This is a genomic window from Streptomyces sp. NPDC056479 (genome assembly GCF_042795335.1).
Taxonomy (GTDB): domain Bacteria; phylum Actinomycetota; class Actinomycetes; order Streptomycetales; family Streptomycetaceae; genus Streptomyces.
Map to the genome: position 1 here is coordinate 27,345 of NZ_JBHTRZ010000013.1, position 221,359 is coordinate 248,703.

General features: G+C 69.4%; 225 protein-coding genes, 4 tRNA genes, 4 pseudogenes and 1 riboswitch (1 of these 234 running past the window's edge). Of the genes and pseudogenes, 172 read left to right on the forward strand and 61 right to left on the reverse strand.

Annotated features, from left to right (window positions below; translation table 11 throughout):
- Nucleotides 1-108: 108 nt before the first annotated feature.
- Nucleotides 109-1,869, reverse strand: coding sequence for an arginine--tRNA ligase (gene argS, locus ACFQ6S_RS39380; RefSeq protein WP_383420796.1), 1,761 nt, complete (start codon nt 1,867-1,869; stop codon nt 109-111).
- A 144-nt stretch (nt 1,870-2,013) separates the two neighbouring features.
- Here argS and lysS point away from each other — a divergent pair, with 144 nt between their 5' ends.
- Nucleotides 2,014-3,756 (forward strand): lysine--tRNA ligase, encoded by a 1,743-nt coding sequence (gene lysS / locus ACFQ6S_RS39385; RefSeq protein WP_383420326.1) that lies wholly within the window; start codon nt 2,014-2,016, stop codon nt 3,754-3,756.
- 46 nt (nt 3,757-3,802) lie between these two features.
- Here the strand turns inward: lysS and ACFQ6S_RS39390 are convergent, their stop codons facing one another.
- From ACFQ6S_RS39390 to ACFQ6S_RS39400, 3 genes are all read right to left on the reverse strand, one after another.
- Nucleotides 3,803-5,080, reverse strand: coding sequence for a DUF2637 domain-containing protein (locus tag ACFQ6S_RS39390; protein WP_383420328.1), 1,278 nt, complete (start codon nt 5,078-5,080; stop codon nt 3,803-3,805).
- Between the two features lie 193 nt (nt 5,081-5,273).
- Nucleotides 5,274-6,152 carry a DUF3558 family protein gene (locus ACFQ6S_RS39395; RefSeq protein ID WP_383420330.1) on the reverse strand — a complete coding sequence of 293 codons (879 nt, stop codon included), beginning with the start codon at nt 6,150-6,152 and terminating at the stop codon, nt 5,274-5,276.
- A gap of 137 nt (nt 6,153-6,289) precedes the next feature.
- The gene (locus tag ACFQ6S_RS39400) at nt 6,290-7,153 is read right to left on the reverse strand and encodes a DUF3558 domain-containing protein (protein ID WP_383420332.1); all 864 of its coding nucleotides are present in this window, start codon (nt 7,151-7,153) and stop codon (nt 6,290-6,292) included.
- 215 nt (nt 7,154-7,368) lie between these two features.
- Here ACFQ6S_RS39400 and ACFQ6S_RS39405 point away from each other — a divergent pair, with 215 nt between their 5' ends.
- Nucleotides 7,369-8,562, forward strand: a complete 1,194-nt coding sequence (locus ACFQ6S_RS39405) for an RtcB family protein (protein ID WP_383420334.1) — start codon at nt 7,369-7,371, stop codon at nt 8,560-8,562.
- A 50-nt stretch (nt 8,563-8,612) separates the two neighbouring features.
- On the opposite strand, the gene ACFQ6S_RS39410 is transcribed toward ACFQ6S_RS39405, so the two are convergent.
- Both ACFQ6S_RS39410 and ACFQ6S_RS39415 read right to left on the reverse strand, forming a co-directional pair.
- Nucleotides 8,613-8,738 (reverse strand): hypothetical protein, encoded by a 126-nt coding sequence (locus tag ACFQ6S_RS39410; protein ID WP_383420336.1) that lies wholly within the window; start codon nt 8,736-8,738, stop codon nt 8,613-8,615.
- Nucleotides 8,735-9,511, reverse strand: a complete 777-nt coding sequence (locus ACFQ6S_RS39415) for an SDR family NAD(P)-dependent oxidoreductase (protein ID WP_383420338.1) — start codon at nt 9,509-9,511, stop codon at nt 8,735-8,737. Before ACFQ6S_RS39415 ends, ACFQ6S_RS39410 begins: the two co-directional genes overlap by 4 nt.
- A gap of 104 nt (nt 9,512-9,615) precedes the next feature.
- On the opposite strand from ACFQ6S_RS39415, the gene ACFQ6S_RS39420 reads away from it, so the two are divergent.
- Together ACFQ6S_RS39420 and ACFQ6S_RS39425 are read left to right on the forward strand one after the other, a co-directional pair.
- On the forward strand, nt 9,616-10,050 hold the full coding sequence (locus ACFQ6S_RS39420) for an ester cyclase (protein WP_383420340.1): 435 nt from the start codon (nt 9,616-9,618) through the stop codon (nt 10,048-10,050).
- A gap of 104 nt (nt 10,051-10,154) precedes the next feature.
- Nucleotides 10,155-10,616, forward strand: a complete 462-nt coding sequence (locus ACFQ6S_RS39425; RefSeq protein WP_383420798.1) for a hypothetical protein — start codon at nt 10,155-10,157, stop codon at nt 10,614-10,616.
- A gap of 36 nt (nt 10,617-10,652) precedes the next feature.
- Here ACFQ6S_RS39425 and ACFQ6S_RS39430 read toward each other — a convergent pair whose 3' ends face one another.
- On the reverse strand, nt 10,653-11,468 hold the full coding sequence (locus ACFQ6S_RS39430; protein WP_383420342.1) for a DUF6597 domain-containing transcriptional factor: 816 nt from the start codon (nt 11,466-11,468) through the stop codon (nt 10,653-10,655).
- A 62-nt stretch (nt 11,469-11,530) separates the two neighbouring features.
- Between ACFQ6S_RS39430 and ACFQ6S_RS39435 the strand changes: the two genes are divergently transcribed.
- The 7 genes from ACFQ6S_RS39435 (at nt 11,531) to ACFQ6S_RS39465 (ending at nt 19,504) form a co-directional block, all read left to right on the forward strand.
- A complete protein-coding gene (locus ACFQ6S_RS39435; protein WP_383420344.1) occupies nt 11,531-12,133 on the forward strand; it encodes a TIGR03086 family metal-binding protein in 603 nt (200 codons plus the stop codon).
- Nucleotides 12,134-12,197: 64 nt separating this feature from the next.
- The gene (locus ACFQ6S_RS39440) at nt 12,198-13,283 is read left to right on the forward strand and encodes an LLM class flavin-dependent oxidoreductase (RefSeq protein WP_383420346.1); all 1,086 of its coding nucleotides are present in this window, start codon (nt 12,198-12,200) and stop codon (nt 13,281-13,283) included.
- Nucleotides 13,280-13,882, forward strand: coding sequence for an FMN reductase (locus ACFQ6S_RS39445; RefSeq protein WP_383420348.1), 603 nt, complete (start codon nt 13,280-13,282; stop codon nt 13,880-13,882). The genes ACFQ6S_RS39440 and ACFQ6S_RS39445 overlap by 4 nt, the downstream gene beginning before the upstream one ends.
- A 74-nt stretch (nt 13,883-13,956) precedes the next feature.
- Entirely contained in the window at nt 13,957-14,676 is a 720-nt protein-coding gene (locus tag ACFQ6S_RS39450; RefSeq protein ID WP_383420350.1) for a response regulator transcription factor, read from the forward strand.
- Between the two features lie 36 nt (nt 14,677-14,712).
- On the forward strand, nt 14,713-16,125 hold the full coding sequence (locus ACFQ6S_RS39455) for an ATP-binding protein (protein ID WP_383420351.1): 1,413 nt from the start codon (nt 14,713-14,715) through the stop codon (nt 16,123-16,125).
- 94 nt (nt 16,126-16,219) lie between these two features.
- Nucleotides 16,220-17,485: an ArgE/DapE family deacylase gene (locus ACFQ6S_RS39460; RefSeq protein WP_383420800.1), complete on the forward strand. Its 1,266-nt coding sequence runs from the start codon at nt 16,220-16,222 to the stop codon at nt 17,483-17,485.
- 102 nt (nt 17,486-17,587) lie between these two features.
- Nucleotides 17,588-19,504 (forward strand): serine/threonine-protein kinase, encoded by a 1,917-nt coding sequence (locus tag ACFQ6S_RS39465; protein ID WP_383420353.1) that lies wholly within the window; start codon nt 17,588-17,590, stop codon nt 19,502-19,504.
- A 21-nt stretch (nt 19,505-19,525) separates the two neighbouring features.
- Here the strand turns inward: ACFQ6S_RS39465 and ACFQ6S_RS39470 are convergent, their stop codons facing one another.
- Both ACFQ6S_RS39470 and ACFQ6S_RS39475 read right to left on the reverse strand, forming a co-directional pair.
- A complete protein-coding gene (locus ACFQ6S_RS39470; RefSeq protein WP_383420355.1) occupies nt 19,526-20,128 on the reverse strand; it encodes an ABATE domain-containing protein in 603 nt (200 codons plus the stop codon).
- Between the two features lie 47 nt (nt 20,129-20,175).
- Nucleotides 20,176-21,678, reverse strand: coding sequence for an MFS transporter (locus tag ACFQ6S_RS39475; protein ID WP_383420357.1), 1,503 nt, complete (start codon nt 21,676-21,678; stop codon nt 20,176-20,178).
- Nucleotides 21,679-21,847: 169 nt separating this feature from the next.
- On the opposite strand from ACFQ6S_RS39475, the gene ACFQ6S_RS39480 reads away from it, so the two are divergent.
- Entirely contained in the window at nt 21,848-22,513 is a 666-nt protein-coding gene (locus ACFQ6S_RS39480) for a TetR/AcrR family transcriptional regulator (RefSeq protein WP_383420359.1), read from the forward strand.
- On the opposite strand, the gene ACFQ6S_RS39485 is transcribed toward ACFQ6S_RS39480, so the two are convergent.
- Entirely contained in the window at nt 22,473-23,405 is a 933-nt protein-coding gene (locus ACFQ6S_RS39485) for a LysR family transcriptional regulator (RefSeq protein ID WP_383420360.1), read from the reverse strand. The genes ACFQ6S_RS39480 and ACFQ6S_RS39485 overlap by 41 nt on opposite strands.
- A gap of 79 nt (nt 23,406-23,484) precedes the next feature.
- On the opposite strand from ACFQ6S_RS39485, the gene ACFQ6S_RS39490 reads away from it, so the two are divergent.
- The 3 genes from ACFQ6S_RS39490 to ACFQ6S_RS39500 all read left to right on the forward strand — a co-directional run bounded on the left by ACFQ6S_RS39490 (nt 23,485) and on the right by ACFQ6S_RS39500 (nt 25,861).
- Nucleotides 23,485-24,480, forward strand: coding sequence for an EamA family transporter (locus ACFQ6S_RS39490; protein ID WP_383420362.1), 996 nt, complete (start codon nt 23,485-23,487; stop codon nt 24,478-24,480).
- A 164-nt stretch (nt 24,481-24,644) separates the two neighbouring features.
- A complete protein-coding gene (locus ACFQ6S_RS39495; RefSeq protein WP_383420802.1) occupies nt 24,645-25,316 on the forward strand; it encodes an NAD(P)-dependent oxidoreductase in 672 nt (223 codons plus the stop codon).
- Nucleotides 25,317-25,384: 68 nt separating this feature from the next.
- Nucleotides 25,385-25,861 (forward strand): 4-oxalocrotonate tautomerase family protein, encoded by a 477-nt coding sequence (locus ACFQ6S_RS39500; RefSeq protein WP_383420364.1) that lies wholly within the window; start codon nt 25,385-25,387, stop codon nt 25,859-25,861.
- Nucleotides 25,862-25,893: 32 nt separating this feature from the next.
- Here ACFQ6S_RS39500 and ACFQ6S_RS39505 read toward each other — a convergent pair whose 3' ends face one another.
- Nucleotides 25,894-26,478 (reverse strand): TetR/AcrR family transcriptional regulator, encoded by a 585-nt coding sequence (locus tag ACFQ6S_RS39505; RefSeq protein ID WP_383420365.1) that lies wholly within the window; start codon nt 26,476-26,478, stop codon nt 25,894-25,896.
- Nucleotides 26,479-26,592: 114 nt separating this feature from the next.
- Between ACFQ6S_RS39505 and ACFQ6S_RS39510 the strand changes: the two genes are divergently transcribed.
- Nucleotides 26,593-27,024 (forward strand): 4-oxalocrotonate tautomerase family protein, encoded by a 432-nt coding sequence (locus tag ACFQ6S_RS39510; protein WP_383420804.1) that lies wholly within the window; start codon nt 26,593-26,595, stop codon nt 27,022-27,024.
- Nucleotides 27,017-28,026: pseudogene (locus ACFQ6S_RS39515) on the forward strand (zinc-binding dehydrogenase). The gene ACFQ6S_RS39510 and the pseudogene ACFQ6S_RS39515 overlap by 8 nt, the downstream one beginning before the upstream one ends.
- Nucleotides 28,027-28,146: 120 nt before the next feature.
- On the opposite strand, the gene ACFQ6S_RS39520 reads toward ACFQ6S_RS39515, so the two are convergent.
- On the reverse strand, nt 28,147-28,584 hold the full coding sequence (locus ACFQ6S_RS39520; protein ID WP_003974483.1) for a hypothetical protein: 438 nt from the start codon (nt 28,582-28,584) through the stop codon (nt 28,147-28,149).
- 594 nt (nt 28,585-29,178) lie between these two features.
- On the opposite strand from ACFQ6S_RS39520, the gene hemL reads away from it, so the two are divergent.
- The 10 genes from hemL (at nt 29,179) to ACFQ6S_RS39570 (ending at nt 39,146) form a co-directional block, all read left to right on the forward strand.
- Nucleotides 29,179-30,513: a glutamate-1-semialdehyde 2,1-aminomutase gene (gene hemL, locus ACFQ6S_RS39525; RefSeq protein ID WP_383420367.1), complete on the forward strand. Its 1,335-nt coding sequence runs from the start codon at nt 29,179-29,181 to the stop codon at nt 30,511-30,513.
- Entirely contained in the window at nt 30,510-31,208 is a 699-nt protein-coding gene (locus ACFQ6S_RS39530; RefSeq protein WP_383420369.1) for a histidine phosphatase family protein, read from the forward strand. Before hemL ends, ACFQ6S_RS39530 begins: the two co-directional genes overlap by 4 nt.
- Before the next feature lie 111 nt (nt 31,209-31,319).
- The gene (locus tag ACFQ6S_RS39535) at nt 31,320-32,633 is read left to right on the forward strand and encodes a hypothetical protein (protein ID WP_383420371.1); all 1,314 of its coding nucleotides are present in this window, start codon (nt 31,320-31,322) and stop codon (nt 32,631-32,633) included.
- A gap of 66 nt (nt 32,634-32,699) precedes the next feature.
- Nucleotides 32,700-33,305 (forward strand): TlpA family protein disulfide reductase, encoded by a 606-nt coding sequence (locus ACFQ6S_RS39540; protein WP_383420373.1) that lies wholly within the window; start codon nt 32,700-32,702, stop codon nt 33,303-33,305.
- A 1-nt stretch (nt 33,306) separates the two neighbouring features.
- Nucleotides 33,307-34,080 carry a cytochrome c biogenesis CcdA family protein gene (locus ACFQ6S_RS39545; RefSeq protein ID WP_383420375.1) on the forward strand — a complete coding sequence of 258 codons (774 nt, stop codon included), beginning with the start codon at nt 33,307-33,309 and terminating at the stop codon, nt 34,078-34,080.
- A gap of 3 nt (nt 34,081-34,083) precedes the next feature.
- Nucleotides 34,084-35,808 carry a cytochrome c biogenesis protein ResB gene (locus ACFQ6S_RS39550; RefSeq protein WP_383420377.1) on the forward strand — a complete coding sequence of 575 codons (1,725 nt, stop codon included), beginning with the start codon at nt 34,084-34,086 and terminating at the stop codon, nt 35,806-35,808.
- Between the two features lie 186 nt (nt 35,809-35,994).
- The gene (gene ccsB, locus ACFQ6S_RS39555; RefSeq protein ID WP_383420379.1) at nt 35,995-37,095 is read left to right on the forward strand and encodes a c-type cytochrome biogenesis protein CcsB; all 1,101 of its coding nucleotides are present in this window, start codon (nt 35,995-35,997) and stop codon (nt 37,093-37,095) included.
- Nucleotides 37,096-37,171: 76 nt separating this feature from the next.
- Nucleotides 37,172-37,777, forward strand: coding sequence for an RNA polymerase sigma factor (locus tag ACFQ6S_RS39560; protein WP_383420381.1), 606 nt, complete (start codon nt 37,172-37,174; stop codon nt 37,775-37,777).
- Nucleotides 37,774-38,706, forward strand: a complete 933-nt coding sequence (locus tag ACFQ6S_RS39565; protein WP_383420383.1) for a CU044_5270 family protein — start codon at nt 37,774-37,776, stop codon at nt 38,704-38,706. Before ACFQ6S_RS39560 ends, ACFQ6S_RS39565 begins: the two co-directional genes overlap by 4 nt.
- A gap of 38 nt (nt 38,707-38,744) precedes the next feature.
- The gene (locus ACFQ6S_RS39570; RefSeq protein WP_383420385.1) at nt 38,745-39,146 is read left to right on the forward strand and encodes a hypothetical protein; all 402 of its coding nucleotides are present in this window, start codon (nt 38,745-38,747) and stop codon (nt 39,144-39,146) included.
- 51 nt (nt 39,147-39,197) lie between these two features.
- On the opposite strand, the gene ACFQ6S_RS39575 is transcribed toward ACFQ6S_RS39570, so the two are convergent.
- From ACFQ6S_RS39575 to ACFQ6S_RS39590, 4 genes are all read right to left on the reverse strand, one after another.
- Nucleotides 39,198-40,595 carry a condensation domain-containing protein gene (locus ACFQ6S_RS39575; protein WP_383420387.1) on the reverse strand — a complete coding sequence of 466 codons (1,398 nt, stop codon included), beginning with the start codon at nt 40,593-40,595 and terminating at the stop codon, nt 39,198-39,200.
- A gap of 91 nt (nt 40,596-40,686) precedes the next feature.
- Nucleotides 40,687-41,673: an isopenicillin N synthase family dioxygenase gene (locus tag ACFQ6S_RS39580; RefSeq protein ID WP_383420388.1), complete on the reverse strand. Its 987-nt coding sequence runs from the start codon at nt 41,671-41,673 to the stop codon at nt 40,687-40,689.
- Nucleotides 41,666-42,124, reverse strand: coding sequence for a nucleoside deaminase (locus ACFQ6S_RS39585; RefSeq protein ID WP_383420390.1), 459 nt, complete (start codon nt 42,122-42,124; stop codon nt 41,666-41,668). The genes ACFQ6S_RS39580 and ACFQ6S_RS39585 overlap by 8 nt, the downstream gene beginning before the upstream one ends.
- 41 nt (nt 42,125-42,165) lie before the next feature.
- Nucleotides 42,166-42,768 carry a TetR/AcrR family transcriptional regulator gene (locus tag ACFQ6S_RS39590; RefSeq protein WP_383420392.1) on the reverse strand — a complete coding sequence of 201 codons (603 nt, stop codon included), beginning with the start codon at nt 42,766-42,768 and terminating at the stop codon, nt 42,166-42,168.
- Nucleotides 42,769-42,915: 147 nt separating this feature from the next.
- Here ACFQ6S_RS39590 and ACFQ6S_RS39595 point away from each other — a divergent pair, with 147 nt between their 5' ends.
- Nucleotides 42,916-43,284 (forward strand): hypothetical protein, encoded by a 369-nt coding sequence (locus ACFQ6S_RS39595; protein ID WP_383420394.1) that lies wholly within the window; start codon nt 42,916-42,918, stop codon nt 43,282-43,284.
- Nucleotides 43,285-43,298: 14 nt separating this feature from the next.
- Nucleotides 43,299-44,192, forward strand: coding sequence for a hypothetical protein (locus ACFQ6S_RS39600; RefSeq protein WP_383420396.1), 894 nt, complete (start codon nt 43,299-43,301; stop codon nt 44,190-44,192).
- Nucleotides 44,193-44,210: 18 nt separating this feature from the next.
- On the opposite strand, the gene ACFQ6S_RS39605 is transcribed toward ACFQ6S_RS39600, so the two are convergent.
- Entirely contained in the window at nt 44,211-44,558 is a 348-nt protein-coding gene (locus ACFQ6S_RS39605; protein ID WP_383420398.1) for a PLD nuclease N-terminal domain-containing protein, read from the reverse strand.
- Between the two features lie 87 nt (nt 44,559-44,645).
- Here ACFQ6S_RS39605 and ACFQ6S_RS39610 point away from each other — a divergent pair, with 87 nt between their 5' ends.
- On the forward strand, nt 44,646-46,097 hold the full coding sequence (locus tag ACFQ6S_RS39610; RefSeq protein WP_383420400.1) for a menaquinone biosynthesis decarboxylase: 1,452 nt from the start codon (nt 44,646-44,648) through the stop codon (nt 46,095-46,097).
- The gene (gene mqnP / locus ACFQ6S_RS39615; RefSeq protein WP_383420402.1) at nt 46,094-46,996 is read left to right on the forward strand and encodes a menaquinone biosynthesis prenyltransferase MqnP; all 903 of its coding nucleotides are present in this window, start codon (nt 46,094-46,096) and stop codon (nt 46,994-46,996) included. The genes ACFQ6S_RS39610 and mqnP overlap by 4 nt, the downstream gene beginning before the upstream one ends.
- A gap of 34 nt (nt 46,997-47,030) precedes the next feature.
- Here the strand turns inward: mqnP and ACFQ6S_RS39620 are convergent, their stop codons facing one another.
- Complete coding sequence (locus tag ACFQ6S_RS39620; RefSeq protein ID WP_383420404.1) at nt 47,031-47,645, reverse strand: rhomboid family intramembrane serine protease; 615 nt, start codon at nt 47,643-47,645, stop codon at nt 47,031-47,033.
- A gap of 141 nt (nt 47,646-47,786) precedes the next feature.
- Between ACFQ6S_RS39620 and ACFQ6S_RS39625 the strand changes: the two genes are divergently transcribed.
- The 7 genes and pseudogenes from ACFQ6S_RS39625 (at nt 47,787) to ACFQ6S_RS39655 (ending at nt 52,574) form a co-directional block, all read left to right on the forward strand.
- Nucleotides 47,787-48,419, forward strand: coding sequence for a UbiX family flavin prenyltransferase (locus ACFQ6S_RS39625; protein ID WP_383420406.1), 633 nt, complete (start codon nt 47,787-47,789; stop codon nt 48,417-48,419).
- Between the two features lie 100 nt (nt 48,420-48,519).
- Nucleotides 48,520-48,975, forward strand: coding sequence for an Lrp/AsnC family transcriptional regulator (locus tag ACFQ6S_RS39630; RefSeq protein ID WP_383420408.1), 456 nt, complete (start codon nt 48,520-48,522; stop codon nt 48,973-48,975).
- Nucleotides 48,976-49,012: 37 nt separating this feature from the next.
- Nucleotides 49,013-50,176 carry an aminofutalosine synthase MqnE gene (mqnE, locus tag ACFQ6S_RS39635; protein ID WP_383420410.1) on the forward strand — a complete coding sequence of 388 codons (1,164 nt, stop codon included), beginning with the start codon at nt 49,013-49,015 and terminating at the stop codon, nt 50,174-50,176.
- 33 nt (nt 50,177-50,209) lie between these two features.
- Nucleotides 50,210-50,867, forward strand: a pseudogene (locus ACFQ6S_RS39640) (UdgX family uracil-DNA binding protein).
- Nucleotides 50,868-50,907: 40 nt separating this feature from the next.
- Nucleotides 50,908-51,432 carry a GNAT family N-acetyltransferase gene (locus ACFQ6S_RS39645; protein WP_383420412.1) on the forward strand — a complete coding sequence of 175 codons (525 nt, stop codon included), beginning with the start codon at nt 50,908-50,910 and terminating at the stop codon, nt 51,430-51,432.
- Between the two features lie 86 nt (nt 51,433-51,518).
- Complete coding sequence (locus ACFQ6S_RS39650) at nt 51,519-51,818, forward strand: DUF4229 domain-containing protein (protein WP_383420414.1); 300 nt, start codon at nt 51,519-51,521, stop codon at nt 51,816-51,818.
- 93 nt (nt 51,819-51,911) lie between these two features.
- Complete coding sequence (locus tag ACFQ6S_RS39655; RefSeq protein WP_383420416.1) at nt 51,912-52,574, forward strand: TetR/AcrR family transcriptional regulator; 663 nt, start codon at nt 51,912-51,914, stop codon at nt 52,572-52,574.
- Here ACFQ6S_RS39655 and ACFQ6S_RS39660 read toward each other — a convergent pair.
- Nucleotides 52,556-53,398, reverse strand: a complete 843-nt coding sequence (locus ACFQ6S_RS39660) for a MaoC family dehydratase (protein WP_383420418.1) — start codon at nt 53,396-53,398, stop codon at nt 52,556-52,558. The two genes, ACFQ6S_RS39655 and ACFQ6S_RS39660, sit on opposite strands and share 19 nt — an antisense overlap.
- Nucleotides 53,398-54,699, reverse strand: coding sequence for a 3-oxoacyl-ACP reductase (locus tag ACFQ6S_RS39665; RefSeq protein WP_383420420.1), 1,302 nt, complete (start codon nt 54,697-54,699; stop codon nt 53,398-53,400). The genes ACFQ6S_RS39660 and ACFQ6S_RS39665 overlap by 1 nt, the downstream gene beginning before the upstream one ends.
- Nucleotides 54,700-54,784: 85 nt before the next feature.
- Here ACFQ6S_RS39665 and ACFQ6S_RS39670 point away from each other — a divergent pair, with 85 nt between their 5' ends.
- Both ACFQ6S_RS39670 and ACFQ6S_RS39675 read left to right on the forward strand, forming a co-directional pair.
- Nucleotides 54,785-56,071: an acetyl-CoA C-acetyltransferase gene (locus ACFQ6S_RS39670; protein WP_383420421.1), complete on the forward strand. Its 1,287-nt coding sequence runs from the start codon at nt 54,785-54,787 to the stop codon at nt 56,069-56,071.
- 236 nt (nt 56,072-56,307) lie between these two features.
- On the forward strand, nt 56,308-58,236 hold the full coding sequence (locus ACFQ6S_RS39675) for an AMP-dependent synthetase/ligase (protein WP_383420423.1): 1,929 nt from the start codon (nt 56,308-56,310) through the stop codon (nt 58,234-58,236).
- A 12-nt stretch (nt 58,237-58,248) separates the two neighbouring features.
- Here the strand turns inward: ACFQ6S_RS39675 and ACFQ6S_RS39680 are convergent, their stop codons facing one another.
- A complete protein-coding gene (locus ACFQ6S_RS39680; RefSeq protein ID WP_383420425.1) occupies nt 58,249-58,635 on the reverse strand; it encodes a hypothetical protein in 387 nt (128 codons plus the stop codon).
- Nucleotides 58,632-58,895, reverse strand: coding sequence for a hypothetical protein (locus tag ACFQ6S_RS39685; protein WP_383420427.1), 264 nt, complete (start codon nt 58,893-58,895; stop codon nt 58,632-58,634). The genes ACFQ6S_RS39680 and ACFQ6S_RS39685 overlap by 4 nt, the downstream gene beginning before the upstream one ends.
- Nucleotides 58,896-59,072: 177 nt before the next feature.
- Between ACFQ6S_RS39685 and ACFQ6S_RS39690 the strand changes: the two genes are divergently transcribed.
- The gene (locus ACFQ6S_RS39690) at nt 59,073-60,209 is read left to right on the forward strand and encodes a sugar ABC transporter substrate-binding protein (protein ID WP_383420429.1); all 1,137 of its coding nucleotides are present in this window, start codon (nt 59,073-59,075) and stop codon (nt 60,207-60,209) included.
- 209 nt (nt 60,210-60,418) lie between these two features.
- Here ACFQ6S_RS39690 and ACFQ6S_RS39695 read toward each other — a convergent pair whose 3' ends face one another.
- Nucleotides 60,419-61,318: a LysR family transcriptional regulator gene (locus ACFQ6S_RS39695; RefSeq protein ID WP_383420431.1), complete on the reverse strand. Its 900-nt coding sequence runs from the start codon at nt 61,316-61,318 to the stop codon at nt 60,419-60,421.
- A 279-nt stretch (nt 61,319-61,597) separates the two neighbouring features.
- Here ACFQ6S_RS39695 and kstD point away from each other — a divergent pair, with 279 nt between their 5' ends.
- Nucleotides 61,598-63,355 carry a 3-oxosteroid 1-dehydrogenase gene (gene kstD, locus ACFQ6S_RS39700; protein ID WP_383420433.1) on the forward strand — a complete coding sequence of 586 codons (1,758 nt, stop codon included), beginning with the start codon at nt 61,598-61,600 and terminating at the stop codon, nt 63,353-63,355.
- Here the strand turns inward: kstD and ACFQ6S_RS39705 are convergent.
- From ACFQ6S_RS39705 to ACFQ6S_RS39720, 4 genes are read right to left on the reverse strand one after another with little or no spacing between them, the layout of a single operon-like run.
- Nucleotides 63,352-64,011 (reverse strand): class I SAM-dependent DNA methyltransferase, encoded by a 660-nt coding sequence (locus ACFQ6S_RS39705; protein WP_383420435.1) that lies wholly within the window; start codon nt 64,009-64,011, stop codon nt 63,352-63,354. The two genes, kstD and ACFQ6S_RS39705, sit on opposite strands and share 4 nt — an antisense overlap.
- Before the next feature lie 27 nt (nt 64,012-64,038).
- Nucleotides 64,039-64,281 (reverse strand): hypothetical protein, encoded by a 243-nt coding sequence (locus ACFQ6S_RS39710; RefSeq protein WP_383420437.1) that lies wholly within the window; start codon nt 64,279-64,281, stop codon nt 64,039-64,041.
- A gap of 25 nt (nt 64,282-64,306) precedes the next feature.
- Nucleotides 64,307-64,603, reverse strand: a complete 297-nt coding sequence (locus tag ACFQ6S_RS39715) for an AzlD domain-containing protein (RefSeq protein WP_383420806.1) — start codon at nt 64,601-64,603, stop codon at nt 64,307-64,309.
- A gap of 14 nt (nt 64,604-64,617) precedes the next feature.
- Nucleotides 64,618-65,304 (reverse strand): AzlC family ABC transporter permease, encoded by a 687-nt coding sequence (locus ACFQ6S_RS39720; protein ID WP_383420439.1) that lies wholly within the window; start codon nt 65,302-65,304, stop codon nt 64,618-64,620.
- 100 nt (nt 65,305-65,404) lie between these two features.
- Between ACFQ6S_RS39720 and ACFQ6S_RS39725 the strand changes: the two genes are divergently transcribed.
- Nucleotides 65,405-65,953: a helix-turn-helix domain-containing protein gene (locus ACFQ6S_RS39725; RefSeq protein WP_383420440.1), complete on the forward strand. Its 549-nt coding sequence runs from the start codon at nt 65,405-65,407 to the stop codon at nt 65,951-65,953.
- Nucleotides 65,954-66,054: 101 nt separating this feature from the next.
- Here the strand turns inward: ACFQ6S_RS39725 and ACFQ6S_RS39730 are convergent, their stop codons facing one another.
- Nucleotides 66,055-66,258, reverse strand: a complete 204-nt coding sequence (locus ACFQ6S_RS39730) for a cold-shock protein (RefSeq protein WP_003992177.1) — start codon at nt 66,256-66,258, stop codon at nt 66,055-66,057.
- A 320-nt stretch (nt 66,259-66,578) separates the two neighbouring features.
- Here ACFQ6S_RS39730 and ACFQ6S_RS39735 point away from each other — a divergent pair, with 320 nt between their 5' ends.
- The 5 genes from ACFQ6S_RS39735 (at nt 66,579) to ACFQ6S_RS39755 (ending at nt 71,921) form a co-directional block, all read left to right on the forward strand.
- Nucleotides 66,579-67,427, forward strand: coding sequence for a menaquinone biosynthetic enzyme MqnA/MqnD family protein (locus tag ACFQ6S_RS39735; RefSeq protein WP_383420442.1), 849 nt, complete (start codon nt 66,579-66,581; stop codon nt 67,425-67,427).
- Nucleotides 67,428-67,540: 113 nt separating this feature from the next.
- Nucleotides 67,541-69,238 (forward strand): serine/threonine-protein kinase, encoded by a 1,698-nt coding sequence (locus ACFQ6S_RS39740; protein WP_383420444.1) that lies wholly within the window; start codon nt 67,541-67,543, stop codon nt 69,236-69,238.
- Between the two features lie 16 nt (nt 69,239-69,254).
- Nucleotides 69,255-69,980 (forward strand): prepilin peptidase, encoded by a 726-nt coding sequence (locus ACFQ6S_RS39745; protein WP_383420446.1) that lies wholly within the window; start codon nt 69,255-69,257, stop codon nt 69,978-69,980.
- Between the two features lie 122 nt (nt 69,981-70,102).
- Nucleotides 70,103-71,302, forward strand: a complete 1,200-nt coding sequence (mqnC, locus tag ACFQ6S_RS39750; RefSeq protein ID WP_383420448.1) for a cyclic dehypoxanthinyl futalosine synthase — start codon at nt 70,103-70,105, stop codon at nt 71,300-71,302.
- A 7-nt stretch (nt 71,303-71,309) separates the two neighbouring features.
- The gene (locus ACFQ6S_RS39755) at nt 71,310-71,921 is read left to right on the forward strand and encodes a hypothetical protein (RefSeq protein ID WP_383420450.1); all 612 of its coding nucleotides are present in this window, start codon (nt 71,310-71,312) and stop codon (nt 71,919-71,921) included.
- Nucleotides 71,922-71,951: 30 nt separating this feature from the next.
- Here ACFQ6S_RS39755 and ACFQ6S_RS39760 read toward each other — a convergent pair whose 3' ends face one another.
- On the reverse strand, nt 71,952-72,989 hold the full coding sequence (locus ACFQ6S_RS39760; protein ID WP_383420452.1) for a chitinase: 1,038 nt from the start codon (nt 72,987-72,989) through the stop codon (nt 71,952-71,954).
- Between the two features lie 235 nt (nt 72,990-73,224).
- Between ACFQ6S_RS39760 and ACFQ6S_RS39765 the strand changes: the two genes are divergently transcribed.
- The 4 genes from ACFQ6S_RS39765 to ACFQ6S_RS39780 are packed head-to-tail and all read left to right on the forward strand — an operon-like array spanning nt 73,225 to nt 78,065.
- Nucleotides 73,225-73,620 carry a hypothetical protein gene (locus ACFQ6S_RS39765; protein WP_383420454.1) on the forward strand — a complete coding sequence of 132 codons (396 nt, stop codon included), beginning with the start codon at nt 73,225-73,227 and terminating at the stop codon, nt 73,618-73,620.
- 19 nt (nt 73,621-73,639) lie between these two features.
- On the forward strand, nt 73,640-75,979 hold the full coding sequence (locus tag ACFQ6S_RS39770) for a bifunctional polysaccharide deacetylase/glycosyltransferase family 2 protein (protein ID WP_383420456.1): 2,340 nt from the start codon (nt 73,640-73,642) through the stop codon (nt 75,977-75,979).
- Nucleotides 75,979-77,346 (forward strand): acyltransferase, encoded by a 1,368-nt coding sequence (locus tag ACFQ6S_RS39775; RefSeq protein ID WP_383420458.1) that lies wholly within the window; start codon nt 75,979-75,981, stop codon nt 77,344-77,346. Before ACFQ6S_RS39770 ends, ACFQ6S_RS39775 begins: the two co-directional genes overlap by 1 nt.
- A gap of 23 nt (nt 77,347-77,369) precedes the next feature.
- Entirely contained in the window at nt 77,370-78,065 is a 696-nt protein-coding gene (locus ACFQ6S_RS39780; RefSeq protein WP_383420460.1) for a demethylmenaquinone methyltransferase, read from the forward strand.
- A 10-nt stretch (nt 78,066-78,075) separates the two neighbouring features.
- On the opposite strand, the gene ACFQ6S_RS39785 is transcribed toward ACFQ6S_RS39780, so the two are convergent.
- Nucleotides 78,076-78,390, reverse strand: a complete 315-nt coding sequence (locus tag ACFQ6S_RS39785) for a PASTA domain-containing protein (protein ID WP_383420462.1) — start codon at nt 78,388-78,390, stop codon at nt 78,076-78,078.
- A gap of 155 nt (nt 78,391-78,545) precedes the next feature.
- Complete coding sequence (locus ACFQ6S_RS39790) at nt 78,546-79,052, reverse strand: GNAT family N-acetyltransferase (RefSeq protein WP_383420464.1); 507 nt, start codon at nt 79,050-79,052, stop codon at nt 78,546-78,548.
- 97 nt (nt 79,053-79,149) lie between these two features.
- Between ACFQ6S_RS39790 and ACFQ6S_RS39795 the strand changes: the two genes are divergently transcribed.
- Nucleotides 79,150-80,457: a geranylgeranyl reductase family protein gene (locus tag ACFQ6S_RS39795; RefSeq protein ID WP_383420466.1), complete on the forward strand. Its 1,308-nt coding sequence runs from the start codon at nt 79,150-79,152 to the stop codon at nt 80,455-80,457.
- A gap of 1 nt (nt 80,458) precedes the next feature.
- On the opposite strand, the gene def is transcribed toward ACFQ6S_RS39795, so the two are convergent.
- On the reverse strand, nt 80,459-81,085 hold the full coding sequence (gene def, locus ACFQ6S_RS39800) for a peptide deformylase (RefSeq protein WP_383420468.1): 627 nt from the start codon (nt 81,083-81,085) through the stop codon (nt 80,459-80,461).
- Nucleotides 81,086-81,193: 108 nt separating this feature from the next.
- On the opposite strand from def, the gene ACFQ6S_RS39805 reads away from it, so the two are divergent.
- A complete protein-coding gene (locus tag ACFQ6S_RS39805; RefSeq protein ID WP_383420470.1) occupies nt 81,194-83,020 on the forward strand; it encodes an FAD-dependent oxidoreductase in 1,827 nt (608 codons plus the stop codon).
- A 69-nt stretch (nt 83,021-83,089) separates the two neighbouring features.
- Here ACFQ6S_RS39805 and ACFQ6S_RS39810 read toward each other — a convergent pair whose 3' ends face one another.
- A complete protein-coding gene (locus tag ACFQ6S_RS39810) occupies nt 83,090-83,923 on the reverse strand; it encodes a C40 family peptidase (protein WP_383420472.1) in 834 nt (277 codons plus the stop codon).
- A 713-nt stretch (nt 83,924-84,636) separates the two neighbouring features.
- On the opposite strand from ACFQ6S_RS39810, the gene ACFQ6S_RS39815 reads away from it, so the two are divergent.
- From ACFQ6S_RS39815 to recQ, 15 genes are all read left to right on the forward strand, one after another.
- Nucleotides 84,637-84,996 (forward strand): NADH-quinone oxidoreductase subunit A, encoded by a 360-nt coding sequence (locus tag ACFQ6S_RS39815; protein WP_030950624.1) that lies wholly within the window; start codon nt 84,637-84,639, stop codon nt 84,994-84,996.
- A gap of 13 nt (nt 84,997-85,009) precedes the next feature.
- Nucleotides 85,010-85,564: an NADH-quinone oxidoreductase subunit B family protein gene (locus tag ACFQ6S_RS39820; RefSeq protein WP_007383964.1), complete on the forward strand. Its 555-nt coding sequence runs from the start codon at nt 85,010-85,012 to the stop codon at nt 85,562-85,564.
- The gene (locus ACFQ6S_RS39825) at nt 85,561-86,322 is read left to right on the forward strand and encodes an NADH-quinone oxidoreductase subunit C (protein WP_383420474.1); all 762 of its coding nucleotides are present in this window, start codon (nt 85,561-85,563) and stop codon (nt 86,320-86,322) included. The genes ACFQ6S_RS39820 and ACFQ6S_RS39825 overlap by 4 nt, the downstream gene beginning before the upstream one ends.
- On the forward strand, nt 86,319-87,641 hold the full coding sequence (locus ACFQ6S_RS39830) for an NADH-quinone oxidoreductase subunit D (RefSeq protein WP_383420476.1): 1,323 nt from the start codon (nt 86,319-86,321) through the stop codon (nt 87,639-87,641). Before ACFQ6S_RS39825 ends, ACFQ6S_RS39830 begins: the two co-directional genes overlap by 4 nt.
- On the forward strand, nt 87,638-88,510 hold the full coding sequence (gene nuoE / locus ACFQ6S_RS39835; protein ID WP_383420477.1) for an NADH-quinone oxidoreductase subunit NuoE: 873 nt from the start codon (nt 87,638-87,640) through the stop codon (nt 88,508-88,510). The genes ACFQ6S_RS39830 and nuoE overlap by 4 nt, the downstream gene beginning before the upstream one ends.
- On the forward strand, nt 88,510-89,859 hold the full coding sequence (gene nuoF / locus ACFQ6S_RS39840) for an NADH-quinone oxidoreductase subunit NuoF (protein ID WP_373315256.1): 1,350 nt from the start codon (nt 88,510-88,512) through the stop codon (nt 89,857-89,859). The genes nuoE and nuoF overlap by 1 nt, the downstream gene beginning before the upstream one ends.
- A complete protein-coding gene (locus ACFQ6S_RS39845) occupies nt 89,856-92,360 on the forward strand; it encodes an NADH-quinone oxidoreductase subunit G (protein ID WP_383420479.1) in 2,505 nt (834 codons plus the stop codon). The genes nuoF and ACFQ6S_RS39845 overlap by 4 nt, the downstream gene beginning before the upstream one ends.
- Nucleotides 92,357-93,721 (forward strand): NADH-quinone oxidoreductase subunit NuoH, encoded by a 1,365-nt coding sequence (gene nuoH, locus ACFQ6S_RS39850; RefSeq protein WP_383420481.1) that lies wholly within the window; start codon nt 92,357-92,359, stop codon nt 93,719-93,721. Before ACFQ6S_RS39845 ends, nuoH begins: the two co-directional genes overlap by 4 nt.
- A complete protein-coding gene (gene nuoI / locus ACFQ6S_RS39855; protein WP_383420483.1) occupies nt 93,714-94,316 on the forward strand; it encodes an NADH-quinone oxidoreductase subunit NuoI in 603 nt (200 codons plus the stop codon). The genes nuoH and nuoI overlap by 8 nt, the downstream gene beginning before the upstream one ends.
- Complete coding sequence (locus ACFQ6S_RS39860) at nt 94,313-95,155, forward strand: NADH-quinone oxidoreductase subunit J (protein WP_383420485.1); 843 nt, start codon at nt 94,313-94,315, stop codon at nt 95,153-95,155. The genes nuoI and ACFQ6S_RS39860 overlap by 4 nt, the downstream gene beginning before the upstream one ends.
- Entirely contained in the window at nt 95,152-95,451 is a 300-nt protein-coding gene (nuoK, locus tag ACFQ6S_RS39865; RefSeq protein ID WP_107904232.1) for an NADH-quinone oxidoreductase subunit NuoK, read from the forward strand. The genes ACFQ6S_RS39860 and nuoK (ACFQ6S_RS39865) overlap by 4 nt, the downstream gene beginning before the upstream one ends.
- Nucleotides 95,452-95,464: 13 nt before the next feature.
- Nucleotides 95,465-97,378: an NADH-quinone oxidoreductase subunit L gene (gene nuoL, locus ACFQ6S_RS39870; RefSeq protein WP_383420487.1), complete on the forward strand. Its 1,914-nt coding sequence runs from the start codon at nt 95,465-95,467 to the stop codon at nt 97,376-97,378.
- Nucleotides 97,379-97,383: 5 nt separating this feature from the next.
- Nucleotides 97,384-98,955: an NADH-quinone oxidoreductase subunit M gene (locus ACFQ6S_RS39875; protein WP_383420489.1), complete on the forward strand. Its 1,572-nt coding sequence runs from the start codon at nt 97,384-97,386 to the stop codon at nt 98,953-98,955.
- Nucleotides 98,952-100,601: an NADH-quinone oxidoreductase subunit NuoN gene (gene nuoN, locus ACFQ6S_RS39880; protein WP_383420491.1), complete on the forward strand. Its 1,650-nt coding sequence runs from the start codon at nt 98,952-98,954 to the stop codon at nt 100,599-100,601. Before ACFQ6S_RS39875 ends, nuoN begins: the two co-directional genes overlap by 4 nt.
- Before the next feature lie 161 nt (nt 100,602-100,762).
- Nucleotides 100,763-102,769, forward strand: coding sequence for a DNA helicase RecQ (gene recQ / locus ACFQ6S_RS39885; protein WP_383420808.1), 2,007 nt, complete (start codon nt 100,763-100,765; stop codon nt 102,767-102,769).
- 50 nt (nt 102,770-102,819) lie between these two features.
- Here the strand turns inward: recQ and ACFQ6S_RS39890 are convergent, their stop codons facing one another.
- Entirely contained in the window at nt 102,820-103,758 is a 939-nt protein-coding gene (locus ACFQ6S_RS39890; RefSeq protein WP_383420493.1) for a M56 family metallopeptidase, read from the reverse strand.
- A 256-nt stretch (nt 103,759-104,014) separates the two neighbouring features.
- The gene (fahA, locus tag ACFQ6S_RS39895) at nt 104,015-105,235 is read right to left on the reverse strand and encodes a fumarylacetoacetase (protein ID WP_383420494.1); all 1,221 of its coding nucleotides are present in this window, start codon (nt 105,233-105,235) and stop codon (nt 104,015-104,017) included.
- Nucleotides 105,236-105,538: 303 nt separating this feature from the next.
- Between fahA and ACFQ6S_RS39900 the strand changes: the two genes are divergently transcribed.
- Nucleotides 105,539-106,369 (forward strand): HAD family hydrolase, encoded by an 831-nt coding sequence (locus ACFQ6S_RS39900; RefSeq protein WP_383420496.1) that lies wholly within the window; start codon nt 105,539-105,541, stop codon nt 106,367-106,369.
- A 34-nt stretch (nt 106,370-106,403) separates the two neighbouring features.
- Here the strand turns inward: ACFQ6S_RS39900 and ACFQ6S_RS39905 are convergent, their stop codons facing one another.
- Together ACFQ6S_RS39905 and ACFQ6S_RS39910 are read right to left on the reverse strand one after the other, a co-directional pair.
- Nucleotides 106,404-107,132, reverse strand: coding sequence for a transglycosylase SLT domain-containing protein (locus tag ACFQ6S_RS39905; protein WP_383420498.1), 729 nt, complete (start codon nt 107,130-107,132; stop codon nt 106,404-106,406).
- 5 nt (nt 107,133-107,137) lie between these two features.
- Nucleotides 107,138-107,322: riboswitch (cyclic di-AMP (ydaO/yuaA leader) on the reverse strand.
- 900 nt (nt 107,323-108,222) lie between these two features.
- A pseudogene (locus tag ACFQ6S_RS39910) lies at nt 108,223-108,741 on the reverse strand (MFS transporter); the annotation flags it as partial.
- A 207-nt stretch (nt 108,742-108,948) separates the two neighbouring features.
- Here ACFQ6S_RS39910 and ACFQ6S_RS39915 point away from each other — a divergent pair.
- The 5 genes from ACFQ6S_RS39915 (at nt 108,949) to ACFQ6S_RS39935 (ending at nt 114,752) form a co-directional block, all read left to right on the forward strand.
- Nucleotides 108,949-109,959, forward strand: coding sequence for a polyprenyl synthetase family protein (locus tag ACFQ6S_RS39915; RefSeq protein ID WP_383420500.1), 1,011 nt, complete (start codon nt 108,949-108,951; stop codon nt 109,957-109,959).
- Nucleotides 109,960-110,195: 236 nt separating this feature from the next.
- The gene (locus tag ACFQ6S_RS39920; RefSeq protein ID WP_383420502.1) at nt 110,196-111,206 is read left to right on the forward strand and encodes a CHRD domain-containing protein; all 1,011 of its coding nucleotides are present in this window, start codon (nt 110,196-110,198) and stop codon (nt 111,204-111,206) included.
- Between the two features lie 313 nt (nt 111,207-111,519).
- Nucleotides 111,520-112,788, forward strand: coding sequence for an outer membrane lipoprotein carrier protein LolA (locus tag ACFQ6S_RS39925; protein WP_383420504.1), 1,269 nt, complete (start codon nt 111,520-111,522; stop codon nt 112,786-112,788).
- Nucleotides 112,789-112,918: 130 nt separating this feature from the next.
- Nucleotides 112,919-113,869 (forward strand): ABC transporter ATP-binding protein, encoded by a 951-nt coding sequence (locus ACFQ6S_RS39930; protein WP_383420810.1) that lies wholly within the window; start codon nt 112,919-112,921, stop codon nt 113,867-113,869.
- Nucleotides 113,856-114,752, forward strand: coding sequence for an ABC transporter permease (locus ACFQ6S_RS39935; protein WP_383420506.1), 897 nt, complete (start codon nt 113,856-113,858; stop codon nt 114,750-114,752). The genes ACFQ6S_RS39930 and ACFQ6S_RS39935 overlap by 14 nt, the downstream gene beginning before the upstream one ends.
- Nucleotides 114,753-114,778: 26 nt before the next feature.
- On the opposite strand, the gene ACFQ6S_RS39940 is transcribed toward ACFQ6S_RS39935, so the two are convergent.
- The 3 genes from ACFQ6S_RS39940 to ACFQ6S_RS39950 form a co-directional block, all read right to left on the reverse strand.
- Complete coding sequence (locus tag ACFQ6S_RS39940; RefSeq protein WP_383420508.1) at nt 114,779-115,363, reverse strand: flavodoxin family protein; 585 nt, start codon at nt 115,361-115,363, stop codon at nt 114,779-114,781.
- A gap of 66 nt (nt 115,364-115,429) precedes the next feature.
- Nucleotides 115,430-116,647, reverse strand: coding sequence for an amidase (locus tag ACFQ6S_RS39945; protein ID WP_383420510.1), 1,218 nt, complete (start codon nt 116,645-116,647; stop codon nt 115,430-115,432).
- Nucleotides 116,648-116,719: 72 nt separating this feature from the next.
- Nucleotides 116,720-117,241, reverse strand: coding sequence for a DUF6668 family protein (locus ACFQ6S_RS39950; RefSeq protein WP_383420512.1), 522 nt, complete (start codon nt 117,239-117,241; stop codon nt 116,720-116,722).
- Nucleotides 117,242-117,508: 267 nt separating this feature from the next.
- Between ACFQ6S_RS39950 and ACFQ6S_RS39955 the strand changes: the two genes are divergently transcribed.
- A complete protein-coding gene (locus ACFQ6S_RS39955; RefSeq protein WP_383420514.1) occupies nt 117,509-118,918 on the forward strand; it encodes a tetratricopeptide repeat protein in 1,410 nt (469 codons plus the stop codon).
- Between the two features lie 23 nt (nt 118,919-118,941).
- Here the strand turns inward: ACFQ6S_RS39955 and ACFQ6S_RS39960 are convergent, their stop codons facing one another.
- From ACFQ6S_RS39960 to ACFQ6S_RS39975, 4 genes are all read right to left on the reverse strand, one after another.
- Nucleotides 118,942-119,889, reverse strand: coding sequence for a M28 family metallopeptidase (locus ACFQ6S_RS39960; RefSeq protein WP_383420516.1), 948 nt, complete (start codon nt 119,887-119,889; stop codon nt 118,942-118,944).
- A gap of 189 nt (nt 119,890-120,078) precedes the next feature.
- Nucleotides 120,079-120,564 carry a VOC family protein gene (locus tag ACFQ6S_RS39965; protein ID WP_383420518.1) on the reverse strand — a complete coding sequence of 162 codons (486 nt, stop codon included), beginning with the start codon at nt 120,562-120,564 and terminating at the stop codon, nt 120,079-120,081.
- A gap of 152 nt (nt 120,565-120,716) precedes the next feature.
- Nucleotides 120,717-121,670 (reverse strand): EamA family transporter RarD, encoded by a 954-nt coding sequence (gene rarD, locus ACFQ6S_RS39970; protein WP_383420520.1) that lies wholly within the window; start codon nt 121,668-121,670, stop codon nt 120,717-120,719.
- Between the two features lie 135 nt (nt 121,671-121,805).
- Nucleotides 121,806-122,660 (reverse strand): NAD(P)H-binding protein, encoded by an 855-nt coding sequence (locus tag ACFQ6S_RS39975; protein WP_383420522.1) that lies wholly within the window; start codon nt 122,658-122,660, stop codon nt 121,806-121,808.
- Nucleotides 122,661-122,749: 89 nt separating this feature from the next.
- Between ACFQ6S_RS39975 and ACFQ6S_RS39980 the strand changes: the two genes are divergently transcribed.
- Entirely contained in the window at nt 122,750-123,157 is a 408-nt protein-coding gene (locus ACFQ6S_RS39980) for a winged helix-turn-helix transcriptional regulator (protein ID WP_383420524.1), read from the forward strand.
- Between the two features lie 101 nt (nt 123,158-123,258).
- Here ACFQ6S_RS39980 and ACFQ6S_RS39985 read toward each other — a convergent pair whose 3' ends face one another.
- The 5 genes from ACFQ6S_RS39985 to ACFQ6S_RS40005 all read right to left on the reverse strand — a co-directional run bounded on the left by ACFQ6S_RS39985 (nt 123,259) and on the right by ACFQ6S_RS40005 (nt 130,172).
- The gene (locus ACFQ6S_RS39985; protein WP_383420526.1) at nt 123,259-124,338 is read right to left on the reverse strand and encodes a 2-oxoacid:ferredoxin oxidoreductase subunit beta; all 1,080 of its coding nucleotides are present in this window, start codon (nt 124,336-124,338) and stop codon (nt 123,259-123,261) included.
- The gene (locus tag ACFQ6S_RS39990) at nt 124,331-126,262 is read right to left on the reverse strand and encodes a 2-oxoacid:acceptor oxidoreductase subunit alpha (RefSeq protein WP_383420528.1); all 1,932 of its coding nucleotides are present in this window, start codon (nt 126,260-126,262) and stop codon (nt 124,331-124,333) included. Before ACFQ6S_RS39990 ends, ACFQ6S_RS39985 begins: the two co-directional genes overlap by 8 nt.
- 274 nt (nt 126,263-126,536) lie before the next feature.
- Nucleotides 126,537-127,235: a LuxR C-terminal-related transcriptional regulator gene (locus ACFQ6S_RS39995; RefSeq protein WP_383420530.1), complete on the reverse strand. Its 699-nt coding sequence runs from the start codon at nt 127,233-127,235 to the stop codon at nt 126,537-126,539.
- A gap of 240 nt (nt 127,236-127,475) precedes the next feature.
- On the reverse strand, nt 127,476-128,840 hold the full coding sequence (locus ACFQ6S_RS40000; RefSeq protein WP_383420532.1) for a sensor histidine kinase: 1,365 nt from the start codon (nt 128,838-128,840) through the stop codon (nt 127,476-127,478).
- Nucleotides 128,841-128,963: 123 nt separating this feature from the next.
- Entirely contained in the window at nt 128,964-130,172 is a 1,209-nt protein-coding gene (locus ACFQ6S_RS40005) for a sensor histidine kinase (RefSeq protein WP_383420534.1), read from the reverse strand.
- 321 nt (nt 130,173-130,493) lie between these two features.
- Here ACFQ6S_RS40005 and ACFQ6S_RS40010 point away from each other — a divergent pair, with 321 nt between their 5' ends.
- The 13 genes from ACFQ6S_RS40010 (at nt 130,494) to ACFQ6S_RS40070 (ending at nt 143,222) form a co-directional block, all read left to right on the forward strand.
- Nucleotides 130,494-130,916: an NADH-quinone oxidoreductase subunit A gene (locus ACFQ6S_RS40010; protein WP_383420536.1), complete on the forward strand. Its 423-nt coding sequence runs from the start codon at nt 130,494-130,496 to the stop codon at nt 130,914-130,916.
- Nucleotides 130,907-131,551, forward strand: a complete 645-nt coding sequence (locus ACFQ6S_RS40015) for an NADH-quinone oxidoreductase subunit B (RefSeq protein WP_383420538.1) — start codon at nt 130,907-130,909, stop codon at nt 131,549-131,551. The genes ACFQ6S_RS40010 and ACFQ6S_RS40015 overlap by 10 nt, the downstream gene beginning before the upstream one ends.
- A complete protein-coding gene (locus tag ACFQ6S_RS40020; RefSeq protein WP_383420540.1) occupies nt 131,548-133,359 on the forward strand; it encodes an NADH-quinone oxidoreductase subunit C in 1,812 nt (603 codons plus the stop codon). The genes ACFQ6S_RS40015 and ACFQ6S_RS40020 overlap by 4 nt, the downstream gene beginning before the upstream one ends.
- Nucleotides 133,356-134,324, forward strand: coding sequence for an NADH-quinone oxidoreductase subunit H (locus ACFQ6S_RS40025; protein ID WP_383420542.1), 969 nt, complete (start codon nt 133,356-133,358; stop codon nt 134,322-134,324). The genes ACFQ6S_RS40020 and ACFQ6S_RS40025 overlap by 4 nt, the downstream gene beginning before the upstream one ends.
- Nucleotides 134,325-134,326: 2 nt before the next feature.
- The gene (locus tag ACFQ6S_RS40030; protein ID WP_383420544.1) at nt 134,327-134,878 is read left to right on the forward strand and encodes a NuoI/complex I 23 kDa subunit family protein; all 552 of its coding nucleotides are present in this window, start codon (nt 134,327-134,329) and stop codon (nt 134,876-134,878) included.
- Entirely contained in the window at nt 134,875-135,585 is a 711-nt protein-coding gene (locus ACFQ6S_RS40035; protein WP_383420546.1) for an NADH-quinone oxidoreductase subunit J, read from the forward strand. The genes ACFQ6S_RS40030 and ACFQ6S_RS40035 overlap by 4 nt, the downstream gene beginning before the upstream one ends.
- Entirely contained in the window at nt 135,585-135,974 is a 390-nt protein-coding gene (gene nuoK / locus ACFQ6S_RS40040) for an NADH-quinone oxidoreductase subunit NuoK (protein ID WP_383420548.1), read from the forward strand. Before ACFQ6S_RS40035 ends, nuoK (ACFQ6S_RS40040) begins: the two co-directional genes overlap by 1 nt.
- A complete protein-coding gene (locus ACFQ6S_RS40045; protein WP_383420550.1) occupies nt 135,971-137,965 on the forward strand; it encodes an NADH-quinone oxidoreductase subunit L in 1,995 nt (664 codons plus the stop codon). The genes nuoK (ACFQ6S_RS40040) and ACFQ6S_RS40045 overlap by 4 nt, the downstream gene beginning before the upstream one ends.
- Before the next feature lie 6 nt (nt 137,966-137,971).
- A complete protein-coding gene (locus ACFQ6S_RS40050; protein ID WP_383420552.1) occupies nt 137,972-139,546 on the forward strand; it encodes a NuoM family protein in 1,575 nt (524 codons plus the stop codon).
- Complete coding sequence (locus ACFQ6S_RS40055; RefSeq protein WP_383420554.1) at nt 139,543-141,066, forward strand: NADH-quinone oxidoreductase subunit N; 1,524 nt, start codon at nt 139,543-139,545, stop codon at nt 141,064-141,066. Before ACFQ6S_RS40050 ends, ACFQ6S_RS40055 begins: the two co-directional genes overlap by 4 nt.
- A gap of 230 nt (nt 141,067-141,296) precedes the next feature.
- Nucleotides 141,297-142,157, forward strand: coding sequence for a zinc metalloprotease HtpX (gene htpX / locus ACFQ6S_RS40060; RefSeq protein WP_383420555.1), 861 nt, complete (start codon nt 141,297-141,299; stop codon nt 142,155-142,157).
- Nucleotides 142,154-142,549 carry a YccF domain-containing protein gene (locus ACFQ6S_RS40065; protein WP_383420557.1) on the forward strand — a complete coding sequence of 132 codons (396 nt, stop codon included), beginning with the start codon at nt 142,154-142,156 and terminating at the stop codon, nt 142,547-142,549. Before htpX ends, ACFQ6S_RS40065 begins: the two co-directional genes overlap by 4 nt.
- A 106-nt stretch (nt 142,550-142,655) precedes the next feature.
- Nucleotides 142,656-143,222 (forward strand): SMI1/KNR4 family protein, encoded by a 567-nt coding sequence (locus ACFQ6S_RS40070; RefSeq protein WP_383420560.1) that lies wholly within the window; start codon nt 142,656-142,658, stop codon nt 143,220-143,222.
- 114 nt (nt 143,223-143,336) lie between these two features.
- Here ACFQ6S_RS40070 and ACFQ6S_RS40075 read toward each other — a convergent pair whose 3' ends face one another.
- Nucleotides 143,337-144,608, reverse strand: coding sequence for an APC family permease (locus tag ACFQ6S_RS40075; RefSeq protein WP_383420562.1), 1,272 nt, complete (start codon nt 144,606-144,608; stop codon nt 143,337-143,339).
- Nucleotides 144,609-144,744: 136 nt separating this feature from the next.
- On the opposite strand from ACFQ6S_RS40075, the gene ACFQ6S_RS40080 reads away from it, so the two are divergent.
- Entirely contained in the window at nt 144,745-145,011 is a 267-nt protein-coding gene (locus tag ACFQ6S_RS40080) for a GlsB/YeaQ/YmgE family stress response membrane protein (protein WP_383420564.1), read from the forward strand.
- Nucleotides 145,012-145,132: 121 nt separating this feature from the next.
- Here ACFQ6S_RS40080 and ACFQ6S_RS40085 read toward each other — a convergent pair whose 3' ends face one another.
- On the reverse strand, nt 145,133-145,621 hold the full coding sequence (locus ACFQ6S_RS40085; protein WP_383420566.1) for a YajQ family cyclic di-GMP-binding protein: 489 nt from the start codon (nt 145,619-145,621) through the stop codon (nt 145,133-145,135).
- Between the two features lie 225 nt (nt 145,622-145,846).
- Between ACFQ6S_RS40085 and ACFQ6S_RS40090 the strand changes: the two genes are divergently transcribed.
- A tRNA-Tyr gene (locus tag ACFQ6S_RS40090) sits at nt 145,847-145,928 on the forward strand.
- Between the two features lie 85 nt (nt 145,929-146,013).
- Nucleotides 146,014-146,225 (forward strand): annotated as a pseudogene (locus tag ACFQ6S_RS40095) (hypothetical protein).
- Between the two features lie 4 nt (nt 146,226-146,229).
- Here the strand turns inward: ACFQ6S_RS40095 and ACFQ6S_RS40100 are convergent.
- The 3 genes from ACFQ6S_RS40100 to ACFQ6S_RS40110 all read right to left on the reverse strand — a co-directional run bounded on the left by ACFQ6S_RS40100 (nt 146,230) and on the right by ACFQ6S_RS40110 (nt 148,699).
- A complete protein-coding gene (locus ACFQ6S_RS40100) occupies nt 146,230-146,610 on the reverse strand; it encodes a nuclear transport factor 2 family protein (RefSeq protein WP_383420568.1) in 381 nt (126 codons plus the stop codon).
- A gap of 2 nt (nt 146,611-146,612) precedes the next feature.
- Complete coding sequence (locus tag ACFQ6S_RS40105; RefSeq protein ID WP_383420570.1) at nt 146,613-147,269, reverse strand: SDR family oxidoreductase; 657 nt, start codon at nt 147,267-147,269, stop codon at nt 146,613-146,615.
- Between the two features lie 167 nt (nt 147,270-147,436).
- Nucleotides 147,437-148,699, reverse strand: coding sequence for an amidohydrolase family protein (locus ACFQ6S_RS40110; protein ID WP_383420572.1), 1,263 nt, complete (start codon nt 148,697-148,699; stop codon nt 147,437-147,439).
- 229 nt (nt 148,700-148,928) lie between these two features.
- Here ACFQ6S_RS40110 and ACFQ6S_RS40115 point away from each other — a divergent pair.
- The 9 genes from ACFQ6S_RS40115 to ACFQ6S_RS40155 all read left to right on the forward strand — a co-directional run bounded on the left by ACFQ6S_RS40115 (nt 148,929) and on the right by ACFQ6S_RS40155 (nt 154,287).
- Nucleotides 148,929-149,001: transfer RNA gene (locus ACFQ6S_RS40115), tRNA-Thr, on the forward strand.
- Nucleotides 149,002-149,047: 46 nt separating this feature from the next.
- Nucleotides 149,048-149,120: transfer RNA gene (locus ACFQ6S_RS40120), tRNA-Met, on the forward strand.
- Between the two features lie 90 nt (nt 149,121-149,210).
- Nucleotides 149,211-149,375 carry a 50S ribosomal protein L33 gene (gene rpmG, locus ACFQ6S_RS40125; protein ID WP_003948671.1) on the forward strand — a complete coding sequence of 55 codons (165 nt, stop codon included), beginning with the start codon at nt 149,211-149,213 and terminating at the stop codon, nt 149,373-149,375.
- A gap of 135 nt (nt 149,376-149,510) precedes the next feature.
- The gene (locus ACFQ6S_RS40130; protein WP_383420574.1) at nt 149,511-149,975 is read left to right on the forward strand and encodes a MaoC family dehydratase N-terminal domain-containing protein; all 465 of its coding nucleotides are present in this window, start codon (nt 149,511-149,513) and stop codon (nt 149,973-149,975) included.
- Nucleotides 149,976-149,980: 5 nt separating this feature from the next.
- Nucleotides 149,981-150,409 (forward strand): MaoC family dehydratase, encoded by a 429-nt coding sequence (locus ACFQ6S_RS40135; RefSeq protein ID WP_383420575.1) that lies wholly within the window; start codon nt 149,981-149,983, stop codon nt 150,407-150,409.
- A 158-nt stretch (nt 150,410-150,567) separates the two neighbouring features.
- Nucleotides 150,568-151,131 (forward strand): TetR/AcrR family transcriptional regulator, encoded by a 564-nt coding sequence (locus ACFQ6S_RS40140; protein ID WP_383420577.1) that lies wholly within the window; start codon nt 150,568-150,570, stop codon nt 151,129-151,131.
- A 97-nt stretch (nt 151,132-151,228) separates the two neighbouring features.
- Nucleotides 151,229-152,689 carry an MFS transporter gene (locus ACFQ6S_RS40145; RefSeq protein WP_383420579.1) on the forward strand — a complete coding sequence of 487 codons (1,461 nt, stop codon included), beginning with the start codon at nt 151,229-151,231 and terminating at the stop codon, nt 152,687-152,689.
- A 77-nt stretch (nt 152,690-152,766) separates the two neighbouring features.
- Nucleotides 152,767-153,147 carry a DUF3291 domain-containing protein gene (locus ACFQ6S_RS40150; protein WP_383420581.1) on the forward strand — a complete coding sequence of 127 codons (381 nt, stop codon included), beginning with the start codon at nt 152,767-152,769 and terminating at the stop codon, nt 153,145-153,147.
- Between the two features lie 84 nt (nt 153,148-153,231).
- Nucleotides 153,232-154,287, forward strand: coding sequence for a UDP-N-acetylmuramate dehydrogenase (locus ACFQ6S_RS40155; protein WP_383420583.1), 1,056 nt, complete (start codon nt 153,232-153,234; stop codon nt 154,285-154,287).
- Nucleotides 154,288-154,307: 20 nt separating this feature from the next.
- Here the strand turns inward: ACFQ6S_RS40155 and ACFQ6S_RS40160 are convergent, their stop codons facing one another.
- Complete coding sequence (locus tag ACFQ6S_RS40160; RefSeq protein ID WP_383420585.1) at nt 154,308-154,940, reverse strand: NAD(P)-dependent oxidoreductase; 633 nt, start codon at nt 154,938-154,940, stop codon at nt 154,308-154,310.
- 105 nt (nt 154,941-155,045) lie between these two features.
- Here ACFQ6S_RS40160 and ACFQ6S_RS40165 point away from each other — a divergent pair, with 105 nt between their 5' ends.
- On the forward strand, nt 155,046-155,642 hold the full coding sequence (locus tag ACFQ6S_RS40165) for a TetR/AcrR family transcriptional regulator (protein WP_383420587.1): 597 nt from the start codon (nt 155,046-155,048) through the stop codon (nt 155,640-155,642).
- A gap of 16 nt (nt 155,643-155,658) precedes the next feature.
- Here ACFQ6S_RS40165 and ACFQ6S_RS40170 read toward each other — a convergent pair whose 3' ends face one another.
- Both ACFQ6S_RS40170 and ACFQ6S_RS40175 read right to left on the reverse strand, forming a co-directional pair.
- Nucleotides 155,659-156,687, reverse strand: a complete 1,029-nt coding sequence (locus ACFQ6S_RS40170; RefSeq protein ID WP_383420589.1) for an adenosine deaminase — start codon at nt 156,685-156,687, stop codon at nt 155,659-155,661.
- A gap of 125 nt (nt 156,688-156,812) precedes the next feature.
- The gene (locus tag ACFQ6S_RS40175) at nt 156,813-158,039 is read right to left on the reverse strand and encodes a pyridoxal phosphate-dependent aminotransferase (protein WP_383420591.1); all 1,227 of its coding nucleotides are present in this window, start codon (nt 158,037-158,039) and stop codon (nt 156,813-156,815) included.
- A 283-nt stretch (nt 158,040-158,322) separates the two neighbouring features.
- On the opposite strand from ACFQ6S_RS40175, the gene ACFQ6S_RS40180 reads away from it, so the two are divergent.
- The 18 genes from ACFQ6S_RS40180 to tuf all read left to right on the forward strand — a co-directional run bounded on the left by ACFQ6S_RS40180 (nt 158,323) and on the right by tuf (nt 179,169).
- A tRNA-Trp gene (locus ACFQ6S_RS40180) sits at nt 158,323-158,395 on the forward strand.
- Between the two features lie 111 nt (nt 158,396-158,506).
- A complete protein-coding gene (gene secE / locus ACFQ6S_RS40185; RefSeq protein ID WP_383420593.1) occupies nt 158,507-158,788 on the forward strand; it encodes a preprotein translocase subunit SecE in 282 nt (93 codons plus the stop codon).
- An 80-nt stretch (nt 158,789-158,868) separates the two neighbouring features.
- Nucleotides 158,869-159,696, forward strand: a complete 828-nt coding sequence (nusG, locus tag ACFQ6S_RS40190) for a transcription termination/antitermination protein NusG (RefSeq protein WP_383420595.1) — start codon at nt 158,869-158,871, stop codon at nt 159,694-159,696.
- A gap of 161 nt (nt 159,697-159,857) precedes the next feature.
- Nucleotides 159,858-160,232 (forward strand): hypothetical protein, encoded by a 375-nt coding sequence (locus ACFQ6S_RS40195; RefSeq protein WP_383420597.1) that lies wholly within the window; start codon nt 159,858-159,860, stop codon nt 160,230-160,232.
- 276 nt (nt 160,233-160,508) lie between these two features.
- On the forward strand, nt 160,509-161,036 hold the full coding sequence (locus ACFQ6S_RS40200; protein ID WP_383420599.1) for a hypothetical protein: 528 nt from the start codon (nt 160,509-160,511) through the stop codon (nt 161,034-161,036).
- Between the two features lie 226 nt (nt 161,037-161,262).
- The gene (gene rplK, locus ACFQ6S_RS40205) at nt 161,263-161,697 is read left to right on the forward strand and encodes a 50S ribosomal protein L11 (protein WP_030359033.1); all 435 of its coding nucleotides are present in this window, start codon (nt 161,263-161,265) and stop codon (nt 161,695-161,697) included.
- Between the two features lie 77 nt (nt 161,698-161,774).
- Nucleotides 161,775-162,500, forward strand: a complete 726-nt coding sequence (gene rplA, locus ACFQ6S_RS40210; protein ID WP_383420601.1) for a 50S ribosomal protein L1 — start codon at nt 161,775-161,777, stop codon at nt 162,498-162,500.
- 129 nt (nt 162,501-162,629) lie between these two features.
- The gene (locus ACFQ6S_RS40215; protein ID WP_383420603.1) at nt 162,630-163,442 is read left to right on the forward strand and encodes a hypothetical protein; all 813 of its coding nucleotides are present in this window, start codon (nt 162,630-162,632) and stop codon (nt 163,440-163,442) included.
- A gap of 93 nt (nt 163,443-163,535) precedes the next feature.
- Nucleotides 163,536-164,399, forward strand: coding sequence for a hypothetical protein (locus tag ACFQ6S_RS40220; protein ID WP_383420605.1), 864 nt, complete (start codon nt 163,536-163,538; stop codon nt 164,397-164,399).
- A 291-nt stretch (nt 164,400-164,690) separates the two neighbouring features.
- Nucleotides 164,691-165,221 carry a 50S ribosomal protein L10 gene (gene rplJ / locus ACFQ6S_RS40225; RefSeq protein WP_055622549.1) on the forward strand — a complete coding sequence of 177 codons (531 nt, stop codon included), beginning with the start codon at nt 164,691-164,693 and terminating at the stop codon, nt 165,219-165,221.
- Between the two features lie 109 nt (nt 165,222-165,330).
- Nucleotides 165,331-165,714: a 50S ribosomal protein L7/L12 gene (gene rplL / locus ACFQ6S_RS40230; protein WP_383420812.1), complete on the forward strand. Its 384-nt coding sequence runs from the start codon at nt 165,331-165,333 to the stop codon at nt 165,712-165,714.
- A 582-nt stretch (nt 165,715-166,296) separates the two neighbouring features.
- Nucleotides 166,297-169,782 carry a DNA-directed RNA polymerase subunit beta gene (rpoB, locus tag ACFQ6S_RS40235; protein WP_383420607.1) on the forward strand — a complete coding sequence of 1,162 codons (3,486 nt, stop codon included), beginning with the start codon at nt 166,297-166,299 and terminating at the stop codon, nt 169,780-169,782.
- Nucleotides 169,783-169,880: 98 nt separating this feature from the next.
- The gene (locus ACFQ6S_RS40240) at nt 169,881-173,780 is read left to right on the forward strand and encodes a DNA-directed RNA polymerase subunit beta' (protein WP_383420609.1); all 3,900 of its coding nucleotides are present in this window, start codon (nt 169,881-169,883) and stop codon (nt 173,778-173,780) included.
- A gap of 160 nt (nt 173,781-173,940) precedes the next feature.
- Complete coding sequence (locus ACFQ6S_RS40245) at nt 173,941-174,492, forward strand: DUF1707 and DUF4190 domain-containing protein (protein ID WP_383420611.1); 552 nt, start codon at nt 173,941-173,943, stop codon at nt 174,490-174,492.
- Nucleotides 174,493-174,810: 318 nt separating this feature from the next.
- A complete protein-coding gene (gene rpsL / locus ACFQ6S_RS40250; RefSeq protein ID WP_003948652.1) occupies nt 174,811-175,182 on the forward strand; it encodes a 30S ribosomal protein S12 in 372 nt (123 codons plus the stop codon).
- Nucleotides 175,183-175,184: 2 nt separating this feature from the next.
- Nucleotides 175,185-175,655, forward strand: coding sequence for a 30S ribosomal protein S7 (gene rpsG, locus ACFQ6S_RS40255; RefSeq protein ID WP_003992340.1), 471 nt, complete (start codon nt 175,185-175,187; stop codon nt 175,653-175,655).
- Between the two features lie 39 nt (nt 175,656-175,694).
- Complete coding sequence (gene fusA, locus ACFQ6S_RS40260; protein ID WP_383420613.1) at nt 175,695-177,821, forward strand: elongation factor G; 2,127 nt, start codon at nt 175,695-175,697, stop codon at nt 177,819-177,821.
- A gap of 154 nt (nt 177,822-177,975) precedes the next feature.
- Complete coding sequence (gene tuf, locus ACFQ6S_RS40265) at nt 177,976-179,169, forward strand: elongation factor Tu (RefSeq protein WP_147995149.1); 1,194 nt, start codon at nt 177,976-177,978, stop codon at nt 179,167-179,169.
- An 87-nt stretch (nt 179,170-179,256) separates the two neighbouring features.
- Here the strand turns inward: tuf and ACFQ6S_RS40270 are convergent, their stop codons facing one another.
- A complete protein-coding gene (locus ACFQ6S_RS40270; protein WP_383420615.1) occupies nt 179,257-179,757 on the reverse strand; it encodes a hypothetical protein in 501 nt (166 codons plus the stop codon).
- A 416-nt stretch (nt 179,758-180,173) separates the two neighbouring features.
- Between ACFQ6S_RS40270 and ACFQ6S_RS40275 the strand changes: the two genes are divergently transcribed.
- On the forward strand, nt 180,174-181,649 hold the full coding sequence (locus ACFQ6S_RS40275) for an exopolysaccharide biosynthesis polyprenyl glycosylphosphotransferase (RefSeq protein ID WP_383420617.1): 1,476 nt from the start codon (nt 180,174-180,176) through the stop codon (nt 181,647-181,649).
- Here the strand turns inward: ACFQ6S_RS40275 and ACFQ6S_RS40280 are convergent.
- Entirely contained in the window at nt 181,643-182,032 is a 390-nt protein-coding gene (locus tag ACFQ6S_RS40280; protein WP_383420619.1) for a hypothetical protein, read from the reverse strand. The genes ACFQ6S_RS40275 and ACFQ6S_RS40280 overlap by 7 nt on opposite strands.
- 198 nt (nt 182,033-182,230) lie before the next feature.
- Complete coding sequence (locus tag ACFQ6S_RS40285; protein ID WP_383420621.1) at nt 182,231-182,422, reverse strand: hypothetical protein; 192 nt, start codon at nt 182,420-182,422, stop codon at nt 182,231-182,233.
- A gap of 366 nt (nt 182,423-182,788) precedes the next feature.
- Here ACFQ6S_RS40285 and ACFQ6S_RS40290 point away from each other — a divergent pair, with 366 nt between their 5' ends.
- The 48 genes from ACFQ6S_RS40290 (at nt 182,789) to truA (ending at nt 218,547) form a co-directional block, all read left to right on the forward strand.
- Nucleotides 182,789-183,493, forward strand: a complete 705-nt coding sequence (locus ACFQ6S_RS40290) for a CDP-alcohol phosphatidyltransferase family protein (RefSeq protein ID WP_383420623.1) — start codon at nt 182,789-182,791, stop codon at nt 183,491-183,493.
- Between the two features lie 35 nt (nt 183,494-183,528).
- Nucleotides 183,529-184,077 carry a putative colanic acid biosynthesis acetyltransferase gene (locus tag ACFQ6S_RS40295; protein WP_383420625.1) on the forward strand — a complete coding sequence of 183 codons (549 nt, stop codon included), beginning with the start codon at nt 183,529-183,531 and terminating at the stop codon, nt 184,075-184,077.
- A complete protein-coding gene (locus ACFQ6S_RS40300; protein ID WP_383420626.1) occupies nt 184,074-185,186 on the forward strand; it encodes a glycosyltransferase in 1,113 nt (370 codons plus the stop codon). Before ACFQ6S_RS40295 ends, ACFQ6S_RS40300 begins: the two co-directional genes overlap by 4 nt.
- Before the next feature lie 193 nt (nt 185,187-185,379).
- Nucleotides 185,380-186,360: an NAD-dependent epimerase/dehydratase family protein gene (locus ACFQ6S_RS40305; protein ID WP_383420628.1), complete on the forward strand. Its 981-nt coding sequence runs from the start codon at nt 185,380-185,382 to the stop codon at nt 186,358-186,360.
- Between the two features lie 28 nt (nt 186,361-186,388).
- On the forward strand, nt 186,389-187,591 hold the full coding sequence (locus ACFQ6S_RS40310) for a glycosyltransferase family 4 protein (RefSeq protein WP_383420630.1): 1,203 nt from the start codon (nt 186,389-186,391) through the stop codon (nt 187,589-187,591).
- Nucleotides 187,592-187,759: 168 nt separating this feature from the next.
- Nucleotides 187,760-188,452, forward strand: coding sequence for a class I SAM-dependent methyltransferase (locus ACFQ6S_RS40315; protein WP_383420632.1), 693 nt, complete (start codon nt 187,760-187,762; stop codon nt 188,450-188,452).
- A 175-nt stretch (nt 188,453-188,627) separates the two neighbouring features.
- Nucleotides 188,628-191,558 carry a hypothetical protein gene (locus ACFQ6S_RS40320; protein ID WP_383420634.1) on the forward strand — a complete coding sequence of 977 codons (2,931 nt, stop codon included), beginning with the start codon at nt 188,628-188,630 and terminating at the stop codon, nt 191,556-191,558.
- Nucleotides 191,555-193,099 (forward strand): oligosaccharide flippase family protein, encoded by a 1,545-nt coding sequence (locus ACFQ6S_RS40325; protein ID WP_383420636.1) that lies wholly within the window; start codon nt 191,555-191,557, stop codon nt 193,097-193,099. Before ACFQ6S_RS40320 ends, ACFQ6S_RS40325 begins: the two co-directional genes overlap by 4 nt.
- 67 nt (nt 193,100-193,166) lie before the next feature.
- On the forward strand, nt 193,167-194,708 hold the full coding sequence (locus ACFQ6S_RS40330; RefSeq protein WP_383420638.1) for a fibronectin type III domain-containing protein: 1,542 nt from the start codon (nt 193,167-193,169) through the stop codon (nt 194,706-194,708).
- Nucleotides 194,708-195,193: an adenylyltransferase/cytidyltransferase family protein gene (locus ACFQ6S_RS40335; protein WP_383420639.1), complete on the forward strand. Its 486-nt coding sequence runs from the start codon at nt 194,708-194,710 to the stop codon at nt 195,191-195,193. The genes ACFQ6S_RS40330 and ACFQ6S_RS40335 overlap by 1 nt, the downstream gene beginning before the upstream one ends.
- Before the next feature lie 96 nt (nt 195,194-195,289).
- Entirely contained in the window at nt 195,290-196,393 is a 1,104-nt protein-coding gene (locus ACFQ6S_RS40340) for a PQQ-dependent sugar dehydrogenase (protein WP_383420641.1), read from the forward strand.
- A 38-nt stretch (nt 196,394-196,431) separates the two neighbouring features.
- Complete coding sequence (locus ACFQ6S_RS40345; protein WP_383420643.1) at nt 196,432-197,538, forward strand: PQQ-dependent sugar dehydrogenase; 1,107 nt, start codon at nt 196,432-196,434, stop codon at nt 197,536-197,538.
- A gap of 40 nt (nt 197,539-197,578) precedes the next feature.
- Complete coding sequence (gene pqqA, locus ACFQ6S_RS40350; RefSeq protein ID WP_383420645.1) at nt 197,579-197,719, forward strand: pyrroloquinoline quinone precursor peptide PqqA; 141 nt, start codon at nt 197,579-197,581, stop codon at nt 197,717-197,719.
- 8 nt (nt 197,720-197,727) lie between these two features.
- Complete coding sequence (gene pqqB / locus ACFQ6S_RS40355; protein WP_383420647.1) at nt 197,728-198,627, forward strand: pyrroloquinoline quinone biosynthesis protein PqqB; 900 nt, start codon at nt 197,728-197,730, stop codon at nt 198,625-198,627.
- Nucleotides 198,624-199,406, forward strand: a complete 783-nt coding sequence (gene pqqC, locus ACFQ6S_RS40360) for a pyrroloquinoline-quinone synthase PqqC (RefSeq protein ID WP_383420649.1) — start codon at nt 198,624-198,626, stop codon at nt 199,404-199,406. The genes pqqB and pqqC overlap by 4 nt, the downstream gene beginning before the upstream one ends.
- Entirely contained in the window at nt 199,403-199,675 is a 273-nt protein-coding gene (gene pqqD, locus ACFQ6S_RS40365; RefSeq protein WP_383420651.1) for a pyrroloquinoline quinone biosynthesis peptide chaperone PqqD, read from the forward strand. Before pqqC ends, pqqD begins: the two co-directional genes overlap by 4 nt.
- On the forward strand, nt 199,672-200,793 hold the full coding sequence (gene pqqE / locus ACFQ6S_RS40370; RefSeq protein WP_383420653.1) for a pyrroloquinoline quinone biosynthesis protein PqqE: 1,122 nt from the start codon (nt 199,672-199,674) through the stop codon (nt 200,791-200,793). Before pqqD ends, pqqE begins: the two co-directional genes overlap by 4 nt.
- A gap of 406 nt (nt 200,794-201,199) precedes the next feature.
- Nucleotides 201,200-201,508 (forward strand): 30S ribosomal protein S10, encoded by a 309-nt coding sequence (rpsJ, locus tag ACFQ6S_RS40375; RefSeq protein ID WP_003948644.1) that lies wholly within the window; start codon nt 201,200-201,202, stop codon nt 201,506-201,508.
- A 17-nt stretch (nt 201,509-201,525) separates the two neighbouring features.
- Entirely contained in the window at nt 201,526-202,170 is a 645-nt protein-coding gene (rplC, locus tag ACFQ6S_RS40380) for a 50S ribosomal protein L3 (protein WP_062706771.1), read from the forward strand.
- Nucleotides 202,171-202,178: 8 nt separating this feature from the next.
- The gene (gene rplD, locus ACFQ6S_RS40385) at nt 202,179-202,835 is read left to right on the forward strand and encodes a 50S ribosomal protein L4 (protein WP_383420655.1); all 657 of its coding nucleotides are present in this window, start codon (nt 202,179-202,181) and stop codon (nt 202,833-202,835) included.
- Nucleotides 202,835-203,254 (forward strand): 50S ribosomal protein L23, encoded by a 420-nt coding sequence (gene rplW, locus ACFQ6S_RS40390; protein ID WP_383420657.1) that lies wholly within the window; start codon nt 202,835-202,837, stop codon nt 203,252-203,254. The genes rplD and rplW overlap by 1 nt, the downstream gene beginning before the upstream one ends.
- Before the next feature lie 40 nt (nt 203,255-203,294).
- The gene (rplB, locus tag ACFQ6S_RS40395) at nt 203,295-204,131 is read left to right on the forward strand and encodes a 50S ribosomal protein L2 (protein WP_189933359.1); all 837 of its coding nucleotides are present in this window, start codon (nt 203,295-203,297) and stop codon (nt 204,129-204,131) included.
- 12 nt (nt 204,132-204,143) lie between these two features.
- Complete coding sequence (rpsS, locus tag ACFQ6S_RS40400) at nt 204,144-204,425, forward strand: 30S ribosomal protein S19 (protein ID WP_147995160.1); 282 nt, start codon at nt 204,144-204,146, stop codon at nt 204,423-204,425.
- Between the two features lie 44 nt (nt 204,426-204,469).
- A complete protein-coding gene (gene rplV / locus ACFQ6S_RS40405; protein WP_026290933.1) occupies nt 204,470-204,817 on the forward strand; it encodes a 50S ribosomal protein L22 in 348 nt (115 codons plus the stop codon).
- Nucleotides 204,817-205,641 (forward strand): 30S ribosomal protein S3, encoded by an 825-nt coding sequence (rpsC, locus tag ACFQ6S_RS40410; protein ID WP_383420660.1) that lies wholly within the window; start codon nt 204,817-204,819, stop codon nt 205,639-205,641. Before rplV ends, rpsC begins: the two co-directional genes overlap by 1 nt.
- Before the next feature lie 5 nt (nt 205,642-205,646).
- Nucleotides 205,647-206,066, forward strand: coding sequence for a 50S ribosomal protein L16 (rplP, locus tag ACFQ6S_RS40415; protein WP_030967307.1), 420 nt, complete (start codon nt 205,647-205,649; stop codon nt 206,064-206,066).
- Nucleotides 206,066-206,290, forward strand: coding sequence for a 50S ribosomal protein L29 (rpmC, locus tag ACFQ6S_RS40420; protein ID WP_003998824.1), 225 nt, complete (start codon nt 206,066-206,068; stop codon nt 206,288-206,290). Before rplP ends, rpmC begins: the two co-directional genes overlap by 1 nt.
- Nucleotides 206,290-206,574, forward strand: a complete 285-nt coding sequence (rpsQ, locus tag ACFQ6S_RS40425; protein ID WP_147995162.1) for a 30S ribosomal protein S17 — start codon at nt 206,290-206,292, stop codon at nt 206,572-206,574. Before rpmC ends, rpsQ begins: the two co-directional genes overlap by 1 nt.
- 104 nt (nt 206,575-206,678) lie before the next feature.
- Nucleotides 206,679-207,047 carry a 50S ribosomal protein L14 gene (rplN, locus tag ACFQ6S_RS40430; protein ID WP_003992364.1) on the forward strand — a complete coding sequence of 123 codons (369 nt, stop codon included), beginning with the start codon at nt 206,679-206,681 and terminating at the stop codon, nt 207,045-207,047.
- Between the two features lie 2 nt (nt 207,048-207,049).
- Entirely contained in the window at nt 207,050-207,373 is a 324-nt protein-coding gene (gene rplX / locus ACFQ6S_RS40435) for a 50S ribosomal protein L24 (RefSeq protein WP_266823214.1), read from the forward strand.
- A complete protein-coding gene (gene rplE / locus ACFQ6S_RS40440) occupies nt 207,373-207,930 on the forward strand; it encodes a 50S ribosomal protein L5 (protein ID WP_383420664.1) in 558 nt (185 codons plus the stop codon). The genes rplX and rplE overlap by 1 nt, the downstream gene beginning before the upstream one ends.
- 5 nt (nt 207,931-207,935) lie before the next feature.
- Nucleotides 207,936-208,121: a type Z 30S ribosomal protein S14 gene (locus tag ACFQ6S_RS40445; protein WP_003948630.1), complete on the forward strand. Its 186-nt coding sequence runs from the start codon at nt 207,936-207,938 to the stop codon at nt 208,119-208,121.
- 213 nt (nt 208,122-208,334) lie between these two features.
- Entirely contained in the window at nt 208,335-208,733 is a 399-nt protein-coding gene (gene rpsH, locus ACFQ6S_RS40450) for a 30S ribosomal protein S8 (RefSeq protein WP_007384075.1), read from the forward strand.
- A gap of 24 nt (nt 208,734-208,757) precedes the next feature.
- A complete protein-coding gene (gene rplF / locus ACFQ6S_RS40455; protein WP_383420666.1) occupies nt 208,758-209,297 on the forward strand; it encodes a 50S ribosomal protein L6 in 540 nt (179 codons plus the stop codon).
- A gap of 3 nt (nt 209,298-209,300) precedes the next feature.
- Nucleotides 209,301-209,684 (forward strand): 50S ribosomal protein L18, encoded by a 384-nt coding sequence (rplR, locus tag ACFQ6S_RS40460; protein WP_190073610.1) that lies wholly within the window; start codon nt 209,301-209,303, stop codon nt 209,682-209,684.
- Nucleotides 209,685-209,725: 41 nt separating this feature from the next.
- A complete protein-coding gene (gene rpsE / locus ACFQ6S_RS40465; protein ID WP_015658456.1) occupies nt 209,726-210,331 on the forward strand; it encodes a 30S ribosomal protein S5 in 606 nt (201 codons plus the stop codon).
- A complete protein-coding gene (gene rpmD, locus ACFQ6S_RS40470) occupies nt 210,331-210,510 on the forward strand; it encodes a 50S ribosomal protein L30 (protein WP_052580766.1) in 180 nt (59 codons plus the stop codon). The genes rpsE and rpmD overlap by 1 nt, the downstream gene beginning before the upstream one ends.
- A gap of 2 nt (nt 210,511-210,512) precedes the next feature.
- Entirely contained in the window at nt 210,513-210,968 is a 456-nt protein-coding gene (rplO, locus tag ACFQ6S_RS40475) for a 50S ribosomal protein L15 (protein ID WP_093824865.1), read from the forward strand.
- A 245-nt stretch (nt 210,969-211,213) separates the two neighbouring features.
- The gene (secY, locus tag ACFQ6S_RS40480; RefSeq protein ID WP_383420670.1) at nt 211,214-212,530 is read left to right on the forward strand and encodes a preprotein translocase subunit SecY; all 1,317 of its coding nucleotides are present in this window, start codon (nt 211,214-211,216) and stop codon (nt 212,528-212,530) included.
- Nucleotides 212,530-213,192: an adenylate kinase gene (locus tag ACFQ6S_RS40485; RefSeq protein ID WP_383420672.1), complete on the forward strand. Its 663-nt coding sequence runs from the start codon at nt 212,530-212,532 to the stop codon at nt 213,190-213,192. Before secY ends, ACFQ6S_RS40485 begins: the two co-directional genes overlap by 1 nt.
- Before the next feature lie 141 nt (nt 213,193-213,333).
- Nucleotides 213,334-214,170 (forward strand): type I methionyl aminopeptidase, encoded by an 837-nt coding sequence (gene map, locus ACFQ6S_RS40490; protein WP_383420674.1) that lies wholly within the window; start codon nt 213,334-213,336, stop codon nt 214,168-214,170.
- Nucleotides 214,171-214,353: 183 nt separating this feature from the next.
- Nucleotides 214,354-214,575 (forward strand): translation initiation factor IF-1, encoded by a 222-nt coding sequence (gene infA / locus ACFQ6S_RS40495; protein WP_003948620.1) that lies wholly within the window; start codon nt 214,354-214,356, stop codon nt 214,573-214,575.
- A gap of 58 nt (nt 214,576-214,633) precedes the next feature.
- A complete protein-coding gene (gene rpmJ, locus ACFQ6S_RS40500) occupies nt 214,634-214,747 on the forward strand; it encodes a 50S ribosomal protein L36 (RefSeq protein WP_003998809.1) in 114 nt (37 codons plus the stop codon).
- A gap of 184 nt (nt 214,748-214,931) precedes the next feature.
- Complete coding sequence (rpsM, locus tag ACFQ6S_RS40505; RefSeq protein ID WP_331265693.1) at nt 214,932-215,312, forward strand: 30S ribosomal protein S13; 381 nt, start codon at nt 214,932-214,934, stop codon at nt 215,310-215,312.
- Between the two features lie 70 nt (nt 215,313-215,382).
- Entirely contained in the window at nt 215,383-215,787 is a 405-nt protein-coding gene (rpsK, locus tag ACFQ6S_RS40510; RefSeq protein WP_003956432.1) for a 30S ribosomal protein S11, read from the forward strand.
- A gap of 147 nt (nt 215,788-215,934) precedes the next feature.
- Complete coding sequence (locus ACFQ6S_RS40515; RefSeq protein ID WP_003966937.1) at nt 215,935-216,957, forward strand: DNA-directed RNA polymerase subunit alpha; 1,023 nt, start codon at nt 215,935-215,937, stop codon at nt 216,955-216,957.
- Nucleotides 216,958-217,042: 85 nt separating this feature from the next.
- Complete coding sequence (gene rplQ / locus ACFQ6S_RS40520; RefSeq protein ID WP_383420677.1) at nt 217,043-217,546, forward strand: 50S ribosomal protein L17; 504 nt, start codon at nt 217,043-217,045, stop codon at nt 217,544-217,546.
- Nucleotides 217,547-217,686: 140 nt separating this feature from the next.
- Nucleotides 217,687-218,547, forward strand: a complete 861-nt coding sequence (gene truA / locus ACFQ6S_RS40525) for a tRNA pseudouridine(38-40) synthase TruA (RefSeq protein ID WP_383420679.1) — start codon at nt 217,687-217,689, stop codon at nt 218,545-218,547.
- Between the two features lie 16 nt (nt 218,548-218,563).
- Here the strand turns inward: truA and ACFQ6S_RS40530 are convergent, their stop codons facing one another.
- Nucleotides 218,564-219,376, reverse strand: a complete 813-nt coding sequence (locus ACFQ6S_RS40530; RefSeq protein ID WP_383420681.1) for a hypothetical protein — start codon at nt 219,374-219,376, stop codon at nt 218,564-218,566.
- Between the two features lie 203 nt (nt 219,377-219,579).
- Here ACFQ6S_RS40530 and ACFQ6S_RS40535 point away from each other — a divergent pair, with 203 nt between their 5' ends.
- Complete coding sequence (locus tag ACFQ6S_RS40535) at nt 219,580-220,746, forward strand: CapA family protein (protein ID WP_383420814.1); 1,167 nt, start codon at nt 219,580-219,582, stop codon at nt 220,744-220,746.
- A gap of 209 nt (nt 220,747-220,955) precedes the next feature.
- A protein-coding gene (locus tag ACFQ6S_RS40540) for a HAMP domain-containing protein (protein ID WP_383420816.1) crosses the window boundary here: on the forward strand, nt 220,956-221,359 show its 5' end (the start). Its footprint extends 1,864 nt past the window's final position; the window shows 404 of its 2,268 coding nt (coding positions 1-404); its start codon is at nt 220,956-220,958; its stop codon lies beyond the right edge, outside the window.

The window sequence follows — 221,359 nt, forward strand, 5'->3', positions numbered from 1 at the left end:
GGAGACTAGCCCTTCCCCCCCCTTCCTCCACCCCCCGCCACAACAACAGGACCCCGCTCCCCCCCCCTGGGGGGGGGGGGCCCCCCCGCGTCCGAATTCCTGAGGCGCTCAGAGCCGCTCGGGCGTCCGGATGCCCAGCAGGGCCATGCCCTCGTGGAGGGTCCGGGCCGTCAGCTCGACCAGGAACAGCCGGTTCTCCGTCTGCTCCGGGGTCTCGGCCTTGAGGACCGGGCACTGGTCGTAGAAGGTCGTCAGGTGCGACGCCAGCTGGTACAGGTAGGCGGCCAGCTTGTGCGGTGCGTACTCCGCGGCCGCCTCGAAGACCGTGTCGCCGAACGCGTCCAGGTGCAGGCCCAAAGCCCGCTCCGCCGGGGCGAGTTCGAGCTCCGGGTGCGCGAGAGGGGCAGCTCCCCCTGCCTTGCGCAGGATCGACTTGATACGGGCGTACGCGTACTGGAGGTAGACCGACGTGTCGCCGTTCAGCGACACCATCTGGTCCAGGTCGAACTTGTAGTCACGGTTCGGCGACGTCGACAGGTCCGCGTACTTCACGGCGCCGATCCCGACGTACCGACCGTTCTCGACGATCTCCTCCTCGGTCAGGCCCACCTTCTCGGCCTTCTCGCGGACGACCGCCGTCGCCCGCTCGACCGCCTCGTCCAGCAGGTCCTCCAGACGTACGGTCTCGCCCTCACGCGTCTTGAACGGCTTGCCGTCCGCGCCGAGCACCGTGCCGTAACCCATGTTGTGCGCGGTGACGTCGTCGCTCAGCCAGCCGGCCCGCCGGGCCGTCTCGAAGACCATCTTGAAGTGCAGCGACTGCCGCACGTCCACGACGTAGATCAGCGACGTCGCGTGCAGGTCGGAGACGCGGTTGCGGATCGCGGTCAGGTCGGAGGCGGCGTAGCCGAAGCCGCCGTCGGCCTTCTGCACGATCAGCGGGACCGGCTTGTCGTCCTTGCCCCGGATCTCGTCGAAGAAGACGACGAGCGCGCCCTCGGAGCGCACCGCGACACCCATCTCCTCCAGGAGGCGGGCGGTCTCGGGCATGCCGTCGTTGTACGCGGACTCGCCGACGATCTCCTCGTCGCGGATCTCCATGTCCAGCTTCTCGAAGACCGAGTAGAAGTAGACCTTCGACTCGTCCACGAACTGCTGCCACAGCTCGAGGGTCTCCTTGTCACCGGACTGCAGGGCGACGACCCGCCCCCGGGCCCGCTCCTTGAACTCCTCGTCCGAGTCGAAGACCGCACGCGACGCCTTGTACACCCGGTTCAGGTTGCTCATCGCCTGCTCGCCGTCGACGTCGGCCGCGGGGGCCAGCTCGCCGGGGTGCTCGAACAGGTGCTGGATGAGCATGCCGAACTGGGTGCCCCAGTCGCCGATGTGGTGCCGGCCGATCGTCTTCTCGCCGGTGAAGTCGAGCATGCCGCGCAGGGCGTCGCCGATGACCGCCGACCGCAGATGGCCGACGTGCATCTCCTTGGCCACGTTCGGCTGGGCGTAGTCGACGACCGTGATGCCCGCGTTCTCCTTCAGCGGCACGCCGAGACGCTCGGCGTCCGCGTGCCGTGCGGCGAGGTTCTCGGTGATCGCCCGGTCGGCGATCGTGATGTTGAGGAAGCCGGGTCCGGAGACCTCGACGTCCTTGATCACGTCACCGGTGACGATGTTGCCGACGACCTGCGTCGCCAGCTCCCGGGGGTTCGACTTGGCCTTCTTGGCGAGCGCCAGGATCCCATTGGCCTGGAAGTCGGCCCGGTCGCTACGTCGCAACAACGGGTCCGCGTCGGCCTCCGGCCGGGTGGCCGAGAGTGCGTTCGCGAGACGCTGCTGGACTTGATCGGTGAGCGACTTGACCGAGGTCATGGGATGGGTGCCGTTCTCCTCGTGGGAATCGATAGACACGCTCAGTATCCCATGGGGGGTAAAGCGGTTTTCCCGGGCGCGATGCCGTCTGGGAGAATGGGGCGCCGGCCGTTGACCGTACGGCTGCCCTGGAGAAAGAAGGACGTGCCGATCGTGGCTCAGAGCACCGAGACCACCGACTGGGTCTCCCGTTTCGCGGATGAGGTCATCGAGGAGTCGGAGCGTCGGGCCCCGGGCAAACCGGTCGTCGTCGCTTCCGGACTCTCCCCCTCCGGACCCATCCATCTGGGCAACCTGCGCGAGGTCATGACCCCGCACCTGGTCGCCGACGAGATCCGGCGCCGCGGGCACGAGGTCCGGCACCTGATCTCCTGGGACGACTACGACCGCTACCGCAAGGTGCCGGCCGGGATCGCCGGGGTCGACGAGTCGTGGGCCGAGCACATCGGCAAGCCGCTGACCTCCGTCCCGGCGCCGGCGGGCTCGCCGTACCCGAACTGGGCCGAGCACTTCAAGGCGGCGATGGTCGAGGCGCTCGCCGAGATGGGTGTGGAGTTCGACGGGATCAGCCAGACGGCGCAGTACACCTCCGGCGTGTACCGCGAGCAGGTCCTGCACGCCATGAAGCACCGCGGCGACATCGACGCTGTTCTCGCCCAGTACCGGACCAGGACGAAGGGCGGCGCGAAGAAGTCGCAGAAGCCCGTCGACGAGGCCGAGCTGGAGGCCGCCGAGGGCTCCGGGGCGGCCGGCGAGGACGACGGCAGCTCCGGCTCCGCCGGGTACTTCCCGTACAAGCCCTACTGCGGCAACTGCGAGAAGGACCTCACGACCGTCACCTCGTACATCGACGACACCACCGAGCTGTCGTACACCTGCAACGAGTGCGGCTTCGCCGAGACCGTCCGGCTCAACGAGTTCAACCGCGGCAAGCTGGTCTGGAAGGTCGACTGGCCCATGCGATGGGCCTACGAGGGGGTCGTCTTCGAGCCGAGCGGCGTCGACCACTCGTCGCCGGGTTCGAGCTTCCAGGTCGGTGGCCAGATCGTCGGGATCTTCGGCGGCAAGCAGCCGATCGGGCCCATGTACGCCTTCGTGGGGATCTCCGGGATGGCGAAGATGTCGTCCTCGCGGGGCGGGGTGCCCACGCCGGGCGACGCGCTGAAGATCATGGAGCCGCAGATCCTGCGGTGGCTCTACGCCCGGCGGCGGCCCAACCAGTCCTTCAAGATCGCCTTCGACCAGGAGATCCAGCGGCTCTACGACGAGTGGGACAAGCTGGACGCGAAGGTGGCCGACGGCTCCGCGCTGCCGGCCGATGTCGCCGCGCACTCCCGTGCCGTGCGTACGGCCGCCGGTGAGCTGCCGCGCACACCGCGGCCGATGCCGTACCGGACGCTCGCGTCCGTCGCCGACATCACCGCCGGGCACGCGGACCAGGCGCTGCGGATCCTCTCCGAGCTGGACCCGGAGAACCCGCTGGCCACGCTGGACGAGGCCCGCCCCCGGTACGACAAGGCCGAGGCGTGGATCAACACGCAGGTGCCCGCCGACCAGCGCACCATCGTGCGCGGCGAGCCCGACGCCGAGCTGCTGAAGTCCCTCGACGAGGCGGCCCAGCAGTCGCTGCGGCTGCTGCTCGACGGTCTCGCCGAGCACTGGTCGCTGGACGGGCTGACCCACCTCGTCTACGGCGTGCCCAAGGTGCAGGCCGGGTTCTCCGCGGACGCCACGCCCAAGGAGCTGCCGGCCGAGATCAAGACCGCCCAGCGGACGTTCTTCGCGCTGCTGTACCACCTGCTGGTGGGGCGGGACACGGGGCCGCGGCTGCCCACGCTGCTGCTGGCGGTGGGGCAGGAGCGGGTGCGGCGCCTGCTCGGCGAGTAGCGCGGGGGTTCGTTGAGAAGGGGTCCTCCTCGGAGGGCCCCTTCTCTCATGCGATGTGGTCTTCTTCCAGCTCCGTGTTGAAGCGGGCCTGGAAGCGTTCCGTGAGGGTCTTCAGCTCGCTGACGCTCAGTGTGGAGCCGTACGTCGCCTGGATGTTGTCGCCGAGGACGCGGGGGGTGGGGAAGCTGCCGTCGATCGACTGGCGGAAGACCTGGTAGTAGTCCTCGTCGGTCGGTTCCGGGGCCTCCGGCGGGCCGCCGCCCTCGCCGAGCTGGCGGGTGCGGTTGCCGGTGACCGGGATCGGGAAGGTGCCGGTGTCCTCGGGGGAGGGTTCCTGGACGGGCGGTTCCTCCGGGAACCGCTCCTGGTACTGCTCGGCCTGGAGCTGCTCCTCGTACCACTGCTCGTAGTGGTTCTGGGGGTTGTACTGCGGGTTGTAGCTGCCCTGGTACTCGACCTGGCGGGGGGTGTTGAACCAGTCCTGCAGGTATTGCTGCTGCTCGGCGTCCAGGGCGCCGACCAGCTCGGGGCGCTGCTCGCCGGGAGGTGCCGCTCGCTCCGGGCCGGGCGCCGCCACCGGGGCACGACCACCGGCGGGCTGGGCGGCCGCCGCGGGCGCCGTGTCCAGCGCCTGCTTGGGCGCCGGCGGCAGCAGCGCCGGCTCGATTCCCGCCGCCGCCAACCCCGCCGGAGCGGTGTCCGCCAGCGGGACGCCGTACTTCGCCAGGCGCAGCGGCATGAGGGACTCCACCGGGGCCTTGCGGCGCCAGGCGCGGCCGAAGCGGGAGCGCAGCCGGGCCTGGTACACCAGGCGCTCCTGCTCCAGCTTGATGACCTGGTCGTAGGAGCGCAGCTCCCACAGCTTCATGCGGCGCCACAGCAGGAAGGTCGGCAGGGGGGAGAGGAGCCAGCGCGTGAGGCGGACGCCTTCCATGTGCTTGTCGGCCGTGATGTCCGCTATGCGGCCGATCGCATGGCGGGCGGCCTCCACGGCCACCACGAACAGGATCGGGATCACCGCGTGCATGCCGACGCCCAGCGGGTCCGGCCACGCCGCCGCGCCGTTGAACGCGATCGTCGCGATCGTCAGCAGCCAGGCGGTCTGCCGCAGCAGCGGGAACGGTATTCGGATCCAGGTCAGCAGGAGGTCGAGGGCGAGCAGGACACAGATGCCCGCGTCGATGCCTATCGGGAAGACATAGCTGAAGTTCCCGAAGCCCTTCTGGATGGCCAGCTCTCGGACGGCCGCGTACGAACCGGCGAAGCCGATGCCGGCGATGATCACTGCGCCGAACACGACCACGCCGATGAGAACGCGGTGCATCCGAGTCAGCTGCGGTGGCCCGGCCACTCGTACTCCCCTCCCCTTGCGTGTTGTTGCGCGCAACAGGGTGGCACATCCCTACGGCGTCCGTTCTCCCGGTACGGAGCGAGCCCGGCCCGAGGACGGGCCGGGCTCACGCAAAGGGCCTGGCTGAGCTGCGAGTTGTGACCCGGCGGTGGGCCGGGTGTGACGGTCAGCTCTTCTTTGCCGCTGACTTGGAGGGGGAGCTGGATGCCGCCTTCGACGGGCTCTTCGAAGGAGACTTCGACGCCGACTTCGAGGGGGCGCCGCTCGGCGTGCCCGCGTCGCCGCCGCCGTTCGCCTTCGCCACCGAGGCCACGATCTCCTTGGCCGCCTTCTGCGCGAGCTTGTTCAGCGCGTCCGCGCTGGGGGCCTTGTCACCGGCGAGACCGGCGCCGTTGTAGTCGAGCGTGACGACGACGTTCTCGACCCGGGTCACGACCGTCTCCTGCTTGAAGGTGCCTTCCTTCTTCTTCAGGTCGTAGCGCACCGCCGTCGCCTCGTCGCCCACCCCGGCGACCGGCTCCGACTTGGTGCCCTTCGCGCCGGACACCGACTTGGCGTCCTGCAGCTGTGTCTCGTAGTACTCCCGTGCCAGTTCGTCGCCCGAACCGCGGGTGACGTCGGACTCGAAGCGCAGCAGGGAGACGTTGAGCCAGCGGAACTGCGAGCCCTTCACGCCGTTGTTGTCCAGGCTGCTCCAGGAGCAGGAGCCGCGCGTCGCCGCGTCGCCCGAAGAGCCCGTCTTGCCGGACTTGGCCTCCGGGACCAGGTCCTCCAGCGTCTTCTTCGCCAGCACCTTGCACGGCTCGGGAAGCGCCTTGTACACGGCCGCCTGCACCGTCGGCGACGGGCTCCCGGACGGCGACGCCGAGGTCTTCGTGCTGCCGTCGGCGGCCTTCTCCTGCGAGCCGGAGTCCGAGGAGCACCCCGCGGCGACCAGCATCACGGGGACGGCCGCCGCGCAGACAAGGGCGCGGCGCAGGCCCCTCGCCCGCCGCTCGCGCTTCTCATCCCGGTCCTGCTGGTCACGCTCTACTGCTCGCTGCATGGTTCCTTCACTCATGGCTGACACTCGTGGTCCCTGCGGTCGGATCGGATCCGAGGGGCCACGGTACGCGGTGAAGGAGCTGTGTGGTCTCGTTTCGGTTACGTCGCACAAGGGGGCGGAGATGTGAAAGCGGTGCGCTAGTCCCCGAGCGCGTCCGCCAGTTGTGCGGCCAGTTTCTGGGCCCTGTCCTGCATTTCCTCGCTGTCCGGGACCGTGCCGACGGTGGCCGGCTGCTCCTCGTACTCGATCGTCACGATCACGTTGGACGTGCGGAACGCCACAGTCACCGTGCGCTGCTGCGCCGTCGAACCCGAGCTGCTGAGCGCGTCGTCGATGAAGGCCTCGTCGGCGAGGTCGTCCAGGACGCGGGGCTGGAGTTCGGCCGAGGGCGTGCCGTCGGTGGAGGCGGACGTGGAGGGGGAGCCGGAGGTGGAGGCGGAAGGGGAGGACGAAACGGACGGGGACGCGGAGTTCGAGGGCGAGGAGGACGGTGAGCCGCTGGGGTCGGCGGACCCGGAGCTCTCGTCGTCGACGGTGTCGGTGCTCGTCGGCACGGGCAGGTCCGCGGCCGTCTGCCTGGTCCCGAAGAGCTGCTCCGCCTCGCTGTCGTCGCTGACCGCGCCGGTGTACGACACGACCCGCTCGAAGTCGATGAAGAGGTGGTCGGTGGCGTCGGCCGACTCGACCTTCCAACGGCAGCCGACCTTGCGGTCGGTGTCATAGGTGAGCGTCGGTGTGCCCTCGTAGGCCTTCTCGCGCTGCTCGGCGTCCGTGATCTCCCGGATGCCCGGCAGCAGCGAGTCGAGCGTCTCCTCGCCGGGCACGCCGCACGGTTCGGGCAGCGTGCGGTAGCGGCCCGGTTCGGCCGTCGCGGCCGCCGTACCGGAGTCGCCGGGGTTGGAGTCGTCGGCCGTGCCGCTGGTGTCGGAGCTGCCGGTGCAGCCGGCCAGCAGCGCCGCGAGGAGCGCGGCGACGCCGGATACGTAGGCCTTCCGCTGCACGGTCAGGCTCCTCTCGACGGTGGGGGTGTGGTCGGTCGGTTGCCGGTCTTCAGTGTCCCCGCTGGTTATTCGCTTGCCGCGCGGGGGCGCCCGCTGGAGACAATGTGTATCGCACGCACAGCCGTGGACGCCGGTCCGTTGTCCCTTTTCATCGACCTTGGCGCCGGTTTTGCGATTTCAGACTTGTATGTGATTTCCGGGGGAATGAGGACGATATGTCGTACGTGGAAATGCCGGGCGCGAAGGTTCCCATCCGTATGTGGACCGACCCGGCGACGGTCGAGGACGTGGCGCTGCAGCAGCTGCGGAACGTCGCGACCCTGCCGTGGATCAAGGGCCTCGCCGTGATGCCGGACGTGCACTACGGCAAGGGGGCGACGGTCGGGTCCGTCATCGCCATGCGGGGCGCCGTGTGTCCCGCGGCGGTGGGGGTCGACATCGGCTGCGGGATGTCGGCGGTGAAGACGTCGCTGACGGCGAACGACCTGCCGGGGGACCTGTCGCGGCTGCGGTCGAAGATCGAGCAGGCCATTCCGGTGGGCCGGGGGATGCATGACGCCCCCGTGGATCCGGGGCGGATGCACGGGTTCGCCACCGCCGGGTGGGACGACTTCTGGGGGCGGTTCGACGGGATCGCGGACGCGGTCAAGTTCCGTCAGGAGCGCGCGGGCAAGCAGATGGGAACGCTGGGAAGCGGTAACCACTTTGTCGAGGTCTGCACGGATACGGACGGTTCCGTCTGGTTGATGCTGCACTCCGGTTCCCGGAACATCGGCAAGGAACTGGCCGAGTTCCACATCGGCGTGGCCCAGAAGCTCCCGCACAACCAGGGCCTGGTCGACCGCGACCTCGCCGTCTTCGTCGCGGACACCCCGCAGATGGCGGCGTACCGCAACGACCTGTTCTGGGCGCAGGAGTACGCCAAGTACAACCGCACGCTCATGATGGCGCTCCTGAAGGACGTGGTCCGCAGGGAGTTCAAGAAGGCGAAGCCGACCTTCGAGCCGGAGATCAGCGCACACCACAACTACGTGGCCGAGGAGCGCTACGACGGCATGGACCTGCTCGTGACCCGTAAGGGCGCGATCCGGGCGGGCTCGGGCGAGTACGGCATCATCCCGGGCTCCATGGGCACGGGTTCGTACATCGTGAAGGGCCTCGGCAACGCGAAGTCCTTCAACTCCGCCTCGCACGGCGCGGGTCGGCGCATGAGCCGGAACGCGGCCAAGCGCCGGTTCTCGACGAAGGACCTGGAGGAGCAGACACGGGGCGTGGAGTGCCGTAAGGACTCCGGTGTCGTGGATGAGATCCCGGGCGCCTACAAGCCGATCGAGCAGGTCATCGACCAGCAGCGGGATCTCGTGGAGGTCGTGGCGAAGCTGAAGCAGGTTGTTTGCGTGAAGGGTTGACGCACAAGGCCCCCGGTGTGAACCGGGGGCCTTGCTCGTGTTGACGAGGCTCACTTCGGCGCGTGCGTCACCGCGTAGATCATCACGAACGCCACGATGTGGATGCCGAACAGGAAGTAGCCGAGCCACCACCACATCTGGCGTTCGTCGTGCGGGTCCTTCCGGTCCGGGGTCACAGTTCCCGGTGCACCTTGCTGTTGGACGCCTGGGCGCGGGGGCGGACGACCAGGAGGTCGATGTTGACGTGGCTGGGGCGGGTGACCGCCCAGGTGATGGTGTCGGCCACATCGTCGGCCGTGAGGGGCTCCGCAACGCCCTGGTAGACCTTGGCTGCCTTCTCCTTGTCGCCGCCGAAGCGGGTCAGGGCGAACTCGTCGGTCCTGACCATGCCGGGGGCGACCTCGATGACGCGGACCGGACGGCCGACGATCTCCAGGCGGAGCGTCTCGGCGAGGACATGGGCGCCGTGCTTGGCGGCGACATAGCCCGCGCCCCCCTCGTACGTGCTGAAGCCGGCCGTGGAGGACAGGACGACCACCGTGCCGTCGCCGCTCGCCTCCAGCGCGGGGAGCAGGGCCTGGGTGAGGTTCAGGGTGCCGATGACGTTCGTCTCGTACATCGTGCGCCAGTCGGCGGGGTCGCCGGTCGCGACCGGGTCGGCGCCGAGCGCGCCGCCCGCGTTGTTGACGAGGACGCCGATCGTCTTGAAGGCCGTCGCGAACTCGTCGACCGCGGCGCGGTCCGTCACGTCCAGCTGGTAGGCCGTCGCCGAGTGGCCGGCCGCGTTGATCTCCTCGGCGAGCGCCTCGATGCGGTCCTTGCGGCGGGCGGTCAGCACGACCCGGTAGCCGGCCGCGGCGAGCTGTCGGGCCGTGGCGGCGCCGATTCCGCTGCTCGCACCGGTGATGACGGCGATGCGGGAGACGGCGGACGGTGCGGCGGTGGCCATGGCTGCTCCTAGTGGGTGGTCGAGTCCGGAGACCGTCCGGCCAGGATAGGCGGGCGGTGCGGTGGGACAATGAGACGGGTGATCCTCAGAGCAGGAGGTGGATCATGGGACAGGCACGAGAGGTCATGGACCGGCTCACCGCAGCGATCACCACGGCGGACTCCGGGAGCCTCGCCGAGCTCTACGCACCGGACGCGGTCGCCGTCACCCCCGACGGCGGGGAGCTCCACGGGCGGGACGACATCACCGAGTACTGGCGTCAGATGACGCAGGCGGTCCCGGACGGCACCTACGAGTCGGTGCACTCGTACGAGGTCGGCGACACCGCCATCGACGAGGGCGTCTTCACCGGCCGGAACACCGGGCCGATCCAGTTGCCCGACGGCCGGACACTGCCCCCGACACAGAAGGAGATCAGGATCCGCGGGGTGGACCTCGCCACCGTCGACGAGAAGGGGCAGATCGTCGACTACCGGCTCTACTTCGACGAGATGGACTTCCTGGCACAGCTGGGACTGCTGCCGGACGAGCCGGCCTGAGCCGCCGCCCGGTCCATTCACCTGTTGGACGGCGCCTGCCGGCCGCTCCGCGGTGGGATACATGCGTACGACCACGTGGAGCGAGGAGCGGGCGTATGCGGCGGATGCGGATTGCTGTGGTGTGCGGTGCGGCCGTGGTGACGGCGGTCGGCGGGATGGCGCCGGCCGCCGGAGCGCTGGGCGGTCCCGAGGCGGAGCTCGCCTATCACGGCTCCGTCGACATGGTCGCCGGCGGCGTCGACGTACGGTTCACGCCGCACAATCCAGGGCCCGGCGCCGTACCGGACTCGACGGTGCGGATCCGCTGGTCCGAGCCGCTGGCGGACCGGCAGTCCCTGCCGGAGGGGTGTGCTCTGGCGGGTGAGCGTGCGGTGCTGTGCCGGGTCGCGGCGCTGCCCGCGGACGGCGTCGGGGAGCGGCTGGACCTGCGGGTACGGCTGCGGGAGGCACCGTCGGAGGTGCTGCTGGAGTTCGACACGGTGCTCACCGGCGGGGCGGTGGAGGCGAAGCGGAGCGAGCAGCAGCGGGTGCTGGTGCTGGACACCGGGGACACGTACTACTTCTGACGTCCGCCGGCCGGTCCCGCCCCCGGTGCCGGGGAGTCAGCGCACGCCCTGCGCGTACGCCGTCGGCGGCACCCCCACCGTCGCGGTGAAGTCCCGCACCAGATGGGCCTGGTCGGCATAGCCGAGCTCGGTGGCGAGGGTGGCCCAGTCGACGTCGTCGCGGGTGGCGGCCTGTTCCAGGGCTTCGTGGATGCGGTAGCGGAGCAGGACCCATTTCGGGCTGACGCCGACGTACGTCGAGAACAGCCGTTGCAGCGCCCGCACCGACATGTCCTGTGACTCGGCGAAGTCGCCGACGCGGCGGACCGTGCGGTCGGCGCGGATCCGCTGGACGAGGCTCATGGCGAGGTCGGCCTGGGGGTCGGGGGCGCAGGGCAGAGCCAGCACGAAGGCGTCGAGGGCGGCCGCCCGGTCCAGGTCGTCGGCGGGGGCGACGATCGCGCGGGCGGCCTCACCCGTGGCCCCCGGGAACACCTCGGCGGCGGGCAGCGCACGGCCCGTCCCCCGGGACACCGGGGTCTTCGGGACGTACGGCCGGAAGCCGCCCGGCCGGAACTTCACCCCGCAGACCCGGCCCCGGCCGGTCAGCTTCCGGGTGAAGAGACCCAGTGCCACGCCGGTGACCTCGGCATACGGGGGCCTCTCGTCCTCGTCCCACTGGAAGGTGAGGTTGACCGCCGGGTGCGGGAGGACGTGGGAGGCGTAGGGCGTGGGCAGGTCCCAGTCGATGAGCCAGTACCACTCGATGTACCGGCGCAGCGGCTCGGCCGGCTCGTGGCGGCGGAACCGTACGTGGTTCAGCAGCCCGGACGGGTCGACGATCCCGCGGGTGTCGTGGCGGGGTGCCTCCATGGGCGGATCGTACGTCGCGTTTCTTCAAGATGGGCAGTCGTGGAGGTCCCTACGGTCGGAGCATGGACACGAACCCTGTGAAGACGTACGGCATCGGTGAGCTGCTGGGCCTGGCACGGGAGCGGGCGGTTCCGGTGGTGCGGGGCATTCCCGACGCGACGCTCGCCGCTCCCACGCCCTGTGCCGAGTACGACGTACGGGCGCTGGTCAATCACCTCTTCCAGGTGATCGTGCAGTTCCAGCGGCTGGCCGTGAAGGAGGCCTCGGACTTCGGTGAGACGCCCGACCGGGTCGCCGAGGGTCCCGAGTGGCGTGAGCGGCTCGCCCGGGAGACGGACCGGCTGGTGAGCGCCTGGTCCGCGCCGGGTGCCGAGGAGGGCACGACGGGCGGGATGAACATGCCGGCGCGGCTGGTCGGCTCGATGGCGCTGCTGGATCTGACGGTGCATGTGTGGGACCTGGCGCGGGCGACGGGCCAGGCGTACCCGGGGGCCGACCAGGCGGTCGTGGCGGAGCTGTCCGGCGCGGTGGACGAGCTGGCGCCGACGGCCAGGAAGATGGGGGTGTTCGCGGAGCCGGTGCCGGAGCCCGAGGACGCGTCGGCGTTCGAACGGCTGCTCGCGCGGACCGGCAGGGATCCGTACTGGCGAGGCGCTGGGGAATAGTCCTCGGGCGGTCTCGGTTCTCCGGGTATAGTTGAACCGTCAACAACCTGGAGGATGAGCGACCATGCAGTTCGGGATCTTCAGCGTCGGCGATGTGACGCCGGACCCCACCACGGGCCGTACGCCGACCGAGCGTGAGCGCATCAAGGCCATGGTCGCGATCGCGCTGAAGGCCGAGGAGGTCGGGCTCGACGTCTTCGCGACCGGCGAGCACCACAACCCGCCCTTCGTGCCGTCGTCGCCGACGACGATGCTCGGCTACATCGCGGCGCGGACGGAGCGGCTGGTCCTCTCCACTTCCACGACCCTGATCACCACCAACGACCCGGTGAAGATCGCGGAGGACTTCGCGATGCTCCAGCACCTGGCCGACGGCCGGATGGACCTGATGATGGGCCGCGGCAACACCGGCCCGGTCTACCCCTGGTTCGGTCAGGACATCCGGCAGGGCATCAACCTCGCCATCGAGAACTACGCCCTGCTGCACCGGCTGTGGCGCGAGGACGTCGTGAACTGGGAGGGCAAGTTCCGTACGCCGCTCCAGGGCTTCACGTCCACGCCCCGGCCGCTGGACGGCGTGGCGCCGTTCGTCTGGCACGGCTCGATCCGCTCGCCGGAGATCGCCGAGCAGGCCGCGTACTACGGCGACGGCTTCTTCCACAACAACATCTTCTGGCCGGCCGACCACACCAAGCAGATGGTCGAGCTGTACCGCAGCCGGTACGCCCACTACGGGCACGGCACGCCCGAGCAGGCGATCGTCGGGCTGGGCGGTCAGGTCTTCATGCGGAAGAACTCCCAGGACGCGATCCGCGAGTTCCGGCCCTACTTCGACGTCGCGCCGGTCTACGGGCACGGCCCGTCGCTGGAGGACTTCATGGACCAGACCCCGCTGACCGTCGGCTCCCCGCAGCAGGTCATCGAGAAGACGCTGGGCTTCCGCGAGTACGCCGGTGACTACCAGCGCCAGCTGTTCCTGATGGACCACGCCGGGCTGCCGCTGAAGACCGTGCTGGAGCAGCTCGACCTGCTCGGCGAGGAGGTCGTGCCGGTGCTCCGCAAGGAGTTCGCGAAGGGCCGCCCGGCCGGCGTCCCCGACGCCCCCACCCACGCTTCCCTCAAGGCCGCCCAGGAGGTGACCGTCGCATGAAGCTCGTCGTCGTGTCCGCGGGGCTGAGCGTCCCCTCCTCCACCCGGCTGCTGGGCGACCGGCTTGCGGCCGCGGTGGGCCGACAGGCCCCCGCGCCCGTGGACGTCGAGGTCGTGGAGCTGCGCGACCTCGCCGTGGAGATCGCGCACAACTTCACCAACGGCTTCCCCGGGCGCCAGCTGGCCGCCGCGATCGACGCGGTCACCTCGGCGGACGGGCTGATCGTCGTCACGCCGGTGTTCTCGGCGTCCTACAGCGGACTGTTCAAGTCGTTCTTCGACGTGATCGAGCAGGACGCGCTGGCGGGCACGCCGGTGCTGATCGCCGCGACCGGCGGCACGGCCCGGCACTCGCTGGTCCTGGAGCATGCGCTGCGTCCGCTCTTCGCCTACCTGCGGGCCGTGGTCGTCCCGACCGGCGTGTACGCCGCGTCGGAGGACTGGGGCGCCGAGGGGCTGGACGGGCGGATCGAGCGGGCCGCGGGCGAGCTGGCGGCGCTGACGTCGGGACTGACCGCCGGACGACCTGCGAAGAAGGCGGCGGAGCCCGAGCTGGTGCCCTTCGAGCAGCAGCTGGCGGCCCTGCGACCGGCCGGGTGAGAGGCCAGTAAGAAGGGCACCCGGTGAGCCGCTCATCACGTCGTACGACCGCGGGGGCTTGGCAGTATGAACCCGTGCCCCAGACTGTTCTCCTCGCCGAAGACGACCGCGCCATCCGCAACGCCCTGGAGCGGGCGCTGACGCTGGAGGGCTATCAGGTCACCGCGGTCGCCGACGGCGTGGAGGCGCTGGCGCAGGCCCATCGCACGCCGCCGGACGTGCTCGTGCTCGACGTGATGATGCCCGGCATCGACGGACTCCAGGTCTGCCGGGTGCTGCGCGCCGAGGGCGACCGCACCCCGATCCTGATGCTCACGGCGCTCGTGGAGACCCAGGACCGTATCGCCGGCCTGGACGCGGGCGCCGACGACTATGTGGTCAAGCCCTTCGACGTCGAGGAGGTCTTCGCCCGGCTGCGCGCCCTGCTGCGTCGCACGAGCGAGGCGAACGGCGCCCCCGTCGACGTACCGAGGCAGGCACCCGGGCCGTCCGGCCGGCTGATCGAGGCGGCCGGGCTGCGGATGGACCCGCAGGCGCGGCGGGCCTGGCGGGGCGCGCGGGAGCTGGAGCTGACCCGGACCGAGTTCGAGCTGCTGGAGCTGCTGGTGCGCAACGCCGGCATAGTCCTCGACCACTCCACGATCTACGACCGCATCTGGGGCTACGACTTCGGCCCCGGCTCCAAGAACCTCGCCGTCTACGTCGGCTATCTGCGCCGCAAGCTCGACGAACCGGGCGCGCCCGCACTGATCCACACGGTGCGCGGGGTGGGTTACGTGCTCCGGGAGGACTGAGTGGGCGGCCCGGCCCGCCGTCGGCTCGCACGGCTGATGACCACGCGCCTGCTGACCGGACGCCGGCGGACCGGACTCGTCTCGCTGCGCTCCACCTTCGCCGTGTCCTTCGCCGCCGTGACCGCCGTGGTCACCGTCCTGGTCGGGCTGCTGTCGTACACGGCCGCCGCCCGGCTGGTGCGGGTGGACCAGGAGTCCGTGTTCGACGAGGTCGTGCAGGATCTGCGCGGCGAGGTGCGGCAGCGGCCGATGCGGCCGGAGGACTTCTCCTCCTCCGCGCCCGGCCACGATCTGGTACGGCCCGCCCGGACCGACGTCCAGGTGCTGGGCCCCGACGGCGCGGTCGTCGACCCGGGCCGCCCGGGGCTGCCGGTCAGGGCCGCCGACCGGGGGATCGCGGCCGACGGTACGGCCGGGCGGATGGTCCAGCACAAGGACGTCGACGTCGGCAGTGACGTCTACCGGGTCGCGACCGTCGCGCTCGGCGGCGGGCGGGGCGCGGTGCAGATCGCCCAGGAGTTCAGCGACACCGAGGACCTGCTGCGGGCGCTCCAGCAGCGGACGCTGCTGCTGATGGCGGCGGTGGTGACACTCGCGGGACTCTTCGGCTGGTGGCTGGCCCGGCGCATCACCCGCCGCCTGGTCGTCCTCACCGACGCCGCCGAGGACGTCGCCCGCACCCGGCAGCTCGGCATCCAGGTGCCCGTCACCGGATACGACGAGGTCGGCCGCCTCGGCCGGGCCTTCGACCGCATGCTGGGGCGGCTGGCCCAGTCGGAGGAGGACCAGCGGCGCCTCGTGCAGGACGCGGGCCACGAGCTGCGCACCCCTTTGACGTCGTTGCGTACCAACATCTCCCTGCTGCGCCGCATCGACGAACTGCCGCCCGAAACCCGCGACGAGCTGGTCGCCGACCTGGGTCAGGAGGCACGCGAACTGACCGATCTGGTCAACGAGTTGGTCGATCTGGCGGCCGGGCAGTCCGACACCGAACCGGCCCAGCGGGTGGACCTCGCCGACATCGCCGAGGACGTCGCGGGGCTCGCACGGCGCCGTACGGGACGACGGATCCTGGTCCGGGCGAGCGGCGACACGACCACCTCCGGCCGGCCCGGGATGCTCCAGCGGGCGGTGACCAACCTCGTCGAGAACGCGGCGAAGTTCGACCGCGACGGCACCGCCCCCATCGAGATCAACGTCGCCGGCCCCGCACGCCCGGGCACCGTCCGGGTCGAGGTCCTCGACCGGGGTCCGGGCATCGCCGAGGACGACCTGATCCGGGTCTTCGACCGCTTCTACCGGGCCGCCGACGCCCGCTCGCTGCCGGGGTCGGGGCTCGGGCTGTCGATCGTGCGGGAGGTGGCCCTCGCGCACGCCGGGGCACCCTTCGCGTTCCGGCGGGACGGCGGCGGGACGGCGATCGGGTTCACCGTGGGCGGCTCGGGCTGAGGCGGTTCGCGCTCTCTCGGATCTCCCCCGAATGGGTCACCATCTGATCGGGCGGACCGGTGTCGTGCCGGCGGCCGAGGGGAGGAGCGTCGTCGTGCTGAGTGGCGTGGAGAGTGCGGTTCTGGCCGGGATCGACGAGGCCTGGATCGGGCGGACGCTGGTGGAGCTGATCGCCGTGCCGAGTGTGACCGGGAGCGCGGCCGAGTCGGAGTTGCAGCATCTGCTGGCGGGGCGGCTGGAGCGGCTCGGGCTGGACGTCGACCTGTGGTCCATGGATCTGGACGCGCTGCGCGCGGATCCCGCCTTTCCGGGGACGGAGGTGGAGCGGGAGGAGGCCTGGGGGCTGGTCGGGGTGACGGAGGACGGCGGCGACGGGCCGGCCTTCCTGATGCAGGGACACGTGGACGTCGTACCGCCGGGGGACCTGGATGCGTGGGACGGCGATCCGTTCGTGCCGAGGGTGCTCGGGGACGTCGTGCACGCGCGGGGCGCCTGTGACATGAAGGCCGGTCTGGTGGCCCACCTCGCGGCGCTCACCGCGATCCGGGCCGCCGGGGTTCGGCTGCGCGGGCGGATCGGCGTGCACTTCGTGGTCGGCGAGGAGGACGGCGGCCTCGGCGCCTTCGGCACGCTGCGGCGCGGCCACCGCGGGGACCTGTGCGTCATCACCGAGCCGACCGGCGGCGCCCTCGTCACCGCCAACGCCGGCGCGCTGACCTTCCGTCTCGCCGTGCCCGGCAAGGCGGCGCACGGCAGCGCCCGGGACCAGGGCGTCAGTGCCATCGACGGGTATGTGCCGCTGCACCGGGCACTGGCCCGGCTGGAGACCGAGCGCAACCGGGACGCCCATCCGCTGATGGCCGAGCACCCCATCCCCTACGCCCTGTCGGTGGGGACCGTGCGGGCCGGGGACTGGGCGAGCAGCGTGCCCGATCTGCTCGTCGCGGAAGGCCGGTTGGGGGTACGGCTCGGAGAGGAGCCGGCCGAGGCGCGGGCCGCCTTCGAGCGCGTCGTCGCCGAGGCGTGCGCCGACGACCCCTGGTTGCGCGCGCATCCGGCGACCGTGACCTGGCCGGGCGGGCAGTTCGCCAGCGGGCGGCTGCCGGCGGGGCATCCGCTGCCCGACGTGATCCGGGGCGCCCGTGCCGACGCCGGGGGAGCCGCCGACCTGCGGGAGTGCGGGGCGCCGTACGGCAGTGATCTGCGGCTGTACGCCGGCGCGGGGATCCCGACGCTGCAGTACGGGCCGGGGGACATCCGGGTGGCGCACAGCGCGCGGGAACGGGTGTCGGTCACCGAAGTGGTGGAGGTGGCACGGACGTTGGCGGTGACCGTGCTGCGGACGGTCGGCACGAAGTGAGCCCGGGTGCAGCCACGCGCCTTGCGAGGGCCCTGTGCTCGTCCGCATGAAGTCCCGTGAAAACGGTCACTGTTGGGCGAGCGCTCCGTACACTCCGTGACCGTGTTGACGCTGAAGGCCGGGCACGAAGTCGCCGGCCGCTACCTCCTCAGGGAACCCATCGGCAGGGGCGGGATGGGCGTCGTGTGGCAGGCCTGGGACGAGACGCTGAAGCGGACCGTCGCGGTCAAGTGCGCGCGCCCGGACGACGAACAGGCCGCCAGGAGACTCAAGAAAGAGGCCCAGTACGCCGCCCGGCTGCACCATCCGAACATCGTGCAGGTCTTCGACTTCGTCGAGGAGGCGGACGAGGGATCCGGCGAGGCCACCTGCTGGATCGTCATGGAGTACGTCCCCTCCCGCAGTCTCGCCCAGCTCGTCGAGGACGGCACGCTGCCGCCCGAGGAAGCCGGGTCCGTCGGCTGCCAGATCGCGGCCGCGCTGGCGAAGTCCCATGCCCAGGGCGTGGTGCACGGCGATGTCACGCCGGAGAACATCCTGGTCACCGAGGACGGCGTCGCACGGCTGGCCGACTTCGGCATCGCGCGGGCCCTGCGCAGCGACGTCACCCTGACGCACACCGTCACGGCGGGCGTGGTGCGGGGCAAGCCCAAGTACCTCGCGCCCGAGCTGGCCAGGGGGCGGCCCGCCGACGAGAAGGCCGACGTGTTCTCCCTCGGCGCCAGCCTGTTCGCCGCGGTCGAGGGGCACTCGCCGTACGGCGAGGTCGATCACCCCATGGCCTACATCGCCCGCGCCATCGAGGGCCACCTCGAACCCGCCGAGCAGGCCGGCCGGCTCACCACCCCGCTCGCCGCGTTGCTGGAGCCGGACGCCCGGCGCCGCCCCGACGCCGCCGAGGCGTACCGGCTGCTGACCCGGGCCGCCCCGCCGCCCCCGGAGGTCCAGGGCCGGCTGGTCGACCACAACACCCTGCACCTCGCCTCGCTCACCCTGCGGCTGCCGCGTGCCGTACGGCGTCGGCGGCGTCCCCTGGCGCTGGCGGCGGGCGCGTTGGTCGCGGCGGCGGCCGTCACGGCCGGGATCCTCCTTGTGCCGGGCGACGACGACACGAGCCGCGCGTCCGACCCGAAGCCCTCCGCCACGGCCGCCGCGCAGGCCGGCGCCATCGGCGACATCCGTACGGCCAACCCATGCGGGCTGCTCGACGCCGCCTCGCTGAGCCGCTTCGGAGACACCGAACTCGACCCGGATTACGGCGAACTGGACCGCTGCGACGTGCTCGTACTCGGCGACGACGGGGACGAGGTCGCCGGTGCCGAGGCCAACTTCCTCAGTGAGGCCAGGGAGTTCGACGGCGGCGTGCCCGTCCGGCGGGTCGGCAACGTCCGGGTCGTCAGCCTGACGCGCGTCGGCGACCACTGCGAGCGGTACATCCGGACCTCCGACCGCCGGGGGATCATCATCCGCGGGGAGCGGCGGGAGGCCGGAGCCCCCGATCCCTGTGCCCTGGCCGACGCCGCCACCGACTACGCGGTCACGGTGCTGGACCGGGGCCCGGTGCCCCGGCGCGCGGAGTCCTGGCCGGCCACCTCGCTCGCCCGCCTGGACGCCTGCAAGCTGCTCGACACCACCGCGCTCAATCGCGTACCGGACCTACGGACCCGGCCGTCGGACTACGGTTTCGCCAACTGGGACTGCGAATGGTCGAGCGCGGACGGCGACAGCGCCTTCGTGGAGCTGACGTTCACCCGGGACAACCATCTGGAGGACAACGGCCGGCCGAAGTCCCTGGCCGGGACCACGGGTTACGTCTCACCGGAGGAGGAGGGCGACCGCTCCTGCGTCGTCGACGTACCGCACCGTGCGTACACCAACTCCGTCGGAGACCGGACGATCGAGATGTTCCGGCTGACCGTACGGGGGCAGCGGCCGGCCGAGGAGGAGTGCGCCACGGCCGAGACGCTGTCCGTCACCGCGCTGAGGAACATCGCGGAGCGACTGCCGAAGGACGAGTGAGCTGCCGCTGGGCGTGCGCCGTCAGTCCGTGGTGGGCCGGGTGCGCCGGGCGTACGCGCGGGCCGCGCGGGCTCGGTCGCCGCAGCGGGTGGAGCACCAGTGGCGGCGGCCGTGGCGGAGCAGGTAGCGGTTGCAGGGAGCGGAGCCGCAGGCGGTGAGGCGTTCGGCGTCCGGGGAGGTGAGCAGGTCGGCGGCGTCGGCGGCGAGGGTCGCCAGGGCGTGGTCGACGATCTCCGTGGTGGGGTGCGGGGCCGCGCGGTAGGGGCCGTCCTTCTCGTCCCACCGCAGCAGCGGGGCCGTGGGCACCCTGGTCAGCGCGTCGTTCACGGCGGCCAGGGCGGCGGGCAGCGCGGGCAGCGCCGCGACCCGGGCGTCGAACAGCGACCGGAGCTGTTCCCGCAGCGACCGCAGCTGCGCCGCGCACATCTCCCGCATCCCCGCGTCGACGGGAGCGAGCCCGAGGCCGACGAGCCACTGGTTCGCGGCCGCCGGGGTGCCCAGGAGGTCGACGTACTGACCGCCCGGCAGTGCGAGGACGCTGTTGACGAGGGCCAGCGACGGGTACTGCTCCGCGCCCGGCGCGGGGGGCAGGGGCGGCTCGGCGGTCTCGGTCATGGCTCTCATGGTACGGAGTGCGGGGATCCGTGAGATGAGGGCGGGAAGCCTCTGGCTCACATGTGCACCACGGGTGCCGCGTCGGGGTCGGTGGCCGGTGCTCCGCGCCGGTAGAGGACGACGCTGACGACCAGGCCGACGACGAAGAAGACGGCCGACCACCAGTAGGCGGTGGAGTAGGCCTCCAGACCGGCCTGCGCCTGCACGGCGGGGTCCCTGGGGTCGCGCCCGACGAGGTAGTCGGTGGCGGCGCCGGTGGCCAGGGTGTTGAGCAGGGCGGTGCCGATCGATCCGCCCACCTGCTGCATGGCGTTGACGGTGGCCGAGGCGACCCCGGAGTCCTTCGCGTGCACGCCGGCGGTGGCCAGGCTCATGGCGGGCGCCATCACCAGTCCGAGGCCCAGGCCCGCCACGATCAGCGGCGGCAGCACATCGGTGGCGTAGCCGCTGCTCAGGTCGAGGGCGGTCATCCAGACCATGCCGGCGGCGGCCACCCCCATGCCCAGCGGCACGATCGGCTTGGGGCCGATCCGCGGGATCAGCACGCTGGAGGCAAGCGTGGAGGTGAGCATCAGCGAGGCCACCATCGGCAGGAAGGCCAGGCCGGTCTTGATGGGCGAGTAGCCCAGGCTCTGCTGGAGGTAGTAGGTCAGGAAGAGGAAGACACCGAACATGCCGGCGCCGCTGATCAGGACGGAGACGAAGGAGGCGCCGCGGTTGCGGTCCAGCAGGATGCGCAAGGGCAGCAGCGGGTGCGCGGCGCGGGTCTGCCACCAGGTGAAGGCGGCGAGCAGTACGGCGCCGGCGGCCAGGAAGCCCCAGGTGGCCACCGAGCCCCAGTCGTGGCTCTCGGCGTTGGAGAAGCCGTAGACCAGGCAGAACAGTCCGCCGCCGACGAGGACGGCGCCGGGTATGTCGATGCTGACGCCGCGGTCGCGGGTGGTGCGCTGGAGCAGGACGGCTCCGCCGACGAAGGCCACCGCCGCGAAGACGAGGTTGACGTAGAGGGTCCAGCGCCAGTCGAGGTGCTCGGTCAGGACGCCGCCGAGGAGCAGGCCGATCGCACCGCCGGCGCCGGCGATGGCGCCGTACACGCCGAAGGCCTTGGCGCGTTCCTTGGCGTCGGTGAACGTCGTGGTCAGCAGCGACAGCGCGGCCGGCGCGAGCAGGGCGCCGAACAGGCCCTGGGCGGCGCGGGAGACGACGAGCATCTCGAAGCTGCTCGCGGCACCGCCGACGGCGGAGGCCCCGGCGAAGCCGACCAGCCCGACCAGGAAGGTCATCTTGCGGCCGAAGAGGTCGGCGAGGCGGCCGCCCAGCAGAAGCAGGCTGCCGAAGGCGAGGGCGTAGGCGGTGACGATCCACTGCCGGTCCCCATCGGAGAAGCCCAGGTCCTTCTGGGCCGAGGGAAGGGCGATGTTCACGATCGTGCTGTCCAGCACCACCATCAGCTGGGCCACGCCGATCACGGCGAGGACCCACCAGCGATGTCGGGGTGGTGCCTCGGCGGGCGGGCGCGGCGAGGTGCTGACGGAGGTGCCGGCGGGGGCTTGGGACATGACGGGCTCCGCATCATGAGGGTCAAAGGGTCATGACGGTGGGGAAACGGAAGGTCGTCTGACGACTGTCAGATTCTCCTGACATCTGTCAGATTAGCTTCCGTCTGACAGGTGTCAAGTAAACTGTCGGTGACCCCGCAGTCGGGGGCGGGCAGTGAGGGAGGCAAGGGTGGGCGCGAGAGCCGAATCCGCTCGGCGGCCGGGACGCCCCGGCGCGGACACACCGGCGGTGCCGGAGGAGGAGAGCATCCTGCAACGCGGGCTCGAAGCCTTCGCGGAGCTGGGATACGACCACGCCTCCGCACGGGAGCTGGCCCGCCGCCTGGGCGTCAGCCACAACTTCATCAACGACCGCTACGGGTCCAAGGCCGCCTTCTGGCGCGCGGTGGTCGACTACGTCCTCGGGGGACACCTGAGCCGTATGCCCGAGGTGGATCCCTCGCTGGACGACGTCGAGCAACTGCGGCTGATCATCACCGGCTTCTATCAGGGCGCGGTGGACTCACCGCTGGTCGGGCGGCTCTTCGTCGAGGAACTCAACCGCGACACCGAGCGGTTGGACTATCTGTACGAGCACTACATCACGCCGATGCTGGAGACCCTCGCCCCCAGCATCGAGCGGCTGGTGGCCTCCGGACGCATGGCACCCATCCCGACGGACGTGCTGTTCTTCGTCGTCATCCCGCCGGTCTCGGGAATGGTGGAGGTGCCCCTGGCCCGACGCCTGGGCCGGCCCGCGCACCCCTCGCCGGAGCAGCTCACCGCCACGGCCGAGACGCTGGCGGCGCTGGTGGTCAACGGGCTGCTGGCGACCGGGCCGGTGGCGCGGGGCTGAGTTCCGGGCCCCGGACGACCCCGAGGACGTCCAGCATCGCCCGGGTCGCCGGGCTGGGGTTGAAGCGGCTCCACACCAGGTACTCCAGGCGATGCGGTCCGTCGAGCACGCGGACCAGCGCCAGTTCCGGGTCGCCGGCGGCAAGCGGGCCGACGTACGCCGACGGCAGCAGCGCGATGCCGAGCCCGCGTGCGACCAGCCGGGAGATCAGCTCGACGACACCGGCCTCGTAGGCGACATCGCGGACCAGGCCCGCCGCGGCGAAAGCCCGGTCGGACTGGGCACGGGCGGGCGTCCCGGCCGCGAAGTCCACGAAGGTCTCCTCGGCGATCTCCTCCAGCGTCACCCGGGAGGCCCCCGCCAGCCGGTGCCCGGCCGGCACGACCAGGGCGTGCTCGTCGTGGTCGAGGACGAGGGCCTCCACACCGGACGGCCGTTCGCCCTCCGGCAGTCCGAGGAAGGCGATGTCCAGCTCCCCGTCGCGGACCGCCGCGGCCAGCTCGTCACTGCGCCCGGAACGCAGGACGACGTGCACATCCGGATACCGCGCGCGATAGCGCTGCAGCAGATCCGGTACGTCGACGGCGGCCGTCGTCACGATCACGCCGACGGCGAGCCGGCCGCGCACCACCCCGGTCGCGGCGGCGGCATCCGCGACCGCGCGGTCGGCAGCGGCCAGACACTCGCGCGCGGCGGCCACGAACGCCACTCCGGCGCTGGTCGGTTCGACGCGGCGGCTGGAGCGGGCGAACAGCTTGACGCCGAGCTCCCGTTCCAGGCCGGCGATCCGGTGGCTGAGGGACGACTGCACCACGAAACAGCGCTCCGCCGCGCGCGTGAAGTTACGGGTTTCGGCGACGGCGACGACGTACCGCATCTGCTGGAGATCCATCCATCCATCGTCTTCATTCATAGCTGTGATGACAACCATGTGTTGGAGTCATGGGGGCGGACTGCGGAGACTGCTTCACATGCATCCTTCGACCGAGCGGTCACCGGGCCCGCCCCGGACGTACGCACAGCCGATGGCCACCGTCGCGCTGACCGCGTTCGCCCCCGCGGCCTGGGGCACCACGTACGCCGTGACCACGGAACTCCTGCCGGCCGGGCATCCGATGTTCGCCGGACTGATACGCGCCCTGCCCGCCGGGCTGCTGGCGCTGGCGATCACCCGTGTGCTGCCGCGCGGCGACTGGTGGTGGAAGGCCGGGGTCCTCGGCGCGCTCAACATCGGCACCCTGTTCCCGCTGTTGTTCCTGGCGGCCGAACGGCTCCCCGGCGGGGTCGCCGCCACCCTCGGCGCAGCCCAGCCACTGCTGGTCGCCGGGCTGGCCATCGGGGCGCTGCATGTCCGGCCGACGGTCTGGCGCTTGGTCTGGGGCGTGCTCGGCCTGGCCGGCGTCGGACTCGTCGTGCTCGGTCCGCAGGCCCGGCTGGACGCCGCCGGTGTGCTCGCCGGTCTCGGCGGTACGACCGCCATGGCCGCCGGGACCGTCCTCACCAAGCGCTGGGGGAGGCCCCCGGGTGTCGGTCCGCTGGCCCTCGCCGGCTGGCAACTGAGCGTCGGCGGCGTGCTGTTGCTCCCGCTCACCCTCGCGATCGAGGGGCTGCCGGAGCGGATCGACGCCGGGGCGGCGGCCGGCTATCTGTGGCTCGGCAGTGTGGGCGGGCTGATCGCGTACACGCTGTGGTTCCGGGGCATCGGCAGGCTCTCGGTCGGCGCGTCGGCTCCGCTGGTGCTGCTGTCGCCGCTGGTCGCGACCGCCATCGGCATCGGGTTGGGCGAGTCGCTGAGCGTGCCGCAGTCCTTCGGGTTCGTGCTGGCGCTGGCCGCGTTGCTGGCGGCGCAGTTCGAAATCCCGAAGGGCGGTTTGCGTGGGCTCGTGGGGGGAGGCGGGATTCGGCGAAGCGGCGGGCGGGGTGGGGGAGTTGGAGAGCCGCGGGTTCGTGAGGGGCAGGTTCGGTGAGCGGGGGTTCGGTACGGGCGGGTTCGGCGGCGACGGGTTCGGTGATGGCGGGGGCGGGGTCGGTGGAGGCGGGATCGGTGCAGGCGGGGTTCGTGACGGCGGGTCCGGAGGCGCCCGTGCCGATGTCGGCGGCTTCCGTGGCCGCAGGTCCGATGCGGCCGGCCATGACGATCGCCGTGCTCGGTGCCACGGGAATGGTCGGCGGCCGGGTGATCGCCGAGGCGGTCGCGCGCGGGCACCGGGTGCTCGCCCTGTCCCGTGAGCCGGCGGACGCGGACGCGGGACAGGGTGCGCACGTGAAGCCGGTCGCGGTCGACGTGAACGACTCGGCGGCCGTCGGTGAGGCCCTCGCGGGCTCCGGCCCGACCGGCGCCGCGGACGCCGTCGTACTGGCCGTGCGGACCTTCCCGGCCGACCGGGACTTCCTGGTCGGCGCCACCCGCACGGTGCTGGACGCCGCCGCACGGCTGGGCGTCCGCGTGCTCGTGGTGGGCGGTGCCGGCGCCCTGCGCAGCCCCGGCGACCCCGGTCTGCTGGTGGCCCACGACCCCGCGTACGTGCCGGCCGAGTACCGGGCCGTGGCGGAGGCCGGAGCGGCACAGCTGCGGACCTGCCAGGACCACACCGGCACCGACTGGGTCTACCTGAGCCCGCCGGCCGTGCTCGAACCGGGCGACCGGACCGGCCGCTACCGGCGCGGCACCGACACCTTGCTAACGGGGGCGGACGGGCGTTCGTGGATCAGCGCGGAGGACCTGGCCGTGGCGGTGGTCGACGAGGTCGAGAACCCGGGGGGCGAGCGCCACATCACCGTCGTTCACCTACCCTCGATATGACAGTCGTTATAGAGCACGGGTAGCCTGCGGTTCATCCTGCTCTATAACGACTGTCATAGGAGATCGCCATGACGATCATCACCGTGCACACCCCCAAGGGCCGCCTGGGCCTCGAGCAGCGCCGTGAGCTCGCCGAGACGCTCACGGACGCGGTGCTGGTACCGGAGGTGGGTCGCCTCGCGCCGGCCGCCCGGGTGGGGTTCCAGGTCCACTTCGTCGAGCGTGAGCCCGACATGATGGCCATCGGCGGGCGGCTGCTGGCGGACGCCGGGCCGGAGGCCGACGTGATGACGATCGACGTGGCGGTGATGGACGCCGCGTGGCAGCCGGACGTCCGGGCCGAGGTCATCGAACGGGTGCTGGCCGCGATGGCGGCGGCCTGCGGGACGGTGGCCCCGTCGCCGGCCTGGTGGGTCACCTTCCGGGTGATCGACGAGGGGAGCTGGGGCTCCTCGGGTGGCGTGCTGTCCGTCCTGTCGCTGCTCGACAGCGGCGTGTTCACGGAGGAGCGGGTGAAGGCGGTGCGCGGCGCGCTGGGTGCCTGAGCGAAGGGCCCGCCGGCCCACCTCGGCGTCGGTCAGTCCTTGATCGCCGCAAGGATCAGCGCCTGCAGCTGCGCGGCGGTCCGGTCCAGCGGCTCGGTGCTGCGCTTGGCGCGGCACATGGCCACGGTCCCCTCGACGGCCGCGACGACGAGCGTCGCCAGCTGCGCGGCCTGCTCGGGCCCGGCCCCGTGCTCGCGCAGCGAGGCGGCGAGCAGGCCCTCCCACTCCTCGAAGACCTCGGCGGCGGCCAGCAGGACCGCGGGTGTCTCGTCGGTGGGCGGTTCCTCGATGGCGACCGCGAGGACCGGACACCCGGCCCGGAAGTCCGTGTCGACGACGATCTTGCGCCACAGCCCGAGGAAGGCGCGCAGGCCGGCCACCGGTCCCGCGTCGAGTTCCTTGCGCAGGCTCCCGGCGACCCATGTGCCGGTGTAGCGGACGGCCTCGGTCGCCAACTGCTGCTTGCCGTCGGGGAAGTAGTGGTACGTCGAGCCGAGCGGCGCCCTGGCGTGCTTGGCCATCTCGCGGATGCTCGTCGCGTTCAGGCCGCGCCGGCTGATCATGTCGGCCGCACCGGCCACGATCCGCTCCCGGGCCGTCGGGCTGGGCTTGCTCACGTACGCGGTCCCTTCTGACCCCACTGGCTATAACAACCGTCATAGTCTAGCGTGACCGCCGTCTATAACGACTGTCATAGACCTCTATGGCAGCAGGAGGAGAGAGGTGTGGCCATGCCGATGATCCGGCTCACGACCCCCGCCGGTGCCCTGACCGACCAGGGCCGGGCAGGCGTCCAGCGCGACCTGGCCGCCGTACTGCTGCGCTGGGAGGGTGCGCCCGACACGGCGTTCTTCCGCGCCCAGGCCTGGAGTTACCTCGTGGAACTGCCGGCCGGCACCCAGACCACCGCCGAGGACGACGCACCGCGCTTCCTGGTGGAGGTCACCGTCCCGCAGGGCGCCCTCTCCGAGCGCCGCAAGGCGGGCCTGGTCGAGGAGGCGACGCGGACCGTCCTGTCCGCCGCCGGTCTCGCCGCCGAAGAGGCCTTGCGGGTATGGGTGCTGGTGCACGAACAGCCCGACGGCACCTGGGGTGCGGGCGGCTCCGTCGTGCGGCACGCCGACCTGGTCGCCCTGGCGAAGGGGCAGCGGGCCGATGCGTGAACTGACGTACGTGGCCCGGCGCACCGTCGAGTGGCGCGAGGCGCCGGACCCGAGGATCCAGGCAGGCGGCGAGGCGATCGTCGCGCCGGTGGCCGCGACACCCTGCGACGTGGACTCGGCGATCCTGGCGGGACATGGCTTCATCGACCCGCCCTTCGCGCTGGGTCACGAGTGCGTGGCCAGGGTCGTGGACGTAGGCGGCACGGTCACCACCGTCGCCCCCGGCGACCTGGTCGTCGTCCCCTGGTCCATCAACTGCGGCACCTGCGACCGCTGCCGCGCCGGACTGACCGCGCACTGCGCCGCCGTGCCCTACATGGCGATGTACGGCGCCCCGATCGGCGGCACCTGGGGCGGACTCTTCTCCGACTTGGTCCGCCTTCCCTACGCCGACGCCATGCTCGTACCCCTTCCCGCCGCCTCGACCCGGTCGCCATGGCGTCGGCCAGCGACAACTGGTCCCTGGCCTGGCGGCTGGTCGCCCCGCATCTCAAGTCCCGCCCCGGCGCCCGGGTCCTGGTCGTCGCCCGTGGCAGCATCGGCCTGTACGTGTGCGACATCGCCCGCGCGCTGGGCGCCTCGGACGTCCTCTACGTCGACCCGGAGCCCGAGCACCGCACGATCGCACAGGGGTACGGCGCCTCCACGGCCGAATCCCTCGACCCGCTCCCGCGGGGCTTCGACATCGCCGTGGAGGCCACCGGCCGCGTCGACCAACTCTCCCTGGCCGTCAAGTGCCTGGTCCCGGAGGGTGTCTGCGAGAGCGCCGGCAACCACTTCCGCCCCGGCGAACTGCCCCTCCTCGACATGTACCTCACCGGCGTCACCCTGCGCATCGCCCGCGACAACGTCCGCGCCCACATCCCGGCCGCCCTGGAGCTGGCCGCCTCCGGCAAGGTCACCCCCGAGAAGGTGGTCTCCCACGTCATCGACTGGGAGGATCTGCCGACGGCACTGCCGGAGAAGCACCTGAAGCCGGTGTTCGTCCGCTCGGAGGCCTGACGAGCCCGGGGGGGGCAGACGCAGAGATCCGGCAACGGGGGGCCGGACAGATCCGGCAACGGGGGGCCGGACATGACGAGGGCGGGGTCCGAAACCCCGCCCGCTACCAGCGCAGCCGCCTCAGGGCCACACCAGGCAATACGGCTGATGCCCCGCCTCGTGAAGCCGGTGCGAGAAGTCCTGCCACTCATGCAGCAGCTGATACACATTGAACGCGTCCCGGGGCCCGCCCCGGTCCGGCACCGTCGACCAGATGAAGGCGGCCGCGCCGACCGCTTCCTCTCCTATGCCGCGCAGCGGGTCCACCACCGTCATCGGGAGCTTGACCACCGCGTAGTCGGGGTGCAGGACGACCAGCTCCAGCGGCGGGACCTTGTGCAGGGGGACGCCCTCGATGCCGGTCAGGACCATCGCTGCCATGGTCTCCGGCTTGATCTTGGTGAACATGCCGTTCATGCCGAGCTCGTCGCCGCCGAGTTCCTCGGGGCGCATCGAGATCGGGACGCGGGCCGCCGTCGCACCGTCCGGCGCGCCGAAGTACTTGTACGTCACCCCCACCCGACCACCATTCCTGCTCCCCGCCCGCAGACGGTCGACCTGGCTGTCGATCCGCCGGTCGATCGGCTCGTGCTCACTCGGTACACCGGGTCCACCGGAAACGTCTGGCATACCCGGTACAACGTGTCCCTGGCGTGCTTCGTTCGAATCCTCCGCGTCGCGCCGGTGCTTTCCCCCACGGGCACGTCGAGGACCCAGGCCATCGGTCCCCTCGCCCAGTCCGCCACCGCGATGCATATCTCCACCCGACTGCTTTTCTAGGACGCGTGGCCCCCGCCGCGCAACCCGATCATCGTGTCAGTGACCTCCCCCACGGCCGCCCGCCGAAACGTGCGGTGAAACACCTCTCCGCGGGATCTTGTCAGTCCCCGACCACCACGCCCCGCATGAGCTGTGTGTATCACGTCCAGTCTCGCAGATCGCGCGGGGGCGACGGGGGGTGACGGCGGGAGGGGAGGGGTTGAGGTGACGTGGCCCGGGGGCGGCGGCGGCCCGCTGGCGACCTCTTTGCCTGGCCTACTCTGAGGAGGTCACTGGCAACCGGAGTCCGAGATCATCGGAGTAGGTCAGAGAAGGTCGGAGTAGTCGCAGGTCATGAGCGAAGCCCCCTCTTCAGGAACGCCCTATCCATACGATGCGCCTGCCTCGCAGGCTCTGTTCGACCGAGCGGCCGCCGTCACACCGGGCGGCGTGAACTCCCCGGTGCGCGCCTTCCGTGCCGTGGGCGGTACACCCCGGTTCATGGTGTCCGGTACCGGTCCGTACCTGACCGACGCCGACGGGCGCGAGTACGTCGACCTGGTCTGCTCCTGGGGGCCCATGATCCTCGGGCACTCCCACCCGGACGTGATCGCCGCCGTCCAGGACGCCGTGTCCCGCGGTACGTCCTTCGGTACGCCCGGTGAGGGCGAGGTCGCGCTCGCCGAGGAGATGGTCGACCGGATCGAGCCGCTCGAGCAGGTGCGGCTCGTCTCCAGCGGCACCGAGGCCACCATGTCCGCCATCCGGCTCGCGCGTGGGTTCACCCAGCGGTCCAAGGTGATCAAGTTCGCCGGTTGTTACCACGGTCACGTCGACGCGCTGCTCGCCGCCGCCGGGTCGGGGGTCGCCACCTTCGCCCTCCCCGACACCCCCGGCGTCACCGGCGCCCAGGCCGGCGACACCATCGTCCTGCCGTACAACGACCTCGAGTCCGTGCACGAGGCCTTCCACCGCTACCCCGGCGAGATCGCCTGCGTCATCACCGAGGCCTCGCCCGGCAACATGGGCGTCGTCCCGCCGCTGCCCGGCTTCAACGAGGGCCTGAAGGACGCCTGCCGCGAGAACGGCGCCCTCTTCATCTCCGACGAGGTCATGACCGGATTCCGGACCAGCCGCGCCGGGTGGTACGGCGTCGACGGGGTCAAGCCGGACCTCATGACCTTCGGCAAGGTGATGGGAGGCGGCTTCCCGGCCGCCGCCTTCGGTGGTCGCGCCGATGTGATGGCTCACCTCGCGCCCGCCGGCCCGGTGTACCAGGCCGGCACCCTCTCCGGTAACCCGGTCGCCACCGCCGCCGGCCTCGCCCAGCTGCGGCTCCTCGACGAGGCCGCGTACGACAAGATCGACGCGGTGTCACAGACCGTCCAGGCCCTCGTCACCGAGGCCCTCGCCAAGGAGGGCGTCGCGCACCGGCTGCAGAACGCCTCCAACATGTTCTCGGTCTTCTTCACGGACCGTGACGTGCGCAACTACGAGGACGCCAAGCGGCAGGAATCCTTCCGCTTCACCGCCTTCTTCCACTCGATGCTGGCCCAGGGCGTCTATCTGCCGCCCTCCTCCTTCGAGTCCTGGTTCGTGTCCACGGCCCACGACGAGCAGGCCGTCCAGCGCATCGCCGACGCCCTCCCGGCGGCGGCCCGAGCGGCAGCGGAGGCCACGGCGGCATGAGCGACGACATCCACAGGAGCGACAGCGACATCACCGTCGTACACCTCATGCGGCACGGCGAGGTCGCCAACCCGGACGGGATCCTCTACGGCCGTCTCGCGGGGTACCACCTGTCCGACCTCGGGCGGCAGATGGCCGACCGGGTGGCCGAGCATCTCGCCTCCCGTGACGTCACCCACGTCGGCGCCTCTCCGCTGGAGCGCGCGCAGGAGACCGCCACGCCGATCGCCAAGGCGCACGGGCTGGACCTCGCGACCGACGCGCGGCTCATCGAGGCCGGCAACGTCTTCCAGGGCAAGACCTTCGGCGTGGGGGACGGGGCCCTGAAGAAGCCGGCGAACTGGAAGCACCTGGTCAACCCGTTCAAGCCGTCCTGGGGCGAGCCGTACGTCGACCAGGTCATCCGCATGATGGGGGCGCTGGACGCCGCCAAGGACGCGGCGCGTGGGCACGAGGCCGTGCTGGTCAGCCATCAGCTGCCGATCTGGATCGTGCGCTCCTACGTCGAGAAGCGGCGGCTGTGGCACGACCCGCGCAAGCGGCAGTGCACGCTCGCGTCCCTGACCAGCTTCACCTACCAGGGCGACAGGATCGTTTCCGTCGGCTACAGCGAGCCGGCCATCGATCTCGTGCCCGCCCACCTCCGGGCCGGCGCCAAGCCGGTCCAGGGGAAGAGTAAGGCCTTCGGAGCCTAAGACACGTTTGTGACATTTGTTGCGAATCCTCCGTGATCTGGAGGAACCTCCCCGTTCGTCGGGCCCTCTGACTGGGTGACCACCAGAGCAAGCACGACGGACGGGGCAGCAATGCGCAACTTCAGCCGAAGGGGAGTCATCGGACTCGGTGCCGGAGCGGCCGCCGCCCTAGGGCTCGCGGGGTGCGGCACGCTCACCTCGTCAGACGGGTCGGACCCCTCCGGAGGTTCCAACGCCGGCAAGGACAACCAGCCCGGCGCCCAGGCCGACCGCGCCCGCCCCATAGGCGACGGCTCCACCTCCTACACCGGCAAGCAGCCGAACCAGCCCGGCAAGCCCGAGCCGCTGGAGCCGGGGCAGGAGCCCCCGCAGTTCGTCGTGTTCTCCTGGGACGGCGCCGGCGAGGTCGGCAACGGCCTCTTCCCGCGCTTCCTCGACCTCGCCAAGGAGCACGAGGCGCACATGACCTTCTTCCTCTCGGGGCTGTATCTGCTCCCCGAGTCGAAGAAGCGGCTCTACGACCCGCCGAACAACCCGCGCGGCGCCTCCGACATCGGCTACCTCACCGACGACCACATCAAGGCGACGCTGAAGAACGTCCGCCAGGCCTGGCTCGACGGCCATGAGATAGGCACCCACTTCAACGGCCACTTCTGTGCCGGCAGCGGCACCGTCGGCAACTGGACCCCGCAGCAGTGGCGCAGCGAGATCGATCAGGCCAAGTCCTTCGTGAAGGAGTGGCGGACGAACTCCGGGTGGACCGATCTGCCCTCGCTCCCCTTCGACTACGACAAGGAACTCGTCGGCGGCCGCACGCCCTGTCTCCTCGGCCAGGACAACCTGCTGCCCATGGCCCGTGAGCTGGGCTGGCGTTACGACGCCTCCTCGCCGGGCGGGCGTCAGGTGTGGCCGCAGAAGAAGCAGGGGCTGTGGGACCTGCCGTTGCAGCAGATACCTTTCCCCGGGCGTTCGTTCGAGGTCCTCTCCATGGACTACAACATGCTCGCCAACCAGTCGGTCAACTCCACGAACGCGCCCAGCCACAACTACCCGGGCTGGCGCGAGCAGTCGGCGCAGGCGTACATCCAGGGCTTCAAGCGGGCATTCGAGTCAAACCGTGCGCCCTTCTTCATAGGCAACCACTTCGAGCAGTGGAACGGCGGCATCTACATGGACGCCGTCGAGGAGTCCCTCAAGCACATCGCGCGGGAGAAGGAGAAGGGTGCCGACATACGGCTCGTCTCCTTCCGGCAGTTCGTGGACTGGATGGACGTACAGAAGCCGGATGTTCTGGACAAGTTGCGCACTCTGGACGTCGGACAGGAGCCTGCCGGCGGCTGGAACGCCTTCATGAAGGGCGGCTCCGCGAACTCCTCCACCGGTTCCCCCAGCGGTTCCGCCGAGGGCGCCCAAAACGCCGCCTGAAATGCGGGTTTACGTCCGGGAGGGGGGTGCGCAAGATCCCCGGAACGGACATGCGAAACTTTTCACATGAGTGCCGCCCGTCGCGCCCGCAGCCGTACCGCCCTGCTCGCCGTCACCAGCGCCGTTGCCGCCGCGCTGGCCCTGTCCGCGTGCAGTTCGGGTGGTACGTCCGGTGGCGGCGGGGACACCAACTTCGTCGCCGGCAACGACGGTGTCGACACCGTCGCCCAGGGCAAGCGCGCCGCGGCGCCGGAGCTGTCCGGCGAGACCATCGACGGCAAGCAGCTCAGCACCGCCGACTACAAGGGCAAGATCCTCGTCATCAACGTATGGGGATCATGGTGCCCGCCCTGCCGGGCCGAGGCGAAGAACTTCCAGACCGTCTACGACGACGTCAAGGGCCAGGGTGTCGAGTTCGTCGGCATCAACACCCGGGACACCAGCACCACCCCCGCGAAGGCCTTCGAGAAGGAGTACGGGGTCACCTACCCGAGCCTGTACGACCCCACGGGCAAGCAGATGCTCCGCTTCGGGAAGGGCACGCTCAACCCGCAGGCGATCCCGTCCACGCTCGTCGTCGACCGGAACGGCAAGATCGCCGCGCGTGCGCTGCAGCCCCTCAGCGAGGAAAAGCTGCGCGCCATGATCAAGCCCGTCCTCGCGGAGAAGTGACGTGAGCGCACTGTCCACGCTCGCCGAGGGCGCGAGCATCAACGGCACCGTCATGGACGGCGCCCTGTTGCTCGCGCTGCCGATCGCCGTACTCGCCGGCCTCGTCTCCTTCTTCTCCCCGTGCGTCCTGCCGCTCGTGCCCGGATACCTGTCCTATGTCACCGGGGTCAGCGGCACCGATCTGGCCGACGCCCGGCGTGGCCGGATGGTCGCCGGGGCGTCGCTGTTCGTGCTCGGCTTCACCGCCGTGTTCGTCTCCGGCGGGGCGCTGTTCGGCTTCTGGGGCGCCAATCTGCAGGAGAACAAGGACGTCCTGACGAAGGTCCTCGGCGTCCTGCTGATTCTCATGGGCTTCTTCTTCATGGGTCTGATGCCCTGGCTGACCCAGCGGGAGTTCCGCTTCCACACCAAGCCGGCCACCGGGCTCGTCGGCGCCCCTCTGCTCGGCGCCCTCTTCGGCATCGGCTGGACGCCCTGTCTCGGACCCACCCTCTCCTCCGTGACGATCCTCGCGGCCAACCAGGGCAGCGCCGGCCGCGGCGCCCTGCTCACCGTCGCCTACTGCCTGGGCCTCGGCGCTCCCTTCGTGCTCGCTGCCGTAGCCTTCCGCAAGGCGCTCGGTGCCTTCGCCTGGGTCAAGCGCCACTATGTCTGGGTCATGCGGATCGGCGGCACCATGATGATCGTGACCGGTGTGCTGCTGCTGACCGGCGCCTGGGACCGCATCGTGCAGGAGATGCAGGTCTGGTCCAACGGCTTCACTGTGGGGATCTGATCGATGAGCAACACGACCGACAAGGCCGCCCCGGCCGCCCCCGAGGGCCAGGACCAGGACCTGGGTGCCGCCGGCTCCCAGCTCTCCACCGCCCCCACCGATGAGATCGCCAACCTGCCCTCGATGGGCGTCATCGGCTGGGCCCGCTGGTTCTGGCGGCAACTCACCTCCATGCGGGTCGCACTGCTGCTGCTCCTGCTGCTGTCGCTCGGCGCGATCCCCGGCTCGCTCATCCCGCAGACCGGCATCGACGAGACCAAGGTCGCCGAGTTCCGCAAGGCGCACGAGACGCTCGCGCCGGTCTACGACAAGCTCGGCCTCTTCAACGTCTACAGCTCGGTGTGGTTCTCCGCGATCTACATCCTGCTGTTCATCTCCCTCGTCGGCTGCATCATTCCCCGCACCTGGCAGTTCGTCGACCAGCTGCGCGGCCGCCCGCCGGTCGCCCCGAGGCGGCTGACCCGGCTGCCCGCCTACACCACCTGGCGCACCGAGGCCGAGCCCGAGCAGGTCCGTCAGGCCGCCCTCGCCCTGCTGAAGAAGCGCCGCTTCCGCGCCCACCTCACCGGTGACGCCATCGCCGCGGAGAAGGGCTATCTGCGCGAGGTCGGCAACCTCGCCTTCCACATCGCGCTGATCGTGATGCTGATCGCCTTCGCCTGGGGCCAGCTCTTCAAATCCGAGGGCAACAAGCTGGTCGTCGAGGGCGACGGCTTCTCCAACACCCTCACCCAGTACGACGACTTCAAGTCCGGCAGCCTCTTCGGCCAGGACGACCTCGACCCCTTCAGCTTCACCCTGAAGAACTTCAAGGGCACCTACGAGGCGACCGGCCCCAACCGCGGCACCCCGCGCACCTACGAGGCCGACCTCGTCTACAACGTGGGCGCCGACGGCAAGGACGAGAAGACCACCGTCAAGGTCAACGAGCCGCTGGAGATCGGCGACTCGAAGGTCTACCTCGTCAGCCACGGCTACGCCCCCGTCATCACGGTCCGCGACGGCAGGGGCCAGGTCGTCTTCCATGACGCCGTGCCCCTCCTCCCGCTGGACGGCAACGTCACCTCCACCGGCGCGATCAAGGTCATGGACGGCTACCGCGACGCCAAGGGCAAGTGGGACCAGCTCGGCCTCCAGGCCTTCTTCCTGCCCAGCTATGTCAAGGGCAACGAACTCTCCTCGCAGTTCCCCGCGCTGCTGAACCCGGTCCTGAACCTCGAGGCCTACCACGGCGACCTCGGTGTCAACGCGGGGCTGCCGCAGAGCGTGTACCAGCTCAACAAGAAGAACCTGGAGGGCTTCAAGGACTCCAAGGGCGCACAGCTCCGGGAGAACCTGAAGCCCGGCGAGACCATGAAGCTCCCGAACGGCGCCGGCACGGTCACCTTCGAGAAGGGCATCAAGGAGTGGGCCGGCTTCCAGGTCGCCCGCCAGCCCGCCAGCGGCTGGGCGCTCGCCGGTGCCCTCGCCGCGATCTTCGGCCTCGCCGCCTCCCTGTTCATCCAGCGCCGCCGCGTGTGGGTGCGGGCCGCCACCGGCACCGACGGCGTCACGGTCGTCGAGATGGCCGGCCTCGGCCGCAGCGAGTCCGCCAAGGTCCCCGAGGAACTCGGCGACCTCGCCGGGATCCTGTACGAGCAGGCGCCGGGGACCTCTCACGACACGGGGGCGGAGCCGGACGATGTGTCCGACTCCGACGCCTCGTCTGCCGAAGGGGCTGAGAATTGAATCCTCTCCCGCGTCGAACAAGGGAGATTCCTGGCTCTCGCCGCCCGGCGGACCGGCGGCCCACCAGGTCTTCCACGATCAACACCAGCCGGGTTGAAACCAGCCCGGTAACCCGACTGCAAGTTTCAGGCAGACCTCACCGCCCGACCGCAAGTCGCCGGGATATTCACCCGAAGGAGTGCTGAGGTGACCCTCGCCGCCGCAACCGATCTGGCCGCCGCCACCAACGAGAACCTCGCCAGCATCAGCAACACGCTGATCTACTCGTCGATGGCCGTCTACACCCTGGCCTTCTTCGCGTACATCGCCGAATGGCTCCTCGGCAGCCGCAGCAAGGTCGGCCGGACGGCCGCCGCGCTCACCCCGGCGAAGGTCGGCAAGGCCGCCGCGCCCGCCGTCACCGTGAACAAGGGCGGCTCCACCGCCGTACTGGAACGGCCGAAGGTCGTGGTGCGGTCCACGGCCGGGCAGCGGGACGTGCCGGACGGGCCAGGGGCGCACGGGGGCGATGAGCAGGGCGACCTCTACGGGCGTATCGCCATCTCCCTCACCGTGCTCGCCTTCCTCATCGAGTTCGGCGGTGTGCTCACTCGGGCTCTGTCGGTGCAGCGGGCGCCGTGGGGCAACATGTACGAGTTCAACATCACCTTTTCCACGGTCGCCGTCGGTGTGTATCTGACGCTGCTCGCGCTGAAGAAGAACGTGCGCTGGCTCGGGCTGTTCCTCATCACCACGGTCCTCCTCGATCTCGGCGTCGCCGTCACTGTCTTGTACACCGCCAGTGACCAGTTGGTTCCCGCCCTGCACTCGTACTGGCTGTACATCCACGTCTCCACGGCGATCCTGTGCGGTGCGGTCTTCTACGTCGGCGCCGTCTCCACGCTGCTGTACCTCTTCAAGGACTCCTACGAGGACAAGCTGGCGAGCGGCGGCACCCCCGGCCGCTTCGCGAACTCCGTCCTCGACCGGCTGCCCGCCGCCGCGTCCCTCGACAAGTTCTCCTACCGCGTCAACGCCGCCGTCTTCCCGCTGTGGACGTTCACGATCATCGCGGGCGCCATCTGGGCGGGCGACGCCTGGGGCCGCTACTGGGGCTGGGACCCCAAGGAGACCTGGTCCTTCATCACCTGGATCGCCTACGCCTGCTACCTGCACGCCCGCGCCACGGCCGGCTGGAAGGGCCGCAAGGCCGCCTACCTGGCCCTCATCGCCTTCGGCTGCTGGCTGTTCAACTACTACGGCGTCAACATCTTCGTCTCCGGCAAGCACTCGTACGCCGGGGTGTAAGTCCGTTGCCGCGAAGGCCGGTTTCTGTGACCTGGGTCATGGGAACCGGCCTTTGCCGTGCGGACAGGTAGAGGGCGTGGATACGAATCTGCGGAAACGCATCCGCGCGGGGGACCACGGCGCATTCGGTGAGCTCTTCGACGCGTACGCACGCTCCGTCTACAGCCATGCGTTCCGGCTCACGGGGGAGTGGCCCCTGGCCGAGGACGTCGTCTCGCTGACCTTCCTGGAGGCGTGGCGGCTGCGTGAACGCATCGATGAGGAGGGCGGCTCGCCCCGGCCCTGGCTGCTCGGCATCGCCACCAACGTCACGCGTAACCTCCGTCGCGCGAACCGAAGACACGCGGCCGCCGTCGCCCGCCTGCCGCGCGACGACGCGGTACGGGACTTCGCCGACGAGGTCGCCGACCGGGTCGACGACACCGCGCAACTGGCCCTCGTACGCACCGCGCTGGCCGAGCTGAGGCGGCCCGAGCGCGAGGTGCTGGCGCTGTGCGTGTGGTCGGGGCTGGACTACCGGGCGGCCGCGGAGGCGCTCGGGGTGCCCGTCGGGACCGTACGGTCGCGGCTTTCTCGCGCGCGGACAAAACTCGCGAAATATATGGAACCGCCTTACCGGGACGGACAGATGAACGGTGACCGCGGCACCGCGGTCGGGCCCACGAGGGAGGGAAACCGATGAGCCAGCTTCCTGAACACGACCTTCCGCCGGGCCGTCACCGACTCCTCAAGGAGCATCTGATGGCCGAGATCCATCGCGAAGAACCCGCACGCCCCGGCGCCAAGTGGCTGCGCCCCGCGCTCGCCGCGGCCGCCGTCGCCACCGCGGCCGCGGTCACCTTCGTCGTCCTGCCGGCGTCCGGCTCCGGCGGCGGGGCGAGCACCCAGCAGTCCGGCGCGACCGCCGCGGCGGTGCTGGAGGACATCGCGCTGGCGGCCGAGGACGCGGGCGACCCGTACGGCGAGATCCGTGACGACCAGTTCGTGTACATCGACAGCAAGGCGTCCTACGCGAGGTACGAGACAGGGAAGAAGACCAAGATCTTTCCGTTGCGCCGGTCCGAACAGTGGAAGTCCGTGGACGGTACCCGCGCGGGGCTGATCCGGCAGGACGGACGCGGCCAGTGGGCCACGGAGCCGGACGGGGTCCCCGGCAAACCCATCAGCGACCTCTCGAACAATTACCGGAACCTGTCGAAGCTCCCCACCAACGCGGACGAGATGTACGCATGGCTGGAGAAGATGGGCCCGAAGCACGCCGGTCAGGAGACCCCGCAGGCCATGTTCGTGCTGGTCGGCGATCTGATCCGGGACGCGATCGTGCCGCCGGAGCAGAGCGCGGCGCTTTTCCGCGCGGTCGCGCGGATCCCCGGCGTGAAGGTCGTGGAGAACGTGGTGGACGCGGCCGGCCGGCGGGGCGTCGCGATCACCCGTGACGACCCCGACAACCCGACCCGGGACGAGTGGATCTTCGACGTGAAGACTCATGAGTTCCTCGGCGAGCGCACGGTGGCCATCGAGGACTTCTCGGACATCAAGCGGGGTCAGGTGGTCGGCAAAACCGCGATCCTGGACCGGGCCGTAGTCGATCGCGCAGGTCAGCGCCCGTAACGGGTGCGTTTCGGCCCCGGCGGGGTCAGGCTGGTGTCATGACCGGTTCCATCGAGCAGGGCATCAGCCAGACCCACGGGAACACGCACATCCTGCACTTCCTGGTGCGGCTGCCCCGGTCCATGGCGGCGGTCTGGCCGTACCTCGCGACCGAGGACGGCCTCGCGTCCTGGTGCACCCCGGTCGACGCCCTCGAACCGCACCTGGGCGGCGCGGTCGATCTGCGCGAGTTCGGCAGCGGGCGGCTCACCGCCTGGGATGTGGACCGGGTCGCCGAGTACACGGTGGAGGGCGGCCGGATCCGCTTCCATCTGGAACGGGACGGCGAGAACGGGGCCGCGCTGCGCTTCACCCACGAGTTCCAGGGCGAGGCGGAGACGGAGCAGCGCTGGCGGGCCCGTTTCGAGCTGCTGATCGCGGAGTTGGACGGCGACTCCTGAAGGCCCTGGCCCTGGCCCTGTCCTTGGCCCTGACCTTGGCCTTGTCCTGGCCTACGACACGGTCGAGGTGATGATGTCCCGCAGCCGCTCCACGTACAGCCGCATGTTCTTCTGCGCGACGTCCGTGTCCGGGTAGCGGCCGGCGAACCACAGGCCCTCGTGCAGCCGGGTGACCCAGGCGCACACCTGGTCGCCGTACGACACCCTGATCAGGCCGCATGCCTTCTGCTCGCCCCACTGTTCGGACCCGGGGATGCCTCGGGTGTCCACGTAGGAGACCGTCGAGTACAGGTCGGGCGAGGTGGGGCGGAAGTCAGCGCCGAGCAGCCGGAGCACACGGGCGAGCGGCATGCGGGCCATGTGCCGGTTGGCGTGCAGCTCCGCGCGCACCGTCCGCAGCGCGCCGGGGAGGTCGCGGGCCTCGGCCATGGGGACCTCGACGGGGGCGCCGCCCACGTACCAGCCCACGGAGTCCGACCAGCGTGATTTCACCCGGGTGTGGAAGGGCACGACGGTGCGGTAGAAGGGATGCCCGCCGATCTCGTGGACGATGAGCGCGGTGGCGGCCAGGACGCCGACCGAACTGCCGCCGTAGGGACGGCAGTAGGCCTCGAAGGCGGCTGCGGTGTCCGGGTCCGTGAGCGGTTCGCACACGAGCTTCTGCGGTGGCAGAGGGCCATCGGGATCCAGACCGAGGTCGACGGGGAAGGCCGGCGGCCTTCCGTCGCAGCGGCGGATGAACTCCCGCCAGCGGGCGACGATCTCGTGCTTCTCGTCGACCCGGTCGGCCTCCGTCCGCTCGATCTCGCAGAAGTCGACATAACTGCCGACCGACGCGGACTCCGTGCCCTCCCCCTGCTCCGAGGGACCCGCCGCGTACAACTCCTGGATCGCGGCGGGGATGCGGTAGATGGAGTAGGCGTCGACGTTGCTGTGGTCGAAGGCCATGTACACGCTGGTGGAGTCGTCGCGTACGACGGCCGTGTAGATGAGGTTCGGCCAGCGCAGTGCGTCCGCCGTGGCGTCGAAGCGGTCCTGGAGGTGCTGGACCAGATCCGTCGGCTCGGCGAAGTCGCCGACATCGGTGCGCTGCAGGGCGAGGGCGTCGGCGTCGAGCGTGAACCGGCGCATCTCGTCGCCGGGTTCCCCGGACCACCGGAAGCCGCTGCGCAGCGTCTCGTGCTGCAGCGTCCAGCCGAGCAGGGCCTCCTCCAGCGCGTCGAGGTCGGCCCGGCCCGGGAGGTCGAAGGCGGTGCCGATCCAGGTCGGCGCGAACAGGCCGTCCGCACGCATGGTTTGGGCGGTCCGCAGGTGCGACTCCTGGTTGTACGCCGGTGGCCTGGAGTCCTCCGCCTGGAGTGTCGCAGCCGCGACGGTCGACGGGCTGAGCGTCCATTCGACGAGTCGTCCGGGCCGGACGTCGCAGCGCTGGATGTCAGTGATTCGCACGGGCGGCTCCATTCGCGGCGGGGGGCCACCCGAAAGGGTGGTATCCCGCCCAACGAGGCAACCCTTGCTCGGAAACGGTTCGGTTCCGCGATCAGTCGACGGTGATCGAGTCCAGCTTCGCCCGTAGATACACATGCGAGTCGACCGGCTCGTACGCCACCCGGCCCACCGGCGCGGGCACCGACTCCACGAGCGTGCCGGGCGTGCACTCGCCGAAGTAGACGAGGGACATCAGCTCCTCGGCGGGCGCGTCCGCGGGCGGCGGCAGCACCCGGTGCCGGCCCGACCGCCACCGGTCTCCGGTCCAACGGGCCATCAGATCGCCGATGTTGATGGTGAACGCCGCCGGGTCGTACGGCGCGTCCTCCCAGCCGCCCTCGTCCGTGTAGACCTGCAGACCGCCCTTCCCCTCCTGCCGGTCGAGGATGGTCACGGTGCCGAAGTCGGTGTGCGGGCCGATGCGGAACTGTCCCGGCTCCGGCTCGCCGAGCACCTCGCGGCCCGGATACCAGTTGATGTTGAAGCCGTACGTCGGGTGGTCCATGTGCCGGGAGAAGAAGTCGGGTTCGAGGCCGAGGGCCTCGCCGAGCAGGCACAGCAGCCGGTTCTCCAGCTCGCCCATCCGCGCGAGGTACTCCTCGCACAGCGGCCGCAGTTCGGGCACCTGGGCCGGCCAGACGTTCGGCGCGTACCACTCGGCGTTGATCACCGGGTCCTCGAAGGGTTCGTGCGTCGCGAAGGACAGCGACTCCTTCAGGTCCGGCGGGGTCTCGGTGCCCTCGGAGTACCCGTTGGCCTCCGCGCCCGGCCCGAGCCAGCCGCGTGCGCCGACCTTCACCGCGTACGCCTGCTTGGCCTCGTCGGGGAGCGTGAAGAAGGCGCGGGCGGCGGCGCGGATGCGCTCGCGCAGGGACGGGTCCACGCCGTGTCCGGTGACCAGGAGGAAGCCGGCGGTCTTCAGGGCCCGGTCGACGGTGCCGGCGATGGCTCTGCGGGTCTCGGCGTCGCCGTTCACCCAGGGGCGGAGGTCGATCGTGGGGATGCGGGGCGTGCCGGGGATGCGGGGCTGGTCACTCACCGATGTCCTCGTTCCACAGGTCGGGGTGGTGCTTGATGAAGGTGTGCATCAGGTCGACGCACTCGGGATCGCCGAGCAGCACGATCTCCACACCATGGTCGGCCAGCCAGTCGTGCCCGCCGTGGAACGTGACCGCTTCGCCGATCACCACCCGGGAGATACCGAACTGCCGGACCAGTCCCGAGCAGTACCAGCAGGGCGAGAGGGTGGTCACCATGGTCGTGCCGCGATACGACCGCTGCCGCCCCGCCGCCCGGAAGGCGGCCGTCTCCGCGTGCATGGACGGGTCGCCGTCCTGGACGCGCCGGTTGTGGCCGCGACCGAGGACGGCACCGTCCGGGCCGTAGAGGGCGGCGCCGATCGGGATGCCGCCCTCGCCGAGCCCGGCACGGGCCTCCGCGACGGCGGTGCCGAGCCACGTCCGAGCAGTCGCCTGATCCAAGAGCTCCATGTCTCCCACTCTCCTTCGGCAGCCGCTCCGCCTGGCCGGCGTTACCTCTGCTCTGCGCTGACCGACCGCCAGATCCGCTCCGGCAGGACACGCGCCGCCTCGTCGAGTCCGATGTCGCGGATGCCGGACAGCCATCGGCGTGCGGTGCCGACGACGGGGCCCAGGACCAGGGACTCGTACAGAGGCAGGGGGAGTTGGGCGAGTTCGCCGGATTCCACGTGCGTCTGCACCCACTCGGCGAACGCCGCCAGCCTGGCCTCCTGGGTGTCGCGGAGGTCCGCGCCCTGGGCCATCCCGCGGCGGTCGGCGGCGGGGGAGTGCAGGAGCAGAGCCGCGTCCTCGTGGTCCCTGACGAAGTCCAGATACGCCTCCACGACGGCGTAGACACCGGCACGGGCGTTCGGGGCCTGCGCCAACGCCGTGACCAGTTCGTCGAACAGCCGGGAGAGGCAGCGCAGCGCGAGCGCCTCGAAGAGGCCGTCGAGGCTCCCGAAGTGGTGGTAGAGGCTGCCGAGACTGACCTTGCTCCGGTCGGTGACCGCCTTGACGGTGAAACCCTGCTCACCCTCGGTGACGTACACCTGCAACGCGGCATCCAGGAGCCGGTCGACGGTGGCCTCACCGCGTCGCTGCTTGCTGGGCATGCGGAACAGGCTAGTGGGACGCGGTTCTAGAAACCACTTCTAGATAGGAGATCTAGAAAAAATTCTAGAACGTGCTTCCGGCAGGATGGTCCGCGGTCCACACTGTCCACACGACGAACGTCCGCACCGTGCAAGGGAGTTCCCCGGATGACTGAGGTGGAATTGGTCGCCGCCGCGCTGGCCGCGGGAGCGTCGGCCGGGCTCACGGACACCGCGCGCGGTGCCGTCCACGATCTGTACACCGGACTGCGCGATGCCGTGCGGCGCAGGCTGGACCCGGACGGTGTGGCGGACGCGCGCGTGCTGGACGCTCCCGACGCGGACCTGGAGGTGTGGCGGAGTCGACTGGTCGGCGTGCTGACGGGTTCCGGGGTCGAGCAGGACCGGGCGGTCATGGCCGGGGCGCGCGCACTGCTCGCCGAGACGGGGCAGGACGGCCGTTTCACCGTCTACGCCCCCGACTCCAAGGGCATGCAGAACGGCAACAACAACACACAGCACAACACCTTCAACTGACCGGGGCGGAATCCGTGCCCGAGAACGACCCCGACCTCTATTACATCCATGCCCCCGAGGCCCGGGGGACGCAGGTCGGCAACAACAACACGCAGCACAACACCTTCGTGCTCAAGGCCGGTGCGGTGGCGGTGGTCGCCGTGACGGGTGTGGCGCTCACATTCATGTACCAGGCGTGGGAGGGGGAGAAGAAACCCTCCTCGGGGTCGTCCTCCGCCGACCTCGCCTCGGGCACGGGGCCCACCTGGCCGCAGGACGACGAGTCCGAGGACGAGACCCCCACCCCGACTCCCGGCGAGGAGTCCGCCACACCCACCGACGAGCCCACGACCGACGAGCCGAGCACCCCGTCCTTCGACCCGACGACCCTCGACGACGCGCTCACCGACCACACGCCGATCACCGTGAACGCGCTGCTTCCGGCCGCCTTCACCGACTCCAAGGGCGTCCGCTACACCAGGAACAGCGAGGGAGTCGTGACCTGCGACCAGCTGTCCCGGAACAGTGAGGCCACGACCACCCTCGTCGCCGCGGGCTGCGTCGACGACGAGGTCGCCACCGGGACCTACCTCGACCGCGACCAGAACGTCCTGGTGGCGGTGGAGGTCATGGCGCTGGCCGACAAGGCCACCGCCGTCGTCGCCCACAGCCGGCTCAAGGACAGCAACGCGGGCGGCTGGCGCTACCGGTGCCCCACGATCGGCGTCGGTGCGAACGTCTGCCGCGACTCGGGGCTCGCGCAGGCGACGTGGGACGCCTACACCGTGCGCAAGCACCGGTATGTGATCTCCGCGGTGGCCGTGTACGTCGACCTCCGGCAGGACGAGAGTGTCAAGTCCTGGCTGACGACGGCCTCGTACGAGGCCAACAGGCTGGCGGGGCCGGAGAATCACCCGGCCAATCAGTAGACCCGGCGGGGGCAGTCGTCAGGGCTCGTCGCGCCTGGGCCCGTCGTCCCTCTTCCTGTCGTCCTTCTCGCCGTCGTTCCTGTCGTCGTCCTCGTCCAGGGACTTCAGGAACTCGGGGTTGTCGTCGGGCGCGACCCACTGCTGACGCTGACGGTCGCGTACACCGGACCAGCCCTCGGCGGCCGGACTGCGCTTCTTGCCCGCGATCAGCCAGGAGATCGAGCCGACCAGCGGGAACACCAGAACGAGGATCGCCCACAGCGGCTTGGGCATATGGCGGATGTCGTCCTCCTTCGTGCTGATGCAGTCGATGAACGCGTACACGCTCAGCGCCAGTGGCACGAGGAACATCAGCACCCGGAGCATGGGCCCTCTCCAGCGAAACGGTCGTCGGGCCGGGGGCACGGCCCCCGGGTTCAGGGCCAGGGTAGCCGCTCGGGGATACTTGACCCCATGGCTTACGACGATCTTCGTTCCCTGCTCAGGGCACTGGAACGCGAAGGCGACCTCAAGCGCGTCAAGGCAGAGGTCGATCCGTATCTGGAGGTCGGGGAGATCGTCGACCGGGTGCAGAAGTCCGGCGGCCCCGCGTTGCTCTTCGAGAACGTGAAGGGGTCGTCGATGCCCCTCGCGATGAACGTCTTCGGCACGGACCGACGGCTGCTCAAGGCCCTGGGCCTGAAGTCGTACGGCGAGATCTCCGACCGGATCGGCGGGCTGCTCAAGCCCGAACTGCCGCACGGGTTCGTCGGGGTGCGCGAGGCGTTCGGGAAGCTCGGCTCGATGACGCACGTGCCGCCGAAGAAGGTCAAGGACGGCCCGGTCCAGGAGGTCGTGCTCACGGGCGACGACGTCGACCTCGACCAGCTGCCCGCCCTGTTCACCTGGCCCAAGGACGGCGGCTCCTTCTTCAACCTGGGGCTCACGCACACCAAGGACCCGGAGTCCGGCGTACGGAACCTGGGGCTGTACCGCCTCCAGCGCCACGACCAGCGCACCATCGGCATGCACTGGCAGATCCACAAGGACAGCCGGAACCACTACCAGGTGGCGGCGCGGCGGGGCGAGCGGCTGCCGGTGGCCATCGCCTTCGGATGTCCGCCCGCCGTGACCTACGCCTCCACCGCACCGCTGCCCGGGGACATCGACGAATACCTGTTCGCGGGATTCGTCTCGGGCAAGCGGATCGAGATGGTGGACTGCAAGACGGTGCCCTTGCAGGTGCCGGCGCAGGCGGAGGTCGTGCTGGAGGGGTGGCTGGAGCCCGGGGAGATGCTGCCGGAGGGTCCCTTCGGTGACCACACCGGCTTCTACACCCCGCAGGAACCGTTCCCCGCACTGAAGATCGACTGCGTGACGATGCGCCGCCGACCCCTGCTCCAGTCGATCGTCGTAGGCAGGCCTCCGACGGAGGACGGACCCCTGGGCCGTGCGACGGAACGCTTCTTCCTCCCCCTGCTGAAGATCATCGTCCCGGACATCGTGGACTACCACCTGCCGGAGTCCGGCGGCTTCCACAACTGCGCGATCGTCTCGATCGACAAGAAGTACCCCAAGCACGCCCAGAAGGTGATGCACGCGATCTGGGGCGCCCACATGATGTCCCTGACCAAGCTGATCGTGGTCGTCGACTCCGACTGCGACGTACACGATCTGCACGAGGTCTCCTGGCGGGCGCTCGGCAACACGGACTACGCCCGCGACCTCACCGTCGTCGAAGGCCCGGTCGACCATCTCGACCACGCCTCCTACCAGCAGTTCTGGGGCGGCAAGGCGGGCATCGACGCGACGAAGAAGTGGCCCGAGGAGGGCTACACGCGCGATGGCGGCTGGCCCGACATGGTGGAGTCCGACCCCGAGACGGCGGCGAAGGTCGACCGACGCTGGAAGGAGTACGGACTGTGAGCAGCGCCTCCGCCGCGATCCCGCAGCCAGGACGGACGAAGGCGTTCCTGCGCCTCGTCATGATCGAGCACTCGGTCTTCGCCCTGCCCTTCGCGTACATCGCCGCGCTCACCGCGATGTTCCAGATGGACAGGAACATCCACTGGGGCCGGCTGCTCCTGGTGACGATCTGCATGGTGGGCCTGCGGACCTTCGCCATGGCGGTCAACCGGATCATCGACCGCGAGATCGACGCGCGGAACCCTCGCACCGCCCACCGCGAGCTGGTGACCGGCGCCATGTCGGTCCGCCACGCCTGGACCGGCGCCCTGATCGCGCTGGTGATCTTCCTGGGCTCGGCGGCCCTGCTGAACCCCCTGTGCCTGGCCCTGGCCCCCATCGCGGTGATCCCGATGGTGGTCTACCCCTACGGCAAACGCTTCACGAACTTCCCGCAGGCCATCCTGGGCCTCGCCCAGGCGATGGGCCCGGTCGGCGGCTGGCTGGCCGTCACCGGCACCTGGTCCTGGGACGCGGTGATCCTCGGCCTCGCCGTCGGCATCTGGATCGGCGGCTTCGACCTGATCTACGCCTGCCAGGACGTCGACACCGACCGCGAGATCGGCGTCATGTCGGTCCCGGCCCGCTTCGGCATCCCGGCGGCGATCTGGGGCGCCCGGGTCTGCCACACGCTCACCACCGCCCTGTTCGTCTGGTACGCCCTCGCCACGGACGCGGGCACGTTCTTCTGGCTGGGCCTGCTGATCGTGGCCGGCGCGTTCCTGTACGAGCATTCGATCGTCCGCCCACATGACCTGTCCCGCCTCAACAGGGCGTTCTTCAGCGTCAACGGGTTCATCGGGATTGCCCTGTTCGTGTGTGCGCTGCTGGATCTGCTGGTGCGCGGACTCACTGTCTGACGGGCTCGGGCCCGGCAGCCGGCGGACGCAGCCTCTAGGCGATGAGCTCCTGACGCGAGACGGCGTCGTGGCGGCGGAACACGAACGCCGCCGCCACCCCCGCCACCAGCCCCACCAGATGCCCCTGCCAGCTCACGCCCGACTGGGTCGGGGCCAGGCCCGTCAGTATGGAGCCGCCCCAGATCGCCGCCACCAGGAGGCCGACCAGGATGCCGAGCGGGCGGCGTTCCACGAAGCCCGTGGCCAGGAGGAAGCCGAAGAGGCCGAAGATCAGGCCGGAGGCGCCCGCGGTGTTGGTGCCGGACGGCGATATCAGCCAGACGCCGAGGCCGTCGGCCACGATGACCAGGGCGCAGACGGCGGCGAAACGGCGGATGCCACCGAGGGCGGCCAGGAACCCCAGGACCAGCAGCGGCACGCTGTTCGCGGCGACATGGGCGAAGCCGAAGTGGATGAAGGCGGCCGGGACCACGTCCACCAGCTCGGACGGGTCGCGCGGGACGATGCCGAAGCCGTCCAGTGCGTGCCCGCTGATCACATCGGCCACTTCCAGCAGCCACAGCAGCGCCACCCAGCCCACCATCAGCTTGGCCGCCGTCAAAGCGCGCTCACCGCGCGACCCACCCGACGCATCCGATGTACCCGGCATGGCAACCCCCGCCCGACTTCGTCCCCCTCTGGGAACGCCCGGCCCCCCTTGGTCGGTTCCCACCCCGTCACGCCGGATAGGCTCGGAGTCGTGAACCCAGTCAAGCCAGGAGAGTCGGCGCGTACGCCTTGGATCGTAGGGGTGTCCGGCGCTTCCGGCACCCCATACGCGGCCGCCGTGCTGCGCACGCTCCTCGCCGCCGGGGAGAGCGTCGACCTGGTCGTCAGCCGGGCCTCACGGCTCACCCTGCTCGACGAGACGGGGATCTCCTTCCGCGATGCCCACTGGCAGGACGACCTGCGGGAATGGCTCGCGCGGGGTGCCGACGGCAAGCCCGGGACCTTCGAGGTGGACATCGAGGACGTCCGGTACTGGAACGCCGGGGATCTCGCCGCCGGGCCGTCCTCGGGGTCGTACGCCACGAAGGGCATGCTGATCGTGCCCGCCTCCACCGCCTGCGTCGCCGGAGTCGCGCTCGGGCTGTCCAAGGACCTGTTGCAGCGGGCGGCGAGCGTGACCCTGAAGGAGGGGCGCGGGCTCGTCGTCGCCGTACGGGAGACGCCCCTGAACGGGCAGACGCTGCGGCACCTGGTGACACTGGACGACGCGGGCGCGATCGTCGTACCCGCCTCGCCCGCCTTCTACGCGGGAGCCACCCACATCCAGGACCTGGTGGACTTCGTCGCCGGACGCGTGCTCGACGCGGCGGGCGTCGAGCACCGGCTCTACCGCCGCTGGAAGGGCGAACTGGGCGGCGGCGCCCTTGCCACCTGACCGGCATGCCACCGCAACGCGCGGTGCCAGCACAACTCATCACTTCAGGCTTCAGTTCAGCAATCACGTCAGACCTCTTCAGCGGAAGGCTTCGAATCGCATGGACGCGGTGGACAGGCAGCTCATCCAGGCCCTGAGGGAGAACGGCCGGGCCTCCTACGCGGAGCTGGGACGCCTCGTAGGCCTGTCGGGCCCCAGCGTCACCGACCGCATCAACCGGCTGGAGGCGGCCGGCGTCATCACCGGCTACCGCGCCACCGTCGACTCGGCCTCGCTCGGTCTCGGCGTCACCGCCCTCATCGGTATCTCGCTCTCCGACGCCACCGACCACGAGGATGTGGCGGACCGCCTGCGGGACCTGGGCGAGATCGAGGACTGCTGGTTCATCGCGGGCGACGACTCGTACATGCTCAAGGTACGGGCGGCCGACGTGGACGGTCTCGAGAAGATCATCCGGCGGCTCAGCGGGACGACGGGCGTCTCCCGGACCCGTACGACGATCGTGCTCTCCACGAAGTGGGAGAACCGGGTCGGGGAACTGCCCGAGGAGGTCTAGACGTACGGTGGACAGGTCGTCGGAGAAAGGTGTGGGCATGGACGTCGGGCTCAAGCGCGAGCTGGAGGAGAAGGTCAGGGCCGGTGAACGGCTGACCCGCGAGGACGGCATCGCGCTGTACGAGTCGGACGACCTGGCGTGGCTCGGCGGCCTCGCGCACGAGGTGCGCACCCGCAAGAACGGCGACGTCGTCCACTTCAACGTCAACCGTCACCTCAACATGACCAACGTCTGTACGGCCTCCTGCGCGTACTGCTCCTTCCAGCGCAAGCCGGGGGAGAAGGACGCGTACACGATGCGCATCGAGGAGGCCGTCAAGCTCGCCAAGTCGATGGAGTCGGAGAACCTCACCGAGCTCCACATCGTCAACGGCCTGCACCCGAACCTCCCGTGGCGCTACTACCCGCGCTCGCTGCGGGAGCTGAAGGCCGCTCTGCCGAACGTCTCGCTGAAGGCCTTCACGGCGACGGAGATCCACCACTTCGAGACCATCTCCGGGCTGTCGGCCTCCGAGATCCTCGACGAACTCATCGACGCCGGCCTGGAGTCCCTCACCGGCGGCGGCGCGGAGATCTTCGACTGGGAGGTCCGCCAGCACATCGTGGACCACCGCACCCACTGGGAGGACTGGTCCCGGATCCACCGGCTGGCGCACGAGAAGGGTCTGAAGACCCCGAGCACCATGCTGTACGGCCACATCGAGGAGCCGCGGCACCGGGTGGACCACGTGCTGCGCCTGCGCGAGCTGCAGGACGAGACGGGCGGCTTCCAGGTCTTCATCCCCCTGCGCTACCAGCACGACTTCGTCGACATGAAGGACGGCAAGGTACGCAACCGCCTCCAGGCCAGGACCCAGATGGCGACCGGCGCGGAGGCCCTGAAGACCTTCGCCGTCTCCCGTCTCCTCTTCGACAACGTCCCGCACGTCAAGGTCTTCTGGGTCATGCACGGCGTCCAGACCGCCCAGCTGGCACTGCAGCACGGCGCGGACGACATGGACGGCTCGGTCGTCGAGTACAAGATCACCCACGACGCGGACAACTACGGCACGCCGAACAAGCTGACCCGCGAGGACCTGCTGGACCTGATCCGGGACGCGGGCTTCCGGCCGGTGGAGCGCAACACGCGGTACGAGATCATCCGGGAGTACGACGCCCCGGACCCGCTGCGCCGCGAGTCCCCCCAGCCGATGCGGGTGTGATTCCAGCGGGCGGGGCCGTGGTTCTCGTCCGCCATGGTGAGCACCAAGGCACCCGAGGACGCCTACACCGCTGACCTTTGCTCCCCGACCGTGGCGGCCTGCCCGCCCTGCGTCGCGCCGCCGCCGAATGCCGGGGCTGTCCTCTCCACCGGGACGCCACCCGAACCGTCTTCGGCGTCGGCGACCGGAACGCCCGCGTGATGCTCGTCGGCGAACAGCCCGGCGACCAGGAGGACCGGCAGGGCAAGCCCTTCGTCGGTCCCGCCGGGCGTCTCCTCGACAGGGCGCTGGAGGAAGCCGGCCTGGACCCGGCGGACGCGTACGTCACCAACGCCGTGAAGCACTTCAAGTTCACCTGGGCCGAACCCCGTGGGCACCGGACCCACAAGGCGCCGACCTTGCGCGACATGACCGCGGGCGGTCCCTGGCCGGCCGCCGAACTGGCCGCCGGCGAGCCCGAGCTGATCGTGCTGCTGGGCGCGAGCGCGGGCAAGGCGCTGCCGGGGTCGTCGTTCAGGGTCGGGGAGGTGCGCGGAACGCTGCTGGAGCGCGAGATCCACGGCCGGCCGGAGAAGCCGATGGCGACGGTCCATCCGTCGTCGGTGCTGAGGGCCCAGGGCGACGCGGCCGGGAGGCGGCGTACGCGGGGCTCGTCTCGGACCTGAAGGTGGCGGCGCGGGCCTTGACGTGATGGCTTTCGCGGCGTTCCTCGTAATGACTACGATGGCGCGGTGTCCCTTACTTTCACACTCGACCCGGCCGTCACTCCCGACCTCCGCGACGGCATCCTCGACCTGTGGACCGAAGTCTCCAACGCGGGCGGAGCCGTGGGCTTCGTGCCGCCCGTGACACGGGAGGAGATCCGGCCGGAGCTGGTGCGGCAGTTCGCCGCGATGGCCGACCGGAGCAGGCGGCTGCTGGTCGGGCACGATGACGACGGGCGGGTCGCCGCGACCGCTTTCCTCACCTTCAACTCGCACCGGCTGATGACCCACTGGATCTGGCTGTACACGGTGATGGTCCACCCCCGCCACCAGGGCAGGGGCTACGGCCGCGACCTGCTGACGGCAGCCGAGCGGGCGGCCCGCACCTTCGACGGCATCGAGGCGATCCGGCTCACCTGCCGGGGCGGCCTCGGCCTGGAGCGCTTCTACGGCTCCTGCGGCTACAAGGAGGTCGGCCGGATCCCGGACGCCATCCGGGTCGCACCGGGCGACGACCGGGACGACGTGATCATGCTGCTCCCGCTGCACTGAACCCGTACCGACCCCCCTGCAAGATCGGTGGTCCGGCGTGCTTCACTGGACACTGGCCCCATTTGGAATCGGAAGAGTGGATTGAGATGCTCCGCTACACACTGATGCGCCTCGGGATCTTCGTGGGCTGCCTCGTGGTCGTCTGGGGCCTCGTCTTCTCCGGCCTCGCCCCCCGCGGTCTCGGCGACTCCAACGGCATGTGGATCGTCCTGCTCTCGCTGGTGATCTCGGCGCCGATCAGCTTCGTCGTCCTGCGCAAGGAGCGCGACCGCGCCTCCGTCGGGATCGTCCAGCGTGTCGACCGCATGAAGGCCAACCTGGACGCGAACCGCAACCAGGAGGACGTGGCCGACGACACGGCTCGCGCACAGGGCCAGGCCTCCTAGGTCGTGTCGGCATAGGGCGTACGACGTCCCCGGGCCCGGGTCGGTCCCGTCGAAGGAGAATCCTCCGGAGAACGGGTCGCCTACTCTTGCCCCATGGGTGCCGTGAAGACCAAGCGGATGCCGCGGGCCGTCCGTGAGCAGCAGATGCTGGACGCCGCCGTGCGGACCTTCGGTCAGCGCGGGTACATGGCCGCGTCGATGGACGAGATCGCCGAACTCGCGGGCGTGTCCAAGCCGTTGGTCTATCTGTACCTGAATTCGAAGGAAGACCTCTTCACCGCCTGCATACGCCGGGAGGCCGCCGCCCTCACCGCGGCGGTACGGGCGGGCGTGCGGCGCGAGCTGCCCGCCGACCGGCAACTCTGGGAAGGCCTGGGCGCGTTCTTCGCGCACACCTCGCAGAACCCGGACGGCTGGTCCGTCCTGCACCTCCAGGCCCGCACCCATGGCGAGCCGTTCGCCTCCGAGGTCGCCGCGATGCGCGCGGAGATCGTCGCGTTCGTGACCCAGCTGATCCTCGCGGCGGCACGCGAGGCCCACCGCGATCCCGACCTGCCCGAGAGCGAGGTCGCCGGGCTCGCCGTGGCCCTCGTGGGAGCCGGCGAGTCGCTCGCCGCCTGGGCCAACGCCACGCAGGGTGTGACGGCGAGACAGGCCGCGGCGACCTTGATGAACTTCGCCTGGGCCGGGCTGGGCAATCTGATGGCCGGCAATCCCTGGACGCAGCCGGACACCGCTCACGAGGCGAGCGGATAGACCTCCCCGGCCAGATGCAGCCGGTCAGCTCCGGCCCGCAGCTCGAACCGGCCGCCCTCAGCGGCGTAGGTCACCGTCCCCGGCAGCAGTACCGGCGCCCGGAACTCCGCCTCCACCCGGACCCGTTCGGGCACACCGTGCGCGGCCAGGCAGCGGGCCACCGTCCACATGCCGTGCGCGATGGCACGGGGAAAGCCGAACAGGCGGGCGGTGAAGGGGTGCAGGTGGATGGGGTTGCGGTCACCGGAGGCGGCGCCGTATCGGCGGCCGACATCGCCGGCGATGCGCCACTCGGCGACCCCGGGCAGCGGCTTGCGCACCTCCTTCGCGGCCTCCGGAGCCCGGTGCCGGGTGCGATGGCGGGCCAGATATGTGCTCCTCGACTCCCATACGACCTCGTCACCGACCCGCATCTCGGTGATCACGGCTGCTTCCGTGCCGCGCCGGTGCGGGGCCAACCCGTCCACGCGCACCGAGAGTTCGTACTCCCCGGTGGCCGCCATGGCCCGGTGCTGGGTGATGGTGATCGACGTGTGCACGAGCCCGAGCAGCGGCAGCGGGAAACCCCGGCCGCTCATCAGCCGCATCGCCAGCGGGAAGCCCAGCACATGCGGATACGTCACCGGCAGGGCGTCCTCCCCGGTGGGGAACCCGCACACCCGCTCGTACCCGGCCAGCCGGGCGAGGTCGACACGCAGTCCCGGCAGCACGAGCCGGGTGCGCGGGAACTCCGCGTCGGGGCCCGGTCGTTTGAAGGGGGACAGCAGGGCGCCCTGGGTGAGCAGGGGCGGAAGGGAAGGAGCACGGGTGAGGACTAGGTCCATCAGGCCCCCAGCAGGCTCTGGCCGCATACGCGTACGACCTGGCCGTTGACGGCCCCGGAGTCCGGATCCGCCAGCCAGGCCGTCGTCTCGGCGACGTCGACGGGCAGTCCGCCCTGCGCGAGCGAGTTCATCCGGCGCCCCGCCTCCCGGATGAACAGCGGGACCGCGGCGGTCATCTTCGTCTCGATGAAGCCGGGCGCGACCGCGTTGACCGTCACCCCGTGCTCGGTCAGCGCACGTGGTGCGAGGACACGGACCAGGCCGACGACGCCCGCCTTGCTCGCGCCGTAGTTGGTCTGACCGGCGTTCCCCGCCAGTCCCGCGATCGACGCCGTCGCCACGATCCGGCCGCCTCGCCTCAGTGTCCCGCTCGCCAGCAGCGCGTCCGTGGTGCGCAGCACGCTCGCGAGGTTGACGTCGAGCACCGAACTCCAGCGCTCGGCGGGCATGTTGACGAGCCGCCGGTCGCGGGTGATCCCGGCGTTGTGCACCAGGACGTCCAGCCCGTCCGGCAGCGCGTCCGCGATGCGCGCGCCGGCGTCGGGGGCGGTGATGTCGAGCGTGAGGGCGGTGCCGCCGAGCCGGTCGGCCACCCGCCGCGCGTCCTGTTCGGCCTGCGGCACATCGAGTACGACGACCCGGGCACCGTCCCTGGCCAGCGTCTCGGCGACCGCCTCACCGATGCCGCGCGCGGCGCCGGTGACCAGGGCGGTGCGGCCGGTCAGCGGGCGGTCGGGGTCGTCGGGCGCGGCGTCCGTGCTCTGCGCCGGACCCACCTCGACGACCTGTCCGCTGACGTACGCCGACTTGGGGGAGAGCAGGAAGCGCAGGGTCGACTCCGCGGCGCGCGCGTCGGTGAGCCGTACGAGATTGACCGTGCGACCGCTCCCGATCTCCTTGCCGAGCGAGCGTGTGAAGCCCTCCAGGGCCTGCTGGGCGGCTGCCTGGTGATGGTCGGCGGGGTCGAGGGGCGCGCCGAGGACGACGATCCGGCCGCTCTGCGCGACCGACCGCACGACCGGGTGGAGGGCGGCGTGCACCTCGGCGAGCGTTTCGACGTCCCGGACCCCGGTGGCGTCCAGGAGAACGGCCGCCGGCTCGTCCGAGGAGGGCGTCAGGTCCAGGCCCGTGGCGGCGAGGTCGAGGTCCGACTTGCCGGCGGTGAGGAGGAGACGGTCGCCCACCCGCGTGGGCCGCCGCGGTGACCAGCGTTTCAGCGGCGTGGGCCGGGGCAACCCGAGGCGGCGGGTGAGGAAGCGGCCGGGGCCCGTGCCGGTGAAGCTCAGATAGCGGTCGGCCATGTCCCACTCCCAGTGCGCTCCGGTACTGACTCCGGAGTAAGGTTACCCGAGGTAAGCCCATGCTGGACGTGAGGAGTGGATGGAGATGAGCTCCCTGTTGGCGCCGGCGGTCCGGCGCGTGGCGATCATCGGCGGCACCCGCGTCCCGTTCGCGCGCTCGGACGGCCCGTACGCCACCGCGTCCAACCAGGACATGCTCACGGCCGTGGTCGACGGCCTCGTCGAGCGCTACGAACTCGGCGATCCGGGCGCGGTCGGCGAGCTCGTCGCGGGGGCCGTCCTCAAGCACAGCCGTGACTTCAATCTCGCCCGCGAGACCGTCCTCGGCTCGAAGCTCGACGCGCGCACACCGGCGTACGACATCCAGCAGGCCTGCGGCACCGGGCTCCAGGCCGTCATCGCCGCCGCCAACAAGATCGCGCTCGGCCAGACCGAGGCGGCCGTCGCGGGCGGCGCGGACACGGCGAGCGACGCGCCCCTCGGCGTCAACGACGAGCTGCGCCGCACCCTGCTCCGGGCGCGGCGGGCGAAGTCGCTCGGCGGGCGGGTCAGGGCGCTGACCCGGGTGCGGCCGTCCCACCTCGTCCCCGACATCCCGCGCAACGCCGAGCCGCGCACCGGGCTCTCCATGGGCGAGCACGCCGCCGTCACGGCCCGCGCCTGGAACATCTCCCGCGAGGCCCAGGACGAGCTGGCGGCGACGAGTCACCAGCGGCTTGCGGCGGCGTACGAACGCGGCTTCTTCCAGGACCTGGTCGTGCCCTTCCGGGGCCTGGACCGGGACCAGAACCTGCGCCCCGGCTCCACGGCGGAGAAACTCGCCGCGCTGAAGCCGGTGTTCGGCCTCGACCGGCCCGGCCCGACCATGACGGCGGGCAATTCGACGCCGCTGACGGACGGGGCGGCGGTCGTGCTGCTGGCGAGCGAGGAGTGGGCGGCGCGCCGGGGGCTGGAGCCGCTGGCGTACCTCACCGCGTACGAGACGGCGGCCGTGGACCATGTGCACGGCGATGTGGCGGGCGGTGCGGACGGGCTGCTGATGGCACCGGCGCACGCCGTCCCGCGCATGCTCGCACGCGCCGGACTGACCTTCTCCGACTTCGAGTTCGTGGAGATCCACGAGGCCTTCGCGTCCCAGGTGCTGGCCACGCTCGCGGCGTGGGAGAAGCAGGGGCTGGAGCCGGTGGACCGGACCCGGCTGAACGTCACGGGCTCATCCCTGGCGACCGGTCACCCCTTCGCCGCGACCGGCGCGCGGATCGTGGCGACGCTGGCCAAGTCGCTCGCGGAGAGGGGTGGTTCGGGGCGCGGACTGATCTCGGTCTGTGCGGCCGGAGGGCAGGGCGTGACGGCGATCCTGGAGCGAAGGTAAGGATGAGGTGAGACGAAGCTGAGTGCCCCTCACATAACCCCCGAGGTTGCACATACCCGGCTCCGTACCACCGCCGAACCCGCACAACCCCCACACGCGGGACCCGTACGATCGCCTGCCTAACCAGCGGTAACCCGTTTCCGCCGGCCTCCGCAGGTGAACGCCACGGTGCGCGAGGTACGTACGTCATGCAGCAAGCAGTTTTCGTCGCTGCAAGCCCGTCGCAGGAGCCGCCCGTGTCCACTTCGCTTCCCTCCTTCGCCCCCTCGGCGGCCTACGACGACACTCCCGGACCGCACCTGGTACAGCCCGAGACACGGCGCCTGGACGGCGTCGTACGGGAGGCGTACGTACCGCCGTTCGCGCCCCCGGTGACCCACGGGTCGCTCGCGGACCTGCCCTTCGACAACGCGGCCGCGGCTCCCGACGCGGTGGTGCTCAGCCGGCGGAGCGCGGACGGGCGATGGGCGCAGGTGACGGCGGCTCAGTTCGCCGAGCAGGTGCAGGACGTGGCGAAGGGGCTGATCGCCGAGGGGCTGATGCCCGGCGACCGGATCGCCGTGATGGCACGCACGGTCTACGAGTGGACCCTCCTCGACTTCGCCGCCTGGGCGGCCGGGCTGGTGACGGTCCCCGTCTACCCCACCTCCTCCGTCTTCCAGACCCGCTGGATCCTCCAGGACTCCGGCGCGGTGGCGCTGGTCACCGAGACCGCCGCCCAGGCCGCCGCCCTCGGCCCCGAGCTTGACCGCGTGCCCGACCTGCGCCACATGTGGGTGATGGACAAGGGCCACGTCGAGCGGCTGGGTGAGCTGGGCGCACAGCAGCCGGACGGGGAGGTCGGCGTACGGCGGGGCATGCTGGTGCCGGACACGCTGGCGACCCTCATCTACACCTCCGGCACGACCGGCCGCCCGAAGGGCTGCGCGCTGACGCACAGCAACTTCTTCGCCGAGGTGGACAACGCGATCGAGCTCCTCTACCCGATCTTCAAGGCGAGGACCAGCGAAGAGGCGTCGGTGCTGCTCTTCCTGCCCATGTCGCACGTCTTCGGCCGCATGGTGGCCGTGGCCTGCGTACGGGCCAGGGTGCGCCTGGGTCACGCGCCCAGCCTGAAGGCGGAGGACCTGCTGCCGGACCTGGCCGCCTTCCGCCCGACGTGTCTGCTGACCATCCCCTACATGCTGGAGAAGATCTTCAACTCCGCGCGCGCGAAGGCCGAGACGGGCGGACGCGTGTCGTCCTTCGACCGCGCGGCCTCGGTGGCCGAGCGCTACGGCGAGGCGATGGAGGCCCGTGCGGCGGGCACCGGGTCGGGCCCCGGCACGACCCTCAAGACGGCCCGCGCCTTCTACGACCCGCTGGTCTACCGCCGTATCCGCAACGCGATGGGCGGCCGGGTGCGGTACGCGATCTGCGGCGGCTCACCCCTGGGCCGGCGCCTCGCCGCCTTCTACACCGGCGCGGGCATCGAGATCTACGAGGGCTACGGCCTCACCGAGACGACGGCCGCGGCCACCGTCACGCCCCCGCTCAAGCCCCGCCTGGGCACGGTCGGCTGGCCGCTGCCCGGTACCCGCGTCCGGATCGCCGCCGACGGCGAGATCCTCATCGCCGGCGACCAGGTGCTGCGCGGCTACTGGGACCCGGCCGCCGGCGGCGTGGTCCCGCCCGCGGCGGACGGCTGGCTGCCGACGGGGGACATCGGTGCCCTGGACGACGAGGGCTATCTGACCATCACCGGCCGAAAGAAGGAGCTGCTGATCACGGCAGGCGGCAAGAGCGTGGCCCCGGCGCCCCTGGAGAACTGGCTCCGCTCGCACCCCCTGATCTCCCAGTGCATGGTCCTGGGCGACCGCCGCCCGTACGTCTCCGCCCTGATCACCCTGGACATGGACGGCGTCACCCACTGGCGCCGGATGAACGGCAAGCACTCGGTGCCCGCCGAACTCCTCGTGACCGACGCGGAGTTGAGGGCGATCCTGCAACGGGCGGTGGACGAGGCGAACAAGCTGGTGTCCAGGCCGGAGTCGATCCGCCGCTTCACGATCCTGCCGACGGACTTCACGGAGATGGCGGGTCATCTGACGCCGTCGATGAAGCTGCGGAGGGATGCGGTCATGCGGGACTTCGCGGGGGAGGTGGAGGAGCTGTACGCCAAGTAGCGCCGGCCGTGTCTAGCGGGTGAGGTCGAGGAAGGGGACGCCTCGTCCGTCGTACGCCTTGGCCGCGACCGTGGCGACCAGGGCGTCCGCGCCCCAGTCGGGCAGATGGCGTGCGGCGTGAATGGCGGCGCCGATGCCAGGTGATACCCCGTCGCGGCGCAGCTGGGCCACGGCGAGGGTGGCCGCGTAGTCCAGGTCGATGGTGTGGATCACTTCCAGCTGACCGATGTGCTCGGCGAGGCCCAGGTGCTCCGCGTCGGCCTCCAGCACGCACAACGTGGGGGCCCAGAGCCGGACTTCGGGCTCGAAGTGAGCCCGATGAATGAGAGAGGAGACCTGGCGGTTGCCGGACAGGGCGAGAAGCGTGGGAGTGTCCAGTACCAGATGGTGCTGGATCACGCGGCGGACTCCGTCCGGTGCGTAAAGGCCTCACGCAGCTTGCGCCCCATGGCGGCGCTCTCTTCGTCCGTGACCTCTATGCCGAAGTGTTCGGCGAGGTAGGCGTGGGTCCTCTCGGCGCGCTCTCGGCGCTCCTCCTCGGTGAGCGTGGCCTCCGCGAACTCCTGGACGAGGGAACGGATCGACGTACCTCGGGATTCGGCGATGACCGCGAGGCGGTCTCGAACCTCGGAGGGGACTCGGATCATGGCATCGGACATGGCCCGAGTATACGTCGACGTAAACGCGTCCGAGGTGTTTCCCATGACCCGGAATCGCGAACGGAGCAAACGGTTGCCGTCTCGTTACGACAACCGCTTGACGTGACATGTCCTCCCCGCGTTGGCTACCGCCAACCCCGGGTAGCAACGCCGCTCCTCCGCTTGGAAGGCCCCGTAGTGAACGCTCGTACCCCCCACACCCGCGCTGGACGCCGTATCGGCATAGCCCTCGTCGCGTCCGCATCGGCCATGTCGCTCACCGCGTGCGGTGTCATCGACGGCATCGGGGGCGGTGACAGCTCGGCGTCGCCGGAGAAGGGTGACGACATCTCGGTCGGTCTGCTGCTGCCCGACAAGGACACGGCGCGCTTCGAGAAGTTCGACTACCCGCTCATCAAGAAGGAGGTCGGCGCCCTCACCAAGGACCGGGGCAAGGTCGTCTACGCCAACGCCGCGGCGAGTCCGCAGAAGCAGAGCGAGCAGTTCCAGCAGATGATCGACGACCAGGTGGACGTCGTCCTGGTGGACGCGGTGGACGCCAAGGCCATCGGGCCGGACGTGGAGAAGGCGAAGGACGCGGGCATCCCGGTCATCGCCTACGACCGCCTGGCCGAGGGGCCCATCGACGCGTATGTCTCCCACGACAACGAACTCGTCGGCGAGGTGCAGGGCCGCTCCCTCGTCGAGGAACTCGGCTCGAAGGCCGCGAGCAGCAAGGTCGTCATGATGAACGGCGACCCGGCCGACCCCAACACGGACCGGTTCAAGAAGGGCGCGCTCGAGGAACTCGAGGGCGAGGTGAACATCGTCAAGAAGTACGACACCGAGAAGTGGTCGCCCGAGGCCGCCAAGGCCAACATGGAGAAGGCGATCGCCGCCGTCGGGGTCGGCGACATCGCCGCCGTCTACTCGGCGAACGACGGCATGGCGGGCGCCGTCATCGACGCCCTCAAGGAGGCCGGCGTCAGCAAGGTTCCGCCGGTGACGGGGCAGGACGCGAACCTGGACGCGGTGCAGCGGATCGTCTCGGGCGAGCAGTTCATGACGGTGTACAAGTCCTTCCTGCTGGAGGCGACCAACGCCGCGAAGATGGCCGTGTACAAGGTGCAGAACCGCGACATCGAGTTCGACGCGCTGACCCAGGACTCGGTCGACAGCCCGACCCAGGACAAGATCCCGGCCCAGCTGGTCTCGGTGGTCGCCCTCACACAGAAGAACATCAAGGACACGGTGATCCAGGACGGCGTCTACACCGTCGACCAGATCTGCACCCCCGAGTACGCGGCGGACTGCGCGAAGATCGGCCTGAACTAGGCCCTGTCGTCTGGATGAGCCCGGCTGCGAGGATCGGTTTCCTCCTGGCCGAGCCGAGCGGGGGCATGGGGGAGCGTGCAGCTGCAAGGCGGAGGAGGGAGTCGACGCGGAGCGTCGGCGACCGACGGCAACGCGGCAGATGCGCGTGCCAGACCCCGCGACGCCGGGATGATCCAAACGACAGGGCCTAGTCGCCGGGCCCAGGCCGGTCAGTTCCGCACGGCCCGGCGGTGCGTCTCCACCAGATCCGCGAACGCCCGGGCCGGCGGGCTGAGCGCGTCCCAGCGGCGGACGGCCCAGCCGACCGGCAGGGGACGCAGCGCGGGCAGCGGGATCAGGCGCAGATCACCGCTGCCGGGGACGGCCAGCCCCGGCAGCGCGGGCACCACCGCCCGCCCGACCCCCAGCTCGGCCAGCAGCAGCGCCGTGTCCCAGTCGGCGACGCTGGTGTCGTGCGCGAACCGGACGCCCAACTCGGCGCAGGCGGCGTCCAGATGAGCCGCGGAGGCGGAGTTCGGCGGCAGCCGGATCAGCCGTACGCCGTCCATGTCGGCGCCCGCGTCGACGTACGGCCGCTTCGCCAGCGGATCGTCGGCCCGCACCGCCAGCACCCACGGCAGCTCCACCACCGGCCGCTGCTCGATGCCGCGCACCGGCGGGCCGAGGGTGATCCAGGCCAGGTCGAGCGTGCCGTCGGCCAGCGCGTCGAAGCTGCCCCGGCCCGAACTCACGGTACGGAACTCCAGGCTGACCCCGGGGTGGCGCCGCCGGTAGGCGACGACCGCCTCCGACATGAAGTGCCGTACGGTCGTCGCCCCCGTCGCCACCCGCACGTACCCGCTCTCGCCGGCGGCGAGATCCCGCAGCCGCCGTACGGCCAGATCCAGCCCGGATATCCCCTCGGCGGCAGCCGCCTCCAGCACCCGCCCCGCCTGCGTCGGCGTGACACCCCGGGGTTGCCGCTCCAGCAGCGCGACTCCCATCTCGCGCTCCAGCCGCTTCACATGCTGGCTCACGGCCGACTGAGTGCACCCCAGCTCCCGTGCCACCGAACTGAGGCTCCCGGCCCGGCACACGGCCACGAACACGCGCAGGTCATCGAGGGTCATGGCCTCCAAGTTAATACTTGGAGGTCGCTACAAATCCTAAGGATTGACTGGGCTTTGCCCGATGTACGACGATCCTGGACGGGCCCGGGCGGCAACCCGCTCCTCGCCCCCGCCGGTGTCCGGACCGATGGCGGGGAGGGAGCGGGTGCCGACCCAAAGCGCGAGGTCGGAACGCTCAACTCCCTTTCTTGTCGCTTGACTTCACAAGGTATCCGCGTCACATTCGCATCTCTGACACATCATCAGAAATGCGGAGCCGTCCAGGCGGGAGCTGCCTCCATGACCACCAGCGCGCACCCTTCCCGAAGACACGTCCTCGCCGCCGGTGCCGCGGGCGCGGTCACCGCCTCCCTCTCTGTCACGGCCGCCCATGCGGCGGACGTGCCTCTTCTCGGCACCTACGACGTCGTGGTCATCGGCTCCGGAGCCGCCGGCATGACCGCCGCCCTGACCGCCGCCAAGCAGGGCCTGAGCTGTGTGGTGCTGGAGAAGGCGCCCACCTTCGGCGGGTCCGCCGCTCGGTCCGGTGCCGGGATCTGGATTCCCAACAACTCCGTGATCCTCGGGGCGGGTGTGCCGGACACGCCGGCGAAGGCCGCCACCTACCTCGCCGCCGTCGTCGGGCCCGATGTGCCGGTGGAGCGGCAGCAGGCCTTTCTCGCGCACGGGCCCGCGATGCTCTCCTTCGTCATGGCCAACAGCCCCCTCCGCTTCCGCTGGATGGAGGGGTACAGCGACTACTACCCCGAGCTGCCCGGCGGCCTCCCGAACGGCCGCTCCGTAGAGCCCGACCAGCTCGACGGCAACCTCTTGGGCGCAGAGCTGGCGCGGCTGAACCCGCCGTACATGGACGTGCCCGCCGGCATGGTCGTCTTCAGTGCCGACTACAAGTGGCTGGCCCTGGCCGCGGTGAACGCCAAGGGCGCGGCCGTCGCCGCGCAGTGTCTCGCGCGCGGGACGGCCGCGGCCCTGCGCGGGGAGAAGCCGCTGACCATGGGGCAGTCGCTGGCGGCCGGGCTGCGGCTGGGGCTGCGCTCGGCCGGGGTGCCCGTGTGGCTCGACACGCCGCTGACCGACCTGTACGTCGAGGGCGGCGCCGTGAGCGGAGCGGTCGTCACCCGGGACGGCGGCCCCGGCCTGGTCCGCGCCCGCCGTGGCGTGATCGTGGGCTCGGGCGGCTTCGAGCACAACGCGGCGATGCGCGAGCAGTACCAGCGGGGACCCATCGGCACGGACTGGACGGTGGGCGCGAAGGAGAACACCGGCGACGGCATCCGGGCCGGGCAGCGCCTCGGCGCCGCGCTCGGCCTCATGGACGACGCCTGGTGGGGTCCGGCGATCCCGCTCCCCGGGCAGCCGTACTTCTGCCTCGCCGAACGGACCCTCCCCGGCGGCCTGCTGGTCAACGCCGCCGGCGCCCGCTTCGTCAACGAGGCCGCCCCCTACAGCGACGTCGTCCACACGATGTACGACGTCAACGACACCAGCCCCGCGATCCCGTCCTGGCTGATCGTCGACCAGCACTACCGCAACCGCTACCTCTTCAAGGACGTCCTGCCGGCCCTGCCGTTCCCCGCCGGCTGGTACGACTCGGGCGCCGCGCACAAGGCATGGACCCTGGACGCGCTCGCCGGCTCGATCGGCGTCCCGGCGGCGGCCCTGCGCACCACGGTGGACCGCTTCAACGCCCAGGCCCTGAAGGGGAAGGACCCCGACTTCCACCGGGGCGACAGCGCCTACGACCACTACTACACCGACCCCTACGTGCTGCCGAACTCCTGCCTCGCCCCGCTCTGGCTGCCCCCGTACCACGCCTTCCGCATCGTCCCCGGCGACCTCGGCACCAAGGGCGGGCTGCTCACTGACGCCCGCGCCCGGGTGCTGCGGGAGGACGGCTCGGTGATCCGGGGGCTGTACGCCGCCGGCAACGCCAGCTCGGCCGTCATGGGGCACAGCTACGCGGGCGCGGGCTCGACGATCGGTCCGGCGATGACGTTCGGGTACATCGCGGCGAAGGACATCGCCGGGGGCGGCTAGGAGAAGGTACCTGCGGGCTTCCTGACGATCAGGAACGCCTGTGCGGAGGTCTCGTCGAGCGCCGGGTCCGGTTCGCGGACCGTACGGGACAGGAGTGCGAAGCCGGCCGCCGTCAGCAGCTCGGCGATGTGTTCCGGCCGGCGGCGCAGGAAGGTGAGCGCGACCGGGTGGCCGAAGGGCCGGTCGTGGTGCCGGTGTTCGTCGCCGGCCTGGAAGGCGACGAGCAGTGGCGCGCCCGGGGCCAGCACACGGTGGAACTCGGCGAAGAGGTCCGGGAGGCGGTCCGCCGGCGTGTGGATGGACGAGTAGAAGGACAGCGCGCCGGCCAGCGCACCGTCGGCGAGGTCCAGCTCCAGCATCGAGCCCCGCTCGAAACGCAGCCCCGGGTTCTCCCGCCGGGCGATGGCGAGCATCGACTCCGACAGATCGAGCCCGAACACCGGCAGCCCCAGCGCCGCGAGGCGGGCGGTGGTACGGCCCGGACCGCAGCCCAGGTCGGCCACCGGGCCGTCCCCGTAGACCAGTTCGGCGAACAGCGCCAGTATCGCCCGCTCCAGAGGCCTCTTCGTGAGCTCGTCCGTGAAGAGGGTCGCGTAGTCCTCGGCGATGGCGTCGTAGAAGGTACGGGTAGTGGTCAGGAAGTCGGCTTCGGTCATGGCCGGGGACCCTAGCGAAGCGGGCGGCTATTCGCCTCCGTCCTCCTGCTCTCCGGTCCGTGTCCGGCCGGCGCCGATGGCGGTCCCGACGGCGATGCCCAGACACATTCCCAGCGCGAGCCCGAGCGCCAGGTTGTCGAAGAGGGTCATCCCGAACACGAGGCCGATGCCCGTGCCGAGAGAGAGACCGACGGACATGCCCATCGCCAGTCCGTTGCCGGCGGGAGTGCCGTCGCTCTCCGCCTGGTTGTTCTCTTCACCGCTTGTCACCCGGTGATTTTCCCACGGGGACGCTTCATGCCAACCCCGCCGCCCGCAGCAGCGCGGTGGCCCCGGCCGCCCCCAGCACCACCACCGGGAAGGGCGCCCGCCGCCACGCCAGCACGCCCGCGACCAGCACCCCGGCCGTCCGCGCCCACCCCGCGAAGCCGCCGCCCTCCGTCAGCCCACCCGTCGCCAGCAACGCCACGAGCAGCACCACCGCGGCGGCCGCCAGCAGTTCCTGCACCCGCACGGGCAGTTCGACCCGCCCCTGCAAGGCCGGGCCGACCAGCCGGAAGGCGTACGTCCCCACCGCCAGCGCCAGGATCATGACGACCGTCGCATTCACGCCGACACCTCCTTACGGCCGTACAGGACCAGCCCGGCCAGCGCCAAAGGCACCGGCACGCCCGCCGGGACGGCCGGCGTCACCGCCAGGGCCAGCGCGGCGCCGAGCAACGCGCACCGCCGGGTGCGGGCGTCCGTGCGCAGGGCCGGCAGCACCAGGGCCACCAGTACGGCCGGGAAGGCGGCGTCGAGGCCGTATGTCGCCGGATCGCCCAGGGCGCTTCCGGCGAGTGCGCCGACGACGACGCCGGTGTTCCAGGCGGCGAACAGACCGAGCCCGTTCACCCAGAACGCCGCCCGGCGATGCCGCGGATCCGGCTGGGCCAGTGTGAAGGCCACGGTCTCGTCGGTCACGAGGTGGGCACCGAGAAAGCGGGCGAGCCGGCCCCGGCCGCCGAGGACGTCCGCCACGGCCAGGCTGAAGGCGGCCGTCCTGGTGTTCAGGAGGAGCCCGGTCGCCGCCGCGGCGATCGGCCCGCCGCCGGCCAGCAGCACACCGACCGCGCTGAACTGCGCCGAGCCCGCGTACACGATCAGCGACATCACCACCGGCACCCAGACCGGCAGCCCGCCCGCCACGGCGATCGCGCCGAAGGAGACGCCGACGACCCCGCTCGCCAGCCAGACGAGTGCGCTGTCGCGCACCAGGGGTGCCATCATCGGTGTTCGGAGCAGCGAACGCATGTTTTCCAGAATGAACACGTTTTCCAGCATGGACACCAAAAGCTATGTTCGTCAAGGCGAACGAACGTACCTGTAGAGCGAACGACTGGAAGTGAAGCGCATGAGCGAGCCCCTCACCTGGATCGCGGTCTCCCTGCGCCGCGAGCGCACCCGCGCCGGGCTGTCGCTGTCGGAGCTGGCCAAGCGGGCGGGGATCGCGAAGTCCACGCTGTCCCAGCTGGAGTCGGGCAGCGGGAACCCCAGCGTGGAGACGCTGTGGGCGCTGGGAGTCGCGCTCGGTGTGCCGTTCAGCGCGCTGGTGGAGCCGCCGGCCCCGGCCGTTCAGGTGATCCGGGCGGGCGAGGGGCCCACGGTCGCCTCGGAGCGGGCGGACTACGTGGCCACCCTGCTCTCCGCCAGCCCGCCGGGCGCCCGCCGGGACCTCTACCACCTGCGCGCGGAGCCGGGCGCGGCCCGGGAGTCGGAGCCGCACATTCCGGGGAGCGTGGAGCATCTGATCGTCAGCACCGGCCGGGTGAAGGCGGGGCCCCGGGGCGAGGAGGTCGATCTGGGGCCCGGCGACTACATGTCGTATCGCGGAGATGTGCCCCACTCGTACGAGGCGCTGGCGCCCGGGACGACGTTCGTGCTGGTGATGCAGCACGTATAGAGGGAGGGCAGAAAAAGGCAGGAGCCCCATTGCCTTGCGGCACGGGGCTCCTTGGGTACTGCTATCAGTTCCGGATCAAAGCACCAGGCTCCGAGACCGAATCAGACGGGGGTGACGTTCTCCGCCTGCGGGCCCTTCGGGCCCTGGGTCACGTCGAAGGAGACCTGCTGGTTCTCCTCCAGCGAGCGGAAGCCGCTCGCGTTGATCGCGGAGTAGTGAACGAAGACGTCGGGGCCGCCGCCTTCTTGGGCGATGAAGCCAAAGCCCTTTTCGGCGTTGAACCACTTCACGGTTCCGGTAGCCATAAGCCCTCCTTGGGCCCAAAGGGTTGCCCTGCTCCAGAACCCTGCAAGTGTGAAAACAAGTGCCGCACAACTGCATACGTCTGAAAACGACGAGAGCCCGCGGTTACATGCTCCGCAGGCTCTGTACTGCAAGGGAAACCAAACTGCAACTTGCGGCGAGCCTAGCACGCGGGCAGCCGAAAGCAATAGAGGTCAAGATCACGTCACTCGGACGTTTGAAGCCCCGTGTCGGGATTGACGGTGAGGTGGTGACCTGGGTGTCACCGGAGAGTCGCCACCCTGAAGGCTGCACGCTACCTCATAGGGTCTAGCCTCGCGATGTGGACAATTCTCGCACCCGGCCGCGCGTAGGCCACATCCAGTTTCTGAACTGCCTGCCCCTGTACTGGGGGCTCGCGCGAACGGGCACCCTGCTCGACTTCGAGTTGACCAAGGACACCCCGGAGAAGCTCAGCGAGCGGCTGGTGCGGGGCGACCTCGACATCGGGCCGATCACCCTCGTCGAGTTCCTGCGCAACGCCGATGACCTGGTGGCCTTCCCTGACATCGCTGTCGGCTGCGACGGCCCGGTGATGTCCTGCGTGATCGTCTCGCAGGTCCCGCTGGACGAGCTGGACGGCGCCCGGGTAGCCCTCGGCTCCACCTCGCGCACCTCGGTGCGTCTGGCCCAGCTGCTGCTCGCCGAGCGCTACGGCGTACAGCCCGACTACTACACCTGCCCGCCCGATCTCAGCCTGATGATGCAGGAGGCGGAGGCGGCCGTACTCATCGGAGACGCGGCACTGCGGGCGAACCTGCTGGACGGGCCGCGCTACGGCCTCGACGTGCACGACCTCGGCGCGCTCTGGAAGGAGTGGACCGGCCTGCCCTTCGTCTTCGCGGTCTGGGCGGCGCGCCGGGACTATCTGGAGCGCGAGCCGGTCATCACCCGCCAGGTCCACGAGGCCTTCCTCGACTCCCGCAACCTCTCCCTGGACGAGGTCGGCAAGGTCGCCGAGCAGGCGGCCCGCTGGGAGGCGTTCGACGAGGAGGTCCTGGAGCGGTATTTCACGACCCTCGACTTCCGTTTCGGCGGCCCGCAGCTCGCGGCGGTGGCGGAGTTCGCGCGCCGGGTGGGACCGACGACAGGATTTCCCGCGGATGTGAAGGTGGATCTGCTCCGGCCGTGAGCGGATCCGCCGCCGCGGGAAAGGGCGGGGTGCTCGCGCACTAACCTGCTGGGGGAGTTCCACTGCGGCAAAAGAGTGCCCATGGGGCCGTACGGGGGGAGGGGTGGACGCCGATGCAGCCGCTCGGAGTTGACGAGCCCGCGGTCGTCGGACCGTACCGGCTGCTCGGCCGGCTCGGCTCGGGCGGCATGGGGCGGGTGTACCTGGGGCGCAGCGCGGGCGGCCGTACGGTCGCCGTCAAGATCGTGCATCCGCATTTCGCCCTCGACGAGGAGTTCCGCGCCCGCTTCCGCCGCGAGGTGGACGCGGCGCGCCGGGTGGGCGGCGCGTGGACGGCGCCCGTCCTGGACGCCGATCCGGAGGCGGCGGTGCCATGGGTGGCCACGGCGTACGCGGCCGGACCGTCGCTGTCGTCCGCGGTCGCCGACGCGGGTGCGCTTCCCGCGCATTCGGTGCGGGCGCTGGGGGCGGGGCTCGCCGAGGCACTCGCCGCGGTGCACGAACTGGGCCTGGTGCACCGGGACGTGAAGCCGTCGAACGTCCTGCTGACACTGGACGGCCCCCTGCTGATCGACTTCGGCATCGCGCGGGCCATGGACGGCACCGCGTCCCTCACCTCTACCGGCGTCTCGATCGGCTCCCCCGGATACATGTCGCCCGAGCAGATCATCGGCAAGGGGGCCACGGGAGCGGCGGACGTCTTCTCGCTGGGCGCGGTGCTGGCGTACGCGGCGAGGGGTGAGCCTCCGTTCTCCGGGGACTCGTCGGCGGCGCTGCTCTACAAGGTCGTCCATGAGGAGCCCGAACTCGACGCGCTGGACGGTGAGTTGCGGGAGCTGGTGGCGGACTGTCTGGCCAAGGACCCCGGCGCGCGGCCCACTCCGGGCGAGGTGGCCCGGCGGCTGGCACCGCAAGGGGCGGCTCGGCTGGTGGCGGGCGGGTGGCTGCCGGGGGAACTGGTCGAGCAGGTCAGCCGTGGTGCCGTCCGGCTGCTGAACCTGGAGGCGGCGGAGGACGTCGCGTCGGGGCCGGTGGCGTTCAGCGCCCCTTCGCAAGGGGTGCCCGAGACGGCCGGGGCGGACGCGCGTGCGGCGACCGCCGGGCAGTTCGGGCCGCCGCCCGTGATGCCGGCCACGCCGCCCCGGACCCCTGCCGCGGTCCCCGAACCCCGTGACGCCACGCCTCCCCAGGACGCGGTCCCGACGGCCGGCCCCAAGCCCGGCAAGCTCTCGCTGTCCGTCGCGGCGGCGTCGACGCCGGGGGAGGGCGGCCGGGGGCGGCGGATGAGCTGCACGGTGGCGTTGGGGGTCGCCGGCGCGTTGGCGGCGGTGACCGTGGGATCGGTGTTCGTGTTCGAGCTGTTGCCGGACGACGGCGACGGCGACGCGGGCAGCTCCGACACCGGCGCCTACTCGCCGAAGCCCACGGCCAGTTCGAGCAGCCCCGGAAGCGCCGGAACCGCCGTCCCCGAGCGCTACCTCGGGACCTGGGAGGGCAAGGCCACCGTCCTGGACGGCGCCTTGTCGGCCGGTACCTTCCGGCTCACCGTGCACAAGGCCGACGTGGGCGACGAGCTGGGCACCCTCCGGCAGACCGACCTGCTCGGCGGCGTCTGCAACGACGTACTGACCCTGAAGCAGGTGACGGCCAAGGCGCTCGTCGTGACGTCCGTGGGCCGCAAGACCAACCACGGCGGCTGCAACCCGAAACCGCACACCGTCCGGATCGCACCGGCCGGGGACGACCTGGTGTACCGCTCGGAGAGCAGTGACGAGGGCAATCCCGAGGCACGGTTGTCGAAGGTCGGGTAGTGGGGCCGACGTGGGGATGAGCACGCTCGTCGTGATCGTCGTGGCCGGGCTGTGGGGCGCGGTGGCGGGTGCCCTGCTGCCTCGGGCCGCCTACCGGTTCTCCGTGGCCGCGGAGGAGGAGTGGCGCAAGCAGTGCCCCCAGGGGCATCCCGTCCGGGGATGGCTGGGGCGGGCCCCATGCTCGCGATGTGCCATGCGGTACGGCCCCGGCACGCCTCTCGTCGCCCTCACCACCGCCCTCCTGTGCGCGGCCCTCGGCGCCGCCACCGACACCCGCCCCGAACTGGCCGTCTGGCTGCTGCTCACTCCCGTGGGCGTGCTGCTCGCGCTCGTCGACCTCCGGGTGCGCCGGCTGCCCGACGTGCTCACTCTGCCGCTCGCGGGCGCCGCGCTCGGACTGCTCGGCGTGGTCGCGCTCGTGCCGGAACACGCCGGGGACTGGCCGACGGCCCTGTGGGCCTCGCTCGCGCTCGGCGCCGGCTACTGCGCCCTGCATCTCATCAACCCCGGCGGCATGGGATTCGGCGATGTGAAGCTCGCGCTCGGGGCGGGGGCGGTGCTGGGCTGGTACGGCTGGGCGACGGTCATGCTCGGCACCTTCGCCGGGTTCCTGTTCGGGGCGCTGTACGGCTGGGGGCTGGTGCTCGTGCGGCGGGCCGGGCGCAAGTCGGCGATCCCTTTCGGGCCGTTCCTGCTCGGCGGGGCGTACGCGGGGCTGCTGATCGGCGCGTACGCGGCCTGACCTCGGGACCGCGAAAACGCTGGCGTAGGCTGGTCCGGTCCGCCCGCCCGTCTCCCGCCACCACCCTTGTTCTGAGCGCTTCGCGCGCACCTACTGATTTCCTTGACGAAAGGGACGCCCCGGTGACCGAGAAGGCCGACCTTCAGTCCGTCCTCGACCGTGCCGCAGCGGGCGGGCGGATCAGCCCAGAGGAAGCGCTCGACCTCTACCGCGACGCCCCGCTGCACGCGCTGGGCGCCGCCGCCGACGCCGTACGCCGCCGCAGGTACGCGGGCACCGAGCACATCGCGACGTACATCATCGAGCGCAACATCAACTACACGAACGTCTGCGTGACGGCGTGCAAGTTCTGCGCCTTCTACGCCGCCCCCAAGGACACGGCCAAGGGCTGGACCCGCGATCTGGACGACATCCTGCGGCGCTGCGCCGAGACCGTCGAACTCGGCGGCACCCAGATCATGTTCCAGGGCGGCCACCACCCGGACTTCGGCGTGGAGTACTACGAGAAGCACTTCGCGGCCATCAAGAAGGAGTTCCCGCAGCTCGTCATCCACAGCCTGGGGGCGAGCGAGGTCGAGCACATGGCCCGGATCTCCGGTGTGTCGGTCGAGGAGGCCATCACCCGGATCCACGAGGCCGGCCTCGACTCCTTCGCGGGCGCCGGTGCCGAACTGCTGCCCGCGCGGCCGCGCAAGGCCATCGCCCCGCTGAAGGAGAGCGGCGAGCGCTGGCTGGAGATCATGGAGGCCGCGCACAACCTCGGTGTCGAGTCGACCTCGACCATGCTGATGGGCACGGGCGAGACCAACGCCGAGCGCATCGAGCACCTGCGGATGATCCGTGACGTCCAGGACCGTACGGGCGGCTTCCGGGCCTTCATCCCGTACACTTACCAGCCCGAGAACAACCATCTGAAGGGCCGTACGCAGGCCACGATCTTCGAGTACCTGCGGATGATCGCCATCGGGCGGCTGTTCATGGACAACATCGCCCACATCCAGGGGTCCTGGCTGACCACCGGCAAGGAGATCGGCCAGCTGTCGCTGCACTACGGCGCGGACGACCTCGGCTCGATCATGCTGGAGGAGAACGTCGTCTCCTCGGCCGGTGCCAAGCACCGCTCCAACCGGATGGAGATCATCGACCTGATCCGCAAGGCGGGGCGGGTGCCGGCGCAGCGCGCCACGACGTACGAGCACCTGGTCGTGCACGACGACCCGGCGAACGACCCGGTCGACGAGCGGGTCATGTCCCACATCTCGTCCACGGCGATCGAGGGCGGTACGGCCCACCCCGAGCTGAAGATCCTCGCCTCCAACTGACCTGCCTGTGCTGACGATTCACGCCGACTCCCGGGGCCACGCGCTCGCCGTCAAGGGCGCGTGGATCGCCGACGCGGGAGCGCTGGAGGAGCTCGTCGCCGCGCATCCGCAGGCTCGGGTGCGGGAGTGGCCGGGCATCCTCACGCCCGGACTGATCAACCTCCACGGCAATGAGCTGCTGGAGGAGGCGTACCACCCGGATCCGCGCGAGGCCGATGAGCTGGGCACCGAGCCGATCACCGGGGAGGCACTGGTGGCACTGGCCCAGTCCATGGACGCGGCACGCTGGGGAGCGAGCGCGCGGCGGGGAGTGCAGCGGATGCTGGCACACGGCACGGTCCGGGCGGCCTGCGAGGAACTGCGCAATCGCGCGGTGAGCGACGCCGTGCACCGCACCGGTCTGGCGGTGATGGGCCGGATCGGGCGCCCCGGCGGGGCACCCGCGCTCGACCCGTACGACGCCGGTCTGCCGGTGGAGTTCGCGGAACCGAGGGAGCGTCACTCCGCGGCGCGGTTCGCGGTGTTCGACGTACGCGACGAAGGTGAGCTCGTGGAGCGCGGCGCGAGGACGTGCGTGGCGACGGTGGTGGACGGCCGTTTGGTCTACCGCCGACGGTGAGGGAGCACCCCTCTTTTTGCCCCCCCGAGCTCACCCCGAAAACGCCTCCGCAAACGCCCCGTCCTCCTGATCCACCCCACTGCAATTGGTCAGGGCGTCATCCGAAGACGCATCGTCACCACACTCCTGATCCCGAAACGTCGCCCACATCGACACCCACCCGATCCCCTTCTCCTCGGCGAACTCCCGCACCTGCGCCGCGTCGTCAAGCGTGAACGTCTCGTTGTCGACGTCGTTCGTACCGAGCATCGACGTCAGCGCCATCGCCTTCCACGCCGTCGCGTCCGACGTACCGAAGATCTCCTTCAGCTGGGAATGGACCGCCTTCGCCGACGTGACCGCGTAGTCGCCCATGTCGCCGTCGTACGACTCGCCGTAATTCATCGTCATGATGTTCACGGTGGAGACCTGGACGTCATGCTCGTTGGCGGACTCCAGCAGCGCCACGCTGTCGTCGTCCAGCCCGGACGGCATCACCGGCAGCGTGAAGGAGACCTCCAGATCACTGCGCTCCTTCTGCAGCAGCGCTATCGCCTCGGAACGCAGATCCACCGAGTCGGAGTCGGTCAGCGCGTCGCCCTCGACGTCGAAGTCGGCCTGCGCGGAACCCGCCGCGTCCAGCGCCTTCCCGTACGCCTCCGCAAGGTCGGACGCGCTGTCACAACTGGCCGCCAACTCCTTGCCGGAGGCGCCGCCGAAGGAGACGCGGACGGTGGCACCGTCCTGAGTGAGCCGGGAGATACGGGACTTCACGGCCGAGTCGGAGAGGGCGGTGGTGCCGTTCCACTTGGGCGTGCAGTCGCTGCCGTCCGAGATGACGAAGGCCAGGTTGTACGTCGCCGGGGAGCCGGCGGAGTCGTTGTCGGAGGCCTCGACGGCGCTGACGTAGGGCGCGTACGACGTGCTCGACGAGGCGCTCGGTGAGGCGCTCGGTGAGGGCGACGCCTCGGTCTGCGACGGTGTCGGCGGCGCCGCGTCCGCCGTCCCGTCGGAGCCCGCGGAGCACCCCGTGATGGCCAGTGCAAACATGCAGGTGAGCCCGGCCGTCGCCGTCAGGAAACTCCGCATTGCGTCCGTACCCGCTTTCGTGATTTCTGCCTCAGGCTGAGAAATGGCATACGTGCCCGGGGCGCAAATGTCTCACAGTCCGCTGGACCCGGATCCCCAACTCCTCTCACATGGCTGTGAAGTGCGCGGTCGTTCGCAGAAACTCTCAGGAAACGTACAGGTTAAGGCGTTTCTCATGGGCGTCTCACATAAAAAGAGAGCCGTGGCCACATAAAGCCTCCCTAACATCCGGGGAATGCATTCCGAGCCCGCCATCGAAAACCGCGCCGCCGAACGCCGTGTGCGCGGTCGCCGCCGCAAACGCGGCAACGGGTCCGCCGAGGGGCCCGTGTTCGTTGACAACTCCGGACGCCGCTCCAAGCTGCTGCGGCGCCTCGGCCTCCTGCTCGGCGTGGCCTGTCTCGGCTACGCGGTGGTGCTGGGCATGGCCTTCATGGGCTTCGGCACCTCACTGACACCGTCCCAGCTGCTGCCCTTCGCCAACGGCCAGGGCGGCCCCGGCGGCGCGGGTCCGGGCGAGCAGCCCCAGGGCGGCCGCGGCAACCCCGTCGCCCCGCCCAGCGGCACGCCGTCGACGCCGCCCTCGGGCGCCCCCGCCCCGTCCGCGTCCGCCGACGCGTCCGCCAACTGACCGGAGCGCAGCCCCACTCATGACCACGACGACGCCCTCACGTCGCCGCCGCCGCCCCTCCCGCATCGAGCGGGTGGCGGGCAAGGCCGCGGCCCTGCAAAAACCCCGGGTGATCCTCGCCGGGCTGCTCCTGCTCGCGCTGACCAGCGTCATGCTGCTCGACGGCTATCTGCGCGCCGAGGTCGGCGGAGACCAGCGGGTGCGCACGGGGGCCAGCTCCGGCAAGGTCCCCGACAAGGTCCTCGACGGTGGTCCGATCCTCACTTTCCGGGGCGGTCAGGCCACCACGGTGTCCGTGCCCGAGAAGACGATCGCGCTCACCTTCGACGACGGTCCGAACCCGACCTGGTCGCCGCAGGTCCTGGCGATCCTCAAGAAGTACGACGTGCCCGCCACGTTCTTCGTGGTCGGCTCCATGGTCTCGCGCTACCCCTCGATCGTCGCGGACATGGTCGAGCAGGGCAACGAGATCGGCATCCACACCTTCACCCACGTCGACCTCTCCTACCAGAGCGATGCCCGCGTCAATCGCGAGATGCAGCAGACCCAGCTCGCGCTCGCGGGCGCGGCCGGCATCACCACCACGCTGTTCCGGGCGCCGTACTCATCGGAGACGGACGCCATCGACAACTACAGCTGGCCCGTCTACAAGAAGCTCGGCGAGGAGGGCTACACCAGCGTCTTCGTCGACACCGACAGCGACGACTGGAAGCGGCCGGGCGTCTCGAAGATCATCAAGTGGGCCACACCGGACGACGGTGAGGGTGCCTCCGTCCTGTTCCACGACGCGGGCGGCGAGCGGTCGCAGACGATCAAGGCGCTGCCGACGTACATCGAGAAGATGAAGGCGAAGGGCTACACCTTCACCACGATCAGCGGCGCGATCCAGAAGGACGAGGCGGCGAACGGCGGGCAGGCCGGCGCCGCTCAGGCCGGTGGCGCTCAGGCCGGTGGCGTGCAGATCGGCGGTCAGCAGACCGGGGGCCAGGCGCAACAGGGGCAGGGCGGTCCGAACGGACAGGCCGGCGCGATGGGCGCGGGGACTTCGAATCTCCAGGCCGCCCACCGCGAGGCCACCGGCGCGACCCTGTACGAGGGCAAGGCCCTGATCGGGGCCGTGGCCGTCGCGGAATGGACGGTGCCGGTGCTGTCGGTCGGCCTCCTCGTCGTCGGGGTCGCCGTCATGGGCCGCTTCGGCATGATGCTGATCCTCGCCCGCCGCCACCACCGGCAGCGCAACAGACGCCGGTTCAGCTGGGGGCCCACCGTCCACCAGCCGGTGAGCGTGATCGTCCCGGCGTACAACGAGAAGGAGTGCATCGCCAACACCCTCGAGTCGCTGGCGAAGAGCACCCATCCGATCGAGATCATCGTGGTCGACGACGGCTCGACGGACGGCACGTCCGAGATCGCCCGGAACGCGGCCCGCGAACTCGGCATGACCAACGTCCGGGTCATCCGCCAGGAGAACGCGGGCAAGCCGGCCGCGCTGAACAACGGTGTGCGCAGTGCCAGTTACGACATCGTCGTGATGATGGACGGCGACACGGTCTTCGAACCGGACGCCGTGCACCAGCTCGTGCAGCCCTTCGCCGACCCCGAGGTCGGCGCGGTCGCCGGCAACGCCAAGGTCGGCAACCGCAACACCGTGATCGGCGCCTGGCAGCACATCGAGTACGTGATGGGCTTCAACCTCGACCGCCGGATGTACGACCTGCTGCGCTGCATGCCCACCATCCCGGGCGCGATCGGCGCCTTCCGGCGCGAGGCGGTCCTGGGGGTCGGCGGCATGAGCGAGGACACCCTCGCCGAGGACACCGACATCACCATCGCGATGCACCGCGCGGGCTGGCGGGTCGTCTACCAGGAGCACGCGCGCGCGTGGACCGAGGCGCCGGGTTCGCTGAAGCAGCTGTGGTCCCAGCGCTACCGCTGGTCCTACGGCACCATGCAGGCGCTGTGGAAGCACCGCAAGTCCCTGACGGACAAGGGTCCTTCGGGTCGCTTCGGCCGGGTCGGCATGCCGCTCGTCGTCATCTTCCAGATCGTCACGCCGGTGTTCGCTCCGCTCATCGACGTGTTCACCGTCTACTCGATGATCTTCGTCGACTTCCAGGCGGCCCTGTTCGCGTGGCTGGCGGTACTGGGGGTGCAGCTGCTGTGCGCGGCCTACGCCTTCCGGCTCGACCGCGAGCAGTACCGCTATCTGCTGATGATGCCGCTGCAGCAGCTCGCCTACCGCCAGATGATGTACCTGGTCCTCATCCACTCCTGCATCACCGCGATGACGGGCGGCCGGCTGCGCTGGCAGAAACTGAAGCGCACCGGCGAGGTGGGCACACCGGCCGGGGTGAGCTGATGAGCTGGGAACAGGAGGGGTACCAGCAGCAGCCGTATGAACAAGCGGGGTATCCGCAGCCGTACCAGCAGCCGTATCCGCGGCCGGACCATCCGCAGGAGGGGTACCTCCAGGGATACGGTCAGGGATACGGGTACCCGGGGTATGCGCAGCAGTCGTATCCACCGGAGTACGCCGAGTACGGGCAGGGCCAGGGAACGGCGCAGGTGACCGCCCCGTTGCCGGTGGTGGAGCCGGAACCGGAGCCCGGGTCCGTGACCCCGGCGCCCCCCGGAGCCGCCGAGGCGGAGGAGGAGAAGCCTCCGCCTCGGCCCCCGGGCCGCGACCGCTACTTCGACACCCTGCGCGCCATCGCCCTGATCCGTGTCGTCACCTACCACACCTTCGGCTGGGCCTGGGCCGGCATGGTCTTCCCCTCCATGGGGATCATGTTCGGCCTGGCCGGCACCCTCATGGCCAAGTCCCTGGAGCGCCCCGCGCCGAAGGTGCTGAAGAGCCGGCTGCGCAGGCTCCTGCCGCCGTTCTGGTTCTGGGGCTTCTTCGTGGTGCTGGCCATGCTGATCCACGGCTGGATACCGAACTGGGAGATCGTCTACTGGATCGTGCCGCTCGGCGACCCGCCGGGCAACGCGTGGGGCGAGCAGGCCTGGGAGATCCTCTGGTACCTGCGGACGTACCTCTGGTTCGTCCTGCTGTCCCCGCTGCTGCTGAGGGTGTTCCGGCTGGCCCCGGTGCCGGTCCTGCTTCTGTCACTGGCCCCGATCCTGGTCTTCCACTTCGCCTGGGAGCCCCCGGACAACCGCCTCGGCAGCGCCCTCACCGACCTCGCCACCTTCCTCTTCTGCTGGATCCTCGGCTTCGCGCACCGCGACGGCGTGCTCCAGCGGCTGAAGCCGTTCGCGGTCGTCGTCCTCTCGCTCGCCGCGATCGGCTACGGCGGTTGGTACGCCTTCACCCACCAGGCCGAGACCGGGTCCTACGACCTGGACGACATCCCCCTCGCGCAGGCCTTCTGGTCGGCGGGTTATGTGACGCTGCTGATGTACGCCAAGGCGTACTTCAAGGTCGACTTCGCCGGGCTCACCCGCTTCCGCCGTCTCGACCGGCTCGTCACGATCTTCAACTCCCGTGCCGTGACGATCTATCTCTGGCACGAGATCGCGCTGATCCTCGCCGTCCCGCTGATCGACCGGTTCTGGAACGTGCCCGCGTTCGAGAAGTACCTGCCGCTGGAGAGCCAGTGGTTCATGTTCGGCATCGGCTGGCTCCTGATCGCCGTCTTCGTCCTGCTGTGCGGCTGGGTGGAGGACGTGGCCGGGAAGAAGAAGCCGACGCTGCTCCCGGGAGGGCGTACTGCGACCCGGTGAGGCCGTACTGCCACAATGGGCCCGTGACCCGCGCATCCCTGGACAAGCAGCCGCACGAAGTCGCCTCGATGTTCGACAACGTGGCGGAACGGTACGACCTGACCAACGACGTGCTGTCGCTCGGCCAGGACCGCAGATGGCGCAAGGAGGTCGCGAAGGCCGTCGATGCCCGTCCGGCGCAGAAGATCCTCGACCTCGCCGCCGGTACGGCCACCTCCTCGCTGCCCTTCGCGCAGACCGGCGCCTATGTCGTGCCCTGCGACTTCTCCCTCGGCATGCTCCAGGTCGGCAAGCGCAAGCACACCTGGCTGCCGTTCACGGCGGGCGACGCGACGAGGCTGCCGTTCAAGGACGACACCTTCGACGCCGTGACGATCTCCTTCGGGCTGCGCAACGTCCAGGACTTCGACGGCGCCCTGCGCGAGATGTACCGGGTGACGCGGCCCGGCGGGCGGGTCGTGATCTGCGAGTTCTCGCACCCGACCTGGGCGCCCTTCCGCACCCTCTACACCGAGTACTTGATGCGCGCCCTGCCTCCGGTCGCGCGCACGGTGTCCTCCAACCCCGACGCCTACGTCTATCTCGCCGAGTCCATCCGCGCCTGGCCCGACCAGCCGGCCCTCGCCGAACGGCTGCGCAAGGCGGGCTGGTCGAAGGTGGCGTGGCGGAATCTGACGGGCGGGGTCGTGGCCCTGCACCGGGGTTTCAAGCAGGGCTGAGCGGTGCCGCTCAGGCCGAGCTGACCACGGGGTAGGGGTCCTCGCCGGGCTCGTCGAGCTCGCGTTGCAGTCCGCCGGAGGGTGGTCGCGGGATGCGTGGCTCGCGGATGCCTCCGCCGCCCTCGCCCTCGCCGAAGTCGAACCAGATGTAGACCATCGAGTCCCTCGGCACCTCGGCACCGGGCTGGGGATACTGACGGACGACGTAGTCGACGACGGCGAGATGGAAGTCCGGCCGGTCCGGTGCGTTGAGGATCAGGCCGTGCGACTTCGCCGCCTCGCGCGCGTCCATGGCCATCAGTCCGACGAGTTTCGGTACTCGCACCTCGAGCGTTTTGGGTGTTATGCGCACAGATGTCACCCCCAGCGGTACCTGCAGAGTAACCGCCCGGGGGTGTCGTTCGGAAGCTTCAAGTACCTTTCTGTAACAGTCGGTTACTCAAGGTGATGAATCCGGAGTCTGATCTTACGGATCCACTTTCAGAGACCGAGCCGGTAGCAGTGCCCCTTGTGCCGGGCATCCGCGGTGGTGAACACCTCGGCGAGTGCCATCCCCAGCCGCCGCGTCACCGCGATCGACCGGGTGTTGCGGGCGTCGACCATGGCCACCACCTCCGGCACCCCGGCCGCCCGCACCCGCTCCAGTGTCATCCGCGCGGCCGCCGTGACATAGCCCCGGCCCCAGTACTCCCGCCCGAGGCGCCAGCCGATCTCGATCTCGCCCGTGGGACCCCACTCCCGCTCCCACGGCTGGGCCCCGGTGAAACCGATGACCCGCTCGTGCTCGTCGAGCATGGTCCACAGACAGAACCCCCGCTCGGCGTCGTGCCGGCGCTGGCGGGCGGTGAGCTCCTCATAGACGGACGGCTCCGCGGCCCTGCCGCCGTGGAACTCCATGACCTCCGGGTGGGCGAAGACCCGGTGCCAGGCGACCGCGTCCTCGTCGGTGGGCACACGCAGCCGTACTTCGGGGAGAGCTCGGTTCACAGGGCAGCCCTTCAGCCGGGTGATCAATTCTGCTGAATAGACTGCCCATGTCCAGTGCCGGTCGGCACGCAGATTTCGAACCCGGGGAGATCCAGCCGTGACCGTCCTGACCGAGCACCACTCCTCGCCGCTCGCCGAGAACACCGCCGATGTGATCGTCGTGGGTGCGGGCCCGGCCGGCTCCGCGACGGCGTACCACCTGGCCAAGTCCGGCCTCGACGTCCTCCTGCTGGAGAAGACCGAGTTCCCGAGGGAGAAGGTCTGCGGTGACGGCCTGACCCCGCGCGCGACCAAACAGCTCGTGGCCATGGGCATCGACATCTCCGAGGAAGCCGGCTGGCTGCGCAACAAGGGCCTGAGGATCATCGGCGGCGGCGTGCGCCTCCAGCTGGACTGGCCCGATCTCGCCTCCTTCCCCGACTACGGCCTCGTCCGCAAGCGCGACGACTTCGACGAGCAACTCGCCCGCCAGGCCCAGAAGGCCGGCGCCCGCCTCTATGAGCGCTGCAACGTCGGCGCCCCGATCATCGACGACCGCACCGGCCGGATCACCGGCGTCCACGCCAAGCTCGGCGAGGAGAAGCGCGAGGTCACCTTCCACGCGCCGCTGGTCGTCGCCGCCGACGGCAACTCCACGCGCCTGTCCCTGGCGATGGGCCTGCACCGCCGCGAGGACCGCCCGATGGGCGTGGCCGTACGGACGTACTTCGAAAGCCCCCGGCACGAGGACGACTACCTGGAGTCCTGGCTGGAGCTGTGGGACCGCCGCGGCCCCGGCGAGGACCGCCTCCTGCCCGGCTACGGCTGGATCTTCGGCATGGGCGACGGCACCTCGAACGTCGGCCTGGGCGTGCTCAACACCTCCGACTCCTTCAAGGAACTGGACTGGCGCGAGGTCCTGAAGGCCTGGTGCGCCTCCATGCCGGAGGACTGGGGCTACACCCCGGACAACATGACCGGGCCCATCCGCGGCGCCGCTCTGCCGATGGCCTTCAACCGGCAGCCCCACTACACCAAGGGCCTGCTGCTGGTCGGCGACGCCGGCGGTCTGGTGAACCCCTTCAACGGCGAGGGCATCGCCTACGCCATGGAGTCCGGCCAGATCGCCGCCGACGTCATCGTCCAGGCCCACGCCCGCCCGACGCCCGCGAGCCGCGAACTGGCCCTCCAGCGCTACCCGCGCGTCCTGAAGGACACCTACGGCGGCTACTACACGCTGGGCCGCGCCTTCGTGAAGCTCATCGGCAACCCGAAGGTCATGAAGATCGCGGCCCAGCGCGGTCTGACCCACCCGATGCTGATGAAGTTCACGCTGAAGCTGCTCGCGAACCTCACGGACCCGACCGGCGGCGACGCGATGGACCGCATCATCAACGGCCTCAGCAAGGTGGCCCCGAAGGCCTGAACTAGCTGTTCAACGCCTCGATGTTGGCGGCCCGGCGCGCGAACACCTCGTCCCGCCGGTCCGCCACCTGCCGCAGCGCGTCCTTGCGCTCCCGCTTGGACAGCCGGTCCAGATAGACCCGCCCGTCGCAGTGATCGGCTTCGTGCGCCAGACAACGGGCGAAGTACCCGGTGCCCTCGATCAGGATCGGCTCACCGTCTCTGTCGAGCCCGCGCACCACGGCCCGGTCCGGACGCGGTACGTCCATCGTCGCGCCCGGGACGGAGAGGCAGCCCTCCGTGTCGTCGAGAAGCCTCCTGTCCGAGGCGTCGATCGGTTCCAGCACCGGATTGACGATGTGCCCGACATGCCGGACCCCGTCGTCGTCCGGGCAGTCGTACACGAACAGCCGCAGGTCCACGCCGACTTGGTTCGCCGCGAGTCCGGCCCCGTCGGCGATGTACATCGTCAGGAACATGTCGTCGATGAGCGCGGCGAGATCGGGCCCGAACTCGGTCACATCGCGGCACGGCTTGTGCAGTACCTCCTCACCCGTCTCGGTGATCCTGCGCACCGACCCGCGCCGGGCCTCGGGCGCGAGCGGCGGATACGACTCGACGGGCCTGCCTTGCACGAAAACGCTGGGCATCGCTTTTCTCCCTCTCTGTCTGTCTCTCCTCGCGGGTTGTGAGGATGCTGTGGCCGGGCGCGAAACAGGCTTCCGACCTCGGCGGACCCTCCCTACCCTCCGGGACTCATGACAACAGAACACGCGCAGGAGCCCCAGGAGAAGACAGGTCACACACCGTCCGGCCACACCCGCAGACGCTTCCTGGCCGGCGCCGGGTCGGTGGCCGGCACCCTCGCCTTATGGCCGGCGGGCAGTGCGCGGGCGGCGGTGGGCAAACGGGTGGCCGTCCTCGGCGGCGGCGTCTCCGGTCTGAGCGCCGCCCAGGAACTCGCCGAACGCGGCTACGCCGTCACCGTCTACGAGTACTACGACACCCTCGGCGGCAAGGCCCGCTCCATGCCCGTCCCGGGAACGGCGGCCGGCGGCCGCGCCGACCTCCCCGCAGAGCACGGCTTCCGCTTCTTCCCCGGCTTCTACCGGAACCTTCCGGACACCATGCGCCGCATCCCCGTCGCCGGCAACGCGCACGGCGTCCACGACAACCTCGTCAGCGGCACCGAGGCCCTGTTCGCCCGCGAGGCCGGCCGGCCCGACCTGCACTTCCCGCTCCGCCGCGTCACCACCCCGCCCCGCCCCGGCGATCTCACCCTCGGCTGGATCCGCGACCAGCTCCTGTCGGTCCTGGACCTCGGCACCCGACTGCCCGCCCACGAGGTCGCCTACTTCGCCGACCGCCTCCTCGTCCACCTCACCAGCTGCGACGCCCGGCGCGAGGCGCAGTGGGAGAAGGTCGCCTGGTGGGACTTCATCCGCGCCGAGGAGATGAGCGAGGAGTACCAGACCCTCCTCGGCATCGGCCAGACCCGCAATCTCGTCGCCACGCGCGCGGAGGTGGCGTCGACCCGGACCGTCGGCCGCGTGATCATCGAGGCGCTGCTGCTGTGGGGCCTGCTCGGCCGCGGCATGGACGGTGACGCCGACGTCGACCGCGTCCTCAACGCCCCCACCAACGAGGCCTGGATCGACCCCTGGGAGGCCCACCTGCGCTCCCTCGGCGTCGAATTCGTCCTCGGCACCCAGGTCCACGAGATTCGCTACGACGGCGGCCGGGTGACCGGCGCCCGCGTCTCGGCCCGCGACGGAGGCGACGAACGTACGGTCACCGCCGACCACTACGTCTCCGCGCTCCCGGTCGAGCACGCGCGCCTGACCTGGGGCCCGGGGCTGCGCGCGGCCGACCCGCAGCTCGCCAGGTGCGACGCGCTGAAGACGGACTGGATGACCGGCGTGATGTTCTATCTGCGCACGCCCACCCCGGTCGTGCACGGCCACATCAACTGCCTCGACTCACCCTGGTCGGTGACCGGCGTCGGCCAGGCCCAGTTCTGGGACGGCCGGGACTTCTCACGCGACTACGGCGACGGACGCGCCCACGACTGTCTCTCCGCCATCATCTCGGAGTGGGACAAGCCGGGCATCCTGTACGGCAAGACGGCCAAGGAGTGCACCAAGGAGGAGGTCGTCGCCGAACTCTGGGCACAGCTGAAGGACGGCCTGAACGACGCCGGCAGGACCGTGCTCCGGGACGAGGACCGACTCGGCTGGTTCATGGACCCGGCGGTGACGGGCCTGGGCGGCCCCGACCCGCGCAACCGGGAACAGCTCCTCATCCACCCCACGGGAACCCTCTACAACCGCCCCACGGCCCGTACGAGGGTCCCGAACTTCTTCCTCGCGGGCGACTACGTCCGCACCGATGTGGACCTGGCGACGATGGAGGGCGCCAACGAGTCGGCACGCCTCGCGGTCAACGCACTCCTGGACGTGGACAATTCGGACGCCGAGCGCTGCCGGATCTGGGAGCTGTACCGGCCGCCCGAGCTGGAGCCGCTGAAGCGGGTCGACGAGGTGCGCCACCGGCTGGGCCTGCCCAACACCTTCGACCTCGGATGAGGCGTATCGGATGAGACGTAAGGGCCGCTGCCCCCGAGCGGCTGCGGCCCTTACGGTGATCCCTGCGACTCAGAGGACGCGTACCGCGCCCGACGCCGGGTATCCGGACAGGTCCTGGATGACGACGCCCTTGGACGGGTTGGCCGCGTCCAGGTACTGGCCGTTACCGATGTAGACGCCCACATGGTAGGCGGAGCCCTTGCCGCCCCAGTAGAGGATGTCGCCGACCTGGACCTGCGACAGGGGAATGTCGGTGCCGGACATCGACTGGTCCTGCGAGACCCGCGGCAGGTCGACGCCGACCTGCTTGAACGCGGCCTGGACCAGGCTGGAGCAGTCCCACGCGTTGGGGCCGGTGGCACCCATGACGTACGCGTCGCCGACCTGCGCCTGGAGGAAGGCGATGACCGTCCCGACGCTGCCGCTGGCGGGAGCGGGCACGTCGGTGTCGGTGCTCGCGGAGGCGGACAGGGTGGTCCGCTCGGAGCTGCGCGAGGCAGCCTCCTCGGCGGCGGCCCGACGGGCCTCCTCGGCCTTCTTCTTCGCCTCGGCCTTCTTCTTGGCCTCCGCGAGGTCCTTCTTGGCCTCCTTGGCCGCTGCGGCGGCGGCCGCGTCACGCTCGGCGTCGAGCTCGTAGTTCGCCGCCGCCAGCTGCGTGGCGTCGGCGGACCGGGCGAGCTGGTCCGCCAGGTCACCCGTGAGGGTGGGCAGTTCGATGGTCTGCGTAACCGGCTCGGCTGCGTTCGCCGTGGCCGCAGCGCCTGCCGCTGCCATGCTGAGGACGCCACCGGCAACTCCGGCGCGCATCGCGATGGTCGTCGACGCGGTGCGGCGGGGCTTCCGGTGGCTGCGTATGTGAGCGGTGTGGGACATGAGAACAACGGGTATCAGGGGCTCCTCCATACCTTCAAGAAACGTGTGCTGCGCCACAGTTGTTCAATGGGGCCCCGAAATTCCCGGCTGAGCGCCCCTTATTGACGCCGTAACGGACATTGCGGGCGCCCTTCACTCCGCCCGTGATCACGGCCTTTCATCATTAAGTCCGAATTGCCCACCGCTTACCACTTGTTGGGACGGGTGGCCAAGCCCGGTTCTCCGGGTCTCTCATTGATGTGGCAGAGGTCACGCAACGGTTACGGGGTCGTGCGCGTCCCGTGCACGGATTGCGCCCGGCGTCGCTCGTGAATGCGTGCACGCGTCCACATCCGCTCGCGACCCTCCCTCTGATGTGTGAACGGGGTCCTCTACCAAGGCGTCCCGTCCAGCACCAATTTGCATGCAAGAGAACTCTCTTGATATTGAGACGACCCCTCCGAGCTGGGCCGACGAGCGAAAATGTCACCTCTGGTGATCACTCGGACGCTTCTCGTACGAAGATCACCGCTCATCCGCGTTCATGATCCTTCGTCAGGTGGTGGAGATCACAAAGCTTGTGCAATACCCCGTGTCGCAGATCACAGAGCGGCGGGCATAAGATGCGAGGCAGTTGGGCTTGTGACCTGCTTCACATGTTCTCGATCTTCGCCGGGACGAGCGGGGCTCGTGGGACCGGTGGGGCGGCTGTGAGCCCAGTGCAACCGCCAGCAGTCAGTGCCGACTGAGAGGAGCGAGGAGCGGTGAACGCGTATGCGCCCATCCTCGTACTGGGAGCCCTCGGGGCAGGCTTTGCGATCTTCTCCGTGGTCATGGCCACGCTGATCGGTCCGAAGCGGTACAACCGGGCCAAGCTCGAGGCTTATGAGTGCGGAATCGAGCCGACCCCCACGCCGGCCGGCGGCGGGCGCTTCCCGATCAAGTACTACCTGACGGCGATGCTCTTCATCATCTTCGATATCGAGATCGTCTTCCTCTACCCCTGGGCCGTCACCTTCGACTCCCTGGGGATTTTCGGGCTCGTGGAGATGCTGCTCTTCGTGCTCACCGTCTTCGTCGCGTACGCGTACGTATGGCGGCGCGGCGGCCTGGAATGGGACTGAGGGGCCTTTAGACATGGGACTCGAAGAAAAGCTGCCGAGCGGATTCCTGCTGACCACCGTCGAGCAGGCCGCGGGCTGGGTGCGCAAGGCGTCCGTCTTCCCGGCCACCTTCGGCCTCGCCTGCTGTGCCATCGAGATGATGACCACCGGCGCCGGCCGCTACGACCTGGCGCGCTTCGGCATGGAGGTCTTCCGCGGATCCCCGCGCCAGGCCGACCTGATGATCGTCGCCGGCCGGGTCAGCCAGAAGATGGCGCCGGTGCTCAGGCAGGTCTATGACCAGATGCCGAACCCCAAGTGGGTGATCTCCATGGGGGTCTGCGCCTCCTCGGGCGGCATGTTCAACAACTACGCGATCGTCCAGGGCGTCGACCACATCGTCCCGGTCGACATCTATCTCCCGGGCTGCCCGCCACGGCCCGAGATGCTGATGGACGCCATCCTCAAGCTGCACCAGAAGATCCAGTCCTCCAAGCTCGGCGTGAACGCCGAGGAGGCGGCCCGCGAGGCAGAGGAAGCGGCGCTCAAGGCCCTGCCCACGATCGAGATGAAGGGGCTGCTGCGGTGAGCGACGCGAACGGCACCAACGGGGCGAACGGGTCGAACGGGGTCAACCCCGAGAAGGACCTCTCCGCCTCCAACCTCCCCGGCCAGCGCGGCCAGGGCGGCGAGGAGATCCGCGTCCAGCGCGGCATGTTCGGCGCCAACAACGGCGGCGACACCTCCGGCTACGGCGGCCTCGTCCGCTCGGTCCGGCTCCCGGGTGCGACGAGCCGCCCCTACGGAGGCTGGTTCGACGAGGTCGCCGACGAACTCGAGGGCGCGCTGGAGGAACAGGGACTCCTCCCCGACAACGCCATCGAGAAGACGATCGTCGACCGCGGCGAACTCACCTTCCACATCGAACGCGAGCACTTGGTCCGCGTCGCCCGCACCCTGCGCGACGACCCGGCCCTGCGCTTCGAACTGTGCACCGGCGTCAGCGGCGTCCACTACCTCAGCGACACGGGCCGCGAGCTGCACGCCGTCTACCACCTGCGCTCGATCACCCACAACCGGCTGATCCGCCTCGAAGTCAGCGCCCCCGACAGCGACCCGCACATCCCGTCGCTGGTCTCGGTCTATCCGACGAACGACTGGCACGAGCGCGAGACGTACGACTTCTTCGGAATCGTCTTCGACGGTCACCCCGCCCTGACGCGGATCATGATGCCGGACGACTGGCAGGGCCACCCGCAGCGCAAGGACTACCCCCTCGGCGGCATCCCCGTCGAGTACAAGGGCGCCCAGATCCCGGCTCCGGACCAGCGGAGGTCGTACTCGTGAGCACGCAGTCAGCATCCGCCCGTGAGACCACCGAGGGCACCGTATATACGGTCACCGGTGGCGACTGGGACGAGGTCGTCCAGGCCGCGGCCCGTGCCGACGACGAGCGCATCGTCCTCAACATGGGCCCCCAGCACCCCTCCACCCACGGAGTGCTCCGCCTGATCCTGGAGATCGACGGCGAGACGGTCACCGAGGCCCGCTGCGGCATCGGCTATCTCCACACCGGCATCGAGAAGAACCTCGAGTACCGGACCTGGACGCAGGGCACCACGTTCGTGACGCGCATGGACTACCTGACGTCCTTCTTCAACGAGACCGCCTACTGTCTCGCCGTCGAGAAGCTCCTCGGCATCGAGGACCAGATCACCGAGCGCGCCAAGATCATCCGGGTGCTCCTGATGGAGCTGAACCGGCTCTCCTCCCACCTGGTGTGCATCGCCACCGGCGGCATGGAGCTCGGCGCCACCACGATCATGATCTACGGATTCCGTGATCGTGAAATGATTCTCGACATCTACGAGCTCATCACGGGCCTGCGCATGAACCACGCGTACATCCGGCCCGGCGGACTCGCGCAGGACCTGCCGCCCGGCGCGGTGGACCACATCCGCGAGTTCGTGAAGAAGATGAAGAAGAACCTCCCGGAGTACGACAAGCTCGCCACCGGGAACCCCATCTTCAAGGCCCGGATGCAGGATGTCGGCTACCTCGACCTGGCCGGCTGCATGGCCCTCGGCGCCACCGGCCCGATCCTGCGCTCCACCGGCCTGCCGCACGACCTGCGCAAGACGCAGCCGTACTGCGACTACGAGACCTACGACTTCGAGGTCCCGACCGCCGACACCTGCGACTCCTACGGCCGCTTCCTCATCCGTCTGGAAGAGATGCGCCAGTCGCTCGGGATCGTCGAGCAGTGCCTGGACCGGCTCCAGCCCGGCCCGGTCATGGTCGCCGACAAGAAGATCGCCTGGCCCGCCCAGCTCGCCCTGGGACCCGACGGACTCGGCAACTCCCTCGACCACATCAAGAAGATCATGGGCACCTCCATGGAGGCCCTGATCCACCACTTCAAGCTGGTCACCGAGGGCTTCCGCGTCCCGCCGGGACAGGCCTACGCGGCCGTCGAATCGCCCAAGGGCGAGCTCGGAGTGCATGCCGTGTCCGACGGCGGCACCCGCCCCTTCCGGGTCCACTTCCGCGACCCGTCCTTCACCAACCTGCAGGCGATGGCGGCGATGTGCGAGGGCGGCCAGGTCGCCGACGTCATCGTCGCCGTCGCGTCCATCGACCCCGTGATGGGAGGCGTCGACCGGTGACCACCTCTTCTTCCGAGCGGGGCGTCAGCCTGGGCATGCCCGAACTGCCCGCGCCCGGCTACCCGGACGACGTTCGGGCCCGGCTGGAGACCGACGCGCGCGAGATCATCGCCCGCTACCCGGACTCCCGGTCCGCCCTCCTGCCGTTGCTGCACCTGGTGCAGTCGGAGGAGGGCCATGTCACGCGCACCGGGATGCGGTTCTGCGCGGACGTACTGGAGCTGACCACGGCCGAGGTCACCGCGGTCGCCACCTTCTACACCATGTACCGGCGCAAGCCGAGCGGTGACTACCAGGTGGGCGTCTGCACCAACACCCTGTGTGCGGTGATGGGCGGCGACGCGATCTTCGAGGAGCTCCAGGAGCACCTGGGCGTCGGCAACGGCGAGACCACGGGCGACGGCAAGGTCACCCTGGAGCACATCGAGTGCAACGCGGCCTGCGACTTCGCACCGGTCGTGATGGTCAACTGGGAGTTCTTCGACAACCAGACCCCCGCGAGCGCCAAGCGCCTCGTCGACGACCTGCGTGAGGGCCGGGACGTGGAGCCCACACGCGGCGCCCGGCTGTGCACCTTCAAGGAGACCGCGCGGATCCTGGCCGGCTTCCCCGACGAGCGGCCCGGGGCCGTCGAGGAGAGCGGCGGTGCGGGACCGGCTTCGCTGGTGGGCCTCCGCCTGGCCAGGGGAGAGACCGCACCCGCGCGCGTGGTCCATCCGCGCGACGGCGGCCCGCACGACGAGCCGCAGGACAGGGCGGTGCACAAGCCGTCGCCGACCGAGCACCTCAGTTCGCACGACGCGCCGCATGAGACGTCGGCATCCGACCCGGCCCACCCGGCAGGGCCTGTCGCCGAGGAGGGGGAGTGATGACATTGGCACCAGAGCTGAAGGAAAACAGCCCCGAGAAGCTGCTCGCACCCGTGCTGTCGGCCTTCTGGGACGAGGACAGGTCCTGGACGCTGGACGTCTACCGAAGGCACGAGGGGTACGAGGGACTTCGCAAGGCGCTCGCCATGTCGCCGGACGACCTGATCGCGTACGTCAAGGACTCCGGTCTGCGCGGGCGCGGCGGCGCGGGATTCCCGACGGGAATGAAATGGCAGTTCATTCCGCAGGGTGATGGAAAACCGCACTATCTAGTTGTCAACGCCGACGAATCGGAGCCCGGGACCTGTAAGGACATCCCGCTCCTCTTCGCGAACCCGCACAGCCTCATCGAGGGCATCGTCATCGCGTGTTATGCCATCAGGTCTTCGCATGCCTTCATCTATCTGCGTGGTGAAGTCGTCCCCGTTCTGCGGCGGTTGCACGAGGCCGTGCGCGAGGCCTACGCGGCCGGCTTCCTCGGCGAGAACATCCTGGGCAGCGGACTCGACCTCGAACTCACCGTGCACGCCGGCGCCGGCGCGTACATCTGCGGTGAGGAGACCGCACTGCTCGACTCGCTCGAAGGCCGCCGTGGACAACCGCGGCTGCGTCCCCCCTTCCCTGCGGTGGCAGGTCTCTACGCCTGCCCGACTGTTGTGAACAACGTCGAGTCGATCGCGTCGGTTCCCGCGATCCTGCACCGGGGCAAAGAATGGTTCCGCTCGATGGGCAGCGAGAAGTCCCCCGGCTTCACGCTCTACTCGCTCAGCGGCCATGTCGCGAGCCCCGGCCAGTACGAGGCCCCGCTCGGCATCACACTCCGCCAGCTCCTCGAGATGAGCGGCGGCATGCGTCCCGGCCATCGCCTGAAGTTCTGGACGCCGGGCGGCTCCTCGACGCCGATGTTCACCGACGAGCATCTCGACGTCCCGCTCGACTACGAGGGCGTGGGCGCCGCCGGTTCCATGCTCGGCACCAAGGCACTGCAGTGCTTCGACGAGACGACCTGCGTCGTCCGCGCCGTCACCCGCTGGACCGAGTTCTACGCCCACGAGTCCTGCGGCAAGTGCACGCCCTGCCGCGAAGGCACGTACTGGCTCGTGCAGTTGCTGCGTGACATCGAGGCCGGCAAGGGCGTGATGAGCGACCTCGACAAGCTGAACGACATCGCCGACAACATCAACGGCAAGTCCTTCTGCGCCCTCGGCGACGGCGCCGCCTCGCCGATCTTCTCCTCGCTGAAGTACTTCCGCGAGGAGTACGAGCAGCACATCACGGGCCGCGGCTGCCCCTTCGACCCGGCCAAGTCGACGGCCTGGGCCGACCACCGCACGGAGGTGAACGCATGACTGTGACCACCAGCGCTCCCTCCGGAGGGGGAGAGGCGGCGGTCCCGCCGGAAGATCTCGTCTCGCTGACCATCGACGGCGTCGAGATCAGTGTGCCGAAGGGCACCCTGGTCATCCGGGCCGCCGAGCAACTCGGCATCGAGATCCCCCGCTTCTGCGACCACCCCCTCCTCGACCCGGCCGGCGCCTGCCGCCAGTGCATCGTCGAGGTCGAGGGCCAGCGCAAGCCGATGGCGTCCTGCACGATCACCTGCACCGACGGCATGGTCGTGAAGACGCACCTCACCTCGCCGGTCGCCGAGAAGGCCCAGCACGGTGTGATGGAGCTGCTCCTCATCAACCACCCGCTGGACTGCCCGGTCTGCGACAAGGGCGGCGAGTGCCCCCTGCAGAACCAGGCGATGTCGCACGGGCAGGCGGACTCGCGCTTCGAGGGCAAGAAGCGGACGTACGAGAAGCCCGTGCCGATCTCCACGCAGGTGCTGCTCGACCGCGAGCGGTGCGTGCTGTGCGCCCGCTGCACCCGGTTCTCCAACCAGATCGCGGGCGACCCGATGATCGAGCTGCTCGAGCGGGGCGCGCTCCAGCAGGTCGGCACCGGTGAGGGCGACCCCTTCGAGTCGTACTTCTCCGGCAACACCATCCAGATCTGCCCGGTCGGCGCGCTCACCTCGGCGGCGTACCGGTTCCGCTCCCGCCCGTTCGACCTCGTCTCCTCGCCGTCGGTGTGCGAGCACTGCTCGGGCGGCTGCGCCACCCGCACCGATCACCGGCGCGGCAAGGTCATGCGGCGCCTCGCCGCCAACGACCCCGAGGTCAACGAGGAGTGGATCTGCGACAAGGGCCGGTTCGGCTTCCGGTACGCCCAGCAGCGTGACCGGCTCCAGACGCCGCTGGTGCGCAACGCCGAGGGTGACCTCGAACCGGCGTCCTGGCCCGAGGCACTGCAGATCGCGGCCCAGGGCCTGCTCGCCTCACGCGGCCGCACCGGAGTGCTGACCGGCGGCCGGCTCACCGTCGAGGACGCCTACGCGTACAGCAAGTTCGCGCGCGTGGCGCTCGACACCAACGACATCGACTTCCGCGCGCGCGTGCACAGCGCCGAGGAAGCCGACTTCCTCGCCGCGCGGGTCGCCGGTCACGGCCGCGACCTGGACGGTACGGGTGGCACGTACGCCGCCCTGGAGAAGGCACCGGCCGTCCTGCTGGCCGGGTTCGAGGCCGAGGAGGAGGCGCCCGGTGTCTTCCTGCGGCTGCGCAAGGCCTGGCGGGGGCACGGCCAGAAGGTCTTCTCACTCGCCACGCACGGGACACGCGGCCTGGAGAAGGCCGGCGGCACGCTGCTGCCCGCCGCTCCCGGCACCGAGACCGAGTGGCTGGACGCGCTCGCGGGCGGGGTCGGCCTGGACGAGGACGGCGCGAAGGCCTCCGAGGCGCTGCGCACCGAAGGCTCGGTGATCGTCGTCGGCGAGCGGCTGGCCGCCGTGGTGGGCGGGCTCACCGCCGCGGTACGGGCCGCGACCGCGACCGGTGCCCAGCTGGTGTGGATCCCGCGCCGGGCGGGGGAGCGCGCTGCCGTCGAGGTGGGCGCGCTGCCATCGCTGCTGCCGGGCGGCCGTCCTGCGACCGACCCACGCGCGCGTGAGGAGGTCGCCGCCGTCTGGGGCATGGCCGAACTCCCGCACCGCTACGGCCGCGACACCGGCCAGATCGTCGAGGCCGCCGCGATCGGCGAACTCCAGGCGCTGCTGGTCGCGGGCGTCGAGGTCGCCGACCTGCCCGACCCGGCACGCGCGCGTGAGGCGCTCGGCGAGGTCGGCTTCGTGGTGTCGCTGGAGCTGCGGCCCGGCGAGGTGACCGAGCTCGCCGATGTCGTGCTGCCGGTCGCCGCAGTCGCCGAGAAGGCCGGCACCTTCCTCAACTGGGAAGGCCGGGTGCGCTTCTTCGAGGCCGCGCTCAAGCCCGACCAGATGACCCGCCGCGTGGCCCCGACCGACGCGCGCGTCCTGCAGATGCTGGCCGACGCCATGGACGTACACCTGGGCCTGCCGGATCTGCGCACCACGCGCGCGGAGATCGACCGGCTCGGCGCCTGGGACGGACCGCGGGCCACCGAACCTCTGGAGAGCGCACCCCAGTTGCCGCGGCCGGCCGCCGGTGAGGCCGTCCTCGCCGGGCACCGGCTGCTGCTCGACCAGGGCCTGCTCCAGCAGGGCGACGAGGCGCTCGCCGGGACCCGGCACGCCGCGCACGCGCGCGTGTCGGCCGCCACGGCCGCCGAGGCCGGTGTGAAGGACGGCGACCTGCTCGCCGTGACCGGACCCGCCGGAGTCGTCGAACTGCCGCTGCGGATCACGCAGATGCCCGACCGGGTGGTGTGGCTCCCGCTGAACTCCGTGGGCGCCGGTGTCGCCTCCGACGCCGGGGCGCTGCCCGGCTCACTCGTCCGCATCGGCCCGGCGACCCTGACGTCCGAGGCCCCCGAGGAGGTGGAGGCATGAGCCCTTTCCTCGCCGCTGAAGACCTCTCGATGTTCGGCCGCGACCCTTGGTGGCTGGTCGTCATCAAGGCGGTGTTCTGCTTCGCCTTCCTGATGGTGACCGTACTGTTCTCCATCGTCTGGGAGCGCAAGGTCGTCGCCTGGATGCAGCTGCGCATCGGGCCCAACCGGCACGGCCCCTGGGGCATGCTCCAGTCGCTCGCCGACGGCATCAAGCTGATGCTGAAGGAAGACGTCATCGTCAAACGCGCGGACAAGGTCGTCTACATCCTCGCACCGATCGTCGCGGCCATCCCGGCCTTCATGGCGATCGCGGTGATCCCCTTCGGTCCGGCCGGCAACGAGATCTCGATCTTCGGCCAGCGCACCACGATGCAGCTCACCGACCTGCCGATCGCGATGCTCTACATCCTCGCGGTCGCCTCGGTCGGCATCTACGGCATCGTGCTTGCGGGCTGGAGTTCCGGATCGACGTATCCGCTGCTGGGCGGCCTGCGTTCGTGCGCGCAGATGATCTCCTACGAGATCGCGATGGGCGCCGCGTTCGCCTCGGTGTTCCTCTACTCGGGGTCGATGTCGACCTCGGCGATCGTCGAGGCGCAGCAGGACCGCTGGTACGTCGTCCTGCTGCCGGTGTCCTTCCTGATCTACATCGTGACGATGGTCGGTGAGACCAACCGCGCCCCCTTCGACATGCCGGAGTCCGAGGGCGACCTGGTGGGCGGCTTCAACACCGAGTACTCGTCGATCAAGTTCGCGCTGTTCATGCTCGCCGAGTACGTGAACATGGTGACGGTCTCGGCCGTGTCGGTGACGCTCTTCCTGGGCGGCTGGCGGGCTCCGTATCCGGTCAGCACGTTCTGGGAGGGCGCGAACCACGGCTGGTGGCCGCTCCTCTGGTTCGTGATCAAGGTCCAGCTGCTGCTGTTCTTCTTCATCTGGCTGCGCGGCACGCTGCCTCGTGTCCGCTACGACCAGCTGATGAAGCTCGGCTGGAAGGTCCTCATCCCGGTCTCCGTCGTCTGGCTGATGCTCGTCGCGACCGTGCGGACCCTGCGCAACGAGAACTACGACTTCGCCGACATCGCCCTCTACGTCGGCGGCGGCGTCCTGGCGCTGCTCCTGCTCTCCTTCGTCGTCGACCTGTTCCGGGAGAAGGCGACGGAGACCGAGAAGGCCGCCGAGGAACCGGCCTCCTTCGACGCGATGGCGGGCGGATTCCCCGTACCGCCGCTACCGGGACAGGAGTTGCCGCCGGTGCCGCGGCGCCGCTCGCACCGCGAGCGGGAGCTGATTGTCAGTGGTGGGCCCGATACTCAGAGTGACGGATCTCTGGATGGAAAGGAGGCGTCCGATGGCTGAGGAGCCCAAGGAGACCAAGCCCGGTTTCATGAACCCCGTCGCAGGCTTCGGCGTGACCTTCAAGGCCATGTTCAAGAAGCGGCTGACCGAGCAGTACCCGGAGCAGCAGAAGACCACCGCTCCGCGCTTCCACGGACGGCACCAGCTCAACCGCCATCCGGACGGCCTGGAGAAGTGCGTCGGCTGCGAGCTGTGCGCCTGGGCCTGCCCCGCCGACGCCATCTATGTGGAGGGCGCCGACAACACCGACGAGGAGCGCTACTCGCCGGGCGAGCGGTACGGCGCGGTGTACCAGATCAACTACGCCCGCTGCATCCTGTGCGGCCTGTGCATCGAGGCGTGCCCCACGCGCGCGCTCACGATGACGAACGAGTTCGAGCTGGCGGACTCCAGCCGCGCCAACCTCATCTACACCAAGGAACAGCTGCTCGCCGGTCTCGAGGACGGCATGGTCGACAGCCCCCATGCCATCTACCCGGGGACGGACGAGCAGGACTACTACCGGGGACTGGTGACGGAGGCCGCGCCGGGCACGGAACGCCAGGTCGCCGCCTCCAAGGGCGAGAAGCCCGAAGAAGAGGAGGTGGAGGCATGAGCGCGCAGCTCGCCGCCTACTCCACCTCCACCGGAGAGGCCTTCCAGTTCTGGATCCTGGGCACCGTCGCCGTCATCGGCGCACTGTGCACCGTCTTCATGAAGAAGGCCGTGCACAGCGCGCTCTGCCTGGCCGGGACCATGATCATCCTGGCGATCTTCTACCTCGCCAACGGCGCCTACTTCCTGGGCATCGTGCAGATCGTCGTCTACACCGGCGCGATCATGATGCTGTTCCTGTTCGTGGTGATGCTTGTCGGCGTCACGGCCGCGGATTCTCTGAAGGAGACCATCAAGGGCCAGCGCTGGCTGGCCCTTCTCTGCGGGCTCGGCTTCGGCATCCTGCTGATCGCGGGCATCGGCCACGCCTCCCTGCAGGAGTTCAACGGCCTCGCCCAGGCGAACGCGAACGGCAATGTGGAGGGCCTCGCCACCCTCATCTTCACCAAGTACGTCTTCGCCTTCGAGATCACCGGCGCCCTGCTGATCACGGCCGCCATCGGCGCCATGGTGCTCACGCACCGCGAGCGCACCGAGCGGGCCAAGACACAGCGCGAGCTGTCCGAGGAGCGCATCCGGGAAGGCAAGCACATCCCGCCGCTGCCGGCCCCCGGCGTGTACGCCCGGCACAACGCCGTGGACATCGCGGGCCTGCTGCCCGACGGCACCCCGTCCGACCTCACGGTCAGCAAGACGCTGCGCGAGCGCGGCCAGATCCGTGACGTGTCCACCGAGGCGCTCAACGACCTGCGGGCGCTGGAGCAGCGTGCGGAGGAGCGGCTGGAGCGGACCGCGATCGAGCCGTCGACCTTCAAGCGGCCAGAGGAGGCGTCGAAGTGAACCCGGTCAACTACATCTATCTCGCGGCCCTGTTGTTCACGATCGGCGCCACCGGCGTGCTGATCAGGCGCAACGCGATCGTCGTCTTCATGTGCATCGAGCTGATGCTCAACGCGTGCAACCTCACGCTGGTCGCGTTCTCCCGGATGCACGGCAATCTCGACGGCCAGATCATCGCCTTCTTCACGATGGTCGTCGCCGCCGCGGAGGTCGTCGTCGGGCTCGCGATCATCGTGTCGCTGTTCCGTTCCCGCCACTCGGCCTCGGTCGACGACGCCAGCCTGATGAAGCTCTGAGGGGTCGGAAAACGTGGAGAACCTGATTGCGCTGCTGATCGCGGCGCCCTTGCTCGGAGCGGCTCTTCTGCTGTGCGGCGGCCGGCGTCTGGACGCCGCCGGACAGTGGATCGGCACGCTCCTGTCCTTCGTGTCCTTCGTGTTCGGCGTGGTCCTCTTCGCCGACCTGCTGGGCAAGGGCGCCGAGCAGCGGACCCTCACCCAGCACCTGTTCAGCTGGATCCAGGTCGAGGGCTTCCAGGCGGACGTCGCCTTCCGCCTGGACCAGCTGTCGATGACATTCGTGCTGCTGATCACCGGCGTCGGCTCACTGATCCATCTGTACTCGGTCGGGTACATGGAGCACGACGAGCGGCGCCGCCGCTTCTTCGGCTATCTGAACCTGTTCCTCGCGGCGATGCTGCTGCTCGTCCTCGCCGACAACTACCTGCTGCTGTACGTCGGCTGGGAAGGCGTCGGTCTCGCGTCCTACCTGCTCATCGGCTTCTGGCAGCACAAGCCCAGCGCCGCGACGGCCGCGAAGAAGGCCTTCCTGGTCAACCGCGTCGGCGACATGGGCCTGTCGATCGCGATCATGCTGATGTTCTTCTGGTTCGGCACCTTCGCCTTCGGGCCGCTGCTCGGCGGCGAGGGAGAGCCCGGCCTGGTCGGTGACGCGAGCGAGGGCAAGCTCACCGCCATCGGCCTGATGCTGCTGCTCGCCGCCTGCGGCAAGTCCGCCCAGGTGCCGCTGCAGTCCTGGCTCGGGGACGCGATGGAGGGCCCGACCCCGGTCTCGGCCCTCATCCACGCCGCGACGATGGTGACCGCGGGCGTCTACCTGATCGTCCGCTCCGGGGCGATCTTCAACGCGGCGCCCGACGCACAGCTGGTCGTCACGATCGTCGGCGCCGTCACACTCCTCTTCGGTGCGATCGTCGGTTGCGCGAAGGACGACATCAAGAAGGCGCTGGCCGGCTCGACCATGTCGCAGATCGGCTACATGGTCCTCGCCGCGGGCCTCGGCCCCATCGGCTACGTCTTCGCGATCATGCACCTGGTGACGCACGGCTTCTTCAAGGCCGGGCTGTTCCTCGGCGCCGGTTCGGTCATGCACGGCATGAACGACGAGGTGGACATGCGCAAGTACGGCGGTCTGCGCAAGTACATGCCGATCACCTTCGTCACCTTCGGTCTCGGCTACCTCGCCATCATCGGCTTCCCGGGTCTGTCCGGCTTCTTCTCCAAGGACAAGATCATCGAGGCGGCGTTCGCCAAGGGCGGCACCGAGGGCTGGATCCTCGGCGGCTGCGCGTTGCTCGGCGCCGCGATCACGGCCTTCTACATGACGCGCGTGATGCTGATGACGTTCTTCGGCGAGAAGCGCTGGCAGCCGGACGAGAAGGGCAACGAACCGCATCCGCACGAGTCGCCCAAGGTCATGACGATCCCCATGATCGTGCTGGCCGTCGGCTCGGTGGCCGCCGGTGGGTTCTTCAGCATCGGCGACCGCTTCATCCACTGGCTGGAGCCCATCACCGGGCACGACCACGGTGACGCGCCGCTCAGCGCGGGAACGATCACCGGCGCGACCGTCGCGTGCATGGTCATCGGCGTGGCCATCGCCTACGGCCAGTACGGCCGCCGTCCGGTCCCGGCCGTCGCCCCGCGCGGGTCGGTGCTCACCCGGGCCGCCCGGCGCGACCTGTACCAGGACGACTTCAACCACGTCGTCCTCGTCCGCGGCGGCGAGCACCTCACACGCTCCCTGGTGTACGTCGACCACACCCTGGTCGACGGCGTCGTCAACGGCACGGCGGCCTCGGTCGGCGGCCTGTCCGGACGGATGCGCAGGCTTCAGAACGGCTTCGCGCGGTCGTACGCGGTCTCGATGTTCGGCGGTGTGGCGATCCTCATCGCCGCGACCCTGCTGATGAGGGCGGTCTGATACCGATGTCCTTTCCTCTGCTGACAGCCACGGCGGTGCTCCCGGCGATCGGGGCGATCGCCACGGCCGCCGTGCCGGCCGCGCAGCGCACCGTAGCCAAATGGCTCGCGCTGCTCGTCTCGCTCGCCACGCTCGGCCTCGCGATCACCGTCCTGGTCCGCTTCGACCCGGACGGCGACCGTTACCAGCTCACCGAGTCCCACTCCTGGATCGCGGACTTCGGGGTCCGCTACGAACTCGGTGTGGACGGCATCGCGGTGGCGCTGATCGCGCTGACGGCGCTGCTGATCCCGTTCATCATCCTCGCGGGCTGGCACGACGCCGACCCGCTGGAGACCGGAAGCACCCGCTGGCGGCCTACGCAGGGCTTCTTCGCCCTGATCCTGGCCGTCGAGGCGATGGTGGTCATCTCCTTCGAGGCCACCGACGTCTTCCTCTTCTACATCTTCTTCGAAGCCATGCTCATCCCGATGTACTTCCTCATCGGCGGCTTCGGGGACCGTGCCCACGAGCACGGCGAGAAGGTGGCGTCGACGCAACGGTCGTACGCGGCCGTGAAGTTCCTGCTCTACAACCTGGTCGGCGGTCTGATCATGCTGGCCGCGGTGATCGGCCTGTATGTGGTCGCCGGGAACTTCAGCCTCCAGGCGATCGCCGAGGCCCGCGCCAACGGCACGCTCGACATGGCGACGAACACCGAACGCTGGCTGTTCCTCGGCTTCTTCTTCGCCTTCGCGGTGAAGGCCCCGCTGTGGCCGCTGCACACCTGGCTGCCCAACGCGATGGGGGAGGCCACCGCACCGGTCGCCGTCCTCATCACCGCGGTGGTCGACAAGGTGGGCACCTTCGCGATGCTCCGCTTCTGCCTCCAGCTGTTCCCGGAGGCCAGCAAGTGGGCGACGCCCGCGATCCTCGTCCTGGCGTTGATCAGCATCGTCTACGGGGCGCTGCTCGCCGTGGGCCAGCGGGACATGAAGCGCCTGATCGCGTACGCGTCGATCTCGCACTTCGGCTTCATCATCATGGGCATCTTCGCGATGACCAGCCAGGGCCAGTCCGGCGCGACGCTCTACATGGTCAACCACGGCATCTCCACGGCCGCGCTGATGCTGGTGGTCGGCTTCCTGATCTCACGGCGCGGCTCGCGGCTCATCGCCGACTACGGCGGTGTGCAGAAGGTCGCCCCGGTGCTCGCCGGCACCTTCCTGATCGGCGGACTGGCGACGCTGTCGCTGCCGGGCCTTGCACCGTTCGTGAGTGAGTTCCTGGTCCTGGTCGGCACGTTCACGCGCTACCCGGTGATCGGGATCATCGCCACCTTCGGCATCGTGCTCGCCGCGCTGTACGTCCTCGTCCTCTACCAGCGGACGATGACGGGCCCGGTGAAGGCGGAGGTGTCCGCCATGCCCGACCTCAGGGTGCGTGAACTCGTGGTCGTCGCCCCGCTGGTCGCACTGCTGATCTTCCTGGGCGTCTACCCGAAGCCCCTCACGGACATCGTCAACCCGGCGGTCAAGCAGACCATGTCCGACGTACAGAAGAAGGATCCCCAGCCCGAGGTGGAGGCGGCCAAGTGAGCGCATCAGTCGTCCACAGCCTGTGGACAACCGCGGCCGACCCGATCTCGAAGATCGACACGCCGAAGATCGAGTACGCACAACTGTCGCCCACCCTGATCGTCGTCGGCGCGGCGATCATCGGGGTGCTGATCGAGGCGGTCGTGCCGCGCAAGGCGCGCTACTACGCGCAGGTGTTCGTCGCCGCCGTGGCGCTCGTCGCGGCCTTCGCCGGGGTCGTGGCGCTGGCGGCCGGCGGGTACGCCACGACCAAGTCGGGCATCGTCGCGATGGGCGCGATCGCCGTCGACGGACCCGCCCTGTTCCTTCAGGGCACGATCCTGCTGGCCGCCCTGGTCGGCCTGTTCACCTTCGCCGAGCGGCGGCTCGACCCGGCCGCGCACGGCAACAGGGTCGACTCGTTCGCCGCGCAGGCGGCGTCCGTGCCGGGCAGCGACAGCGAAAAGGCCGCAGTGAAGGCCGGGTTCACCACCACCGAGGTGTTCCCGCTGCTGATGTTCGCCGTCGCGGGCATGCTGATCTTCCCGTCGGCCAACGATCTGCTGACGCTGTTCATCGCCCTGGAAGTCTTCTCGCTGCCGCTGTACCTGATGTGCGCGCTGGCCCGCCGCAAGCGGCTGATGTCGCAGGAGGCCGCGGTCAAGTACTTCCTGCTGGGCGCCTTCGCCTCCGCGTTCACGCTGTTCGGCATCGCGCTGCTGTACGGGTACGCGGGCTCGGTGTCGTACGCGACGATCGCACAGGTCGTCGACGGCACCGTGCCGGACGTCACCCCGGCGCTCGCGGACACCATGGGCAACGACGCGCTGCTGCTCGTCGGCGCCGCGATGATCGTCATGGGTCTGCTGTTCAAGGTGGGCGCGGTCCCGTTCCACATGTGGACGCCGGACGTCTACCAGGGCGCTCCGACGCCGGTGACCGGCTTCATGGCGGCGGCGACGAAGGTGGCCGCGTTCGGTGCCCTGCTCCGCATTCTGTACGTCGTGCTGCCCGGCCTGCGCTGGGACTGGCGGCCGGTCATGTGGGGCGTCGCGATCGTCACCATGCTGGGCGGTGCGATCGTCGCGATCACCCAGACCGACATCAAGCGGCTCCTGGCGTACTCGTCGATCGCCCACGCCGGATTCATCCTCGCGGGTGTCATCGCGACCACTCCGGACGGGGTGTCGTCCGTCCTCTTCTACCTGGCCGCGTACTCGTTCGTGACGATCGGTGCCTTCGCGGTGGTGACGCTGGTGCGTGACGCCGGGGGTGAGGCGACCCACCTGTCCAAGTGGGCCGGTCTGGGCCGCCGTTCGCCGCTGGTCGCGGCCGTCTTCGCGGTGTTCCTGCTGGCCTTCGCCGGCATTCCGCTCACCTCCGGCTTCGCCGGCAAGTTCGCCGTGTTCAAGGCGGCGGCGGAGGGTGGGGCGGCCCCGCTGGTCGTGGTCGGTGTGATCTCCTCGGCGATCGCGGCGTTCTTCTACATCCGTGTCATCGTCCTGATGTTCTTCAGCGAGCCGCATCCGGAGGGGCCGACGGTCGCCGTTCCGTCGCCGCTGACGGTGACGGCGATCGGGGTGGGCGTGGCGGTCACGCTGGTGCTGGGTGTGGCGCCGCAGTACTTCCTGGATCTGGCGAGCGACGCGGGGGTCTTCGTGCGCTGACGCGGCGTTCCCGTGCACGGCGGCGGCCCGGCTTCTCTCGTAGGGAAGCCGGGCCGCTTTTCCTGTCGCGGGGCGTGAGCCTGTGGATAACTCCGGGGCTGTCGGTGCGGGCCCCTATCGTGGAGGCAGTGGTCGAGGGACGACGTACGGGGGACACGGCGATGGGTGTGACGGGTGGGATCAGGGAGATGCCAGGGGTGACCGAGTCGACAGGGACAGCGGGCAGTGAGGCGCTGGCCGCGCTGAACCGGGTGTTCGGGTACGAGGCATTCCGGGGCGAGCAGGAAGCCGTCATCGAGCATGTGGTGAGTGGCGGCGATGCCGTCGTGCTCATGCCGACCGGTGGCGGGAAGTCGCTCTGCTACCAGATTCCGTCCCTGGTCAGACCGGGTACCGGCGTGGTCGTCTCGCCGCTCATCGCGCTGATGCAGGACCAGGTGGACGCGCTGCGGGCGCTCGGTGTGCGCGCCGGGTTCATGAACTCCACGCAGGACTTCGACGAGCGGCGGGTGGTGGAGGCGGAGTTCCTGGCGGGTGAGCTGGACCTGCTCTACCTCGCCCCAGAGCGGTTGCGGCTCGACTCGACGCTGGACCTGCTGTCGCGCGGCAAGATCGCGGTGTTCGCGATCGACGAGGCGCACTGTGTGTCGCAGTGGGGCCACGACTTCCGTCCCGACTATCTGGCCCTGTCGCTGCTCGGCGAGCGCTGGCCGGACGTCCCGCGGATCGCACTGACGGCGACGGCCACGCACGCGACGCACCAGGAGATCACCCAGCGGCTGCACATGCCGACGGCCCGGCACTTCGTGGCGAGCTTCGACCGGCCCAACATCCAGTACCGGATCGTGCCGAAGGCGGACCCGAAGAAGCAGCTGCTGAGCTTCCTGCGGGAGGAGCACGCGGGAGACGCGGGCATCGTGTACTGCCTGTCGCGCAAGTCCGTCGAGGCCACCGCGGAGTTCCTGTCCCGCAACGGCATCGAGGCGGTGCCCTATCACGCGGGCCTGGACGCGGGCACGCGCGCGGCACACCAGTCCCGGTTCCTGCGCGAGGAGGGGCTGGTCGTGGTGGCGACCATCGCCTTCGGGATGGGCATCGACAAGCCGGACGTGCGGTTCGTCGCCCACCTCGACCTGCCCAAGTCCGTCGAGGGCTACTACCAGGAGACGGGCCGCGCCGGCCGTGACGGCCTGCCTTCCACGGCCTGGATGGCCTACGGCCTCAACGACGTCATACAGCAGCGCAAGCTGATCCAGTCGGGCGAGGGCGACGAGGCGTTCCGGCGCCGGGCGGCCTCGCATCTGGACGCGATGCTGGCGCTGTGCGAGACGGCCCATTGCCGGCGCGGCCAGCTGCTCGCCTACTTCGGTCAGGACCCCGCCCCGGTGGGCTGCGGCAACTGCGACACCTGCCTGACGCCGCCGGAGACCTGGGATGGCACGATCGCCGCGCAGAAGGCGCTGTCGACGGTGGTGCGGCTGCAGCGCGAGCGCGGGCAGAAGTTCGGCGCGGTGCAGATCGTCGACATCCTGCTGGGCAAGCGCACCGGCAAGGTGATCCAGTTCGACCACGACCAGCTGTCCGTCTTCGGCATCGGCCAGGAGCTGGACGAGGGCGAATGGCGGGGCGTCGTCCGGCAGTTGCTGGCGCAGGGACTGCTCGCGGTCGAGGGGGACTACGGGACGCTCGTGCTCACGGAGGCCAGCGGGACCGTGCTGCGGCGGGAGCGGGAGGTGCCGCTGCGCAAGGAGCCGAAGAAGCCGGCGACCTCGCGGTCCGGGTCCGGTTCCTCGGGTTCCGGGCGCGGGGAGCGCAAGGCCAAGGCCGCGGTGGCCGAGTTGCCGGAGCAGTTGGTGCCGGCCTTCGAGGCGCTGCGGGCCTGGCGCGCCGAGCAGGCTCGGGAGCAGGGGGTCCCGGCGTATGTGATCTTCCACGACGCGACGTTGCGGGAGATCGTGACCGTGTGGCCCGCCTCCGTGCGGGAGCTCGGGAGCGTCGGCGGGGTCGGGGAGAAGAAGCTGGCCACATACGGGGAGGGCGTGATCGAGGTGCTGGCCTCGGTGCGTGGAGAGTCCGGCGCGGGGGCGGCGTCCGAAGCGGATCCCGGGTCCGATCACGGGATGGACGACTGGCCCGAGACGGAGCCGGAGCCGGAGGACTGGGCCTAGGGGGCGTTGCGTTCAGGGCCGAGGCGGGGGCTGGAGTCCCGGCGCGACGGTCACGCCAACGCCGTCAGCCCCGGCGCGAACGTGATCAGCAGCGGAACCAGCGGCACCAGGGCGGCCAGCGTCGTCGTGAGGGCTCGGCGTCGGCGCCCCAGGCGTGGCGGTGGCTGCAGGAGACGGTTGACGCGCTCGCCCAGGAGGCGGTTGGTGGAGGCGCAGGACAGCACGCCTCGGTGCTGATTGAGCTCGATCAGGGCCAGGGCCGTCGTCAGATGGCCGCAGCGGCGGGACGCCGTGTCGTCGGCGGCGAGTTCGACGAGGCGGTGGGTCTGGTCGCAGAAGTGGGCGAACAACGGGATGCGGGGGAATCCGGTGGCCAGCGCGGTGGACAGGTGCAGCAGCCAGTCGTGGCGGGCGCGGGCATGGCCGCGTTCGTGGGTGAGGACCGCGTCGAGCTGGTGGTCGGTCAGACGGTGCAGGGCGCCTGTGGTGACGATCAGCTGGGCCGGGCTGCCGGGCATCCACCAGGCGTCCGGGTACTCGTCCTCCAGCACCAGGAGCGGGCCGCGCGCCGCGCCCAGCCCCGCCGGCAGGTCGGGGGCGCGTTCGCGCAGATGGGCCCTGGCCTGGCCGCGACGTCGGCGCGCCTCGACGAGTTCGCGGGCCAGCATCGCGGTCGTCCAGGCGGCACCGCAGGCCAGCAGCAGGGTGAGGGCGGCCGCCCAGGCGGGCGTGGCCGAGAGGTCGTACGCCTCCGTCACCATCGGCGGCGCCGGGGCGAAGAGCTGGGCACGCACCGTGCCGAAGACGGCGGCGGTGCCCAGGGACAGGGCCGTCAGGCAGCACAGCAGGACGGTGGCGACCAGGCACTGCCACACCCACAGGGCGACCACGGGTTCCCGTTCGGTCCAGGTGGCCCGGGTCAGCGCTTGGGGGACGGGTACGGCGGCCGTCAGGGCGACGATGCTCAGCAGGAGCATGCAGACGGTCATGCCAAGGTCTCCGGATCCTGGACGGGACGGGACGGTGCGGTGGCGCGGTGCGGGCGGGGCGGTGGGCAGCGCACGCCGATCGCGGCTCGCTTCCCACCGCCAGCCAGTATGACGGTGACCGTCGACGGAGTCAGGAGGAAAGACTCGCCGAATCACGGTCCCGGTCAGCCCCCAGGCTGCTCCCACACCCGCCCGGCACCGTTTCCGCGACTGCGAACCACCCCGCAGAGCCCGCGAGTTGGGCCGGAACCGGGCGTCACCCCGCCGCGATCCGCCCTGTGACCTCCCCGAGCCCCACTCGAACCCCACCGGGTCCCGGCGCCCAGGCGGACAGTGTCACCACATCGCCGTCCTCCAGGAACGTCCGCTTGCCGTCGGGGAGTTCAAGAGGGTCACGGCCGTTCCACGTCAGCTCCAGCAGTGACCCGCGTTCGCGTTCGGTCGGGCCGCTGACCGTGCCGGAGCCGTACAGGTCGCCGGTGCGCAGCGAGGCGCCGTTGACGGTCATGTGGGCGAGTTGCTGGGCGGCGGTCCAGTACATGGTGGAGAAGGGGGGCTCGGAGACCACGTGGCCGTTGACGGCCACCGAGATACGCAGGTCGTAGCCGCCGGGTTCGGCCTCGGAGCCGGAGTCGTCCAGGTACGGCAGCAGCGGGTGCGTACGCTGCGGCGGTGCCACGCGCGCCTCCTCCAGGGCGTCCAGCGGGGTGATCCACGCCGACACCGACGTGGTGAAGGACTTGCCGAGGAACGGGCCGAGGGGGACGTACTCCCAGGCCTGGACGTCACGTGCCGACCAGTCGTTGAGCAGGCACAGGCCGAAGACGTGCTCCCGGAAGTCGCCCAGCGCCACCGGCTCACCCATCCGCGACGGCGCCCCGACCACGAAGCCGACCTCGGCCTCGATGTCGAGGCGGACCGACGGGCCGAAGACGGGCGCCGGGTCGGTGGGGGCCTTGCGCTGGCCCGACGGTCGTACGACATCGGTGCCGGACACGACCACCGTGCCGGAGCGGCCGTGGTAACCGATGGGCAGATGCTTCCAGTTGGGGGTCAGGGAGTCCGCGGCGTCGGGGCGGAAGATCTGGCCGACGTTCCGGGCGTGGTTCTCGGAGGCGTAGAAGTCGACGTAGTCAGCGACCTCGAAGGGGAGGTGCAGGGTCACCGAGGACAGGGGGTGCAGGAGGTCACGGACGGACTCCTGGTGTGCGGGCACCGTCACCCAGGCCGTCAGTGCCCGCCGGACGTCGGACCAGGTGGTGCGGCCCGCGGCGAGCAGGGGGTTCAGGGAGTCCTGGGCGAGCAGCGGGGCGTACGGCGAGCCGAGCGCGTAGGCCGCCTTGCCCGCGTCGAGGACGTGGTCGCCGAGCCGGACGCCGACCCGTCGCGCGGAGTCCGAGCCGGGAAGGGAGAAGACACCGTACGGAAGGTTGTGCGTGCCGAAGGGGTCGCCCTCGGGGAGATCGAAGGGGGGCATGGGGTGCTGCCTCACTCTCATACGCTCCGTATGCCATGTGGTCGGGCCACACGTTACGGGTGAGCCGCCGGTCTTGGGCAGTGCGGAAGTCGCGTCGCCGGCGCCGGCGAAACAGCAGGTCGCCACGCCGGGCGGGCGCTCCGGCGCACTTCGGCACCACGTCGGAGTGAAATCACCAGGGGCGGAAGGCAGTTGTGGGCGGGGAAGCAGAAGCGGAACCGGAACAGGTGTCAACGCATGTGAACACAGCAGCCGTCCGGTTCAGGTCGAGTCGATGGGGCTTCCTGTCCGTATTCTCTGATCATGGCCCCACCCATCGCATATTCACTCATCGCCACTGACCTGGACGGGACGCTGCTCCGAGGTGACGACACACTCTCCGACCGGACCCTTCACGCGCTCGCGCGGGTGGCGGCGGCCGGCGCCCAGCATCTCGTCGTGACGGGACGGCCGGCGCCCAGAGTGCGGCCGCTGCTCGACGACCTGGGCAGCAGGGGGCTCGCGGTGTGCGGACAGGGCGCGCAGTTGTACGACGCCGGCGCGGATCGTCTGCTGTGGTCCGTCACGTTGGACCGGGAGTTGGCGGAGACCGCGCTCGGCAAGATCGAGGCCGAGGTGGGGCAGGTGTACGCGGCCGTCGACCAGGACGGCGTGGACGGGCTCACGCTCATCGAGCCCGGGTATCTGATGCCGCACCCCACCCTGCCCGCCGTACGCGTCAGGCGCCGCGACGACCTGTGGTGCGAGCCGATCAGCAAGGTGCTGCTGCGCCATCCCAGCCTGTCGGACGACGAGTTGGCGGCGACGGCGCGTTCGGTGGTCGGCTCGCTGGCGACGGTCACCATGTCGGGGCCCGGCACCGTCGAACTCCAGCCATGCGGCATCACCAAGGCGACCGGTCTCGCGCTCGCCGCCGAGCATCTCGGCCTCGGTCCGCGCGAGACCATCGCCTTCGGTGACATGCCCAACGACATCCCCATGTTCGACTGGGCCGCCCGGGGCGTCGCGATGGCCAATGCGCATCCCGAACTCAAGGCGGTCGCCGACGAGATCACCCTCTCGAACGAGGACGACGGCATCGCCGTCGTCCTCGAGAGGCTGTTCGCGGGGAGTCTGGAGCATATCGTCCAGTAAGTAGCGATATGCGCCGGTAGGCCGCTTACTTCTCCTAGTAGGGCCCGTTCACGTTGTCGATCGAGCCGTAGCGCGCGGCCGCGTAGTTGCACGCGGCCGTGATGTTCGCGACCGGGTCGAAGGGGTCGTACACCGTCCCCGGCACGTGGTAGGACGCGAAGGTGGGGTCGATGACCTGGAGGAGGCCCTTGGACGGGGTGCCGGCCGCGGCGTTGGAGTCCCAGTTGTTCATGGCCAGCGGGTTGCCGGACGACTCACGCATGATGTTGCGGTGAATGCCCTCGTAAGAACCCGGAATTCCGTTTTGCGACATGATGTCCAGCGCGTTGCGGATCCAGCCGTCGAGGTTGTTCGGGTACGTCTTCACCGAGGACTGCGTGGCCTGGGCGACGGAGGACTTCTTGACGGGCGCGGACGCCGTGTCGGCCGTCTTGCTCGGCGTGCTCGCCTTCTTCGTGGCCCGGACCTTCAGGTCGAGGCCCGGGTGGATCAGACGAGGGTTGTCGCCGACGGCCTTGCGGTTGTCCTTGTAGAGCTGCTTCCAGCCGCCCTGGGCGTCGTAGCGCTCCGCGATGCCGTAGAGCGAATCGCCCTTCTTCGTGGTGTAGGTGACGGATCCGATCTTCGCCGCGGCAGGCTCCGCGGCGCTCGCGGTGGTCGCGCTCAGGAGGGGGAGGGCGAGGGCCGCGGTGCCGGTTCCGGCGATCACGGCACGGCGGGTGAGCGGGTTGGTGCGGGGGCGGCGGTGTTTGCCTCGGGGCATGGCGCTGTTCCTCTCCGGCGCCTGCGAGGTGAGCTGTCGGGTTCGGGCGGGAGATGCCCGGCCGCACCGCCTTACGGCAGTGCGACTTCACCCCTAGCCGGTCCGGTGCGCCATCAAGGCGTCCGGTCCGGCGACTTACCTGGGTCCCCCGCTCCTGCCGCGCGTGTGTGAGTTACGTCGGGGATGACTCGGGCGGCGGCAGGATTAGGCGTCCGCCCGACGAGCGGGAACGTATGCGAGAGCACATGCCCGGAACAAGTGCCGTGGTCACCTGACGTGCCGGTTGACCATGGTCTGGGGTGAATGGGGCGCTTGATCCTTTGCGGTTGCCAAGCCTCAACTTGCCTTCGGCGCAAGGAGGGGAGAGGGCGCGCCGGGTCGGGTCTCGAGACGGGTCCGAGTGACCCAATTCACTCGCGGCGCAAGACTGGCAAATCGGGCAATGGCTCCAACTCGCCTTTGACCGGCTGTCCGTGGAGTCCGTTTTTGCCAGGTCTGGTGGATAAGAACCTCTTCGCCCCCGGCTCCCATGGCACCGTGCGGTCATGGCCGTGGCGGGCCGACAGGTTCGGCACGCCGCGCGTGACCAGGGTCGGTGAGCCGTCGGGCGCCACGTCGCGCACGGGTCCGGCGGTCGGGAGGCGAAGGCGAGCGTCGTCGACGCCCAGGCGTGCATGTCGGCCAGGAGGGCGGAACCTCCCATCCAGTGCCCGTCGTTGTCATAGCGATCGTCCGCTCTGGAGGGAGTTGAAGCCGCGTCAGGAGGTACCGGACCTGCCGACCCTGCCGTCGCACCAGGGTTGGGCCGTCGGCCAGTTGGCGACCTCGACCTCGAAGGGCGCCGGGACGGGCTCGCGGGTAGAGGCATGTTCCGTCCGGCGGGGGAATACGGAGGTCGTGGTGGGTCGTCTCGTAGGGAAAGGACGTACGGATGCGCATGAGCGGGACCCCCGTCTGGTCGGCGCGCCGAGTACGCCTGGAAGAGGTTGAAGTCGACGACCGTCGAGGCGGCGTAGGCGACGTAGGCGGCGAGCGGGACGGCGCGGGTGGCGCCGACGACGAGGCCGGTGGCGGCCGCCGAGAAGCCTCAGCGCCGGCCCCTGTGGTCGCCGAGCGGGCTGGTGAGGAGCGGGCCCGCGAAGGTGCCGATGTCGATCACCGTGCAGGAGGGCGCGAAGCCCGCGTCACGGCGGTCGTCGTCGGTGCGGTAGAGCTTGCCGACCGCAGCGGCGACGTCAGGTTTCGGCAGCCCCGTGGCCGCGCCGATCAGGCCGAGGCCCGCCCAGGCCATGACAGCGGTCGGCACCGCCATGGCCCAGTGGCCGCCGGCCATCAGTACGCCGCCCCGCAGCACCGCGCTGCGGTCGGCGAGCCGGCCGCCGGCGGCGGAGACGGAGGCGGCGGTTCCGGCCGACATGCCCATACCGCCGGAGGCGACCGTGTCGGCGAAGCGGAAGGCGAGGATGGTCTGCATGTCGAGGAGCGAGAAGCCTTCCCAGGCCTCGGGCCCGGAGAGGGTGAGCAGGCCTCTGGGCTGGCCGGAGAGGGCACGGTCGTCGCGGGGCGGAGGGCCGCTCCCGGGCTCGATGCCGACTTCGGTTCGCGACATCGACCGCTACTTCCCTATAAGTCGATGGATATCCGGCCTTATCAGGTGATCAAAAAAATACCGGCCGTGATCCGATACCGCCCGTGGTGGACGGGTGGGCGGCATCGGTGATCGAAACGTGACCGGATACGCTGACTTGAGTGATGGCAGCGACCTATCGACAAACCGTGTAACCGCCAGTGGACACCAGCAGACAGGAGACCCCTCGTGACCGTCGTCGGGCCGTTCGGGCTGAGCGTGCGGGACCAGGCTCTGGAAGCCGATGTCCAGGCCGGATTGGCGGCTGTCGAGGAGGGATTGCTCGAAGCCACCAAGAGTGAGGTCCCCTTCATCACCGAGGCCGCCCAGCATCTGGTGCGGGCGGGCGGAAAGCGGTTCCGGCCGCTGCTGGTGATGCTCGCCGCCCAGTTCGGGGACCGGTATGCGCCGGGGGTCGTGCCGTCGGCCGTCGTCGTGGAGCTCACCCATCTGGCGACGCTGTACCACGACGACGTGATGGACGTGGCGGAGGTACGGCGCGGGGTCGACAGCGCGAACACCCGCTGGGGGAACTCGGTTGCCGTACTGACCGGCGATTTCCTCTTCGCGCGGGCGTCGCACATCCTCGCCGACCTCGGGCCCGAGGCGGTTCGGGTGCAGGCCGAGGCGTTCGAGCGGCTGGTCACCGGGCAGATCCTGGAGACGGCGGGGCCGCAGGACGGGCGGGACCCGATCGAGCACTACCTGGATGTGCTGAGCGGGAAGACCGGGTCGCTGGTGGCGGTGTCGTGCCGGTTCGGGGCGATGATGTCGGGCGCCGACGAGACGGTGGTCGATGTGCTGACCCAGTACGGGGAGCGGCTGGGGGTCGCCTTCCAGCTGGCGGACGACGTGCTGGACATCGCGAGCGAGTCTCGTGAGTCCGGGAAGACGCCGGGGACGGACCTCCGGGAAGGCATTCCGACGCTGCCGGTGCTGCGGCTGCGGGAGCGGGCCGAGCGGCTGGGGCTGGCGGAGGATGCCGCGTTGTGCGAGCTGCTGGACTCCGATCTGAGTGACGACGCACGGCTCGCGGAGGCATTGGCCCAGCTTCGGGTGCATCCGGCGTTGGAGCAGGCTCGGCGGGACACGGTGCGGTACGCGGAGGATGCGCGCGCCGCGTTGGCGCCGTTGCCGGACATGGCTGCGAAGGCGGCGTTGATGGAGTTGTGCGACGCGGTGGTGCATCGGGCCGGGTAGGTTCTCGCCCCGTCGCCCCGTCGCCCCGTCGCCCCGTCGCCCCGTCGCCCGCGGCCCCACGCCCCGCCCGTCCCATCTTGAAAGGGCCTCGCCCGCAAGCGCCGGACAGGCCAAGTATGCGTGATGCAGCTCACATATCTGGACTGAGTCCAAACTAAGATCCCCTCCGTATGAATGCCCAGAAGCTGACGCAGGGGGCGTCAGCTGCACTACGGGGAGAAAACAGAATCATGGGCATGAAGACGACGTTCGCGAAGCGCCGTAAGAGCCTGATCGTCACCGCTGTCGCGGTGGCCGCCGCCGGTGGTGTCGCCGCCGCGGTGATTCCCGCCTTCGCCGCCGGAGGCCACCGCGCTGACCACGCGGGCCACGCCGGAGGCGACGCGCAGGGGATCGTGAGCCAGAGTGAAGCCCTCGGCGGCGGCAACGGGGGCACCCTCCTCGCCGCCAGTCTCCGCGGGGCGAACGAGGTGCCGGTCGCGGGCGGACCCGCCGTCGGGGACAAGGACGGTGCCGCCCTGCAGTTCGTGAAGGTCAAGGGCGACAAGGTGTCCGTCGCCGTCACCTGGCGCGGCACCGGCAAGCCGACCGCCCTCCACATCCACCAGGGCGCCAAGGGCACCAACGGCGGCATCAAGGTCGACTTCGGCGGCCTTCTCGGCAAGAGCAAGGGGCACAGCGTCACGGGGACCGTGAAGGTGAAGGACCCCGCCCTCCTCAACACCCTCAAGACCGACCCGAGTTCCTTCTACGCCAACCTGCACACCGCCCAGTTCCCGGGCGGCGCCGTACGGGGACAGCTCCACAAGGTCACCGTCGCCAAGTTCGACTTCCGGGACGCGCTCGACAACTTCCAGGCGTCCGTCATCAAGGGCAAGCAGATCTATGAGTGCAAGCCGGCCGAGGGCGGCGGGTACGCCTTCGCCCAGCGGGACGTCAGCGCCGTACTGAGCGGCCGTATCGCGCACTCCTTCGTCGCACCCAACTCCGGTACACCGCAGTGGATCGCACGCGACGGCAGCGCGGTGACGGGGTCCCTCATCTCCAAGACCCCGAACGGCGACAAGAACATCCCCGAGCTCGACCTGAAGGCCACTCAGTCCGGCAGGCACCACGGCCTGCTGGCCGACACCGCCGAGATCCTGCGGCTGAACACCGTCGGCGGAGTGGCCCCGGCCGGCTCGTGCACACCCGGCGCGATCGTCGGCGTGCCGTACCAGGCGGACTACGTGTTCATCGACGGCTGATCCGCCCACTGCCGCGCCTGATCCGCCTCCTCGGCGGCGGATTCCGCGCGGCGCACGGCGGCGTCTCCCCGATCCGACCCCTACGGGTCGGGGGAGGCGCCGCCTTCGCGTGTCATACCCCAGGTGTACGCGGAGTTGGCTCCGCAGGTTGACGAATCTCTCTGGCCGATTTGGTCAGATGGAGACCACGGAAAACACCACTCCTCACCGATTCGGGTGAGAATGGCGGCTCAGGGTGGGCGAGTGCGGGGTCGCAAGACCCGCGGGAGGCACGAGACGGGCAGCCGCCGCCGACGACGGAGGTAAGGCACACATGGCACCGTACGAATCCGACGACAGCACGACCGCCGGGGAGGTCGACGACCTGCGCGCGGGGCGCCGCAAGGCCGCGCGGTACGTCGTCCCGGTCGCGGTGGTGGGAATCGCGGCGGCGACCATCGGGCTCGTCCCGGCGATCGCCGACTCCGGCGACCCGGACCTGCCGGAGATCACCGCGCAGCAACTCATCGAGAAGATCGCGAAGTCGGACGTCGAGCAGCTGTCCGGCACCTTCAAGATCAGCACCGATCTGGGCCTGCCCGACCTCGGCGGGCTGGAGTCGAGCTTCGCCTCCGGTGCCATGGCGTCGGGATCGGGCGACGGCTCCTCCGCCGACCCCTCGGCCAAGCTGACCGAGCTGGCGTCCGGCACCCACACCCTGCGTCTCGCCGTGGACGGCGAGAACAAGCAGAAGCTCTCCCTGCTGGAGAACGCCTCCGAGTACAGCCTCATCCACAACGGCAAGGACATCTGGGGCTACGACAGCAAGTCGAACGAGGTCTACCACGGCACCGCCGAGGAGGCCCAGAAGGAGAAGGGCAGGACCGAAGAGGTCCCCGCCACTCCCAAGGAGTTCACCGAGGAAGCCCTGAAGGCGGTCGACGACACCACGTCCGTCACCGTCGACGGCACCGCGCAGGTCGCGGGCCGGGACGCCTACCGGCTGCTCATCAAGCCGAAGCAGTCCGGCACCACGGTCGGCGCGATCACCGTGGCGGTGGACGCCAAGACCGGTATGCCGCTGAAGTTCACGCTGACCCCGTCGAGCGGCGGCGCCGCGGTGATCGACGCGGGCTTCACCCAGGTCAGCTTCGCCAAGCCGGACGCCTCCACCTTCGACTTCACCCCGCCCAAGGGCGCGACGGTCACCGAGGAGGGGGCGCTGGAAGGCGCGGCCGAGAAGCACGGCTCGGCGAAGTCCGAGGACGAGTTCCGCAAGGAGTTCGAGAAGGAGTTCGGCGGCCCGAAGTCCGAGGGCGAGCCGGGCAAGGCGGCCGAGGGCGGTCCCGAGGTCATCGGCGAGGGCTGGAACTCCGTGGCCGTCTTCGACACCGGCGGCGAGGGCATGCCGTCCGGCGCCGAGGTCGGCGGCGAAATGGGTGGCTTCCTCGACTCCCTGGGCGACAAGGTCACCGGTAAGTTCGGCTCGGGCACGGTCTTCAAGACCCGCCTGATCAACGCCCTGATGACGGACGACGGCAAGGTCTACGTCGGCGCGGTCGACAAGGACACGCTGGTGAAGGCGGCCGACTCGGGGAAGTGACCCCCGATCGACCGCTGAACCCGTAGTACGCACGGACCGGACCGAGGAGCCTGAGGAGCCTGTGGAGGAACTGACCGCCGCGGAGGGTGACGAGGTCGATCAGCCCGGTGAGCCCGGCCCGGTCGGCGTCATCGACCACGTCGACCAGGTCGACACGGTGATCGCCACCAGCGCGCTCACGAAGCGCTACCGCGGCGGGCAGCTCGCCGTGGACGGTCTCGACCTGACCGTCCCGGCGGGCAGCGTCTTCGGCTTCCTCGGTCCGAACGGCTCGGGCAAGACCACCACCATCCGCATGCTGATGGGCCTGATCGAGCCCACTTCCGGTACGGCGCGGGTGCTCGGCCGCCCCATGCCCCGGGGCGCACGCGCCGTACTGCCACACGTCGGCGCGCTCATCGAGGGGCCCGCCCTGTACGGCTTCCTCTCCGGCCGCGACAACCTCCTGCGGTACGACGCCGCCGACCCGACCGCCGATCCGCGCACCCGGCGCACCCGCGTCGCGGCCGCGCTGGACCGGGTGGGCCTGACGGCGGCCGGCGGCAAGAAGGCCAAGGCGTACTCGCTCGGCATGAAGCAGCGGCTCGGGCTCGCGGCCGCGCTGCTCCAGCCGCGCAGGCTTCTCGTCCTGGACGAGCCGACCAACGGGCTCGATCCCCAGGGCATGCGCGAAATACGGTCGCTGATCAGGGAGTTGGCCTCCGACGGTACGACCGTCTTCCTCTCCTCCCACCTCCTCGACGAGATCGAGCAGGTCTGCACACACGCGGCCGTGATGGCCCAGGGCCGGCTGATCACCCAGGGCGCGGTGGCGGAGCTGGCGACCGGGGCACGCGCCAGGCTCGTCGTGACCACACCCGACACCGCCGACGCGGCCCGGGTGCTGAAGGAGCAGGGCGCCGGTGACGTCGTCATCACCGACGACCGGGTGACGGCGGAACCTCCGGACCGCGATCTGGCCGACGTCAACGCGGCGCTGGTGAAGGCCGGCATCCGGGTCCGGGGCTTCGGCGTCGAGCGGGCCTCTCTGGAGGACGCGTTCGTGGCGCTCACGGGGGAGGGCTTCGATGTCGCGGGCTGAAGCGATCCCGGGGGTCGAAGCGACCCGCAAACCCAGCCCGCTGTGGACCTTCGGACTCCTCCGCAGCGAGCTGCTCACCACCTTCCGGCGCTGGCGCACCCTCGCGCTGCTCGCCGTGCTGGCCGCCGTGCCGATCCTGGTCGGGATCGCCGTGAAGATCGAGACCGGCGGCGGTTCATCGGCGGGAGGCGGTGGTCCGGAGGGCGGAGGCGGCCCGGCGTTCATCTCGCAGATCACCAACAACGGCCTGTTCCTGGTCTTCACCGCGCTGGCCGCGACGCTGCCGTTCTTCCTGCCGATGGCGATCGGCGTCATCGCGGGCGACGCGATAGCCGGCGAGGCGAACGCGGGCACCCTGCGCTATCTCCTCGTAGCCCCCGCCGGACGCACCCGCCTGCTCCTCACCAAGTACGCGACCACGATGGCCTTCTGCGTGGTGGCCACCCTCGTGGTCGCGGTCTCGGCGCTCACGGTCGGGGCGCTGCTCTTCCCGCTCGGCGAACTCACGACCATCTCCGGCACCCGGATCAGCTTCGCCGAGGGGCTGGTCAGAGCCCTGCTGATCGCCCTTGTCGTCGCCGCGTCACTCATCGGCGTGGCCGCGCTCGGCCTGTTCGTGTCGACGCTGACCAACAGCGGCATCGCGGCGATGGCGACCACGGTCGGCCTGCTGATCACCGTCCAGATCCTCGACCAGATCCCCCAGCTCCACGCGATCCAGCCGTACTTCTTCTCGCACTACTGGCTGTCCTTCGCGGACCTGATGCGCGAACCCGTCTACTGGGACGACCTGGTCAAGAACCTCGGCATCCAGGCCCTCTACGCGGCGGTGTTCGGCTCGGCGGCGTGGGCGAGGTTCACGGCGAAGGACATCACGGCCTAGACCGACCCGACCGAGGGCCGCGGGGCCTACGGCGTCTCGTACGGGAAGCGCGCCAGCGGTGCCTCCCGGGCGAGGAACGTCTTCGCCCGGGTCAGCGCCTCGGCGTCGTCGAGCACATCACCGGGCTTGCTGCCGTTGCCGAGCAGCACCCCGCCGAAGCGCATCCCCAGGTACGCGGCGGAGTTGCTGAGCGTCCCGACCAGGGGATCGGCGACCTCCTGCTCCTCGTGCGCGAGCGCGGTGACGCCCCACAGGGTGCGCCCGGCCATGGTCGCCTTGAAGTCGATGCCGGGGGTGCGCAGCCAGCCCGACCAGTAGTCGAGGTAGCGCTTGACGTGGGCGGACACCGCGTACCAGTACAGCGGCGAGGCGATCACGATGTCCGTCGCCGCGAGCGTCGCGTCGAGCAGCAGCGCCACATTGCCCTCCGTGGGGCGCACATGGTCGCTGTCGTGCCGCAGGTCCTCGAAGTCGGGCAGCGGATGCTCGGCCAGATCGATCCACTGCTGTTCGACATCCTCGGGCAGCTGCTCGGCGGCCCTGCGGGCGAGCAGCTCGGTGTTGCCGTCGGGGCGGCTGCTGCCGAGAACGAACAGAAAGCGGCGGGTCATGGGTCCCCCAAAGGTCGGCCGTCGGCGGGCCGGAAGGTCGGCGTACGACAACTAATAGCATGTGCATTATATGCGTGCGCATGAAGAAGTCCAGGGCCCGAGGTGCGCCTCGGCGGCCCTGGCCACCGCGAGCAGCAGCGACTCCGCGCCGTGCGCCGCCACCAACTGGAGTCCGACCGGGCAGCCGTCCGGCCCGAGGCCCGCCGGGATGCTGATCGCCGGGTGCCCGCTCAGGTTGAACGCCCAGGTGAGCGCGGTGGAGTAGCGCTCGCCCGGGCCGTCGTGGCCGTGCGGTGGGGTCGGGGCGGTCGGCGTCAGCAGCAGCCGGGCGTCGGCGAACAGGGCGGCCAGGCGGCCGTCGTTCGCGGCGCGGATGCGATGAGCCTCGCGGGTGAGGGCGGGCCCGGCGTCAGGGTTGCGCAGGGCGAGCCACGCCGGGGCGGGATCGTCCAGGCGCAGAGGAGCGCGCGGGCGCGCCCGCCGTATCGCGCCGGACTCGGTGAGCCGTACGGCCGCGGCGTGGGCGACGGCGACCACGTCCGGGTCGGGGGAGTCGAAGCCGAGGTCCGGGGACCATACGGCGGGCGGGGCGTCGTTCGGGGCGGCCGCCCTGTCGGAGTCGGGCACGACCTCACCGGGCTCGGGTGTCGCGTCCCCCGACACCACTCTCCAGTAGGCCGCCGCATCCCCCACGCACCGCGCGAGCACCCCCGGCGCCATCAGTCCGGTGCGGTCGGCCGTCGGCAACCGTCCGTTGCCGACCTTCAGCCCGACGACCCCGCACCACGCCGCCGGAATCCGCACCGACCCGGCCCCGTCGTTCCCGGTCGCGAGCGGCACCAGCCCCGCCGCGACGGCCGCCGCGGAACCTGCCGAGGAGCCGCCCGGAGTGCGGTCGTGACGCCAGGGGTTGACCGTAGGGCCGTGTCGGCCGAGTCCCCAGGTCTGCCAGACGGTTCCCGGTCCCGGTACGGATGTCGCGCCAACGGCCACGCACCCCGCCGCGAGCAGCGGACCCGCTGTGGTCAGCCCCCGCCGCCCCTTGACGCCGATCGGTACGCCGGCCAGCGGCAGGTGTTCTCCCGCGTCCACCCGCGCGTCGACTTCGGCGGCCCGTCGAAGAGCCTCCTCTCTCCATACCTCGATGAAGGCGGACAGGAGTGGGTCGGCTCGCTCTATCCGGTCGAGCGTCTGCGCGGCGACCTCGGCCGCGCGGAGGGTGCCCGAGCGTACGGCTGCGGCGATCTCCCCGGCGGAGAGGGTGGGGGCGGGCGTGGTCGTCATGGGGCGATTGTCCGCGAGGGGGTTGAAAGGGGCGACGCGCCTGCAAGGGCGTTGCCGATCAAGCCGTCGAACTCAGCGTGCCCGGCCGGTCAGCCGGCCCAGTGCCTCGGCCTCCCTGGGCGGCCGGCCACCCAGATCGCCGAGCCGCCAAGCCGGTACCCACGGCACGCGGTACACGTCGATCACCGACTCGATGACCTTGACGTGTTCGGCGAGCGGGCGTGGAAGCCGGCCCGGTGCGTCCGCGACCAGGACCACGGCGTCGAGGTCGAGCCCGTGCGGTGCCTCGCCGCGCCGGAAGACCTCCAGGGCGTTCACGGAGGCGGCCAGTCCGGCGGCATGTGTACGGGCCACGAGCAGCACCGACGGCGGATCGGCCGGGCCCGGCCAGTGCCGGCCGCAGTCGTGGCCGCCGTAGACCGCGGCGAGCGTGGAGACACCCGCCCCGCCGTGCACGCCGACCCATGAGAAACGCCGGGGTCCACCGGCGGAGGGGGAGTGCGGCGGCTCCTCAGGGAGGGCGACCGGCCCCCGGATCCAGATCTCCGGCCCCGGCTGCGGCCGCCCCTGCTGTACATGCACGTCAGTGCGCATGCCCGCACTCCTCCCTCGTCACGCCACCGATCTTCGCGTCAGGCATGAGAACGCTATGACGTGGCACAAGCTCCTGGAACGAGTCTGTGACGCCCCGGTGACGTCCGCACCGCGCGCGGCCGGAGAGACTCGAGAGTACGTGTACGACGTGTCCGGCCTGTACGACGGACCTGGACGCCGGGGAACGGCACCGCGGGCGAGAGGGAGCACCATGGAACCCGAACGCGCCGTCCGTGACCTCCCCGGCGCATGCGAGTGAGGGAAGCGATGCCTCGACTGAGCCGCGCGAAGAAGCGGGACCAGAATCACGCCGCCGAGGCCGCCTCCGTGGCCGCGCCGATCGATGTGCACGTCCCGGCCGCCGGTCCGGGCGCGGGCGGCGCGTCGATCGGCGGCGTACCCGTCGGCGCGGCTCCCGGCGAGGAGATCCAGCACGTCGTCCTGACCCACCTCCAGCGCATCGCCCTCGCGGCCGGCCACCCCGTGCACGCCACCGTCCACGACGAGCGCATCGGCTACGTCGTCCCGCTGCTGGTGGAGCAGGACGGGTCCAGCCGCTACACCGCCGAACCGGTGCGCACGGCTCCGCCCGCGCCCCCGGCACCGCTCGCGCTCCCGGCCGCCGCGACGAGCGCCCCCGCGCCGGATGCGGCGCCGCATCGGGACACCCACACCCATGTCCTACGGCCGCTGCCGGACCGGGCGCAGGAAGCCCCGCCCACCTTCCGGCTGCGCTCGCTGCCCGAGCCGGTGCGGGACACCGCGCCCGGCACGGTGGCGCCGCCGCTGGGGGAGTTCGGCCCACCGCCACGCATGGACGCCGGGCCGGAGCCGACGGACGTATCTCAGACTGCCGTACCGCAGACGGCCGTACGGCAGGATGCCGTACCGCAGGCCGCCGCATGGCAGGACGCCGTACCGCAGGGCGACCTGCCGCAAGACGCCGTACCGCAGCCCGGCCGGCCGACTTCCGTCGTACCCGAGGCCGATCAGGTGCCGGACGGAGTGAGCGACCCCATCCCGCTGTCCGACCCGGCGCCCCTTCCCGTCTCGTCGCCGGCCGCCCGGGGACCCGTCCTGGTGGCCGGCCCGGCCCCGGACCCGGAGCTCGATCCCGACCCCAAGCCCGCCCCACCCCGAGGCTTCGACGCAGTGGCCGAAGCCATGTTCGGCGATGCGCCGCCCGGCGCCACGACCACCGCCGACACCTCCCCCTTCGCCGAACCGAGCGCGCGGATCAACGACGCCGTCAAGGCGGGGCGGACGGCGGAGGCGGCGGAGCTCGCGGAGCGGACCGTGGCGGAGGCGTCGGCGGTGCTGGGGCCGGAGCACCCCGAGGTGCTGCGGATCCGTGAACTCACCGCGTACATCGCCTACTTGGCGGGCGACCCGGAGCGCGCCTTCGCGCTGGCCCTCGACGTGGCGCGGCGGCACCACCGTGCCCGGGACGCGGAGGCGGCGTACGGCAGCCTGCACGGCGCGGCCACGGCCTGGCGCGCCGTACGGGACCCGGCACTGGGTCTGCACCTTGGCCGTGACCTGCTGGGTCTGTGGGACGAGCTCATGGCCGAGGGCGGCCCGGCCGTCGACGACGTCGAGGAACTGGAGTCGGCCCGTGCGCGCATGGACCGACTCACCGCCCGAGCCGCCAAGTCGGCCGAACCGCCCAGGAGCTGAGTCAGGGTGTGTGAGTCAGCCGGTCACTCCGACAGCTCCCACACCGCGTACGCGACGGCGTCGCTGTTGCGGTTGAGGGCGGTGTCGTTGATGTTGGACGTGGTGTCGCAGGACGAGTGGTAGCAGCGGTCGAAGGACTGCCCGGAGGTGCCGCCCCACTTCGTCACCTGCGCCGCCGTCTTCGCGCGGCTCGCCCCGGTGAACAGCCCGCCCACCGGCACGCCCGCGCTCTTGAACGGTGCGTGGTCGGAGCGGCCGTCGCCCTCGGTCTCGATCTCCGTGGCGACGCCGAGGCCGGCGTAGTAGTCCTTGAAGGTCTTCTCGATCGCGGGGTCGTCGTCGTAGACGAAGTAGCCCGGGTTGGGCGAGCCGATCATGTCGAAGTTCAGATAGCCGCTGATCTTCGCGCGGTTGGCGGATGAGAGGTTGTTGACGTAGTAGCGGGAGCCGACTAGCCCCAGCTCCTCCGCGCCCCACCAGGCGAACCGCAGATGCTTGGTGGGCTGGTAGCCGGCCCGCGACACGGCGAGCGCGGTCTCCAGGACGGCCGCGGAGCCGGAGCCGTTGTCGTTGATGCCGGGGCCGGAGGAGACACTGTCGAGGTGGGAGCCGGCCATGACGATTTGGTTGGCGTCGCCGCCGGGCCAGTCGGCGATCAGGTTGTAGCCGGTGCGGCCGGAGGACGTGAACTGCTGGATGCTCGTCGTGTATCCGGCGGCGTCCAGCTTGGCCTTCACATAGTCGAGGGATGCCTTGTAGCCGGGGCGGCCGTGGGCGCGGTTGCCACCGTTGGCGGTGGCTATGGACTGGAGCTGGGTGAGGTGGGCCTTGACGTTGGCCACGGGGATGTCGGGGGCGGCGGCCAGGGCCTCGGATCTGGGCGCCGCGTCGGCTATGGATCCGCTGGTCAGCAGCGTGGCGGTCGCGACTGCGGCGGCCGCCGACGCGCGCCAGGAGACGGAGAGCTTCATGTGGGGGGCTCCGAATTCCTAGGGAATCACGGGGATTCCTCAGTGAATGGGGTGCCTTGGATGGTCCGGGTGATTCTGACCCTCCGTCAAGAGCGCTATTCGGACGGGGAGTTCGGATAGGGAAAACCCTATGTCCGGCGCAAGCCCCAGCCGCGGGCCCCACATGATGTGCGCCACGGACCCACGTGCCTACTGCACGCAGAACTCGTTCCCCTCCGGATCCGACATCACCGTCCACTGCCCCGACGGCTCGTTCACCTGCCGCAGCACACTCGCCCCCAACCCCTCCAGCCGCTCGACCTCTCCCTCGCGCCCCCCGGCCGCCGCGTGCAGATCGAGATGGATCCGGTTCTTGACGGTCTTCTCCTCCGGCACCCGCTGGAACAGCAGCCGCCGGCCCAGCCCGGTGCCGCTGTCCTTGTCGTACGGGTCGTCCGGATGCCGTACGGCCACCAGGTCCCGGAACGCGAGCCGGGCGTGGAACTCTACGGCTGCCTCCCGGGGCAGCGCGCCTAGTTCCAGCAGCCGTTCGATGAGGGCGTTGTTGTCCTCGACCTCGTAGTGCAGCGCGGCGGCCCAGAAGTCGGCCTGCGACTGGGGGTTGGCGCAGTCGATGACGAGCTTCCAGTGGAGGGGGGTGGGGGTGGTTGCGGGTGCCTGCGTTGGCTGTGTCATGCGACCACTCAAAGGGGTGCGGCAGTGGCGCCGCAATGAGAATCGCCGGTCGGTCGCTCTCTATGCCGGTCCAGGTAGTCGAGCCCGTCCGGCGTTTGAGGACGAGGCCCGTTCGGGGCCGAAGCGGGGGTCCGGGGGCGGCAGCCCTCGGATCAGGCGTCCACTGCGGCGGACGCCGGCTTCTCGAGCCGCGGCACGCTGATCGCGCTCACCCTGCCCCGCCGCGCGGAGCGCCACGCGTCCGCCGTCAGCAGCGTCAACGCCAGCCACACCAGCGCGAACCCGGCCCACCGCTCGGCGGGCATGGCCTCGTGGAAGTACAGGACGCCGAGCAGGAACTGGAACACCGGTGCCAGGTACTGCAGCAGCCCCAGCGTCGACAGGGGCACCCGTATGGCGGCCGCGCCGAAGCACACGAGCGGCAGGGCGGTGACGACTCCGGTGGCCGCGAGCAGCGCCACGTGCCCGGGTCCCTCCGAGGTGAACGTCGACTTGCCCTGCGCAGAAAGCCAGGCCAGATACGCCACGGCGGGCAGGAACTGGATCGCGGTCTCGGCGGCCAGCGACTCGACGCCGCCCAGGTTGACCTTCTTCTTCACCAGCCCGTATGTGGCGAAGGAGAACGCGAGGACGAGCGAGATCCACGGGGGCTCGCCGTAGCCCACGGTCAGCACGACCACGGCCGCGAAACCGACCCCGACCGCCGCCCACTGCACGGGCCGCAGCCGCTCCTTGAGCAGCAGCACGCCCATCGCGATCGTGACGAGCGGGTTGATGAAGTACCCGAGCGAGGCCTCCACCACATGGCCCGAGTTCACGGACCAGATGTAGACGCCCCAGTTGACGGTGATCACGCCCGCGGCCACGGCGATCAACGCCAGCCGCCTGGGCTGCCGTATCAGCTCGCCCGCCCAGGCCCAGCGGCGTACGACGAGCAGCGCGACCACCACGAAGACAAGGGACCAGGCCATCCGGTGGGCGAGGATCTCGATCGCGCCGGCGGGCTTCAGCAGAGGCCAGAAGAGGGGGACGAGCCCCCACATGCCGTACGCCGCGAAGCCGTTCAGCAGCCCCATCCGCCGCTCACCCCTGGACGTCCCGGTCACGGCCCCTCCTTCATGCCCGCACATGGCCGCGTCCCTACAGCGGCCCGCACGAAGGTAACGCCGAAAGCCCCCGCCTGTCATGCCCGTATCGCCATACGGTCATGACAGGCCGGGGGCGGGGGAACCCGGAGGAACTCAGCCCTTGAGCGCGGCCGCGATCGACTCGGCGATCGGGGTGGTCGGACGGCCGGCCAGGCGGGACAGATCCCCGCTGTCCACGACCAGCTCGCCCTTCTCCACGGAGGCGTCCACCCCGGCGATGACCGCGGCCACCGGCTCGGGCAGTCCGGCGCCGGCCAGGATGCCGGTGAAGACCTCGACGGAGACGGGGTTCTCGGCGATCTCCTTGCCGGTCTGCCGGCTCAGCTCGGCGGCGTACTCGGCGAAGCTCCAGGCGATGTCGCCACCCAGCTCGTACGTCTTGTTCTCGTGCCCCTCGCCGGTCAGTACGGCGACCGCGGCGGCCGCGTAGTCGGCGCGGGAGGCGGAGGAGACCCGGCCCGCGCCGGCGGCGTGGGTGACCGCGCTGTGTTCCAGGACCGGGGCGAGGTTCTCGGTGTAGTTCTCGTGGTACCAGCCGTTGCGCAGCAGCGCATACGGCAGCCCCGACTCCAGGAGTGCCTCCTCGGTGCCGCGGTGATCGTCGGCGAGGGCGGCCGTCAGGCTGCCGGGGGCGCTGGTGTAGGCGAGCAGGGCGACGCCGGCGGCCTTGGCGGCGGCGATGACGGCCTTGTGCTGGCCGACACGGTCGTTGCCGACCTCGCTGCCGGATATGAGCAGCACCTTGTCGCCGGCCGCGAAGAGTCCGTCGAACGTCTCGGGGGTGTTGTAGTCGGCGATGGCGAGCCGCACGCCGCGCTCGGCGAGGTCGGCGGCCTTCTCGGGGGTACGGACGACGGCGGTCACCTGGTCGGCCGGGACCTTCTCCAGCAGCTGCTCCACGACATGGCGGCCCAGGTTTCCGGTGGCTCCGGTGACGACGATGCTCATGATCAGAACTCCTTGTGGGGTGCGGTGGCACTAACCCTAGGAGATGCGCTAACTCTGCGAAAGTACCCACTTTGAAGTAAGGTACTGGCATGGCAGTAAGTAGCGTGGAGAGCGCGACGACCGGCAAGTACGACATCGGCGAGCAGATGTGCCCGTACCGCCTGGTCCTGGAGCATGTCACCAGCCGCTGGGGCGTCCTCGTCCTGATCGAGCTGCTGGACCGCCCCTACCGCTTCAGCGAACTGCGCCGTGCGATCGGCCGGGTCAGCGAGAAGATGCTGACCCAGACCCTCCAGACCCTGGAACGCGACGGCCTGGTCCACCGCGACGCCAAGCCCGTGATCCCCCCACGGGTCGACTACTCCCTCACCGACCTGGGCCGCGAGGCGGCGGAGCAGGTGCGGGGGCTGGCGCTGTGGACCCAGGAGCGGATGGGGCAGGTGGAGAAGGCGCGCGAGGTGTACGACGCGCGCAAGGACGGCGCCGAGCAGGGCTGACCTGCGGGCCTTCGGGCTGTGCCGGAGGAACTCCTACGGTGTGAGGGCCTGGGCGCCGCGGCGCGTCCAGGCCCTCACCATGCCGTCGGTTCAGCCGTCGGTCAGCCGACGACCGTCCAGGTGTCCCCGCCCGCCAGCAGTGCGGCCAGATCCCCCTTGCCGTTCTGCTCGATCGCCGTGTCCAGCTGGTCGGCCATCTGGGTGTCGTAGACCGGGCGCTCCACCGAGCGGAACACGCCGATCGGGGTGTGGTGCAGGGTGTCCGGGTCGGCCAGCCGGGACAGGGCGAAGGCGGTGGTCGGGGACGTGGAGTGGGCGTCGTGGACCAGGATCTGCGACTCGTTCTCCGGGGTGACGGTGACGACCTTCAGGTCGCCGGTCTGCGCGTCGCGGACGACACCGCGCGCACCGTCCGTGCCGAAGCTGATCGGCTGCCCGTGCTCCAGACGGATCACCGCCTCCTCCGCCTGCTGCCGGTCCTTGAGGACCTCGAAGGCACCGTCGTTGAAGATGTTGCAGTTCTGGTAGATCTCGATCAGCGCGGTGCCCTTGTGGGCGGCCGCCTCGCGCAGCACCTGGGTGAGGTGCTTGCGGTCGGAGTCCACCGTGCGTGCCACGAAGGACGCCTCCGCGCCGATGGCGAGGGACACCGGGTTGAAGGGCGCGTCCAAGGAGCCCATCGGCGTCGACTTGGTGATCTTGCCGACCTCGGAGGTCGGGGAGTACTGGCCCTTCGTCAGACCGTAGATCCGGTTGTTGAACAGCAGGATCTTGAGGTTGACGTTGCGTCGCAGGGCGTGGATCAGATGGTTGCCGCCGATCGACAGCGCGTCGCCGTCGCCCGTGACCACCCACACCGACAGGTCCCGGCGCGACGAGGCCAGGCCCGTCGCGATGGCCGGGGCGCGGCCGTGGATGGAGTGCATCCCGTAGGTGTCCATGTAGTACGGGAAGCGGGAGGAACAGCCGATGCCCGAGACGAAGACGATGTTCTCCTTGGCCAGACCCAGCTCCGGCATGAAGCCCTGGACCGCGGCGAGGATCGCGTAGTCACCGCAGCCGGGGCACCAGCGCACTTCCTGGTCGGTCTTGAAGTCCTTCATGGACTGCCGGGCCACGGCCTTGGGGACGAGCGAGAGCGCCTCGATCGTGCCCGTGCCTTCCGCGGACGTCTCAGGCATCGATGGCCTCCTTGAGAGCCTTGGCAAGCTGTTCCGCCTTGAACGGCATGCCATTGACCTGGTTGTACGAGCGGGCGTCCACCAGGTACTTCGCCCGGACCAGGGTGGCGAGCTGACCGAGGTTCATCTCGGGGATCACCACCTTCTCGTAGTGCCCGAGTACCACGCCCAGGTTGCGGGGGAACGGGTTCAGATGACGCAGATGCGCCTGCGCGATCGACTCGCCCGCGGCACGCAGCCGGCGCACCGCCGCCGTGATCGGGCCGTACGTCGATCCCCAGCCCAGCACCAGCGTCTTCGCCTCGTGCGGGTCGTCGACCTCGAGGTCCGGCACATCGATGCCGTCGATCTTGGCCTGGCGGGTGCGCACCATGAACTCGTGGTTGGCCGGGGCGTACGAGATGTTGCCCGTGCCGTCCTCTTTCTCGATGCCGCCGATGCGGTGCTCCAGACCCGGCGTGCCCGGGATCGCCCACGGCCGGGCGAGGGTCTGCGCGTCACGCTTGTACGGCCAGAAGACCTCGCTGCCGTCCTCCAGGGTGTGGTTCGGGCCCTGCGCGAACTGCACGGTCAGATCCGGCAGCTCGTCCAGCTCCGGGATCCGCCAGGGCTCGGAGCCGTTGGCCAGATAGCCGTCCGACAGCAGCATCACCGGGGTGCGGTACGTCAGCGCGATCCGCGCCGCCTCCAGGGCCGCGTCGAAGCAGTCGGCCGGGGTGCACGGGGCGACGATCGGCACCGGCGCCTCGCCGTTGCGGCCGAACATCGCCTGCAGCAGGTCCGCCTGCTCGGTCTTGGTCGGCAGCCCCGTCGACGGACCACCGCGCTGGATGTCGATCACCAGCAGCGGCAGCTCGAGAGAGACCGCGAGCCCGATGGTCTCCGACTTCAGGGCCACTCCGGGACCGGAGGTCGTGGTCACCGCGAGCGAGCCGCCGAAGGCCGCCCCCAGCGCCGCGCCGATGCCGGCGATCTCGTCCTCGGCCTGGAAGGTCCGTACGCCGAAGTTCTTGTGCCGGCTCAGCTCATGCAGGATGTCCGAGGCCGGGGTGATCGGGTACGAGCCCAGATACAGCGGCAGGTCCGCCTGGCGGGACGCGGCGATCAGTCCGTAGGACAGTGCGAGGTTGCCCGAGATGTTCCGGTAGGTGCCCACCGGGAACGCCGTCGTCGCCGGGGCGATCTCGTAGGAGACGGCGAAGTCCTCGGTCGTCTCGCCGAAGTTCCAGCCCGCGCGGAACGCGGCGATGTTCGCGGCCGCGATGTCGGGTTTCTTGGCGAACTTCGACTTCAAAAATCTCTCGGTGCCCTCGGTCGGCCGGTGGTACATCCAGCTCAGCAGGCCCAGCGCGAACATGTTCTTGCTGCGCTCGGCCTCCTTGCGCGTGAGGTCGAACTCCTTCAGCGCCTCGACCGTCAGCGTCGTCAGCGGCACCGGGTGGAGGCTGTAGCCGTCGAGCGAGCCGTCCTCCAGCGGCGAGGTGTCGTAGCCCACCTTCTGCATCGCCCGTTTGGTGAACTCGTCCGTGTTGACGATGATCTCCGCGCCGCGCGGCACATCGCCCAGGTTGGCCTTGAGGGCCGCCGGGTTCATCGCCACCAGCACGGTCGGTGCGTCGCCCGGCGTCAGGATGTCGTGGTCGGCGAAATGCAGCTGAAAGGAGGACACGCCCGGCAGGGTTCCGGCGGGGGCGCGGATCTCGGCGGGGAAGTTCGGCAATGTCGAAAGGTCGTTGCCGAAGGACGCCGTTTCCGAGGTGAAACGGTCGCCGGTGAGCTGCATACCGTCGCCCGAGTCCCCCGCGAAACGAATGATCACCCGGTCCAGCCGGCGGACGTCCTTCGTCGTCCCTGCCGGTTTGCGCTGCTCTCCCACGACGGCTTCGTCGGCCTGCTCCGCTGGGCTACTGACCTGGCTGGTCACTGAACTGGACCTCCTTCGAGGCGGCTGTCTGGGCTGGCCTTCCCGCAAGCCTTCCCAGGATCAACCCTACGTCCGCAAAGGTCGCCCTCCCTGGGCCATTCGCATGACGGACATGGATTTGGAACGCTTCGCCACCCTGACTTGTCATGGTTTACACGCCCCCCGGCGCTGCTTTTGAAGACGCTCCCCGCTCTTCGTTCGGTTGCCGTGCCGGCGCCCGTGCCGTGGATGCCGCCGGAGCGGTCACCCGCTCGACTGACACGGGGTCGGCCCGTCAGGAGTTCAGGTAGGTGAGTACGGCGAGCACACGTCGGTGATCCCCGTCGCTCTGGGACAGCCCGAGCTTGAGGAAGATGTTGCTGACGTGCTTCTCGACGGCGCCGTCGCTCACCACCAGCTGCCGGGCGATGGCGGAGTTGGTCCGCCCCTCGGCCATCAGTCCCAGGACCTCCCGCTCCCGTGGGGTGAGTCCCGCGAGTACGTCCTGCTTACGGCTGCGGCCCAGCAGCTGGGCGACGACCTCCGGGTCGAGGGCCGTACCCCCTTGGGCCACGCGCACCACCGCGTCCACGAATTCCCGGACCTCCGCCACACGGTCCTTCAGCAGATAGCCGACTCCGCGGCTGGAACCGGCCAGCAGCTCTGTGGCGTACCGCTCCTCCACGTACTGCGACAGTACGAGTACCCCGAGTCCGGGATGTGCCTTGCGCAGCAGCACCGCCGCCCGGACCCCTTCGTCGGTGTGCGTCGGCGGCATCCGTACGTCCGCGACCACCACATCCGGCAGCTCGCCCTGTCCGTCCAGCTCCGTGATGGTCTTGACCAGCGCTTCGCCGTCTCCCACCCCCGCCACGACCTCGTGCCCACGGTCGGTCAACAGCCGGGTCAGCCCCTCCCTGAGCAGCACCGAATCCTCGGCGATGACCACCCGCACCCTGTCCTCCACGATCCTCGGCCCCCCGAGCCTTGGCATTCGGCCGAGCATGCCCCGGCCCTGTCGTCCTCGCGACCTCAGTATCCCGCGATCGGCTCTTCCGCACCGGGCCTGTGGATAACTGCCGGCCGGAGTTCGGATCGCGTGGGGAAAAAGGGAGCGTTTTCGGGGCGCGTGCTCGTGAAATTGCTCAGGGGGTGCTTGCGAACACACGGAAATCCGGCTCCGAACCGATCGGAGCCGGATCCCGCACACGGCGGGCCGAACGGCCCACCCGAACTACACGGTCCGCCAGGGAAGCTCCGCCGTCACCCGGGTCGGCCCCCCGACCGGCGAGTCGACCACCAGAATCCCGTCCACCGCGTCCAGCCGCTCGGCCAGCCCCGCCAGCCCCGAGCCGCTGGAGGTGTCCGCACCGCCGACGCCGTTGTCCACGACCTGCAGCATCAGACGGTTCTCCACCCGCCACACATCCACCGCCGCCCAGGTGGCCCGCGCATGCTTGCTGATGTTCTGCAGCAGCTCCGACACCGTGAAGTACGCGATCCCCTCGATCGCGGGCACCGGCCGCTCCTCCAGATCGACCTGGACCTCCACCGGCACCGTGCACCGCGAGGCCACAGCCGACAGGGCCGCGTCCAGCCCCCGGTCGGTCAGGACCGCCGGATGGATCCCGCGTGCCAGATCACGCAGCTCCTGAAGGGCCGTCTTCACCTCGCCGTGCGCCTCGTCGACCATCCGCGCCGCGGCCTGCGGGTCCTCCGTCAGCTTCTCCTTCGCGAGACCGAGATCCATGGCCAGGGCCACCAGCCGGGCCTGGGCACCGTCATGCAGGTCGCGCTCGATGCGCCGCAGGTCGGCGGCGGCCGTATCGACCACGACACCGCGGTCGGACTCCAGCTCCACCACGCGTGTGGCGAGCCGCGACGGGCCGAGCAGGCCGTGCACCAGCAGCCGGTCCACCGTCGTCAGCGCCCGCACGATCCAGGGCGTGGCCAGCGTGAAGAGCAGGCCCACGAGCGCGGTGACCGTGATCTCGAAGGGGTTGTCGAGGTAGATGCGGTGGGTCTCGTCGCCGTACAGCTGAAGGCCGTCCTGACCGGTCCACATCGGGAAGACCCAGAACCACAGCGGATACGTCAGCAGTGCCCAGCCGTACGCCCAGACGTTCACGGCGACGACGAAGGAGAACGTCGCCCACGGCATGTGCAGCACCGCGTACAGCAGCGACCGCCAGGACGTCCCGCTCTTCAGTACGGCGCCCATCCATCCCATGAAGCCGCGCCGGCGCATCCGCAACGGCTCCGGCTCGGCCACCTCCATGTGCAGCAGCGCACGCGCGCGTGCCCGCTCCAGCGCCCCGAAACCCCGGCAGCCGGCCAGGCCCGCCGCCAGCACCGGGATGCCGAGGAACGTCACCAGCAGGCCCACGCCCAGCGACACCATCGTCACGGCGTACACGAAGAGCAGCACGCTGATCGGGAGGCCGAGCAGCACATAGCCGAACTCGCGCCAGCTGCGTGCCTCGAACGGCGCCCGCAGCCCGGCGGGCAGCCGGTGCCGCCGCTCGCCGCCGTGCTCGGGTAGGCCGCGCTCGGGGAAACCGAGCCCGTGCCCGTAGCCCTGTCCGTAGTCCGTGGCCATCGGTGTCGTCCGTTCTCCTCGTCCCGTCAGCCCCGCGGGGGCTGTGCCGTCGTACCTCCACCCTCCTGGACCACGGGTCCACGGAACATGGAGGCCGTCGGCCTCTTGAACGGGGGGTTTTCCCTACCCCTGCCCGCCGGCGCGATCCCGCCAGGGCAGCTCGGCCGTCACGGTCGTGGGGCCGCCGCGCGGTGACTCGATGACGAAGAGTCCGTCCACCGCGTCCAGCCGGTCGGCGAGCCCGCGCATGCCCGTGCCGCCGTCGAGGCGCGCACCTCCGCGCCCGTCGTCCCACACCTGGATCAGCAGCCGGTCGTCCGAGCGCCACACCTCCACCGAAGCCGACTTCGCCGCGCTGTGCTTGCTGACGTTCTGCAGCAGCTCGGAGACGGTGAAGTAGGCGATGCCCTCGATGGCCGCCACCGGTCTGGCCGGCAGGTCGACGGTCACCTTCACCGGCACCGTGCAGCGCGAGGCGACCGAGGACAGGGCGGCGTCCAGGCCGCGGTCGGTCAGTACGGCCGGATGGATGCCGCGCGCCAGATCGCGCAGCTCCTGGAGCGCGAGCTTCACCTCGCCATGCGCCTCCTCGACCATCGAGGCCGCCGTGTCGGGGTCCTCCAGGAGCTTCTCCTTGGCCAGACCCAGCCCCATGGCGAGGTTGACCAGCCGGGCCTGGGCGCCGTCGTGCAGGTCGCGTTCGATGCGCCGCAGATCGGCGGCCGCCGTGTCCACGACGACCCCGCGGTCCGACTCCAGTTCGGCGATACGGCGCTCCAGCTCGTCGGAGGGCGACAGCAGGCCGCGCACCATCGCGCGGTCCGCGTTCGCCAGGCCCCGCGCGATGAACGGCAGCACCGGCCACAGCACGAACAACGAGGTCAGCGTGATGACGAAGGTGAGGATGCCCCAGGGAAGCCGGATGAAGTCGTACAGGATCGTGCGCCAGCCGACCGGGTCCTTCAGCGCCTGCCACAGCTGCGGGAAGAAGCCGTCCTTGCCACCGCGCAACGGCAGCGGACTCGGCTCCTCCACCCGCACCCCGAGCAGCGCACGCGCGCGTGCGCGCTCCATCTTGCCCAGCTGCCGCGCGCCCACCAGCCCCGCCGCGAGCAACGGGAACCCGATCACCGTCACGGTCAGCAGGGCCCCGGTGAACAGCACCACCGCGACATAGGTGAATCCGAGCAGCGACACCGGAAGGTTCGCCAGAAGGTGGGCGATCTCCTTCCAGGTGTGCCGGTCGTAGGCGAAACGGGCCGGTGGCAGCGGCGGCTGCTCGCCGTCGGAGCGCTGGGAGGCGTCCCACGAAGGGCTGGGGCGTTCGGTCATATGGGCTAGCGTGCCGCGCGGTGCGCCGCAGCGCCATGGAGCGGACCGCCGCGATCCCCGGGGGAAAACCCCACCCCCCGCCCGACCCGGCAGCGCGCCGGAGGACCGCCATGAGCATCTCGACGAGATCTCAAGGCGTGACGGGCTGCTTACGCTCTCTTTAGCAGGGCCTAGACTCCCGTGCGTACAGATCGTCGAACACTGCGGTTTCACGGGAAGCACGGGAAACAGGGGTGTTCACGAGATCACACATCGCAGGACACTGGTCCCAGGGCCTGTTCCTGGGGCATCGGTCACGAGGTCAGGGAGCGAGGGGCGGACGTGTCGGAACAGACCGTCGTCGTCGCGGCGGATGCGCACAACGTCGTCGTCTCGGCGGACTACTTCCAGTCCTACTCGGTCGTCGGACTGCTGGCCGTCGTCGGCGTGCTGTTCGTCGCCGTCGCCTTCGGGGCGGGCCGCCTGCTGCGTCCCGTGGTCCCCACGCCCGAGAAGCTCATGACGTACGAATGCGGTGTCGACCCCGTCGGCGAGGGCTGGGCCCACACCCAGGTCCGCTACTACGTCTACGCCTTCCTGTACGTGATCTTCGCCATCGACTCGATCTTCCTGTTCCCCTGGGCCACGGTCTTCGCCGACCCGGGCTACGGCGCGACCACGCTCGTCGAGATGTTCGTCTTCCTCGGCTTCCTGGCCGTGGGCCTGCTCTACGCATACAAGAAGGGCGTTCTGGCATGGACGTGACGCCAGACACCAATGAGCAGCCGGTTCTGCTCCCGGAGCCGAAGCGGCTCGGCGCGCTGGCCCGCCTCGCGCCCGAGCCGATGAAGGTGATCCTCAACTGGGGCCGCCGCTACTCGCTCTGGGTCTTCAACTTCGGCCTCGCCTGCTGTGCGATCGAGTTCATCGCCGCGTCGATGGCCCGCCACGACTTCATCCGCCTCGGCGTGATCCCGTTCGCCCCCGGCCCCCGCCAGGCCGACCTCATGGTCGTCTCGGGCACGGTGACGGACAAGATGGCCCCGGCCGTCAAGCGCCTGTACGAGCAGATGCCCGAGCCGAAGTACGTCATCTCCTTCGGCGCGTGCTCGAACTGCGGCGGCCCGTACTGGGACTCCTACTCCGTCACCAAGGGCGTCGACCAGATCATCCCCGTCGATGTCTACGTCCCCGGTTGCCCGCCCCGCCCCGAGGCGCTCCTCCAGGGGATCCTGAAGCTCCAGGAGAAGATCGCACGGGAGTCGCTGGGCGAGCGGTACGGCACGGCTCGGCCTTCCGCGGCGGCGTTGCAGAGCGGGCTGGTACGGGGGCCGGAAGTGGCTGATGCCGGAGCCGCTCCCGGTACCGCCGGCACCGGAACCGGGGAGGGCGCCCGATGACGACGATCGGCTGGCTGCCCGCCCCCGTCGAGGACCTCTTCGGCCCGGAGGCCACGGCCGAGGAGTCGTACGAGGTCCTGACCGTCGACGTGCCCCCGGCCTCCTGGATCGCGGCGCTGGAGGCGGCCCGTGACGCTCTGGGCTGCACCTACTTCGACTGGCTGAGCGCGGTCGACGAACCGGGCACCGGTTTCCGCGTCGCGGCCCACGTCGCCGCCCTGTCCCCGGTACGGCGTCTGCTGGTCCGTACGACCGTCCCGCACGAGGCGCCGACGCTGCCCTCTGCTGTCGGCGTCTACGCGGGCGCGGCCTGGCACGAGCGCGAGACGCACGAGATGTTCGGCGTGGTGTTCGCCGACCACCCGGCCCTGGACCACCTGCTCCTCCCGGAGAACTTCGAGGGCCACCCCCTGCGCAAGGACTTCGTCCTGGCAGCCCGCGTCGCCAAGGCCTGGCCCGGCGCCAAGGAACCCGGCGAGTCCGAACACGGCGGCCCGAAGCGCCGCCAGATGCTCCCCCCAGGCGTCCCCGACCCGAACGAATGGGGCCCCCAGAAGGGCCAACTCCCGCCCGCTCCGGCCCGCCCGACCAGGGGCGCAGGCCGCACGGCCGGGGAGCGACCGGCACGGGCTGCGGGAGAGCGACCCGCGCGGGCCGCCGGGGAGCGTCCGGTACGGCGTGCGCGTACGGCGGCTGAGGGTTCGGCGAGTCAGGCGGCGGAGGCGTCGGCGGGCGGGGCTGCCGCGGAAGGTGCTGTGCCTCGGCGTGCGCGTACGGCGGCTGAGGGTTCGGCGAGTCAGGCGGCGGAGGCGTCGGCGGGCGGGGCTGCCGCGGAAGGTGCTGTGCCTCGGCGTGCGCGTACGGCGGCTGAGGGTTCGGCGAGTCAAGCGGCGGAGGCTTCGCCGGGCGGAGCTGCTACGGAAGGTGCGGTGCCTCGGCGTGCGCGTACGGCGGCTGAGGGTTCCGCGAGTCAGGCGGCGGACGCCTCGGCAGGCGCGGCTCCTGCAGCCGGTGCGGCCCGGCGTGCTCGGAAGGCGTCGGAGGGCTCGGTCAGTCAGCAGGCGGCGGGTTCGGCTGCGGACGCTGAGGCTTCGGGTTCGGCGGGCGAGACCCTCGCTGAGGGAGCCGAGGGCTCGACTGAGGCGGGAGCTTCTCCGGCCGGCAACGGCGCGTCGTCCACCACGGCGGACGCACCGTCGACCACGCCGGGCAGGCCGGCAGGGCCTCGTCGCGCGCGCAGCGCCGGTGAGGGCTCCGCCAGCCAGAGGGCCGTTGACGCTTCCGGTACGGAGGCATCAGGTACGGCGGCTTCCGAAGCGGCCGCTTCCGATACGGCGGCGTCCACTACATCGGCGTCCGACTCGGCAGCGTCAGCGTCCGATACGGCTACGCAGGACACGGCCGCATCCGGCACCCCGGCGCCCGCCGCGTCCGACGCCGCCGCGTCGTCACCGCCCTCGGCCCCTCCGAGGACCCCCGCGACCCCCCGCAGCCCGGACGCGCCCTGGCATCACGCCCGCCCGGCCTTCGACGAGCCGGATCCAGAGCGCCGAGCCGAGCCCGAGCCTGAATCGCAATCCGAGCCCCCGTCGCAGCCGGGGCCTGCGCCACAGCCCAAGCCCGCGCCACAGCCCGACTCGGCCCAGGAGCAGCCCGACCCCGGCGAGGCCACGACCCCCAAGCCCGAGCCGCAGGCCGAACCGGCAGCTACTCCCGACCAGTCCCCGGGGCCCGAGGCCGAATCCGACGACGAATCCGACGACGAATCCGAAGACGCCCGCACCGACCACCCAGGAGGCCCGCCGTGAACGACGCGCTCGACGTCACCCTGCGACTCCTGATCGTCTTCGTCGTCTTCCTCACCTTCCCCCTGATCATCGGGCAGACCGAGCACAAGGTCATGGCCCATATGCAGGGCCGCCTCGGCCCGATGTACGCCGGGGGCTTCCACGGCTGGGCCCAACTCGTCGCCGACGGCGTGAAGTTCGCGCAGAAGGAAGACGTCGTCCCGGCCGGCGCGGACCGCCGTATCTTCCAGCTCGCCCCGGCCGTGGCTCTCCTCCCGTATCTGCTCGTCCTTCTCGCCATCCCCATCGGCCCGGGCGAGGGCGCGGTCGGCGAGGTCATCGACGCGGGCATCTTCTTCGTGCTGGCGGTCATGGGCGTCGGCGTGCTCGGCTCGCTCATGGCCGGCTGGGCCTCCGCCAACAAGTTCTCCCTCCTCGGTGGCCTGCGTACCGCCGCCCAGCTCCTCGCCTACGAACTCCCGATGCTGCTCACCGCTGCCTCCGTCGCGATGGCGGCCGGCACGGTCTCCCTTCCGGGCATCGTCGACGCCTTCGAATGGTGGTGGCTGCCCTGGCAGATCGTCGGCGCGATCGTCTTCTTCGTCGCCGGCCTCGCCGAACTTCAGCGCCCGCCCTTCGACATGCCCGTCGCCGACTCGGAGATCATCTTCGGCGCCTACACCGAGTACACCGGTCTCCGCTTCGCCCTTTTCCTCCTCGCCGAATACGCCGGAATCGTCGTCCTGTGCGGCCTGACCACCGTCCTCTTCCTGGGCGGCTGGCACGGCCCGTGGGGCGCCGACGGCCTCGGCTGGGTCTGGACCCTGCTGAAGACGGCCGTCCTCGCCTTCATCGTGATCTGGCTCCGCGTCACCTATCCCCGTCTGCGCGAGGACCAGCTCCAGAAGCTCTCCTGGACCCTCCTCGTCCCCCTTTCTCTCGCCCAGATCGCCCTCACCGGCGTCGTCAAGGTGGTGATCCAGTAACCATGGCCCCCATTCCTGGAAGCGGCCTGGCCAAGGGCCTGGCCGTCACCCTCCGCACGATGACGAGGAAGTCCGTCACCGCGCAGTACCCGGACTCCCAGCCCGACCTCCCGCCCCGCACCCGCGGTGTGATCGGCCTGTTCGAGGAGAACTGCACGGTCTGCATGCTCTGCGCCCGCGAGTGCCCGGACTGGTGCATCTACATCGACTCCCACAAGGAGACCGTCCCGGCGGCGGCCCCCGGCGGCCGCGAGCGCAGCCGCAACGTCCTCGACCGCTTCGCCATCGACTTCGCCCTGTGCATGTACTGCGGTATCTGCATCGAGGTCTGTCCTTTCGACGCCCTGTTCTGGTCCCCGGAGTTCGAGTACGCCGAGACCGACATCCGCGAACTCACCCATGAGCGCGACAAGCTCCGCGAGTGGATGTGGACGGTCCCGGCCCCGCCGGCTCTGGACCCCGGCGCGGAGGAGCCCAAGGAGATCGCCGCCGCCCGCAAGTCCGCCGAGAAGCTGGCGGCCGCGCAGGCGGAACCGCAGGAGGGAGATTCGTGAGCCTTGCCGCCGACACCCACGGCTTCCTCTCCCCGAACGGCGTCGAGATCGCCTTCCTCCTCGTCGGCCTGGTCACCTTCGGCGCCGCGCTGGTCACGGTCACCACCCGGCAGCTGGTGCACGCCGCCCTGTGGCTGGTGGTCACGCTCGGCGGCCTCGCCGTCGAGTACCTCCTGCTCACCGCCGAGTTCATCGCGTGGGTGCAGGTCCTCATCTACGTCGGTTCCGTCGTCGTCCTCCTTCTGTTCGGTCTGATGCTCACCAGGGCGCCCATCGGCCGCTCGCCGGACGCCGACTCCGGCAACCGCTGGGTCGCCCTCACCGTGGCCGTCGTCGCCGCGGCCACTCTGGTGTGGGTGGTCGTCGACGCCTTCCGCACGACCTGGATCGACCTCGACGGCCCCGCCGCCGGCTCCACCAAGGCCACCGGCGAGAGCCTCTTCCAGAACTGGGTCCTCCCCTTCGAGGCCCTCTCCGTCCTTCTCCTCGCCGCGTTGGTCGGTGCGATCGTCCTGTCCCGCAAGGCGAAGGCGGAGTCGGGCTCTCCCTCAGTGAACTCCCGAGCCAGGACCGGCAGTTCCCCATCCGTCCCGGATTCCCGCAATCACCCGATCGAGCGAAACAAGCAGGTCGCGGGAACCGGTCAGGCCGCGGGAACCGGTCAGGCCGCAGGAACCGGTCAGGCCGAGCAGGAAGGCGCCCGCTGATGCACCTCGCCTATCCCGCGGTACTCTCCGCCCTCCTGTTCTGCACCGGCCTGTACGGCGTCCTCGCCCGCCGCAACGCGATCCTCGTCCTGATGTCCGTCGAGCTGATGCTCAACGCGGTCAATCTCAACCTGGTCGCCTTCGACGTCTGGCTCAGCAAGGCCGCCGAGGAGACCCTGCACTCCGGCCAGGCGCTGACCCTGTTCACCATCACCATCGCCGCCGCCGAGATCGGCATCGGCCTGGCGATCGTCCTCGCCGTCCACCGCAACCGCGGCACCTCGGACATCGACAAGCTCCGCGACACAGCCGAAGGCCACGAGACCGACGGCCCCGACCACGACGCCCTCACCGCCGGGCAGGCCGAGAAGGCTGAGGCCACCGCGTGACCACGACCACCCTCGCCGTACTCGTCCCCCTCCTTCCCTTCCTCGGCGCCGCGGCCGGCCTGCTCCTCGGCCGCACCGCTCCCGGCTTCGTGCGCCCGCTCGCCGTCCTGCCGACGCTCACGTCCCTCGTGCTCGCCGCGGTGATCGCCGTGCGCCAGGGCGGCGACCAGGCGATCAACGCCGCCACCGAGCTCACGCCCACCGGCTCGGTTCCGATCGAACTCGCGCTGTACATCGACGGCTTCGCCGCCCTCGTCGCCGTACTGGTCGGCGTCGTCGCCACCTGCGTGCAGATCTACTCGACGGGCTACCTGCGCGATGACCCGCGCTACCCCTCGTACGCCGCGCTGGTCTCCCTGTTCACCTCCGCGATGCTGCTCGTCGTCTACTCCGGCGACCTGATGGTGCTGCTGGTCGGCTGGGAGATCATGGGCATCTGCTCGTACTTCCTGGTCGGCCACTACTGGGAGACGCCGGAGGCCCGCGCCGCCTCCATCAAGGCCTTCCTGGTGACCAAGCTCGGTGACGTCCCCTTCCTCATCGGCCTGTTCGCGCTGGCCACCGACGCGGGGTCGTTCCGCATCACGAAGGTCCTCGACACCGTCGCGAGCGGCGGCCTCGACCACCCGACCCTGATCGCCCTGCTGCTCCTCGCGGGCGTGGCGGGCAAATCGGCGCAGTTCCCGCTGCACACCTGGCTCCCCGACGCGATGGCGGGCCCGACACCCGTCTCCGCGCTGATCCACGCCGCGACGATGGTCGCCGCCGGTGTCTACTTCGTCGCCCGGCTCCTTCCGGCCTTCGAGGCTTCCCAGGCCGCGATGATCGTCCTCGCCGCGATGGCCGCCGTCACGATGATCGGCTCCGGCCTCGCCGCGCTCGCCCAGGACGACATCAAGCGCGTCCTCGCCTACTCGACGATCGGTCAGCTCGGCTACATGACCGGTGCCCTCGCGGTCGCCGACCGTGGTGCCGCCGTCTTCCACCTCCTGTCCCACGGCGCCTTCAAGGCGCTGCTGTTCCTCGCGGCCGGCGTGATCATCCACGCCTCCGGCACCAACTCGCTGGCCGCCATGTCCCGCATGAGCCATCTGCGCGACCGAGTCCCCGACGCGTTCTGGACGATGACCGTGGCGCTGCTCGCGCTCGCCGCGATCCCGCCGTTCAGCGGTTTCTTCTCCAAGGAGTCCGTCCTCGGCGCCGCCGAGCACGTCGCGACCGGTCAAACCGAGCACGCCCCCGGCGCCACGGGCTGGATGGTCCTCGTCGCCGGCCTGCTCACGGCCCTGCTCACCGCCGCCTACGCGATGCGCCTGTGGCTGCTGGCCTTCCGCGGCCGGGGCGCCGAAGCCCCGGACCACGGCAGGCAGCCGCTGACGATGACCGTGGTGCTGTGGGTGCTCGCCCTGCCGTCCCTCGCCGTCGGCGCGTTCGCCTACCGGGTGCTGCCCGACTGGTTCGACGGCCGTGACCTCGCCCCGACCCTCACCACCTCCGTCCTCGGCACGGGCCTGGCCCTCGTCGGCGGCATCGTCGTGTACGGGACCTGGCGCCACACCACCTCGCTCGCGGCGCGTGTCCCGATCGGCGCGGTCGCGGCCCACCCCGAGGGCGACGCCGGAGTCGTGGAGGCCGAGGCCATCGCCAGCCACGCGCCCGTGTACGGGGGAGTGGCCTACGCGCCCGACCCCGCCGACCCCGGCCGGCTGCTGCTCGGCCCGCTGCACCGCCCCGCGGCCGTCGGCTTCCACCTCGACGCCGTGTACCGGGCGTTGTTCGTCCGTCCGGTCCAGGCCGGCGCGAGTCTCGTCCGGTTCCTCGACCGCGAGGTCGTCGACACCTACGTACGCGGCGCGGGCGCCCTACCCCGCTGGCTCGGCATCGCCGTACGGCGCGCCCAGACCGGCAATGTGCAGACCTATGTGAGCGCGCTGCTCGCCGGCACCGTCGTTCTCGCGGTCGCCGCCGTCCTCGTCGCCACGGGAGCGTGAGCAGGCGTGATCGATATCAACGAGTCCGTGATGCAGTTCCTTCTGGCGTTCGTCGTCGTCGGCCCGCTTCTGGGCGCGGCCGCCGCTCTCCTGCCCGCCCCGCCCGGGCTGAAGGGGAAGTCGCCCGAGCAGGCCGTACTCCGGCACGGTGTCACCGTCACCGGCGCGGTCCTCATCGCGGCGATCGTCCTAGCGCTCGGCTTCGACCACGACCAGCCGTCGAAGATGCAGGCCAGCACGGACATCAGCTGGATCCCCGCGCTCGATGTGCGCATCCACCTCGGCGTAGACGGCATTTCCCTCCCCCTTCTGGTCCTGACGGCGCTGCTGACCTTCCTCTGCGCGCTCTACTCGTACTTCAAGATGCCTGCGGGCCCGACCCCGAAGGCATTCGTCGCACTGCTGCTCGTCCTGGAGGCCGGCACCCTCGCCACCTTCGCCGTCCTCGACCTGCTGCTCTTCTTCCTCGCCTTCGAGATGGTCCTGATCCCGATGTACTTCCTCATCGCCCGCTGGGGCGGCGAGGGCCGGGCCGCGGCGGCCTGGAAATTCATCCTCTACACGCTGCTCGGCTCCGTGGTCATGCTGCTCGGCCTGCTCCTGATCGGAATCAAGGCGGGCACGTTCGACATGGTGGCACTCGCCACTGACAACGGCCGGTCACTGACCGCATCCGTGCAGGTCATCGCCGTTCTGTCGATCGGGCTGGGGCTCGCCGTCAAGACCCCGATGTGGCCGCTGCACAGCTGGCTGCCCGACGCCCACACCGCCGCCCCGACCGTCGGCTCGGTCCTGCTGGCCGGCGTGCTGCTGAAGATGGGTACGTACGGGTTCGTCCGCATCCTGCTGCCGATCACTCCCGACGGCTTCGCCGATTTCGCGCCGTATCTCGCCGCCTTCGCCGTCGTCGGGATCATCTACGGATCCCTGGCCTGCCTCGCCCTGGCCAAGCAGGGCGCGAAGGGCGACCTCAAGCGGCTCATCGCCTACTCCTCCGTCGGTCACATGGGCTTCGTCCTGCTCGGCATCGCCACGATGACCCCGACCGGCGTGAACGGCGCTCTCTTCGCCAACATCGCCCACGGCCTCATCACCGGCCTGCTCTTCTTCCTGGTCGGCGCGCTGAAGGACCGTACGGGCACGACCGACCTCGACGCCCTGGCCGAGCAGACCGGCGCCGCGCTGTACGGCAAGGCCCCGCGCCTCGGCGGCCTGCTCGCCTTCGCGGCGGTCGCCTCGCTCGGACTGCCGGGGCTCGCCGGGTTCTGGGGCGAGATGCTCGCGCTGTTCGGTGCGTTCGAACCCGCCCCCGAGCTCAGCCGGCCGGCGTTCCTCACCTTCATGGCGATCGGCGCCTTCGGCACCCTGCTCACGGCCGCGTACCTGCTAGTCGTGGTCCGCCGCGTCTGCATGGGCGCCGTACCGCAGGAGGCCCCGAAGCTCGCCGACGTCCAGAGCTACGAGTTCGCGGCCTGGACGCCGCTCGTCGTCCTCACCGTCGTCGCCGGACTGTGGCCGAAGGCCCTCCTCGGGCTCACCGACCCGGCCGTGCAGCAGCTCCTCGCAGGAGGCACCCGATGAGCTCCCTGGCCCAGCCGCTGGCCGAGAACCTCGTCCAGTCCGTCGACTGGCTCGCCGTCGCGCCGCCCACCCTCGCGGCGGCCGTCGCACTCGTGGTCCTCGTCGCCGACCTGTTCATCGCGGAGCACAAGAAGGCGGTACTCGGCTGGACGTCCGTGGCCGGCCTGGCCGCCTCCGCGCTTTTGCTGCTGCCCCTCCTGGACGGCGACCGCTCCACCTTCTGTCTGTCCGGCGACGCCGGTCTGTGCAGCTATACGGCCGACCGCTTCACCCTCGTCATCCAGTTCCTGGTCTTCGGCGGCGCCCTCCTCGCGGCCCTCCTGTCCGTCACGGCTCTCAAGGACGCGAACAAGCAACTCCCCGAAGGGGAGTTCTGGTTCCTGCTGCTCTCCTCCGCCGCCGGAGCAGCCCTGTTGCCCGCCTCCCGGGACCTGGCGACCCTCATCGTCGCCCTGGAAGTGGCCTCGCTCCCCGCTTTCGCGCTCGTCGGCCTGCGCTACGGCGACCGCAAGTCCTCCGAAGCGGCACTGAAGTTCTTCCTGTCCTCGGTCACCGCGACCGCGGTGAGCCTCATGGGCATCAGCTTCGTGTACGCCTCCACGGGCACCCTCTACCTCACGCAGATCGCCGACCGCATCCAGGACGTCGACGGACAGCTCCAGACCCTCGCCCAGACCGGAGTCGTCCTCACCCTGGTCGGCTTCGCCTTCAAGACGGCCGCCGTGCCCTTCCACTTCTGGGTGCCGGACACCTACGTAGGCGCGCCTCTGCCGGTCGCCGCCTATCTGTCGGTCGTCGGCAAGGCGGTCGGCTTCACCGGCCTGATCCTCATCACGGTCATCGCCCTGCCGTCGTATGCCGACGTCTGGGGCCCAGCCCTCGCCGCACTGGCCGCCCTCACCATGACCGTCGGCAACGTGGGCGCCCTGCGACAGCAGGCCACGCGCGCGTACAGCGCGGTCCGCCTGCTCGCCTGGTCGTCCGTCGGACAGGCCGGCTACCTCCTGGTGCCGATCGCCGCCGCCGCGTACTCCGACGACGCCGAGCGGTCCATCGGCTCCACCGTCGCCTACGCCCTCATGTACGCCGCCGTGAACCTCGGCGCCTTCGCGGTGGCCGCACTCGTCGGCCGTACGAAGACCCTCAACCGCATCAGCGACTACCGCGGCCTGTACGCCAGCAACCCCCTGGCCGCCCTGATCCTGGCCTTCTTCCTGCTCTGTCTCGCGGGGCTCCCGCCGGGCATCATCGGCCTCTTCGCCAAGGTCACCGTCTTCTCCGCCGCCGTCGACGCGGGCCTCGGCTGGCTGGCCGTGGTCATGGCCGTGAACGTCGTGATCGCGCTGTTCTACTACCTGCAGTGGACGACCCTGCTGTTCCGCGCCCCCGAGGGCGAGCCCGTCAGGCACCTGGCCCCCGTGCCGGTCACGGCCGCGATGGCGCTCACCGGAGTCGTGGGCGTGGCCCTGTCCGGAGCCCCTCAGCTGATCCTGCGTTTCGCCGACACCGGGCTTTTCTGAGCCCAGGGGAAGCGTTCCGTACGCGCGCGTGGGAGGACCGAACCTCACGCGCGCGGGCGCACTCACCCGTACGGCCCACGCCCGCCGCCGTACGCACAAGGGAACCCGCGGCCCTCGCCTGGCGTTGACCAGTACAGAAGGGTCCACTGGGGACGTGACACCACGGCACCAGTGGCATCGGAGATCGACCAGCAAAGGGTTCCCCTGCCGCACCACTTGGAGGGCGTACCGTGCACCGCCGGCACAACGGGCTCAGGACCGCAGTCCTCCTCGGGGGACTGTCCGCACTCATCATCGTCATCGGCAGCTTTTTCGGCCGCATGGGGCTCGTCATCGCGGTGGTCATCGCGCTGGGCACGAACGCGTACGCGTACTGGAACAGCGACAAGCTGGCGCTACGCGCGATGCGCGCCCGTCCGGTCAGCGAGTTCGAGGCCCCTGGGCTGTACCGCATGGTCCGTGATCTCTCCACCCAGGCCCGCCAGCCGATGCCGCGCCTCTACATCTCCCCGACGGAGGCACCGAACGCGTTCGCGACGGGCCGCAACCCGCGCAACGCCGCCGTGTGCTGCACCGAGGGAATCCTGCGCATCCTCGACGAGCGCGAACTGCGCGGTGTCATCGGCCACGAGTTGAGCCACGTCTACAACCGAGACATCCTGATCTCGTCGGTTGCCGGCGCCCTCGCGTCGGTGATCATGTTCCTGGTCAACTTCGCCTGGCTGATCCCGATCGGCCGGTCCGATGACGATGACGGCCCCGGCATCCTGGGCCTGCTGCTGATCATGATCCTCGGGCCGCTCGCCGCCACGCTCATCCAGCTGGCGATCAGCCGGTCCAGAGAGTACGAGGCCGACGCGTCCGGCGCCCAGCTGACCGGCGACCCGGCTGCCCTCGCCAGCGCCCTGCGCAAGCTCGACGCCGGCACCAAGCAGCTTCCGCTGCCTCCCGAGCCGCGCATCGAGACCGCCAGCCACATGATGATCGCGAACCCGTTCCGTCCAGGTCAGGGGTTCTCCAAGATGTTCTCCACCCACCCGCCCATGGCGGAGCGTATTGCCCGACTCGAGAGGATGGCAGGCCCCAAGTGAAAACCATCCTGAACGTCATCTGGCTCGTCCTGAGCGGCTTCTGGCTGTTCCTCGCCTACCTGCTCGCGGGCCTGCTGCTGTGCATCACCATCATCGGCATCCCGTTCGGCATCGCGGCCTTCCGTATCGGGGTCTACGCCCTGTGGCCCTTCGGGTACACCACGATCGAGCGCCGCGACGCCGGAGCCCCCTCCTGCGTCGGCAACGTCCTGTGGCTGGTCCTCGCGGGCTGGTGGCTCGCCATCGGCCACATCGTCACCGGCATCGCCCTCTGTGTCACGATCATCGGCATCCCGTTCGGCATCGCCAACTTCAAGCTGATCCCGGTGTCGCTGTTCCCGCTGGGCCGCGAAATCGTGCCGACGGACCAGCCGTTCGCCGGGAACTGGTAGCCGAGCGGCGCGGGGCTGCAGGTCCTGACCCGACCGTGGTTATCCACAATCGGGTGGTTGTCCACAGGCCGGGCCGATTGTCAGTGGCGGCTTGCATCATGAATGCATGACCGAGATCGAGCAGTTGCTGACGAGGGTGGCGGACAAGGCCCGCAACACCCGACCGTGGGGCTGGACTTCGCTCCCCGAGCCCGTGGACACGGCCACCGTGACCCGTGCCGAGGCAGCCCTCGGCTTCCGCCTGCCGCCGCTGCTCGCCGATCTCTACCTGCGTATAGGGGACGGCGGATTCGGACCGGAGTACGGCCTGTTGCCCCTGCTCGACAGCCCTCCGTCCGGCGAGCCCGCCGCCGTCACGCAGTACCTCGCCAACCGCGAGGGCGCCCGCAAGGACCCCGACTGGCCCTGGCCCGAGGGGGTCCTGCCGATATCCCACTGGGGCTGTGCGATGTACGCGTGCGTGGACTGCCGCAGCGCACAGGCCACCGTCCTGCTCTTCGAACCGAACGCCGACGACGCCGACCACGCGTGGTACGTGGACGCCCCCAGCCTCACGGAGTGGCTCTGCGCGTGGGTCGACGGCCGGGGGTGGTACGAGGAGATGAACGAGGAGCCGGAGATGCCGCCTTGGGCCGACTTCCGCATACGCACGACGGCGGCACAGGCGTCCTGACCGGTCGTGTCCTGCGGACGTGCCCTGCGGTCCGGCAGCCGTCCCGCCCGGCCCAACCGCAAGCCGCGCCCCTACTCCGTTGGACTGTCGCCCCGCCCCCCAACAACGATTGACCTATCCGCCCCGCGCTCCCCGCCGCGCAGCCACCCACCGCCGCACGCCATACGCACCCACGCCGACCGCCAGCACACCCGCACCGACAACAACCGAGATCCCAGGAAGGGAGAACGCCAACACCACGCACCCGAGAAGCCCCACCGCCGGCACGACGCGCGAAGTCAGCGCCGAGTCGAGCGTCCAGGCCGACGCATTGGCCACCGCGTAGTACGCCAGCACACCGAAGGAGGAGAACCCGATCGCGCCCCGCACGTCCACCGTGGCGGCCAGGACGGCGACCACCGCACCCACGGCGAGTTCGGCCCGGTGGGGTACCTGGAAACGCGGATGCACGACGGCCAGGGCGCCGGGCAGATGCCGGTCGCGGGCCATGGCCAGGGTCGTCCGCGAGACGCCCAGGATGAGGGCGAGCAACGAGCCGAGCGCGGCGACGGCCGCACCCACCCGCACCACGGGCACCAACCCCGGCACCCCGGCCGCCCGTACCGCGTCGGCCAGCGGCGCGCTCGCGTCCCCGAGACCGTCCGACCCCAGAACAGAGAGGACAGCGACCGCCACACACGCGTACACCGCCAGCGCGATGCCCAGGGCCAGCGGAATCGCCCGGGGGATGGTGCGCGCAGGGTCCCGTACCTCCTCGCCGAGGGTCGCGATCCGCGCGTACCCGGCGAACGCGAAGAACAGCAGCCCCGCCGCCTGAAGCACCCCGCCCACGCCCCCGGAGGCCCCGACGTCCAGGCGCCCGGCATCGGACTCCCCGGAGCCCAGGCACACGACCACCACAGAAGCGAGGACAGCCAGGACAACCGCCACGATCGCCCGCGTCAGCCAGGCGGACTTCTGTACGCCGCCGTAGTTCACCGCGGTCAGCGCCACCACGGCCGCGACCGCCACCGCGTGCGCCTGCCCCGGCCAGACGTACGTGCCCACGGTGAGCGCCATCGCCGCACAGGAGGCCGTCTTACCGACCACGAAGGACCAGCCCGCGAGATAGCCCCAGAACTCCCCGAGCCGCTCGCGTCCGTAGACATACGTGCCGCCCGAGGCCGGATACAGGGCGGCCAGCCGCGCCGACGACGTGGCGTTGCAGTAGGCGACCACGGCCGCGACCGCGAGCCCGAGCAGCAGCCCGGACCCGGCCGCGCGCGCCGCGGGGCCGAGTGCGGCGAAGATCCCCGCCCCGATCATCGAGCCGAGCCCGATCATCACGGCATCCCCGACTCCCAGGGTGCGCCGCAGCTCGGACGAGGCGGAGCCGGAGCGTGTCATGGCCGGAACCTTACTGATCGCTGCAACCGAGGGCCGCCCCCGTGACGTCCTGTTCATCAACAGAGCACGAACAAACGCGCCCGAAATCACAGTGCCGGAACAGTGCGGGCACAGCGCGGAGGGGCAGGTTCAGGGCATGACGATCATCAGCTGGATCATTCTGGGGCTGTTGGCCGGGGCCATCGCCAAGTTCCTGCTGCCGGGCCGCGACCCGGGCGGCTTCATCGGCACGACGCTCATCGGCATCGCGGGCGCGTTCATCGGCGGCTGGATCTCGTCCCGCTGGCTGGACCACCCGATCACCAAGGACTTCTACGACGGCACGACATGGGCCTCGGCGATCGGTGGTTCCCTCGTGCTTCTGATCGTCTACCGCCTCCTGTTCGGCCACTCGCGCAACTGATCTCCGGACCGCGGCCAGCAGGCGAGAAGGGTGGGCACCCGCACCGGGTGCCCACCCTTCCTCGTGGAGCTGACTCAGCGGGGCGGTCCGCCGGTGATCAGCCGCTCGGCCGGTCAGTTGATCACCGGTAGTTCACGAACTGCAGCGCGAAGTCGAAGTCCTTGCCCTTGAGCAGGGCGATCACGGCCTGGAGGTCGTCCCGGCTCTTCGAGCTGACCCGCAGCTCGTCGCCCTGCACCTGGGCCTTGATGCCCTTCGGGCCCTCATCGCGAATGATCTTCGCGACCTTCTTCGCGTTGTCCTGGGAGATGCCCTCCTCGATCGACGCGAAGATCTTGTACTCCTTGCCCGAGAGCTGGGGCTCGCCCGCGTCCAGGGCCTTCAGGGAGATCCCGCGCTTGATCAGCTTGGACTGGAAGACGTCGAGGACGGCGTTGACCCGGTCCTCGGAGTTCGCCTCCATCAGGATCTTGTCACCGGACCACGAGATCGAGGCACCCACGCCCTTGAAGTCGTAGCGCTGCGAGATCTCCTTGGCGGCCTGGTTGAGGGCGTTGTCGACCTCCTGCCGCTCGACCTTCGAGACGATGTCGAAACTGGAGTCGGCCATGTCCTGTGGCTCCTTGTATCGGGGTGCGTGTGAGGTGCGTATCGGCGGGCGTGGGGGTGGCCGCCGAGCCCGGGGCAGGCCCCGGTCCGCATCCGGACAAGCCTAGCCACCCCTCGTCCCCCGGGAGGCGATCAATCGGGTGGCGAAGCACCCCTACACATCGGGTATTGTTTACGTCGTTGCCAGGGAGCACCGCCGAAGCGCGGTTCGAACGGCAGCAACCCCGGCGGTGTGCCCGAGCGGCCAAAGGGAGCAGACTGTAAATCTGCCGGCTCAGCCTTCCCAGGTTCGAATCCTGGCGCCGCCACATTGGGGAAACCCCTCCGATCTACGGAAACGTAGCGCGGAGGGGTTTTCGCGTTCCGGAGACGTGCCCCGGGCACACTGGCTCCATGAGCACGCGTCGCAGAAGTTGCCCCGAGTGCCGGCGCGAGATCGCCGTCGTCGCCGGTCGGTTCGCACGGCATGACCCGCCGGGCGCGCGGGGAGCGGGGAGCTCGTGTCGTGCCCCGGATCGCGGCGACTGGCGGAACTCGGGGCCGCGCAGCCCGCGTTGGACGGGTACGTGGTGCCCGAGTTCCCGGGGCAGCTGCCGCTGTTCTGAACGCCTAGCCGCCCGCCCGCACATCCATCCGGGCCACCAGCCCGTCCGCGTCGAACCGGTACACATGCTCGACCGTCTCCTCGGCCCACCGCTCACCCGACGCGTCACGCATCCCGGTCCGTACGGTCGCGACCACGGCCTCGCCGTCGCTGTCCGGACGCAGCCCCTCCAGCCGTACGAGGGGGTGGCCGGCGGCGAACTGCCGTGCCCAGTACGCGCGTACCGCCTCGCGGCCGTGCAGCCTGGCTCCGTCCAGCACGTTCGGCCAGTCCACGTCGGGGGCGAGGCACCGTTGCATGAAGGTCTCTCGCTCGTCCGTCGAGAAGACCTCGTACATGCGGCGCAACAGCGCCTCCCGCGCGGCGCGAACCCCCTCGGGCTCCATCCTCAGTTCCCTGCCACCGACTTCACCGCCACCGACACCGGGGCCGAGCCGCTGATCAGTTCGAGTGTCAGGCCGGCCGTCGCCGAGGTGTCGAGCAACTCCGCCAGTACGGCGGCCACATCGTCGCGCGGGATCGGGCCGCGGCCGGTGTGGGCCTCCAGTCGCACCTGGCCGGTTCCGGCGTCGTTCGTCAGCGCGCCGGGGCGCAGAATCGTCCAGTCCAGGGCGTCCTGGCCGCGGACGTACTCGTCGGCCGCGCCTTTGGCGCGCAGATAGACGTCGAAGATCTCGTCGCCCTCGTGCCGGGGGTCCGCGCCCATCGACGACACGACCAGGAAGCGCCGTACGCCCGCCCGGACCGCCGCGTCGGCGAACAGGACCGCCGCGCCCTTGTCCACCGTGTCCTTGCGGGTCGTTCCGCTGCCCGGACCCGCGCCGGCCGCGAAGACCGCCGCGTCCGCGCCCTCGAGATGGGCCGCTACCTCCTCGACCGAGGCCGACTCCAGGTCGAGCAGGAGGGGTTCGGCGCCCGCCTCCCGCAGGTCGTCGCCCTGTTCCGCCTTGCGGATGATTCCCGCGACCTCGTTTCCGCGCGCGGCGAGCAGCTTCTCCAGCCGCAGCGCGATCTGACCATGACCACCAGCGATGACAATGCGCATGTTTCCGACCGTACGCCCGGACAGCCGCATCCGCCGCACGACTTCAGCCACGCCTCACACCTCTGGGGGCGTGCACCTCATTCGCGTACGCCGGGCGCGTGCGCCACCCGCGTACCTCCGCCACGGCCCCACCCCTGCCGCAAACCACCCCTGCCGCAAACCACCCCTCACGACAACTCCCCGCGCCCTTGCCGAGGCAGCCCCAACTCCGAGGCCACGGCCGAGTTGCAGTACTCCCGCACCGCGCTCGTCCGCGCCACCACACGCCCCCGGTGCACCACGATCCGGCTGTACGCCAGTGACAGCGCCCCCGCCAGCCGGTCCCCGCGCACCGCCAGCAACTCGGCCGGGAATCCCGCCTCCACCCGCACCTCGGGCAGCCCCAGCGCCGCCCGGGCCGATGCGCTCACGCAGTCGTACGCGTCCTCGGGGCGCAGCCCGTGGCGTGAGGCGAGCAGGTAGGCGGCCTCCAGCGGGTCCCCGCGGCCCACCGGGTTCGACACGTCCCGCATCGCTCCGCTTCCGGCGGCGACGCGCACGCCGGCGGAGCGCAGCAGCCGTACGGGCGCCGTGGTGCGTCGTTCCACGCCCCCGCAGCCGCCCTGCGGCAGGCACACCACCGTCACCCCGGCCGCGGCGAGCTGGTCCGCGGCGCGGGAGGCCACCTGGGAGGGCACGCGGCCCAGGCCGCCGCACGGGCCGAGTGTCACTCCTGGGCGCAGTCCGCCGGCCATCGCGGCGAGGCGGGACAGACGGGCCGGGTCGGTGGCGTCGGTGTGCAGATCGACGGGGCAGCCGTGCTCGGAGGCGACCTCCAGGACCGCCTCGACATAACCCGTCGGATCGGGGTCCAGGTCGGGGCATCCGCCGACCACCGACGCGCCCATCTTCAGCGCGTCCCGCAGCATCGCGAGCCCGTCGGCCCCGGCCACCCCGGTCAGCAGCCGGGGCATGGCGACCGTCGTCAACTCGGTGAGCCCGCGCAGCGAACGCCGGGCCTGGAGCACGGCGGCGAGCGCGTTCAGCTCCTGGATCTCGTCCACGCGCACATGTGCCCGCAGCACGGTCGCCCCGTGTCCCAGCTGGAGCAGGGCGGCCTCGGTGGCCCGGCGCTGGACGTCATGGGGGTCGTAGGAGACCGGTCCGCCCTCGTCGGCGGAGAGCGCGGTGTCGCCGTGGGCGTGCGGTTCGGCCGGGGCAGGCAGGAGGAGATAGCCGCCGAGGTCCACTCGCGTGCCGCACGCGCGCGTGCCCGCCGCCAGGCTCCCGGCCGTGCCGACCGCCTCGATGCGCCCGCCGTCCAGCCGTACGTCCACGGTCCGGCCGTCGGTGAGCCGAGCCCCGCACAGCAGCAGAGCACCTGGCTCGGCCGGTCCGGACGAGCCCGACGGGGACGACGAGTGCGGTGGCTGGGGGTTGCTGTCGGGCATCGTGCTCCAGAGACAAGATCACGCAGAGTGAGTCGAGCCTAGGGTGACGGCCAGGACTTGGCTCGCAGGAGCGCAATAGTCGTACCGGTGTGGTCCGCCGAACGGGAGCCGTTCCGCGGTGCCGCGGTGGCCCGCGAGACGGGGGTGCGGTCCGCCGATCGGCCGCAGCCAGGGCCCGTGAAACGGATTTGGGTGAACGGCCGCTGAGCGTGTAATGTCTTCATCGCTCGCCCCAATAGCTCAGTCGGTAGAGCGTCTCCATGGTAAGGAGAAGGTCTACGGTTCGATTCCGTATTGGGGCTCTGGTGTGTGAGGTTTCCGTCGCAAGGCGGGAACCGATCGCATCACAGCGGTGTAGCTCAGTCGGTAGAGCAAGCGGCTCATAATCGCTGTGTCACCGGTTCAAGTCCGGTCACCGCTACTGACAGTAGCCGATTGCGGGGTCGGTCCTTCGATCGGCTACTCTTGCTTGCGTTAATTCATTCCCACCCGTTCGTCAAGGAGCACTCACGTGGCTGCCACCGACGTCCGCCCGAAGATCACGCTGGCCTGCGTGGAGTGCAAGGAGCGGAACTACATCACCAAGAAGAACCGGCGTAACAACCCGGACCGTCTTGAGATGAAGAAGCACTGCCCGCGTTGCAATGCGCACACCGCGCACCGCGAGACGCGATAAATCAGGCTCGTACGCGAGGCCGCCCCCGACAGTGGGGGCGGCCTCGCGTCGTTTCAGGCCCGGTTACCGGTCGGTTCCGGCCGGCTACGGGCCACCCAGAGCAGACACCAGGCAGACAGCAGGAGGTACCGGGCCATGGCGCTCGACCAGTCCTTCGTGGGGCGGAGCTACCCGCCCACCGACCCCTATGAGGTGGGTCGGGAGAAGATCCGCGAGTTCGCGGAGGCCGTGGGGGACACCAACCCGGCGTACACCGACCCGGAGGCCGCCAAGGCGCTCGGCCACTCCGATGTGATCGCGCCGCCGACCTTTGTCTTCTCGATCACCTTCAAGGCCGCAGGACAGGTCGTCGAGGACCCCCAGCTGGGCCTGGACTACAGCCGGGTGGTGCACGGCGACCAGAAGTTCGCCTACACCCGCCCGGTGCGCGCAGGAGACCGACTGACCGTCACCTCCACCATCGAGGCCGTCAAGTCCATGGCGGGCAACGAGATCGTGGACATCCGCGGCGAGGTTCACGACGAGGCCGGCGAACACGTAGTGACCGCCTGGACGAAGCTCGTGGCCCGTGGGGCGGACGCCGAAGACGGGGAGGCCTGAGGACGATGACGGCGAAGATCGCATACGGCGACGTCGAGGTCGGCACCGAACTGCCCGCCCAGAACTTCCCCGTGACCCGCGCCACGCTTGTCCAGTACGCGGGCGCGTCGGGGGACTTCAACCCGATCCACTGGAACGAGAAGTTCGCCAAGGAGGTCGGGCTGCCGGACGTCATCGCGCACGGCATGTTCACCATGGCCGAGGCGATCCGTGTGGTCACCGACTGGACCGGAGACCCGGCAGCGGTCGTCGAGTACGGCGTCCGCTTCACCAGGCCCGTCGTCGTGCCGAACGACGACCTGGGCGCCACGATCGAGGTCAGCGGCAAGGTCGCGGCCAAGCTCGACGACAACAGGGTCCGCGTGGACCTGCTCGTGAAGAGCGCCGGGCAGAAGGTGCTCGGGATGTCGCGGGCGGTCGTACAGCTGGCGTGAACGGCACGCGCGTGCCGTGATGTGACACGCGCGTGCCGTGATGTAAGGGGCGTACTCCCTGGTGGGGCGCCCCTTACGCCTGCACCTCCCCCTCGCCCCCCGGCCCATCCTCCTGCGTCCCCTTGACCTAGTTAGTGATTGAGTACTAACTTACTTGCATGGCCAGGATGAGCGCAGAGGAGAGGCGCGAGAGCGTCATCCGCGCGGCGATGACCGAGTTCGCCCGTGGCGGCTACTACGGCACTTCGACCGAGGCGATCGCCAAGCGGGTCGGTGTCTCGCAGCCGTATCTCTTCCGGCTCTTCCCGGGCAAGAAGGCGATCTTCCTCGCGGCGGCAGAACGCTGTGTGGAGGACACGATCCGGATGTTCGCCGAAGCCTCGGAGGGGCTGGAGGGTCAAGAGGCCCTGCATGCCATGGGTGACGCGTACCGGAAGATCGTCTCGGAGCAGCCCGAGCGGCTGATGATGCAGATGCAGATGTATCTCGCCGTGGCGGCCGCCGAGCAGGAGGGCGACCGTGAGTTCGGCGAGGCCGTGCGGGCCGGCTGGACGCGCCTGTGGGACACCGTCCATCTGCCCTCGGGGGCGGACGCCGGCCAGACGACGACCTTCATGGCGTACGGCATGCTCATCAACTGCCTGGTGGCCATGGGATTCCCGTCCGACCACCGGGTCTGGGCGGGCATGGATCCGGCGGGGCGGGACGGGAAGCGCCCGTAGGGGTGGGGTAGCGAGGTCTGCCCTGTTCCTTTGCGGCCATAAAAGTTAGTGATTGATAACTATCCATAGAACCGGAACGCATCACTCAGGGGGAGCGATGTCACACCACACCGATCAGGACGCGCCGACAGGCCGCCCGGGCGGGGCCGTATGGGCCCTGGTCATCACCAGCGTCGCCGGGTTCATGGCCGCGCTCGACAACCTCGTCGTCACCACCGCACTGCCGTCCATCCGTGAGGACCTGGGCGGAGGGCTGCACGACCTGGAGTGGACGGTCAGTGCCTACACACTCACCTTCGCCGTCCTGCTGATGTTCGGCGCGGCCCTGGGCGACCGCTTCGGCCGCCGCAGGCTCTTCCTCGTCGGCATCTCGATCTTCACCGTCGCGTCCGCCGCCGCGGCCCTCGCGCCCGGCATCGACTCCCTGATCGCCGCCCGCGCGGTGCAGGGCGCCGGTGCGGCGATCATGATGCCGCTGACGCTGACCCTGCTGACGGCGGCCGTGCCCGCGGCCAAGCGCGGGATGGCGTACGGCATCTGGGGTGCCGTCAACGGGCTCGCGATCGCGTCCGGGCCGCTCATCGGCGGCAGCCTCACCGAGCACATCTCCTGGCAGTGGATCTTCTGGCTGAACGTTCCGCTGGGCATCGCGCTGCTGCCGCTCGCCCGACTGCGCCTGGCCGAGTCCTACGGCACCGGCGCCCGGCTCGACATCCCCGGCACCCTGCTCGCCAGCGGCGGACTCTTCGGGATCGTGTACGGCCTGGTGCGCGGCCCCGCCGACGGCTGGACCGGACGCCTGGTCCTGACCGGCCTGTTCGCCGGAGGGGCACTGCTGGTCGGCTTCGTCCTCTACAGCACCCGCGCCAAGAACCCCATGCTGCCGATGCGCCTGTTCCGCAGCAGGGCGTTCTCCGGGATCAACGCCGCCAGCATGCTGATGTTCCTCGGCATGTTCGGGTCGATCTTCCTGCTCAGCCAGTACATGCAGGGGGTGCTCGGCTACTCGCCGACCGAGGCGGGGCTGCGGATGCTGCCGTGGACGGGCATGCCCATGCTCGTCGCGCCGATCGCCGGCATCCTGGCCGACCGGATCGGCGGCCGGCCCGTCGTCGCCACCGGCCTGTTCCTCCAGGCCGCAGGCCTCGCCTACCTGGCGTCCGTGGTCACCGTCGACGTCTCCTACGCCGCCCAGCTGCCCGGCCTGATCATCAGCGGCGTCGGCATGGCCCTGTTCTTCGCCCCGGCCTCCCACCTGGTCATGTCCAGCGTCCACGCCTCCGAGCAGGGCATCGCCTCCGGAGCCAACAACGCCCTGCGTGAGGTCGGCGGCGCGCTCGGCATCGCGGTCATGGGGTCGATCTTCTCCGCGCAGGGCGGCTACGAGACCGGGCAGACCTTCGTCGACGGCCTGCAGCCCGCCCTGGTCACCGGCGCCGGGGTCGTGGCGCTCGCCGGCATCGCGGCCCTGCTGATCCCGTCGCGCCGGCACGGCGGCACGGATGTGAGCCCGACCGAGCAGGGGCCGGAGCGAGTGCTGGAGACCGCCTCGCACTGAGCCGTCGATCCGAGCGATCCGACCCACCCCACCCGGCCTCCTGATCGCACCCGAATCCCGGACCATGAGGAGCAGTCATGCCCACTCTTCCCTGGACCGTCCCGAACCCCGCACCGCGGGGCGCCGAGGTCCACGTCTTCGCCTCCCGATTCGAGACCCGCACCCTCTGGGGAGCGCTCCGCTTCCTCGCCCGCACGCCGGGCGTGTGGTGGCAGGTGAGCCGGGCGCCCGGCGCGTACGGGGCCTCCCTCAAGGCCGAGCCCTTCAAGCGGATCTTCTGGACGCTGTCCGCCTGGGAGTCACCGGCGGCGCTCAAGGACTTCGCCCGCTCGGGCACCCATGCCCCGACCTCGAAGGGCCTGTCCACGCAGATGCGGGACGTCAAGTTCGCCACCTGGCAGGTGTCGAGCGACGAACTCCCGCTGGACTGGAAGGAAGCCTTCCGGAGGCTGACGTGAACGGCACGCGCGCGTGGCGCGCATCGGCCCCGGCGCTCCCCATGGGTGCCGGGGCTGTCAGTGCCGTCTCGTAGTCTTGGGCGCGTGCAGGAACTCCACGACGCCCCCCTCGCCCCGTTCACCACCTTCCGGCTGGGCGGCCCCGCCACCCGCCTGGTCACCGCCACCACCGACGCCGAGGTGATCGACGTCGTGCGCGAGGCGGACGCCGCCGGCACCCCGCTGCTGCTCATCGGCGGTGGATCGAACCTGGTCATCGGTGACAAGGGCTTCGCGGGCACCGCACTCGTCATCGCCACGAAGGGCTTCGAGCTCGTCGGCGGCACGCTCGAACTGGCCGCCGGCGAGGTGTGGACCGACGCCGTCGCCCGCGCCGTCGAGGCCGGGCTCGCCGGGATCGAGTGCCTCGCCGGAATCCCCGGCTCCGCGGGCGCCACGCCGATTCAGAATGTCGGCGCCTACGGCCAGGAGATCTCCTCGACGATCACCGAGGTGATCGCGTACGACCGCCGCACCGGCGAGACCGTGGTCATCCCGAGCTCCGACTGTGCCTTCTCCTACCGCCACAGCCGCTTCAAGGCCGACCCCGAGCGCCATGTCGTCCTGCGCGTCCGCTTCCTGCTGGAGGACGCGGACGGGCTCTCGGCGCCCATCAAGTACGCCGAGACGGCGCGCGCCCTCGGCGTCGAGGTCGGCGACCGCGTGCCCCTGGCCGCCGCCCGCGAGACCGTGCTGAAGCTCCGTACCGGCAAGGGCATGGTTCTGGACCCCGAGGACCACGACACCTGGTCGGCCGGATCCTTCTTCACCAACCCGATCCTCACCGACGACCAGTTCGCGGCGTTCCACGCGCGCGTGCGCGCCCACCTCGGCGAGGGCGTGGAGCCGCCCGCCTACCCGGCGGGGGAGGGGCACACCAAGACCTCCGCGGCCTGGCTCATCGACAAGGCGGGCTTCAGCAAGGGGTACGGCCCCGGACCCGCCCGCATCTCCACCAAACACACCCTCGCGCTCACCAACCGCGGCGAAGCGACCACCGAGGACCTCCTCGCGCTCGCCCGCGAGGTCGTCGCCGGAGTGCGGGAGACCTTCGGGATCACGCTGGTGAACGAACCGGTGACGGTCGGGGTCAGCCTCTAGGGTTCGCCCTCGGTGGGTCTTCAGTAGGCCACGCCCACGCCCTGCTTCACCGTCGCCGGGTCCCCGACCATGCCCAGCATCGCGTGCGCCACATCCGCCCGCCCGATGAAGCGCCCCTTGAGCGGAAACCCGCCCACGACGGTGCGATACCTGCCGGTGAGCGGCTTGTCCTGCAGACGCGGGGGCCGTACGAACGTCCAGTCAGCGGCGGCGCCGGCGACCTCGGCCTCCATCTCCCGCAGGTCGGTGTAGACGTCCTTGAGGACCGCCGAGACGACGCCGCGAACAGCACGGTCCAGGAACCCGTCGCCCTCCGGTTCGGGCCCGACCGGCGCGGCGCTCACCACGAGCAGCCGCCGCACCTTCTCCGCCTCCAGGGCCGCCAGCACCGTACGCGTCAGCCGCGCCGCCACCCCCGCGTCCCCGCGGCTGCGCGCCCCGAGCCCGGACAGCACGGCGTCCCGTCCGGCGACGGCGGCCCGCAGCGCACCGGGGTCGGTGAGATCCGCGCGGAACACCTCCAGGCGGCTCCCGGCGAGGGGGAGGCGCGCGGGGTCCCGCACGACCGCCGTGACCTCGTGACCGGCGTCCAGGGCCTGGCGGACGATCTCCTTGCCGATGCCTCCGGTGGCGCCGAAAACGGTGAGTTTCATGAGTGCTCCCGTCCCCATGAGTTGGGTGGGTGAGTATTCACTCACCCCTGCTTCCTCTAGGGTGAGTAAGTACTCACCCACCCGTCAAGGGCGATTGGACATTTCATGGAGACTCGGCCCACTCGTGTCCGACTGCTCGACGCCGCGCACGACCTGATGCTCACGGTCGGGCTGGCGCGGGCCACGACGAAGGAGATCGCGCGGGCGGCCGGGTGCTCCGAGGCGGCGCTGTACAAGCATTTCGACAGCAAGGAGGAGCTGTTCATCCGGGTGCTCACCGAGCGGCTGCCCCCGCTCCGTCCGCTGCTCAGCAGTCTCGCCGCCGAGCCGGGCCGGCACTCCCTGGAGGAGAACCTCACCGAGATCGCCCGCCAGGCGGCGCTGTTCTACGAGCAGAGCTTCCCGATCGCCGCGTCGCTGTACGCGCAGACCGAGCTCAAGCGCCGGCACGACGACGCCGTACGGCAGATGGGGGCGGGCCCGCACGTGCCGATCCAGGAGCTCGACGTCTATCTCCGGGCCGAGCAGGAGCTGGGCCGGGTCAGCACGGACGCCGACACCTTCGCGGCGGCGTCGCTGCTGATGGGGGCCTGCGCGCAGCGGGCGTTCGCCTATGACGCGACCAGGGAGGCGGTACGGCCGCCGGTGGACGGGTTCGCCGCCCGGCTGGCCCGCACGCTGCTCGCCGGCATCGCCGGCTGACCCCGGCCGGCAGGGCCTAGGCGAGCCAGGCGTCCACCCCGGACAGGAGCTTCGCCTTCACCTCGTGCGGCGCTGCCGAGGCGCGTACCGACTGCCGGGCCAGTTCCGCCAACTCCTCGTCCGTGAAGGCGTGGTGGTGGCGGGCGATGTCGTACTGGGCGGCGAGCCGCGAGCCGAAGAGCAGGGGGTCGTCGGCGCCCAGGGCCATCGGGACGCCGGCCCCGTACAGCGTGCGCAGCGGTACGTCCTCGGGCTTCTCGTAGACGCCGAGGGCGACGTTCGACGCGGGGCACACCTCGCAGGTCACACCCCTGTCGGCGAGGCGCTTCAGCAGCCGCGGGTCCTCGGCGGCGCGCACCCCGTGGCCGATCCGGTTCGCGTCCAGGTCGTCCAGGCAGTCACGGACCGAGGACGGGCCGGTCAGCTCGCCGCCGTGCGGAGCCGACAGCAGACCTCCCTCGCGGGCGATGTTGAAGGCACGGTCGAAGTCCCGCGCCATGCCCCGGCGTTCGTCGTTCGACAGCCCGAAGCCGACCACGCCCCGGTCCGCGTACCGCACCGCGAGCCGGGCAAGCGTGCGGGCGTCCAGCGGGTGCTTCATCCGGTTCGCGGCGACCAGGACACGCATCCCGAGCCCCGTGTCCCGCGACGCCGTCTCCACCGCGTCGAGGATGATCTCCAGCGCCGGGATCAGACCGCCCAGCCGGGGCGCGTACGACGTCGGGTCGACCTGGATCTCCAGCCATCCGGAGCCGTCCTTGACGTCCTCCTCCGCGGCCTCTCTGACCAGCCGCTGGATGTCCTCCGGCTGCCGCAGGCACGAGCGCGCCGCGTCGTACAGGCGCTGGAAGCGGAACCAGCCCCGCTCGTCCGTCGCCCGCAGCTTCGGCGGCTCCCCACCCGTCAGCGCGTCGGTCAGCGCCTCGGGCAGACGCACACCGTATTTGTCGGCCAGTTCCAGCACGGTCGCCGGCCGCATCGAGCCGGTGAAGTGCAGGTGCAGATGGGCTTTCGGCAGTTCAGAGACATCACGTACACGCTCCATTCCAGGATCCTGCCGTACGTCTCTGTCGTCCCGGTAGCGGTTTCCCCTTTAGTGGTCTTGCTCGCACAAACAAATGGGACCGCCTCCGAACAGTCGGAGGCGGTCCCATGACGGGCAGGCGGACGTCAGTCCCTGGCCTCCGCCAGCAGCTTCTGGATGCGGCTCACGCCCTCGACGAGATCCTCGTCACCGAGCGCGTACGACAGCCGCAGATAGCCGGGCGTGCCGAAGGCCTCACCGGGGACGACCGCGACCTCGGCCTCCTCCAGGATCAGCCCGGCGAGCTCGACGCTGCTCTGCGGGCGCTTGCCGCGGATCTCCTTGCCGAGCACGGCCTTGACCGACGGGTAGGCGTAGAAGGCGCCCTCGGGCTCCGGGCAGAGCACGCCGTCGATCTCGTTGAGCATCCGCACGATCGTCTTGCGGCGGCGGTCGAACGCCTCGCGCATCTTCGCGACCGCCTCCAGGTCACCGGAGACGGCGGCGAGGGCGGCCACCTGTGCCACGTTCGAGACGTTCGAGGTCGCGTGCGACTGGAGGTTGGTCGCGGCCTTCACCACGTCCTTCGGGCCGATGATCCAGCCGACCCGCCAGCCCGTCATGGCGTACGTCTTGGCGACACCGTTGACCACGACGCACTTGTCGCGCAGCTCGGGGAACAGCCCCGGGAGGGAGACCGCGGCGGCCTCGCCGTAGACCAGGTGCTCGTAGATCTCGTCCGTCATCACCCACAGGCCGTGGTCGACGGCCCAGCGGCCGATCGCCTCGGTCTCGGCCTCGCTGTAGACGGCGCCGGTCGGGTTGGACGGCGACACGAAGAGGACGACCTTCGTCCGCTCCGTACGGGCCGCCTCCAGCTGCTCCACGGTGACGCGGTAGCCGGTCGTCTCGTCGGCGACGACCTCGACCGGGACACCGCCGGCCAGGCGGATCGACTCCGGGTACGTCGTCCAGTACGGCGCCGGGACGATGACCTCGTCGCCCGGGTCGAGGATCGCGGCGAAGGCCTCGTAGATGGCCTGCTTGCCGCCGTTGGTGACGAGGATCTGCGAGACGTCGGGCTCGTAGCCGGAGTCGCGCAGCGTCTTCGCGGCGATGGCGGCCTTCAGCTCGGGCAGACCGCCGGCCGGCGTGTAGCGGTGGTACTTCGGGTTCTTGCAGGCCTCAATGGCGGCCTCGACGATGTAGTCCGGGGTCGGGAAGTCGGGCTCACCGGCGCCGAAGCCGATCACCGGACGCCCGGCGGCCTTGAGTGCCTTGGCCTTGGCGTCCACGGCGAGGGTGGCGGACTCGGAGATCGCGCCGACTCGGGCGGAGACCCGGCGCTCGGTCGGAGGGGTTGCAGGGCTCATGGGGCCCATCGTTTCAGACAGGAAACGCGCCCGGCACGCGGGTTTCACGGACTGAACATCCGCTGAACATCCGTCCGGATCGGGCCCCCGGCCTGGGCGATCTTGCGTTGCCGCACTGCCGTTCCCCCGGCGATCTTTCGCGCATCAAGCCCCCATCGGCCACTTTCTGTTCGACGACGCGCTCAGGACCACGTACACTCTCACCTCGTTGGCCTTCAGCAGCCCACAGCCGAGAGTGCACAGCGAGCACTCGTCCGGATGCGGTACGTTGGGGGACGCACAAAGGGTCGTAGCTCAATTGGTAGAGCACTGGTCTCCAAAACCAGCGGTTGGGGGTTCAAGTCCCTCCGGCCCTGCTACACACACACTTTCGCCAGGATGTGTGCGCATGTACGTACAGCTTTGCAACGCCGTGCGGCTCAGACCGGGCGCGGCACGGCCACGACCCGGGATTCAGGTGAGGACGAATGGCGGACGCCGTGGGCTCCATCGACACGCCTGACGCCCAGGATGAGGCGCAGGAGAAGAAGGGCCGCAAGGGCGGCAAGCGCGCGAAGAAGGGCCCGCTGAAGCGGCTCGCCCTCTTCTACCGTCAGATCGTTGCGGAGCTCCGCAAGGTCGTCTGGCCGACGCGCAACCAGCTGACGTCGTACACCACCGTGGTGATCTTCTTCGTCGCCATCATGATCGCCCTGGTGACCGTGATTGACTATGGGCTCGACCACGCCGCCAAGTACGTCTTCGGCTGAGCCAAGAGCGAAGGGCGCCGTGGTTACCGGCGCCCCTTTCGCATGTTCCACCCCTATGTATCCAGGAAGAAGCAGCCACCGTGTCTGACCAGAACCTGAACGACGCCGTCGAGCCGCTCGGGCAGGATGCCGAGTCCGTGGAAGACGAGCTCGACATCGTCGAAGGCGCTGACGAGGACCTGGACGAGGTCGAGGCTGCCGACGCCGAGGCGGGCGAGCCGGCCGAGGAGGCCGCGCTGCACGTCGAGGGCGAGGACGAGGAAGAAGAGGCCGCCGAGGAGGCCGAGCCCGTCGACCCCGTCGCCGCCCTGCGCGAGGAGCTGCGCACGCTGCCCGGCGAGTGGTACGTCATCCACACCTACGCCGGTTACGAGAACCGCGTGAAGACCAACCTGGAGCAGCGCGCCGTCTCGCTGAACGTCGAGGACTACATCTTCGCGGCCGAGGTGCCGCAGGAAGAGGTCGTCCAGATCAAGAACGGCGACCGCAAGACGATCAAGCAGAACAAGCTGCCGGGTTACGTCCTGGTCCGCATGGACCTGACCAACGAGTCCTGGGGCGTCGTCCGCAACACCCCCGGCGTCACCGGCTTCGTGGGCAACGCCTACGACCCGTACCCGCTGACCCTGGACGAGATCGTCAAGATGCTCGCCCCGGAGGCCGAGGAGAAGGCCGCCCGCGAGGCCGCCGAGGCCGAGGGCAAGCCCGCCCCGCAGCGCAAGGTCGAGGTCCAGGTCCTGGACTTCGAGGTCGGCGACTCGGTCACCGTCACCGACGGCCCGTTCGCCACGCTGCAGGCCACGATCAACGAGATCAACGCCGACTCCAAGAAGGTCAAGGGCCTGGTGGAGATCTTCGGCCGCGAGACGCCGGTCGAGCTCTCCTTCGACCAGATCCAGAAGAACTAGTTCACGATCATCCGAAAGGGCCCCTGACCAGCGGTTACCCGTTGGCCAGGGGCTCTCTCGCGTCCCGGGGCCGACACTGGGCCGACGCGCCGGAAGCATGATCCCGTCCGTGGCCGAACACACGATCAGTACCGCCGGCGGCAACGATGCTAGGAACGCCCATGCTCTCTGAACACTTCACGGCGACGCACTGGTGGATCGCCGCGTGTCTGTCCGGCCTCGCTCTCGCGACAGCGGTTGCGTCCTTGCCGTCGAAGCCCAGGGCCAAGCTGATCGCGGGGACGACCGTCGTGCTCGTCACGGCGCTCTACTGCGTCGCGCGCGGCCGCGGTGAGGGAACCGAGCAGGCGCTCCAGTTGTACATCCTGGGCACCCTGCCGCTGGCCGTCCTGAGGTGGGTCTTCGGTGGATGGTTCCGCCAACAGCTGGCGCTGGCGCGTGCGGGGGAGCCGACCCAGGAGCTGAAGGGCCGACACACGGCGCTCTTCCTAGGCGCGTTCGTGGCGGTCGTGGCCGCCATCGTGGTCTTGCTCTGAAGGCACGGCCTGGAGCCCCCTCCCGGTGGATTCCGCTGGTGGGAGGCCCTTTCGTCGTACGCGTCGTCGCACGACCCGACCGAGTTCCCAATAAATGTGGGCTGCACCACAACCATCTGACATCCCCACCGGTCTGACTTGATGACCGAAACGCGTGGACAGCGTTCTTCATGGTGGTCCCCAGCTCTTTATGGCGTTTTGCCCTGAGCTGCTCGCTGCCCGCGTGAGCCTTCGGCACCCGCCGAGTCACACACCAAGAAGTGGGGGAACTTCCTCATGCGTGCTCGATCCATCCTGGTCGTGGCGGCGGCGTCCGCCTGCGTCCTGCTGCCGACGACCTCCGCGGTCGCCGGCACGGGCCCGGCTCCGTCGCCCAACAAGCAGAACCTGACCGCCCGTTCGACCGCCCCGTCCGAGGCCGGCAACCCGATGAGCGCCAAGGCGCAGGCCGTCGGCGTCTGCTCGGACGCCTACCAGATCGGCGCCACCGCCTACATCAACCGGGCCGGCGCGCACGTCGCCTCGGTGAAGCAGTTCTACTCGCCCAGGTGCAAGGCGAACTACGGCTATGTCTGGGTGTGGCAGAGCTTCCGCGACAAGATCAAGGACTACGACGTCAGCACCGGCGTCTACAGCTACGCCCGTGACGAGATCGTGGGCCAGGACTGGTGGAACGCCACCAACAGCCAGGAGTTCTGGTCCTACCCGGCCGACACGGTGAACGAGTGCACGGCGGCCATCGGTACGCTGCGCGCCCCCGGCGACCCGGTGGCGGGCCAGGCCACCACGGCCAAGCGCTGCTGACCCTCCCGCTCGCTCCGCGGGCCCCGGCCGACGCGCGGCGGCCGGGGCCCGTTCCTGTTCGGGCCGCGAACGGTCAACCGTCTGAGCTGCCGGTTTTGGCCCTGACGCGTTACCCGTTATCGTTGTGCGGTATGCCTCCATCCGGATGATCCGAACGTTCACCGTTCAAGGTGGCAAGCGGTACGGATGGCGGCGGAACACCTCTCACTAAGGACCCGGAGAGAGCATGCCTCCCAAGAAGAAGAAGGTCACGGGGCTCATCAAGCTCCAGATCCAGGCCGGTGCGGCCAACCCGGCTCCGCCGGTCGGCCCCGCGCTGGGCCAGCACGGCGTCAACATCATGGAGTTCTGCAAGGCCTACAACGCCGCGACCGAGTCGCAGCGCGGTTGGGTCATCCCGGTGGAGATCACGGTCTACGAGGACCGTTCCTTCACCTTCATCACCAAGACCCCGCCGGCCGCGAAGATGATCCTCAAGGCCGCTGGTGTCGAGAAGGGCTCTGGCGAGCCGCACAAGACCAAGGTCGCCAAGATCACCCAGGCGCAGGTCCGCGAGATCGCCACCACCAAGATGCCCGACCTCAACGCCAATGACCTGGACGCCGCGTCCAAGATCATCGCCGGCACCGCCCGTTCCATGGGCATCACGGTCGAGGGCTGACCTCAACCCCCCAGCAGAAGTGAGTGGCGGGGCCTGCTCGGCCCGGACCACAACTCCTAAGAAACCCAGGAGCAGTAGTGAGCAAGCGCAGCAAGACTCTCCGCGCTGCGGACGCCAAGGTCGACCGGGACAAGCTCTACGCCCCGCTCGAGGCCGTCCGTCTCGCCAAGGAGACGTCCACGACCAAGTTCGACGGCACCGTCGAGGTCGCCTTCCGTCTGGGTGTCGACCCGCGTAAGGCCGACCAGATGGTCCGTGGCACCGTGAACCTTCCGCACGGCACCGGTAAGACCGCCCGGGTCCTGGTCTTCGCGACCGGTGACCGTGCCGAGGCCGCGCGTGCCGCGGGCGCCGACATCGTCGGTGCCGACGAGCTGATCGACGAGGTCTCGAAGGGCCGCCTGGACTTCGACGCCGTCGTCGCCACCCCGGACCTCATGGGCAAGGTCGGCCGCCTCGGCCGTGTCCTCGGCCCGCGTGGTCTGATGCCGAACCCGAAGACCGGCACCGTGACCCCGGACGTGGCCAAGGCCGTGACCGAGATCAAGGGCGGCAAGATCGAGTTCCGCGTCGACAAGCACTCGAACCTGCACTTCATCATCGGCAAGTCGTCCTTCGACGACACCAAGCTGGTGGAGAACTACGGCGCCGCGCTGGAGGAGATCCTCCGTCTGAAGCCGTCCGCCGCCAAGGGTCGCTACATCAAGAAGGCCGCCATCACCACCACGATGGGCCCCGGCATTCCGGTCGACCCGAACCGCACCCGCAACCTCCTCGTCGAGGAGGACCCGGCCGCGGTCTGAGCCATCGGCTCACCAGGCTCGACGACGGGCCCCGCACCCTTCCCGGGTGCGGGGCTCGTCCGCGTTCCCCGGTTGTCTGTCAGTGCCCTGGGTTAACGTGCATTCACGGGGATCGCACAGGGGGGACGAATGACGAGCACGAGGGCGCACCGGTCGGCGTTCTGGATCGCCCTGCCGACCGCGCTGACGGCCCTGGCCGCCTGCACCTCCTCCGACCGTGCCGAGGAGGACCGTCCCACGCCCTCCCGCGCCGTGACGGCCGCTCTGCGCACCGTCGAGCGCTCCACCGACCGGGCCGACTCCGCCCGGGTGCGGTCCACGACCACCGTCGGCTCGGCGCTGTCCATGAAGGCTCAGGGCACCCTCGCCTGGAGCGACGGCCTCACCGGCGCCCTGACGATCACGTATACGGGCGGCACGACGGCCGAGGCGATGCGCCGCCTCGGCACCACCTCGATGGAGGCCCGCTATCTCCCCGACGCCTACTACGCGCGCATGGGCGAGGCGTTCGCCGAGAAGGCCGACGGCAAGCACTGGATCAAGTACGCCTACGACGACCTGAAGAACCTCGCCGGCAGCTCCGGAGCCGATCTCGCCGACCAGATGCGCGGCACCGCCCCGCACACCTCGGTGAAGCTGCTGCTGTCCTCCACGGACGTAACGAAGGTCGGCGAGGAGACGGTGAGCGGCGAGCGCGCCACGCGTTACTCCGGCACGGTGCGCGTGGAGGGTGCCACCACCCAGACCGTCGACATATGGGTCGACGACCGGGACCTGCTGGTCAAGAAGGTCGAGAAGGGCCGTACGGCCACGGGGTCGCTGACCCAGACGGCGTACTACAGCCACTACGGCGTGAAGGCGGCGGTCGAGAAGCCGCCGACGGAGGACACCGCCGATCTCAAGGAGCTGCTGAAGGAAGGGGCCGTCGGCGGCGCCTCGTAGGTATTCGGAGGACCGGTCGGGCTGCCTGGGCTACGCTCCCGATCTTGCGGTGCACTGACCAAGCACCGGCCATGTGTTCCTTGGGGGGAATCAATGAGACTTTCCGTGCGCGCCGCCCTGCCCGCGTCCGTGCGCGTCGCTCTGCCGGCCGCCGTGCTGCTTCTCTCCGGCTGTGGGGCGGGAGCCGGCGGGCAGGAGCCAGCCGCGGGCTCCTCGGCCGCCGACGCCGTCGCGCGGGCCGTGGAGAAGACCGAGGGCGTCACGTCGCTGCACTACCGGGTGACGGGGCAGTTCCCGGAGCGGGGACGCATAGCCGACGAGGGGACCGTCCGCACGAAGCCGGTGACGGCCGGCCTCACGACGGCCAACCTGAGCGGCGAGGAGCAGGGCAAGACCGAGCTGCGCCTGGTCGACGGGGTGCTGTACGGCAGCGCGACCGCCGACATGGTCGAGGAGATGGGCGGCCGGCACTGGATCAGCTACGGCCCGGCCGCCGAGTTCACCACGCACGGCGGCCTGCGGATGGACGTCGGCGGCCTGCGCGACCAGGTCGGACGCAACCCGGCCCGGGAAGCCGCCTTCCTGGCCACCGCGCAGGACGTGAAGCGGGTCGGCGGCGAGAAGGTCGACGGCGTCGGCACCACGCACTACGCGGGGACGGCCACCGTCGAGGAGCTGCGAGCCTCGCTCAAGGAGACCGGCGACAAGGCCACCCGAGAGGGACGCGAGCGCAGCCTCGACCAGTACGCGAAGCTGGGCGTGGACGAGCTCACGCTGGACGTGTGGGTCGACGGCGACGACCGGGTCAAGCGGCTCCGCACCCAGGGCTTCGGCCGCCATGGCCGGCTCGACCTCACCTGCACCTTCCTGGACTACGGCAAGCCGGTGACGGTCCGTGCGCCACGCCCCGACGACACGGCGGACCTGCGCAAGCCGCTGAAGAAGAGCGGAAGCTGAGGGCCGTAAGGGCCGATTTGCCTGACGGCGACCGCGTCACGTAATCTCCCTTCAGAAGCCAAAGACCGCTGGTCGTTGCCGTGCGCTCGCAAGAGGGTGCGGTGGCCGAAGGATCCGCTGAAATTGCGGACGACCCGCGCAGGTGACAGTGGAAGAACTCCCGGAGTACGTACGTCCACGTATGTGCGGCCGGTCGAGTCCGCCCCGTGCGCCTGCGCCGGGGCGTTTCGTTTTCCACAGTCCTCCTTCGGGTCCGCGCGGTCCGAATCACCCGGAAGGAGGCCGAGACTCATGGCGAGGCCCGACAAGGCTGCCGCGGTTGCCGAGTTGACGGAGCAGTTCCGCAACTCCAGCGCCGCTGTGCTGACCGAGTACCGCGGTCTCACCGTGGCGCAGCTCAAGACACTGCGCCGGTCGCTCGGTGAGAACGCCCAGTACGCCGTGGTGAAGAACACGCTGACCAAGATTGCGGCCAACGAGGCCGGGATCTCGACGCTCGACGACCTGTTCAACGGTCCGACGGCTGTCGCCTTCGTCACCGGTGACCCGGTGGAGTCGGCGAAGGGTCTCCGTGACTTTGCCAAGGACAACCCGAATCTCGTCATCAAGGGCGGTGTCCTTGACGGCAAGGCGCTCAGCGCCGACGAGATCAAGAAGCTTGCGGACCTCGAGTCCCGCGAGGTTCTGCTCGCCAAGCTGGCGGGCGCTCTGAAGGGCAAGCAGACGCAAGCTGCTCAGGTCTTCCAGGCGCTCCCGTCGAAGCTCGTCCGCACCGTGGACGCGCTTCGTGCCAAGCAGGACGAGCAGGGCGGTGCCGAGTAATTCGGCTCGCACGATGACCGCCGCCGCCTGAGGCGGAGGTCGTAGCGGGCCAACGTACGCCCGCCAGACATGTACATCCGGCACCTGCCGATTTAGTGGAAGGAAAGCCATCATGGCTCTCACCCAGGACGAACTGCTCGCCGAGTTCGAGGGCATGACCCTCATCCAGCTCTCCGAGTTCGTGAAGGCGTTCGAGGAGAAGTTCGACGTCACCGCCGCCGCCGCGGTCGCCGTTGCGGGCCCGGCCGGTCCGGCCGCCGCCGCCCCGGCCGAGGAGGAGAAGGACGAGTTCGACGTCATCCTCACCGGCGCCGGCGACAAGAAGATCCAGGTCATCAAGGTCGTGCGTGAGCTGACCTCCCTGGGTCTGAAGGAGGCCAAGGACCTCGTGGACGGCGCCCCCAAGCCCGTTCTCGAGAAGGTCGCCAAGGACGCCGCCGAGAAGGCCGCCGAGTCCCTCAAGGGCGCCGGCGCCTCCGTCGAGGTCAAGTAACACCTTTCGGTCGAACACGACCGCCGCGCTTGCTGAATCCGGCCTCCTGAGGCTGTAACGCAGTCGCACCGAAGAGCGATCATCCATTCGGGTGGTCGCTCTTCGGCGTTCCTGGGGGCGCGGCCGCGGTTGCCTTGCGCCCGCTAAGGCGGGGGGTATGGTGATCTTCGTCGTGTCTCCGGGCCGTCCTGGGTTCGGGCATGGGGGCCTTGACGAACCGCACGCAGCGCGCAATTCTCAGGACGCGTCGCCACAAGGATCCGAATCCGAGGCATGGATCGGCGACGAAGAGGGCAGTATCAACGTGCATTGAGGGCGAGCATGCCGAGGGCGTTGAGAACAACGAGGGTCGCGAAAAACCCGCACTGGACATCAGTGTGCCAAGTGGCTACACTGACCCTTTGCGCTGCCTGTTAGCTGTCCCCTGCCCGTCACCAGGGGCATGCCCTCGCTTGAGCACCGATGACCGGACCGTCCCTGACCTGGCCAGATCTCTGGTCGGAGAAGGAAACACCTGTCTCTGTGCGCCGGTGAGGGGCCGGTACGCGCGTAGTGAGTCCGAGCCCTCGGAAGGACCCCCTCTTGGCCGCCTCGCGCAACGCCTCGACCGCGAATATGAACAACGGCGCCAGCACTGCCCCGCTGCGCATCTCCTTTGCAAAGATCAAGGAGCCCCTCGAGGTTCCCAACCTGCTCGCGCTGCAGACCGAGAGCTTTGACTGGCTGCTCGGCAACACCGCCTGGCAGAGTCGGGTCGAGGCGGCTCTGGAGTCCGGTCAGGACGTCCCCACGAAGTCCGGTCTGGAGGAGATCTTCGAGGAGATCTCCCCGATCGAGGACTTCTCCGGGTCGATGTCGCTGACGTTCCGCGACCACCGCTTCGAGCCTCCTAAGAACTCGATCGACGAGTGCAAGGAGCGCGACTTCACCTACGCCGCCCCGCTCTTCGTGACGGCGGAGTTCACCAACAACGAGACCGGTGAGATCAAGTCCCAGACGGTCTTCATGGGCGACTTCCCGCTCATGACGAACAAGGGCACCTTCGTCATCAACGGCACCGAGCGTGTCGTCGTGTCGCAGCTGGTCCGTTCGCCCGGTGTCTACTTCGACTCCTCCATCGACAAGACGTCCGACAAGGACATCTTCTCCGCCAAGGTCATCCCGTCCCGGGGTGCCTGGCTGGAGCTGGAGATCGACAAGCGCGACATGGTCGGTGTGCGCATCGACCGCAAGCGCAAGCAGTCCGTGACCGTTCTGCTCAAGGCTCTCGGTTGGACGACCGAGCAGATCCTCGAGGAGTTCGGCGAGTACGAGTCCATGCGCGCCACCCTGGAGAAGGACCACACCCAGGGCCAGGACGACGCGCTGCTCGACATCTACCGCAAGCTGCGTCCGGGCGAGCCCCCCACGCGTGAGGCCGCGCAGACGCTTCTGGAGAACCTGTACTTCAACCCGAAGCGCTACGACCTCGCCAAGGTCGGCCGCTACAAGGTCAACAAGAAGCTGGGTGCGGACGCTCCGCTGGACGCGGGCATCCTGACCGTCGAGGACGTCATCTCGACGATCAAGTACCTGGTCAAGCTGCACGCGGGCGAGACCGAGACGGTCGCGGACAGCGGTCAGACGATCGTCGTCGAGACCGACGACATCGACCACTTCGGCAACCGTCGTCTGCGCAGCGTCGGCGAGCTCATCCAGAACCAGGTCCGCACCGGTCTGGCTCGTATGGAGCGCGTCGTCCGTGAGCGCATGACGACTCAGGACGTCGAGGCGATCACGCCGCAGACCCTGATCAACATCCGGCCGGTCGTCGCCTCCATCAAGGAGTTCTTCGGCACCAGCCAGCTGTCGCAGTTCATGGACCAGAACAACCCGCTGTCGGGTCTCACCCACAAGCGCCGTCTGTCGGCTCTTGGCCCGGGTGGTCTCTCCCGTGAGCGGGCCGGCTTCGAGGTCCGTGACGTGCACCCCTCGCACTACGGCCGCATGTGCCCGATCGAGACGCCCGAAGGCCCGAACATCGGTCTGATCGGTTCGCTCGCCTCCTACGGCCGCGTCAACGCGTTCGGTTTCGTGGAGACGCCGTACCGCAAGGTCGTCGACGGTCAGGTCACCGACGAGGTGGACTACCTGACGGCCGACGAGGAAGACCGCTTCGTCATCGCGCAGGCCAACGCCACGCTCAACGACGACCTGCGCTTCACCGAGAACCGCGTCCTGGTCCGCCGTCGTGGCGGCGAGGTCGACTACGTCGCCGGTGACGACGTGGACTACATGGATGTCTCGCCGCGCCAGATGGTGTCGGTCGCGACCGCCATGATCCCGTTCCTCGAGCACGACGACGCCAACCGTGCCCTCATGGGCGCGAACATGATGCGTCAGGCCGTGCCGCTGATTAAGTCCGAGGCCCCGCTCGTCGGCACCGGCATGGAGTACCGCTCCGCGGTCGACGCCGGCGACGTGGTCAAGGCCGAGAAGGCGGGTGTGGTCCAGGAGGTCTCCGCGGACTACATCACCACCGCCAACGACGACGGCACGTACATCACGTACCGCCTGGCCAAGTTCGCCCGCTCCAACCAGGGCACCTCGGTCAACCAGAAGGTCATCGTCCTCGAGGGCGACCGGATCATCGAGGGCCAGGTCCTCGCCGACGGTCCGGCCACCCAGAACGGCGAGATGGCGCTGGGCAAGAACCTGCTCGTGGCGTTCATGCCGTGGGAGGGTCACAACTACGAGGACGCGATCATCCTGTCGCAGCGCCTCGTGCAGGACGACGTCCTCTCCTCGATCCACATCGAGGAGCACGAGGTCGACGCCCGTGACACCAAGCTCGGCCCCGAGGAGATCACCCGGGACATCCCGAACGTCTCCGAGGAGGTCCTCGCCGACCTCGACGAGCGCGGCATCATCCGCATCGGTGCCGAGGTCGTCGCCGGTGACATCCTGGTCGGCAAGGTCACGCCCAAGGGTGAGACCGAGCTGACGCCGGAGGAGCGCCTGCTGCGCGCGATCTTCGGTGAGAAGGCCCGTGAGGTCCGTGACACCTCGCTGAAGGTGCCGCACGGCGAGATCGGCAAGGTCATCGGCGTCCGCGTCTTCGACCGTGAAGAGGGCGACGAGCTGCCGCCGGGCGTGAACCAGCTGGTCCGCGTCTACGTGGCGCAGAAGCGCAAGATCACGGACGGTGACAAGCTCGCCGGCCGCCACGGCAACAAGGGTGTCATCTCCAAGATCCTGCCCATCGAGGACATGCCGTTCCTCGAGGACGGCACGCCGGTCGACATCATCCTCAACCCGCTGGGTGTCCCGTCCCGAATGAACCCGGGACAGGTCCTGGAGATCCACCTCGGCTGGCTCGCCAGCCGCGGCTGGGACGTCTCCGGCCTCGCGGACGACTGGGCGCAGCGCCTCCAGGCCATCGAGGCCGACAAGGTCGACCCGGGCACGAACGTCGCCACCCCCGTCTTCGACGGTGCGCGTGAGGACGAGCTCGCGGGTCTGCTGCAGCACACGATCCCGAACCGCGACGGCGAGCGCATGGTGCTCCCGACCGGTAAGGCACCGCTGTTCGACGGCCGCTCCGGCGAGCCGTTCCCGGAGCCGATCTCGGTCGGCTACATGTACATCCTCAAGCTCCACCACCTGGTCGACGACAAGTTGCACGCCCGCTCGACCGGTCCGTACAGCATGATCACCCAGCAGCCGCTGGGTGGTAAGGCCCAGTTCGGTGGCCAGCGCTTCGGTGAGATGGAGGTGTGGGCGCTGGAGGCTTATGGCGCCGCGTACGCCCTCCAGGAGCTGCTGACCATCAAGTCCGACGACGTCACCGGCCGCGTGAAGGTCTACGAGGCCATCGTCAAGGGCGAGAACATCCCCGAGCCCGGCATCCCCGAGTCCTTCAAGGTGCTCATCAAGGAGATGCAGTCGCTCTGCCTGAACGTGGAGGTGCTGTCCAGCGACGGTATGTCCATCGAGATGCGTGACACCGACGAGGACGTCTTCCGCGCAGCGGAGGAGCTCGGCATCGACCTGTCCCGGCGCGAGCCGAGCAGCGTCGAAGAGGTCTGACGGGAGTCCGGCGGGGCCCTTACCCACAGGGCCCCGCCGACCCCCAGGCCCCCGTTTCAGACCCCAAGACTTACAACCCTGAGAGGGATTGACGCATAGTGCTCGACGTCAACTTCTTCGATGAGCTCCGGATCGGTCTGGCCACCGCTGACGACATCCGTCAGTGGAGCCACGGCGAGGTCAAGAAGCCCGAGACCATCAACTACCGCACCCTCAAGCCCGAAAAGGACGGACTCTTCTGCGAGAAGATCTTCGGTCCGACCCGGGACTGGGAGTGCTACTGCGGCAAGTACAAGCGTGTCCGCTTCAAGGGCATCATCTGTGAGCGCTGTGGCGTCGAGGTGACTCGCGCCAAGGTGCGTCGTGAGCGGATGGGCCACATCGAGCTGGCCGCGCCTGTCACGCACATCTGGTACTTCAAGGGTGTCCCGTCGCGCCTCGGGTACCTGCTGGACCTGGCGCCCAAGGACCTCGAGAAGGTCATCTACTTCGCGGCGTACATGATCACGTTCGTCGACGAGGAGCGCCGTACCCGCGACCTGCCCTCCCTGGAGGCGCATGTCTCGGTCGAGCGTCAGCAGGTCGAGAACCGCCGGGACGCCGACCTGGAGGCCCGCGCCAAGAAGCTCGAGACCGACCTGGCCGAGCTCGAGGCCGAGGGTGCCAAGGCCGACGTGCGCCGCAAGGTGCGCGAGGGTGCCGAGCGTGAGATGAAGCAGCTGCGCGACCGTGCGCAGCGCGAGATCGACCGCCTGGACGAGGTGTGGACCCGGTTCAAGAACCTCAAGGTCCAGGACCTCGAGGGCGACGAGCTCCTCTACCGCGAGCTGCGTGACCGCTTCGGCACGTACTTCGACGGTTCGATGGGTGCCGCGGCGCTGCAGAAGCGCCTGGAGTCCTTCGACCTCGACGAGGAGGCCGAGAAGCTCCGCGAGATCATCCGCACCGGCAAGGGCCAGAAGAAGACCCGTGCGCTGAAGCGGCTGAAGGTCGTGTCTGCCTTCCTGCAGACCTCCAACAGCCCCAAGGGCATGGTCCTCGACTGCGTCCCGGTCATCCCGCCGGACCTTCGCCCGATGGTGCAGCTGGACGGTGGCCGCTTCGCGACCTCCGACCTGAACGACCTGTACCGCCGTGTGATCAACCGCAACAACCGTCTGAAGAGGCTCCTCGACCTCGGCGCGCCCGAGATCATCGTCAACAACGAGAAGCGCATGCTTCAGGAGGCTGTTGACGCCCTCTTCGACAACGGTCGTCGTGGTCGCCCGGTCACCGGTCCGGGCAACCGCCCGCTGAAGTCCCTCAGCGACATGCTGAAGGGTAAGCAGGGTCGATTCCGTCAGAACCTGCTCGGCAAGCGTGTGGACTACTCCGCGCGTTCCGTGATCGTCGTCGGTCCGCAGCTGAAGCTGCACCAGTGCGGTCTGCCCAAGGCGATGGCGCTGGAGCTCTTCAAGCCGTTCGTGATGAAGCGCCTGGTCGACCTGAACCACGCGCAGAACATCAAGAGCGCCAAGCGCATGGTGGAGCGCGGCCGCACGGTCGTGTACGACGTCCTCGAAGAGGTCATCGCCGAGCACCCGGTTCTGCTGAACCGTGCTCCCACCCTGCACCGCCTCGGCATCCAGGCCTTCGAGCCGCAGCTGGTCGAGGGCAAGGCCATCCAGATCCACCCGCTCGTCTGCACCGCGTTCAACGCGGACTTCGACGGTGACCAGATGGCCGTGCACCTGCCGCTGTCCGCGGAGGCGCAGGCCGAGGCCCGCATCCTGATGCTGTCCTCGAACAACATCCTCAAGCCCGCCGACGGTCGTCCGGTGACGATGCCGACCCAGGACATGGTCCTCGGTCTGTTCTTCCTCACCACCGACTCCGAGATGCGGAACGTGAAGGGCGAGGACCGCTCCTTCGCGTCCGTGGCCGAGGCGATCATGGCCTTCGACGCGGGCGAGCTCTCGCTCCAGTCGAAGATCGACATCCGCTTCCCGGTCGGCACCATCCCGCCGCGCGGCTGGACCCCGCCGGCGCAGGAGGAGGGTGAGCCGGAGTGGCAGCAGGGTGACTCGTTCCGTCTGCGGACGACCCTGGGCCGCGCGCTCTTCAACGAGCTGCTGCCCGAGGACTACCCGTTCGTCGACTACGAGGTCGGCAAGAAGCAGCTCTCCGAGATCGTCAACGACCTCGCCGAGCGCTACCCCAAGGTCATCGTGGCGGCGACGCTCGACAACCTGAAGGCGTCCGGCTTCTACTGGGCGACCCGTTCCGGTGTCACCGTGGCCATCTCCGACGTCGTCGTTCCCGAGGCGAAGAAGGAGATCGTCAAGGGCTACGAGGCGCAGGACGAGAAGGTCCAGAAGCAGTACGAGCGCGGTCTGATCACCAAGGACGAGCGCACGCAGGAGCTCATCGCGATCTGGACCAAGGCGACCAACGAGGTTGCCGAGGCCATGAACGAGAACTTCCCGAAGACCAACCCGATCTTCATGATGGTGAACTCGGGTGCACGAGGCAACATGATGCAGATGCGTCAGATCGCCGGTATGCGTGGTCTCGTGTCGAACGCCAAGAACGAGACGATCCCGCGTCCGATCAAGGCCTCGTTCCGTGAGGGTCTGTCCGTGCTGGAGTACTTCATCTCCACGCACGGTGCCCGTAAGGGTCTGGCGGACACCGCCCTGCGTACCGCCGACTCGGGTTACCTCACCCGTCGTCTGGTCGACGTCTCGCAGGACGTCATCATTCGCGAGGAGGACTGCGGCACCGAGCGCGGTCTGAAGCTGAAGATCGCCCACCGCGGCGCCGACGGCGTGCTGCGCAAGGCCGACGACGTCGAGACCAGCGTCTACGCCCGCATGCTCGCCGAGGACGTCGTCATCGACGGCAAGGTGATCGCGCCGGCCAACGTGGACCTGGGCGACGTGCTCATCGACCAGCTGGTGCACCACGGTGTCGAGGAGGTCAAGACCCGCTCGATCCTGACCTGCGAGTCCCACGTCGGCACCTGCGCCATGTGCTACGGCCGCTCGCTGGCCACCGGCAAGCTGGTCGACATCGGTGAGGCGGTCGGCATCATCGCCGCCCAGTCCATCGGTGAGCCCGGTACCCAGCTGACGATGCGTACCTTCCACACCGGTGGTGTGGCCGGTGACGACATCACCCAGGGTCTGCCGCGTGTCGTCGAGCTCTTCGAGGCCCGTACCCCGAAGGGTGTCGCCCCGATCTCCGAGGCCACCGGCCGCGTGCGGATCGAGGAGACCGAGAAGACCAAGAAGCTGGTCGTCACCCCGGACGACGGCAGCGACGAGACGGCGTACCCGATCTCGAAGCGTGCCCGACTCCTGGTCAGCGAGGGCGAGCACGTCGAGGTGGGCCAGAAGCTCACCGTGGGTGCCACCAACCCGCACGACGTGCTGCGCATCCTGGGTCAGCGTGCCGTCCAGGTCCACCTGGTCGGCGAGGTCCAGAAGGTCTACAACTCGCAGGGTGTGTCGATCCACGACAAGCACATCGAGATCATCATCCGGCAGATGCTCCGCCGTGTGACGATCATCGAGTCCGGCGACGCCGAGCTGCTGCCCGGTGAGCTGGTCGAGCGCTCGAAGTTCGAGACCGAGAACCGTCGTGTGGTCCAGGAGGGCGGTCACCCGGCCTCCGGTCGTCCGCAGCTGATGGGTATCACCAAGGCCTCGCTGGCGACGGAATCCTGGCTGTCGGCCGCCTCCTTCCAGGAGACGACCCGAGTCCTGACGGATGCGGCGATCAACGCCAAGTCCGACAGCCTCATCGGCCTCAAGGAGAACGTCATCATCGGTAAGCTCATCCCGGCCGGTACGGGTCTGTCCCGCTACCGCAACATCCGGGTGGAGCCGACCGAGGAAGCGAAGGCCGCGATGTACTCGGCCGTCGGCTACGACGACATCGACTACTCGCCGTTCGGCACGGGCTCCGGCCAGGCCGTTCCGCTGGAGGACTACGACTACGGTCCGTACAACCAGTAGGGCGTGCGTCTGACGCACTGAAGGGCGGTCACCTCTCGGGGTGGCCGCCCTTCGGCGTTCCCTGAGGCGTCTCCGGGTTTTCTCCGGGTGGACCCCGATGCCTGGATTGCCGGTTCGGCGCATCATGGAAGGACTCCGACCAGTACGGGGGAGGTGCTCCATGACGCATCCGTCGTGGCAGCCATGGCAGGGGAACAGCGCGCCACAACCGTGGTCCGGGGCGAACGCCCCGGCGATGCTCGCCTCGCACGCCGACCGTGAGCGGGCCGTGGACGTGCTCAGGGCCGGCTTCGGCGAAGGGCGACTGGCGCAGCCCGAGTTCGAGAAGCGGGTCACGCGGGCCTACACGGCTCGTACGGTGGGCGAGCTCGCCCTGCTGGTCGCCGACCTGCCCCAGGGCCCGATGCCCCAGCCGGCGCCCGTCACGCCCGTACCGGGGACGTTCCTGGCGTCGCCGCGGCCGCAGACCAACAGCAAGGCCGTCGGTGCGGCGGTCTGCGGGGTGCTCTGTCTCGTGAGCTTCGGGCTGACGGGCATTCCGGCCGTCGTCCTGGGGCACGCGGCGCGTACCGAGATACGCCGCACCGGGCAGGGCGGTGACGCGCTGGCGCTGACCGGGCTCGTGCTCGGGTGGCTGTCGACCGCGGGCTGGGCGGTGCTGCTGATGCTGCTGATGGTGGCCGCCGCCGTGTCCGAGTCCGGGGCCGGCTGAGGGACTCTGGCATGCCCGAATCGGCGATTCGAAGATCAAACACGTCGTGCGGTCTTGACATCGGCCGTATGGCGATGCGGGCGAGGCCCATTTGTTTTGACCGCAGCGAATGAGGTAGGTACGCTCAGACCTTGTGCCTGGGGTGTGCCCTGGCTCTCGTGCGTGCCTTCAACCGCATAACGAGCTGTGAGCGGCCACCGTAATCTGTGCTCTTTTCGCCTCGCGGCGGAAGTTCGCCGGATTCGACACACCCGACCGCGTGGGTCGGCGACGTTCCAGGTTAGCTTCACCATTCGGCACACAGAAACCGGAGAAGTAGTGCCTACGATCCAGCAGCTGGTCCGGAAGGGCCGGCAGGACAAGGTCGAGAAGAACAAGACGCCCGCACTCGAGGGTTCCCCTCAGCGTCGTGGCGTCTGCACGCGTGTGTTCACGACCACCCCGAAGAAGCCGAACTCGGCCCTGCGTAAGGTCGCGCGTGTGCGTCTGACCAGCGGGATCGAGGTCACCGCTTACATTCCGGGTGAGGGACACAACCTGCAGGAGCACTCCATCGTGCTCGTGCGCGGCGGCCGTGTGAAGGACCTGCCGGGTGTTCGCTACAAGATCATCCGTGGTTCGCTTGACACCCAGGGTGTCAAGAACCGCAAGCAGGCCCGCAGCCGCTACGGCGCCAAGAAGGAGAAGTAAGAATGCCTCGTAAGGGCCCCGCCCCGAAGCGCCCGGTCATCATCGACCCGGTCTACGGTTCTCCTCTTGTCACGTCGCTCATCAACAAGGTGCTGCTGAACGGCAAGCGCTCCACCGCCGAGCGCATCGTCTACGGCGCCATGGAGGGTCTGCGTGAGAAGACGGGCAACGACCCGATCATCACGCTGAAGCGCGCGCTTGAGAACATCAAGCCGACCCTCGAGGTCAAGTCCCGCCGTGTCGGTGGTGCGACGTACCAGGTTCCGATCGAGGTCAAGCCCGGTCGTGCCAACACGCTCGCGCTGCGCTGGCTGGTCGGTTACTCCCGCGCCCGTCGCGAGAAGACCATGACCGAGCGTCTCCTCAACGAGCTTCTCGACGCCTCGAACGGCCTCGGTGCGGCCGTGAAGAAGCGCGAGGACACCCACAAGATGGCCGAGTCCAACAAGGCCTTCGCGCACTACCGCTGGTAGTCGCAGACCCCATCGAGACCGAGAGAAGACTGAAGCCTTATGGCTACCACTTCACTTGACCTGGCCAAGGTCCGCAACATCGGGATCATGGCCCACATCGACGCGGGCAAGACGACCACCACCGAGCGGATCCTCTTCTACACCGGCGTCAGCTACAAGATCGGTGAGGTCCACGACGGCGCTGCCACCATGGACTGGATGGAGCAGGAGCAGGAGCGTGGCATCACGATCACCTCTGCTGCCACCACCTGTCACTGGCCGCTCGAGGACAACGACTACACGATCAACATCATCGACACCCCGGGTCACGTCGACTTCACGGTCGAGGTGGAGCGCTCGCTGCGCGTCCTCGACGGTGCCGTCACGGTGTTCGACGGTGTCGCCGGTGTCGAGCCGCAGTCCGAGACGGTGTGGCGTCAGGCCGACCGTTACGGCGTGCCGCGCATCTGCTTCGTGAACAAGCTGGACCGTACCGGCGCCGAGTTCCACCGCTGTGTGGACATGATCTCGGACCGCCTGGGCGCCCAGCCGCTCGTCATGCAGCTTCCGATCGGTGCCGAGGCCGACTTCAAGGGCGTTGTGGACCTGGTCCGCATGAAGGCGCTCGTGTGGTCCGCCGAGGCCGCCAAGGGCGAGATGTACGACGTCGTCGACATCCCGGCCACGCACACCGAGGCTGCCGAGGAGTACCGCGGCAAGCTGATCGAGGGCGTCGCCGAGAACGACGAAGAGATCATGGAGCTGTACCTGGAGGGCCAGGAGCCCACCGAGGAGCAGCTCTACGCCGCGATCCGTCGCATCACCATCGCGTCCGGCAAGTCCAGCGACACCACGGTCACCCCGGTGTTCTGTGGCACCGCGTTCAAGAACAAGGGCGTCCAGCCCCTGCTCGACGCGGTCGTGCGCTACCTGCCGACCCCGCTCGACGTCGAGGCCATCGAGGGCCACGACGTGAAGGACCCCGAGCTGGTCGTCAAGCGCAAGCCGTCCGAGGACGAGCCGCTGTCCGCGCTGGCGTTCAAGATCATGAGCGACCCGCACCTCGGCAAGCTCACCTTCGTCCGGGTCTACTCGGGCCGCCTGGAGTCCGGCACTGCCGTGCTGAACTCCGTCAAGGGCAAGAAGGAGCGCATCGGCAAGATCTACCGCATGCACGCGAACAAGCGTGAGGAGATCGAGTCGGTGGGCGCCGGCGACATCGTCGCCGTCATGGGCCTGAAGCAGACCACCACCGGTGAGACGCTGTCCGACGACAAGAACCCGGTGATCCTGGAGTCCATGGACTTCCCGGCGCCGGTCATCCAGGTCGCCATCGAGCCCAAGTCGAAGGGCGACCAGGAGAAGCTCGGCGTCGCGATCCAGCGCCTGGCCGAGGAGGACCCGTCCTTCCAGGTCCACTCGGACGAGGAGACCGGTCAGACCATCATCGGTGGTATGGGCGAGCTGCACCTCGAGGTGCTGGTCGACCGTATGCGCCGTGAGTTCAAGGTCGAGGCCAACGTCGGCAAGCCGCAGGTCGCCTACCGCGAGACGATCCGCAAGGCCGTCGAGCGCGTCGACTACACGCACAAGAAGCAGACTGGTGGTACCGGCCAGTTCGCCAAGGTGCAGATCGCGATCGAGCCGATCGAGGGCGGCGACGCCTCGTACGAGTTCGTGAACAAGGTGACCGGTGGTCGTATCCCGAAGGAGTACATCCCTTCGGTCGACGCCGGTGCGCAGGAGGCCATGCAGTTCGGCATCCTCGCCGGTTACGAGATGACCGGCGTGCGCGTCACCCTCATCGACGGTGGCTACCACGAGGTCGACTCCTCGGAGCTCGCCTTCAAGATCGCCGGCTCGCAGGCCTTCAAGGAGGCCGCGCGCAAGGCCAGCCCCGTGCTGCTCGAGCCGATGATGGCCGTCGAGGTCACCACGCCCGAGGACTACATGGGTGAGGTCATCGGCGACATCAACTCCCGCCGTGGCCAGATCCAGGCCATGGAGGAGCGGGCCGGTGCCCGCGTCGTGAAGGGCCTCGTGCCCCTCTCGGAGATGTTCGGTTACGTCGGCGACCTGCGCAGCAAGACGTCCGGCCGGGCCAGCTACTCCATGCAGTTCGACTCCTACGCCGAGGTTCCGCGGAACGTCGCCGAGGAGATCATCGCGAAGGCCAAGGGCGAGTAACGCTCCGCGTTCACACGCTTTAGGCTTGACTCCGGAGCCTTGAGGGGCAAACACCCGCAAACACGGATGTTTGCCCCGAGGCCCGGGCTTTCCAGCAAAGATCACCTGGCGCCGATGAAGCAAGGCGTTCAGAACCACTCCACAGGAGGACCCCGTGGCGAAGGCGAAGTTCGAGCGGACTAAGCCCCACGTCAACATCGGCACCATCGGTCACATCGACCACGGTAAGACGACCCTTACGGCCGCCATTACCAAGGTGCTGCACGACGCGTACCCGGACCTGAACGAGGCCTCGGCCTTCGACCAGATCGACAAGGCTCCCGAGGAGCGCCAGCGCGGTATCACCATCTCCATCGCGCACGTCGAGTACCAGACCGAGACGCGTCACTACGCCCACGTCGACTGCCCCGGTCACGCGGACTACATCAAGAACATGATCACGGGTGCGGCGCAGATGGACGGCGCCATCCTCGTGGTCGCCGCCACCGACGGCCCGATGCCGCAGACCAAGGAGCACGTGCTCCTGGCCCGCCAGGTCGGCGTTCCCTACATCGTTGTCGCCCTGAACAAGGCCGACATGGTGGACGACGAGGAGATCCTGGAGCTCGTCGAGCTCGAGGTTCGTGAGCTGCTCTCCGAGTACGAGTTCCCGGGCGACGACCTGCCGGTCGTCAAGGTCTCGGCGCTCAAGGCCCTCGAGGGCGACGCCGAGTGGGGCAAGACCGTCCTCGACCTGATGAAGGCCGTCGACGAGAACATCCCGCAGCCCGAGCGTGACGTCGACAAGCCGTTCCTGATGCCGATCGAGGACGTCTTCACGATCACCGGTCGTGGCACCGTCGTCACCGGTCGTATCGAGCGTGGTGTCCTCAAGGTCAACGAGACCGTCGACATCGTCGGCATCAAGACCGAGAAGACCACCACCACGGTCACCGGCATCGAGATGTTCCGCAAGCTGCTCGACGAGGGCCAGGCCGGTGAGAACGTCGGTCTGCTGCTCCGTGGCATCAAGCGCGAGGACGTCGAGCGCGGCCAGGTCATCATCAAGCCCGGCTCGGTCACCCCGCACACCTCGTTCGAGGCGCAGGCGTACATCCTGTCCAAGGACGAGGGCGGCCGCCACACGCCGTTCTTCAACAACTACCGCCCGCAGTTCTACTTCCGTACCACGGACGTGACCGGCGTCGTGACCCTCCCCGAGGGCACCGAGATGGTCATGCCGGGCGACAACACTGAGATGACCGTTGAGCTCATCCAGCCCGTCGCCATGGAAGAGGGCCTGAAGTTCGCCATCCGTGAGGGTGGCCGGACCGTGGGCGCCGGCCAGGTCACCAAGATCAACAAGTAAGCTTGTTGATTTGACCTGGTAGCTCCAGCGCGAGCTCCTGAAGGGGCCCGTACGACTTTGGTCGTGCGGGCCCCTTTGCTGTGGGGCTCAGCTGCCGTTGCCCTCGATGACGCAGAAGTCGACGTGGCTGATCGTGGGGACTTGGCCACCCGGGTTGAGCGGCGAGACGAGGTTGGTGTCCATCGCGATGCCGTCGGGGAAACTCGTCGGCGTGGAATCGGCGTCGTAGACGTAGCGGTTGGCGTCCGGCCCGCCCTTGACGGTGACCTGGCGCACCGCGATGTTGCCCGTGGTGTTGAAGCTCACCAGTGTGTTGCTGGCGGTGAAGTCGATGATGACCGTGCCGGTTGCGTCGCCCGGGCTGACGGGGACGGTGGTGTCTGCCGGCGGGTCGATCCTGAACCCTTCCGCGCCCTCGGGGCACTCCAGGGGCGGGTTGCCCTCCACGAAATCGGGGTCCACCGACGCGGCTGCTGCAGGGCTTGCGGAGACGCCGATGGCGACCAGGGTGGCAAGGCCGAGGCCGACCACCTTCGCTCCCAGTCCCGCTCGTCTCGTTCCGTTCTTCGCTCGAGTGGTTACTCGCATGCCGAGTGCTTCCTTCTCTTCTGGATATGCCTGAGTTCGCCCTCGCGGAGTCTCGTGTCGTCGTCGTCGGCGCTCGAGGGGTGACTTCCATCCGCCGCCGGGCACGGCATCTCTTCCGTGATCAGCTCGGCGTCACGCGCTACTCGTCTGCATTCGTGGGCCATACGGTTCCCAATGAGCACCGGAATAGGTGAGAAGACGTCAGATAATGCGAGAAAGTAGTGAAGGTGAGCTGGGCGGATCGAGTGAGAGGGAGCCCTCCGGTGCGGGTGAACTGCGCGACCACGACTTGGCCATGAGCTTAGAAAATAGGACATAGCATCATGAGAGTTGATATAAGCATCTCGTGAGGCGTGAGCCCCCTGCCCGCCGTTGCGGCCGCGCCCTTTGTCCACGTCGGGGTCACAGGGAGAGTCATGCAGCAGTTCACCAACGCGGCGTCACGGCATGCGGCCTCTCAGACGCGGCCGCGGGCGACCTCGCAGGGAGGTCTCAGGGCCGGGTGGTGGTACGTACGGGCCGCTGTCTGTACCGACTTCGTCGGGGTGGCGCTGACGGCGACGGCGACGTTCGCCGCGATCGGTGAGGCCCACCCTGTGCGTCAGGCTTTGATGATCACTGTTCTCTGGGTACTCCTGGGTTTCGTCGCCGGACAGTACACGCCCTGGACCTGGGATGAGGGCGCTCCCGTCGGGCCGCTCGTGCGGGAGTGGCTGGTGCTGCTCGGTGTCCTGGCTGCCCTGCACGCCGTGTCCGGCCTCGGCAGCGCACCCGCGGCAAGCCTCGCCGCGCTGGGGCCGTCGTTGGTGGTCACCGTCGTCTGCCGTAAGGCGATCCGCCGTCGGCTGCTGGCCGTGCGCCGACGGGCCCGGGCGTTGCTGCGCGTCCTCGTCATCGGCGAGTCGGCATCGGTGGACGCCGTGGTGGGACAACTCGCCGAGCGCACCGACCACGGGTACGTGGTGGTCGGGGCCTGCGTGGTGGGCGAGGGCGATGTGCTGTCCGGCGCACCGGTGCGCTGCCGTCTCCCGGTCGACGAGTCCGCCGGACCCCAGGAGGACGCCCGGGCTGTGGGGGAGGTCACCGAGGCACTCCGCGCCGACCTGGTCTTCGTGGCTGCGGGGAGGCACATGTCGGGCGACCGGCTTCGGTGGCTGTCCTGGGCCTTGCATGACAAAGGCCGCCCGTTGATGGTCCTGCCCGGCGTCGTCGAGGTGGCTCAGCGGAGGGTGCGGCTCACTTCGGCGGCCGGGCTCACTCTGCTGCACATCTCCTCGCCGACGCGTCGAGGCCTGCCCATGATCCTGAAGGCGGCCACGGACCAGGCAGGCGCACTGCTCCTGCTCGTCGCGCTGGCTCCGTTGTTTCTGCTCCTGGGGCTTGCTGTGCGCATGAGCTCGCCCGGACCCGTCATCTACCGTCAGACGCGGGTCGGCCGCCACAACATCGCTTTCCCCATGTGGAAGTTCCGGACCATGGTCGTGGACGCGGACCGGATGAAGGACGAACTGGCGACGGCGAACGAGCAGGACGGCCATATGTTCAAGCTGCGCAGGGATCCGCGCGTTACGCGCGTCGGGCGCCTTCTGCGCCGCTACTCGCTGGACGAGCTGCCCCAGTTGGCCAACGTCCTGCTCGGCCACATGTCGCTGGTCGGCCCCCGACCGCCGCTGCCCGAGGAAGTCGCGCGCTACGACCAGGTGGAGATGCGCCGGCTGAGTGTCAAGCCCGGTCTCACAGGACTGTGGCAGGTGAGCGGCAGATCCGACCTGTCCTGGCACGAGACCGTCTCGCTCGATCTGCGGTACGTCGACAACTGGTCGTGGGCATGGGACCTGACGGTCATGGGCCGCACGGTCCGTGCCGTGCTGGACGGACGCGGGGCCTACTGACGGTCAGGAGATCCGCACTGTGAATCGAGCTCCGGCCGGAGGTCATTTCGCAGGTGGATCTGCATTCCGCGAACGACGATCAGCATGTCCCACCACATGCCGTGCGTCGCCACCAGATCGGGTCTGTCGGCCTCCAGGTACGAGGGCATCGCAGCGTATCCGTCACGGGCAAGCACAGCGCTGGCCGGCAGCGCGAGGTCAAGAATCCTCAACTTCGAACCACACAGGCTCGAGCCGCCGACCTCCGGGGTCAGCACGGTCAGGTCGGGCTTTCCCAGCCCCACTCGCATCTCATCCAGCGCCTCGCCGGCCTCCCGGTACGTCGCCGGGGTGCCAGCCACCTGACTGTCAGGGGGGCGATGAACTGTCTCTGCGATCGCCATGACCCCTGACGGCAGCAGAACGTTGACGGCGGTACTCCTTCGACCAGAGCGACAGTACGACGGCCCTGCGACGACGTAGCCGACGGCTTCCGCCCGGATCCACGGGGCTGTGGCAGCCAGCGGCATCAGCCCGATCCAGGCATGGTGGTGGCCGCTGCGAAGCAGCCACCCGATCGCGACCGCCGCTGTGGAGTGACGTCATCTCCATTCCGTTGGCGGTTTTATGAGGAACGGCCCGTACCCGAAGAGCACCAGGCTGAGGGCCCAATCCTGGATGCGGCCCTGCTGTCGCACCATGCTGTAGACCAGCAGCACGGCATCGGTGGCGGCGAAGAGACCGGACCGCAGCTGGCCGGCCAGGATCAGGCCAGCGAAGTCCAAGGCGAGCATCCGGAAGCTGCCCGCCGTCAGCAGGAATCAAAAGCGGCTGGAAAAGAATCGAATAGAACAGTCCGCAGAAAAGGGCTCGGTCTCCCTTTTTGGTGACCCGTCGGGGTGATGATGCGGATTCGCCTGTCATGCGAATGAATCCAGGATCGCCGGTTGTCTGGTCAGCGTACATGCCGACTGCGTTTGCTTCGATATTTCGTCATTTCCAGTCGATCAACCAATACTGGCATCTCAAGGAGTCTGACCGGCGATGCTCACAGTCGCGGCCAATCGGGTGGATCTCGCAATAAGTCGCTTGTCGCATCGTGTGCACTGGATCCAAGCGTTTACGTTGGTTGCGATTACTTCAGGTATGGGGTTGAGAGAGTGGAATTCCTCAGCACACTGACGCAGCTCTCGAAAGCGCAGAAGCCCGCCCGTGGGGTTCCCGGCTACTCACGTTTCGTCAACCGGCCGGCCGGAAGGCTGCTGGCGGCCGTGGCTCACCGCATCGGGCTTTCGCCCAATCACGTGACCGCCGCAAGTGGGCTGGTCACCTTTCCGGCCATTGCCGCGATCGCCCTCTGTTCCCCCTCACACACTCTTGGAAGATGGGTCGCGCTCGCCCTGCTTGTGGGCTTCGCGCTCGATTCGGCGGACGGTCAACTGGCCCGGCTGCACGGGTCCGCCAGCTCCGCCGGGGCGTGGATCGACCACGTGGTGGACTGCGCGAAGCTCCTGAGCGTCCATGCGGCGGTTCTGATCTCCTTCTACCGCTTCTTCGACCTGCCGCGTCCCGCCCTGCTGCTCACCCCGATCGCCTTCCAGTTCGCTGCCGTCCTGCTGTTCTTCGGGGGAATCCTGACGGAACAGCTCAGACGCCGAGGGACTGGCGGACACGCCGGCCCGCCGCGCCCGCCCTCCGCCGTGCGCGGTATGGCACTGCTGCCCGTGGATTACGGCCTGCTGTGCCTGATCTTCTTGTTCCTGGGAAACCAGAAGCTCTTTTTCGTGCTGTATACCGTCCTGCTTGCGGCCCACATGATGCTCGTACCCGCGTTCTTCACCAAGTGGTTCCGAGAACTCTCCTGACCCGATTCGTTCCCGTCACAAGGAAGGCCCGACCCGTGGCAGACATCGCCGCGCCGACCGCCGTGGGACGCTCACTGCGGGGCTTCACCGGAGCCGGCTACGACAAGGGGCGCCCACTGCTCGTTCAGGCGGCTTGGTACGCCGTTCTCAACCTTGTCTTCGTCAAGTGGTGGTTTCCGGCTCGCTGGCGGCCCGTTCTGCTGCGGGCCTTCGGCGCGCGGATCGGGCGGCGGGTACTGATCCGGCACCGGGTGCGCGTGCACTGGCCGTGGCGGCTGGAAGTCGGCGACGACGTGTGGATCGGCGAGGGCGCCTGGCTGCTGAATCTCGAGCGGATCACCATCGGCAGCGATGTCTGTGTCTCCCAGGACGCGCTGCTGTGCACCGGAAGCCATCAACGTCGTACCCGCACTTTCGAATTCGACAACGGGCCCATCCACCTGCGGCCGGGAGCCTGGATCGCGGCACGGGCCGTGGTGTTGCGAGGGGTGACCGTCGGCCATGGCGCCGTGGTGGGTGCCGCGGCGGTCGCACACCGCGACATCGCCCCGGATGAGGTTGTCACGGCAAGGGGCGTGAGATGAAGCTCGTTCACGTGGTGACGCTCGTCAGCGAGGACGGAGCGTTCGGCGGTCCCACGAGCGTGGCGGCGGGGCAGCTGGAGGAGTGCGCCACGCGTGGCCACGAGGTCACGCTCCTGTCCCTGTGGCGAGGCAAGTCCCCGGCACCGGCACGCATCGGCTCGGTGCCGCTGCGAACGCGTCCGGCGCGCACCTTGCTTCCCGGCCGCTTCACCGGGCTCATGCACCCGCTGCTCGTCGGGGACATGTGGCGCTCCATGGGCAGAGCCGATGTGGTGCACATCCATGCGGGGCGAGACCTCGTCTCCCTCACCGCGCTGGCCGTGGCCACCTTGCGCGGCAAGAGGTTCTTCACGCAGACGCACGGAATGGTGGAGCCACGCCACCGTGTTGTCGCCAAGCTCTTCGACCTGCTGTACGTGCCTCTCCTGCGCCGGGCGCGTGGTTGTCTCGTGCTCACCGAGCGCGAGCGCCGGGCCGTGTCCGAGGTCATCGGACCGGAGGGGCCGCCGCTGCTGACGCTGTCCAACGGGGTGCGTCCCGGGCATGCCGCGGGGGTGGAGCGCCGGTCGAGCGCTCCAGAGGCGCTCTTCATGGCGCGGCTGCACCCGCGCAAGCGCCCGGACGCCTTTGTCGAGATGGCCGCGCTGGTTCACGCGAAGCTGCCCGGTGTGCGCTTCGTCCTGTACGGGGCGGACGAGGGCCTGCTGCCAACCGTGCGTCAGCTCATCGCCACCCATCGGCTCGGGGACGTCGTCTCATACGGCGGGGCGCTGTCGTACGCCGAGGCGTTGCGCGCGCATGCGAGAGCTGCGGTGTACGTGCTGCCGAGCGTGGACGAGCCGTTCCCCATGACCGTGATCGAAGCCCTGTCCGCGGGAACGCCTGTGGTGTGTACCGACACATGCGGCATGGCGGACGAACTGGCGCGCCGCGAAGCGGCGGTCGTGACGGACGGCAGTCCGCGGGCGATGGCCGACGCTGTCTGCGTGGTGCTCACCGACGAGAACAGGCGAGATGGGCTGGTGCGAGCCGGTAGGCGCGCGGTGGAGGAATCCTTCTCCATCCACGCGGTGGCGGACCGACTGGAAGAGATCTACCGAAATCTCTGATGCCCCATGTCCGGGGCCAATTGACAGGTCCAGACGGAGGCATCGCGTGACTCGAGGCGCGAAAGTGCGTGGCATATTGCGCTAATTCAGAAAATTGGTGCATAACCTTCCAGGCGGGTCCCAGTGACCACTGATGTTCGGCCGGGACAAGTGGTCGACCAGTAATCAGCCTTGGGTTTCTGAAGGAGCTGCCATGACCAAGCAGGTGGACGTCGTTGTTGCCGGCGGTGGGGGATTCATCGGTGGGCATCTCACTGCCGATCTCCTGTCCCATGGGCTGACGGTCCGTTGCATCGACATCAAGCCGCAGCACGAGTGGCACCAACTGCACGGCGACGCCGAGAACGTCGTCGGCGATCTGTCGCTTCTGGACCGCGCCCGTGATGCCGTCCGCGACGCCGGCCAGGTGTACATGCTCGCCGCCGATATGGGCGGCATGGGATTCATCGAGAACCACAAGGCCGCCTGCATGATGTCGGTGCTGATCAGCACCCACATGCTCAAGGCCGCGCAGGAAGCCGACGTCGAGCGCTACTTCTACTCCTCGTCCGCCTGTGTGTACGCGGCGGGCAAGCAGGTCGCCCCGAACGTCACCGCGTTGAAGGAGGAGGACGCGTATCCGGCACAGCCCGAGGACGGCTACGGCTGGGAGAAGCTCTTCGCGGAGCGCATGTGCCGCCACTTCGAGGAGGACTACGGGTTCACCTGCCGCGTCGCGCGCTACCACAATGTCTACGGCCCCGCGGGCACCTGGACCGGAGGCCGGGAGAAGGCCCCTGCGGCTGTCTGCCGCAAGATCGCCGAGGCAGTCGTCTCCGGCGACCATCGCATCGACATCTGGGGCGACGGCCGGCAGACCCGTTCCTTCATGTACATCGACGACTGCCTCCACGGCACGCGGATGCTCATGAACGGGACCAGCAGTGTCCCCGTCAATCTCGGCTCCTCCGAACTGGTCACCATCAACCAGCTGGTGGACATCGTCGAGGAGATCGCGGGCATCCGCTGCGAACGCAAGTACCAAATGGACGCCCCACAGGGCGTGCGCGGCCGCAACTCCGACAACGCCCTGATCCGCGAACTGTACGGCTGGGAGCCGGCGATCCCCCTGGCCGAAGGTCTGGAGAAGACCTACGCCTGGGTCTACGACCAGGTCAAGCGCGCTGGCTCCTGACCTCTCGAACGGGCCGGGAGGGCAGCCGATGAAGATCCTCGTCCATGACTACAGCGGGCATCCGTTCCAGGCCCAGCTCAGCCGTGAGCTGGCGCGCCGCGGTCATGCCGTCGTCCACTCCACCTGCCCGGCCTACGTCTCAGGCAAGGGCAACCTCGCTCGGGACACGGTCGCCGGGCTCCGTTTCGTCACCATCGGCGACCACATCGCGCTCGACAAGGGCGCCTACGTCCGACGCCTCTTCCAGGAGACCCGGCTGGGTCTGGAGCTGGCCCGGCAGGTACGGCGCGAGCAGCCGGACGTGGCGCTGCTGGGGAACCTGCCGATCCCGACCCTGGTCGTGGCCGCGGCGGCGCTGAGGGCGCTGCGCATCCCCTGGGTGCTGTGGCATCAGGACGTCACCGCCGTCGCGTTGAAGAGCTTCGCCGCAGCGGGTGTGTCGAGGCTGATGGGCGTCGCCGCCAGAGTCTTCGAGCAGGGCGAGAAGTGGTCGGCGCGACGCGCTTCGGCGGTCGTGGTGATCGCCGGGGCGTTCGTGCGGATCCACCGGGAGTGGGGCACTGCCGACAAGGTCACCGTCATCCCCAACTGGGCGCCACTGGACGAGATCCGCCCCGTCGACCGGGCCAACGCCTGGTCGGCGGAGCACGGTCTCGCCGACGTCCGGACCCTGCTGTACTCCGGCACGATCGGCCTCAAGCACAACCCCGCCCTGCTGGTGCGGCTCGCCGAGACCCTGCGCGAGCAGGGCGAACGGGTCCGTCTCGTAGTTGTCAACGACGGCCCGGCCGTGCCGGTCATCAAGGAGGTCGCCGCCGCCCGTGGCGTCGAGCTGACCCTGTTGCCCTTCCAGCCCTACGACCGGCTGCCCGAAGTGCTGGGCACGGGCGATGTGCTTGTCGTGCTTCTGGCAGCGGATGCCGGAGAGTTCTCGGTCCCCTCCAAGACGCTGTCGTACCTGTGCGCCGGGCGCCCGGTGCTGGGCCTGATGCCCGCGGACAACCTGGCGGCGAAGCTGCTCCATCAGGCCGGCTCGGCGGTGTTCGCCCCCGAGGAGTCCTCGCTGACCGAGGCGGCCACGTGGGTCAGCGAGGTCCTGAACGACCCGGTGCGAGCGGAGACCTTGGGCAAGGAGAGCCGGGCACTGGCCGAGCGGGAGTTCGCCCTGGACGGCTGTGCCTCACAATTCGAGGACATCTTGAGGACAGTGGGCCGCTCCGATGCCAGCTGAGTCTTTCCCGAAACGGCATTTCGATTCGGCTTGAGTGAGCGCGGCGTGGCACTTCCGTAGGGTCTGTCCCGGCTAAATCCACACCTGGTTTTGCGGTAGGGGTACTGGTGAATTGGTGCGGCGGCGTGTCGGTCTTTATGTGATGGACATTTCTGCTACGTTCGAAGAGTGATTCGCACAATCTCGTACGAAGAGCAGACGATCAAGTCCGGCAATCCAGTAGCCCGTTTTGCTCATCGCGGCCGTATGGCGACAGCGGTCAATCTTGTCGTCCGTGTATGCCCGAACCACGGCACAGTCATCGATTTCGGCGCAGGGCCGGGACTCTTTCTGCACATGCTTCGCGAGGCGCGCCCCGACATCACGCTCATTGGACACGACCCGTACATGGCACCGACGTACACCGATTTGAAGTATGCGAAATCTATTGAAGAAATCGCCACGTACAGCGTGGATGTGCTGACCGCATTCGAGGTCTGCGAGCATCTTTACGACCATGAAGTCGATGCTCTGCTCGAAGACGCGCTACGCATTCTCAAGCCGAACGGTGTGCTCGTGATTTCCGTGCCGATCATGTGCGGCCTGGCCATCGCGCCGAAGGTGTCGAACTGGATGATTCGCAGCCGCTCGCTCAAGTCGGAGTACACGCCTACGGAAGTGCTGAAAGCGATGGTCGGAATGCCGGTGAGTCGTCCAGGGGATCCGCGCACGACGCACAAGGGTTTTGATTTCCGTGAGCTGAGAGGGACCGTCAAGGAGCGCTTTCATATCGACGCCGTGCAGATGAGCCCGGTGCCGAACATGCCCTGGTGGCTGAGCTCGCAGTACTTCATGACGTGTCGGCCGAAGGCGAGAGGGTGAATCGGTTGTGCGTTCCGTGGCCGCGGTATGTGCCTGGGCCGCTGCATTCATCGGCGTGCTACCGGGGCTGATCCTCCTGTCCTGCGACGGGCACGTCGGCGCTGCACTCGTCGTGCAGTGCGTTGTCGTGGTGCATACCGGCAGTGCGCTCGCGTGGGTACTCACCGGAACATCGGTGCGGTTCGTCGCATTCGGTTTCTGGCTCTTCGCCTATGTATGGCTCGGGTTGGCACCGCTCGCCATGCTCGCCACGGACACCTACCCCCTCGAATACCGGACCGACGAGGCCAACGCCTTCTCCGCGACCGTCCTGATCGAAGTCGGGCTCCTCGCCTACAGCGCCGGAGTGCTCCTGATCGCCAGGCGCAACGGTAAACGCTCGGTCGTCCTCGAACCGCTGCTCGCCCGCAGACTCGCACCCTTGCCCGTGCTCGTCCTGTGCGGCCTCTCGCTCCTTCTCGCGGTCGTACTCATCCCCCGGATGGGAGGAATGGACGCCTTCTTCACCAGCCGGCAGGCGCTGTGGCAGTCGGAAGCCGCGACCGGCACGGAGCGGACGCTGCGCACCTGGATCCTCGCCGTTCCCGCCTTCTGGGCGCTGATCGGCCTGATCCACCTGCCCCGCCGGCCGAGGGGTGACCGATGGCTGCGCAGCGCCCGGTGGATGCTGCTCCCGCTACTGCTCGGGCTCAACGTGGTCGTCAACAACCCGATCAGCAGGCCGCGTTTCTGGGCCGGAACCGTCCTTCTGGCCCTGCTGTTCTCATGGAGCAGGTTCAACCGCCCACGGGCCTTCCGCATCACCGCCGCGGCGCTCACGGCGGTGGTGCTGCTCGTCTTTCCCTATAGCGACTACTTCCGTTACAGCCAGCGCGAAGCCGTCCAGGTGGTGAGCCTGACGGAGCAGCTCACGTCGAACATGGACTACGACTCCTTCCAGCAGATGCAGACGGGAGTTGACCATGTGGAGGAGAACGGGTTCTCCCCCTCAGGGGCGCTCGGCCCCTTCGTGTTCATGGTGCCGCGCTCCCTGTGGCCGGAGAAGCCGCAGGCCCTCGGCATCACCCTCGCCCAGCATGCTGGCTACGAGTTCTGGAACCTCTCGGCACCGCTGTGGATCGAGAGCTACACGTGGGCCGGATTTCCCGCTGTGGTGGCGGTCTTCGGTCTGCTGGGTGCGGCCGGACGCCGTATGGACGAGATCCGGGAACGGCTACGGGACGGACCGGCCACGCTGGCGTTCCTGCTCGTCCCGGCTTTCGCCTTCTATCAGCTGATCTTCCTGCGCGGCAGCCTCCTGGCCATCGTGGGGCCGATGCTGCTGCTCCTGATCACCCCGCTGTTCATCACCCGTCCCGCCGGCCGGCCACCCCGGTTCCCCTCACCGGCGCCGCCCGCGACCGCCAGCCACGCACTCACCCCGGAACAGGAGGCATCCGTGACCAGCTCCACCAGCTTCGATGACCGGTACGGCGAACCGGACCAGCTCCGCGACCAGCTGCGCCAGCTGCTGCAGTACCGCGTGACCATCGCGCTGGGTATCGCCCTCGGACTGCTCGGGGCGCTGCTGCTGATGCAGCTCCGCGCGGGCAGCTACACGTCCACGGGCGAGGTTCTCGTCCGTTCGACGGTGGATCCGTTCAGCACCTACGGCGTGTCCCTCGACAACCAGGTGAGCATGGGCACGGAGCAGCAGATCGCGCTCAGCGCCACCGTCGCGGACCGTGCGGCAGGAGCGTTGCGCGAACCGTCCCGCGCCGACGCGCTGTTGAAGGAGTTGCGTGTCAGCAACCCGCCGCACACCCAGATTCTCCGGTTCGAATACACGGCCGGCACATCGAAGCGGGCGGCCCGAGTCACCAACGCGTTCGTCGACGCCTATCTCGCCGACCGCAAGGAGCGGACGGACGCCACGGTGGCACGCATGACGAGCATGCTGAAACGTCAGGTCGCCCCGCTGATCAAGAAGAACACCGCGGAAGGCGGCAAAGGAAGCCCGGCTCTGCGGGAACAGATCAACGCGCTGCAGAAGCGGATCTCCGACTTCGAGTCCCGCGACACCACCGGAGGCGACGTCGTACGCAAGGCCGAGCCCCCGAAGCACCCGGTGGGACCGGGGCGTGTGACGCTCATGGGTCTCGGCCTGATGAGCGGTCTCGTCCTGGCCATGGTGATCGCCTGGCTGCGGTCCACCCTCGAACCACGGATCCGCTCGGTCGGCGAGGTGGAAGGCGCCCTCGGCGCCCCGGTGCTGGCCATCATCCCGGGCACCGCGGCGGACGGCGAACTGCTGGAGGTCGGCCGGGTCGCGAGCAGTCGCGCGGAGTGGTACCGCACTCTCGCCTTCCATCTCCGGCACGGCGACGCCCGTACGGCCGGTTCCACACTGCTGGTCGTGGCGCCGAAGCAGGACCACGACGCCGAGGCGGCCGCCGTCAATCTCGCCGCTGCGTTCGCCGAGTTCGGCGAGGACGTGCTGCTGGTGGACGCCACCGCGCGCACGCCGGGCCTTGCGGCACGACTGCCGCTGCTCACCGAGGATCCGGGTGACGACGAGGAGGCACTCGGCCTTCTGGACGACCGGCTCGTCGTCGATGTGGGTACGGCGGGGCGCATCACGCTCTGCCCCGACAGACGTGGCACCACCACCGGCGACATCCCGATGTCCCCCATGGTGACGTCTGCCGTGTCGAGCGCCGGTCCCGGAAGGTCCAAGGTCGTTGTGACGAGGGCTCTGCTCGAACACGCCGATGGCCTCGCGGTCGCCCAACGCGCGGACGGTGTCCTCGTTGTGGGGGGTCTGGAGCACACCAGGCGCGACGACCTCAGACAGGTTCGCGAGTTGATGACTTGCTCAGGTGGGCGCATCGTGGGCGCGGTACTCTGCACGGGGACCCGGCGCAGCCTGCGCCGCGATGCCCCGGACGGTGTCCGTCATCCGGGCGGGCCGGGCTCGGGCGTCATGCCGGCCGCCCGTGCCGACGGAGCCCAGGGCCTGTCCGTGGCTGCGCGTCACGCCGACGGCGAAACGCAGGCAGACCCGGTCACCCTGTCGCAGCGGAGCTCGTCCGCGCAGGACGACACCCTCACCGCCTCCAAAGGATGAGCGCCTCCGCAGCGGCCCTGGCCGACGCCGGCGGAAAAGCCGCCCCAAGCGGGATCGCTGCCACCGCGCGGGGCGGGTGGTGGGGCTTCCTGGGTTCGACGGTCAGCGCTGTCTTCGGCTACGCCCTCGTCATGCTGGTCACTCGTGCCCTCGGCGCGCACGGATCGGGAGCGGTGTTCACAGGCGTCGCTGTCTTCACCATCCTCAGCAACACCTGCAAGCTCGGCGCCGACACCGGGCTGGTGCGCTTCATCTCCCGTGACGTGGCCACGGGCGGCGGGCGACAGGTGGGGGTACTGCTGCGCACGGCGCTCGTACCGGGAGCCGTGGTGAGTACCGCGGCCGCCGCGCTACTGTTTCTGTCTCCCGCGACGGCCACCTCACTGCTGCCGAACCTTGCTCCGGAGGACGCGGTCACTCTGGTCCGGCTCTTCGCACTGTTCCTCCCTCTGGCCACGGTCACCCTGATTCTGCTCGGCGCGACCCAGGGCTACGGGACAGTGGTTCCCTTGGTCGGAGTCGAACAGATCGGCAAGCCGGTACTGCGTGTTCTGATCGCCGTACCGGTCGCGCTGCTGGCTCCGGGGGTGCTGAGTCTGGCCGTCGCCTGGCTGATTCCCGCCCTGGGCGGCGTCCTGGTCGCGTGGCACGCGGTGCGTCGGTGCCGCCGTACGGGCATCGGAGAACCTTCCGGACCTGATGTGGCCGCCACACGGCACGGATTCTGGGCCTTCTCCGCACCCCGGGCGATCTCCTCCGTGTTCGACATCAGCGCGATCTGGGTGGGCGTCATCCTGCTTTCGAGCCTGGCCACCAGCGAAGAGGCGGGCATCTACACAGCTGTCGGCCGTGTCATCGTCGCCGTGACGCTGCTCCAACTGGCCATCCGCCTGGCCGTCGCTCCGGAAATCAGTCGTCTCCTCGCCGTGGAGGAGAACCAGCTGGCCTGCCATCTGCATCGCATCTCGACACGTTGGATCGTGCTGTTCTCCTGGCCGCTGCTCGTGTTGCTCGTGAGTTTCCCCGGCACCGTCCTCTCCGTGTTCGGACCCGAGTTCGCGCAGGGGACGGATGCGCTCGTCGTGCTCTGTGTGGCCTCGGCGGTCAACGTCGGAGTGGGCAACGCCCAGACGGTGCTGCTGATGGCCGGCAAGAGCTCATGGCATCTCGCGGTGACCGGCGCCGCGTTCGCGGTACAGCTGTCCGTCGGTCTTCTCGCCGTGCCCCGTTGGGGCGCCCTCGGAGCCGCACTGTCATGGGGAGCGGCGATCGTCGTCGAGAACGTCGTCTCGGCCGCCCTGGTGCGACGGCACCCAGGCTTCTCCATCGTCGACGGCGGATACCTGTTGGCGACCGGCGCCGGTCTCTGCCTCACGGCGGCTCTCGTCCTTCCCGCGAGGCTCCTCGCAGGTGACACGGCCGTCGGACTTGCCGTCGCAATGACTGCGGGATTTTCGGTATTCGGTATAAGTTTGTGGCGATTTCGCACGCCTTTGGGAGTGCGTGAACTCGTCGGTGTACTGCGCGAACGCGCCACGTAAGTCCGTCTCAGAACCGAGACAGCCACACCCCTCTCTCACCCGTACTCGCTGCAACCCGGGAAGTTCCATGCGCCTCAGAAAGAGCATGCAAAGAGGGGCCACCACCGCTTCGGCTGTGGCCCTCCTCGCGGCTGCCTCGCTTCTAACCGCCTCCGCTGCGGCATCCGACGGCGGTGAAAGGACCCTGACCGCTGACACCTTGGCGACCTGGCAGACCGACGGAATCGTCTGGTCGATCGAGTACTCGGGCGGCGTCGTGTACGTCGGCGGAACCTTTGGCAAGGTCCGCCCTCCGGGAGCGAAGCCCGGCGAAAGGGAGGTCGCACGCAAGAACTTCGCCGCGTTCGACGCGGCCACGGGCCGGCTCTTGCCATGCGCCCTGCGGTTGTCCGGCGGCGGTGGCACCGTGCGGGCGCTGAAGGCGTCGCCGGGCGGCAAGGTGCTGTATGTCGGTGGCTCGTTCACCAAGGCCGGTGGGGCCGACGTGGCCGATGCGGTCGCGCTCAACACGGCCGGCTGTTCGCTGCGCAAGGACTTCCGTCCGACCATGTCGTCGTACGTGCGAGCCATCGAGGTCACGAACGATGCGGTCTATCTCGGGGGCGACTTCACGCTCGTCAACGGTCAGGACAGGGAGCGCATCGCGGCGTTCACCCCCAGCGGGAAACTGCTGCCGTTCCAGGCGGAGATCGACGCTCCCGTACGGGCCGTACTCGCGGCGCCGAAGTTCGGCAAGCTCCTCGTCGGCGGCGACTTCAACATGCTCAACGGCCAGCTGGAGAAGTCGCTCGCCGCACTGCACCCCGTCACCGGCAGGACAGTGGCCTCGTACGAGGACTGGGTGCCGCCGAGGTCATCAGTGAAGGCGCTGGCACGCGACGGGATCAACTTCTACGTGGCGGCCGAGGGCAGCGGGACGGGTATCTTCGACGGCCGCATCGCCGGTCGCCTCAGCGACGGCAAGATGGTGTGGAAGGACACCTGCATGGGCGCCACCCAGGCGGTCGCCGTGCACAAGGGTGTGCTCTACAGCGGGTCCCATGCCCACGACTGCCGCGACACCCCGGGTGGTTTCGTCGAGTTCAACAACCGTCAGCACTTCCTGGCCCAATCGGTCCGAGACCGCCACATCCTGCACTGGTTCCCCGACACGGACGGAGGGACCGGCGAGGGCAATGGCCCCCGCGTGCTGGAGATGGCGGGTGAAGTCCTGTGGGCGGGCGGTGAGTTCACCATGGTCAATGGCAGGCCGCAGCAGAGCCTGACCCGCTTCTCGCCCGGGCCCGACCGGGGTGCTCCGGAAGAGGTGCCCCAGCTCAAGGCCTCCGCCTCGGGCACCGGTCGCGTCACGCTCACGTGGCGTGCCACATGGGACCGGGACGACGCGGAGCTCACGTATCTGATCTACCGGGACGGCAGGCTCGTGGCCTCGCCGACGCGGCGGTCCGCGGAGTGGGCGCGCCCCACGATGAAGTACACGGATTCCGTCGCTCCCGGCTCCCGCCACCGCTACCGGATCGCCGTCACCGACGGTGAGAACGCCTCGCTCAAGTCGAAAGCGCTCGTGGTCACCGCGGTCGGCGATGAGCGTCCGAAGGAAAAGCGTTGATGGGAGAACGTCTTGGCTACGCGCCGGGGGTCTTCGACCTCTTCCACGTGGGCCATCTGAACATCCTGCGGCGGGCGCGCGGGCACTGCGACCGGCTCATCGCCGGCGTCTGCTCCGACGAACTCGTGGTGCGCCTGAAAGGCAGGCCGCCCGTCGTACCGCTCTCGGAGCGGCTGCAGATCGTACGCAGCGTGCGTCATGTGGACGAGGCCTTCGTCGCGACCGTGGACGACAAGATCGAGATCTGGAAGGAAGTCGGTTTCGACGTCATCTTCAAGGGTGACGACTGGCTCGGTACGGACGTCTGGACGACCTACGAGACCGAGTTCGCGAGGGTGGGCGTGGAGGTCGTCTACTTCCCCTACACCGTGCACACCTCAAGCACGCTGCTACGGGAAGTTCTACGCCTCCTGGTCCAGCAGGACCCGTCCGAGCCGGCCCCGCGACAATTCGCCGGGCCGCGCCAGGGCGGAGCGGAGGGCTGACGCGGGGCCGCGGGGCGTCACCCCTGCGGCCCACCCAAGTGGCATACCGATCACGCCTCACGGAGATTGCTGTGAGGAATCATGAAAGGTGACGGTATGGGACATTCGGGCCATCGGGTGCGGTTCTCGTCCCGGTTCTCCATAACCTCACTCACAGCTACGATCGCCCTGCTGGCCGGCGCGGTGCCGTTCACCGCCGCCGCGGCCGGAGAACTGACTCCGCGAGCCGCCGTCGACGTATCGAGGTTCTCCACGGGCTGGTCCAATCCGTGGGCCATCTCCTTCCTCCCCGACGGGCGTTCGGCGCTGGTGACCGAGAACGAGTCCGCCCGTGTGTACCGCCTCCGCGACAACGGCACCCGGACCCTGATCGGCAGGGTTCCGAAGGTGGCCGTCTTCCAGCCCGGTGACGCCGCGAAGGGCGGGCTGCTGGGGGTCGCCCCGTCCCCGACGTGGGACGGCAGGAAGGACAAGCAGGTGTTCTTCATGCACACCACGGCGTCCGAGAGCCGGGTCGTGCGCATGAACTACGACGGCAAGTCGCTGAGCGGCTACACCGTCGTCCTCGGAGGACTCAAGCGGGGCTCCAACCACCACGGCGGCAAGATCGCCTTCGGCCCCGACAAGTACCTCTACGTCTCCACCGGCGAGGCCACCCACGCGCGGCTCGCGCAGGACAAGAACTCGATCAACGGGAAGATCCTGCGCATCACCAAGAGCGGGAAGCCGGCTCCCGGCAACCCGTTCGGCAACCGTGTCTACAGCTACGGCCATCGCAATCCGCAGGGACTGGCCTGGGACCGCAAGGGCCGGCTGTGGTCGGTGGAGATCGGGCAGGAGGCGAAGGACGAGCTCAACCTGATCAAGCGGGGCGCCAACTACGGCTGGCCCGGCTGCGAGGGCGTCTGCTCCGCCAAGGGCATGACCGACCCGAAGGTCACCTGGGACCACACCACGGCCCCCGCCCAGATCGCCGTCGTCGGCGACGACCTCTATGTGTCGACGCTGCGCGGCTGGAAGCTCTGGCTCGTCCCGATCGACGCGGCGCTCCAGGGCAGGGGCGACAGCGCGAAGACCCCCGTCTACTCCGGCTACGCGTTCCGCGCCCTCGCGAAGGTTCCCGGCAGGAACGAACTGTGGCTGGGCACCTCGAGGAGCGCGGACGGCAACGACAAGATCCTTCGCGTGACCGCCGGCTAGCCGGTCCCACGCCCCGAGCAATGACGAAGGACGTCTCCATGACCGACGTACGCCGCTCGACGCGGCATTCATCCCGGTTCGGGATGGCCACGCTGGCCACCGCGGCCGCGCTGCTGGCGACCTGCCTGGCCCAGCCGGTGTCCGCCGCCCCGGACGCCGCCGACGGTGGCGCACCGGCCGGCGTCAAGACGCTCTCGAAGGGATGGCACACCCCCTGGGGCATCTCGTTCCTGCCCAACGGCCGCACCGCCCTGGTGACGGAGCGACTGTCGTACCAGGTCCATCGGCTGGACCGGGACGGCAGGAAGAAGTGGGTGGGCGAGGTGCCCTACACCGTCCCCGAGCCGTACGACGAGGGCGCCGGCGGCCTGCTGGGCATCGCCCCGTCCCCGACCTGGGACGGCAAGAAGGACAAGCAGGTGTTCTTCATGCACACCACGAAGTCCGAGACCCGGGTCGTCAGGATGGACTACGACGGCTCCTCGCTTCGCAACTACCAGCCGATCCTCACCGGCATCCGACGGGGCGGGGACCACAACGGCGGCAGGATCGCCTTCGGCCCCGACAAGTACCTCTACGTCACCACCGGCGAGGCGCTTCAGCCGCGGCTCGCGCAGGACAAGAACTCGATCAACGGAAAGATCCTGCGCATCACCAAGAGCGGGAAGCCGGCTCCCGGCAACCCGTTCGGCAACCGTGTCTACAGCTATGGGCACCGCAATCCGCAGGGACTGGCCTGGGACCGCAAGGGCCGGCTGTGGTCGGTGGAGATCGGGCACCAGACGCACGACGAACTCAACCTGATCAAGCGGGGCGCCAACTACGGCTGGCCCAGCTGCGAAGGCACCTGCACCCGCAAGGGCATGACCAACCCCAAGGCCACCTTCAGCCCGGAGCGGGGCGTGCCCGCCCAGATCGCCGTCGTGCGCAACGTCCTGTATGTGTCGTCGCTGCGCGGCCAGCGGCTGTGGCGCATCCCCATCGACGGCGACAGCGAGCGGCTCGGCACGAAGACCGCCTTCTACCCGGGCACGTACGGCCGGCTGCGCGCCCTCGCCAAGGTGCCCGGTGTGAACGAACTGTGGGTCGGCACAAGCGACTTGGGGTACGGCAACGACAAAATCCTCCGCGTCCCCATCAAATGACCCACCGTCAAGCAACCCCCACGGAAAGGACGTACGAGCGATGAACGAGACCAAGGAAGCACTGAAGCCGGTCGAGCAGACCTCCTCGGCGCAGCCGGACGACGCCACCTGGCAGGCCCCCGCCTTCGAGGTCGTCGACACCGCGCTGGAGGTCACCGCCTACTCCCTCAGCACCCGCTAGCGGCCGCCATGCTGCTGCTGGTACTCGGCACCGCCGCCGGCGGCGGCATCCCCCAGTGGAACTGCGCGTGCCCCGGCTGCTCCGGGGCACGCGCCCATCCGCACCGGCGCCGCCGGCATGCCTCGCTCGCGGTACGGACGGGCGAGGGCCGCTGGTACGTCGTCAACGCGACCCCCGACATCGGCGACCAAATCGAAGGCCGGCCCGAGCTCCACCCAGGTCCCGGCCCCCGGCAGACCCCGCTCGCCGGAGTGATCCTCACCGACGCCGAGCTCGACCACACCCTGGGCATCGCCCGGCTGCGCGAGGCCGACGGCTTCGAGGTGCTGGCGACGGCCCCGGTCCGGCAGGCGCTGCTGGAGCGCCTGCGTCTCGGCGAGGTGCTGGCGCCGTACACCGACGTGACCTGGCGCGAGCTGCCCGGGCACGGCGCCGGACCGCTGGGTGGCGCGGCCTCCGGCCTGCAGGTCAGCGGCATCCCGGTGTCCGGCAAACGCCCGCGGTACGCCGCCGACGCACCGGACGACGAGTCCTGGGTCGTGGCGCTGCGCCTGTACGACCCCGCCTCCGGCACCTCCGCGCTCTACGCCCCGGCGCTGGCCGCCTGGCCCGACCGCCTTCAGCAGGCCGCCGAAGAGGCCGACTGCGTCATCGTCGACGGCACCTTCTGGGACGACGAGGAGCCCCGCCGCACCGGCATTTCCTCCCGCACCGCCACCGGCATGGGCCATCTGCCCATCGACGGACCGGGCGGCACCGCCGAGCGGCTGGCCCAGCTCTCCGCCCGGTGCCTGTACACGCACCTCAACAACACCAACCCCCTCGTCGACCCGGCCGCACCTCAGCACAAGCGGCTCGCCCGGCTGGGCATCGAGGTGGCGCACGACGGGACGGTGATCGAGCCATGAAGACGGCAGCTGTGAACACGGCGGCTGAGGATGCTGCGGCCGGGAGAACGGTGGCCGAGAGCACGCCGCCCGCCCCGCTCGCGGAGCCCTGGAGCCCCGCGGAGCTCGAGGCACGACTGCGCGCGGTGGGGGAGGAGCGCTACCACCACCGCCACCCCTTCAACATCCGGATGCACGGCGGCGACCTCAGCCCCGAGGAACTGCGCCGCTGGATCGTCAACCGCTTCCACTACCAGCGCCACATCCCCGTCAAGGACGCCCTGATCACCGCCAAGCTGCCCACCTCCGAGCTGCGCCGGATGTGGCTGCGCCGGATCCAGGACCACGACGGGTCACAGAGCGGCGAGGGCGGCATCGAGCGCTGGCTGCGGCTCGGCGAGGCGGCCGGCCTGGACCGCGAGACGATGCTGCGCACCGACTCCGCGCTGCCGGGCGTACGGCTTGCGGTCGACGGATACGTCAACTTCTGCCGGCTGGGCTCGCCCCTCGAAGCCGTCGCCGCCTCGCTCACCGAGCTGTCCGCGCCGGACCTGATGCGCACCCGCATCGACGCCTTCGAGCGCCACTTCCCATGGATCGAGTCCGAGGGCCTCGCCTACTTCCGCACCCGGGTCGCCCAGGGGCGGCGCGACAGCCGGGAGGCGCTCGACCTGGTGCTCGGCTGGGCCCACGCCCGTGACGACCAGGAGCGTGCGGTGGCCGCGCTGCGCTTCAAGTGCGATGTCCTGTGGTCGCTGCTGGACGCCGTGGACCGAGCGGGCCGCCGGGAGCAGGAGTGAGCGCGCCGGGCTCCACCGACTGGCGACCCGCCCTGGCCCCCGCCATCGTGCGGCGCCACGACCCCGTACGCGACGCCGACCTGCTGCTCCTCCCGGAGCGCGTCGGCGTCCTGAGGGGCTCGGCCGCGGCGGTCGTCGGCCTGTGCGACGGCACCCGCGAGGTGGGCGACATCGTCGACGAGCTGGCCACCCGCTTCCCCGGCGCCCCGGTCGCCACCGAGGTCCCCCCGTTCCTCCACCGGCTGCGCGAGCAGGGCTGGCTCCGATGACCCCGGCCGAACCGCCGCCGCCCGCTCGCCCCTGGGCCCTGCTGGCCGAGCTCACCCACGCCTGCCCGCTGCACTGCGGGTACTGCTCCAACCCCCTTGAACTGACGCGCCGTTCGAGCGAGCTGAGCACCGAGCAGTGGGCGGAGGTGATGCGCCAGGCGGGCGAGCTCGGCGTCGTCCAGACGCATCTGTCGGGCGGCGAGCCGCTGCTGCGCCGGGACCTGGACCGGATCGTCGCCGCCGCCGAGGCCGCCGGGATCTACACCCAGCTGGTCACCAGCGGGGTAGGCCTGAACGAGCCCCGCCTGGCCGCGCTCGCCTCCGCCGGGCTCAAGAGTGTCCAGCTCTCCGTGCAGCACGCCGACCCGCGCGCCTCCGACAAGATCGCCGGACGCCGGTCCTTCGCCGAGAAGGAACGGGCCGCCGAGCTGGTCCGGGCCGCCGGTCTCCCGCTCGGCCTCAATGTCGTCCTGCACCGCGAGAACCTCGACGCTCTCGACTCCCTCGTGGAGCTGGGGGTGTCCTGGGGCGTGGACCGCATCGAGCTGGCGAACGTCCAGTTCTACGGCTGGGGCCTGCTCAACCGCGCCGCGCTGCTGCCGACGCGCGAGCAGCTGGCCGGGGCGCGGGACGCCGTGGAGCGCCGGCGGGGGCGGCTGACCGCCGGCCCCGAGCTGGTGTGGGTCGTCCCCGACTACTTCGACGGCGTCGCCAAGCCCTGCATGGGCGGCTGGGGCGCGGTCTCGCTCACCGTCACCCCCGACGGCACCGTCCTGCCCTGCCCGGCCGCGGCCTCACTGCCGGACCTGGACCCCCCGAACGTCCGCGATCATCCGCTGGACTGGATCTGGGACCATTCCAAGGCGTTCACCCGCTACCGCGGCACCGACTGGATGTCCGACCCCTGCCGCAGCTGCTCCCGCCGCGACGAGGACTTCGGCGGCTGCCGCTGCCAGGCCTACGCACTCACCGGTGACGCCACCCGTACGGACCCGGCGTGCGGGCTGTCGCCGGATCACGGGGTGATCCGGGCGCTGGCCGAGGACAACCCGGACGGGACCGCCCAGATCAGACGCCGTGTGCCGGGTCGGTCCAAGGGGTCGGCGGCCCGGGTTTGACCTACGTCACCCTCGGGGTATTCTCTCCGGCTCGATTGGCCAGCCCCCTGCCCCGTATGGCAGACTAGCGGGGTTGCTCGGTCGAGTGTTGATGCTGCGCGCCTCCCGCCGGGAGGACCGAAAGCGAGTCCCACAGTACTCGTCGCCCTAACTGCCTCACGGCAGCGCTGGGGCGGACGTACGGGAATCTTTCGGGAAGTGTCAGTGCAGCACCGACCAGGCACCCGGTGGGTCTTTCGCCCCCGGCCTGCGGTTCCGGAAGGGCCGTGTTCCCAGACAAGGGATGTTCGAACAAGGGGCATCTGTGTCAGCGGGAGCGCGACACGCCCGACCGCGTGGGTCGGAGGGGCGGGTACGGGAACACCGGGTTCCAGAGCTTAAGAAGAGACAGGACTACGGAGTAGCCATGGCGGGACAGAAGATCCGCATCCGGCTCAAGGCCTACGACCACGAGGTCATCGACTCTTCGGCGAAGAAGATCGTCGAGACGGTGACTCGCACTGGTGCGTCGGTCGCGGGCCCGGTGCCGCTGCCCACTGAGAAGAACGTGTACTGCGTCATCAAGTCGCCGCACAAGTACAAGGACTCGCGCGAGCACTTCGAGATGCGCACGCACAAGCGCCTGATCGACATCCTCGACCCGACGCCCAAGACCGTTGACTCTCTGATGCGACTCGACCTCCCGGCCGGTGTCGACATCGAGATCAAGCTCTAGGGGCCGGTGATCTGAGAATGGCTAAGCAGATCAAGGGCATCCTGGGCGAGAAGCTCGGCATGACGCAGGTGTGGGACGAGAACAACCGTGTTGTTCCGGTCACCGTCGTCAAGGCCGGCCCCAACGTCGTCACCCAGGTGCGTACCAACGACGTCGACGGCTACGAGTCGGTCCAGATCGCCTTCGGCGAGATCGACCCGCGCAAGGTGAACAAGCCCCTCAAGGGCCACTTCGCCAAGGCTGACGTCACCCCCCGCCGCCACCTCGTCGAGATCCGTACCGCTGACGCCAGCGAGTACACCCTCGGCCAGGAAGTCACCGCCGAGGTGTTCGAGGCCGGCGTGAAGGTCGACGTCACCGGCAAGAGCAAGGGCAAGGGCTTCGCCGGTGTCATGAAGCGTCACAACTTCAAGGGCCTCGGCGCCGGACACGGCACCCAGCGCAAGCACCGCTCTCCCGGTTCCATCGGTGGCTGTGCCACCCCGGGCCGTGTGTTCAAGGGCCTCCGCATGGCGGGTCGCATGGGCAACGAGCGGGTCACCACCCAGAACCTGACCGTCCACGCCGTTGACGCGGAGAAGGGTCTGCTGCTCATCAAGGGCGCTGTCCCTGGTCCGAACGGCGGCCTCGTCCTGGTCCGCACCGCGGCCAAGGGGGCCTGAGGTAACCGATGAGCACTGTTGACATCCTTTCGCCGGCGGGCGACAAGGCCGGTACCGTCGAGCTCCCCGCGGAGATCTTCGACGTAGAGAAGATCAGCGTTCCGCTGCTTCACCAGGTCGTCGTCGCGCAGCTGGCCGCGGCCCGTCAGGGCACGCACAAGACCAAGACCCGCGGTGAAGTCCGTGGTGGTGGCAAGAAGCCTTACCGCCAGAAGGGCACCGGCCGCGCCCGTCAGGGTTCGACCCGCGCTCCGCAGTTCGCCGGTGGTGGCGTCGTGCACGGTCCCGTGCCGCGTGACTACTCGCAGCGGACCCCGAAGAAGATGAAGGCCGCGGCCCTGCGCCACGCCCTCACCGACCGGGCCCGCAACAACCGCATCCACGTCGTCTCCGGCGTGATCGAGGGCGAGAACCCGTCCACGAAGGCCGCCAAGAGCCTGTTCGGCAAGATCTCGGAGCGCAAGAACCTGCTCCTGGTCGTCGAGCGCGCCGATGAGGCCGCGTGGCTGTCCGCCCGCAACCTGCCCCAGGTCCACATCCTGGAGCCGGGCCAGCTGAACACGTACGACGTTCTCGTCTCGGACGACGTGGTCTTCACCCAGGCCGCCTTCGAGTCCTTCGTGTCCGGCCCGAAGGCCAATGACACCGAAGGGAGCGAGGCCTGATGGCTACGCGTCACCCGAGCATTGCCTCCAAGGCGGCCAAGGCCGCCAAGGCCGCGCGCGTCGCCAAGGCGCGTCGCCACGCCGCCGAGGGCAAGAACACCGTCGAGACCCCGGCGAGCAAGGCGTACACGGACCCCCGTGACGTCCTGATCAAGCCGGTCGTCTCAGAGAAGAGCTACGCGCTTCTCGACGCGAACAAGTACACGTTCATCGTTGACCCGAGCGCCAACAAGACCCAGATCAAGCAGGCCGTCCAGGCGGTCTTCGACGTCAAGGTCACCGGGGTCAACACGATCAACCGCCAGGGCAAGCGCAAGCGGACCCGCACCGGTTTCGGCCAGCGTGCCGGCACCAAGCGCGCGATCGTGACCCTTGCCGAGGGCGACCGTATCGACATCTTCGGCGGTCCGACCGCCTAAGGGCGGTCCGGATCGTCCGATATCGGACGAGGACTGAGAAATGGGAATCCGCAAGTACAAGCCGACTACGCCGGGCCGTCGTGGCTCCAGCGTTGCCGACTTCGTCGAGGTCACGCGGTCCACGCCGGAGAAGTCGTTGGTCCGCCCCCTGCACAGCAAGGGTGGCCGTAACAACTCCGGTCGTGTGACCGTCCGCCACCAGGGTGGTGGCCACAAGCGCGCCTACCGCGTGATCGACTTCCGTCGTCACGACAAGGACGGCGTGCCGGCGAAGGTCGCGCACATCGAGTACGACCCCAACCGCACCGCGCGTATCGCGCTGCTGCACTACGCCGACGGCGAGAAGCGCTACATCCTCGCCCCGCGCAACCTGCAGCAGGGTGACCGCGTCGAGAACGGTCCCGGGGCCGACATCAAGCCGGGCAACAACCTGGCGCTCCGCAACATCCCGGTCGGTACCACGATCCACGCGATCGAGCTCCGTCCCGGTGGCGGCGCCAAGTTCGCCCGCTCCGCCGGTGCCTCCGTGCAGCTGCTCGCGAAGGAGGGCTCGATGGCCCACCTCCGCATGCCCTCCGGTGAGATCCGCCTGGTCGACGTGCGCTGCCGCGCCACCGTCGGCGAGGTCGGCAACGCCGAGCAGAGCAACATCAACTGGGGTAAGGCCGGCCGTAAGCGCTGGCTGGGCGTTCGTCCGACCGTTCGCGGTGTGGCGATGAACCCGGTTGACCACCCGCACGGTGGTGGTGAGGGCAAGACCTCCGGTGGTCGCCACCCGGTCAGCCCCTGGGGTCAGAAGGAGGGTCGTACTCGTTCGCCGAAGAAGGCTTCGAACAAGTACATCGTCCGCCGCCGCAAGACGAACAAGAAGCGCTAGGAGCGGGTTTAGATGCCGCGCAGTCTCAAGAAGGGGCCCTTCGTCGACGACCACCTGATCAAGAAGGTGGAAACGCAGAACGAAGCAGGCACCAAGAACGTCATCAAGACCTGGTCCCGTCGCTCCATGATCGTGCCGGCCATGCTCGGCCACACGCTCGCGGTGCACAACGGCAAGACCCACATCCCGGTGTTCGTCACCGAGTCGATGGTCGGCCACAAGCTCGGCGAGTTCTCGCCGACGCGCACCTTCCGGGGCCACGTCAAGGACGACCGGAAGTCGAAGCGCCGCTAGTAGCGGATCGCATTCAGACACGTAAGTAACTGAGAGGGACAACCATGGAAGCCAGGGCCCAGGCGCGGTACATCCGCGTTACGCCCATGAAGGCCCGCCGCGTGGTGGACCTTATCCGTGGCATGGATGCCACGGAGGCTCAGGCTGTTCTGCGATTCGCTCCGCAGGCAGCCTCCGTGCCGGTCGGCAAGGTGCTCGACAGCGCCATCGCCAACGCCGCGCACAACTACGACCACCCGGACGCCTCCTCGCTGGTCATCAGCGAGGCGTACGTCGACGAGGGCCCGACCCTGAAGCGGTTCCGTCCGCGTGCCCAGGGCCGTGCCTACCGGATCCGCAAGCGGACCAGCCACATCACTGTGGTCGTCAGCAGCAAGGAAGGAACCCGGTAATGGGCCAGAAGGTTAACCCGCATGGGTTCCGGCTCGGTGTCACCACGGACTTCAAGTCCCGGTGGTACGCCGACAAGCTGTACAAGGACTACGTCAAGGAAGACGTCGCCATCCGTCGGATGATGACGTCCGGCATGGAGCGCGCCGGTATCTCGAAGGTTGAGATCGAGCGCACCCGTGACCGTGTGCGGGTGGACATCCACACCGCGCGTCCGGGCATCGTCATCGGCCGCCGTGGCGCCGAGGCCGACCGCATCCGCGGTGACCTCGAGAAGCTCACGGGCAAGCAGGTCCAGCTGAACATCCTCGAGGTCAAGAACCCCGAGACGGACGCTCAGCTGGTTGCTCAGGCCGTTGCCGAGCAGCTCTCCTCCCGCGTCTCCTTCCGTCGGGCCATGCGTAAGAGCATGCAGTCCGCCATGAAGGCCGGCGCCAAGGGCATCAAGATCCAGTGCGGTGGCCGCCTCGGTGGCGCCGAGATGTCCCGCTCGGAGTTCTACCGCGAGGGCCGTGTGCCCCTGCACACGCTCCGCGCGAACGTGGACTACGGCTTCTTCGAGGCCAAGACGACCTTCGGCCGTATCGGTGTGAAGGTCTGGATCTACAAGGGCGACGTCAAGAACATCGCCGAGGTCCGCGCCGAGAACGCTGCGGCCCGTGCGGGTAACCGCCCGGCCCGTGGTGGCGGCTCCGACCGCCCGGCCCGTGGTGGCCGTGGTGGCGAGCGGCGCGGTCGCAAGCCGCAGCAGGCTGCCGGCGCCGAGGCCCCCAAGGCCGAGGCTCCCGCGTCCGCTCCGGCTGAGAGCACCGGAACGGAGGCCTGACCGAAATGCTGATCCCCCGTAGGGTCAAGCACCGCAAGCAGCACCACCCGAAGCGCTCCGGCGCTGCCAAGGGTGGCACGACGGTTGCGTTCGGCGAGTACGGCATCCAGGCGCTCACCCCGGCGTACGTGACGAACCGTCAGATCGAGGCCGCTCGTATCGCCATGACGCGTCACATCAAGCGTGGTGGCAAGGTCTGGATCAACATCTACCCGGACCGTCCCCTCACCAAGAAGCCTGCCGAGACCCGCATGGGTTCCGGTAAGGGTTCTCCGGAGTGGTGGATCGCCAACGTCAAGCCCGGACGCGTGATGTTCGAGCTGTCGTACCCCAACGAGAAGATCGCCCGTGAGGCCCTGACTCGCGCCGCCCACAAGCTGCCGATGAAGTGCCGGATCGTCAAGCGCGAGGCAGGTGAAGCGTGATGTCGGCCGGTACCAAGGCGTCCGAGCTGCGCGAACTGGGTGACGAGGAGCTTCTCGCGAAGCTCCGCGAAGCCAAGGAAGAGCTGTTCAACCTCCGCTTCCAGGCGGCGACGGGTCAGCTCGAGAACCACGGTCGGCTCAAGGCCGTCCGTAAGGACATCGCGCGGATCTACACCCTGATGCGTGAGCGCGAGCTGGGCATCGAGACGGTGGAGAGCGCCTGATGAGCGAGAGCAACGTGACTGAGAACGCAGAAGCCCGTGGCTTCCGTAAGACCCGTGAGGGTCTGGTCGTCAGCGACAAGATGGACAAGACCGTCGTCGTCGCCGTCGAGGACCGTGTGAAGCACGCGCTGTACGGCAAGGTCATCCGCCGTACGAACAAGCTCAAGGCGCACGACGAGCAGAACGCTGCCGGCGTCGGCGACCGCGTCCTCCTGATGGAGACGCGTCCGCTGTCGGCGACCAAGCGCTGGCGCATCGTCGAGATCCTCGAGAAGGCCAAGTAATTCCTGCGGGGCAAATCCCGCAGGTCAGTTCCGCCAGGCTCGGGACGGGGCCGCCGTAACAGACGGCCCCGCCCCGGGAACCGGCAGACAAACAGGAGATAGACGTGATCCAGCAGGAGTCGCGACTGCGCGTCGCCGACAACACTGGTGCGAAGGAAATCCTTTGCATCCGTGTGCTCGGTGGCTCCGGTCGCCGCTACGCGGGCATCGGTGACGTCATCGTCGCCACCGTCAAGGACGCGATCCCCGGCGGCAACGTGAAGAAGGGTGACGTCATCAAGGCGGTCATCGTTCGCACCGTCAAGGAGCGCCGCCGTCCGGACGGCTCGTACATCCGCTTCGACGAGAACGCCGCCGTCATTCTCAAGAACGACGGCGACCCTCGCGGCACCCGCATCTTCGGCCCGGTCGGGCGTGAGCTGCGCGAGAAGAAGTTCATGAAGATCATCTCGCTGGCTCCGGAGGTGCTGTAAGCATGAAGATCAAGAAGGGCGACCTGGTTCAGGTCATCACCGGTAAGGACAAGGGCAAGCAGGGCAAGGTCATTGCCGCTTACCCGCGCGACGAGCGCGTCCTGGTCGAGGGTGTCAACCGGGTCAAGAAGCACACCAAGGCCGGCCCGACCGCCAAGGGTTCGCAGGCCGGCGGCATCGTCACGACCGAGGCGCCGATCCACGTCTCCAACGTCCAGCTGGTCGTTGAGAAGGACGGCAACAAGGTCGTCACGCGTGTCGGCTACCGCTTCGACGACGAAGGCAACAAGGTTCGCGTTGCCAAGCGGACGGGTGAGGACATCTGATGACGACCACCACCAGCCCGCGTCTGAAGCAGAAGTACCGCGAGGAGATCGCGGGCAAGCTGCGTGACGAGTTCAAGTACGAGAACGTCATGCAGGTTCCCGGCCTCGTCAAGATCGTGGTCAACATGGGTGTGGGCGACGCCGCCCGCGACTCCAAGCTGATCGAGGGCGCCATCCGCGACCTCACCACGATCACCGGTCAGAAGCCGGCCGTCACCAAGGCCCGCAAGTCCATCGCGCAGTTCAAGCTGCGTGAGGGTCAGCCGATCGGTGCCCATGTCACCCTCCGTGGCGACCGCATGTGGGAGTTCCTGGACCGCACCCTGTCGCTCGCGCTGCCGCGCATCCGCGACTTCCGTGGTCTGTCCCCCAAGCAGTTCGACGGCCGGGGCAACTACACCTTCGGTCTCACGGAGCAGGTCATGTTCCACGAGATCGACCAGGACAAGATCGACCGTACCCGGGGTATGGACATCACCGTGGTGACCACGGCGACCAACGACGCTGAGGGCCGCGCGCTCCTTCGTCACCTCGGCTTCCCGTTCAAGGAGGCGTGAGCGAGATGGCGAAGAAGGCTCTGATTGCCAAGGCTGCTCGCAAGCCCAAGTTCGGTGTGCGTGGCTACACCCGCTGCCAGCGCTGCGGCCGTCCGCACTCCGTGTACCGCAAGTTCGGCCTGTGCCGCGTGTGCCTTCGTGAGATGGCTCACCGTGGCGAGCTGCCGGGCGTGACCAAGAGCTCCTGGTAGTCCCGCTTTTAGGGATTCCAGAGGCTCTCGGTAAGCAATGGGCGTGTCAGGTGCCCTCCCCTTCATGGCTTAGGCTTGGAGGGTTGGGCGCCTGACGGTCGCCCGTACGACTTACTACGCCGTAGGTCCACCGCGCCGCACCCGTCCCGTCTCGGATCGGGGAGAGGGATGGCGCACCAGGAAACCCCGGCGAGAGAGGCCGAAGGCCAATTCATGACCATGACTGATCCGATCGCAGACATGCTTACGCGTCTGCGGAACGCGAACTCGGCATACCACGACTCCGTGACGATGCCGGCATCGAAGATCAAGTCGCACATCGCGGAGATCCTCCAGCAGGAGGGCTTCATCACGGGCTGGAAGGTCGAGGACGCCGAGGTCGGCAAGAACCTCGTCCTGGAGCTGAAGTTCGGCCCCAACCGTGAGCGCTCCATCGCGGGCATCAAGCGGATCTCCAAGCCCGGTCTCCGGGTTTACGCGAAGTCCACCAACCTGCCGAAGGTGCTCGGCGGCCTCGGCGTGGCGATCATCTCCACGTCCCACGGGCTCCTCACCGACAAGCAGGCCGGCAAGAAGGGCGTAGGCGGAGAAGTTCTCGCCTACGTCTGGTAGCGGAAGGGAACGGAGGAAACAGCTATGTCGCGCATCGGCAAGCTCCCCATCGCGGTTCCCGCCGGCGTGGACGTCACCATCGACGGCCAGACGGTCTCGGTCAAGGGCCCCAAGGGCGCCCTGACTCACACCGTCGTGGCGCCGATCGAGATCGCCAAGGGTGAGGACGGCGTGCTCAACGTCACCCGCCCCAACGACGAGCGTCAGAACAAGGCCCTGCACGGCCTGTCCCGCACGCTGGTGGCGAACATGATCACCGGCGTGACCCAGGGTTACGTGAAGAAGCTCGAGATCAGCGGTGTCGGTTACCGCGTTGCAGCCAAGGGATCGAACCTCGAGTTCGCGCTCGGCTACAGCCACTCGATCACCGTCGAGGCCCCCGAGGGCATCACCTTCAAGGTGGAGAACCCGACCCACTTCTCGGTCGAGGGCATCGACAAGCAGAAGGTCGGCGAGGTTGCGGCCAACATCCGCAAGCTGCGCAAGCCCGACCCGTACAAGGCCAAGGGCGTCAAGTACGAGGGCGAAGTCATCCGCCGCAAGGTCGGAAAGGCGGGTAAGTAAGCCATGGCATACGGACAGAAGATCCTCAAGGGCGACGCCTACAAGCGCGCCGCGATCAAGCGCCGCCACATCCGGATCCGTAAGCACATCAACGGAACGGCGGAGCGTCCGCGTCTGGTCGTTACCCGCTCGAACCGCCACATCGTGGCCCAGGTGATCGACGACATCAAGGGTCACACCCTTGCGTCGGCGTCCACCCTGGACACCTCGATCCGCGGTGCCGAGGGCGACAAGTCCGCGCAGGCCAAGCAGGTCGGTGCCCTGGTCGCCGAGCGCGCCAAGGCTGCCGGCGTCGAGGCCGTCGTATTCGACCGTGGTGGCAACCAGTACGCCGGGCGCATCGCTGCCCTGGCGGACGCCGCCCGCGAAGCCGGGCTCAAGTTCTGAGCCGCTTCCGTAGCTAGCGGAAACAGAGAGAGGTAATTCCAATGGCTGGACCCCAGCGCCGCGGTGGCGGTGCCGGTGGCGGCGAGCGGCGGGACCGGAAGGGCCGTGACGGCGGCGCAGCTGCCGCCGAGAAGACCGCTTACGTTGAGCGCGTTGTCGCGATCAACCGTGTCGCCAAGGTTGTGAAGGGTGGTCGTCGCTTCAGCTTCACTGCGCTCGTCGTAGTGGGCGACGGTGACGGCACCGTGGGTGTCGGTTACGGCAAGGCCAAGGAGGTGCCGGCCGCCATCGCCAAGGGTGTTGAGGAGGCCAAGAAGCACTTCTTCAAGGTCCCCCGTATCCAGGGCACCATCCCGCACCCGATCCAGGGTGAGAAGGCTGCCGGCGTCGTTCTGCTCAAGCCCGCGTCGCCCGGTACCGGTGTTATCGCCGGTGGCCCGGTGCGTGCCGTGCTCGAGTGCGCCGGTATCCACGACATCCTGTCGAAGTCGCTCGGCTCCGACAACGCGATCAACATCGTGCACGCGACCGTGGAGGCCCTGAAGGGCCTGCAGCGTCCCGAGGAGGTCGCGGCCCGCCGCGGTCTGCCGCTCGAGGACGTCGCTCCCGCGGCTCTGCTGCGTGCGCGTGCCGGGGCTGGTGCGTAATGGCACAGCTCAAGATCACGCAGGTCAAGTCGTACATCGGCAGCAAGCAGAACCACCGTGACACCCTGCGTTCCCTTGGTCTCAAGGGGATCAACACGCAGGTCGTCAAGGAGGACCGCCCCGAGTTCCGCGGCATGGTGCACACCGTCCGCCACCTCGTGACGGTTGAGGAGGTCTGATCATGGCGGAGAACAACCCGCTGAAGATCCACAACCTCCGTCCGGCCCCCGGCGCCAAGACCGCCAAGACCCGTGTCGGTCGTGGTGAGGCGTCGAAGGGTAAGACGGCCGGTCGTGGTACCAAGGGTACGAAGGCCCGTTACCAGGTTCCGGAGCGCTTCGAGGGTGGCCAGATGCCCCTCCACATGCGTCTTCCGAAGCTGAAGGGCTTCAAGAACCCGTTCAAGACCGAGTTCCAGGTCGTGAACCTCGACAAGCTGGCGTCGCTGTACCCCGAGGGTGGCGAGGTCACCGTCGAGGGTCTGGTCGCCAAGGGTGCCGTTCGCAAGAACAGCCTCGTCAAGGTGCTCGGCCAGGGCGAGATCTCCGTGGCGCTGCAGGTGACGGTCGACGCCGTCTCCGGCTCCGCCAAGGAGAAGATCACCGCCGCCGGCGGTACCGTCACCGAGCTCGTCTGAACGATTCAGGCGTCTCGATGACTTGAGCGATCCCGACCGGGGATACCCCACAAATGGGGTATCCCCGGTTGGTCGTTCCAAGGGGGGCGGTCTCGCCGGTAAGGTGGCCTGCACTGCCCACTTTTACTGGGTGCTTCTTGTGGGGCACTCTGAGCGGCAGTTGACCGTTAGCTAAGTCGTTCCTATTAGTCGAACCTCAAGACCGTCACCCTTGACGCAGTTGCGCGGGGGTCGCAGGAGGCACCGTGCTCACCGCGTTCGCCCGGGCGTTCAAGACGCCCGACCTGCGCAAGAAGCTGCTCTTCACTCTCGCCATCATCGTGGTGTACCGGATCGGTACACACGTACCTATCCCTGGCGTCGACTACTCGGCCGTCCAGACCTGTATCGACCAGGCGAGCACCAACACTGGTCTGTTCGGTCTGGTCAACATGTTCAGCGGCGGCGCACTGCTTCAGATCACGATCTTCGCGCTCGGCATCATGCCGTACATCACGGCGAGCATCATTCTCCAGCTGCTGACCGTCGTGATCCCGCGCCTGGAAGCCCTCAAGAAGGAGGGCCAGGCAGGTACGGCCAAGATCACTCAGTACACCCGCTACCTGACCGTGGCGCTCGCCATTCTGCAGGGCACCGGCCTGGTGGCCACCGCCCGCAGCGGCGCGCTCTTCCAGGGCTGCCCGGTCGCCGGCCAGATCGTCCCGGACCAGTCGATCTTCAAGACCATCACCATGGTCATCACCATGACCGCCGGTACGGCCGTCGTCATGTGGCTCGGCGAGCTCATCACCGACCGCGGTATCGGCAACGGCATGTCGATCCTGATGTTCATCTCGATCGCCGCGACCTTCCCGTCCGCCCTGTGGGCCATCAAGCAGCAGGGTGACCTGGCCGACGGCTGGATCGAGTTCGGCACCGTCATCGCCGTGGGCCTGGTCATGGTCGGTCTCGTCGTCTTCGTCGAGCAGGCGCAGCGCCGAATTCCGGTGCAGTACGCCAAGCGCATGATCGGCCGCCGTTCCTACGGCGGTACGTCGACGTACATCCCGCTCAAGGTGAACCAGGCGGGCGTGATTCCCGTCATCTTCGCGTCGTCGCTGCTCTATATTCCGGCGCTGATCGTGCAGTTCTCCAGCGACCAGCAGTCCGGTTGGGCGACCTGGGTCACACAAAACCTGGCGGACACGGGCGCTCCGGTGCACATCACTCTGTATTTCTTCCTGATTGTCTTCTTCGCGTTCTTCTACGTGGCCATCTCGTTCAACCCCGAGGAAGTCGCGGACAACATGAAGAAGTATGGTGGCTTCATCCCGGGCATCCGGGCTGGCCGACCGACCGCTGAGTACCTTTCCTACGTGCTCAACCGGATCACCTGGCCGGGCTCGCTGTACTTGGGTCTGATCGCTCTCGTGCCGACGATGGCGTTGGCTGGTTTCGGGGCAAACCAGAACTTCCCCTTCGGCGGGACCAGCATCCTGATCATCGTGGGTGTGGGCCTGGAGACGGTGAAGCAGATCGAGAGCCAGCTCCAGCAGCGCAATTACGAAGGGTTCCTCCGCTGATGCGTATCGTCCTCGTCGGGCCGCCGGGTGCCGGCAAGGGAACGCAGGCCGCGTTCCTCGCCAAGAACCTGTCGATTCCGCACATCTCCACGGGCGACCTGTTCCGCGCCAACATCAGCCAGCAGACGGAGCTCGGGAAGCTCGCGAAGTCCTACATGGACGCGGGCAACCTGGTGCCGGACGAGGTCACCATCGGGATGGCCAAGGACCGCATGGAGAAGCCGGACGCCGAGAACGGCTTCCTGCTGGACGGCTTCCCGCGCAATGTGTCCCAGGCCGAGGCGCTCGACGAGATGCTCCAGTCCGAGAACATGAAGCTGGACGCGGTGCTCGACCTCGAGGTCCCCGAGGAAGAGGTCGTCAAGCGGATCGCCGGGCGGCGGATCTGCCGCAAGGACTCCAGCCACGTCTTCCACGTCACGTACAGCCGGCCGAAGAAGGAAGGCGTCTGCGACGTCTGCGGCGGCGAGCTGTACCAGCGGGACGACGACTCGGAGGAGACCGTCCGCAAGCGGCTGGAGGTCTACCACACGCAGACCGAGCCGATCATCGACTACTACAAGGCGCAGGGACTGGTCGTCACCATCTCCGCGCTGGGCAAGGTCGAGGAGGTCACGGCTCGCGCCATGGAGGCGCTCAAGCGTGACGAGGACGGCAAGTAGGAGCTTTCGCAGCTCATACGTAGCTCAGGCCGCGGTTCCCTCTGAGGGGGCCGCGGCTGCTGCGTGGAGCGGGGCGGACCTGCTCCGCCCTTATGGTTGAAGCAGTCCCCTCTATCCGGCCCAGGAAAGGCGCCCGTGCCCATGGTGCAGATCAAGACCCCCGAGCAGATCGCCAAGATGCGTGAGGCGGGGTTGGTCGTAGCCGCCATTCACGCGGCCACGCGCGAGGCCGCGGTGCCCGGGGCCAGCACCAAGGATCTGGACGAGGTCGCCCGCAAGGTGCTCGCCGAGAACGGCGCCAAGTCGAACTTCCTCGGCTACGGCGGTTTCCCCGCGACGATCTGCACCTCCGTGAACGACGTCGTCGTCCACGGCATCCCGTCCGAGGACGTCGTCCTCAAGGACGGCGACATCATCTCCATCGACTGCGGCGCGATCATCGACGGCTGGCACGGCGACGCCGCCTACACCGCGTTCGTGGGCTCCGGTCACGCTCCGGAGCTGATCGAGCTCTCCCGGGTCACCGAGGAGTCGATGTGGGCCGGCATCGCGGCGATGAAGCAGGGGAACCGGCTCGTCGATGTCTCCCGTGCCATCGAGACGTACATCCGCCGCCAGCCGAAGCCGGGCGGCGGCCGGTACGGGATCATCGAGGACTACGGCGGTCACGGCATCGGCACCGAGATGCACATGGACCCGCATCTGCTGAACTACGTAGAGAAGCGCCGCGGCAAGGGCCCGAAGCTGGTCTCCGGCTTCTGCCTCGCGATCGAGCCGATGGTGTCGCTGGGTACGCCCAAGACCGAGGTCCTGTCGGACGACTGGACCGTCATCACGACGGACGGGACCTGGTCGTCGCACTGGGAGCACTCAGTTGCGCTGACCGATGAAGGGCCCCTGGTGCTCACCGCTCCCGACGGCGGCAAGGCGAAGCTGGCGGAGCACGGCATCGTCGCCGCTCCGGATCCGCTGGCCTGAGTCCGCCCTCCCCGGCGCTTAATGATCTGCCTGTCTGGGCAGACTTCCCCGATTCGTCTTTCCGGGTGCGCTGACGTAGACTGACTCGTCGGCTCTCGTGTACCCGCATGTCCGCATGCGCTCGCAAGCGGTGTGAATGTGTCACGAGAGCTGATCAAGGTAGTCGATTCCGAAGGGCGAAGCGTGGCCAAGAAGCAAGGTGCCATCGAGATCGAGGGCACTGTCGTTGAGTCTCTGCCGAACGCCATGTTCAAGGTCGAGCTCCAGAACGGCCACCAGGTCCTGGCACACATCAGCGGCAAGATGCGTATGCACTACATCCGCATCCTCCCTGACGACCGGGTCGTGGTGGAGTTGTCTCCGTACGACCTGACGCGTGGCCGGATCGTCTACCGGTACAAGTAGATCTTGCCCGCGCCCCGGGCTTCCCGGGGTGATGGCACTGACCCGGAGAACCTCACCAATGAAGGTCAAGCCGAGCGTCAAGAAGATCTGCGACAAGTGCAGGGTGATCCGCCGTCACGGTCGGGTCATGGTCATTTGCGAGAACCCGCGCCACAAGCAGCGCCAGGGCTGATCGCAAAACCGCCTCATCTGCATTCGCAGTACTTCGCGCGACGCGAGCTGAATATGTTCATACGCAGGATCCAGGCGTTTGCCTGACACCCCCGGTTCGGAGGCCGGGGACCCAGTTCGTACCTGGTACGGCGGCTGGGATTCGATTCTGTGGAAGACCTCCGAAGATCACCAGGAGCCATTGAATGGCACGCGTTTCCGGTGTTGACATCCCGCGCGAAAAGCGCGTGGAGGTCGCCCTCACCTACGTGTTCGGCATCGGCCGGACCCTGTCGCAGGAGACGCTGGCTGCGACCGGCGTCGACCCGAACACCCGCGTTCGCGACCTCTCCGAGGAGCAGCTCGTCGCGATTCGTGAGTACGTCGACAACAACATCAGGACCGAGGGTGACCTCCGTCGTGAGATCCAGGCCGACATCCGCCGCAAGGTCGAGATCGGTTGCTACCAGGGTCTGCGTCACCGCCGAGGTCTGCCGGTCCGCGGTCAGCGCACCAGCACCAACGCCCGCACCCGCAAGGGCCCGCGTCGCGCCATCGCCGGCAAGAAGAAGCCGGGCAAGAAGTAGTCCGCAGCGGACAACGCTTCATCAGCGGTCTTCGCTGTAGGACCGACCACCTCCCCGTAGGAGTTTGTAGATGCCCCCCAAGGGTCGTCAGGGCGCTGCCAAGAAGGTGCGCCGCAAGGAAAAGAAGAACGTCGCTCACGGCCACGCGCACATCAAGAGCACGTTCAACAACACGATCGTCTCCATCACGGACCCGTCCGGCAACGTGATCTCCTGGGCCTCCGCCGGCCACGTCGGCTTCAAGGGCTCCCGGAAGTCCACGCCGTTCGCCGCGCAGATGGCCGCCGAGTCGGCTGCCCGCCGCGCCCAGGAGCACGGCATGCGCAAGGTCGACGTGTTCGTGAAGGGTCCGGGTTCGGGTCGTGAGACCGCGATCCGTTCGCTTCAGGCGACCGGTCTCGAGGTCGGCTCCATCCAGGACGTCACCCCGACCCCGCACAACGGCTGCCGCCCGCCGAAGCGTCGTCGCGTCTGACGCACGGCCGGTAGGTCTCGGGTGCCGGGCGGTACGGTCCGTAAGGGCCGTACCGCCCGTACCCTTGCAGTACCCGCGCTTTCATGGGCGCGGTTTCCGTCGGGCGTCAAATAGCGGGCGTCCACGAAAGAAGGATCTGATCCACACATGCTGATCGCTCAGCGTCCCTCGTTGACCGAAGAGGTCGTCGACGAGTTCCGCTCCCGGTTCGTGATCGAGCCGCTGGAGCCGGGCTTCGGTTACACCCTCGGCAACTCTCTTCGCCGGACCCTCCTGTCCTCGATCCCGGGTGCGGCGGTCACGTCCATCCGCATCGACGGCGTGCTGCACGAGTTCACCACCGTGCCGGGCGTCAAGGAGGACGTCACCGACCTGATCCTCAACATCAAGCAGCTGGTCGTCTCCTCGGAGCACGACGAGCCGGTCGTGATGTACCTGCGCAAGCAGGGTCCGGGCCTGGTCACCGCCGCCGACATCGCGCCCCCGGCCGGTGTCGAGGTGCACAACCCCGACCTCGTCCTCGCCACGCTGAACGGCAAGGGCAAGCTGGAGATGGAGCTCACGGTCGAGCGTGGCCGCGGTTACGTCTCCGCCGTGCAGAACAAGCAGGTCGGTCAGGAGATCGGGCGCATCCCGGTCGACTCGATCTACTCGCCGGTTCTCAAGGTCACGTACAAGGTCGAGGCCACGCGTGTCGAGCAGCGCACCGACTTCGACAAGCTGATCGTCGACGTCGAGACCAAGCAGGCGATGCGTCCGCGTGACGCCATGGCCTCCGCCGGTAAGACCCTGGTCGAGCTGTTCGGTCTCGCCCGCGAGCTGAACATCGACGCCGAGGGCATCGACATGGGCCCGTCCCCCACGGACGCCGCCCTTGCCGCCGATCTGGCGCTGCCGATCGAGGAGCTGGAGCTCACCGTTCGGTCGTACAACTGCCTCAAGCGCGAGGGCATCCACTCCGTGGGTGAGCTCGTGGCTCGTTCCGAGGCCGACCTCCTCGACATTCGTAACTTCGGTGCGAAGTCCATCGACGAGGTCAAGGCGAAGCTGGCCGGCATGGGCCTGGCCCTGAAGGACAGCCCGCCCGGATTCGACCCCACGGCCGCTGCCGACGCCTTCGGCGCCGACGACGACGCGGACGCGGGTTTCGTGGAGACCGAGCAGTACTGATCGGTCGTTGCCGGTGAGCATCCGCTCATCGGGTTCCTGACCCCGGTACCTGATACGGCCGGGGCAGACACACAGGAGAAGAACAATGCCGAAGCCCACCAAGGGTGCCCGTCTGGGCGGCAGTGCCGCGCACGAGAAGCTGCTCCTCGCGAACCTCGCGAAGGCGCTCTTCGAGCACGGCCGTATCACCACCACCGAGGCGAAGGCCCGCCGTCTGCGGCCCTACGCCGAGCGTCTGGTGACCAAGGCGAAGAAGGGCGACCTTCACAACCGCCGCCAGGTGCTGCAGGTCATCACGGACAAGAGCATCGTGCACACGCTCTTCACCGAGATCGGCCCGCGCTACGAGAACCGTCCGGGTGGCTACACCCGTATCACCAAGATCGGTAACCGCCGTGGCGACAACGCGCCCATGGCTGTCATCGAGCTGGTCGAGGCTCTGACGGTCGCTCAGGAGGCCACTGGCGAGGCCGAGGCCGCGACGAAGCGCGCTGCCAAGGACGCCGAGGTCAAGGTCGACACGACCAAGGCCGACGAGGCTGCCGAGGCTCAGGCCGATGAGGCTGCCGAGGAGTCGAAGGACGCGTAAGCGTCTGCCGGGGGCTGTTCGGTTTGCGGCTGCGGCACCGTCGTGGCTTGTCGCGCAGTTCCCCGCGCCCCTTTGGGCGATTGCGGGCCCGTTCCTTTCGAGGGGCGGGCCCGCTTTTGTGTTGCTGAGAGGATCTCTGTGTGAGTGACGAAGTAGAGCCCGGGTATGTGCGTGTGCGCCTCGATCTGTCGTACGACGGGACCGAGTTCTCCGGCTGGGCCAAGCAGGCCGGTGGGCGGCGGACCGTGCAGGGGGAGATCGAGGACGCACTGCGGACCGTCACGCGGTCGGGCGGCACGACGTACGAGCTGACCGTCGCCGGGCGTACCGACGCCGGCGTGCACGCTCGCGGGCAGGTGGCGCATGTCGATCTGCCGGAGGCGGTCTGGCGGGAGCATCACGAGAAGCTGCTCAAGCGGCTTGCCGGGCGGCTGTCGAAGGACGTGCGGGTGTGGGCGCTGCGGGAGGCGCCCAGTGGGTTCAATGCTCGGTTCTCGGCGATCTGGCGGCGCTACGCCTATCGCGTCACGGACAACCCCGGCGGCGTCGACCCGCTGCTGCGCAACCACGTCCTCTGGCACGACTGGCCGCTCGACGTCGACGCCATGAACGAGGCGGCCCAACGGCTGCTCGGTGAGCACGACTTCGCCGCCTACTGCAAGAAGCGGGAGGGGGCCACCACCATCCGCACGCTGCAGGAGCTGAGCCTGGTGCGGGGGGACGACGGGATCGTCACCGCCACCGTGCGGGCCGACGCCTTCTGCCACAACATGGTGCGCTCGCTCATCGGGGCGCTGCTGTTCGTGGGGGACGGGCACCGGCCCGCCGACTGGCCCGGCAAGGTGCTCGCCGCGGGTGTCAGGGACTCCGCCGTGCATGTCGTACGGCCGCATGGGCTGACTCTCGAAGAGGTCGGGTACCCCGCCGACGAGTTGCTCGCGGCGCGGAACAAGGAGGCGCGGAACAAGCGGTCGTTGCCCGGGCCGGCCGGCTGCTGCTGAGCGGGGCCGGGAGGTCTCAGTCGGTCGACCAGTTCCTCAGGAGATCGCCGAGGGCGTCCGCGGTCTCGTCGGAGTCGGGGCCGTCGTCCCGGGCGTCGGGGGCGAGTTCCACGTGCAGGAAGCCGGCGTGCCGGCGCTCGGCGGACATGCCCTGGACGTTCGTGGTGCCCTCCAGCGGGCAGCGTGCCGACCAGCCCCGGCAGACCCGCAGCCCGTCCGCCTCCAGTCGGTCGGCCAGCCCTGTGGCCTCGCGGGACGTGCTCTGGGCCGAGCCGCCGGAGACGACGGCCTCGTAGGGGCGCCCGTCCGACTCGCCGAAGCCGTGGAGCTGGAGGCCGGGCACCCCGCGCTTCTGCAGTTCGACGACGATGGTGTGGAAGGCGCTGTCCTCGCGGTGGGCGACGTCCGCGGCGTCCGAGCGGCCGGCCCGGCGATGGGCGCCGGCCACCACCAGGGCGCCCGAGGGGGTGTTCTCCAGGAGCCGGACGCCGAGTGCCTCGGTGTCGCGGTCGGACACCGGGTGCGGCACCTGGACGTTCCAGCGCACGTCGGAGTCCGCGGTCAGGTAGAGGCGGCCCCAGCGCGCGGCCTCGCCGTTCGGGCGTAGGGCGGCGATCTCGTCGTAGCGGCGACCGGAGTCGGTGTCGGTGAGGCGGGTGACGCCCAGGCCGAGCGGGGCGAGCAGCCGTTCCGCCTCCGCAGCGTCGCCGTCCAGGAGGCGCCCGACGCCGTGCGCCAGTTCCTCCAGCCGGCTCTCGCTCGGCGGGGTGTAGGGGTCGTCGGGTGCGAAGTCGGCCGTGTACGTGAGGATCCGGCTGCGGATGTCCACGAGCTCCCGAGCCTGCGGAACCGAGTGTTCCGTCGCATCGGACGATGCGGTATCACAACCGGCCAACGCCAGGATCAAAACCGTTTGAGCAAGAATGCGAGCGAAACGTGATTGTCTTGTGATGTGAGAGACGGGTTGAGTTGTGAGGCGCGTGTGAATATGTCGCGGTGACATTCCGTAAGTCTCTCCGTATAGGTCGCTCTCTGGCGGTTCTGGGGGCTCTGGCCGGCCTGATCTCCGCTTGTACCGCCGAGCCGTCCGGTTCTCAGGTGAAGCCTGGTGGACGTTCGTTCACCGTCGCCGCCGCGGGTGATGTGCTCATCCACCCCGAGCTGGTCGAACAGGCCGCCAAGGACGCCAAGAAGACCGGTGAGGGGCAGGCCGGGCTGGACTTCGGACCGCTCATGGCCGGGGTGAAGCCGGTCATCAGCAAGGCCGATCTGGCCATCTGTCACATGGAGACGCCGGTCGGCACGCCCAAGGGCCCCTTCGAGGGGTACCCGGAGTTCCTCGTTCCACCGCAGATCCTCACGACCCTCAAGGACGTGGGCTACGACACCTGCTCCACGGCCTCCAATCACACCTACGACCACGGCCTGGGGGCCGTGAAGCGCACCCTGAACGCGATGGACAAGGCAGGCCTCGGTCACACCGGGTCCGCGCGTACGCCCGAGGAAGCAGAGCAGATCAACATCCGGGACGTCAACGGCGTCAAGGTCGCCCATCTCGCCTACTCCTGGGAGTCCTTCCTCAACCCCACGCCCGAGAAGGAGCGTTGGGCCTTCAACCGGATCGGCTTCGACGCCATCAAGAAGGCCGAGGCGAAGGCCCGCGAGAAGGGCGCCGAGGTGGTGATCCTCTCGCTGCACTGGGGCCTGGAGCACTACAACGAGCCGAGCGTCCCGCAGCTGCAGCTGGCGGAGCGGATCACCAAGGACACCGGGATCAACCTGGTGATCGGGCACCACGCCCACGTGGTGCAGCCCATCCAGAAGCTCAACGGCACCTGGGTCGCCTACGGCCTCGGCAACCAGGTGGCCCGTCACTCCTCGCCCAGCGGCCTCACCGAGGAGGGCGCGATCGGCTGGTTCGAGTTCAAGGAGACGGCCGACGGCTGGGACGTCGGTGCCCGCTACCGGACCACCCTGGTGGACATCCCGCCGGAGCTGGAGACCGGGGAGAAGGTGCCCGAGGGCGCGGTCGTGGACCACCGGCTGGTGGACGTGCAGGAGGCGCTCGACAACCCCGGCGACCTGTCCGAGGACCGGCTCGCCCGGTACCAGCTCGGCGCCGACCGCACCCGCGGCTTCCTCTACAACCGTGGCGCCCCCGGCGGCGACGGTCTTGAGCAGCTGTCTTTGGGGACGTGACGAGCGACACAGACAGCGTTGGCCGTCGGAACCCAACCCCGGCGCGTGCCAACAGTCTTTTAAAGCGACGGCGTCTCATGCCCGCGTCAGCGGTGGCTCCTGCGAGCGCCTGAGTAGTGATGAGGCGAAGGAAACCACCGGTGACTTCAACCCAAGGCGCGCCGCGTCCCGGACGGGGCGGGCGGCGACGCATGCGCAGACGCGCGGACATGCCGCTCCTGGGCGGCATCAGGCCGCCGATCGCGCTGCTGTGCCTGCTGATCCTGGCTCTGGCCGGACTGACCGCCAAGGTGCTCGGACCGGCCGGCGAGCCGACCGTGCCGAAGGCTGTCCTGGGCTCCCAGCAGTACTTCGCGCAGGACGGCGCCATCGCCCTACGCGCGTCGATCGACGAGCGGGTCACCGACCTGGACCGCACGGCGGCCGCCCTGAACGCGGGGAAGCCCGCGGACCCGGAGCGGGTGCTGTCGGATCTGAGCGACACGTACCAGAAGTGGACCGGCACCACGGTGCTGGACCTGGAGAGCGGAAAGGTGCTCGCCGCCAGGGGTGAAACGATTCCCCTTGCCTGGCTGGACAAGGACGTCCTCACCGGTGAGCACGCCCTGACGCC

What these genes read in the sequence shown, in the direction of transcription:
- argS (WP_383420796.1), bottom strand. Translation starts at nt 1,869, where the DNA reads ATGACCTCGGTCAAGTCGCTCACCGATCAAGTCCAGCAGCGTCTCGCG.
- ACFQ6S_RS39390 (WP_383420328.1), bottom strand. Translation starts at nt 5,080, where the DNA reads ATGCACCGCGTTCTCATCGGCGTGGTCGTGTTCGGCGCAGTGATCATC.
- ACFQ6S_RS39395 (WP_383420330.1), bottom strand. Translation starts at nt 6,152, where the DNA reads ATGCAGCGAGCAGTAGAGCGTGACCAGCAGGACCGGGATGAGAAGCGC.
- ACFQ6S_RS39405 (WP_383420334.1), top strand. Translation starts at nt 7,369, where the DNA reads ATGTCGTACGTGGAAATGCCGGGCGCGAAGGTTCCCATCCGTATGTGG.
- ACFQ6S_RS39415 (WP_383420338.1), bottom strand. Translation starts at nt 9,511, where the DNA reads ATGGCCACCGCCGCACCGTCCGCCGTCTCCCGCATCGCCGTCATCACC.
- ACFQ6S_RS39420 (WP_383420340.1), top strand. Translation starts at nt 9,616, where the DNA reads ATGGGACAGGCACGAGAGGTCATGGACCGGCTCACCGCAGCGATCACC.
- ACFQ6S_RS39425 (WP_383420798.1), top strand. Translation starts at nt 10,155, where the DNA reads ATGCGGATTGCTGTGGTGTGCGGTGCGGCCGTGGTGACGGCGGTCGGC.
- ACFQ6S_RS39430 (WP_383420342.1), bottom strand. Translation starts at nt 11,468, where the DNA reads ATGGAGGCACCCCGCCACGACACCCGCGGGATCGTCGACCCGTCCGGG.
- ACFQ6S_RS39435 (WP_383420344.1), top strand. Translation starts at nt 11,531, where the DNA reads ATGGACACGAACCCTGTGAAGACGTACGGCATCGGTGAGCTGCTGGGC.
- ACFQ6S_RS39440 (WP_383420346.1), top strand. Translation starts at nt 12,198, where the DNA reads ATGCAGTTCGGGATCTTCAGCGTCGGCGATGTGACGCCGGACCCCACC.
- ACFQ6S_RS39445 (WP_383420348.1), top strand. Translation starts at nt 13,280, where the DNA reads ATGAAGCTCGTCGTCGTGTCCGCGGGGCTGAGCGTCCCCTCCTCCACC.
- ACFQ6S_RS39455 (WP_383420351.1), top strand. Translation starts at nt 14,713, where the DNA reads ATGACCACGCGCCTGCTGACCGGACGCCGGCGGACCGGACTCGTCTCG.
- ACFQ6S_RS39470 (WP_383420355.1), bottom strand. Translation starts at nt 20,128, where the DNA reads ATGAGAGCCATGACCGAGACCGCCGAGCCGCCCCTGCCCCCCGCGCCG.
- ACFQ6S_RS39475 (WP_383420357.1), bottom strand. Translation starts at nt 21,678, where the DNA reads ATGTCCCAAGCCCCCGCCGGCACCTCCGTCAGCACCTCGCCGCGCCCG.
- ACFQ6S_RS39485 (WP_383420360.1), bottom strand. Translation starts at nt 23,405, where the DNA reads ATGGATCTCCAGCAGATGCGGTACGTCGTCGCCGTCGCCGAAACCCGT.
- ACFQ6S_RS39490 (WP_383420362.1), top strand. Translation starts at nt 23,485, where the DNA reads ATGCATCCTTCGACCGAGCGGTCACCGGGCCCGCCCCGGACGTACGCA.
- ACFQ6S_RS39495 (WP_383420802.1), top strand. Translation starts at nt 24,645, where the DNA reads ATGACGATCGCCGTGCTCGGTGCCACGGGAATGGTCGGCGGCCGGGTG.
- ACFQ6S_RS39500 (WP_383420364.1), top strand. Translation starts at nt 25,385, where the DNA reads ATGACGATCATCACCGTGCACACCCCCAAGGGCCGCCTGGGCCTCGAG.
- ACFQ6S_RS39510 (WP_383420804.1), top strand. Translation starts at nt 26,593, where the DNA reads ATGCCGATGATCCGGCTCACGACCCCCGCCGGTGCCCTGACCGACCAG.
- hemL (WP_383420367.1), top strand. Translation starts at nt 29,179, where the DNA reads ATGAGCGAAGCCCCCTCTTCAGGAACGCCCTATCCATACGATGCGCCT.
- ACFQ6S_RS39530 (WP_383420369.1), top strand. Translation starts at nt 30,510, where the DNA reads ATGAGCGACGACATCCACAGGAGCGACAGCGACATCACCGTCGTACAC.
- ACFQ6S_RS39535 (WP_383420371.1), top strand. Translation starts at nt 31,320, where the DNA reads ATGCGCAACTTCAGCCGAAGGGGAGTCATCGGACTCGGTGCCGGAGCG.
- ACFQ6S_RS39540 (WP_383420373.1), top strand. Translation starts at nt 32,700, where the DNA reads ATGAGTGCCGCCCGTCGCGCCCGCAGCCGTACCGCCCTGCTCGCCGTC.
- ACFQ6S_RS39550 (WP_383420377.1), top strand. Translation starts at nt 34,084, where the DNA reads ATGAGCAACACGACCGACAAGGCCGCCCCGGCCGCCCCCGAGGGCCAG.
- ACFQ6S_RS39565 (WP_383420383.1), top strand. Translation starts at nt 37,774, where the DNA reads ATGAGCCAGCTTCCTGAACACGACCTTCCGCCGGGCCGTCACCGACTC.
- ACFQ6S_RS39570 (WP_383420385.1), top strand. Translation starts at nt 38,745, where the DNA reads ATGACCGGTTCCATCGAGCAGGGCATCAGCCAGACCCACGGGAACACG.
- ACFQ6S_RS39585 (WP_383420390.1), bottom strand. Translation starts at nt 42,124, where the DNA reads ATGGAGCTCTTGGATCAGGCGACTGCTCGGACGTGGCTCGGCACCGCC.
- ACFQ6S_RS39590 (WP_383420392.1), bottom strand. Translation starts at nt 42,768, where the DNA reads ATGCCCAGCAAGCAGCGACGCGGTGAGGCCACCGTCGACCGGCTCCTG.
- ACFQ6S_RS39595 (WP_383420394.1), top strand. Translation starts at nt 42,916, where the DNA reads ATGACTGAGGTGGAATTGGTCGCCGCCGCGCTGGCCGCGGGAGCGTCG.
- ACFQ6S_RS39605 (WP_383420398.1), bottom strand. Translation starts at nt 44,558, where the DNA reads ATGCTCCGGGTGCTGATGTTCCTCGTGCCACTGGCGCTGAGCGTGTAC.
- ACFQ6S_RS39610 (WP_383420400.1), top strand. Translation starts at nt 44,646, where the DNA reads ATGGCTTACGACGATCTTCGTTCCCTGCTCAGGGCACTGGAACGCGAA.
- ACFQ6S_RS39620 (WP_383420404.1), bottom strand. Translation starts at nt 47,645, where the DNA reads ATGCCGGGTACATCGGATGCGTCGGGTGGGTCGCGCGGTGAGCGCGCT.
- ACFQ6S_RS39630 (WP_383420408.1), top strand. Translation starts at nt 48,520, where the DNA reads ATGGACGCGGTGGACAGGCAGCTCATCCAGGCCCTGAGGGAGAACGGC.
- mqnE (WP_383420410.1), top strand. Translation starts at nt 49,013, where the DNA reads ATGGACGTCGGGCTCAAGCGCGAGCTGGAGGAGAAGGTCAGGGCCGGT.
- ACFQ6S_RS39650 (WP_383420414.1), top strand. Translation starts at nt 51,519, where the DNA reads ATGCTCCGCTACACACTGATGCGCCTCGGGATCTTCGTGGGCTGCCTC.
- ACFQ6S_RS39655 (WP_383420416.1), top strand. Translation starts at nt 51,912, where the DNA reads ATGGGTGCCGTGAAGACCAAGCGGATGCCGCGGGCCGTCCGTGAGCAG.
- ACFQ6S_RS39660 (WP_383420418.1), bottom strand. Translation starts at nt 53,398, where the DNA reads ATGGACCTAGTCCTCACCCGTGCTCCTTCCCTTCCGCCCCTGCTCACC.
- ACFQ6S_RS39665 (WP_383420420.1), bottom strand. Translation starts at nt 54,699, where the DNA reads ATGGCCGACCGCTATCTGAGCTTCACCGGCACGGGCCCCGGCCGCTTC.
- ACFQ6S_RS39670 (WP_383420421.1), top strand. Translation starts at nt 54,785, where the DNA reads ATGAGCTCCCTGTTGGCGCCGGCGGTCCGGCGCGTGGCGATCATCGGC.
- ACFQ6S_RS39685 (WP_383420427.1), bottom strand. Translation starts at nt 58,895, where the DNA reads ATGTCCGATGCCATGATCCGAGTCCCCTCCGAGGTTCGAGACCGCCTC.
- ACFQ6S_RS39695 (WP_383420431.1), bottom strand. Translation starts at nt 61,318, where the DNA reads ATGACCCTCGATGACCTGCGCGTGTTCGTGGCCGTGTGCCGGGCCGGG.
- kstD (WP_383420433.1), top strand. Translation starts at nt 61,598, where the DNA reads ATGACCACCAGCGCGCACCCTTCCCGAAGACACGTCCTCGCCGCCGGT.
- ACFQ6S_RS39705 (WP_383420435.1), bottom strand. Translation starts at nt 64,011, where the DNA reads ATGACCGAAGCCGACTTCCTGACCACTACCCGTACCTTCTACGACGCC.
- ACFQ6S_RS39715 (WP_383420806.1), bottom strand. Translation starts at nt 64,603, where the DNA reads ATGATCCTGGCGCTGGCGGTGGGGACGTACGCCTTCCGGCTGGTCGGC.
- ACFQ6S_RS39720 (WP_383420439.1), bottom strand. Translation starts at nt 65,304, where the DNA reads ATGCGTTCGCTGCTCCGAACACCGATGATGGCACCCCTGGTGCGCGAC.
- ACFQ6S_RS39725 (WP_383420440.1), top strand. Translation starts at nt 65,405, where the DNA reads ATGAGCGAGCCCCTCACCTGGATCGCGGTCTCCCTGCGCCGCGAGCGC.
- ACFQ6S_RS39730 (WP_003992177.1), bottom strand. Translation starts at nt 66,258, where the DNA reads ATGGCTACCGGAACCGTGAAGTGGTTCAACGCCGAAAAGGGCTTTGGC.
- ACFQ6S_RS39740 (WP_383420444.1), top strand. Translation starts at nt 67,541, where the DNA reads ATGCAGCCGCTCGGAGTTGACGAGCCCGCGGTCGTCGGACCGTACCGG.
- ACFQ6S_RS39745 (WP_383420446.1), top strand. Translation starts at nt 69,255, where the DNA reads ATGAGCACGCTCGTCGTGATCGTCGTGGCCGGGCTGTGGGGCGCGGTG.
- ACFQ6S_RS39760 (WP_383420452.1), bottom strand. Translation starts at nt 72,989, where the DNA reads ATGCGGAGTTTCCTGACGGCGACGGCCGGGCTCACCTGCATGTTTGCA.
- ACFQ6S_RS39765 (WP_383420454.1), top strand. Translation starts at nt 73,225, where the DNA reads ATGCATTCCGAGCCCGCCATCGAAAACCGCGCCGCCGAACGCCGTGTG.
- ACFQ6S_RS39770 (WP_383420456.1), top strand. Translation starts at nt 73,640, where the DNA reads ATGACCACGACGACGCCCTCACGTCGCCGCCGCCGCCCCTCCCGCATC.
- ACFQ6S_RS39775 (WP_383420458.1), top strand. Translation starts at nt 75,979, where the DNA reads ATGAGCTGGGAACAGGAGGGGTACCAGCAGCAGCCGTATGAACAAGCG.
- def (WP_383420468.1), bottom strand. Translation starts at nt 81,085, where the DNA reads ATGCCCAGCGTTTTCGTGCAAGGCAGGCCCGTCGAGTCGTATCCGCCG.
- ACFQ6S_RS39805 (WP_383420470.1), top strand. Translation starts at nt 81,194, where the DNA reads ATGACAACAGAACACGCGCAGGAGCCCCAGGAGAAGACAGGTCACACA.
- ACFQ6S_RS39810 (WP_383420472.1), bottom strand. Translation starts at nt 83,923, where the DNA reads ATGGAGGAGCCCCTGATACCCGTTGTTCTCATGTCCCACACCGCTCAC.
- ACFQ6S_RS39820 (WP_007383964.1), top strand. Translation starts at nt 85,010, where the DNA reads ATGGGACTCGAAGAAAAGCTGCCGAGCGGATTCCTGCTGACCACCGTC.
- nuoF (WP_373315256.1), top strand. Translation starts at nt 88,510, where the DNA reads ATGACATTGGCACCAGAGCTGAAGGAAAACAGCCCCGAGAAGCTGCTC.
- ACFQ6S_RS39845 (WP_383420479.1), top strand. Translation starts at nt 89,856, where the DNA reads ATGACTGTGACCACCAGCGCTCCCTCCGGAGGGGGAGAGGCGGCGGTC.
- nuoH (WP_383420481.1), top strand. Translation starts at nt 92,357, where the DNA reads ATGAGCCCTTTCCTCGCCGCTGAAGACCTCTCGATGTTCGGCCGCGAC.
- nuoI (WP_383420483.1), top strand. Translation starts at nt 93,714, where the DNA reads ATGGCTGAGGAGCCCAAGGAGACCAAGCCCGGTTTCATGAACCCCGTC.
- ACFQ6S_RS39860 (WP_383420485.1), top strand. Translation starts at nt 94,313, where the DNA reads ATGAGCGCGCAGCTCGCCGCCTACTCCACCTCCACCGGAGAGGCCTTC.
- ACFQ6S_RS39875 (WP_383420489.1), top strand. Translation starts at nt 97,384, where the DNA reads ATGTCCTTTCCTCTGCTGACAGCCACGGCGGTGCTCCCGGCGATCGGG.
- recQ (WP_383420808.1), top strand. Translation starts at nt 100,763, where the DNA reads ATGGGTGTGACGGGTGGGATCAGGGAGATGCCAGGGGTGACCGAGTCG.
- ACFQ6S_RS39890 (WP_383420493.1), bottom strand. Translation starts at nt 103,758, where the DNA reads ATGACCGTCTGCATGCTCCTGCTGAGCATCGTCGCCCTGACGGCCGCC.
- fahA (WP_383420494.1), bottom strand. Translation starts at nt 105,235, where the DNA reads ATGCCCCCCTTCGATCTCCCCGAGGGCGACCCCTTCGGCACGCACAAC.
- ACFQ6S_RS39900 (WP_383420496.1), top strand. Translation starts at nt 105,539, where the DNA reads ATGGCCCCACCCATCGCATATTCACTCATCGCCACTGACCTGGACGGG.
- ACFQ6S_RS39905 (WP_383420498.1), bottom strand. Translation starts at nt 107,132, where the DNA reads ATGCCCCGAGGCAAACACCGCCGCCCCCGCACCAACCCGCTCACCCGC.
- ACFQ6S_RS39920 (WP_383420502.1), top strand. Translation starts at nt 110,196, where the DNA reads ATGAAGACGACGTTCGCGAAGCGCCGTAAGAGCCTGATCGTCACCGCT.
- ACFQ6S_RS39925 (WP_383420504.1), top strand. Translation starts at nt 111,520, where the DNA reads ATGGCACCGTACGAATCCGACGACAGCACGACCGCCGGGGAGGTCGAC.
- ACFQ6S_RS39935 (WP_383420506.1), top strand. Translation starts at nt 113,856, where the DNA reads ATGTCGCGGGCTGAAGCGATCCCGGGGGTCGAAGCGACCCGCAAACCC.
- ACFQ6S_RS39940 (WP_383420508.1), bottom strand. Translation starts at nt 115,363, where the DNA reads ATGACCCGCCGCTTTCTGTTCGTTCTCGGCAGCAGCCGCCCCGACGGC.
- ACFQ6S_RS39945 (WP_383420510.1), bottom strand. Translation starts at nt 116,647, where the DNA reads ATGACGACCACGCCCGCCCCCACCCTCTCCGCCGGGGAGATCGCCGCA.
- ACFQ6S_RS39950 (WP_383420512.1), bottom strand. Translation starts at nt 117,241, where the DNA reads ATGCGCACTGACGTGCATGTACAGCAGGGGCGGCCGCAGCCGGGGCCG.
- ACFQ6S_RS39955 (WP_383420514.1), top strand. Translation starts at nt 117,509, where the DNA reads ATGCCTCGACTGAGCCGCGCGAAGAAGCGGGACCAGAATCACGCCGCC.
- ACFQ6S_RS39960 (WP_383420516.1), bottom strand. Translation starts at nt 119,889, where the DNA reads ATGAAGCTCTCCGTCTCCTGGCGCGCGTCGGCGGCCGCCGCAGTCGCG.
- ACFQ6S_RS39965 (WP_383420518.1), bottom strand. Translation starts at nt 120,564, where the DNA reads ATGACACAGCCAACGCAGGCACCCGCAACCACCCCCACCCCCCTCCAC.
- ACFQ6S_RS39975 (WP_383420522.1), bottom strand. Translation starts at nt 122,660, where the DNA reads ATGAGCATCGTCGTCACCGGAGCCACCGGAAACCTGGGCCGCCATGTC.
- ACFQ6S_RS39980 (WP_383420524.1), top strand. Translation starts at nt 122,750, where the DNA reads ATGGCAGTAAGTAGCGTGGAGAGCGCGACGACCGGCAAGTACGACATC.
- ACFQ6S_RS39985 (WP_383420526.1), bottom strand. Translation starts at nt 124,338, where the DNA reads ATGCCTGAGACGTCCGCGGAAGGCACGGGCACGATCGAGGCGCTCTCG.
- ACFQ6S_RS39995 (WP_383420530.1), bottom strand. Translation starts at nt 127,235, where the DNA reads ATGCCAAGGCTCGGGGGGCCGAGGATCGTGGAGGACAGGGTGCGGGTG.
- ACFQ6S_RS40000 (WP_383420532.1), bottom strand. Translation starts at nt 128,840, where the DNA reads ATGGCCACGGACTACGGACAGGGCTACGGGCACGGGCTCGGTTTCCCC.
- ACFQ6S_RS40005 (WP_383420534.1), bottom strand. Translation starts at nt 130,172, where the DNA reads ATGACCGAACGCCCCAGCCCTTCGTGGGACGCCTCCCAGCGCTCCGAC.
- ACFQ6S_RS40015 (WP_383420538.1), top strand. Translation starts at nt 130,907, where the DNA reads ATGGACGTGACGCCAGACACCAATGAGCAGCCGGTTCTGCTCCCGGAG.
- ACFQ6S_RS40020 (WP_383420540.1), top strand. Translation starts at nt 131,548, where the DNA reads ATGACGACGATCGGCTGGCTGCCCGCCCCCGTCGAGGACCTCTTCGGC.
- ACFQ6S_RS40030 (WP_383420544.1), top strand. Translation starts at nt 134,327, where the DNA reads ATGGCCCCCATTCCTGGAAGCGGCCTGGCCAAGGGCCTGGCCGTCACC.
- nuoK (WP_383420548.1), top strand. Translation starts at nt 135,585, where the DNA reads ATGCACCTCGCCTATCCCGCGGTACTCTCCGCCCTCCTGTTCTGCACC.
- ACFQ6S_RS40055 (WP_383420554.1), top strand. Translation starts at nt 139,543, where the DNA reads ATGAGCTCCCTGGCCCAGCCGCTGGCCGAGAACCTCGTCCAGTCCGTC.
- ACFQ6S_RS40070 (WP_383420560.1), top strand. Translation starts at nt 142,656, where the DNA reads ATGACCGAGATCGAGCAGTTGCTGACGAGGGTGGCGGACAAGGCCCGC.
- ACFQ6S_RS40075 (WP_383420562.1), bottom strand. Translation starts at nt 144,608, where the DNA reads ATGACACGCTCCGGCTCCGCCTCGTCCGAGCTGCGGCGCACCCTGGGA.
- ACFQ6S_RS40080 (WP_383420564.1), top strand. Translation starts at nt 144,745, where the DNA reads ATGACGATCATCAGCTGGATCATTCTGGGGCTGTTGGCCGGGGCCATC.
- ACFQ6S_RS40085 (WP_383420566.1), bottom strand. Translation starts at nt 145,621, where the DNA reads ATGGCCGACTCCAGTTTCGACATCGTCTCGAAGGTCGAGCGGCAGGAG.
- ACFQ6S_RS40100 (WP_383420568.1), bottom strand. Translation starts at nt 146,610, where the DNA reads ATGGAGCCCGAGGGGGTTCGCGCCGCGCGGGAGGCGCTGTTGCGCCGC.
- ACFQ6S_RS40105 (WP_383420570.1), bottom strand. Translation starts at nt 147,269, where the DNA reads ATGCGCATTGTCATCGCTGGTGGTCATGGTCAGATCGCGCTGCGGCTG.
- ACFQ6S_RS40110 (WP_383420572.1), bottom strand. Translation starts at nt 148,699, where the DNA reads ATGCCCGACAGCAACCCCCAGCCACCGCACTCGTCGTCCCCGTCGGGC.
- ACFQ6S_RS40130 (WP_383420574.1), top strand. Translation starts at nt 149,511, where the DNA reads ATGGCGCTCGACCAGTCCTTCGTGGGGCGGAGCTACCCGCCCACCGAC.
- ACFQ6S_RS40135 (WP_383420575.1), top strand. Translation starts at nt 149,981, where the DNA reads ATGACGGCGAAGATCGCATACGGCGACGTCGAGGTCGGCACCGAACTG.
- ACFQ6S_RS40140 (WP_383420577.1), top strand. Translation starts at nt 150,568, where the DNA reads ATGGCCAGGATGAGCGCAGAGGAGAGGCGCGAGAGCGTCATCCGCGCG.
- ACFQ6S_RS40145 (WP_383420579.1), top strand. Translation starts at nt 151,229, where the DNA reads ATGTCACACCACACCGATCAGGACGCGCCGACAGGCCGCCCGGGCGGG.
- ACFQ6S_RS40150 (WP_383420581.1), top strand. Translation starts at nt 152,767, where the DNA reads ATGCCCACTCTTCCCTGGACCGTCCCGAACCCCGCACCGCGGGGCGCC.
- ACFQ6S_RS40160 (WP_383420585.1), bottom strand. Translation starts at nt 154,940, where the DNA reads ATGAAACTCACCGTTTTCGGCGCCACCGGAGGCATCGGCAAGGAGATC.
- ACFQ6S_RS40165 (WP_383420587.1), top strand. Translation starts at nt 155,046, where the DNA reads ATGGAGACTCGGCCCACTCGTGTCCGACTGCTCGACGCCGCGCACGAC.
- ACFQ6S_RS40170 (WP_383420589.1), bottom strand. Translation starts at nt 156,687, where the DNA reads ATGGAGCGTGTACGTGATGTCTCTGAACTGCCGAAAGCCCATCTGCAC.
- ACFQ6S_RS40175 (WP_383420591.1), bottom strand. Translation starts at nt 158,039, where the DNA reads ATGAGCCCTGCAACCCCTCCGACCGAGCGCCGGGTCTCCGCCCGAGTC.
- secE (WP_383420593.1), top strand. Translation starts at nt 158,507, where the DNA reads ATGGCGGACGCCGTGGGCTCCATCGACACGCCTGACGCCCAGGATGAG.
- ACFQ6S_RS40195 (WP_383420597.1), top strand. Translation starts at nt 159,858, where the DNA reads ATGCTCTCTGAACACTTCACGGCGACGCACTGGTGGATCGCCGCGTGT.
- ACFQ6S_RS40200 (WP_383420599.1), top strand. Translation starts at nt 160,509, where the DNA reads ATGCGTGCTCGATCCATCCTGGTCGTGGCGGCGGCGTCCGCCTGCGTC.
- rplK (WP_030359033.1), top strand. Translation starts at nt 161,263, where the DNA reads ATGCCTCCCAAGAAGAAGAAGGTCACGGGGCTCATCAAGCTCCAGATC.
- ACFQ6S_RS40215 (WP_383420603.1), top strand. Translation starts at nt 162,630, where the DNA reads ATGACGAGCACGAGGGCGCACCGGTCGGCGTTCTGGATCGCCCTGCCG.
- ACFQ6S_RS40220 (WP_383420605.1), top strand. Translation starts at nt 163,536, where the DNA reads ATGAGACTTTCCGTGCGCGCCGCCCTGCCCGCGTCCGTGCGCGTCGCT.
- rplJ (WP_055622549.1), top strand. Translation starts at nt 164,691, where the DNA reads ATGGCGAGGCCCGACAAGGCTGCCGCGGTTGCCGAGTTGACGGAGCAG.
- ACFQ6S_RS40245 (WP_383420611.1), top strand. Translation starts at nt 173,941, where the DNA reads ATGACGCATCCGTCGTGGCAGCCATGGCAGGGGAACAGCGCGCCACAA.
- rpsG (WP_003992340.1), top strand. Translation starts at nt 175,185, where the DNA reads ATGCCTCGTAAGGGCCCCGCCCCGAAGCGCCCGGTCATCATCGACCCG.
- fusA (WP_383420613.1), top strand. Translation starts at nt 175,695, where the DNA reads ATGGCTACCACTTCACTTGACCTGGCCAAGGTCCGCAACATCGGGATC.
- ACFQ6S_RS40270 (WP_383420615.1), bottom strand. Translation starts at nt 179,757, where the DNA reads ATGCGAGTAACCACTCGAGCGAAGAACGGAACGAGACGAGCGGGACTG.
- ACFQ6S_RS40275 (WP_383420617.1), top strand. Translation starts at nt 180,174, where the DNA reads ATGCAGCAGTTCACCAACGCGGCGTCACGGCATGCGGCCTCTCAGACG.
- ACFQ6S_RS40280 (WP_383420619.1), bottom strand. Translation starts at nt 182,032, where the DNA reads ATGGCGATCGCAGAGACAGTTCATCGCCCCCCTGACAGTCAGGTGGCT.
- ACFQ6S_RS40285 (WP_383420621.1), bottom strand. Translation starts at nt 182,422, where the DNA reads ATGCTCGCCTTGGACTTCGCTGGCCTGATCCTGGCCGGCCAGCTGCGG.
- ACFQ6S_RS40300 (WP_383420626.1), top strand. Translation starts at nt 184,074, where the DNA reads ATGAAGCTCGTTCACGTGGTGACGCTCGTCAGCGAGGACGGAGCGTTC.
- ACFQ6S_RS40305 (WP_383420628.1), top strand. Translation starts at nt 185,380, where the DNA reads ATGACCAAGCAGGTGGACGTCGTTGTTGCCGGCGGTGGGGGATTCATC.
- ACFQ6S_RS40310 (WP_383420630.1), top strand. Translation starts at nt 186,389, where the DNA reads ATGAAGATCCTCGTCCATGACTACAGCGGGCATCCGTTCCAGGCCCAG.
- ACFQ6S_RS40325 (WP_383420636.1), top strand. Translation starts at nt 191,555, where the DNA reads ATGAGCGCCTCCGCAGCGGCCCTGGCCGACGCCGGCGGAAAAGCCGCC.
- ACFQ6S_RS40330 (WP_383420638.1), top strand. Translation starts at nt 193,167, where the DNA reads ATGCGCCTCAGAAAGAGCATGCAAAGAGGGGCCACCACCGCTTCGGCT.
- ACFQ6S_RS40335 (WP_383420639.1), top strand. Translation starts at nt 194,708, where the DNA reads ATGGGAGAACGTCTTGGCTACGCGCCGGGGGTCTTCGACCTCTTCCAC.
- ACFQ6S_RS40340 (WP_383420641.1), top strand. Translation starts at nt 195,290, where the DNA reads ATGGGACATTCGGGCCATCGGGTGCGGTTCTCGTCCCGGTTCTCCATA.
- ACFQ6S_RS40345 (WP_383420643.1), top strand. Translation starts at nt 196,432, where the DNA reads ATGACCGACGTACGCCGCTCGACGCGGCATTCATCCCGGTTCGGGATG.
- pqqA (WP_383420645.1), top strand. Translation starts at nt 197,579, where the DNA reads ATGAACGAGACCAAGGAAGCACTGAAGCCGGTCGAGCAGACCTCCTCG.
- pqqB (WP_383420647.1), top strand. Translation starts at nt 197,728, where the DNA reads ATGCTGCTGCTGGTACTCGGCACCGCCGCCGGCGGCGGCATCCCCCAG.
- pqqC (WP_383420649.1), top strand. Translation starts at nt 198,624, where the DNA reads ATGAAGACGGCAGCTGTGAACACGGCGGCTGAGGATGCTGCGGCCGGG.
- pqqE (WP_383420653.1), top strand. Translation starts at nt 199,672, where the DNA reads ATGACCCCGGCCGAACCGCCGCCGCCCGCTCGCCCCTGGGCCCTGCTG.
- rpsJ (WP_003948644.1), top strand. Translation starts at nt 201,200, where the DNA reads ATGGCGGGACAGAAGATCCGCATCCGGCTCAAGGCCTACGACCACGAG.
- rplC (WP_062706771.1), top strand. Translation starts at nt 201,526, where the DNA reads ATGGCTAAGCAGATCAAGGGCATCCTGGGCGAGAAGCTCGGCATGACG.
- rplD (WP_383420655.1), top strand. Translation starts at nt 202,179, where the DNA reads ATGAGCACTGTTGACATCCTTTCGCCGGCGGGCGACAAGGCCGGTACC.
- rplW (WP_383420657.1), top strand. Translation starts at nt 202,835, where the DNA reads ATGGCTACGCGTCACCCGAGCATTGCCTCCAAGGCGGCCAAGGCCGCC.
- rplB (WP_189933359.1), top strand. Translation starts at nt 203,295, where the DNA reads ATGGGAATCCGCAAGTACAAGCCGACTACGCCGGGCCGTCGTGGCTCC.
- rpsS (WP_147995160.1), top strand. Translation starts at nt 204,144, where the DNA reads ATGCCGCGCAGTCTCAAGAAGGGGCCCTTCGTCGACGACCACCTGATC.
- rplV (WP_026290933.1), top strand. Translation starts at nt 204,470, where the DNA reads ATGGAAGCCAGGGCCCAGGCGCGGTACATCCGCGTTACGCCCATGAAG.
- rpsC (WP_383420660.1), top strand. Translation starts at nt 204,817, where the DNA reads ATGGGCCAGAAGGTTAACCCGCATGGGTTCCGGCTCGGTGTCACCACG.
- rplP (WP_030967307.1), top strand. Translation starts at nt 205,647, where the DNA reads ATGCTGATCCCCCGTAGGGTCAAGCACCGCAAGCAGCACCACCCGAAG.
- rpmC (WP_003998824.1), top strand. Translation starts at nt 206,066, where the DNA reads ATGTCGGCCGGTACCAAGGCGTCCGAGCTGCGCGAACTGGGTGACGAG.
- rpsQ (WP_147995162.1), top strand. Translation starts at nt 206,290, where the DNA reads ATGAGCGAGAGCAACGTGACTGAGAACGCAGAAGCCCGTGGCTTCCGT.
- rplX (WP_266823214.1), top strand. Translation starts at nt 207,050, where the DNA reads ATGAAGATCAAGAAGGGCGACCTGGTTCAGGTCATCACCGGTAAGGAC.
- rplE (WP_383420664.1), top strand. Translation starts at nt 207,373, where the DNA reads ATGACGACCACCACCAGCCCGCGTCTGAAGCAGAAGTACCGCGAGGAG.
- ACFQ6S_RS40445 (WP_003948630.1), top strand. Translation starts at nt 207,936, where the DNA reads ATGGCGAAGAAGGCTCTGATTGCCAAGGCTGCTCGCAAGCCCAAGTTC.
- rpsH (WP_007384075.1), top strand. Translation starts at nt 208,335, where the DNA reads ATGACCATGACTGATCCGATCGCAGACATGCTTACGCGTCTGCGGAAC.
- rplF (WP_383420666.1), top strand. Translation starts at nt 208,758, where the DNA reads ATGTCGCGCATCGGCAAGCTCCCCATCGCGGTTCCCGCCGGCGTGGAC.
- rplR (WP_190073610.1), top strand. Translation starts at nt 209,301, where the DNA reads ATGGCATACGGACAGAAGATCCTCAAGGGCGACGCCTACAAGCGCGCC.
- rpsE (WP_015658456.1), top strand. Translation starts at nt 209,726, where the DNA reads ATGGCTGGACCCCAGCGCCGCGGTGGCGGTGCCGGTGGCGGCGAGCGG.
- rpmD (WP_052580766.1), top strand. Translation starts at nt 210,331, where the DNA reads ATGGCACAGCTCAAGATCACGCAGGTCAAGTCGTACATCGGCAGCAAG.
- rplO (WP_093824865.1), top strand. Translation starts at nt 210,513, where the DNA reads ATGGCGGAGAACAACCCGCTGAAGATCCACAACCTCCGTCCGGCCCCC.
- ACFQ6S_RS40485 (WP_383420672.1), top strand. Translation starts at nt 212,530, where the DNA reads ATGCGTATCGTCCTCGTCGGGCCGCCGGGTGCCGGCAAGGGAACGCAG.
- map (WP_383420674.1), top strand. Translation starts at nt 213,334, where the DNA reads ATGGTGCAGATCAAGACCCCCGAGCAGATCGCCAAGATGCGTGAGGCG.
- rpmJ (WP_003998809.1), top strand. Translation starts at nt 214,634, where the DNA reads ATGAAGGTCAAGCCGAGCGTCAAGAAGATCTGCGACAAGTGCAGGGTG.
- rpsM (WP_331265693.1), top strand. Translation starts at nt 214,932, where the DNA reads ATGGCACGCGTTTCCGGTGTTGACATCCCGCGCGAAAAGCGCGTGGAG.
- rpsK (WP_003956432.1), top strand. Translation starts at nt 215,383, where the DNA reads ATGCCCCCCAAGGGTCGTCAGGGCGCTGCCAAGAAGGTGCGCCGCAAG.
- ACFQ6S_RS40515 (WP_003966937.1), top strand. Translation starts at nt 215,935, where the DNA reads ATGCTGATCGCTCAGCGTCCCTCGTTGACCGAAGAGGTCGTCGACGAG.
- rplQ (WP_383420677.1), top strand. Translation starts at nt 217,043, where the DNA reads ATGCCGAAGCCCACCAAGGGTGCCCGTCTGGGCGGCAGTGCCGCGCAC.